Source organism: Oribacterium sp. KHPX15, assembly GCF_900107835.1.
In the GTDB taxonomy this organism is placed as follows: domain Bacteria; phylum Bacillota; class Clostridia; order Lachnospirales; family Lachnospiraceae; genus Oribacterium.
This window is the reverse complement of the sequence record NZ_FNRG01000002.1, coordinates 57,672-288,357: the sequence shown is the minus strand read 5'-3', so window position 1 is coordinate 288,357 and position 230,686 is coordinate 57,672. Positions and strand designations below refer to the sequence as shown.

Genomic DNA, 230,686 nt, shown 5'->3' with positions numbered 1-230,686 from the left:
TGCCATCAGGGACAATGTTGAAGCCGGTATGAGTTATGCAAAGGCCAGGGCGGAAGCCATAAGTCTGGTGCTTTCCGGAGATGATGAAAAGGCCTTTGAAAATATACTTGACAGTGTATCGGGAGGAAATCCTGATGAGGATTTAAATAACGGGAAAAAGTCTGAAAACATAGGTGAACCGGGTCTTCCGGCGGATGCCCGGGAGGGTACAGGTCTTCTTAAAAAGGACGATTCTTCATCGGGCACCATGGCCTCGAGACTTCTTCCCAATGACATTCTGGGAGTTGAGTATATAAAGGCGGTAAAAAGGCAGGGTGACTGCTTCCGCATTGACTGTATCAGACGGAATCAGAAATTTGAAAGTGCCCACGCTATTCGTGATGCGATTAAGAATCCCCGGTCGGAGGATGGGGATGTAAGCATTAACCGATCATATGCGGACGTGGATATGCTGTCAGATATGCTGAGCTACAGAATGCTGCAACTGTATTATCTTGACCGTATGTCGCCTGAACAGCCATCGGCTTTTATGGACTATCTGGATGTGTCCAGGGAGATAGCTGATGCTTTGAAAAAACAGATACATGACCGTATGACATTTACTGAAAGAATAGAAGCCATAAAATCGAAAAATTACACTTATACCCGCATTTCGCGAGCTCTGCTCCACATTCTTTTGGGAATCAGTAAGAAGGATGTCCGGGTTCTCAGGGGAAGATTTTTCGGGGAAGCGGATATGATGCCGTATGTGAGGATTCTTGGCATTCGTAAAAGAGCGAGAGATATGCTTGGCAGTGTGAAAACTACGGTGGTAACTTCAGCTTCGAAGTATGAAAAGCAGCTTTTCTCTGTTCGCAGGAAGGAAACTATAGAGACACCGGAGGAGCTTATCCTCAGTATCAATGCTTCCCACGCGGAAACTTTGTTTAACCAGGATATGTATTCTGCTGATGTATATAATAAAGTGTACAGTCCGGGAGAATGTGACGACGGTTTAATAAGTTACGGGAATGAATTTACGCAAAAATTTTTAATCGCTGACTAGAGTTTTATGGTATCATTTATCTATTGAAAAGAGTCGGTTCGGAAGCATTGTCACAAAGGATTTTCATTGAATGGTATGTGTTCTGAGCGGCTTATGATCATGGAGGCAGAGGATGAAACTGGTTTATGCAATTGTACGTAATGATAATGAGGATGATGTGGTGGATGCACTGAATGCTGCTCATTACCAGGTGACGAAGCTTGCAAGTACGGGAGGATTTTTACGTAAAGGAAATTCTACACTTATGATCGCGACGGATGACGGGAAGGTCGACGAGTGTGTGGAGATCATAAAGAATGAATGCGGAAAACGCCAGAATATCACGGTCAATATGCCTTATGTTTCCGGTACTTCCATGAATACCTATTCAACCATGCCGGTGCCGGTGGAGATCGGCGGTGCCACGGTGATGGTGGTCAATCTGGAGAGATTTGAGAAGTATTGAACCGGAACACATTTTGTCCTTGATTTTGTGCAGAAAATCAAGGAGTTTGTGGCTTGAACGGTAAGTCTAATCGAGTATAATATTTATTAATGTCGAATTGTATACAGAGCTACAACTGTGTGCATTAAAAACATAAACCTGTCACCGCGCATTTGCCGGTTCCTTCAACAGGAGGTTGGTGAGGAAAGGCATGTCGCAGATGATTAAAATTATAATGTGTATATTGAGAGGAGAATGACACCAATGGCTATTATTGATGAGATCAAGGCTAAGGCAAAAGCAGACAAGAAGACTATCGTACTTCCTGAATCTATGGACAAGAGAACCTTTGAGGCTGCTGTAAAGATTACAAAGGAGGGTATCGCTAACGTTGTTCTGATCGGAACTCCTGAAGAAATTGCCAAGAACGGTGAGGGATTTGATCTTACAGGCGTTACAGTTGTAGATCCATACAACGATGCCAACAAGCAGAAGTACATTGATAAGTTCGTTGAGCTCAGAGGCAGCAAGGGCGTTACTGCTGAGTCTGCTAAGGAGCAGATGGAGAAGGATTATATGTACTATGCATGTCTTATGTGCAAGTGCGGTGATGCTGACGGTGTTGTTTCCGGTGCATGCCACTCAACAGGTAACACTATCAGACCGGCTCTTCAGCTTCTTAAGACAAAGCCGGGCATCAAGTCTGTTTCAGGTTTCTTCCTTATGGAGACAGATGCAAAGGAGTACGGTGAGAATGGTACCTTCGTATTCGCTGACTGTGCAGTAAACGTAGATTTTGATTCAGAGAAGCTTGCTGAGATCGCAGCACTTTCTGCTGAGTCTTTCAAGAGCTTTGTTGGCGCAGAGCCAAAGGTAGCTATGCTTTCATATTCAACAAAGGGAAGTGCAAAGCATGATGACGTAACAAAGGTTTCAGAGGCTGTTAAGATCGCTAACGAAAAGTATCCTGATATCAAGCTTGACGGTGAGCTTCAGCTTGATGCAGCTCTTGATCCTACAGTTGCAGAGCTCAAGGCTCCGGGCAGCGCAGTTGCAGGTCATGCAAACACACTCGTATTCCCTTCACTTGAGGCAGGAAACATTGGCTACAAGCTCGTTCAGAGACTTGCTCATGCCGGCGCTTACGGTCCTGTTCTTCAGGGTCTTTCAATGCCTGTTAATGACCTTTCAAGAGGCTGCTATGCAGACGATATCGTAGCAGTAGTTGCTATGACAGCTGTTCAGGCTCAGAATGCTTAATTAGGAAATTCAAGGGTCAGGCCCTGGCGACTTGACCCTCTTTTTAATTTATATAATTAGGAGAAAAAACCAATGAAAATTCTTGTTTTAAACTGTGGATCTTCTTCACTTAAGTACCAGCTCATCGATATGGAGAATGAGTCAGTTCTTGCCAAGGGCCTTTGCGAGAGAATCGGAATCGACGGTTCAAAGCTTACACATAAGGCTCCGGGTAAGGATGATTTCGAGCTTGAGACAGCTATGCCTGATCACGGCGTTGCAGTTAAGCTTGTATTTGATGCTCTTACAGATGCTGCACATGGTGTTGTTAAGTCTGTTGATGAGATCGGTGCTATCGGTCACAGAGTACTTCATGCCGGAAAGAAGATCACAGAGTCTATCGTTGTAACTCAGGAAGTAAAGGACATCATTCGTGAGTGCTTCGATCTCGGACCTCTTCACAACCCTGCAAACCTTCTTGGTATCGAGGCTTGTGAGAAGGTTGTTCCCGGTAAGCCAAACGTTGCTGTATTTGATACAACCTTCGGTATGACTCTTCCCGAGAAGGCATTCTACTATGCAATTCCTACAGAGTACTATGAGAAGTACGGCATCCGTCGTTACGGTTTCCACGGAACATCTCATAACTTCGTTTCTCACGAGACTATCAAGTTTGGTAACCTTGATCCTGAGAAGGCAAAGGTTATCGTTTGCCACCTTGGAAACGGTGCATCTGTTTCTGCATCTATCGGCGGAAAGGGTGTAGATACCTCTATGGGTCTTACTCCGCTTGAGGGTCTCATCATGGGAACACGTTCAGGTGACATCGATCCTGCAGTAGTACAGTTCCTTGCAAACCATGAGAAGCTTTCTGTAGATGAAGTTCTCAACATCCTTAACAAGAAGTCCGGTGTGCTTGGTCTTTCAGGCGTTTCTTCAGACTTCCGTGATGTAGGAAAGGCTGCCGCTGAGGGTAATCACATGGCTCAGGTTGCACTTGATGCTTTCGAGTACAGAGTAGCTAAGTACATCGGTGCATACGCTGCTGCAATGAACGGTGTTGATGCTATCGCCTTCACAGCCGGCGTTGGTGAGAATGACAAGAATGCACGTAAGCGTATCGTTGATCAGTATCTCGGATTCCTCGGCGCAAAGATCGATGATGAGAGAAACGATGTTCGCGGTAAGAATACACTTATTTCTTCAGATGATTCAAAGGTTAAGATCTTCCTTATCCCTACAAATGAAGAGCTTGCTATCGCACGGGACACACTTCGCCTTGTAGAGGCCTGAGTGACATCCTGAAAAAGGAAATTACAAGTATATATGAATAAAAAGATCCGGTGGGACTGTCCTGCCGGATCTTTTTTTATGACGGCAGAATTGTTTAAACAAGTTATACCTAACCCTTATAGATATGAATAAATAATCAGTCTAAAATAGATCTTTAACTATAGACATATATAGGCTGCTCGTGTAGAATGTATTGAGCAAAATACAATTGTACAAAAGGAGAATGTATACTATGAAAAAGCATATCATTTATACCGCGGCAGCACTGGCAGTACTTACATTGTCGGCCTGCGGTTCACAGTCAGTACCACAGGCAACAGAGGCTGTAACAACAGCGGCAGCCGAGGCGACAGAGGCTGCTGCAAAGGGTGAAACATTAAAGGGAGAGGCTGAGGGCTTCGGAGGTACAGTAACAGTAGAGCTTACAGTTACAGATGGCTCTATAACCGACGCGGTTCTTACAGGCGATAAGGAGACACCGGATGTAGGCGGTGCAGCTCTTGATACACTTAAGGAGCAGATTATCGCAGCAAACGGTCCTGAGATCGACGGCGTTTCCGGAGCAACGGTTACTTCTACTGCAGTTAAGAATGCTGTTTCAAAGGCTATGGGTCTGGAAGTTGAAGAGGCTGAAACCAAGGCTCCGGCTGTTTCTGCTCCTGCAGAGATCATACCTGTAGAAGGCGGCATTCAGATGGGACAGGTTATCACTGCTGCACATGGTAATAAGTGTTTCTCACAGGTTACCGCAGTAGTTAAGGATGATGTTGTTATTGCGGCTTACATTGATGAATATCAGTTTGGAGATCCTTCAGCCGTAACAGGAGTTCCTAACGGTACGGATACAGAGAATTTCGGCGCGGGCTTTGCTGAGGGTCAGATTCTTTTCAGCAAGAGAGTAAATGCTGATTATTACAGTAAGAATATGGCAGAGAAGGCAGGCAGCACTGTTCGTATCAATGATAATTTTGACGAGATACAGAAGTTTGCGGTAGGAAAGACCATTGATGAGCTTTCTGTATATAAGAATGATGATTCAGCTGTAGATGCAGTAAGCGGCGCAACACTTGCCGATACAGGAAACTATCTTGCAGCCATAGCTGAAGCTGCAAAGATCGCTCAGGGAACACAGGCTGTGGAGTTTAACGGTTCCAGCGAGGATCTCAAGCTCGATATGGCTATCGGTGCCGCACACGGAAACAAGTGCTTCTCAACAGCAGCAGTTCTTACGGACGGTGATAATGTTATCCTCTCATGGATTGATGATTTCCAGTTCGGAGATGCTTCCCAGGTTGAGGGTGTGCCAAATTCCGATGATACTGAAAATTTTGCAGCAGGATATGCCGATCCTCAGAATGTTCTTTTCTCAAAGAGAGTTAATGCTGACTATTATTCAGAGATGATGAACCAGAAGGCAGGTGCAACAGTACGTATCGATGAAAATTACAATGCTATCCAGAATCATGTAAACGGTATGAGCATTGCGGATGTAAAGGCACTATCCGAAAAGGATGATGCTGTAGATGCAGTAAGCGGCGCAACCCTTGCCGATACTGCAGGATACATCGGACTTATCGCAGAGGCTGCAAAGTGATTTGACACACTGAACTGTTGCCTGAGGTAAGACACCATTTCAAAAACTTTCAAAAAATCCTCTTGCAATTATTGGCGTAAAGTAGTATCGTATATCGAGCGTGCAATTGCAAAAATCAAATGAGATTTTTGCTTGACATAAAATAACCGGTTGGATATAATTTCTCGGTATGACGAAGGAGGTGTAAATATGTCAATTTGTCCTAAGAATCATTCATCTAAGGCTCGCAGAGATTCAAGAAGAGCTAACTGGAAGATGGGAAAGATGAACCTTGTAAAGTGTTCAAAGTGTGGTGCTCTTGTTATGCCTCACAGAGTCTGCAAGGCTTGCGGATCTTACAACAAGCGTGAGATCGTTAAGGTTGAAGACTGATCTTTACCGATTTAATAAGAGATAATTAACCCTGAAGTGTTATGCTTCAGGGTTTTTTCTGTGTATGGAAATATTCAAAAACCGTTGAAGTTGTTAAATGGGAGCTACGTGGTATAATGACTTAAGTTGTTTCCCCGGGGTGCAGAGATACTAATGTGAAGGATTTTATTCATCACAATTTGTACCGCCGGCTGAAAAAGCTGGAATGGATATCAGTGTGAAAAAAATTTTACGAATTATCCCGGTGCACTAAGGTATCGGAATGGAGTTTTTATGAAAAGGTTATTAACGGTGATCATGCTGCTGAGTCTGATGGTGACCGGATGCCAGAAGCATTCGCCTATAGTCTACAGTGTGAATAAGTCGGATGAGCTTATACAATATGAATCTGAATCTGCTGAGGAATCCAGATTCATGGAGTCCCTTGAGGAGCAGATAAAAATCGAGGAATCCGAAAGTGCGGCTATAGAACAGGCAGCTATATGGACTAAGAAAGTGCCGGATAAGACTCCGGTTAAAGTAAAGGGCGTCTACATCAGCTCAAAGGTTGCGGGAGCGGAGAAAATGAAGACCATCGTTGAGCATATAGATGCCACCGAGATCAACGCTGTCGTCATAGATATTCTGGAAGATAAGGGACATATCGAGTACAAAATGGGTGGTGAACTCATCGAATCCATCGGTTCGGTGCAGGAGACTATTCCCGACATCAACGCACTTATGTCTATGCTGAAGGAGCATAATATTTATGCCATTGCCCGTATTGTAACCTTTAGAGATCCGTTTCTTGAACAGGTTAAGCCGGAGTGGCTGAACCACAATAATGACGGTACTGTATTCCATGATGCCTCCGGCATGACATGGATCAATCCTTATAACCGGGAAGCCTGGGAGTATAAGGTGCAGGTGGCGGAGCAGTGTGCTGATGCGGGTTTTGATGAAATCCAGTTCGACTATGTGAGATTCTGTACCGAAAAGGGTATGAACAATGTGACTTATACCGATGAAGAAACCCAGGGTATGGACAAGACGGAGATCATCACCGAATTTATCAAGTTCGCTTCGGACAGACTGGCAGATAAAAATGTGTTTATGTCCGCGGACGTTTTCGGAACTATCATTGGTTCTTATGTTGATACAATTTCGGTAGGACAGGACTATCCGGTTATGGCGAGTGCTGTGGATTATATGTGCCCCATGATTTATCCTTCCCACTACGGAAACGGGAATTTTGGGCTGGATGTTCCGGATAAGCATCCTTATGAGGCTATACTTGGTGCCTGCAATGCTTCCAAAAAGGATCTTGCTCTGGAGGAGGTTGAGGGGGTACATCAGGCAAAGGTCCGTCCGTGGCTTCAGGGATTTACGGCTTCATATCTTTCGAGTTATCTCCATTATGGGCCTGAAGAAATAAGACAGGAGATACAGGCGGTCTACGATGCCGGATATGATGAGTGGCTTATATGGAACGCAAATAACGAGTATCAGTGGGATGCGTTTCTGTCTGCATGAAATTGAAAAGGTAAGAAATTGATATCCGGTTATATCAGCTATGAAGGATATTCTTTTGGAGACGTTAAAATCTTTGACGTAAGGATTCTTTCTGTTATAATTAGATTTCGTTGATATAAGTGCCTGTGCTTCACGAAGAGCAGACAGATATTGACTTTCCTGACTTATGATAAGTCGGGATGCCGGAAGGCAAAAAAGTTACTTCAACATGATTTCACAAGGGGAAATTGGTTATGCAATATAATTTTAAGAAAATCGAGCCTAAGTGGCAGACAAAGTGGAAAGAGGCTGATGCCTTCAAGGCAGTGGACTTTGACAAGCGTCCAAAATGGTATGGACTTGTTGAGTTCCCATATCCGTCAGGAGCGGGAATGCACGTTGGACATATCAAGGCATATTCAAGTATCGAGGTTCTTGCACGTAAGAGAAGAATGCAGGGCTACAACGTTCTGTTCCCTATGGGATTTGATTCCTTTGGACTTCCTGCTGAGAACTATGCTATCAAGACCAATACACATCCGCACATCATCACAGAGAAGAATATCGATCACTTCAAGGATCAGATGAGACAGGTTGGATTTTCTTTTGACTGGTCAAGAGAGATTGCAACTTCACATGCGGATTACTATAAGTGGACACAGTGGATCTTCCTTCAGCTCTTTAACAAGGGGCTTGTATTCAGAGCAAAGACTCTCGTAAACTATTGCCCAAATTGTAAGGTGGTTCTTTCCAATGAAGACTCACAGGGTGGTAAGTGTGATATCTGCCACAGTGATGTAGTTCAGCTTCCAAAGGATGTCTGGTACCTGAAGATTACAAAATATGCAGACAGACTTCTGGATGGTCTTGATGACGTTGAGTATCCTGAAAGCATCAAGCAGCAGCAGGTAAGCTGGATCGGACGTTCAACAGGCGCATTCGTTAACTTTGAGCTTGCAGATGAAAGCAATGGTTCGGTTCTCGATAAGCTTGAGATCTATACTACAAGATGCGATACCCTTTACGGAGTAACCTTCATGGTTGTTGCTCCGGAGCATCCTGCCCTTGACAAGTACAAGGACAAAATTACAAACTGGGATGAAGTTCTGAAGTATCGTGAGGACGCTGCCAAGAAGACAGAGTTCCAGCGTACTCAGCTTGTAAAGGACAAAACCGGCGTAAAGATTGCAGGTCTTAAGGCTGTAAATCCTGTTACAGGAAAGCAGATCCCTGTATTTATCGCAGACTATGTAATGATGGGCTATGGAACAGGAGCTATCATGGCGGTTCCTGCTCACGACCAGAGAGACTACGATTTCGCCAAGAAGTTCGGCGTAGATATCGTTGAAGTTATAAAGGGCGGAGACATCGAAAAGGAAGCATACACAGGCGACGGCGAGATGGTTAACTCCGACATCCTTAACGGATTCACAAACAAAAAGGATTCCATCGCAAAGATGCTTACTGTTCTTGAGGAAAAGGGCATCGGACACAAGGGCGTTCAGTACAAGATGAAGGACTGGGCATTCAACCGTCAGCGTTACTGGGGAGAGCCTATTCCTCTTATCCACTGTCCTGAGTGCGGAACTGTCGGAGTTCCTGAGGATCAGCTGCCCCTTACACTTCCGGATGTTGAGAACTTCGAGCCGGGTACAGACGGCCAGTCACCTCTTGCAAAGATTGAAAGCTTCGTAAACTGCACATGTCCTAAGTGCGGCGGAGCAGCAAAGAGAGAGACAGATACCATGCCTCAGTGGGCAGGTTCTTCATGGTATTTCCTGAGATTCTGCGATGCCAACAATGACAAGGCATTTGCCGATGCTGAAAAGCTTAAGTACTGGCTTCCGGTTGACCACTATAATGGTGGTATGGAGCATGTTACAAGACACCTTCTTTACTCAAGATTCTGGCATCAGTTCCTTTATGACCAGAAGCTGGTTCCTACACCTGAGCCTTATGCAAAGAGATCCTATCAGGGACTTATCCTTGGACCTGACGGAGAGAAGATGTCCAAGTCAAAGGGTAATGTTATCGATCCTCTGAACATCGTTGATACTTACGGTGCAGATACTCTTCGTGCATATGTTCTCTTTATGAGTGACTATACAGCAGCTGCTCCATGGAGCGATGAAGGTGTACGTGGTGTTAAGCGTTTCCTTGACCGTGTTGCGGGACTTACAGATATCGCAACTCTTGATAAGGAAGATGCAAGCCTTGAGTCAAAGCTTCACAAGACCATCAAGAAGGTTTCCGATGATATTGAGCGTATGAAGTTCAATACTGCCATTGCGGCTTTGATGACTCTTATCAATGACTTTACAAAGGCAGGCGCCATCACAAAGAATGACCTTCTTGTATTTATCAAGCTGCTTCATCCGTTTGCACCTCATCTTACAGAGGAAATCTTCGAGACTCTCGGAGGTGAGGGACTTCTTACTCTTGCTGAGTGGCCGGAGTATGATGAAGAGAAGACCAAGGATGCAGTCATCAACATGGGTGTTCAGGTTAACGGTAAAGTACGTGGAAATGTTGACATCCCTGCTGAAGGAGATCAGGATGCAGCAGTTGAGGCTGCGAAGGCTGATCCGCAGATCAACAAATTCCTTGAGGGCAAGAACATCGTTAAGGTTATCTTTGTAAAAGGAAAGATACTGAACTTTGTTGTAAAGTGATCAGGAGATGATTTATATTCTCCGGGAATTATAAACGGAGATTTAAGAATTTAATTAACCGGAATTTATAGTTTCGTGTTATGATTTTATCCGCCGCAGACTTTTGTTTGCGGCGGATTGTTTTAGTTAGAAAGAGATGCCTATGAGAGATAACAGCAAATTCAATTTTGATGAAGAACTGAAAAAGCTGCCGGCACTTCCCGGAGTATATATGATGCACGGCCCAAAGGATGAGATCATTTACGTAGGGAAGGCAAAGGTTCTGAAAAACCGTGTAAAACAGTATTTCCAAAAGTCCTATAAAAAATCAGTAAAAATCCAGCAGATGGTGAGTCTGGTGGAGAGATTCGAATATATAGTGGTAGACTCCGAACTTGAAGCTTTGATGCTGGAAAACAATCTCATCAAGGAGCATAAACCGAGATACAATACACTTCTTAAAGATGACAAAACCTATCCCTATATCAAGGTTACCTTTGAACAGTACCCGAGAGTTTTGAAGGTCAGGAAAAGAGCCACGGATAAAGGCAAATATTTCGGCCCCTATGCTTCCAATGATCAGGTAAATGAGGTTATCGATCTCATAAGAAGAACTTTCCACATAAGGAATTGCAACAAAGTTTTTTCGGAGGATGCACCCCTTGTCAACAAGTGCATGTACTATGATATCCACCAGTGTGACGGTCCCTGCATTGGCAGACAGAGTAAGGCTGACTATAAAATCCAGGTGGATAAGGCCGTAGATTTTCTTAACGGAAAATATGAGGATATAGTGAAGGAACTTCATCGCAAGATGATGCGGGCCTCCGATAATCTGGATTTTGAAACCGCCATGGAAATGAGGGATCTCATAAAGGCAATTGAAGCTGTGCAGAACAGACAGAAGATTGTGGCTTACGATTCCGGAGATCGCGACATCATAGGTATGAGAAGAGAGTTCTCGGACTGCATCGTTCAGATATTCTTCGTCCGGGACGGAAAGATCATAGGAAGAGACCATCAGTTTGTGGACATCGACCAGGAAGAAACCGATGAAGAGATCCTTAACGATTTTATAGAACAGTACTATAACGGAACCCCGTTTATCCCTCATGAAATATGGGTGCAGACTGAACTGCCGGAAAAAAACATACTTGAACAGTGGCTTACCCGCGAGAAGGGCAGAAAGGTAAGCATTATCACACCTCAGATAGGCAAAAAGGAAAAGCTTGTTGAACTGGCTATCACCAATGCCGGAATTCTTATGAACCGATACAGACAGCAGTATCGTGAGCAGGATGCAAAATGTGCCAAGGCGGTTAAGGAGCTTCAGGACATAATCGGCCTTGAGAAGCCTCCAATCCGCATTGAGTCTTACGATATTTCAAATACCATGGGCGCTCTTAATGTCGGTTCCATGGTTGTATATCAGAACGGAAAGCCCAAGAACAATGATTACAGAAAGTTTCGTATCAAATCGGTTCAGGGGCCTGATGACTACGCATCCATGTATGAGATGCTTACCCGCCGCTTTGAACATGGCCTTAGTGAGATGAAGGATAATGCAGCCGCCGGAAAGGATAATTCCATGGGATCTTTTTCTAACTTCCCGGATCTTATCTGTATGGATGGAGGCAAGGGACAGGTTAATGTCTGCAGGCAGGTGCTTGATGAGCTTGGCATAACCTCAGTTGAAGTATGCGGTATGGTAAAAGACGATCATCATAGAACAAGGGCTCTTTTGTATGACGATCGGGAGCTGCCTCTCAGCGAGAACACCGAAGCCTTTAAACTCCTCACCCGTATACAGGATGAGGTTCACAGATTTGCCATCACTTATCATCGTTCACTTAGGGAAAAGAGCCAGATAAAATCATTACTGGATGATATAAAAGGCGTGGGAGAGGTGAGAAAGAAGGCTCTGATGAAGCGGTTCGGAGACATTGACCATATAAGAACGGCATCTTTGGAGGAGCTTAGTGACTGTCCTTCCATGGATGATCATTCTGCGAGACAGGTATATGATTTCTTCCACAACAATCGATAAGAGACATAATGGGGCATTTGTGTTGAAAAACTGTTCATTATTCTTACATAAATCTGTCTTGTATTTAATGAAAATCACAATATACAAAAATAATTATTGTTGATAAGATGATGTGAGTAAAAATAGGATTTACTTCCTGCTGTGATTGCTGTAGCATTGTGAGATTGTCAGAGGACAGCACACATTGCCTGTATAGGCGGGAAGTATTACATACACGGAGATATTTTTTATGGCAGACAGATATATAGATAATGGAGGAAAGCGTCCGGCATCCAGGGCGCGCGGGCAATCCAGGGCCCGGGGTTCACAGCAGAGCGAACGCAGGAGCACTACTTCCCGGGTAAGCTCACAGAATAATACAACAAGAAGTTCTGACAGTCGGTATAGCAGAAGACCTGAAAGAGAACCGAATTACGGCATTATAGCAGGATCTGCCGTTGCGGCAGTTATATTGGTGGGCGGACTGATATTTGCACTTAAGGGTGGTATAGGCGGATCGTCTAATTCATCTATAGAAGAAACTACGTATGCGGTAGAAGAAACATTGGATCCCAACACAATACATGAGGATGTTTATCTTGATATCAGTTCTTTTGCAGAGGGTGCTCAGCTTTTAAATATCAATGGAATGAACCAGCAGCAGGTTAAGGAGGCTATAAAGGCTCAGTATACATGGAATCTGGTGGTTAACAATACAAATCCCCTGTTAAGTGAGTTCAGTATGCCGGATCTTTCTTCCGGTGAAAGCTCTTCAGAGACTGCAGCAGAGGCCGGAATACAGGCTGATAATGATGGAACTGAGCAGACAGTTGAAGTTAAAAATCCGTATTCGTCCATAACCATAAGACCTGAGGCATCAAGCTTCAATGTGCCTGACCTTATAGAAGTAAACCTTGATGAGATGATCACACAGATATTTGGAGACATTAAATCAAAGGAGTCTCAGGAAACCGAGGAGAGTTCTTCCGGAAATGAGTCGGAGAGCAGCACTGAGACAGAAAGCGTTGTTACTGCGGACTATGCATTGGCACTTCCGGATTTCACCTCTCAGATAAATGACTACATGACACAGCTCGCCACTGTATGGAAGATGAATCCTAAAAACGGTGACATAACCTCTTATGACCGTTCCACGGGTGAATTTGTTTTCGGAGGCTCTGTTGACGGCTATGAGCTTAATGCTGAGACTACGGCTGCCAAAGTTATGGAGGCCATAAATAATCATAATTACTCATCTCAGATTGATGCTGACGGAAAAACGATTTCAGCTTCACTGGATTCAATCAAGGATAAGTACAAGATAATCGGATCTTTCACGACTAATACTACTTCGAATTCTATCCGTAACGGGAACATTAAGACTGCGGCTGCAGCAATAAACGGTACCGTTCTTCAGCCGGGAGAGGAATTCTCTTTCAATCAGATTGTGGGTCAGCGTACTGAGGAAAAGGGATACGGCGGAGCACCGGCCTATAACGAAGGTGAGGTTGTTACAGAGGTTGGCGGAGGTGTGTGCCAGGTTTCATCCACACTATATAATGCTGTTTTTCGCGCCGGACTTACCACAACCTACAGAAGATCGCACACATTTGCGCCTACATACGTTACTCCAGGAACTGATGCAACGGTTTCCTGGCCGGGGCCTGATTATAAGTTTGTTAATGACTCTGATCACGCTATCGGAATCCGTACCTGGTACGAGAATCAGACTATGAATGCTCAGATTTACGGTGTGAGGGTTCTTCCTGAAGGCGTTTCATGGGAACTTGTTTCTGAGAAGGCAATGGATCTTCCTGTACCGGATCCTGTTATCATTACTGAGGGAACAGAGTCAGAGGGAAGTGCCGGTTCGGAATGGCAGGCGTATAAGATCATTCACAATGCTGACGGAACTACAGAGAAGGTCAAGGATCACTATACACATTACAGTGGTCACACACCTAAGAAATATTCGCCTGAGGTCGCAGCGTCTCTTGCTGCAGAATCAGCGGCGGCAGCAGGATTGACTGCTGTTACAAATGAAAACGGTGAGATAGTTTATGTGCCGGCAAGTGAATCGGTAGAAAGTACTTCATCATCTGAACAGTCTGAGCAGCCAGAACAGTCTGAGCATGAGGAGACTGAGAGACCTGAGGACAACAGCGAGCCCGATAGTGAGGAAGAGTCTGTACATGAGGCGCCTCCTGCGCCCGGTCCGGAAACAAATGCCGAAACCGTTCATGAATATATCGAGGGACCTGTTCCTGTAATGGGGGATTCTCTGAATGAAGGACTTATTGAGGAAGGCCCTGTAGTGGGTGGTTGAAAAACCGATAAATCTTAAAGACCGGATACCGCATGTCGTTGGAGACATGCGGTATTTTTTATACTTCATAATCCCTTGAAAAAACAGCGGATTACGGATATTCGAAATATGTCATGATGATTAGAAGAGCTGAAAATTACATTATCGGGGTGAAATAATTTTTTGAGCGGATCATATCGGATATTGTTTTTGATTTTGTACAATATATACTATAGTAAATCGCTAGGAATTGGCTCTTTTATGCATTTTTCTTGTATTTTTTCATGTACGAGGTCCTATTTCTTTGCATTTTACGGCGGAAATGCTATAATTTCCTACAGTATGATATCCTTTTTATTAAGGTTCATATAATAAAATCACATTCATGTAACGATTCATTTTTTAGGAGGAATTCTTATGGCAAGAAAAATGAAAACCATGGATGGTAATCAGGCTGCTGCACATGCATCATATGCATTTACAGAAGTAGCCGCCATCTTCCCCATCACCCCTTCATCAGTTATGCCGGAGCATGTTGATGAGTGGGCAACAGAAGGCAGAAAGAACATTCTTGGTGAGACCGTTCAGGTAACTGAGATGCAGTCTGAGGCCGGTGCTGCAGGTGCAGTTCACGGATCACTCGCTGCAGGTGCTCTTACAACTACCTTCACAGCATCTCAGGGTCTTCTTCTTATGATCCCTGATATCTACAAGGTTGCCGGTGAGCAGCTTCCAGGCGTATTTGATGTATCTGCACGTGCACTTGCATCTCACGCACTTTCCATCTTTGGTGATCATTCAGACGTTATGGCATGCCGTCAGACCGGTGCTGCTATGCTTTGCGAGTCTTCCGTACAGGAAGTCATGGACCTTACTCCTGTAGCACACCTTGCTGCACTTAAGGGACGCATTCCTTTCATCAATTTCTTTGATGGTTTCAGAACTTCTCACGAGATTCAGAAGATCGAAGAGTGGGATTATGAAGATATTAAGGATATGGTTGACTGGGAGTACATTGACGAGTTCAGAGCTCGTGCACTTAACCCTAACCATCCTGTAGAGAGAGGTTCAGCTCAGAACCCGGATATCTTCTTCCAGGCACGTGAGGCATCTAACCCTTACTACGATGCACTTCCTGCAATCGTTCAGGAGTACATGGACAAGGTTAATGCTAAGATCGGTACAGACTATAAGCTTTTCAATTACTATGGTGCAGCTGATGCTGAGCATGTAATCGTTGCTATGGGTTCTGTAAACGATACAATCGAAGAGACAATCGATTACCTTGCAGCTAAGGGCGAGAAGGTCGGTGTAGTTAAGGTTAGACTTTACAGACCGTTCTGCACAGACGCTCTTCTTAAGGCTATTCCTGAGACTGTTAAGCAGATCACTGTTCTTGACAGAACAAAGGAGCCCGGTTCTATCGGTGAGCCTCTTTACCTTGATGTTGTTGCAGCTCTTCAGGGCAGCAAGTTCCAGGGCGTTAAGGTATTCTCAGGACGTTATGGTCTTGGTTCAAAGGATACAACACCTGCACAGATCGTTGCAGTTTATAAGAATACAGAGAAGAAGAGATTTACAATCGGTATCAACGATGATGTAACATATCTTTCTCTTCCTATCGGACCTGCTCTTACAACTACTCCTGAGGGAACAGTTAACTGTAAGTTCTGGGGTCTCGGTGCTGACGGTACTGTAGGTGCTAACAAGAACTCTATCAAGATCATCGGTGACAACACAGACATGTACGCTCAGGCTTACTTTGATTATGATTCAAAGAAGTCCGGCGGTGTTACTATGTCTCACCTCAGATTCGGTAAGAAGCCTATCAAGTCAACATACCTCATCAAGAGAGCAGACTTCGTAGCTTGCCACAATCCTGCATACATGACAAAGTTCAACATGGTACAGGAGCTTGTTGACGGTGGTACATTCCTCCTTAACTGCGTATGGAGCAAGGATGAGATCGCTGATCATATCCCTGGCCAGGTTAAGAAGTACATGTATGATCACAAGATCAACTTCTACATCATTAACGGTGTAAAGATCGGTATCGAGACAGGCATGGGCCCTACTCGTATCAATACAATCCTTCAGTCAGCATTCTTCACACTGACAGGAATTATTCCTCCTGCAGAGGCTAACAAGCTTATGAAGGATGCAGCTCAGAAGACATACGGCCGTAAGGGTGAGGATGTCGTTAAGAAGAACTGGGCAGCTATTGATGCCGGTGCTAACGCATTCGAGAAGATCGAGATTCCTGCTGATTGGGCAAATGCACAGGATGAGGGACTTGAGTTCAAGGATAAGACAGAAGGTAAGAAGGAAGTTCTTGACTTCGTTAACAACATTCAGAACGCTGTTTCTGCTCAGGAAGGTAACGGTCTCCCTGTATCAGCATTCAAGGATTATGTAGATGGTACAACTCCTTCAGGAACTGCTGCATACGAGAAGAGAGGTATCGCAGTTAACGTTCCTCAGTGGAATCCTGATAACTGTATCCAGTGTAACTTCTGTTCATATGTATGTCCTCATGCAGCTATCCGTCCATTTGCTTATACAGAGGCAGAGGCAGCAGCAGCACCTGCAGGCGATCTTTTCAAGGATATGACAGGTATGCCTGGCTACAAGTTCGGTATCAAGGTATCTGTTCTTGACTGTACAGGTTGCGGATCTTGTGCAAATGTATGTCCTGGTATGAAGGGCAACAAGGCTCTCGAGATGAAGCCTATCGCACAGGAACTCGACAGACAGAAGTTCTTCGATTATGCTGAGAAGCTTCCTGAGAAGGACGAAGTTGTTGCTAAGTTCAAGGAGACAACTGTTAAGGGATCACAGTTCAAGAAGCCTCTTCTTGAGTACTCAGGTGCATGTCCCGGATGTGGTGAGACACCTTATGCTAAGCTCATCACACAGCTCTTCGGTGACAGAATGTACATTGCAAATGCTACAGGATGTTCATCAATTTGGGGTAACTCATCACCTTCTACACCTTATACAGTAAATGCTAAGGGCCAGGGTCCTGCATGGGATAACTCACTCTTCGAAGATAACGCAGAGTTTGGTTATGGTATGCTTCTTGCTCAGAATGCTATCCGTGGCAGACTTAAGAAGGAAGTTGAGGCACTTGCAGAGAAGGATGCATCTGTTAAGGATGTATGCCAGGAGTGGCTTGATACATTCTCAGTAGGCGCTACAAACGGTGCAGCTACAGATAAGCTTGTTGCAGCTCTTGCAGACAAGACTGATGATCTTTCAAAGGATCTTGTAAAGAATAAGGACTTCCTGTCAAAGAAGAGCCAGTGGATCTTCGGTGGTGACGGTTGGGCTTACGATATCGGATTCGGCGGACTTGATCATGTACTTGCTTCAGGCAAGGATATCAACGTTATGGTATTCGATACTGAGGTTTACTCAAATACAGGCGGACAGTCATCTAAGTCAACACCTACCGGTGCAGTAGCACAGTTTGCTGCAGCAGGTAAGGAGACAGGCAAGAAGGATCTCCCTGGTATCGCAATGTCTTACGGCTACGTATACGTTGCTCATATCAACATGGGTGGTGATATGGCTCAGACAGTTAAGGCTATTACAGAGGCTGAGGCTTATCCAGGTCCATCACTTATCATTGCTTATGCTCCATGTATCAACCATGGTATCAAGAAGGGCATGGCAAAGGCTATGGAAGAGGAGAAGCTTGCACTTACAACAGGTTACTGGAATAACTTCAGATTTAACCCTAACGGCGGTGACAAGAAGTTCACTCTTGACTCTAAGGAGCCGGATTTCACAGGATATCAGGACTTCCTTAAGGGAGAGGTTCGTTACCTTTCACTTGGTCTCAAGAACCCTGAGAGAGCTAAGGCACTCGATGAGCAGAACCAGGCTGAGTCAGAGGCTAGATATGCACACCTTAAGAAGCTGAACGATCTTTACAATAACTAAAATTATATAAAGCGAGTTTAAAAGAAGCCGGCGAAAGCCGGCTTCTTTTTGTTCTTTTTCTGTGATACTATTTAGCAATGAAAGATATTTAGTTATTAAAGTCTAAAATTGATACATAAGGAGATACAAGCTATGAATTATATAGATCAATATAAACTCTGGCGTGAGAAAGCTGTTGGCGATAAGGATGTTGTGGCTGAACTTAATGCTATGGCGGGAGACGATAATAAAATAGAGGATGCTTTTTATCGTGATCTTGCATTTGGTACAGGAGGACTTCGCGGAGTTATCGGAGCCGGTACAAATCGTATGAATATTTATACTGTTGCAAAGGCATCTCAGGGACTTGCTGATTATGTGATAAAGAATTTTAAACCTGAAGACAGAAAGATCGCCATAAGCAGAGATTCCCGTATCAAGTCAGATGTCTTTGCTGAAATAGCTGCAGGAGTTTTTGCTGCCAATGACATCCGCGTCTACATCTACAAAGACATCATGCCAACACCTTGCCTCAGTTTTGCGGTTCGCGAGCTTCAGTGTGCTGCAGGCATTATGGTGACCGCAAGTCACAATCCTTCAAAATATAATGGATATAAGGTTTATGGTGCTGATGGATGCCAGATCACCACAGAAGCTGCTGCACAGATTCTGGCAGAAATTGAAAAACTGGATATCTTCTGTGATGTTAAAAATGCTGACTTCAGGGAAGCTATGGAAGCAGGAAAGATCAGCTACATAAGCGATGAAGTTTATACCAGATTCATAGAAGCCGTTAAGAGCCAGTCGGTACTTACAGAGGAAGATAAGGTGAACAGAGATCTTGCCATAGTTTATTCACCTTTAAACGGTGCAGGTCTTAAACCCGTAACAAGAGCTCTTACGGAATCCGGTTTTACAAACATCACAGTTGTAAAGGAACAGGAAATGCCGGATGGTAATTTCCCTACCTGCCCTTATCCCAATCCTGAAATTAAAGAAGCCATGGCACTTGGCATGGAATACGCTGCCCGTAATCAGGCAGACCTTCTTCTGGCAACGGATCCCGATTGTGACCGCTGCGGTATTGCTGTAAGGAATGACAAGGGAGAATATGTACTCCTTTCCGGAAATGAAACCGGAATGCTGTTGCTTGACTTTATATGCAGCCAGAGAGTAAAGGCAGGAACCATGCCTGAGAACCCTTTGATGGTAAAAACCATAGTGACCATCGATATGGCAGAACGCATTGCAGAGGATTACGGTGTAAAGACCATAAATGTTCTTACCGGTTTCAAATTTATCGGTGAACAGATCGGAAACCTGGAGGCAAAAGGCGAGGAGAACAGATACGTTTTCGGCTTTGAAGAAAGCTATGGATACCTCACCGGCTCCTATGTGAGAGATAAGGACGCGGTTGATGCTGCCTTCATGATCTGTGAGATGTTTGCTTACTACAGATCAAAGGGAATCGGACTTCTGGATAAACTTAACGAACTCTACGAAAAGTACGGCTTTGCCCTGAACACACTTCACAGCTACGAGTTCGAGGGTTCAGCCGGTTTCGCCAAAATGCAGGCAATAATGAAGCATTTCCGTGATGCCTATAACAACAAAGAACTTAATTCCTTCGCAGGAAAGAAAATCGAGAAGCTCCTTGATTATTCCGCCGGTCTTGACGGACTGCCAAAGTCCGACGTTCTAAAATTCCTGCTTCAGGACAATTGTTCTCTTGTTGTGCGCCCCTCAGGCACTGAACCAAAGGTCAAAGCCTACATCTCAGTCAGCGCTCCAAACCTTGTTGCAGCCAGTGATGAGGAAAATAGAATAACAGAGGAACTTCAGAACTACTTCAATTAACAGCAATGTAAAATCGTAAGGAATGTTCCGGCAGTCGGGGGTAACAGTTCGGTCAAGGTTCTGGTTTATCCAGGACCTAGCTGAACTTGTTACCCGTGTAAAGAAATAGAACATGTAAGAAAATGCAAGGGATGGGTGGCTAGGCTTGCGGGTTGAAAGAACAGACGGTACATTCATGTACGAACCGGATGCACGTCAGTGCAGTCGGGGCGAACATGAATGTGCCGGATGTACTTTCAATCCCGTGGGCCGTCACCCATCCCTTGCATTTTCTGGCCGGTCAGCCATTTTCTCTCCGGTTTTCGCTACCTTCTTGCCGAATCACCCCTTTGCGTGATAAGATATATGAGTTAACTTGTGTCTATTTTCAGAATAGGTGGTTTTAATGAGAAAAATAATAGTGGCAGTGGTTGGCCGCCCTAATGTAGGAAAGTCAACATTGTTCAATCTGATCGCAGGAAAGCAGATCTCAATCGTAAAGGACACTCCGGGTGTCACAAGAGACAGGATTTATGCTGATGCGGAATGGCTTAATTATAAATTTACATTGGTTGATACCGGAGGAATCGAACCTGACAGCAAGGATATCATCCTTTCACAGATGAGATCCCAGGCACAGCTTGCCATAGATACGGCAGACGTCATCATATTTGTGACAGACGTAAGAACCGGCCTTGTGGATGCCGACTATGAGGTTGCAGACATGCTCCGTAAATCCGGAAAGCCCATAGTTCTCTGCGTCAACAAAGTCGACAGCTTTAAAAAGTATGGCGACGATATTTATGAGTTCTACAACCTGGGACTCGGTGATCCTTTCGGAGTATCCTCGGCTAACCAGATGGGAGTGGGAGACCTTCTTGATGAAGTTGTCAAAAATTTCCCTGCAAAAGTCGGAGATGAGGAAGAGGATGATTCCATAAAGGTTGCATTGATCGGAAAACCGAATGTAGGAAAGAGCTCTGTGGTCAACAAACTTCTGGGACAGAACAGAGTTATAGTTTCCGACATTGCCGGAACCACGAGAGATGCCATCGATACAAAGATCGTACATAACGGAAAAGAGTACACCTTTATCGATACAGCAGGACTTCGCCGTAAAGGAAAGGTTACAGATGATATAGAAAGATATTCAGTCATACGTACGGTATCGGCTGTAGACAGAGCTGACATCTGTCTTGTGCTGATTGACGCTACCCAGGGAATAACAGAAGGAGATGCTACCATCGCCGGTATCGCGCATGAATCCGGAAAGGGCGTTATTATCTGCGTCAATAAATGGGATGCGATCCCGGATAAAACCGATAAGACCATCAATGAATTTACCGCAAAGCTGAAGGAAAAGTTTGCCTATATGCCATATGCGGAGTATCTTTTCATTTCAGCTGAAACCGGTCAGAGGTTAAATAAGATCTTCGACCTTGTGGATCAGGTAAGAGAGAATCAGACCATGCGTATTCGTACCGGTGTTCTCAATGAGATCATGACCCGTGCGACTGCCATGAAGCAGCCGCCAAGTGACAAGGGTAAGAGACTTAAGCTGTTCTACATGACACAGACAGCGGTAGAACCGCCTACATTTGTTATTTTTGTAAATGATGTTCAGCTTATGCATTTTTCTTACACAAGATATATTGAGAACCAGATCAGAGATGCCTTCGGGTTCAAGGGAACCCCTCTAAAGTTCCTGATCCGTGAAAGAAAAGGCGGGGAAGAAGAATGATGGACATTAAACACATTGTGATTGCTATTGTTGTAGGGTATCTTTTTGGTAATATTCCCAGCGGATATCTTTACGCAAAAGCTCATGGAGTTAATATATTCAAGGTTGGATCCGGAAATCCCGGAACCACCAACATTTCCAGAACGTTTGGAAAAAAAGCCGGAGCAACTGTGCTTCTTATGGATATGGCTAAGGCCATAATCCCGATTCTTTTCCTTAATATGTTATGGAAGCCTGCGACCTTTGACGAGAGTGCGCTTATAACGCTGCTTACCGGAGCCGGAGCCGTGCTGGGTCATGACTTTCCTTTTATTCCGAAATTGAAGGGAGGAAAAGGAATAGCTACTTCATGGGGACTTATCATGGCTTTTGACTGGAAGCTGGGAATAGTACTTATTCTGATATTTATCCTGGTAGTAATCGTTACCGGATATGTAAGTGTCGGGTCAATTACAGCGTCAGCAATGTTTTTTATATTAACAGCATTGTTTGGACGCATGGGTTTGCTCAGGTTTTCATCAGAGATATATCCTTTGGTATGCGGCATTACTTTTGTTATGTCTGCACTTGCTATATGGCAGCATCGAAGCAATATTGACCGCCTTATGAAGGGTACAGAAAGTAAATTTCATTTTAAAAAGTGACACAATGGCGGGAGAGCTCATAAATGTGTAAGGGTTATTTACCTGCAACATATTATGGCGATTCCCGCCATCATTTAATTAAAGGGGAAATATTTATGAAGACAGCGGTAATAGGTGCCGGCACCTGGGGCACTGCTTTGGCGATTCTTTTGACTCACAACAACCATGAGACAGTTCTCTGGACCAGATCTCAGGAGAATGCTGAGACAATGGAGGTGAGCAGAAAACATAAAAACCTTCCTGATGCGGTATTGCCTGAAGGGTTGAAGGTTACCTCTGATATGCAGCAGGCGTTACAGGACAGAGACATGATAGTTCTTGCTGTTCCTTCCATATATATCAGGGAAACTTCGAAGAAGATGTCCGGCTACATACGTCAGGGTCAGGTTATAGTGTCTGTTGCAAAAGGCATTGAAGCTGATTCCTTAAAGACCATGACTGATATCATAGAGGAAGAAATACCCCAGGCGGATGTGGCGGTGCTGTCGGGACCGAGCCATGCGGAAGAGGTGTCAAGATTTATTCCCACAACCATAGTTACAGGAGCCAGAACCGAAAAAACTGCCAGATTTATCCAGGATACTTTCATGTGTGACTGCTTCAGGGTTTACATTAATCCGGACATAAAGGGTATCGAAATCGGAGGCGCTCTCAAGAATGTTGTTGCTCTCGCTGCGGGAATAGCGGACGGTCTCGGTTACGGAGACAACAGCAAGGCGGCTCTTATCACGAGAGGCATTGCCGAGATCACAAGACTGGGTGTAAAAATGGGATGTGACATAGAAACCTTCCAGGGACTCAGCGGAATAGGTGATCTGATAGTTACCTGTGCCTCCATGCATTCCAGAAACCGGAGAGCCGGAATACTTATAGGCCAGGGAAAACCATATAAGGAGGCCATGAAGGAAGTGGGACAGGTTGTCGAGGGTGTATATGCATCCAGGGCAGCTTTACAGCTTGCTGAAAAATATAATGTGACCATGCCTATAGTGAGTGAGATCAATCAGGTATTGTTTGAAAACAAGTCTCCGGAGAAAGCTGTTAAGGATCTCATGATGAGGGACAGAAGGCTGGAGAATCAGGGGCTTTGTTTTAATAAATAAGGAAAAACGGACGTTTTTAGACGTTAAATCAGCATACTTTTGCATGCGTGTCATCCTCTGCAGGAGTCAAAATTGATATAGAAAAACCATGTAACGGGTTCAAGCTTTAACTTATATCGTACATAACCGCAGGTTATCGAAAGAAAAATTAATTTGCTTTATTGTTATAAAAGCAATTGACTTTCGATAGCCTGTTTTTTATAATCAAATAAAGGTTTTCAGTATCAGATATTGGACTTATGGGGTTACGTAGGGCGTATCTGATCAGTACGGAAAGAGCCGGGAGCCGGTTCGAAAAGAAGACTTAGGAGGAGAAAAGTAATGAAAAAAGTTTTAAGTGTTGTACTCGCAGGTGCTATGGCAGCATCACTTGTTGCCTGCGGATCTTCATCAACAGGAACAACAAATGCAGCTTCCGGAGACAAGGCGGCTGAGACCACAGCGGCTGCAGCTTCCGGAGACAGTGGCGCAGCTGCTTCGTCTGACCTTAAGTGGAAGTTTGGTTCACAGGGACCTCTTACAGGCGGTGCTGCAGTATATGGAACAGCAGTTGTCAATGGTGCAAAGATCGCTATTGATGAGATCAATGAGAACGGCGGAATAAACGGCTATCAGGTAGAGCTTCAGACAGCTGATGACGAGCATGATCAGGAGAAGGCTGTTAATGCTTACAACTCATTAAAAGACTGGGGAATGCAGGCACTTATCGGACCTACAACTTCGGCCCCGACCATCGCAGTAGGTGCTGAGGCAGTTAATGACAATCTCTTCATGCTTACACCTTCAGGTTCAGCGGTTGATTGTACAAACACAGCTAATGCTTACAGAGTATGCTTCTCAGATCCTGCACAGGGTGCCAAGTCAGCACAGTACATCGGAGAGAACAAGCTTGCTACAAAGGTAGCTATCCTTTATGATTCATCAGATGTTTACTCAAGCGGAATCTATGAGTCATTTGCTTCAGAGGCACAGAATTACGGAATCGAGATCGTAGATACAGAGCAGTTCACAGCAGATTCAAAGACAGATTTCTCTACACAGCTTCAGAAGATGCAGGCATCAGGCGCAGAGCTGGCATTCCTTCCTTTCTACTATACAGAAGCAGCTCTTGTGCTTACACAGGCTGATACAATGGGCTACAAGCCGATTTTCTTCGGTGTAGATGGTATGGACGGAATCCTTGATGTTGAGAATTTCGATACATCACTTGCTGAGGGACTTATGCTTCTTACACCATTTGCTGCAGATGCAACAGATGATGCAACAGTAAACTTCGTAACAAAGTATAAAGAAGCATTCGGCGGAACACCTATACAGTTTGCTGCAGATTCTTATGATGCGGCATATATCATCAAGGCTGCTATCGAAGCAGGAAACCTTACACCTGATATGTCAGTTGACGCCATCGGTGCAGGTATTGAAGAGCAGATGAAGACCCTTTCATATGATGGTATAACAGGTTCAGGAATGACCTGGGATGAGAAGGGCGATGTTGATAAGGAGCCTAAGGCAGTAGTTATCAAGGACGGCGCTTACGTATCAGCTGAATGATAAATATGGAGCAGGGAAGCTTCCTGGTATTCTAACTTGACAGGTTTTAAGCATAAAGGGTTGCTTTTAAAAAAAGCAGCCCTTTAAATGTGTGATGATATTTTTGCAAGAGATTATTATTACGCGGGTACATGTCGATGAATAGACATGATGATTTTGAACGATGAGGTGGCAAAGATGATGAGTTTTATTTCATATCTTCTTAACGGACTGAGCCTTGGGTCAGTGTATGCTATTATCGCTCTTGGATATACCATGGTATATGGTATCGCCAAGATGCTGAATTTTGCACATGGTGACATCCTGATGGTGGGCGGATATACGGCTTTTATAGCACTTAATTCCATGGGACTCCCTATACCTGTGGCAGTGCTGGTCAGCATGGCGGTCTGTACATTACTTGGTATCACCATTGAGAAGGTTGCATATAAGCCTCTTCGTCAGGCAAATTCATTATCCGTGCTCATTACAGCTATCGGTGTGTCTTACCTTCTTCAGAACCTTGCTCAGCTTATCTTTAGCGCAAATCCAAAGAGCTTCAGCTCTTTTGTGCCGCTTAAGCCGGTGAAGCTTGCGGGAGGACAGCTTACCATATCCGGAGAGACTATCGTTACGATCGTAACCTGTATCATCATAGTTACAGGTCTCGTGACTTTTATCAATAAAACAAAAGCCGGTCAGGCTATGCTCGCTGTTTCGGAGGATAAGGGTGCAGCTACTCTTATGGGTGTGGATGTTAACGGAACCATTTCCATGACCTTCGCCATAGGATCAGCGCTTGCTGCCATAGGCGGTATTCTTCTTTGCTCCGCATATCCCACACTTACTCCGACCACAGGTGCCATGCCCGGTATCAAGGCATTCGTAGCTGCGGTTCTCGGAGGTATCGGCTCTATCCCCGGTGCGTTCATCGGCGGAATAATACTTGGTGTTTTGGAAAATCTTGCAAAGGCATATATATCTTCAAAGCTTTCGGATGCAATCGTGTTTTCTGTTCTGATCATCGTTCTTCTCGTGAAGCCTACAGGTATACTTGGTAAGAAAATCATGGAGAAAGTGTGAGATAGTATGGATAAAGTTAATGTTGAAAAACAGAAAATCTTTCGCAGCAATCTGATCACTTTCGGTATGGTGATCGCTGCATATATCATAGTTGAGGTAATGATGAAGACCGGAAACATCACCTCTCTTCTGAAGGGACTTCTGGTTCCTCTCTGCATTTATTCCATACTTGCAGTGAGCCTCAACCTGGTGGTAGGCATCTCCGGAGAGCTTTCACTCGGTCATGCCGGATTTATGTGTATAGGCGCCTTTACCAGTGCAACCTGGTCAATGCTTATGAAGTCCTCCTCGATGCCTGAAGGAATACGTTTTTTATTTGCTATCCTTATAGGAGCGGTTTCTGCCGCATTTTTCGGATTCCTGATCGGTATTCCGGTTCTGAGACTAAAGGGAGATTATCTTGCCATAGTTACACTTGCTTTCGGTGAGATCATAAAGAATCTGGTTAATGCCCTTTATTTTGGCGTGGATGCAAAGGGACCTCATTTTTCTCTTGAGGACAGTATGCATCTCAATATGGATGGCGGAACCATCATCATCAAAGGTGCACAGGGTATAACCGGTGCTCCCAAAAATTCAAATTTCACAATAGGTGTTATATTACTGCTTATTGCTTTATTCATTGTCCTGAATCTCATAAACTCAAGGACGGGACGTGCCATAATGGCAATCAGAGACAACAGAATAGCAGCCGAGTCGGTAGGACTTAATATCACAAAGTATAAGCTTCTGGCATTTACAATTTCTGCGGCTATCGCAGGAGTTGGCGGTGTGCTTTACGCACATAATTTGAGTTCCCTCCAGGCTCTTCCCAAGAACTTTGGTTATAATCAGTCCATTATGATCCTTGTATTTGTGGTAATGGGCGGAATCGGAAATATCCGGGGTTCTGTCATAGCGGCAGTTGTTCTGACCCTCCTTCCGGAGCTGTTGAGAGGCCTCAGTGATTATCGAATGCTTATATATGCTGTGGTTCTTATTTTTATGATGCTGTTTACATCGGCACCGGCTTTCATGCAGTACCGTGAGCGTATTATGACGGCATTACATGGTAAAAATAAGGGCGGAAAGGAGATGGATTGATATGGCTGCATTACTTAAAGTAGACAGTCTTGGTATTTCCTTTGGCGGATTAAAAGCTGTAGATAAGTTTAATGTTGAAATCGAAAAAAACGAGCTTTACGGACTGATCGGACCTAACGGTGCCGGAAAAACCACTGTATTCAACCTGTTGACCGGAGTATATAAACCTACAAACGGGCAGATAACCCTGGATGGAGACAACATTACCGGACTTGACTGTGAGGCTATAAATAAGAAGGGCATAGCCAGAACCTTCCAGAATATACGTCTTTTTTCTCAGCTATCCGTTTTGGATAATGTTAAGGTGGGACTTCATAACAACCATACTTATTCAACCCTTGACGGAATTTTTCGTACACCTAAGTTCCGCAAAGTGGAAAAACAGATGGATGAGAGAGCTCTGGAGCTTCTGAAGGTTTTCGAGCTGGAAGGATATTGTGATTATAAGGCTTCGAATCTTCCTTATGGTCAGCAGAGAAAGCTTGAAATCGCCAGAGCCCTTGCAACAGAACCGAAGCTGCTTCTCCTTGATGAGCCGGCAGCCGGCATGAATCCCAATGAAACCGAAGAGCTTATGAATACCATCCGTCTCGTAAGAGATAAATTCGACATGACGATCCTTCTGATAGAGCATGATATGAAGCTTGTTTCCGGTATCTGCGACAGATTAACAGTTCTTAATTTCGGACAGGTACTTAAGCAGGGACTGACTCAGGATGTTCTGCATGATCCTGAAGTTATAAAAGCATATCTTGGTGATTAAGGAGGGAAACTGATGAGTATAATGTTAGATGTTAAGGATCTGAACGTATATTACGGTGTGATCCATGCGCTTAAAGGCATTTCCTTCCATGTTGACAAAGGTGAGATAGTAACTCTTATCGGTGCAAACGGAGCCGGAAAAACCACCACACTTCAAACTATAACAGGCCTTATACCGGCCCGTTCCGGAAGCGTAATGTATAATGGAAAAGAGATCATCCATACACCGGGACACCAGCTGGTGGCTAACGGGCTTGCCCATGTTCCTGAGGGGAGAAGAGTTTTTGCAACTCTTTCGGTTTACCAGAACCTGATGCTCGGAGCCTACACCCGTAAGGATAAAGAGGGCATTGAAGCCACTCTCAGAACGGTATATGAGCATTTCCCCAGACTGGAGGAGCGCAGAAACCAGATGGCCGGAACGCTTTCCGGAGGTGAGCAGCAGATGCTTGCCATGGGAAGAGCGCTTATGAGTAAGCCTGAAATGATGGTTCTGGACGAGCCCTCCATGGGACTTTCACCTATCTATGTAAATGAGATCTTCAACATCATTGAGAAGATCCACGACTCAGGCGTTACGGTGCTTCTGGTAGAGCAGAATGCCAACAAAGCCCTGTCCATTGCTAACCGTGCTTACGTGCTTGAGACCGGAAATATCACCATCGAGGGTAATGCTCAGGAGCTTGCGAATGACCCCAAGGTCAAGGCTGCTTATCTTTCGGAATAATTATCGACAATCAAATATAGAAGCATGGAATTCAAAAAGTTCTGTTGGTATAATAATGTTATATCGACAGGACTTTTTTATTTGTTGTATCGGGTTTTTTGTGAAAACATGTCGGCATCGTCAACCCTTTACAAAGCGCTTTTAAATTGGCTGACATTCCAGATTTGACCGGAGGTGACTATGAAACTTTACTTTATCGGAGCAGATCATGAAGTAACCGGTTCATTACATTATCTTCATGCAGCAGGATTAAAGATCATGATTGACTGCGGCATGCAGCAGGGGATCAAGCATTATGAGAATGCTCCCATGCCGGTGAAATATTCTGATATTGATTACATACTTTTGACACATGCCCATATCGACCATTCCGGTATGATTCCATATGCTTACAAGAATGGCTTTAACGGAACGGTGGTTACCACAAGGGCAACGGAAGACCTGGTTAACATAATGCTCAGGGATTCGGCACATATTCAGATGCAGGAGACGGAGTATAAAAATCGTAAGGGTCAGAGAGCAGGAGCTGACAGAGTGGCTCCTATCTATGATCTCAATGATGTAAATGGAGTGCTGGAGCATTTTCGAGGTGTTGACTACAATGAAGTTGTGGAGCTTGGGGACGGAGTTAAGATTCGGTTTATAGATGCCGGACATCTGCTGGGGTCTGCGTCCATTGAAGTTTTGATAAATGAAAACGGAATTTCGAAGAAGATAGTGTTCTCCGGAGATCTGGGTAATTTTGATAAACCGCTTATCAGAGACCCGCAATACATTCATGATGCGGATTATGTGGTAATGGAATCCACTTATGGAGACAGGTTCCATGATAAGAGCGTTAATCACATTGATGATCTTGTAAAGATAACCCAGAGAACCCTGGACAGGGGCGGTAATGTGGTAATGCCTGCATTTGCGGTTGGGCGTACTCAGGAGCTTCTGTATCTGTTCAGGCAGATAAAGCAGGATAAGCTTGTAACGGGACACGGGGATTTTCCTGTTTATGTAGACAGCCCCCTGGCAGTTGAAGCAACTCATGTGTTTACTCAGAATCTTTCGGACTGCTATGATGATGCCACAAGAGAGCTTGTCATGAAGGGTATAAATCCTATATCCTTTAAAGGACTTAATCTCCTGATCACCTCCGAGGAATCCAGATACATCAATTATGACGAGACACCAAAGGTTATTATCTCCGCATCCGGAATGTGTGATGCCGGACGTATCAGGCACCATATCAAGTACAACCTCTGGAGACCTGAGTCCACAATAGTTTTTGCGGGATATCAGGCTGAGGGAACCCTGGGGCGCGTGCTTGTAGACGGTGCAAAGACTGTCAGGATATTTGGAGAGGAGATTGTGGTCAGGGCAGAGATCGCCCAGATGGCGGCGATGTCTTCACACGCTGATCAGGACGGTCTTATAGACTGGATATCTGCGTATGATCTCAACAGGCCGGACAGAGTTTTTCTCGTTCACGGTGATGATGACGCAATGAAGACATTGGCTTCACTTATTTTTGAAAAGCTTGGTTATAAAGTTGACTGTCCGTATTCCGGATCCGTTTTCAACCTTGCAAACGGTAAGTGGGAATTTGAGGGACAGCCTGTCCGAGTGGTTAAGGAAGCTGAGTATTCTTCCAGCGGCATACCCGGGCGGAGAAAGATATCTGACGCGGCATATGACAGACTTATGTCTGCTTACAATAAGCTTCTTACGGCTGTCAGGGCAAATTACGGCGGAACCAACAAGGATCTTGCGAAGTTCACAGACCAGATACTGAATCTCTATGACAAATGGATGAGATGATAAAACATGCACAACAGAATTTCTAAAAAAACACTTTGGGGGATAATGGTGCTCACTTTGGTGTGCACCATTATTACTTTGGGATTAAGAATATATCTTAAGGACAGACTCGATTCTTTCGAGATGGAATCTGTAGCGGAGACCCTTCCGCATGAAAAAGAAGAGCAGCTTATATTCACGGCTATTGAAGAAATCAGTGAGCCTGAAGAGGAGCTTTTGGAAAAATATAATTCTAGTTTTGAGGAGATAGATACCCTTTATGAAAGGATCTCCACACTGGAACAGGATGAGTCTCTTAAAGATAATTATCAGAAAATAGCGGATCTCTGGGACCGTGAGTTGAAAGCTCTTGGAAATGATATAACGGCCAAGATGCCGGAGGGAGAGAAAAAGGCATTCTTTGACGGAGAAAACACTTTCCTGGTCTCCAGGAATCATGAGTGTATGAAGACCGTGGGACAAAACAAAGTCAGCATTCAGGAGAGGATAGATTATCTTGACAGATACATCGTGATGACGCGGGAACATTGTAAAGACCTTGTCAAAGAATATACGTCCTATCTTGCAACTTAAAATGTGCTGTGGTATATTTTACGGGTTAACGAACTGTGTAAGTATGCCCAAAGGAAAGGACTTATACAGAAATACAGCCTAATCGGCAATATAGTTTAGAAATAACGAGGAGATAACAAGAATGCAGTACAGAGGCGTAAATGAATTACGTGAACTGTTCCTTAGCTTCTTTGAGGAGAAGGGATGCTTACGCTTAAACAGTTTCTCACTGGTGCCACACAATGACAATTCATTGCTTATTATAAATTCAGGCATGGCGCCTATGAAGCCATGGTTTACCGGACAGGAGATTCCACCAAGACGCAGAGTGACAACCTGTCAGAAGTGTATCCGTACAGGTGATCTTGAGAATGTTGGTAAGACTGCCCGTCATGGCACATATTTCGAGATGCTCGGAAACTTCTCGTTTGGTGATTACTTTAAGAAAGAAGCTATTCCATGGGCCTGGGAGTTCCTTACAGAAAGAGTCGGTCTTGATCCCGAGAGACTTTATCCGTCAGTTTATGTGGATGACCAGGAAGCTTATGATATATGGCTTAACGATATGCACATTCCTGCCGAGCGCATTTATAAGTTCGGAAAGGAAGATAACTTCTGGGAGCATGGTTCAGGCCCCTGCGGTCCCTGCTCAGAGATCTACTATGACCGCGGAGAGAAGTATGGCAACGGTCCTGAGGATGTAATGGGTGGAGAAGGCGACCGTTTCATGGAAGTATGGAACATAGTATTCAGCCAGTTCAACAACGATGGCGAGAACCATTACACAGATCTTGCACAGAAGAACATCGATACAGGTATGGGTCTTGAGAGACTTGCGGTAGCTGTTCAGGATGTTGCATCTATCTTTGATGTTGATACACTTAAGAGCCTTAGAGACCTTATCTGCGAAATCGCAGGTGGAATCGAATATGACAAACCTGAGACACATGAGTCTGACATTTCTGTTCGTATCATCACAGATCATTCACGTTCCATGACTTTCATGATCTCGGACGGTATCATGCCTTCAAACAACGGAAGAGGTTATGTACTCCGCCGTATCATCCGTCGTGCAGTACGTCACGGAAGAAAGCTTGGCATCAAAGGTTCATTCCTTCCTACTCTTGTTGAGAGAGTTATCGAGACCTCAAAGGACGGTTATCCTGAGCTGGATGAGAAGAAGGACTTCATACTCAGCGTAGTTAAGGCTGAGGAAGAGAAGTTCGAGAAGACTTATGAGCAGGGTATGGAGATCCTTGAAGAGATGGAAGCGGCTCTGTCTGCATCAGGCGAGAAGGTGCTTTCAGGTGAGGACGCATTCAAGCTTTATGATACATATGGATTCCCTGTTGACAATACCAAGGAGATTCTTGAGGAGAAGGGCTTCACAGTAGATGAAGAGGGCTTCAAGGCTGCCATGGAGAAGCAGAAGAAGCAGGGACGTAAGGACAGACTCGAGTCCGGTAAGATGTCAGAGTACAGCGGACATGCTGCAACAGTTTATGACGAGCTTGATCCTGAGATCAGCTGTTCATTTGACGGCTATAACAAGCTTTCGATGGAAAGCAGGGTGGTATCAATGGTTTCTCTCGGTGAAGAGGAAGCTGTTGTTGAGGCTCTTTCTGACGGTGAAGAGGGTGCTATCATTACTGAGGCTACTCCATTCTACGGAACAATGGGTGGTCAGGTAGGTGATACCGGTGTTATCGTTCTTGGTGAGGCTTCCGATGATGAAGCTGCAAAGCTTGGTAAGGGTGCCGCAGTATTTGAAGTTAAGAAGACAGAACATATCGGCGGAAACAAGATCGCACATATCGGTGTAATGAAGAACGGTATGATCAAGCTTAATGATACAGTTACACTTAAGGTTGATGCTTCAAATCGTATGGATACCTGCAGAAACCACTCTGCAACACACCTTCTTCAGAAGGCGCTCCGTGAAGTTCTCGGAACTCATGTAGAGCAGGCCGGTTCCTTCCAGGATGCAGGCAGAACCAGATTTGACTTCTCACACTTCCAGGCTATGACCAAAGAAGAGCTCAAGAAGGTTGAGGATATCGTTAATGAGAAGATCCGTGAGGGACTTTCCGTAAGAACAGATGTCATGACTCTTGAAGAGGCTAAAAAGTCAGGAGCTATGGCACTTTTCGGTGAGAAGTACGGTGCAGAGGTAAGAGTTGTACGTATGGGTGACTTCTCTGTAGAACTTTGCGGTGGTACTCACGTTGAGAACACACTTCAGATCGGTCAGTTCAAGATCGTAAGTGAAGCCGGTGTTGCTGCCGGTGTAAGACGTATCGAGGCTCTTACAGGCGAGAATGTACGTAAGTATTACGAGAACCTTGAGAAGGAGATCAATGCTGCAGCAGAGCTGGTTAAGGCTACACCTGCAACTCTTGCAGATCATATCAAGTCCCTTCAGAAGGAACTTAAGGATCTCAAGAGTGAGAACGAGGCGCTGAAGAGCAAGGAAGCCAAGAATGCACTTGGTAATGTAATGGATAATGTTACAGAAGTTAACGGTGTCAAGTTCCTTGCAGCTCATGTTGCCGGAGTAGATATGAACGAGCTTCGTAACCTTGGGGATGACCTTAAGGCTAAGCTTCAGGAGGGAGTAGTTCTTCTTATCTCAGATAAGGATGGCAAGGTATCCATGGTTGCCATGGCTACAGATGCAGCTGTCAAGGCAGGTGCTCACGCAGGAAACCTTATCAAGGCTGTTGCTCCTATTGTAGGAGGCGGCGGAGGCGGACGTCCTAACATGGCTCAGGCCGGTGGTAAGGACGCTTCCAAGATCGATGAGGCTGTTAAGAAGGCCGGTGAGGTTATCAAAGAGCAGATAAAATAAAGATTGAAATCCGTGAGGATTTTAAGGTATAATACATGGCGCTGATCATCATTTCGATATAAAACTTTAATTTCATTAAGGTTTTTGCTTGACGAATTGAGATCATGTGTTATAATTATCCAGAGTTTGTACCCGAAGGGAGGTTTGGGTTTCAGCATGTCAAATGTTATCGTAAAAGAGAACGAGTCTCTTGACAGCGCTTTACGTAGATTCAAGAGAAACTGCGCTAAGGCCGGCATTCAGCAGGAGATTCGCAAGAGAGAGCATTACGAGAAGCCATCTGTAAGACGTAAGAAGAAGTCTGAGGCGGCTAGAAAGCGTAAGTTCAACTAATCGTAAATAGATTATTTAAAAAGTGTAGCCCTGATTCAGAAATGAATTGGGGCTTTCTTCATACTTTGGAATTGAAGGATTGAATAGTATTGAGAGACCGGAGGGGCAGTATTTGGCTACAGTAGAAGCAATTATGGATATTCCGATGGAACATGAGCAGAATGTTCTGGGCCAGTTGGATATGAATATAAAGAAAATAGAGAGATCTTTCAATGTAACCATCATAGACCGTAATGGTGTGCTTAAGATCATAGGCGATGAGGCAGATACCGAAAAGGCCAAAAATGTTATCAAGAAACTTTTGCAGCTGAGCCAGCGTGGCAATACCATTACAGAGCAGAATGTGGATTATGCCATATCTCTTAGTTTCACTGAAAAAGTAAGGGTTAATGATATCGTCGAGATAGACAAGGATATACTGGCAAGGACGGCATTGGGAAAACCTGTAAAACCGAAAACTATCGGACAAAAAGATTATGTTGATGCCATCCGGAAAAATATGATCACATTCGGTATAGGACCTGCCGGAACCGGAAAGACTTATCTTGCTATGGCTATGGCTATCACGGCTTTCCGTCAGCAGGAGGTACAGCGTATCATTCTGACAAGACCGGCAATTGAAGCAGGCGAAAAACTGGGTTTTCTTCCGGGAGACCTCCAGTCAAAGGTGGATCCTTATATGAGACCTGTGTACGATGCTTTGTACTCCATCATGGGAGCAGAACAGTACCAGTCAAATTCCGAGAAGGGGCTTATCGAGGTTGCCCCGCTTGCTTATATGCGAGGAAGAACACTGGACAATTCTTATATCATTCTTGATGAGGCCCAGAACACTACACCTGCACAGATGAAGATGTTTCTTACCCGTATCGGTTTTGGATCAAAGGTTGTGGTGACAGGTGACCTTACCCAGAAGGATCTTGAGGAAGGTAAAAAATCGGGTCTTGAGGATGCCATGCGTGTTCTTAAAAATGTGGAAGGCATAGAGTTTATAGAGCTTACAAGTGCGGATGTTGTGAGACATCCTCTTGTACAGCGTATTGTCAATGCCTATGAAAAGGACGAAGAAAAGCGTGCCAGGAGAGCAAGACAGCATGAAATGTCACCTAAGAATTATGGCGAGCATAGAAATGAGAACAGACACAGGGACTGAGAGATAAAATATGTGTTCGGCATGATCAGGATTAGTCCGAAAATGTAAGGGGATACGATGCGGAGAATTGATTTAAGAGGGGACAGGAATGACTGTTAATATAGATTTTGAGGTTGAAAAGCGACTTGATCTGCAGTTCGAAGATATAATAAACGAGATCATCGAGGCTGCCATTACATACGAAAAATGTCCGTATGAATGCGAGATAAGTGTTGTCATCACGGATGATGAGGGTATCCATCAGTTAAATAAAGAGGCAAGGGGTATAGATTCACCTACGGATGTACTTTCTTTCCCCATGGTTGACTGGGAAACTCCGGCGGATTTTGATGTTATAGATGAAGAGGATTCAGATATCTTTAACCCTGATTCGGGAGAACTGCTCCTGGGGGATATCGTTCTGAATCAGAACCGTATAGAGTCTCAGGCAGAAGAATACGGGCATACAGAGCGAAGAGAACTTGCATTTTTAGTGGCTCACAGTATGCTTCATCTTTTTGGTTACGATCATATGGAAGATGACGAGCGTGTGGAAATGGAAAGACGCCAGAAAGAAATATTGGAAGGAAAGGGCTATTTCAGATGAGTGATCAAAGAAGAAACTCGAATATCCGGAATACCGAAGGCAGGGCTTTGAGATCACAAAATATAAGAACAAGAAATACTGTCAATGCGGGTTTCGACAGGAACAGACGAAACAATTTCATCGTTCAGGGTTCTCTTCTCGCAGTGGCAAGCATCGTGGTCAGGATCATTGGCATGGTCTACCGTGTGCCTCTTACTGCCATAATCGGAGATGAGGGAAACGGCTACTATACAAGTGCCTACAGCATTTATACGCTGCTTCTTATCCTGTCGAGTTTTTCCATGCCTACGGCTGTTTCCAAGATCGTTTCTGCCAATATGGTAAAAGGTAATTACAGGAACACTCACAGGGTTCTGAAAACAGCATGCTTTTATGCGACTATTGTTGGCTTTTTGATGTTCTGTATGCTGTGGTTCGGCTCTGATTTTATAGCAGAGGTATTTCTGAAGAAGCCGTTTTGTAAATATGCACTCAGAGCTTTGGCGCCCACTGTGTGGATCATGGCTTATCTCGGAATCCTGAGAGGTTACTTTCAGGGAAGCGGAAACATGGTGCCTACAGCAATCTCTCAGATACTGGAGCAGATCCTGAATGCCATTATTTCCATTCTTGCTGCCAGCATTCTGTTTAAAAAGGGTGCAGTTGCCAATGTCATCTACCAGAGTGATAAATACAGTACGGCATTTGGTGCTGCCGGTGGTGCTATAGGAACCGGTGCCGGAGCTCTTACGGCCCTTGCTTTCTTTTTGATCCTTTACAGTTCCCAGATGCACGAGATGCATAGGAATATACGGGAGGACAGGAGTCGTGTGGACAGCTACGGTACTATAGGACTGCTTCTTGCAGGAACCATGCTTCCGATTCTTATATCCTCAACGGTTTACAATATTTCGTCGGTTATTGATGATTCCATATTCGGAAACATTATGACTTATCTCGGAAAGGCAGAGAATATCGTAACCCAGTGGGGAGTTTTCGGAGAATATCATATCCTTTTCAACATTCCGGTAGCTTTGTCCAATGCTTTGTCATCGTCGCTTATCCCGAGTCTTACCAGAGCCGTTGCGGAGCATAATCGCAGGGATACGGTTTCAAGAGTGCGATACAGTATCAGATTTACAATGCTGATAGCCATCCCGGCTACTGTCGGGCTTTGTGCATTGGCTGACCCTATATGCCGCATGCTATTCCCGGGAAAAAATGTGGGACTTCTTATAATGCTCACAAGGATAGGTTCTGTGGCAGTGGTTTTCTATTCGCTGTCAACTATCAGCAATGCCATACTTCAGGGACTTGGTCATCTGAGTATCCCTTTAAAGCATGCGCTTATATCCCTTGTGATACATATAGCTTGTCTTATTGCCCTGTTGCTTACGGGTATGGGTATCTATGCGGTGGTTATTTCAAATATAATCTTTGCCTTCATGATGTGCTTACTTAATCAGCTGGCTATCAAGAAGCATGTAAGGCTTAGCTATGGTGTGACAGAGACTTATATTCTGCCATTTATTGCAGCTGCCGTTATGGGTATCGTAGCTTTCGCATGTTCCATGGGAATCCGTATGGTTCTTCCGGAGGCTCAAAGATATGGACGTATAGGATCTGTTATAGAGGTCGCTCCGTCGGTGGTTATAGCAATAGTGGTTTATTTTGGACTGCTTATCAAGCTGCATGCATTCACCGCAGAAGATCTTGATAACATGCCTATGGGCGGAAGACTCAAGAGATTTGTACACTGATGTAAATTTTGCCGGAACCGATTGTCGCTAAGGAGTGTGCTTTTGATTTTTTACTCCCAGGTTTAACGTGTTTAAAAGGATACCTACGGGTTCCGGTGAAATCTTATACCTGCACTGTGGAGGTAATAGTTTGAGTATAATAACCAGCTTAACAGAGAGCGGAACAGTGGATGTGGCAGTGATAGGTGCCGGCGCAGCCGGAATGATGGCAGCTATTGAGGCGGCACGTGTCGGGGCGAAGGTACTTTTGATCGAGAGGAACCGGGAACCCGGGAAAAAACTTGCCACCACCGGAAACGGAAGATGCAATTACACAAATCTTGATATGGAAAATCTGGTTGGAGGAAAGTACAGGGGATGTAATCCTGAGTTTTCTGAAATTCCACTTGAGAGTTTTGGGCCGGAACAGGCTGTGGAATGGTTCCGGGGTATAGGCATTGAACCCAAATACAGAGGAAACTATGTGTATCCGAACTCCGATCAGGCTTCTTCTGTTGTGACAGCTCTTTGGGATGAGGTTGTTCATTCAGGAGTTCAGGTCCTTTTGGGGACGCTGATAAGAAAGGTAAGAAGGAATGAGAGCGAAGCGGTAAATCATACAGGCAGAGAACAGTATTCTTCACAGGAGAATCATGGTAAATCCAGAGGTGTGAAGTCGTACAGAACCGATGGATTTCTGCTTGATATAGAGGGCTGTGATAATGTAATAAGAGCAAAAAAGCTTATTCTGGCTACGGGTTCAAGGGCGGTGCCAAAGACCGGCTCCACCGGGGACGGATATGTCTGGTCAAAGGCTCTGGGACATACTCTGGTTCCGCAGGTACCTGCACTGACAGCGGTAAAATGTAAGGGCAGCCATTATAAGAATATGGCAGGAGTAAGAACCGATGCGAAGCTCTGTGTCAAGGTGAGTGGCGAAACAGTTGCTGCCGAAGAAGGAGAGCTTCAGCTCACGGATTACGGCATTTCAGGCATACCGGTTTTTCAGATATCGAGACACGTAGCTTACGGTCTCCGGGATGAGAAAGAGGTATCAGTATATATAAATTTTCTTCCAAACATTTCAGATAGTAAAGAAGAAATATCTGAATTTTACAAAGAGCGGGCAGAGAGACTTGCATATAAGGAAATGGGAAGCTTTTTCACAGGTCTTCTCAATCAGAAGCTTGGGAATGTGCTTCTTCAGATGGCAAATATCGACAGGAAGCTGCCGGTTTCGAAGCTTTCCGGGAAGCAGCTTAAGGCTCTCAGCGCCCTTACAGTCAGCTTTAAGGCAGAATGTGTGGAGGTGAATCCTTTTGCCAATGCCCAGTGCGCAGCAGGAGGCATTAACACTGCAGAAGTGGATCCCCATACCATGGAGTCGAAGCTTGTGAAGGGGCTTTACTTTGCGGGTGAAATCCTGGATATCGACGGAATCTGCGGAGGTTACAATCTCCAGTGGGCCTGGAGCTCAGGGTTTATTGCGGGTAATGCGGCAGCGGGTTGACCCTGTCGGGAAATGCAAGTTGAGTTTTAATCCCGGATATGCCCGGATCGTACATAAATAAAAAGTATAAAGGAAAAGAAATGATAAAGATAAATCAGTTAAAGCTCGGTGTGACAGAATCGGTCGTGAAGCTAAAGCTCTTAAGTGCCAAAGTGTTGAAGATAGAACCAAAGGACATAGAGACACTTGAAGTAGTAAAACGCTCCATCGATGCCAGAAAAAAGCCGGAGCTTTTCTTTAGCTATACGGTTATGATAGGGACTTCTCTTGGCGAAGCTAATGAGAAAAAGCTGGTTGAGAAGCTGAAGAACAGAGACGTAAGTATTGACAGAACAGTATCGTACAGAGAGCCAAAACTCAACGATGTGATATGCGGAGTTGACAGGCGTGAATTCTTCAGGGAGGAAAAGAACAGACCTGTTGTGGTGGGCTTCGGTCCCGCAGGTATGTTTGCGGCACTGATTCTTGCAAGAGCAGGTATGCATCCCATAGTTTTTGAGAGAGGTGCGGATGTTGATGAAAGAATAAAGAATGTTCAGGACCTTTGGGAGAAGGGCGTTCTTCATACAGAATCAAACCCTCAGTTTGGAGAGGGCGGCGCCGGTACCTTTTCCGACGGCAAGATCAATACTCTTGTAAAGGATAAGGATGGAAGAAGCCGTTTTATACTTGATCTCTTTGTGGGCTATGGTGCTGATTCATCCATTATCATCGATTCGAAGCCTCATGTGGGAACGGATAAGCTTGTAAATATCGTTAAGAATATCAGGCAGGAAATAGTGGCTCTTGGGGGAGAAATAAGGTTCAACACCAGGTTCACCTATGATAAGGAGAGAGATAAGGACAGAAAGATCATCCTGGCCATAGGTCATTCTGCAAGGGATACCTATAAAGAGCTTTTTGAATCCGGCCTCGAAATGCAGGCAAAGGATTTTGCCATGGGCTTCCGTGTACAGCATCTCCAGTCAATGATCAATGAAGATCTTTACGGGGATGTGGATGAGAAGACATTGGCGGCCCTGGGCCCCGGCGCTTACAAGGTTACTCACACATCCGATAAGAATGGCCGCGGTGTATACAGTTTCTGTATGTGTCCCGGAGGATATGTTGTGAACAGCTCGTCTGAAAACGGGAAGCTCTGTGTGAACGGTATGAGCTACCATGCAAGAGACGGTGTCAATGCCAATGCTGCCATCATCGTCTCAGTCCGTAAGAGCGATTATAACGGAGAAAATGAGCCTTTGGGCGGAATCGGACTTCAGAGAGAACTGGAGGAAAGAGCCCACAGACTTCTTGACGGAAAGGTTCCGGTTCAGACTTACGGCGATTTCAAAAAGGATATGGCAAGCACAGAAAAAAGCCTGGGAGAAGTGAAGCCACAGATAAAGGGACAGTATGGATTCTCGAAGCTGAACGATATCTTCAGGTTTGAAGAGGGTTCTAAATATGCGGCCCTCAATGATTTTAACGAGACCTTTATGGAGGGCATGGAAAGCTTCGGACATAAGCTTAAGGGCTTTTCAAGAGAAGATACGGTTTTGGCAGGAATAGAGGCCAGAACATCAAGCCCTGTAAGGATACCGCGAAATGAGGATTTTGAGTCCAATATCTCCGGAATCTACCCTTGCGGTGAGGGTGCAGGCTATGCCGGTGGTATCATGAGTGCCGCTATGGACGGAATGAAAACCGCTGAGGCGCTTGTAAAACATTATAATTCATTGTAAACTTCTGCATAAGTCGGTGTCATGCAGCTATCACGTTAGTGTTGCGATACGTGTGACTTATGAGTCTGTGTCATGAAAATCAGATGGAGGTCTATATGACAAACGAAGAAATGCGCGCTTTGCTTAAAGATAAAAAACGTATCGTTATCAAAGTCGGTTCTGCAAGCATTACCCACGCAAAAACCGGCGGGCTTTACCTTTCAAAGATTGAAAAGCTTGTCAGAGTCATATCTGATCTAAACGGTGAAGGTAAAGATGTCATTCTGGTTTCTTCCGGTGCCATCGCAACCGGCAGACAGACCCTAGGCATACACAGACGCCCCAGGACTATGGAAGAAAAGCAGGCATTTGCGGCAGTCGGACAGGCCAGACTTATGATGACCTACCAGAAGCTTTTTTCTGAGTATGGTGTCATCGCAGCTCAGGTGCTTCTCACAAGAAATGTTATGCTGATCCCGGAATCCTGCAGCAACACCAGAAATACATTTGAAGAGCTCCTCAACCTGGGTACAGTTCCTGTTGTTAATGAAAATGACACCATTTCAACCTCTGAGATAAATCAGGTGGAGACCTTTGGGGATAATGACCAGCTGGCCGCTATAGTGGGATCCGTTGTCAATGCTGACCTCGTGATATTGCTGTCGGATATAGACGGACTCTTCACCGATGATCCTCATGAGAATCCGGAGGCGGAGTTTATTCCGTTTATTCCTGAGATAAATGAAAGAATACTTGATATGGGTAAATCCAAGAGCGGTTCCAATGTTGGTACCGGCGGTATGTCCGCGAAGCTTGCGGCAGCCCGCATCGCAACGGATTCAGGTGCCGATATGGTCATTGCAAAGTTTACGGGAGCTGAGGTTATAAGTGATATCCTGGAAGGCAAAAACATTGGCACACTTTTTGCTGCCCACAAGAATAAGGATTTTGACCTGATGGAATATGTGGGGCAGAACGAATAAAACGGGGCACGGGAAAGTGCTGTGATGAGAGTATCCGGGCATCAGCCTTTGGCGACTCACAAAAAATTAAAACAAAACGAGGAAATAAATGATTACAGAGAAAGAAATAGCAAGAATTAACGAGCTTTATCATAAATCAAAGGAAGGCGGCGGACTTACTGCCGAGGAAAAGGATGAACAGGCAAAGCTCAGGAGAGCCTATATAGATTCAGTTAAGGCAAACCTTGGCGTATACCTTAAGGATATAAAGAATGCAAGTGAGGATACTTCTGTATCAGGAGATGTAAAAGAAAAGGTTCAGAAGGCTATGGAAAAGACCGATGCGGAGCTTGCCGGGGAAGATAAAAGTGCAGCTAATTCCGGAAATCCTGAGATTTCAAGCCACCTGCATATTTGATGAAGCGAAGTATATTGAAGCAGATTATTTTGCTTAAGCGGTATAGTTCATATTGATTCATTGGCATACGTTCCGGTTGATTTCCGGGCGTGCATTTTGAAAGGAAGGTTCTTATGACGGATCTTTTGATGATTGGACAAAGAGCTAAAACGGCATCCCGTAAGCTTGCCGGGCTTTCTTCAGATGAGAAAAATGCGGTGCTGCTAAAAGCAGCGGAAGAGCTTGAGGCAGATGATAATATTCAAAAGATATTGGGGGCCAATGCAAAGGATCTTTTGAATGCCGAGCAATCCGGCATGAGTGACGGACTTAAGGATCGCCTGCGTCTTACAAAAGAGCGTCTGCAGGACATGGGTAAGGCACTTCGAGATATTGCAAAACTTCCTGACCCTGTTGGAGAGGTACTTGAAACCATAGAACGTCCCAACGGACTTAAGCTTTTAAAGACTTCAGCTCCAATCGGTGTTATCGGCATCATCTATGAGGCACGTCCGAATGTAACCAGCGATGCCTGGTCACTTTGCTTTAAGTCATCAAATGCCGTTATTCTGAAGGGTGGTTCCGATGCCATTAACTCAAACATTGCTATAACAGAGGTTATACGGAAAGCCATGGAGGAAAGCGGAGCAGATCCTGACGGACTTATGCTTATCGAAGCTACGGATCATGAGACCACAAACCGCTTCATGCAGATGAATGATTACGTTGATGTGCTGATTCCACGAGGTTCCATGCGTCTTATACAGGCAGTTGTGAAAAATGCTTCCGTTCCTGTTATAGAGACCGGTGCAGGCAATTGTCATATTTATATAGAAAAAACCGGGGATAGTGACAAGGCGGTTCCTATCATTTATAATGCTAAGACCCAGAGAATAGGTGTCTGCAATGCCTGTGAGTCTCTTGTGGTTGACAGAGAAGCATTGGAGAAACTTGTTCCGGTTGTTAAGAAGCTTCAGGAAAAAGATGTTATTACCTATGCGGATGAGGCATCCTTCGAAGTTTTAAAGAAGGCGTCCGAAGACGGATCATGCATACGTATGGAACTGATAAAGGAGGCTTCTCCCGAGGATTTCGCCACAGAGTATCTTGACTACAAGATTTCAGTTAAGACAGTTGACAGCACGGAAGAAGCCATAGAGCATATTAATGCTAACAGCACTCATCACAGTGAGGCAATCATCACAGAGGATGCGGATAAGGCCGAGAAATTCCTTAACGGAATCGACAGTGCCTGTGTTTACTGGAATGCTTCCACCCGTTTTACAGACGGAGGCTGCTTTGGTTTCGGAGCGGAGATAGGCATCTCAACGTCAAAGCTCCACGCAAGGGGCCCTATGGGACTCAGGGAGCTTACTACCTATAAGTATAAGGTATATGGAAACGGACAGATAAGATAATCAGATTTTTCAGTGATGAATGTATAAAGAAGTTTATATTTTTTACAGTATCCCAGAGGATTATTAATCCCCTGGGATTAACAATGAGGTTTTATGGAATACATTATCGATTATAAGGAAATAATTGAACAGGCGCCAACAGAGGAGCCGGCGAGACAGTACTACTTTATGGACAGGGTACGTGAGCTTGTTGAGATTAAGAAGCAGGAAGGCTACAAGGCTCATTGTATGGTTGAAGTTATGGGATGCCAGATGTCTGCCAAGGACGGCGAGAAGCTTCTCGGAATCCTTGAGAAGTGCGGCTACACAACCACTGAAGATGACTGGGATGCGGACATCGTACTTTTCACGACCTGTACGGTAAGAGAGAATGCAAACCAAAAGCTGTACGGCCGTGTGGGGAGACTTAAGCATCAGTATGAGAAGCGTGACGGAATGATCATCGGTATCACCGGCTGTATGATGCAGGAGAAGGATGAGGTTGAAGGCATATGTAAGCATTATCCTTATGTAAAGCTTGTGTTTGGAACACATAATGTCTACAAGCTGGCAGAGCTTTTATACAAGTCACTGGTTACCGGAAAGCGCACAGTCGAGGTTATCGACGATACAAAGATGATCGTTGAGGATCTTCCTTCTGACAGAAAGTTCAGGTTCAAGGGCTCTGTAAACATCAGCTACGGATGTAACAATTTCTGCACATATTGCATCGTGCCTTATGTAAGAGGCCGTGAGAAGTCACGTAATGCAACAGATATACTTAGAGAGTGCGAAAAGCTCATCGCAGACGGTTGTCTGGAGATCATGCTCCTCGGTCAGAATGTCAATTCCTATGGCAATGATATCCCGGGATCAACCACATTCCCGGAACTTTTGAAAGCGGTTGCAGAACTTCCGGGTCTTAAGAGACTTCGCTACATGACTTCAAATCCCAAGGATTTTTCAGATGAGCTTATCGAGGTAATGAGAACTCATCCAAATATAGAGAGACATATACACCTGCCTCTTCAGTCTGGTTCAAGTGCAATTCTTAAGAGGATGAACAGACATTACACAAAGGAGAGTTATCTTGAGCTGGTCAGAAAGATAAGAACGGCTATTCCGGAGGCAACTCTCACAACAGATATAATCGTTGGATTTCCGGGAGAGACTGAGGAAGATTTCCTGGATACCATTGAGGTTGTTAAGGAGTGTAAGTACGACGCTGCGTATACATTTATATACAGTAAGCGTACGGGCACACCTGCTGCAAAGTTTGAAGATCAGGTTCCGGAGGATATCGTTAAGGACCGCTTCGACAGACTTCTCAAGGTGGTTCAGGACAGCTCGGCGGAGAATGAGACAAGAGACCTCGGCAAGGTCATGGAGGTTCTGGTTGAGGATGAGAACAAAAACCAGGAGGGTTATGTCACAGGCAGACTTTCAAACAGTGTGCTTGTTCACTTTCCCGGAGATAAGAGCCTCATCGGAACCATGCAGATGGTGAAGCTGACGGAGAGTAAGGGATTCTATTACTTCGGTGAGTTATCCTAGTTGCGTCAGCAATTAGGATGCCGCCCAGCCGGCGAGGCTGGTTTCGGCGTGAGCCGAAATCAAACGAAAATGCCCGGCGCGTAAGCGCCATCTAATGGCATTTTCTCTTTGTATTTATTTAAGGAGAGATAGATGGCTGAAAAGAAGATGTCACCCATGATGGCTGAATATCTGGAGACGAAAAAACAGTATCCGGACTGTATTCTGTTTTACCGCATAGGTGATTTTTATGAGATGTTCTTTGAAGACGCAAAAACCGCATCCTCAGTGCTTGATCTGGTTCTCACCGGCAAGGACTGCGGAATGGAGGAACGTGCACCTATGTGCGGTATCCCCTTCCACGCAGCAGACGGATATGTGGCACGTCTTGCCGCAAGCGGCTATAAGGTTGCCATTGCCGAGCAGCTTGAGGATCCAAAGCTTTCAAAGGGTCTTGTGAAAAGAGGAGTTATCCGTGTTATCACGCCGGGAACCCTGACCTCTGAGCAGGCACTGGATGAAACAAAGAACAACTTCCTCATGAGTATCTTTTATGACGCTACGGGGTTTGGCGTTTCCAGTGTAGACATTACCACAGGTGAGTTTATGACCACTACCTGCGGTAATGAAAAGGATGTTATGGATGAGCTCAGCAGATTTTCTCCTGCGGAGATAGTATGCAACCAGGCATTTATGATCTCCGGCATCGATACCGATGATATCAAGAATCGTTTCGGACTTATCATAACAGAACTTCCGGATGAGGTTTATGATGACGGAAAGGCTACAACGCTTCTGGAGGAGCATTTCCATGCAAGCATCAGCGGCATCGGTCTTTCCGACAGAGACCTTGCAAGACTTAGTGCCGCAGCGGCTCTCAGATACGTTTATGACACACAGATGAATGCTGTGGAGCATATCGCAAATATAAAGTATTATTCCAGTGACCAGTATATGATCATTGATACGGCTACCCAGCGTAATCTGGAGCTTTGCGAGACCATGAGAGAGAAGAAAAAGAGAGGATCCCTTCTCTGGGTTTTAGATAAGACAAAGACTGCCATGGGCGCCAGAATGCTGAGACGTTTTCTGGAACAGCCGCTTATCGACAGGGCGGCTATCCTTGCCCGTCAGGATGCAGTGGAGGATTTCTGCTCTCATTACATTGACCGTGAGGAGATTTCCGAGTATCTGAATACCATTTATGATTATGAGAGACTTCTCGGACGTATATGCTATAAGTCTGCAAATCCAAGGGATCTTATAGCTTTTAAGCAGTCGCTTAAGATGCTCCCGGATATCATTCAGGAGCTTTCAAGCTTTGACTCCGCCCTTGTAAAGGAAATACATGACGGCATTGACCCCATGGAAGATCTTTATGAGCTTATAGACAAAGCTATAGAGGAGAATCCGCCTTTATCCTCAAGAGATGGCGGTGTCATAAAGGAAGGCTTCCATGAGGAAGTAGACCGCTACAAGGACTCCCGTGTCAGCGGTAAACAGTGGCTCGCGGATCTTGAGGCCTCGGAACGCGAAAAGACCGGGATCAAGTCTCTGAAGATAAAGTACAACCGTATATTCGGGTACTGCTTTGAGGTTACCAATACATTCCGGGATATGGTGCCGGATTATTTCATCAGAAAACAGACACTTACAGGCAGTGAACGTTATACTACCGATAAGCTTGAGGAGCTTCAGAACACAATTCTCGGTGCAGAAGAGAAGCTTAACCAGCTGGAGTATGAGCTGTTCTGCGATGTGAGAGACACCATTGCCGGAAATATTCAGCGTATACAGAAGACTTCTCACTATGTGGCTCTTATCGACTGTATAATATCTCTTTCCAAGGTGGCTACGGATAACAATTACTGCCGTCCGGAGATTAATGAAAATGGAATCATTAATATAAAGGATGGAAGACATCCGGTCATCGAGAAGCTCATAAGGGATGGTATGTTTGTGTCCAATGACACTGTCCTGGATGACAGCACCAATCGTATCGCTGTTATCACAGGACCTAATATGGCAGGTAAATCCACCTATATGAGACAGGTGGCACTTATCGTGCTTATGGCCTCTATCGGTTCCTTTGTCCCGGCGCAAAGTGCGGAGATATCTATCTGCGACAGGATATTTACCCGTGTCGGAGCCAGTGACGATCTTGCTTCAGGGCAGTCTACCTTTATGGTGGAGATGAACGAGGTTGCCAATATTCTGAGAAATGCCACAACCAGGTCACTTCTTATTCTGGATGAAATAGGAAGAGGAACCAGTACCTTTGACGGTCTCAGCATTGCCTGGGCGGTGGTTGAATACATCGCAAAGGTTGTTAAGGCGAAAACTCTTTTTGCCACCCACTATCATGAGCTCACAGAGCTTGAGGGTAAGCTTGAGGGCGTGAATAATTACTGTATCGCGGTTACAAACCACGATCAGGACATCGTGTTCCTTCGTAAGATTATCCCGGGAGGCGCCGACAGGTCCTATGGTATCGATGTGGCGAGTCTTGCGGGAGTTCCGAAGCCGGTTATCGACAGAGCAAAGGTTATCGCAGCGGAGCTCAGTGATGCAGATATTACTGCAAAGGCGAAGAATATCGAGACAAGTGAGAGCTTTACTCAGGAAGCATTTGACGAAGAAGGCTTCCTTGCAGACCGGGATGAGACCCGGGTTTCGAATACAGCCGACCGTAAGGCTGAAGGAAACACTCAGGAATACGGCGCCGATGTGGCAGAAGCCATTGAGTTCCTTAAGGCTATTGATGTGAACCACATGACACCACTTGATGCCATGAACACTCTGTATGAATTGAAATCAAAATTTGGTGTATGATTCCTACGCAATGCAGTACCTCTGAAAGGTGCTGCATTTTCTGTACATAAAAATAAAACTTGCATTTGATATACAGGATATGATTGAATTATTAATTGGTCAGAGATGGGGAATCTGAACTGTTACCTCACTCGTTTGTTGAGATATTATTTCGTTTAGACTGATTATAAAGGACGACCAATATGAAAATCAAAGTTCTAAGTGATGAAACCATAAACCAGATCGCAGCAGGTGAAGTTATAGAGCGGCCTTTAAGCGTTGTTAAGGAGCTTTTGGAAAATGCCATCGATGCGGGTTCCACCTCGGTTACCGTGGAAGTCCGGGACGGAGGCATCGCCATGATACGAATAACCGATAATGGAGGCGGCATAGACAAGGATGATATAAGGAATGCGTTTCTGAGGCATGCAACCTCCAAGATCAGGGAGGCCAGGGATCTTGAGAATATTCAGACCCTTGGGTTCAGAGGCGAGGCACTGGCGTCCATAGCAAGTGTTTCGAGAGTTGAGCTCATAAGCAAGACTCCCGGGGCGCTCATGGCCTCACACTATGAGATAGAAGGCGGAGTGGAGAAGGACTTTTCCGAGATCGGTGCTCCCAACGGCACAACTTTTATAGTCCGGGACATTTTCAAAAATGTTCCCGCCAGAAGAAAGTTTCTGAAGAGTCCGCAGACGGAAGCTGCCCGCATTCAGGATATCCTGGAGAAGGAGGCATTGGCACATCCCGAAGTGGCGTTCCGATATATTCAGGATGGCCGTCAGAGACTGGCGACTCTTGGCAACGGTTCGCTTCTGGATGTGATTTACTCCATTTACGGCCGTGATGTGACGAATCAGCTTATTACAGTAAATCGCCAATATCAGCGTTCACAGCTTACGGGACTTCCTGCGGTAACGGTCCGAGGCTTTATCGGAAAGCCTGTGATCACAAGAGCAAACCGCAATTTTGAGATATATTTTGTAAACTCGAGATTCGTGAAGAATCCTATGGTTACGAAGGCCATAGAGGACGGCTATCATGCTTTTCTTATGCAGCATAAGTTTCCGTTTACAGTCCTTATGGTGGATGTGAATCCGGAGATTGTGGATGTCAATGTTCATCCCCAGAAGCTGGAGGTAAGGTTCTCGGACGGGATGCTCATATATAATTCTATTGTGGATTCTGTTCAGAATGCCCTTAGGGAAACAGAGCTTATTCTTAATACGGATCTGGAGAACTTCGGAAGAGATGAGAATACCTCAAAGAAAGCGGATCTTGACCCTCATGTGGAGATAGAAGAAAAGGAAAAGACTCTGCCTCATGTGGAACCCTTCGAGAAAAACCGTAAGGAAGAAACAAACCGGCAGTATGAGGAAGCCCTGAGACCGGAGATACATCCGGAGGCGGTACCTAAGTCAGATATATATCTGAATGGAAAAAATACTGCCGGCACAGGTGTGAGTGAAAAAAGCGGTTGGTCCGGTAATGCGGTTGGATACAGTCAGTATCGCAGGGACTATGCAGCAAAGCACAGCAGCGAAGGCATCGGGAGTTCATCAGGAGACGCGAGAGTGGCCGAGCATAAGTCAGGGTTCGGACTTTCTGACTTCAAAGAGGCAGCGGACGAGGTTGATAAGAATTATGGTCAGGTAAACAGACTAAACGGAAGCTCTGCAGAGTCTGATGCTTATAACATTGATAAATCAGAAATAAAAACTCTTTCCGTTACACAGGATGACTCAGCAACAGCAGGTGAAGCATCAGAAACCGGTAAAGGATCTGAAAAAATGCTTATCACGAAGCCTCAGCAGGAAACATTATTCTCGGAGAAGTTTCTGAGCGAAAAAGCAAAGATCCAGCACAGGATCATAGGACAGGTGTTTGAGACCTACTGGTTGATAGAGTATGGCGACAAGCTTTACATTATTGACCAGCATGCAGCTCACGAAAAGGTGAATTTTGAAAGAATGATGAAGCGCCTTAAGGAGCGTAAACCTGCAAGCCAGTATCTCAATCCGCCGATTCTTGTGACGCTTACATCTGAAGAGGCAGTACTTCTCAATGAGTATGAAGAGTACTTCCGGAATCTGGGATTCGAGATCAGCGATCTCGGAGGCAGAGATTTCAGCATTTCGGCGGTTCCCACGGACCTTCCGGAAATAGGAAAGAAGGAGCTTCTGCTTGAGATGCTTGATGGGTTAAGTGACGAAACCGGCATGACAACACCGGATTCCATATATTATAAGATTGCCTCCATGTCCTGCAAGGCGGCAGTTAAGGGCAATAATAAACTTAGTCTGATGGAGGCGGATACCCTTATTTCAGAGCTTCTGGAGCTGGAAAATCCTTATGCCTGTCCCCACGGACGCCCTACCATCATTTCCATGTCAAAATATGAGCTGGAAAAGAAATTTAAACGTATCGTTTAACAGTTTTATATATGTCATAAGACTATCTGACTTCGGAACATTAATCCGTAGACGGAGTGGGGTCGTGACATTGGAAGGTATTAAGTTTGAAAAAAATTGATTTAACAAAGAAGCCCCTCATCATCATCGCAGGGCCTACGGCTGTCGGAAAAACCTCCACTTCAGTGGCTCTTGCAAAGGCTCTTGACGGTGAGATAGTATCGGCGGATTCTGTTCAGGTATATAGAAAACTTGATATAGGAAGTGCAAAGGTTACAAAAGATGAGATGGAAGGTGTGCCTCATCATCTCATAGACATTATCGACGTGACAGAGGATTATGATGTAAGCCTTTTCCAGAAGATGGCCTCCGATGCTATCGAAGGGATATATGAGAGGGGCCATGTGCCTATTCTTGCGGGAGGCACCGGTTTTTACATTCAGGGGCTTCTTTATGGTATAGATTTCACTGAAGAGGACGAAGATGCCCATAAGGAGATAAGAGACAGACTGGAGGCTATGGCAAAGGAACCGGGAGGTCCCGAGGCAATGTATAAAAAGCTTTCGGAGGTAGATCCCAAATCTCTGAAAAAAATCCATGAGCACAATATTCGCCGCGTTATAAGGGCACTTGAGTTTTATGAGCTTCATGGTTCGCCCATTTCAGCCCATAATGAGGAGGAAAGGGAAAAGCAGGCTGTATATTCACCGGCATTTTTTGTACTTACAGATGACAGAGAGGCTCTGTATGAACGCATAAACAAACGTGTCGACCTGATGGTGGAACAGGGACTTATAGATGAAGCCAGGTGGCTTTACGATCTTCATCTTCCCAAGGAAAGGACCTCCATGAAGGGCATCGGCTACCGTGAGCTTATTGCTGCCTTTGAGGCCCTTGATAAAGGAAATCTTGCGGCATCGGAAAAAAGTGCTATAATCGTTCAAGCTGTCGAGAAGATAAAGCAGGATTCCAGGAATTATGCTAAAAGACAGATCACATGGTTCAAAAGAGAACGCAATGTGAATTTTGTAAATATACAGGATTTTGATTATAAGAAGGACAGGATTACAGAATGGATAACAGAGAAATGTTTGAGTCTCTTGGGATAGCATCGGAGGTTTATGATTTTTGCGAGACAGAGCTCCGTACACTTAAGGACAGATTTCAGGAGATAGATGACATTGCCGAGTTCAATCAGCTTAAGGTTATTAAGGCAATGCAGGATGCCCAGGTTTCTGAGGCTCACCTCTACGGAACCACAGGCTACGGCTATGATGACATCGGCCGTGACACCCTGGAAAAGGTTTATGCCAATCTTTTTGATACGGAGGATGCGCTTGTCCGCTCACAGATCGTTTGCGGTACACATGCACTTTCCACAGCGCTTTATGCTAATACAAGACCGGGAGATGAAATTCTTTGCCCTGCAGGAAAACCCTATGACACTTTGGAGGAGATCATCGGCATCAGACCTTCAGTGGGAAGTCTTCAGGAGTACGGAGTAAGTTACCGCCAGGTGGATCTTCTTCCGGGTTCGGAATTTGATTATGAAGGCATTAAGGCTGCAATAAATGAAAAGACAAAGCTTGTGGAGATACAGAGATCAAAAGGATATGCCACAAGAGATACATTCTCACCGGAGAAGATCGGTGAGCTTATAAAATTTATAAAGGAAATCAAACCGGACGTCATCTGTATGGTGGATAATTGTTACGGTGAGTTTGTAACAAAGGAGGAACCTTCGACTTTTGGAGCAGATATGGTTGTGGGTTCACTCATCAAGAATCCGGGTGGCGGACTTGCGCCTATCGGAGGTTATATAGCCGGAACAAAGGAGTGTATCGAAAGATGTGCGGTTCGTCTCACAACCCCGGGACTTGGCAAGGAAGTAGGACCTTCTCTTGACGTTAACAAGAGCTTCTATCAGGGACTTTTCCTGGCTCCTACCATAACAGCTGCAGCTGAAAAGGGAGCGATCTTTGCGGCTAAGGTATTTGAGAAGCTTGGTTTTGCATGTCACCCCACTGCTGACAGTGCGAGATATGACATCATACAGGCCATCACACTTGGCTCCGAGGAGGCGGTGGTTGCCTTTTGTCAGGGAATACAGGCAGCAGCCCCTGTAAACAGTTTTGTTACACCATATCCTGATGATATGCCGGGCTATGACAGTAAGGTAATCATGGCAGCAGGCGCTTTTGTTCAGGGCAGTTCTATCGAGCTTTCTGCGGATGGTCCCATTAAGCCGCCGTTTAATGTTTATTTTCAGGGCGGTCTCACCTGGTACCATGCAAAGCTCGGCATCATGATGGCAGTGCAGAAGATGTACGAGAAAGGACTTATCATCATTTCGAAGAAATGATGATGCCGTGTAATATTTACGCATCGAATGCTTTATGTTACAATAATCAACCGTGGGCTCCTGCTTCTCTTTGGGACAGGAGAAAAAATGAATTTAAAAACAACAAAGCTTACACAGGATGAGATGCCATATGAAAAGTGCATCAAAAACGGTCCGGAGGCCTTAAGCGACGCTGAGCTTCTGGCTGTGCTTCTACGTACCGGAACACAGGGATCTTCAGTACTGGAGGTTTCCCAAAAAGTTCTGGATATGAATCCTCTATATGACGGACTCGTTGGGATGATGCATTTTGGTGCCGAAGAGTACATGAAGATTAATGGCATCGGGAAGGTGAAGGCTATCCAGCTGAGTGTCATCGGCGAAATAGCCCGCAGAATTTGGAATCGTAAGAAACGTGTAAGACATATGCGCTTTACAGATTCGCGTCAGGTGGCGGATTATTACATGGAAGATCTAAGATACCTGGACCATGAAGTTGTTCGTGTGTTATATCTGGATCATCAGATGCAATTGATCAAAGAGGAATTACTATCTGCAGGGACAAGCTGCAATTCTGCAATATCCTCAAGAGAGATATTTATTTCGGCACTGAAGCTTAGCGCGTCATGTCTTATCGTGGTACACAATCACCCAAGCGGTGATCCGGAACCCTCCGGGGAGGACATTCGATTTACAAAGGAGCTGTGTGAAGCCGGAAAAGTTATCGGCATTGGACTCATTGATCATGTTGTGATAGGGGACAATGTCTATTTCAGTTTCAGCGAACAGGGATTAATCAGTGGATAATAAGAAAAGCAAGTATATATTCATAGTTCTTTCTGTGGTGTGCATAATGATGATTGTGCTTTCTTCCGTAAAGGACGGCATCATGAATCCTATACGGAACACTATAGGTTATGTGCTGGTTCCTTTTCAGAAGGGAGTCAATACCCTTGGATTCGGAATATATGAGAATCTGAAGGAACACCGTACGCTGGAGGAAGTGCTGGAAGAAAACAAAAGGCTTAACGAGAAGATAGGTATTCTTGTTGAGCAGAACAATCGTCTTACTCAGGATAGCGGAGAGCTTCAGAGACTGAGAGAATTGTATGATCTGGACCAGGACTATATGCAGTATGAAAAAATAGCTGCAAGAGTCATAGCAAAGGACTCGGAAAACTGGTTCCAGGTTTTTCGTATAGACAAGGGATCCCAGGATGGCATAAGGGTTGACCAGAATGTTATGGCTAACGGAGGGCTTATAGGCATAGTGACTGACGTGGGTCTTAATTATGCTACGGTTCGTTCCATAATCGATGATGAGTCAAGAGTTTCTGCCATGGGTATACAGGCCAGTGATACCTGTATAGTAGCCGGAGATCTGACTCTTTATGAAAAGGGACGCCTCAGAATCACGGATATGAAAAAGGATGCCTCCATACAGGATGGTGACCGTATAGTAACTTCTTCAATATCGGCAAAGTTTATGCCGGGAATTCTTATCGGATATGCGGTTGATGTTAAAGAAGATGAAAAGAGACTTATGAAAGACGGTTATCTGATCCCGGCTGCGGATTTTGACGATCTTTCAGAAGTTCTGGTAATAAAAGAAGTTAAGAGTGACAGTTTCCTGGATGAAAATAACGGAGAAGCTGCCTTAAACAGAACCAAAACCAAAAACAGCGAGACTCTGCCGGATGCGGCTAATGTTACAGCAGGCACCAATGTCAAGTCATCCTGGGCAGGAATGGAAGGTCTTACACCGCTGAGTGAGGTGGTGGGAAATGGCGCTGCCGATACGGCGGACGATTATATCGTTACTGCGAAAGATATAACTGACGTACCGAGTGTCACCATAGGTTCCAATGAATCTGATGATGACGATGATGAAGATAATACTGGAAACAGATCTTCGAGTACATCAGCGTCAGAAGATAATGCCGGGAACGAAGGTACTTCACAGAGAAGAAATGTAAGCAGACAGGAAGAGGATGATGAAGAAAACCGGGAAACCGAAACTACCTCTTCGTCTGAAACAGAAAGTGAGACTGAACAGGTTTCTCAGGCAAGAAATAACGAAGAGGAAACTGTAAGAGAAACAGTGGCCGAAGAGGATTCATCAGAAGAAATTATCGAAGAAAATCCGGGTTGACCAAAAATAATGAAAAAAATATTAAAAAAAATTTCGTTTAAAAAGAGTACAAAGAACAGATTAAGGATACTTTCGTATGTGATATCGCTGGTAGTGGCATTTCTTATTCAGACCAGCGTGATGCCACTCATCCCTTTCCTTTCTGCGTCTCCAAATTTATTGCTGATCCTCACATTTTCGATAGGTTTCATTCATGGCAGTTTACCGGGCATGATCTATGGCCTCGGAGCAGGACTCCTTATGGATATGTTTTATTCAGGAGCCTTTGGTTTTTACAGCCTGATATTTATTTTTATCGGATATTTAAACGGGTTGTTCAACAATATTTATTATGAAGAATACATAACTCTGCCGATGATCATGTGTGTCATCAATGAGTTTGTATACCATGTGTATATCTATGTTTTTCGTTTCCTGATACGTCTGAAACTGGATCTGCCGTACTATTTGATGCATGTAGTGCTTCCGGCAGTTGTTTTTTCATTGCTTGCTACATTGATCCTTTACAGATTTGTATTTACGGCAACGGAAAAGATAGATAAATAGGAGCATATAAATTGATCAAAGAAATATTTGAAGCAATCAAAGAATTTACTGTTCGATTTGTAAGTTCACGACTTTTTGCCCTTGGACTTATTTTTTCGATTTTGTTTATGGTTCTGGGATTTCGTTTATTTGATCTTCAGATAGTAAATGGTGAAAAATATCTGGCAGACTATCAGAATCGTACTCTGGCAGAGATAACGAGCAACGGAACCAGGGGCAATATTTACGATAGGGACGGTAAACTGCTGGCCTACAATGAGCTCCAGTACAATATCACAATTACGGATAATGGTGCTTATGACACATCTGTTGACGGTATTAACAGCAGAAACCGCATGTTAATGCGTCTTGCTCAGATCATCGAAAAACACGGGTATGACATTGACGGACAGTATAAGATAAAGCTGGATGATTCTGGGGAATTCTATTTCACCACAAACTCGGAGGATGACCGCAAAAGACTTATTTCAAATATAAGAGGCAGAAACATTGAAGACCTTTCGGAGAAGGATTTTAATTTAACTGCCAGACAGGCTTTTGAAGTCTCGAAAAGCAGATACAGGTTTGACAATATGTGGGATGAAAAGAAAAATCCCATAGTTCTGTCAGATAAGCTGGCTCTGGATATGATCAATATCTTTTATACAATGCGTCTTACCGCATATCAGAGGTATCAGACCACCACAATAGTAAAAAACGTATCTGAAGAGTGTACAGCAGAGATACTTGAAGCAAAGGGAGAACTTAAAGGCGTAGACATTGATAATGTTTCTGTCAGAAAGTACAATTATGCGCCTTATATGAGTCATATAGTGGGTTATACAGGTCAGGTTCAGGCAGAACAGCTTGAGGAACTGAAGAAAACGGATGATTCATATGAGCTTAATGATATTGTGGGAGTCTGGGGCATTGAAAAAAGCATGGAGTCGGAGCTGAAGGGTAAAAAGGGATATCGTCAGATGTACCTTAACTCTGTCGGATCTATTCTTGAGGTTGTTTCAGAGACCGATGCTGCAGCAGGCAATGATGTTTATACAACCATTTCGGCAAATGACCAGATTGCCATATATCATCTGCTCGAGCAGGAACTTGCCGGTCTTTTGGCGTCGAAGATTACAGAACAGGATCTCAATGATGATAATGCTGTGATCGAGCAGTCAGAGATTACAATTCCGGTTAAAGATGCCTATTATCAGCTTATCAATAACAATATTCTGGATTCGGCACATTTCAGCAGTGCGGAAGAAGGAACAGCTGAGCGTCGGATAGCAGAGGCGTTTGAAGCGAACAAGAAAACAAAGCTTGCTGCTATACAGGAGGAGCTGCTTCATCCTACAACAAGCGGACTGAAAGAGCTGCCGCAGGATATGCAGGCTTATATCGTATATATTTATGACTACCTTGGGAAAAAGGAGAATGGAATCATAGACACCACTGACCAAAAGTATCGTGAGTCGGAAGCCTATGCGGCATGGAAGGATGATACTATTACTCTTAAAGATTTTATCCTCAGTGGAATAGATGAAGCATGGCTGGACACTTCAAAGCTTGAGTTGTCTGATGAGTACTATGATTCGGATAATATCTATACCTTGTTTGTTCAGATGCTGATAGATCAGCTGAACAACAATCCTGATTTTGATAAAGTACTCTATAAATATGCAATAGCAAACCAGATCATTCCGGGATATGTACTGCTTATGGCACTTTTTGAGCAGGGAGTACTGGAAGAGGATCCGGAAGCTTATGCTCAGCTTTCTGCAGGAGATGAACATTACGCATATACTTTCCTGATTTCAAAGATAAGAAAGATCGAGATCACTCCGGCGCAGCTTGCGCTTGATCCGTGCAACGGATCTGTGGTGGTCACAGATGTTGATACGGGAAAGGTGCGTGCTCTTGTAACATATCCGAGTTTTGATAACAACAGGATAACGGATCCCGCTTATCTCAAAAAATGCAATAATGACCTGTCATTGCCGCTTCTTAACGGTGCTACCCAGACTCAGCTTGCGCCGGGATCCACCTTTAAACCGTTAACATCGGTTGCGGCCCTTGAAGAAGGGGTATTGACACTCAATACAGTGATTGACTGTACCGGCGTTTACGAGGAAGTTACTCCTAATATCCGTTGTTGGATTTATCCTCAATCCCACGGAAGAGAGAATGTGGTAGATGGAATCAAGAACTCCTGTAACTTTTTCTTTGCGGCGGTAGGTCACCTTCTTTCTACAGATGAGACTGGAAATTATAACCAGGCAATCGGTCTTGAAAGAATACATAAGTATGCCTCATTGTTTGGCCTTGACTCGCTTTCGGGAGTAGAGATAGATGAGGCTATGCCCCGTATATCTGATTATGACCCTGAGCGTTCTGCTATGGGTCAGGGAAATCATGCATACAATGTTGTTCAGCTTTCAAAGTACATTACTGCTGTTGCAAATAAAGGTACCGTTTTTGATCTCTCGGTTATTGATAAGGTCACAACTTCAGATGGTTCTATAGTAAAAAATATTGAGCCGGTTGTGGTGAGGGAGCTGAATTTCAGTGACCTTACATGGAATGCGGTTCATAAAGGACTCCGTGAGATGATCACAGAAGGTGTTGCCAAGAGAGTTTTCCTGGGACAGGACATTCCTATAGCGGGTAAGACAGGAACGGCCCAGGAGCGTGAGGACAGAGGAAATCATGCCGTATTCGTTTCTTTTGCGCCTTATGGAGATCCTGAGATAACTGTTACTGTAAACATTCCGTACGGATATTCCTCCGGTAATGCTGCAAACCTTGCGAATACAGTTTACAACTATTGCTATGGTAAGGATAGTTTGGATGCAATTCTTTCAAGAGATGCATCAGGCGTTTCTGCATTGAATGTCGTAGACTGATGGAAGGGTTATGTCAGTCCTTTGAGATGTTTAATATCAAGGACTGACATTCTCTGTGAGAAGATTATGAAATTTGATTACAACTTCAAAAATTATGATTTTAGATTAGTTTTTTATATGGTGATCCTCAATATACTTGGGGTCTTGATAATGGCTTCGGCAATAAATGCTTCGGATATCAAAGACCCTCAGGTTGTGAGACAGATAATGGGCTCTTTTGCGGGATTCACTGTGTGTATACTGATCTCCCTGATTGACTACAGATTTATATTAAAACAGGCGAATCTTATATATCTTATTTCTGTTCTTATGCTTCTTGGCGTAAAAATCTATGGTACGGCCTCGGGACATGGAGCGGTGAGATGGATACAGGTGCCTGTTCTGGGGCAGGTTCAGCCGGCAGAGTTTGTTAAAATAGGACTTATTATCTTTTTTTCCAGATATTTTCACAAAAACCGCGAGCGTATTAATTCGCTGCATGTCATTCTTATGGCATTTGTTTTTTACACTATCCCGATACTTTTGGTATTGCTTCAGCCTAATCTCAGTACGGCGATCATAATGACCGTCATCATAGCTGCCATGGTTTATGCTTCGAACATAAGCTTTAAATGGATAATGGGAGTTGTGTTTATCATTGTCCCATTTGCGCTGATATTTGTTTATCTTTTTAAATCGGGTCTTTACGACAGAATCCCGCTTCTCCAGGGATATCAGGCGGAGCGAATACGTACTTTCCTTAACCCGTCTGAAAACACCCAGACATTCTATCAGCAGATGTATTCCATTATGGCCATAGGTTCAGGACAGTTCGCGGGAAAAGGGCTTAATAACGATTCCATTTTTTCGGTAAAGAACGGTAATTTCCTTGCCGAGGAGGATAATGATTTTATTTTTGCGGTTATCGGAGAAGAGTTTGGATTCAGAGGCTCTGTATTTATTGTTATTATGTTCTTGTTGATTATTCTTGAATGCCTTATAATAGCATCAAAGGCAAAAAAATTGGGCGGACGTCTTATTTGTGTGGGCATGATGGCGTGGATAGGGTTTCAGACCTATACTAACATCGCAGTAGCCACGGGTATTTTTCCTAATACCGGAATAACGCTTCCTTTCTTTTCCAGAGGTGCGAGCTCCCTGATTTCGGTCTATATAGGCCTGGGCCTGGTGCTTAATGTTGCCTTGCAGCGAAAAGAGGGCGGAGTTTAAATCTGATCCGATCCGGAAAGGTTTTGAAATGAATGTTGGATTGATAGCACATGATACAAAGAAAAAACTGATGCAGAATTTCTGCATAGCATATCGTGGTATACTTAGTAAGCATGATCTATATGCAACCGGAACCACCGGGTTGCTTGTAGAGGAAGTGACAAATCTCCGTATACATAAATTCCTTCCGGGAGAAACCGGAGGAGCCAGACAACTTGCTTCCCAGATAGAGCAGGGCAATCTTGATATGGTGATTTTTTTGAGAGATCCTCTTCATGTAAAAGCACAGGAGCCGGAGGTCAACTCAGTGGTACAGCTTTGCGATACTTACAATATTCCCATTGCTACTAATCTTGCCACCGCAGAGCTGCTTATCAAGGCTTTGGAGAGAGGCGATCTTGAGTGGAGAAATATCTAAGGAAAATATATGACTTATAGCATTATTACTCGTGAAATAAAAAGAAGATCCGGAGGAAGCTGTATTCGTACAGCACTTCCGGTTCTTTTATGTCTTATGTTTCTGACGGGCTGCGGACAGAAGCTTGAAAACAGATACAATGTGGATGAAGGTCTTTTGCGTATGAATTCCGTCAATACGAGTCTGACTGAGGGCGTTCATGCGCAGGGCTTTTCTGTGGGACTGGCTCTCCCTGACAAAACAAATTATAACTCTGAGGATATTACTGCAGAAGCAGCGCTTCTTGTGGAGTATGGTAAGGATGATCCGAAGGCAATTGCTTATAAGAATCCTTATGCCAGGACATATCAGGCGAGTATCACCAAGGTTATGTCGGCTCTTGTGTGTTTAAGACATATAGATGATCTCAGTCAGGAGTTTACCATAACCAAAAATTCAACCATCAATGTTTCCGGTTCATCAAGAGCGTGGCTCAGGACCGGAGAAACCTTGACGATAGAAGATCTTTTATATGGCATGCTGGTACCATCAGGAAATGATGCAGCTGTGGCTGTTGCTGAAGCTACCTGCGGATCGCTGGACGCCTTTGTTGAGGAGATGAACAGGACAGCTCTTGAAATAGGTGCTACAGGAACCCACTTTGTGAATCCACATGGGCTTCCGGATGATAACCACTACACAACACCCTTTGATATTTATCTCACCATGAATGAGGCTCTTAAGTATGACGTTTTCAGAAAGATCGTGGGAACCATAAGTTACAGTCCGAAGTATAAGGATTCAAACGGTGTTGCTAAAACCCAGGACTGGGCCGGCACCAACAGGTATCTGTTGGGAGAAGCGGCTTCCCCGGATGGAATAAAGGTTCTCGGAGGAAAGACAGGTACTACCAATGCCGCAGGCTATTGTCTCACAACTGCTGCGGAAAAAGTGTCTACGGGAGAAGAGTATATAGGCACTGTTATGAAGGCATCTTCAAAGGATGAGCTTTATAATAATATGACGGCACTTCTTCAAAAAATACATTAAACAGATGCGGAAACAAAGATCTGTTTAGGTGATTTTTATACAAAAAATGGTGTGGTACATATGGCTTTAATTGGTAATTGTTGCTTGAATTAGACCGTTTAATGTACTATACTGAAACTACAAAGTTTAGGAGGTACTTGACTATGGTACAGTTGATTGTAGGCAAGAGGGGCAAAGGAAAGACAAAACAGCTTCTTGATAAGGCAAATGCAGTTGTTAAGGAAGCAAACGGAAATGTAGATTTTCTTGATAAATCTGCACAGCATATGTATGAACTCAACAATAAGATCCGTCTTATTAATGTTAATGAATATCCTATTGATTCTGAGGATGCATTTGTGGGTTTCGTAAGTGGTATCATTTCTCAGGATCATGATCTCGAGTATATGTTCCTCGATAGTTTCCTTAAGCTTTCATCCTTGGAGGGCGCAGACATTTCAAATTGCATCAAGCGTCTTGAAGACCTTGGCGAGAAGTATAAGATAACATTTGTTTTAAGCGTTTCTATGGATGCTGATGAGCTTCCGGACAGTGTTAAGAAGGATGTAGCTATTTCACTTTAATCAATATTTCGGACAATGGCAGCTAAAGATACATCTAACGTTATAAAACATAATAATTTGCCTAAGATCAATGTAGGGATGGTAATCTTCGTGATTATCAGTCTCTACATTGTTTTTAGTGTGTATTCATATATCAAGAGAGACCAGATAAGGTATTATGAGGTATTGGAAGGCAGTATAGTAAGGCAGGAACAATACTCAGGGGTTGCCTTAAGGGAAGAAGAAGCTGTGGATGCGGTTTCCTCCGGATATATACATTATTACATCCAGGACGGAAAACGTGTTGCAGTGGGCTCGGCAGTGTATACTGTGGATGAAACAGGTTCTTTGGAATCATATCTGAAAGAGCATCCTGAGCTTACCCAGGAGCTGTCAAGCGAACAGGTAGCAGATATCAGATATAAGCTTTCGGATTTTTCGCAGTCCTTTAAAAACATTAATTATTCCGATTTGTACAATACAAAGATTTCTCTGGATGCCGCAACATTAGAGTATTCAAGTATTTCCAGCACACAGGATCTTGATTCTGTATTGTCACAGTTAGGAATAAACTACTCACGTATTTCGGCTGATAAGGCAGGTGTTGTGTCTTATTCCATAGACGGGTATGAGAATCTGACACCGGATGCTGTTACGGAAGACATGTTTCTTATGAACGGGTACAAGATGAATATCACGAAACCCGGAGATCTGGTTGAGGGTGGCGTGCCTGTATATAAACTTATCACAAGTTCCAACTGGTCCATCATTTTTCCGTTGGATGATGAGATTAAAGAAAAGTATCAGAATATGCACAAAGTAAAGGTGCATTTTACGGATAAGGATCTTTATACCAATGCTGTTTTAGATGTATATACAGCCTCAGACGGACACGAATACGGTCAGCTTTCGCTTAATGAACTTATGGAAGAGTTCTGTGATGAACGATTCATAAGATTTGAAATCGTCACAAGTGACAGAAGAGGATTGAAGATTCCGCTTAGTTCAATAACCGGTAAGGATTTCTTTATCGTTCCAAGGGACTTTATGGTGACAAATGAAGATGGAACTACCGGATTTAACCGTCAGACGATTTCTGCAGATGGTACCGGCACTAATGTAGAATTTGTTGAAAGTGATATTTATCGTCTTGATCAGCAATATTGCTACATAACTATTCCGGAAAAAACAGATACAAATGATCTCAAATTAAATGATTTCATAGTCAGACCCGGTGTTCAGGGATCTCAAAATGCAGATGTTTCAAATACTTATCATGTGGGTCCTGTTAAGACACTCCAGGGTGTTTACAACATAAACAGGGGATTTTGTGTATTTAGACAGATAATCCCTATCGAACAGAATAACGAATATGCTATTGTTGAAAAAAATACAGATTATGGCATTTCTGTCTATGATCATATAGTGATGGATGCATCCCTCGTTTATGAAGGTCAGCTGATATATCAATGATGACTTGATATAAGCAACAACTTACAATTTTCTGAAGATTGGCCTTTATATAGTATGTAAACCATTACTTCTTTGGAGGATTTGTTGACAAGGATAGAAATTAGTTTAAAATAATACGTATTAGATGAGGTCTGCTCATCGAATGGTTACGGGGGGATAGTAATGAGTTTTATCGGTAACATAATGAAAAACATGAGGGTTAATCAGGATGATGAGTACGATCTTCAGGATGATTACGATTTTGAGGACGGTTATGATGAGGAACCTCAGAGAAACGGATTCTTTTCAAGAAGATCTCAGGATGAGGATGATGATGTTGAGGATGTGAGACCTGCGAGACCTACACTTTTTATGAAGAAGCCGGCTCAGACCCAAACACACAGAAGCATGGAAGTGACTATGATAAAGCCAACCTCCATGGATGATTCCAGAGATATCTGTGATTATCTTCTTGATGGTAAGGCTGTCGTTCTCAATATGGAAGGGCTTCATATGGAGATAGCCCAGAGGATTATAGATTTTACTTCCGGAGCAGCGTATTCTATGAATGGTAATCTTCAGAAGATTTCCAATTATATTTTTATCGCAACACCGCAGAGCGTAGAGTTGTCGGGAGATTTTCAGAATATTCTCGCCGGCACTTCAGATACAGGTTTTAGCGGACTTAACTTAAGAGTTTGATAATGAAAAGCCGAGAGACATATCCAAAAAAGGGTATGTCTTTCTTTTTGGGAGGAAGCTATGTCTAAAATACTTGATGTCAATTATGAAGGTGAGTTTGCATACCATATTTATATAGAGAAGACCTTTGATGGTTTGAAGGGCGCTGTTTCTGAGCTTCGGATTTCTGACAGAAGGGCACTGATAGTTACAGATAAGAATGTGGCACCGCTATATCTTGATAAGGTTAAGGATATACTTTCGGAGTGTTTTTGCTTTGTGGATGAGATCATTCTGACTCCGGGTGAAGAAAATAAAAATACAGATTCCATAGCCCATATCTACGAAAGGGCTATACAGGATAATTTTGACAGAAATGATTTTTTAGTGGCTCTCGGAGGCGGAGTTGTAGGAGATATGACAGGATTTGCTGCTGCAACCTACATGAGAGGTATCAGATTTATTCAGATTCCTACCACGCTGCTTTCTCAGGTGGATAGTTCCATAGGAGGAAAGACCGGAGTGGATTTTCGTGCCTACAAAAATATGGTAGGTGCCTTCCACATGCCGTCTCTTGTTTACAGTTCTGTCAGCACTCTTAAATCTCTTGATGAAATTCAATATGCTTCCGGAATGGGAGAGGTTATAAAGCATTCTCTCATTAAGGATAAGGACTACTTTGGGTTCCTTACAGATAAACTTGAGGGCCTAAAGGATCGTGATATGGATGTCCTCATTGAGACGGTATACCGGAGTAATGTAATAAAAAAAGAGGTTGTTGAGAAGGATCCTAAAGAAAAAGGAGAGAGACAGCTTCTTAATTTTGGTCATACATTGGGACATGCAATTGAAAAATGCTCTGATTTCTCTTATAGTCATGGCCAATGCGTGGCTTTCGGATGCCTTGCTGCAATGCATATTTCTGATGTGACAACTGAGGAAGAAAATAAAGCTGTTTGTGAACTCATGAAAGCAGTTGGGCTTCAAACTACATTAAAGCCCATGGATAATCAGACAATCCTTGCGGCTACCAGAAAAGATAAGAAAATGGATAAGGGACATGTCAGATTCATTTTGCTTCATAGTTTGGGAAATGCATATATAGATAGCAATGTATCCGATGACAGCATGCTTGAGGCATTAGAATATATATCAAAATGATGGGGCGGATTTATCGGCAGATGTATGTCGTATACCGGGGCTCAATAAACATTATTAACTTAGGAGACGTTACTAAAGAATAATATGAATTCAAGAATAAAGAGAATACTTCTTTTTTTGCTCTTGGCGGTGGTTTTGATCATTCCCGATCAGCTTACAAAGCAACTGGCAGTAGAAACCTTAAGGGGGAATGCACGAATCCCGGTTATCAAGAACGTTTTATATTTGCTTTATGTGGAAAACCAGGGTGCCGCTTTCGGAGTATTTCAGGGGGCTCAGTACGCCTTTTATATCATAACTATAGTGGTGCTTATCGGCATTCTTTATGTAGTATACAAAACACCTTTGAATAACAAGCGTTATTACCCGGTTCTGTTTATTGCGGAACTTGTTTTTGCGGGAGCTATAGGTAATTTTATAGATCGCGTAAGTCAGAAATATGTGGTTGATTTTATATATTTCAGCCCTATAGATTTTCCGGTTTTTAATGTAGCTGATATATATGTTACCTGTGGGTGTATTGTCATGGTACTTTTGCTTCTGTTCTACTATAAGGATGAGGACTTTAATTATCTGAGAAGCAGCAAAAAAAATGCCGGTGCAGAATCAGACAAAGAAGATTCACTTATGGAGGAAAAATGATAAAGGTCAATGTTCCTGAGGGTGTAGATCAGGTCCGTCTTGATCAGTTTCTTTCTACACTGGAGGAACCTGAAATATCCAGAAGCTATGCTTCTAAGTTAATTAAGGATGATCGCATACAATTAAATGGAAGAAGCTGTAAAGCAAGTTCTAAGGTGAAAGAAGGGGACGAGCTTCTGATAGATATGCCGGAACCTGTATCTCTTGACGTGGTGGCTGAGGACATTCCTCTTGATATTGTATATGAAGATGAAGATTTTCTTATCGTAAATAAGCCTAAGGGTATGGTGGTACATCCTGCAGCGGGACATTATCAGGGAACCCTTGTCAATGCCGTGATGAATCATTGCGGGGAAGAGCTTAGTACCATAAACGGTGTTATGCGTCCGGGGATAGTGCATCGGATAGACAAGAATACTACGGGGCTTCTCGTGGTATGCAAGAATGATAAGTCACACAAATCCCTGGCAGAGCAGCTTAAGGAGCATTCCATAACAAGAAAATATGTGGCAGTAGTCTGTGGTAATATAAAAGAAGATTCCGGAACGGTGGATGCGCCATTGGGGCGTTCAAAGAAGGATAGAAAAAAGCAGGCTATCGATATGGTGGACGGAAGGAATGCGGTTACGCATTTCAGGGTTTTGGAGCGTTTTGGAGATTATACTCTTGTGGAATGTGTTTTAGAGACCGGTCGTACACATCAGATACGTGTTCATATGGCATCCATAGGACATCCTGTTCTTGGAGATGACGTCTATGGTCCCAAGAGATGTCCTTTCACACTCGAAGGACAGTGTCTCCATGCAAAGGTTCTCGGATTCATACATCCCTCAACAGGCGAATATGTGGAGTTTGATTCTGAGTATCCGGAATATTTGAAACAGCTTATGGATAGACTGCGGAAATAAATTATATATGAGTAAACCTAAAAAACAATTGACTAAAAAACAATTGACTAAAGAACAATTGAAAAAGATTAAGCTCGGAGTCCTGACCTTATGTATGGGGTTGGGACTTTTGGTGGTTGTTGTTTCTCAAAAATCCGTTAAAACAGTGGAATCAGAGGCAGTAGTTGAAACAACGGCAACGCCTTCGGAAATACCTGAGACAACAACTATCGAGGAAACAGAGCCTGAAACTGAAGAAGTATTTGTGCCATCTCCGTACAAGTTAAATCTGGCTTATGTTTTTCCGGAGGGGGTGGATGAAAGTGATCCTCTTAACAGTTATGCCGGTGAGATATACAAAGAACTTATGAAGGAGGACAATGATTATATTGCCAATATCTATGATACCTCAGGTGTGACTCCCCTATCTCTTGCGAAAAGACTGGGAGTAAGCTCCGGAAGAGTTATGGGTAAGTATAATCCTTCTGCGGGCGGGCAGGATCCGGATAACCCTGCCACCTGGTACATACCGACCTTTAAAAATGTTAATGTTTCCTTTTACGATGCTGACGGAAAAAGGGTAAATGAGTACTCCAATGTTAAGGAAATCATGTCAATGGCATCGGTTTATACCTATGCCCATGATTATCTTGATGTGGAAACATTCAAAAAATATTGTGAAGAACTGTATGATAAGTCCAGAAGGTATACGATCAGTATCGGTAAGGTTTATTACGACAGTGGCTGTATTAACCGTTCGGCTAAGGAAGAAGGGGAAGAAGCCAAGAAGATTGAAGAAGAACTTGAAAAGCTGAAAAAGCAGCTTGCAGAGGAAAAAACGGAGGACTCCGAAACTGAGACGTCTTCGGATTCCACTGATGCAGGCAGTCATAGTGATCAGTCTCCGGAATCCGATGGAACCGGGACAGAAGCTAATGGTAATGATGCCGGAGCATCTCAGGGGGAAACCCGACAGGAAACTTTAGATACATCAGGCGAGATGTCATCGGATCTGTCAGAAACCGAAACTCAGAGTAATGATTCGGATTTCGGGGCACAGACCGATAATGCCGGGGGCTCAGAACAGGGAGTTTCCCAACAGGAGACTTCTTATCAGGAAAGCTCATTGTCAGATGCAGGAAATGAAAATAACGGAATGGTACTCGCTGCGGCAAAGATACTTAATAAGGCTTCCTGGGTAAGGAGAATCAATCCTTTATTAAAGATTACGGCATACGGAGCTGAGCTTTCACAGGAAGAGTCCTCCGATATGAATTACGAATCACAGGTGATTGAAACGGCACCGGCTGAAATAGAGACGGAGGCTTCGGAAGAATCAACAGAAGAGAGTTCAACAGCCTATGAGTCAGTGAGCCTTGTTCCTGCATTGTATGATCATTCGGCTAAGGAAACGCTGGTTACAAAAGAGCCTGAATCTACGACAAGCAAATACTGGGAATATAAGGCAGGTCAGGGCATAGACATTATCAATGACGGAACAACTGCGGAAAACAAATCTACTGAAGCAGATGGTGATGAAGCGGTGGAAACGGCAGAGGCTTCATCTGAAGGTGAGGGTGAAGATAAAGAAGATAAGGATGAATCATCAGAAACAGAAGAAGGCAGCACTGATGAGAGTAAAGAGGATAGGATCATTCTCGGAACCTTTACCAGAGAAGAACTCCGAAATATGGATGATGCCACTCTTTATAGTCTTATAGAGGAGTCTCTGGAGGCCAAGGAGACCACGGAGGAAAGTAACGGAGAAACAGATGTAAAGAGCAAGAATTACTGTCCGGGACATGTAGATCTTTACGTGAGCGTTACGATTTACGGATTTAAAGAGGATGACGGACTAAGAAGTGTTGAGCTTGAGGCAGAGAAAGCGGATCAGGAAGAAACAGGAGAAGCTGAGGAAACCGACGGTTCGGATAAGGAAGAATCTGAAACAGTAGAATCTTCAGAGTCTGCTGAGGATGAGACATTGGAAGCGACAGACAATGAGTCCCCTGGAAGTGTCTGGGAAGGATGGACAGATGAACAGAAGGCTTATGCCGAAAGACTTATAGCTCAGGACTGGTTTAAGGTTTATGGATTGTCTATCTCAACCATCGATCCTAAAAATCCTTTAACTGAAGAGGAAATCTCCAAGTATATTGATGGTCTTCCCAAGGATATTTCAAAAGACAGAAAAAGAGTTATAAAGTTTGCCCTTGAATCAGTAGGTAAGATACCATACTACTGGGGAGGCAAGGCAAGCAGTAAGAACTACGAAGGCAATGCTTTCGGAAGCGTAGTTGAGGCAGATTACAGAGGCAGAGTGTTAAGAGGACTTGACTGCTCAGGATGGATACAGTGGGTATACTGGTCTTCTATAGGAAATAATCTGAATAAAGCATACAGTACATCCAGTCTCATAGGAGAGGGAGAAAAAATAAACAGAGCGGATCTTCAGCCCGGAGATGTTGTTATCCGAACCGGAGCAGACTCCCATGTGGTGATGTTCCTGGGATGGGCCGAAAATGGAAAAATGATTGCTATCCACGAAAATTCGGGAGCAAACAATGTTTCCGTCAATGAGGTTACGGCAAGCTATCCATATTATAGAAAGTTAATAAATTAATTTTTTAAAACCCATTGACAATTTCGAAGCGAGCATTTAAAGTACTTGAGTATGCCGCATGACGAGGTTAGAAGTGTGCATTATTGTACCACCAAAGTCAGCGAGTAATGATAAAAAGGAGGACCCTCGTAATGTATGCAGTAATCCTTACAGGTGGAAAGCAGTACAAGGTAAGCGAAGGCGATATCATTAGAGTTGAGAAACTTGATGTAAAGGAAGGCGACAAGGTTACTTTCGATCAGGTGCTTGTTCTTAATGATGGCGCTATGAAGATCGGTACACCGGTCGTTGATGGTGCTAAGGTATCAGCCACTGTTACTAAGAATGGCAAGGCTAAGAAAGTCATCGTTTACAAGTACAAGAGAAAGTCTGGATACCACAAGAAGAATGGTCACAGACAGCTCTTTACAGAAGTAAAGATTGATTCTATCGGCTAATTTTTTCAAAGTATTTAATGGAGGATAATCATGGCTCATCATAAAGGTATGGGCTCTACCAAGAACGGTAGAGATTCCGAGTCCAAGAGACTTGGACAGAAGAGAGCAGATGGTCAGTTCGTAAAGGCTGGTAATGTTCTTTACAAGCAGAATGGAACAAGAATTCACCCAGGTCTTAATGTAGGTCTTGGCAATGATTTCACACTTTTTGCAAAGGTTGACGGCGTAGTTAAGTACAGCCACCTTGGAAGAGACAGAAAGCAGGTATCCGTACTGCCTAGAGATGCTGAGTAATCTCGCTTGGTTTTTCAGAAAATCACCCCTGTACCGTAATATCGGTGCAGGGGTTTTGTTCTAATTCTGTCCACGGTTATTAGTGTTTTTAAGTGGTTCATAAGAATCCTAATGGATTCTTTCTTTAATTAATGTGTGAGTCTGTTATGGATATTCTTTCAGCAGTTGAGATGTTCAAGGAAGTGTTCCGGACTTATGCATTGTTTCTATTTGATTTGCTCTCTGAGGGCTAGCGACGCTATTTGCGGCGCGGGGATACCCTTGGGAAAGGAGAAATGATTCTATGTTTGCAGATATTGCAAAAATTTTCATCAAAAGCGGAAAAGGCGGTAACGGACATGTTTCCTTCCGTCGTGAATTGTTTGTACCGGCCGGTGGTCCTGACGGAGGCGACGGCGGAAAAGGCGGTGATATCATCGTTGAAGTTGATAAGGGTATGAATACTCTTGAAGACTTCAGAAACCGCCAGAAATATGTCGCAACCCCCGGTGAAGAAGGCGGCGGAAAACGCATGCACGGAAAAAACGGTAAGGATCTTGTTATTAAGGTACCTGAGGGTACTATCATCCGTGATTTTGAGACCAAAAAGATCATCGCGGACATGTCAGGTGACAATCAGAGACTTGTACTTCTTAAAGGCGGAAAAGGCGGCCTGGGCAATATGCACTTTGCCACACCGTCAATGCAGGCACCTAAGTTTGCACAGCCGGGTCAGGATGCAAGAGAGCTCTGGGTACAGCTTGAACTGAGGGTTATCGCTGATGTGGGACTGGTCGGACTTCCGAATGTAGGAAAATCCACCATTCTGTCCATGTGTTCCAATGCAAGACCTGAGATTGCAAACTATCACTTCACAACGCTTACTCCACATCTCGGAGTAGTTGGTTTAAAGGGTGACAGATCTTTTGTTATGGCGGATATCCCCGGTCTTATCGAAGGAGCCTCTGAGGGTGTTGGTCTGGGACATGAGTTCCTGCGTCATATAGAGCGTTGTAAAGTACTTGTTCATGTTGTAGATGCTTCAGGCTGTGAAGGAAGAGATCCCGTTGAAGACATTAAGACTATCAACGAAGAAATAGAGAAATACGATCCGGATATCCTTAAGAAACCTATGATCATAGCCTGCAACAAAACTGATCTTATCATCGATGAACAGGGTTCTGACAGTGCAGTTACAAGGATCAAGGAAATATATGAGCCCCAGGGTGTGAAAGTTTTTGCAATTTCTGCAGCCACAAATACCGGACTCCGGGAGGTTCTTGAAGCTGCCTGGACCTACGTTGAGGAAGCCGGTGCAAAGGAAGTCGAGGTTTATGAAAGCGAAGTCGATCTGGAAACCCTTGGACATAAAGAGCAGCTTGCCATCGAATACAAGAAGCTTGACGACAGCACTTACTCTGTTGAAGGACCAAAGATTGAGAAGATGCTTGGATATACCAATATCAGTACAGAAAAAGGCTTTGAGTTCTTCCAGCGTTTCATGGCTGAACAGGGGGTTATCAAGACTCTGAGGAAAATGGGTATTCAGGAGGGCGATACCATAAAGATCTATGGTCATACCTTTGAGTACTATGATACAGATGCTTATGAGGAAGAGGAGCTTGAGAAGGCTATCGATACAGCTTTCCCTAAACGTCATCAGCCAAAGAATAACGGAGAAGAAGAATGAAGAAATATATAAGAGACAGTAAGATGCGTTCTGAATTAAAGGGCGCAGCTATGAACATAGAACCGGTCCTTTCCATAGGAAAAAACAGCCTAACACCGGAATTTATCGAGGCTGTCAGAGAGAATATTGTTAAAAATGAGCTTATCAAGATCAATATCCTGAAGAATTGCGATGATGATCCAAAGGCCATTGCCCATACTCTTGCCGGACGTACCCAGTCAGAAGTTGTCCAGGTTATCGGTCGTAAGATCGTGCTTTATAAGCCGGATCCGGACTTTAAAAAGCGTAAGTATGAGATTTCAAAGGCTGAGCTTAAAGACGGCGGAAAAAACACGGGAAAGCATTCAAAAAGCAGGAATCACAATGCTGAGATTGCCGGCGCAAAGAAGAAGGCCTCAAGAAGCGGAATGAGTCTTCGATTTGTGGAAGAAGCCGACGAGGATTTCGATAACGACTTAGAGTGACAGAGGTACCGGTATGTTAACAGGGGTTCATGATAACAAAAAGAAAGTCGGTATAATGGGCGGTACGTTTGATCCCATTCACAATGCGCATCTTTCTCTGGGTCAGTGTGCTCTTAACCAGTTGTCCCTTGATGAAGTCTGGTTCATGCCGGCTAAGGATCCCTATTTTAAGAAAAACAAAAAGGTTACGCCTGCAAAACAAAGGTGTGAAATGACTTCTCTTGCGGTTTCTAGGAGAGAGGGTTTTAAACTTTCTCTGTTCGAGCTTGAACGGGAGGGAGAGACATATACAGCGGAAACATTGGCACTGCTTCATGAAAAGCATCCGGATATTCATTTTTATTTTATCATTGGGGCAGATTCAATGTATCAGATAGACACCTGGTATCATCCGGAGATGATAATGAAGCTTGCTACACTGGCTGTGGCAGGGAGACATTATCCTGATGGATATAGGAGTTTTCAGGAACAGGTGGAATATCTTAAAGACAGATTTCAGGCGGATATAGAGGTTCTTGATTATCCGGAAACAAATTTATCCAGCACTATGATCCGCGAAATGGTGGCGGAAGGCAAAGACATAAGCGGACTTCTGCCGGATAAGGTTAAGGAATATATCAGGGATAACAATCTGTACAGATCCTGACATCTGTTCATGGGGGATCATTTTATGGCATCAGACAAAAAAGCAAAGAAAAACGGTGATAAGCCGGATATTTCAGAGATTTATGAATACAGAAAGAAGCTTAAAAAGATTCTGAAACCTGACAGGTATGAGCATTCACTCAGTGTGAGCTTTACCTGTGTCTGTCTTGCAATGAGATACGGAGTTGATCTTTATAAGGCTGAGGCAGCAGGGCTCGTTCATGACTGTGCAAAGCAGTTCTCGGATGAAGAGCTGATAAAGCTTTGTAAAAAAGAAAAAGTAGAGCTTACAGATGATATGCTGAAAGCACCTCAGGTTATACATTCTGTTTTTGGTGCCGTATATGCCCGTAAAGAGTTTGGAATAGATGACAGGGATATTTTATCGGCCATATACTATCACACCCTTGGAAGGCCAAATATGAGTCTTCTGGAGGCTATAGTTTTCACTGCCGACTACATTGAAGCAAGAAGATATAAAGCTTCAAGGCTTACTGAGATCAGAAAGCTGGCATTCGAGGATCTGGACAGAGCTGTATACGAGATTAATCATGATACCATAACATATCTTGAGGAATCAGGAGGCTTCATCTGTAAAGATTCTTACGATACCTACAGGTATTACAAAGAACTTATTGAAACGCGCTGACAGCCGATAAAATAAATATCATCATTATGACAGTTATTTAAAGGAGTTATTTTTATGGCAAATGAAACTTCAAAGGAAATGGTCAAGGCAGTTTACAATGCTCTTTCGGATAAAAAGGGATATGATATAACTGTTATTGATATTTCGGAGGTATCTGTTATTGCCGATTATTTTGTGATCGCAACAGCAGACAACCTGAGACAGGTGGATGCACTCAGTGATGCGGTAGAAGATAAGATGGCTGAGCTCGATTTTGAGATGCGTCGTAAAGAAGGCGTTCCCAACAGCGGCTGGATACTTCTTGATTATAATGATATCATTGTTCACATCTTTGATAAGGAACAGAGATTGTTCTACGACCTTGAACGTATATGGTCTGACGGAAAAAAGATGGTTGATATAAATGAGCTATGATCGCAAATCCCGACTTATATAGTCGGGGTTTTTTTAGTTCTGCCATGGCTTTAAAGCGCGTCAAAATAATACTTCAAAAGAAGCCGTAAGAATTCTTTTTTTAAGTACAAATGTTTATATGATAGTTGCAATGAACGGATGTTTGTGATAAAGTTTTATTATATTTAATAATAAAAAAGGAGTATGACATGGGCAGACACAAAAAACAACCGGATGCTAATCATATGACACCAAAGCAAAAAGCAGTTTTTGAGTATATTAAACAATGTGTTATTGAGAGAAATTATCCCCCTTCTGTGCGGGATATTTGTGCTGCGGTAGGGTTAAAGTCTACATCAAGTGTATTTACATATATCAATGATCTGGAAACCATGGGATTGATAAAGAAAGATCCTTCACATCCAAGAGCTCTGATGATCACAACATCAGAGTTCCGTTCGGCGCCTGAACGAGAGGTGGCTCAGGTACCTTTGGTTGGTACTGTTGCGGCAGGGCTTCCTTTACTTGCTCAGGAGAATATCACGGATTATTTCCCCATTCCTGTAGATATGCTCCCAAACAAATCAGTATTTATGCTGACCATAAAAGGTGAATCCATGATCAACTGCGGCATACTTAACGGGGACCGTGTTATAGTAGAACAGCAGGAAACCTGCAACGATGGCGAGATTGTTGTCGCTCTCGTTGATGATAGTGCTACAGTGAAACGCTTTTATAAGGAAGACGGACACATAAGACTTCAGCCTGAGAATGACAGCATGGATCCTATTATTGTGCCTGATTGCAAGATACTCGGAAAAGTTATCGGTTTGATCCGTATGGGTATGAAATAACATTGTTGTTTCGGCAATATTTAAATATTGCCGAAACCGGAGATCCGGTATGATTGAAAGAGCAAAAGACGCATTAAATTATGATATCATTTATCATAAATTCAAAATGGCTCCAATGGACGGAGAATCGCTGGAGGATTTAAAGAAGGATATTAACGAATTATCCGGAAAACTTGAAGCCTGTGGTATATATGTTCATGTTTTTGAAAGCAATGTCCAAAAGAAAAGCGGGAAATCACGGGATGGTTTTGTAAATGTTGAGGTTGGCATACATGAACATCACAGGACCAGAGGAGCCGGATGGTTTAAACGAAAAGAAAGTCAGGTTACGGTGGGAGAAGTGTATAAATTCTCTTTAGAGCACAATACCAGGGAAACTGCGGAATTTGCCGGGGTTTCTGTAAGGACGCTGTACAACAGGAAAACCTTGCTAAAGAACCGGGGTAAATGGCAGGAAGATAATCCAAGCATGTTTTGATGAAATTTTTATTTTTTAATGAGTTATCAGATTGGAATTTATTACCGATATAACACTATATGGTTTTTAGATAAGTGACGACATGATGTCGTTTTATTTTTCGTGAAAGATCAGTGTGATCAGTTTTCATTTAGAAAGGTAATGGTTTCAATGGAAAGAATGCAAGGTGACAATGATAGTTCATTAATAAAAAATGCGTTTTTGTTATTCGACAAGATGTCGGAATTACAAAAAAAACTTCCTGTGGCATATGCTCTTTTTCAAATTGTAGAAAATGATAAGCATGACGGAGCTGTTGATGCAAAATATCTTTACGCTAACGAACGCTTTTGCAGAGGTATCGGACATGATAAAGAAGATCTGGTAGGGCATCTGGCTACAGAAACCTATGAAGATGAAACCAAAGAATTGTTTTATTATGCCTATAAAGCTGCGTATCGGGGAGAAGAGAGTAACTATACAACCTACAGCAAAATACTTGGACATTGGGCGGAGTTTATTATTGCCCCGACCAATATTAGAGGGTGTTGTATAGTAGTGTGTACATTCATCGATGACAGTCATCTGGAAAGAGAATTGCTGCGAAGAAATTCAACTACAGATGATGCTATAGTACGTATCAGTCGTCTTCTCAGCAATGAGGATGATTATGATGCTGTTATGAATCAGGTTCTTCTGGAGCTTAGTCGGGTTATCCATCCTGAAAGAATTTATATACTCAGCACTGACAGGGTTGTTGTGGATCTGGAGTTTGAGTGGTGCAATGACGGTATTCCTACTCACAGGGAAAAACTTTCAAAGCTTAGTTATCAAAAGTACTTTGGAAACTGGGAAAAATACCTGAATCGCGACAGAGCGGTTATAAAGATTGACGATATCGATATTTTCAAAGAACATGAAAAAGATGTATATGAAAATTTAAAGGACAGAGGAATTCAAAGATTTGTATGTGCGCCGTTCTATGATAACAAGCATCAGATACTTGGCTTTTTATGCGCGGACAATTATGAAATTATCGATGATATCGACACTCGTAAGATCATAGAGAGTATTTCTTATTTTATCGGATTTAGGATCAGAAACCATACATTGATGAAGCTTTTGGATTACAGGGGTACTCATGATGACCTGACCGGCCTTAAGAACCGACGTGTCTTTGGAGAGGCATTAAAAGCTGTTTCACAGACCAGAGATACATATGGAATTTATTATGTAGACCTGAACTTCTTTAAGTATGCCAATGATAATTACGGACACCATGTGGGTAATGAGGTTCTTCAGGAAACTGCCATAAGACTCAGGGATGCATCCCGTCATGAAGTATTCAGAATTGGCGGTGATGAATTTGCTATTTTGATAGACGAGGAGCTTCCGGAAGAAGAGTACAAGAAAATCCTGGAGGATATGGACGCAGCATTTAAGGTTCCTATATTGGATACAAAGGATTACAGGATAACCATAAGCGTAAGTGCCGGCTACGCAATAGCACCGACGGACAGTACAAGTCCTAACGAGCTGAGAAAAATTGCAGATCAGCGCATGTATGAGAAAAAGAAATTGATGCATGAGAAAATCATAAGCGAAGGGGGAACAGATCCCAGAGGATAAAAAAGAATCTCCAAAGTTCCTGAGAGGAGGTCTCCAAAGTTCCTGAGATGTTCTCGAGCTGATTGAGTGGCAGACTAAAAAAAAGAGCCTTACGAGGCTCTTTTTTTAATCTCCAAAGTTTAATGTGGTTTCCCAATGTTTTAGTCTGTTCTTAATCGAACCTTGTTTCGGGCACTTCTGCGACGTTCGTCTTCCAAAGCGGCATAGTGTTTTTTTGTGGTATTAACGTCATTGTGTCCCAGAACGTCTGCCACCAGGTATATATCACCGGTTTCTTTATATAGATTGGTGCCATAGGTGCTTCTTAATTTATGGGGAGTGATATGCTTAAGAGGCGTTACAGTTTTGGCATATTTTTTTACCATATATTCTACAGATCTCACAGTGATACGTGAGTTTCTCAGAGAAAGAAACAGAGCATCCTCGGAGCCGTTTTCTGGTACAAGATGTTTTCTGTGATCCACGTATTGACGTAAAACTCCCTCGACTTCATCGCCAAAGTAAACGGTAACCTCTTTGCCGCCTTTTCTGTGGATATGAATGCCGTTATTATTAAAGTCTACATCTGAGATATTAAGGCCTACACATTCAGATACTCGGATTCCGGTGCCTAGCATGAGTGTCATCATGGCAACATCACGGAGTTCGGTTTTATCATGGAATACCTGTTGATGTTTGGTGAGGTTGTCTCCGGTTTCGACTTCATCCAGAAAATCTGCAACTTCATTGGAGTCCATTCGAATGATTTCATGGTCTTTCAATTTGGGCATCTGTAATAGGGCGGCAGGGTTGTTCTGTATAAGCTGATTACGATAAAAATAGTTATAGAAGCTTCTCAGGGAAGCAACTTTGCGCTTTATGGCAGTGCGGCTGTTGATAACATCTGTTGTTATTTCATTTCCCTTTGAGTCTTTAGTCGTTCGTTTACGGTATTTAAGGTATTCAAGAAAGTCTTCAAGATCCAAAACGGTTATATTACTTATGTCATCCAGAGAGATATCCCTGATGGCTTTGCTTCTGAATATAGGATTTTCATCTCTAAGAAATTGGAAAAACACTTTTAGATCATAAGCATAAGCGATACGGGTTCTTGATGAAGTCCGTGGTTCGATGCCCCTGAAAAAAGTAGTACAGCATTGGGGCAGTTCGGAGAGCAGAGATCTTAATTTAAGAGTATTTTCTTTATCTACCTGCTCATGATATTTTAATGCCATTATTTTTCCTCCGATTTTCAAGTGAAATAGTTCTGTCGGTTTAATGGGTATAAGTATATATGAATATTAGTGCATAAATGATAATAATTTCACAATCTGACGATCCAAATCATTATTCTTTGTATATTATAACAAAGAGAAGCATAGGAATGTAGAAAGGTTTTGCGAAATAATGACGGATATAACGAAAAAACAAGATGTTTTTTAGCTATGATGACATACAAATTTCCTATTATTTTCATAATATAAAGCTATGTTGCGGTTGCGAGGGTTTATACTCAGTGTTATAATTGCATTTGGTCAGATACAATCATAGGCCAAGGAGACAATGTCAGGGTTTTAATTATTCTGATATGCAGCAACGGTTCTTCGCGAAGCGAAATATTAAAGGACCGGTGTCAAAAGCGAAAGAGGTAAAGACATGAATGATTATTTAGAAATTGTAAATGTTCACGCGCGTGAGATTCTTGATTCAAGATCTAACCCAACAGTTGAGGCAGAGGTTACTCTTGCAGATGGTACTGTTGGAAGAGCAGCCGTACCAAGTGGTGCATCCACAGGTCAGTTTGAGGCTCTTGAGCTTCGTGATGGCGATAAGAGCCGTTATGTAGGCAAGGGTGTTCTTAAGGCTGTTGAGAATGTTAATACTCTTATCAATGACGCTTTACAGGGCGTAGATGCATCAGACGTTTATGCTGTAGATGCAGCTATGTTAAAGCTTGATGGTACAAAGGATAAGTCAAAGCTCGGTGCTAATGCTATCCTTGCAGTATCACTTGCATCAGCACATGCAGCTGCTGAGTCTCTTGGTGTTTCTCTTCATCAGTTCCTTGGTGGTGCAGCAGGCTGCGAGCTTCCTGTTCCTATGATGAACATTGTTAACGGTGGTGCACATGCTGCAAATAACATTGATGCTCAGGAGTTCATGATCATGCCGGCAGGCGCTCCAAGCTTCAAGGAAGGTCTTCGTTGGTGTTCAGAAGTATTCCATGCACTTCAGTCAGAGCTCAAGGCTAACGGTCTTGCAACAGCTGTAGGTGATGAGGGTGGTTTCGCACCTAACCTTGCATCAGATGAGGAAGCTCTTGACTATATCGTAGCTGCTATCAAGAAGGCAGGATACGAGCCGGGTAAGGATTTCGTACTTGCTATGGATGCTGCTTCTTCTGAGTGGAAGAGCGACAAGCCAGGCGTATATCACCTTCCTAAGGCTGGTAAGGATTTCACAACTGATGAGCTTATCGATCACTGGAAGAAGCTTACAGAGAAGTATCCAATCATCTCTATCGAGGATGGTCTCGATGAGGAAGATTGGGAAGGCTGGCAGAAGATGACCAAGGTTCTTGGTGACAAGGTTCAGCTTGTTGGTGATGACCTTTTCGTTACAAACGTTGAGAGACTTCAGAAGGGTATCGACCTTGGCGTTGCTAACTCAATCCTTATCAAGCTTAACCAGATTGGTTCTCTTTCAGAGACAATGGACGCTATTAAGCTTGCTCACAAGCATCACTACACAGCAATCGTTTCTCACAGATCAGGTGAGACAGAGGATACAACAATCGCTGATCTTGCTGTAGCTCTTAACACATGCCAGATCAAGACAGGTGCTCCTTCAAGATCAGAGCGTGTAGCTAAGTACAACCAGCTCCTTCGTATCGAGGAAGCTCTTGGTGATGGTGCTGACTATCCTAAGTTCAACGCATTCAACGTTAAGAGATAATCTTTTCGTAGTAATAAGAAGATTTAAGGCGGAACAGTATAGCTGTTCCGCCTTTTTCAGTATGTAATAATGATGAGTCTGTTATAAACATTATTAATAAATGCTACAAATGTGACATAGAAATCGGCAACAATTAAATATTGCCGATTTCTATGGATGTTTTGAGTTTTCTCGTGATACAATAAATATATATAATCCAATTGCTATTAATGTTGTGAAAATCAGCCAGCCAAAAGGAAGATAGAGGAGCTTATTCATGAAAAGTACGGTGGAAATCATGATTAAGATGGAGGCAAAGGATTGTGCCGTGCCTATCAGCTGGAATTTTTTTTGGAACCAGGGATACTCAGTATCATGTACCAACAGTCCGTCATGAACATATTGTATTGTATACAAAAGTGCCTGTTCCGGGGATTTATCATAAATTCCGTTTTCATGAAGGAAAAATCCGCCTTTTTCGCACAATGAGTAAATCATATTGTATACAATTTCTTTTTTTAGCTCATTAACCGGAATGCTATATAAGACATATAAGAATACATTTCCGGTATCATTTATACGTTCCAGATAAAAAAGAGGAGATATGGAGGTAATTGCATCTAAATTATCTGAAATTAAGTTTTTTTGTATCTCAGATTTAAATTCCAAAAATGAGTCTGTATCAATCAAAATCTGATCCAATGTATTGCAGGATTCTTTGTCAGAGCCTGTAATTATATTGAGACAGAATAAACTGTCCGGATGCTCAGAATAAAAGCGTCTGAATTGATTTATCCAGGTTGATTCAGCATTAAAACGATCGATACCTTTTTTGATTTCGGTATATGAACCATCATTAGAAAATATTCTTATTTTATTGGTATTGTCATTTCGAAGTCCGGATACAGACATCAATGTATGGACAGGGTGGATGTCCAGGTCAAATTTCAGCTCAAAATTATCTAAATAGCTCATAATTCATTATTTCGCAAAACACCAGTTTAACGAAGAGATAATAGGAAAATTCCGGTGGGCCCCTGATGTTTCGGCAATATTTAATTGTTGCCGAAACATCAGGATTGAAATGTAAAAACTCCGAATAATCCATCTTATTCAGTTTAGGAATATTCGGAGTTCATTATTTATAAATATTTATTAATTATTGCCGTACCATGTTTTCGGAAGCAATAAAATCATCATAGGTAGGATTTCCAATCTTCCTGCAAGCATGTCTATGGTCAGAATAATCTTACTTAAATCAGAGTATTCCGAGTAATTGCATACAGGGCCTACTGCACCAAGTCCGGGACCTATATTGTTGAAGGTTGCGGCTACTGCAGAAAAGTTAGTTACAAAATCAAATTTATCAAATGAAATGATAAATACTGATACCAAAAAGATAAACACGTACATTATAAGGTAACAGTTCACGGATCTTACAACTGAATGCTCCAGTCTCTTTCCTTCCAGCCTTATATGTCTCACAGCTTCAGGATGAAGAAGAACCAAAAGATCCTTGCCGATCTCCTTGAATAAAATGATAACTCGGGATACCTTGATTCCGCCGCCGGTTGAACCTGCACAGGCACCACAGTACATCAGGAACAAAAGAACCATCTGGCTCGGCTGCGGCCAGGTATTAAAGTCCAGAGTTGAAAAACCTGTTGTGGTTATAAGTGATGCTACCGTAAAGAAGCTGTGATGCAATGAATAAATCAAGTCGCCGCCACACATCTTTAGAATATTAAAAGCGATAAAAATGCTTGATGCGATTATTATAGCAAAATAAACTCTTGCTTCCTCACATCCAAGGGCGTCCTTGTATTTGCGTTTCTGCATAAGATAATAGACGTTGAAATTAACACCGTACATTATCATGGCTATGGTAATGAGAAACTGGCAGAACATGCTGTAATCGCCCATTCCTGAGTTCCTTACTGCGAAACCTCCGGTGCCGGCAGCACCAAAAGCGATACATAAGGCATCAAATAAATCCATGCCGCATACAAAAAAAATCAGTATCCATGCAATGGTCAGGAAAAAATAAATCTTGTACAGGGCCTTGGCGGTGTCAGCAACCCTTGGAACCATTTTACTTACTGCAGGTCCCGGAGATTCGGCCTTCATTATCATCATGTTATATCCGCCGCCCAAAGGAAGTATGGTAAGAACAAGTACCAGTACTCCCATTCCGCCTACCCAGTGACTGAAGGAACGCCAGAACAGTAAGCCCTTTCCTAAATGCTCCACCTCATCGAGGATTGAGGCTCCGGTGGTTGTAAAACCTGAAACTATCTCAAACACCGCGTCGATATAATGAGGAATGGTGCCGGTAATGTAGAATGGCAGGGCCCCGATAAGGGATAACACGATCCAGCTGAGGGCACATATTACGAAACCTTCCTTGACGTAATAGGCGATTTTTTTAGGCTTTCTCAAGGTCACAAGGGTTCCTATGAATAAAGACAACAACGCACTTATTCCCAGTGCCGAAAAGGCCCACAATTCCTTGTAAATCAATGCACACAGCATGGGTAAAAGCATGAGGCCTGCCTCAAGCTTCAGTACCCATCCAAGTACATATACGATCATATTTATGTTCATGTATCAATAAGCTCCCTTATGCAAGAATATCCTTAAGATCATTGAAACCCGTGTTTGTAGTGACAACAATGGCACTGTCACCGGGAAGCATGAAGTCAGAGCCTCTTGGAGTAATAAGATTGCCGTCACGAACGATAGCAGCAATAAGAACATTAGGCTTAAATCTCAATGAAGAGAACTTGTGATTTACCAGATTGGGATCATTGCCCACTCTGAATTCCAAAGCCTCAGCTCTTCCGTCTGCAATCTTAAACATGGTTTCCACATTTGATCCCTGTGAATTCTGGAGGGCTCGTACATACTGAACGATATAGTCTGCTACAATCTGTTTTGGATAGATAACTGAACCCAGGTTTAGCTCATTAACCACATCTTCAAAGGAGATACGGTTGATCTTGGTGATAAGTCTTGCCTTTGAAAGCTTTCCTGCATACAGAGAAAGCATGATATTCTCCTCGTCAATTCCGGTAAGGGAACAGAATGCGTCGGTTCTTTCGATGCCTTCTCTTATAAGCATATCCTGATCGGTGCCGTCAGCATTGATTATGGTTGCTTCAGGGAATTCGGCTGCAAGAAAATCGCAGCGGTCATGATCTATATCAATGATCTTCAGTTTGCAGCGGGATTTGGAAGCCTGAAGGTATTTGGCAATGTAGTAGGTGACTCTCCCACCTCCGATTATCATGATATTCCTGATAGGAGCAAAATCTATACCGAGGAGGATGACGAAAGCATTAGCCTGCGGGGCATTGGCGATAAAGCTTAAGATATCTCCGCTTCTGATTTCCTGTTTTCCGGATGGGATGATGACTTCATCGCCTCTTTCAATGGAGCATATGAGTACATTAACATTTAACTCATGATGTATATTGTGGAGTTTTATGCCTGAGATACTACTGTTTTCAGGAACCCTGACTCTGAAAAGATCGATCTTTCCTCTTGAAAAGCTGTCGATTTTCAATGCCTGTGGGAAATGCAGCAGTCTTTCAACTTCCTTTGCAGCAGCCATTTCGGGATTTATAACTGTGGCAAGGTTCAATTCGTCTCTGAGATAGGTGATTTCATTAGTGTACTCCGGATTTCTGATACGAGCTATGGTGCTGCAATTACCCTCCTTTTTGGCGATAAGGCAGCATAACATGTTGATTTCATCAGAATCCGTTGCGGCTATCAGAACGTCAGCGTTTTTTACACCTGCTTCCTGCTGTATCTCAAGCATGGCGCCGTTTCCGGTTATGCCCATAACATCGATGGATTCCACTGCATGACGTAATGCTCTCTCATTGGTATCTATAATGGTAATATTATGATTCTCTTTGGATAGCTGCTCTGCAAGCGTAAGTCCGACTTTGCCGCAACCTACAACAATAATGTTCATATATTAAATTACTCCTTAAAGATTGGTTTTATCTTCTTCCCCTGAGCCGGCCCTGTCACGTTCGTCAAGATCCCTCTGCAAAGGTTCCAAATAGTGTACGAACATATCCTTCAGTGAACGGATCAGATAATTGTGATCTATTTCGCCGTAGTTAAAGGATTTTTTGCCGCCATTTTCCATTCTTTCCCAAAAATAAAGTATGTCACGGAAAGGAATGTAGTACATTTCGTTTCTTTCTGTAAATGAAAGAATGATAAAACTGATGCCGCCCTGTTTTTCAAATTCACTCATGAATCTGACCTGGTGAGGATGAAGATTCGCCAGGGGCCAGAGATCCTTGGCGCACTCTTTTGCATCAAAACAAATAGGAATGCCTTGCACGATCCCAATGTAGTCTACTGTTGACTTCTGGTCAAAATAAGCCAGTGTGATCTGGGTGTGCTCAGCATTCATATTTATAGGTGTGATGGGCGTTGGTATCTTTTGGACAACCGCCAGATGCTTATCCTGGTAAGCCTCATTGGTTCGGTTTATGAGATCTTCAAGTTGAGAACCTCTAAGTCCTCTTGATTTCCAGGTGCCCATTTTTATTGATGGCTTTCCTTGAGCCAGTCTTCCCAATCATTAACCATGGTGTTTTTGTCATCAAAATAATTGATCCTCATGGCCTCACGGCACTCTGAAAGAGTCTGATTGGTTACCTTAACAGCATGGTCTGTTCCGGTCTTTAATATGTCATATACCTCGCCGATATTGTTCTCCCACTTGGCACGCTCGGTACGGATAGGATCAAGCATCTCTTCCACAACCTTGAGAAGGAACTTCTTGCACTTCATATCCCCAAGTCCGCCGCGCCGGTAATGATCCTTCATCTCCTGAAGATTCTTATAGTCAGGGAGATAATCCGCAAACTGGCTGTCATCGCGAAGGAAAGCATCAAGATAGGTAAATACCATATTGCCCTCGATATGACCGGGATCGTCAATGTTTATATGTGTAGGGTCTGTATACATACTCATTATCTTCTGCTTTACAGACTTTGCGTCATCGGAAAGATAAATACAGTTGCCAAGAGACTTTGACATCTTTGCTTTTCCGTCGATGCCGGGGAGTCTTCTCTGGGCACTGTTCTCGGGAATAAGGATATCCGGCTCCACAAGAACATCACAGTTATATATGGTGTTAAATCTGTGGGCAATCTCACGGCACTGCTCTACCATAGGCATCTGATCTTCGCCGGCAGGTACAGTGGTTGCCTTAAATGCTGTGATATCTGCAGTCTGAGAAACAGGATATGTAAAGAATCCTGCAGGAAGTCCGGCTTCATTATCGTCGGAATCATTACCGCTGAAACCACGCATCTGCATCTCTGATTTAACAGTCGGATTACGTGAAAGTCTCTGGGTTGTTACGAGATTCATATAGTAAAAAGTCAGCGCATGCAAAGCCGGGATTCCTGACTGTATGCAGATATTGGACTTATCAGGATCTATTCCCACAGATAAATAGTCCAATGTTACTTCTATGATGTTATCGCGAACCTTCTTTGGGTTTGCCCAGTTATCTGTTAATGCCTGATCATCAGCAACGAGGATATTGATCTCATCAAATTTCCCGGAGTTCTGCAACTCAACTCTTCTTTTAAGGGAACCGATGTAGTGTCCAAGGTGAAGTTTTCCGGTTGGTCTGTCACCGGTAAGAATGATTTTCTTTTTACTGTCTTTAGCTAACATGCCTGCCTCCAGTATTTGTACATATTCAGAGTGCATTATACCATATCAAAATGCATTTTTAAACAAAGTTATCTCGCCGCCGTCAAGGGACACTACATCAAATCTGCAGGGAGTGTCCGTAAGACTCAGGCGGTTATTTATAAGGTAAGCCTGAGCTACCTTTCTGATGAGTGACTGCTTATGAAGATCCACTGCCTGAAAGCCGTAGCCATGCAGAGAATTCTTTCGAGCCTTTACTTCTACAAAGACCAGGTATTTTCCGTCCTTTGCAATTATATCGATTTCATTTTTGTGGAATCGGAAGTTCTGTGTGAGGATTTCATATCCCTTATCCTCCAGATATCGGGCAGCCTTTTTTTCTGATGCAGAGCCCTTTTCGTGATTGGCTTTTCTTTGGTCACTCCGGATATTACGGAGTCCGGACTGCAATTCATTCCCGGTGACCGGTGCAGTAAAAATCCCGGGTAAGGTTTTATTATTGTTTTGTGAGGGTGTGTTCAATAGCTGACCTCAAACGAACTTTTTTATGAAGGATCTTCTGTGAATGGGACATGGTCCCAGTTCCTTAAGTGCAGCGATATGAGCAGCCGTGCCGTAGCCTTTATGCTTTGCAAAGCCGTAGCCCGGATACAGCTCATCATATTCTGCCATGAGATGATCCCTTGTGACTTTTGCTATGACACTGGCCGCAGCTATGGAAATAGACTTCGCATCACCTTTAATGATGGAAACCTGGGGTATGTTGATTTCAGGTACAATTACCGCATCATTTAAAAGAAGCTGTGGCGCATCTCCAAGCCCTTTCTCTTTGAGCATTTTGGAAGCATTGGCAATAGCTATACGCATAGCCTCATAATCTGCCTGAAGGATGTTTATTTCATCAATTCTTTTCTCATCAACGATGCCATATCCATAGGCCAATGCCTTTTCCTTTACCTCCGGCAGCAGCTCCTCGCGTCTTTTCTCACTGAGCTTCTTTGAGTCATTTAAATAAAGTATCACCGCATCCCTGGGAAGAATGCAGCAGGCGGCTACAACAGGACCTGCAAGAGGCCCTCTTCCGGCTTCGTCCAGACCTGCTATCAAAGTGTATTCCGGGTATGAGTTTTCAAACTCCCGCATAAGCTTGAGTCTTGCAAGCTCTTTCTCGAGACGTTCACCCTTTAATTCTCTCATGATTTATCTTCCTCATCTGCCCCCGGTGTATGTTCCAGGGTAATGTTTCCGAGGCGGCCGTTCCTGAAGTCATCAAGTATGATTTTTGCGGTCTTTGTGTAGTCAACATTTCCGCCCTTCATGATGCAGCCTCTCTTTGTTCCTATGGCATCGAAAACCTTTATGGCTTCTTCATCCTCCTCAAAAGTAACACCGTACCTGTTTATAAGCGCGTCAGGATAATATCTGACGAGGTACTTGAGTAGATAGAAAACCAGTTCATCAATGTTTATGATCTGGTCGTTTATGGAACCGATAAGTGCCAGATTCAGACCTACTATCTCGCGTTCAAATTTAGGCCAGGTTATACCCGGAGTATCCAGAAGCTGGAGCTTTTTGTTCACATTGATCCATTGATTTCCCCTGGTGACACCCGGTTTATTGCCGGTTTTTGCCATGGATTTTCCTACGTAGGAATTGATAAAGGTGGACTTTCCAACATTAGGAATTCCCAATACCATGGCACGGATGGTAGGAGTTTTAATGCCTTTTTTCAGGTTTTTTTCCATGATGGGCTTGCAGGCTTCGTCTATAAGGCTGTTAAGCTTTTTAAGAGAGGCTTTGTTTCTTGCATCTATTTCAAGGGTATAAAAGCCTTTTTTTGAGTAATAAGCCGCAAATCGCTGTGTTTCTTTTTTATCTGCAAGATCAGCCTTGTTGAGAAGAAGTATGCGGGCTTTTTCTTTTGCAAAACTGTCTACATCCGGGTTTCTGGAAGACTCCGGACAACGGGCGTCAACTACTTCGATCACAAGGTCAACCAGTTTAAGGTCTTCGCGTATATTTCTTTTGGCTTTGGCCATATGGCCGGGGTACCATTGGATGTTCATGGTGATCTCCTTTCTCTATGCACCGGTAAGTGTAAGGGATAAACCGGCTTCGAAGTCGGGGTGGGCGTCAAAATAAGCTGCGAAAAAATTATTATCAGCTTATGGTGCCGATTTTTAGAGTGGGCAGCAAACGGAACCAGATTTTTCCGATGATTTGAGAACGATGAATGTTTCCAACATTGGTAAAACGGCTGTCTTCCGATGAGTCAGCATTGTCACCAATGAGAAAGTATTCGTCGTCCGTGAGTTTTATCGGCTTTTCAGCCACCCCTGCAAGGGAAATATTTGATATTTTGTCATTTTCCATAAGAGTTCCGTCGATATAAATGCGGCCGTTTTGTATGGTTACGGTTTCCCCCGGAAGTCCAACTATACGTTTTACATTGTCGGTGGAGTCGTTTTTGCGAAATATAACAACATCCATTCTATTGGGATGGAAAAATTTATAGCCTAATGTATCTACCAGCACCAGGTCACCGGAGGATAAAACGGGTTCCATACTGTGCCCTGATATTTCTGCTGTTGTAAGGTAGCTGTGAACCAGAAACCATGCTAAGGCTATGATGACGGCAATATTTGTCAGAGTATGTACGGTTATGTATACAATATTTTTTTCACGCATCTGACACTCCTCCAGGTTTTATAATTATATAGGAAAAGGGCATCCCGTAAACGGAACGCCCCAAAGATCTTAATCAATAACAGATTACAGTGCCTTAACCTTGGCAGCCTTACCTGTACGCTGTCTGAGATATGTAAGCTTAGCTCTTCTAACCTTACCCTGTCTAATAACTTCTACCTTCTCAACAAGTGGGCTGTGAAGTGGCCATGTCTTTTCAACACCTACACCGTTAGAAGTCTTTCTAACTGTGAATGTGATTCTGTTTGATCCACCCTGAATCTTAAGAACTGTACCCTCGAAGATCTGTAATCTCTCGCGGTTACCCTCTTTGATCTTGTTGTAAACCTTAACTGTGTCACCTGTGTTGAAGCTTGGAACCTCAGCCTTAAGCTGTCCCTGCTCAATGTTCTTGATAATATCGCTGTTTGCCATTGTGTTACCTCCTAATTCTATTTGACATTCATTCACGGATTTCTCGTCCGGACAAATCCTCCGGAATCCCCTATTCCAAGCATATGGAACCGTCAGCGGAATATCTCTTCTTAGTCACAACTTTTGTAATTTAACATATATTCACTTATATTGCAAGTAAATTCGTATTATTCAAATACTGCTTTATTTCCGGTCAGATTTCCGGATTTTCCGAGGGAAGCTCCGACTGCTCTGCCGGCTTATGATGTCTCTTCCGCTTAGGCTTTTTCGGTGCAAATTCCTCGGGATTTTCGGCAACATATTTTTCATACAGATCCGGGCGGCGTTCTCTTGTGCGCTCAAGGCTCATCTGATGACGCCATTCATCCACCTTTTTATGGTCTCCGGACAATAAGATCTTCGGAACCATATGATCTTCGAAATTTTCCGGACGGGTGTACTGGGGATATTCCAGAAGGCCGTCGGAAAAGCTTTCTATTTCATGTGACTCGTCTTTATTGAGGACTCCATGCACAAGTCTTGATATGGAATCTATCATACTAAGGGCCGGCAGTTCCCCTCCCGTAAGGATATAATCACCTATGGAAACGTGCTCGACCTCAAGGATCTCAAGGGCACGTTCGTCGATGCCCTCATAATGCCCGCATAAAAAGAGGATGTCCTCTTCTTTGGAAAGCTCCTCTGCCATTTTCTGGTCAAAAGTTTTTCCCTGGGGTGACATGAAAAGGACTCTTCCCGGACGGTGACCGATGGTATTGATTATATGTCTGTAGCAATCTACTACCGGCTGTACCTGCATAAGCATGCCGGCTCCTCCGCCATAGGGATAGTCATCCACGTGATTATGGGAATCCTTTGTGTAATCTCTTATATTAAAAGCCTGAACACTCATGAGTCCGGACTGAATGGCTCTGCCGCTGATACTCTCGCGGACAACATTGTCTATCAGTTCCGGAAACAGGGTCATAACATAATAATTCTTCATAGATCCAAAAGACCCGGTATAAGATGAACCCTGATATAGCCCTCTTCCGGTGCTTTCTCAAGGATGAACGGGTCACAATACGGTATCATAAGGTCTTTGCCTTCAGTCTTTACCAGCATGACATCGTGGGCTCCGGTTTCTATGAACTCCTTTACTGTGCCGAGTTCAGTATCATTTTCATCCAGAACCTTACAGCCGATAATATCTCCGACGAAATACTCTCCTTCCGCGAGAGGGATAGCATCGGCTCTGTCCACGTAAAGCTCTCCTTTACGGATTGCCATTACATCGTCAATACTATCGTATTCTTTGAATTTCACTAAAGCGAGATTTTTGGAAAATCTCACATTTTCGACCTCAAGCTGGAGCATATTTTCCATTTTGCCTGAACGATCAAGCCAAACTTTTTTAAGGTCATAAAATCTCTCGGGTTCGTCGGTTGTAGGATATACTTTAACTTCGCCCTTAAGACCATGGGTGGTAACTATAGTACCGACTCTCAGTTTTTCCTGCATATTTTTCCTTTAACTGCAATTACTCAGCATAGTCATGACTATACTGAGTAATTATATCACTTAATATCTACGGATACCTTTATATCTGCTTTGCTTGCCGCTGCAGACATAACAGAACGGATTGCCTTTGCGATACGACCTGAACGCCCGATAACCTTACCCATATCCTGCTCATTCACAGAAAGGGTCAGGACGATCTCGCCATCCTTGTTCTCCTCAACGACATTTACATCATCAGGATTCTGAACAAGTGCCTTGGCAATTGTTTCGAGTAATTCCTTCATTAGGTCTCCTCTCGGCGGATTAGTTGATTCCGGCTCTCTTAAGAAGCTTAGCTACTGACTCTGTTGGCTGTGCGCCATTTGAAATCCACTGCTTAGCCTTCTCAGCATCAATCTTGATCTCTGATGGCTCCTTGGTAGGGTTGTAAGTTCCGATCTCCTCGATGAACTTTCCGTTTCTTGGTGATCTTGAATCAGCAACGATTACTCTGTAATATGGTGCGTGAATCTGACCCATTCTTCTTAATCTGATCTTTAACATGATTTTTCTCCTATTTTCTAAATAAATGATATATATGATCAACAGTCTGGTACTGTTAAATCTGTGGTTAATATAAATATATCCGGAACAATGACTTGCATTGATTCTGAAATAAATTCGAAAATGACTGAATCAGTGGTTTCTGACAGGTTTAGGGTTTTTGTCAGAACGGGAATCTTCCACCTTTCCCAAAGCCGCCCAGACCTCCGAGATTTCCGAGACCGCCAAAGCCTCCCAGGCCGCCTCTGCCATGTTTGCTTCTCATGGCTCCTCCGAACTGTTTCATCATCTTTCGCATCTGCTCAAACTGCTTTACAATCCGGTTTACTTCAGCTATGTCAACTCCGGCGCCATTAGCGATACGGCGCTTTCTTGAAGGATTGATAAGATCCGGATTGGAACGCTCTTTTGCAGTCATAGACTGAATAATGGCGCGAACCTTGCCAAGCTGTTTTTCGGTGTCATCCATGTCAATGTCACCGAGGCCTGATGCTCCGGGAAGCATCTTGAGGATTCCGCCTATTCCTCCAAGCTTTGACATCTGATCCATTTGAACCATGAAGTCGTTGTAGTCAAACTTACCTCTGGTAAGCTTTCCGATGGATTCGCGGCTCTTTTCCGCATCCAGGTTTTTCTCGGCTTTTTCAATGAGTGAAAGTACATCACCCATTCCAAGGATTCTTCCTGCCATACGATCCGGATAGAACTGTTCCAGATCATCCAACTTTTCTCCCATACCTAAGTAAAGGATAGGTTTGCCGGTCATGGCTTTTATGGATAATGCGGCACCGCCTCGTGTATCACCGTCACACTTTGTGAGGATGACACCGTCGATGCCTACTTTATCTGAAAAGGTCTCAGCCACATTAACGGCTTCCTGACCTGTCATGGCATCTACAGTAAGGATGGTCCACTGTACTTCAACTGCTTTTTTAATGTTCTGAAGCTCATCCATGAGCTTTTCGTCTATCTGAAGACGTCCGGCTGTATCCAGGATTACAACATTGTAATGTTTTTCTTTGGCTTCCTGAATAGCTTTTCTTGCTATTTCAACCGGGTTTACCTTGTCTCCCAGGGAGAAGAAAGGAATGTTTACTTTTTCGGCATTGACTCTTAACTGGTCAATGGCAGCCGGTCTGTAAATATCGCATGCTACCAGTACCGGAGTACGACCGTTGGACTTGAACTTTCCTGCAAGCTTTGCGGCAGTGGTTGTTTTACCTGCACCTTGAAGACCTGCCATCATGATGACTGTAATGTCGCTTGCCGGTTTGAGTACTATCTCAGTGGTTTCTGAACCCATCATGGAGGTGAGTTCTTCGTTTACAATTTTTACTACTGTCTGCGCAGGAGTAAGACTGCTGAGGACCTCCTCACCGATAGCCTTTTCTTTTACCTTGGCTATGAAATCTTTAACAAGCTTGAAGTTAACATCGGCCTCCAGAAGTGCCATACGTACTTCTCTTAAGGCCTGGTTTACATCATCCTCGGTCAGCCTGCCTTTATGTCCGAGGTTCGAAAATATATTGGATAATCTGTCTGTCAGATTTTCAAATGCCATCTATGATCTCTCCTGCAAGTTTTTGTATCTCATTATCTTCTGCATGATTTAGGATTGCAACGGCGCGCTCACGTATATTAGTGAGTTTGGATTGAAGTCCCAGAGTTTTTTCGGTTTCCTGAAGCTTCTTGTCTGCCCGTCTGAAAAGTTCCTGTGCTGCCTGTCTTGTTGTTCCCATCTCTTCACCGATTTCTGTGAAGCTCATATCGTCAACGATATGGTATTCATAAACTTTCCTCTGGTTTTCATTGAGCAATCCGCCATATAACTCATATAGATTGCCTCTCAAAACAAAGTCATCCATCCATAATCTCCTCAAACCTTTGCTAGTATAGCATAAAAAAATATGCTGTCAACACTTTTTGTTGACAGCATATTTATTAGTCTTCAAATATTGAATCTACATATTCCTTCGCGTCGAAGCGTCGAAGGTCGGAGGCTTTTTCGCCTACGCCGATGTATTTTACGGGGATGCCGAGTTCAGACTGGACTGCCAGGGCGATACCGCCCTTTGCGGTGCCGTCCATTTTTGTCAGGATAATGCCTGTTACCTGGCAGGCATCTTTGAAGATTTCGGCCTGGGACATGGCATTCTGTCCTGTGGTGGCATCAAGGACTACAAGAGTTTCTCTGTATCCTTCTGCGAATTCTTTATCGATGATCCTGTTGATCTTTCCAAGCTCCTGCATAAGATTCTTCTTATTGTGAAGACGTCCTGCAGTATCAATGATGAGGAGATCGGCATTTTTAGATTTGAAGGACTGAAGTGCATCAAAAACTACTGCGGCAGGATCAGAACCTTCTTTCTGGGCAATGACATCAACATCTATGCGGTGTCCCCATTCTTTGAGCTGCTCAATGGCACCGGCTCTGAAAGTGTCTGCGGCGGCAAGGATTACCCGCTTGCCCTTGTTTTTGAAATTGCTGGCCATTTTCCCGATGGAAGTGGTTTTGCCTACTCCGTTGACGCCGATCACCGAAATGATACTTTTCTGCTTCTCAAAATCATAATAGGAATCGTCAACTCTCATTAACTCATAGAGATAATCACGAAGTATTTTCTTTATCTCGCGGGTGGTATTAACGCCCCGGCTTGAGGCCTCTGTTTTTATAGCATCGATGATTTTCAGTGTTGTGGTGACACCTACATCCGACATGATCATGGCGTCTTCGAGACTCTCATAAAAATCGTCATCTGCGATCTCATTGGTCTGGAAGATATTGTTTATAAGTTTGGAAAAGAAATTAGCCATAAATCCACATTCTCCTTGTTAAAAGCCGATGGTGCTTTCATGCCTGTCATTAAGATGAGAGTTTGATCGGCTTCTAAATATTATGTCTAAAGTCCTTAGTGCCACTTTTACAGACTGGCTCAGGGACTTTAGACAGATGTTAATAAAATGTTTACTTTAAATTATGCCTCCAGCTGATCCTGTACCAGGTCAACGGATACCAGTGTTGACACACCCTTTTCCTGCATGGTGATACCAAACAGGCGGTCAGCATTTTCCATAGTTCCTCTTCTATGGGTGATGACTATGAACTGTGTCTGTATAAGTGTGTGGAGGTACTCCGCAAAACGTGTGACATTGGAGTCATCAAGTGCTGCCTCGATCTCATCCAGCAGACAGAAGGGTGACGGTTTCAGATTCTGAATTGCAAAAAGCAATGCAATAGCCGTAAGTGCCTTTTCACCTCCGGAAAGCTGCATCATGTTCTGCAGTTTCTTTCCGGGCGGTTCTGCAATGATGGAAATGGATGCGGTAAGAACATCCGGATCCTCTGTGTCAAGCTCGAGTCTGCCCTGCCCTCCGCCGAAAAGTATCTTGAAGGTTTTGTTGAACTGTTCCTGAATGAGCTTGAAGTTTTCATTGAACTGTTTACGCATGCCCTGATCCAGTTCCGCTATGATCTCATTAAGAGACTTCTCGGATTCTGTAAGATCCAGATACTGATTGTTCAAAAATTCATAACGTTCAGACACTTCTTTGTACTGCTCGATGGCATCCAGATTAACAGGACCGAGAGCCTTTAACTTGCCCTTTAACTGGTTAACAAGAGTACGTACCTCGTTTGTGTTTTTGTATTCGTCAGAATAACGCTTCTTCGCCTCTTCATATGTGATACCGTACTCGTCAAACATATAATTTGTGAGCTTGTCGATCTTTTCATCCAGCTTTTCTCTCTTGTTCTGAACACGCATGGATTCCTTCTCCATATCGAGAAGTCGTACAGATATCTCGTCTTTTTTCTGGAAGAAGGACTTTCGTTCCTCCAAAAGACCGGTTTTCTGCTCTTCATCCTGTGTCATTTTTTCATTCAGTGACTGAGCAGCGGACTCGGCATTGGCGATCAATGATTCAAGTTCAGATATCTTATCAGTCTTTTCCTGAAGAACATTATCGGAATTCTGCTGTGAATCCTCCATGGATCCCTTTTCGGTAGTGATCTCCTCAAGCTCTGAATTCAGTCTGTGAAGATTTTCGGTAACGAAGTCGGTACGTGTCGAAAGGGATGAGTACTCAACATTGATCTGGGAAGCGATAGCCATGGTCTGGGTATTCTGCTCCAGAGTGAGTTTCTCGATCTCCTGTCGATGGGACTCTACGGAAGCTTTTGCGAGATCTCTTCTGCTCTCGGACTCCGCAAGCTGATGCTTCAGAGTTTCAACGGCGTTTTTGGCCTTGAGTATCTGCTCCTCAATCTCCTCCAGCTCGCGCTTTCGGCCCATGAGGTTAGAGTTATTCCTGAAGGAACCACCGGAAATGGAACCGCCCGGGTTTAAAAGATCTCCCTCCAGAGTTACTATCCTCAGACTCTGGCGATATTTTCTCTGGATACTGAGAGCGGTGTCAATGTTGTTGACCACCAGGACTCTTCCCAGCAGGAACTCGGAAAGCCCCTTATATTTTGCATCAAATTTAATGAGGTCACAGCCAAGTCCGATGGCTCCGTTTTCAGAGCATGCACGTTCGCAATTGTCATCCCTTCTACCCTTAATGTTTGAGAGAGGAAGGAAGGTTGCACGTCCGTAACGGTGCTGTTTTAAGTACTGCACCATGTTCTTGGCGGTGTTTTCGTCTTCTGTTACGACGTTCTGTATAGAACCGCCAAGGGCAGTTTCTATGGCAGTTTCATAATCCTTGGGAACTTCGATGAGATCTGCAACTACACCAAGGATACCATGCTCCTGATCGCGACGATCCATGACCATCTTTACTGCATTGCCATAGCCTTCGTAGCGTTCTGCGAGATTCCGAAGGGTTTCGAGACGGTTTTTGAGATTATCGTGCTCCCTGGTCTTGTGGTTGATCTGATCTCTTAATTGCTGGTTTGCTTCACCGAGCTTCATAACCAGCTCGGAGTCTGAGGAAATGAGATTTTTAACCTCTTCGAGACGCAGGTTCAGCTTTTCCAGGATTTTTCGCTGTTCTTCGATGTTTCCCAGGAAATCATCGCTTTTAAGGCTTGATGATTTCTCGGTTTCCTTTAAAGGGCGTTCCTCAAGTTCAAAATCCGGACCCATACAGGAATTGATGGTAAGCGAAGTCTCGTCCATGGTAGACTGGATCATTTCCAGATCCAGATCTATATTTTCCATCATTTCATCTGTTCCGGCTTTGTTATCTTTGATGAAAGTAATCTGTTCCCTGATCCACTTTAACAGGCTCAGATTATCCTCAATCTGAGAAATACGGTCGAACATGTCCTTCTTCAAGGCATTGATGCGCTGGGTATAATGAAGGGCGTTGTTCTTTTCTGTATTGATCTGCTCATTTAAAACGTCAATCTGTCCGCGAAGGTTTGTTTTCAGAAGGTCTGACTTGTTTATATCATCCTTTGTGTTGGTGATTTCGCTTTCGAGAGTTCTGATCTTTTCTTCTATTTCGGTATACTTGCTGTTTAACTCTTCCGATTCCTTCTTAACGGCAGCCAGTTCGTCATTAACCGTGCTGGCATTTTCATTAATGGAATCAAGACCCTTTAAGGTGTCATCCATATCTCTGATGAAGAGGTTGGAATCCGCATTGACAAGCTCGTCACGAATTGAAAGATATTGTCTTGCCTCGTCGGACTGCTTTTTCAAAGGTCCCACCTGGCGTTCCAGCTCGTTAAGGATATCTGTTACACGGGTAAGATTTGCCTGCTCGTCCGTAAGCTTTTTCTCGGCCAGAGCTTTTCTTCTTTTGAATTTGACGATACCTACAGCTTCGTCAAAAAGATCTCTTCTCTCTTCAGGCTTACCGGAAAGGATCTTTTCTACCTGACCCTGTCCTATGATACTGTAACCATCCTTACCGATACCGGTATCATAGAACAGCTCGTTAATGTCTTTTAGTCGACATTCTGTGCCATTCAGCATATATTCTGATTCGCCCGAACGGTAAAGACGTCTGGATACGGTTACCACATCATAATCGATATTTAAGAGACGGTCTGAATTATCCAGAGTTATGGCGACAAAGGCTGAACTCTGGGGACGTCTCAGCTGAGTTCCGGCAAATATAACGTCCTGCATGGAAGAACCACGCAGCTGCTTTACCTTCTGTTCACCGAGAACCCAGCGAACGGCATCGGAAATATTGGATTTTCCGGAGCCATTAGGGCCTACGATGCCTGTGACTCCTTTACTGAAATCAAGGACTGTCTTATTTGCAAAGGACTTGAAGCCCTGAACCTCAATAGATTTTAAATACATATCCGGTTTCCGCCTTAATCTGCTTTAATGTCTGGTAAGCTGCTCCCTGCTCACCCTTTTTCTTACTGGAACCTTCGCCGATGCCGTATTCCCTGTTGTTAAGTATTGCCTGAACACGATAGAATCTGTCATGGCAGGGACCTGATTCCTCGATAACTCTGTACTCGAGCTCCATTTTGTTCTGGGAAACATATTCCTGGAGAACGGTTTTTGCATCTCTGAAAAGACCGGCGCTTTCAATGTCGGTAAGCACAAGCTTATTCACGAAATTCTGGGCCTGTTCGAAACCACCGTCCAGATACATTGCGCCTATTACGGCTTCAAATGCATCTGATATTACAGAATCACGGTTATTGATGCGTTCTCTTGCCTCTCCTTTTCCCAGGATGATGTAATCACCAAGATTCACCTTTCTGGCGGCTTCTGCCAGCGTAGGTTCACATACCAGTGATGCACGGACCTTGGTCATGACACCCTCCTGTAATACGGGTTTTCTGTTAAAGAGAAATACGCTTGAAATAAGTTCGAGTACCGCATCTCCCAAAAATTCAAGTCTTTGATTGGAAGCTTCCTTTGGTTCACCGTTTTCATTACTGAAGGAAGGATGTGTAAGGGCATGTTTTAAGAGCCCCACATCATTAAAGTGATATCCTAAAGCTTCCTGTAGCTTTTCTAAATCGTCTGACATTTATACTCCTTAAAATGCAGCCGGCCATAGGCCGGCTGATGTATTTTTAATTATCCTTTTGCTGCAACTGCATCATGAATGGCTGTAACGGCTTCCTGAACTGTTGTGAGATGTTCAGCGGCATCGTCCGGAACCTCGATACCAAACTCCTCCTCAATTGCCATAACCACCTGAACAACATCCAGAGAATCCATCTCCAGATCATCCACAAACTTTGCTTCAAGTGTGATCTTGTCTGCTTTAACATGAGATACTTCTCTTATTATGATCTCTTTTAACTTCTCGAACTCCATGTTTTTATACCTCCTGCTGATCCGGCTCTGTATTACCGGATTCGATACTTGCTGCGATCTTATTTACCGCATCTGATTTAACGAAGTCGAAGCACTGTTGAACTGCATGAGTGATTTCGATGCCGTCTGTATTTCCGTGAACCTTTACAACGAGCCCCTTTAAACCGAGAACCGGAGCGCCGCCGTATTGCTTTGCGTCAAATTTTCCAAGGGTATCCTTAAGTGCTTTTTTAATGAGGATTCCTCCGATCATTGAGATGAAGCCGGACTTTATGGCACTCTTTATCTCTCCGAGGAGCATTTTTCCGGATCCCTCATAGGTCTTAAGGATACAGTTTCCTACAAATGCATCGCATATGATGACATCACAGGCCCCGAAAGGAATCTCTCTCGCCTCACAGGAACCTATAAAGTTTATATCCTCAACGGCCTTAAGAAGAGGCATGGTTTCTTTGACCAGCTGATTTCCCTTTTCTTCTTCTGCACCAACATTTACGAGACCTACGGTAGGATTCTTTATACCCACAACTTCCTTCATATAAATGGTGCCCATCTTTGCATACTGGACAAGCCATTCCGGTTTGGCGTCGATGTTGGCACCACTGTCCAGAAGCAGGCTTACACCGTTTTTTGTAGGGATGAGGGCTCCAAACGGAGGACGGGGAACACCCTTCGCGCGGCCTACTATGAGCTGACCGCCTGCAAGCACGGCTCCGCTGGAACCGGCTGATATAAAGGCATCAGCATTACCCTCTTTTACAAAATGAAGAGCCTTAACGATACTGGACTCTTTTTTTCTTCGTATGGCGATGACCGGAGCCTCGTGAAGAGAGATGACATCCGGAGCATCGACTATCTCCACCCTCTCTTTAAGGTCTGACTCACTGATACCCCATTCCTTTGCGTGGGAAAGCTCAGACTTTACTGCAGCTTCCGGACCGAAAAGAAAAAGCTTTGTATCCGGAGTAACACTTAAAGACTTAAGAGCACCCTTGACAATGGCAGAAGGCGCGTTGTCTCCGCCCATACAATCTATTGCAATCTTAACCATTATATTCCTTAAATGAATCCTTTCGTAATAATGCATTCTGAAGGAAATTCTGATAAAAACAGAATTAGCCGAACACTAGCATATTCTAATATGCGTGATGATTCGAGTCAAGTGTATAGGCAAGCAAGAGCCGGAGGGCGCCCTGATTATAATGGATGCCCTCCGGCTCTGAATCATACTATATTTTACTTCTCTGCCTCAGCTGCGTTCTCGTCAACGATCTGCTTCTGAACATCACCCGGAGCCTGCTCGTATCTTACGAATTCGTACTCATAGTCGCCGGCACCACCGGTCATTGAGCGAAGATCTGTACTGTAGCCGTAGAGACTTGACATAGGAGCTTCAGCCTGGATAACCTGCTTGCCCTGTCCGATGGACTCCATACCAAGTACTCTTCCTCGGCGCTTTGTCATATCGCCCATGATGTCACCGGTATTGGCATCGGGAACAGTAATCTTTACTGCAGCGATAGGCTCAAGGATAACAGGCTGGCACTTCATGAAGGCATCCTTAAATGCCATGTTGGCAGCTGTCTTGAACGCCATATCGGAAGAATCTACAGGATGGTATGAACCGTCAAGGAGTGTTGCCTTGATACCAACTACAGGATAGCCTGCAAGAGGTCCCTTCTCGGTTCCTTCCTGAATACCCTTTTCAACAGCAGGGAAATAGTTCTTAGGAACTGCTCCGCCGAATACCTTCTCCTCGAAGATGTAAGGTGTCTCAAGATCGCCTGAGGGCTCGAACTGCATGATAACATCACCAAACTGACCGTGTCCGCCGGACTGCTTCTTATATCTGCCCTGAACCTTGGCAACCTTCTTGATGGTCTCCTTATAAGCAAATCTTGGCTTTTCAAGGATAATGTTTACATTGAAACGCTCCTTGATCATGGAAGCAACAACTTCAAGCTGCTGATCGCCGATACCGTAAAGCAGTGACTGACGGTTGCCCGGATCAGCAACAGCCTTAAGGGTCTTGTCTTCATCCATCATACGTGCAAGAGCTGTTGAAAGCTTATCTTCATCAGTCTTGTTCTCGGCACGGTATGCCTTATAGGTGTATGGCTTGGAAATCTGAGGTCCGTGATAAACGATAGGTGCATTTCTGTCAGCCATGGTATCACCGGTTCCGGTAACTGTAAGCTTTGCTACTGCACCGATATCTCCGGCCTTGAGCTCATCAACTTCGATATTCTCTTTTCCGCGGAGGATGTAGATCTTACCGATCTTCTCCATCTGTTCCTTGTTTACATTGTAAACTTCGGTGTTAGGTGTAAGGGTTCCTGTGCAGACCTTAAGGAGTGAATATTTGCCCATGAAAGGATCTGCGATGGTCTTCCAAACCTTTGCAGTAAGTGTTGCATCGGAATTGTATTTAGCTGTGAAACGTTCGCCGTTGGATGCGTCTACACCGACTGTCTCGAACTCATTGGGAGCCGGGAAATACTTGTCGATAACCTGAAGGAGGACATTGAAGCCCTGGATGTTGATACCTGAACCCATAAGAACAGGAACCATTTCACAGGTTCTTACACTCTTTCTGAGAGCTGCCTGAATCTCTTCTACTGTGAACTCTTCTCCGCCAAAATACTTCTCCATGAACTCGTCAGATGTTTCTGCAACCGCCTCAAGAAGAGCATTTCTTGCGATACCGAGGTTCTTCTGAACATAGTCAGGAATCTCTGCAGCTTCATACTGGTTAAGCTTGGTGAACTTACGTCCTTCCATCTTAACTACGTTAACGAAACCTACGAATTTTTCATTTTCTCTGATTGGAATCTGGAAAGGTGCGACAGATCTGCCGAAACGTTTCTCAAGATCGAGAACCAGCTGACGGAATGATGCATGATCATCGTCCATGTTGGTTACGAAGAAAAGACGTGGAATGCGGAACTTCTCGCATATATCCCATGCCTTTACAGTGCCCGGTTCGATACCGGCCTTGCAGTTGACAACAATGATAGCTGCGTCGGCAACGGAGATAGCCTCCTCTACTTCGCCCACGAAATCGAAGTAGCCCGGAGTGTCGAGTATATTGATCTTTAAATCTCCGCTCTCGCCCTTGTATTCTACAGGGATTGTTGATGTGGAGATTGAAAACTTTCTCTTTATTTCCTCTTTGTCAAAATCTGAAACTGTGTTGCCCTCAGGGATGCTGCCCATACGGCTTGTTGTGCCGGTTACGTAAGCAAGCGCCTCGGCTACAGTTGTCTTTCCTGCGCCGCCATGTCCCAAGAGAACAACATTACGTATGTTGCCGGTGTCATATACCTTCATAAGTCTTACCTCCTGTCTTCTCAAACGCCGGTCACTTATTTATTTTGCCTTAGGCAAGTGATCAGGCGCTGCGATCCGTTTTCACGTTACCCGGATCCGCTGTATGCATACGAAGTATGTGATATGTAGATATTTTACTAAAAAAGAAGTCATAATACAAGAAAATAGGAAAATATGTATAAAGATTCTAAAGAGAAAATAAAAAGCATGATGCAAAAAATAAAAATAATCCCGGTGTTTTTTTCTATACTTGAAAGCTTTTCCTAAACAGGAAACCAATACAATAGGGACGGTTCTCTCCGAAGAGAACCGTCCCTACTGGTCGTGATAAGATCTTATTATCTTATGTCATACATGTATCTCTTAAGTGTTGTGAGGGCCTTTTCCTTTGCCTCTTCCTCGTAGAAGGAAATGCGGAGGGCGCCTTCACCATGGTCACGGGCATTGTTGATGCCGATGTTCTTGATGGAGATACCCTTGGATGCAAGGATAACGGATATAGTGGAGATGGCACCTACCTCATCCGCAATATCAACCGAGAAGCTGTAATCCGGTGTAAGGGCTCCCTTATTCTTTGAGTCAATGGAATTTCTGTAGGCACGGGAACTCTCAAACATATGAAGGATCTTCTTGTCGGAAACCTCCTTTTTGAGGGAAGTTGAAATATCCTGCAGAGACTCAATGTAGCTGTCCAGAAGTGTCACAAGGGGCACAGAGTTTGTATCACAGATCTGCTCCCACATCTCAGGGCTTGAGCTTGCGATACGGGTAATGTCTCTGAAACCGCCGGCTGCGATGGTCTTCATAAGATGTGATTCATCGTCTGAATCCTTTACGATATTTACCAGCGAGCTTGCAATGATGTGCGGAAGGTGTGAAACCGCAGCCACTGCCCTGTCATGACGGTCCGCAGGAACTATGATGGGGATGGCTCCGAGAGATGTTGCCACCTCTCTCAATGTATCCACAAGTCTCGGGTTCTGGTCTGATACCGGTGTGATGATATAGTAAGCATTGGAGAAAAGATAATCTGTAGCAGCTTTATAGCCGGTTTGTTCAGATCCTGCCATGGGATGTCCGCCGATGAACTTGTCCTGAAGTCCAAGCTCAAGAGCTTTATTGCATACTGCGGTTTTGGTTGAACCGACATCTGTAAGAACCGCACCGTCCTTCAGAAGTTTGCCGATGTTCTCCATGTAAGAAATGTTGGTTTCCACCGGTGCACAAAGAAATACTATGTCAGCCTCGGAAAGTCTCTCGCTGTCAGGAGCATCCAGTACCACATTTACGATACCTTCCTCCTGCGCCACCTCAAGATTGGACTTATTTCTTGCGTAAGCCATGATACGCATGGTTGGATCCTTTTTCTTGAGTCCCTTTGCTATTGAACCTCCGATGAGGCCAAATCCTATAAATGCTGCTGTTTTCATAATCATCTTCCCCTTCTCATAATAATATTTTGGCACTTACACACTTTAACGCGTTTAAGTGTAAAAGTCAATGTCTGAATTATAGAAGTTATCTTAGTTCATGAGATCAAAAATACTCATCTGGTTCGATTCAGGAATGTCTCCCAGAAGTCCAAGCTCGCTGAACTTTTCCACGAAGCCCTTCGGGCAGTGTGTCCTGTTAATAAAGTCGTCCTTACTGAGATATCTGACTCCGCTCTTACCGCCGTCCTCGATGCCCTGGGCAACGGCTTCACCGAGACCCGCCATGGAGGTGAAGCTCGGCATGATCTTTTTGTCAGGAGTGATGGTAAAGTCCTTTGCCTTTGCTTTATATATGTCAAGAGGCGCAAACTCGATGCCACGGGCATACATTTCTTCACATATACGCATGTCGCGGAGACACACGGCTTCAGTGTTGGTAGGCTTCGGAATGTTTAAATACTGGTCGATATAGAACCTGAGTTTATCGATTCCTCCGCACATCTTGTCATAATCGAAGCCATCGGCACGGATACTGAAGTAGGCTGTGTAGTACTCTATAGGGTGGAATACCTTACACCAGGCAACACGCCATGCCATCATTACGTAGGCTGCGGCATGAGCCTTTGGGAACATGTACTTTATTTTCTTGCAGGCGTCAATGTACCACTGAGGCACATCATGATCCAGCATGTCCTGACACCATTCGTCCTTAAGAGGCTTATGCTTACGTGTGGCCTCCATGATGCTGAAGGATTCTCCCGGATCCATGCCCTTATGCATAAGGTAAACCATGATATCGTCTCGACAGCAGATCGCCTGCTGCAGGGTGGTTATGCCATCCTTAATGAGATCCTGGGCATTGTTGAGGTATACGTCCGTTCCGTGGGACAGGCCTGAAATCCTGATGAGATCGGAAAAATACTTCGGTTTTGTATCCTCAACCATCTGCATGGCAAAAGAGGTACCGAATTCGGGGATTCCGAGACAGCCCAGCTTCACTCCATGAATATCCTCCGGCTTAATGCCGAGGACTTCCGTTGACTGGAAGAGGCTCATTACTTCCTTACAGTCAAGGGGGATATCCTTAACTGGATCGATGCCTATGAGATCCTGGAGACGACGTATCATGGTGGGATCGTCGTGTCCCAGGATATCAAGTTTCAAAAGGTTATGGTCGATTTTATGATAATCGAAATGGGTGGTGATGATGGGGGATTGCATATCATTAGCCGGATGCTGTACCGGTGTAAATGTATTGATCTCCTCACCGTGAGGAAGTACTACGATTCCTCCGGGGTGCTGACCGGTGGTACGGCGCACTCCCACGCACCCCTGAACCAGACGGTCTATTTCTGCGGTTCGTTTTTCAATTCCCTTTTCTTCATAGTATTTTTTGACCATTCCGTAGGCTGTTTTATCTGCAAGGGTACCGATGGTTCCTGCCTTAAAGGTGTGGCCTTCTCCGAAAATGACTCCGGTGTAGGCATGGGCCTTTGCCTGATATTCTCCGGAGAAGTTAAGGTCGATATCCGGTTCCTTGTCACCCTTGAATCCAAGGAAAGTCTCAAATGGTATATCATAGCCCCAGCGATTTAACTCGGCTCCACACTTCGGACACTTCTTCGATGGCATATCGCAGCCTGCCATACCCGAGTACTGCTTTACCTCAGGTGAATCAAAATCATACCAGAAGCATTCAGGGCAGACATAGTGCGGGCTCAGAGGGTTAACCTCTGTGATATGTGACATGGTGGCTGCGAAGGAAGAACCTACAGAACCACGGGAACCAACCAGATAGCCATCCTCGTTTGACTTGTCAACAAGCTTCTGGGCAATAATATACATAACGGAGTAACCGTTTGAAATGATTGAATTAAGCTCCTTTTCCAGTCTGTCGGAAACAATCTGAGGGAGGTCCGGTCCATACATTCTATGGGCGGTTTCATAACAGATCTCTCTCAGAGTTTCATCAGAGTTTTCGATAACCGGCGGGCACTTGTCGGGACGCACCGGCTTTATCATGTCACACATATCCGCTATGAGATTCGGATTGTCAATAACTATCTCCTTTGCTTTCTGCGGCTCAAGGTATGAGAATTCCTGAAGCATTTCGTCCGTTGAACGGAAATAAAGCTTGGCATCACTCTCTTCTTCGTCGAAACCGCGTCCTGCCTGAATGATGGTCCTGTAGATATCATCCTCAGGATTAATGTAATGACAGTCACAGGTTGCACATACCGGTTTTCCCAGCTGGTCCGCAATGGATATGATCTTATTGTTGTAATCTATAAGGTCCTGCTCTGTAGTGGCGGTATACTTTTCGTTTCCCAGCATAAAGCTGTTGTTTCCGAGAGGCTGGATCTCCAGGTAATCGTAAAAGGATGCTATATCAATCAGCTGTGCGTCGTCCACTCCGCGTATCATGCTCTGGAATACTTCTCCCATGACACAGGCGCTTCCGATAATGAGTCCTTCTCTGTATTTCCTGAGTAAGGACTTGGGAATACGGGGCCGTGACTTAAAGTAGTTAAGGTGACTTTCTGATACCAGGCGGTACAGGTTTATACGTCCGATGTCGTTTTTAGCCAAAAGGATGATATGGTAAGTGGGAAGCTTCATGACATTGGCAGCGTGGTCAAATTCCAGCTTGTCGATGTCTGAAAGCCTTGTGCAGCCGCGCTGCTTTACCATTTCTATCTCTTTGATATAGATTTCGGCAGTACATCCCGCATCGTCTACAGCGCGGTGATGATGCTCGAGGGAGACATTAAGCTCCTTGGCAACAGTATCCAGTTTGAATCTGTTGAGTTTAGGAAGCAGCAGTCGGCTGAGGCTCACCGTATCAATGATGGTAGGGTCATAGGAAAGCCCGAGGCGCTTTGCATTTTTGCTTATAAAGCCGGTATCGAAGGAGGCATTGTGAGCGACTATAACCGCGTCTCCGCACCATTCGAGGAATTTAGGCAACACCACTTCTATCGGATCGGCATCCATGACCATGGAGTCGTCGATGGAGGTGAGCTGTGTGATACGGAACGGAATAGGCACACCGGGATTTATGAAAACATCCATGCGGTCCACGATTTCATTGTTGTGAAGCTTTACCGCACCGATCTCGATAATGTGGTCGGTCTCGGCACTGAAGCCGGTGGTCTCGATATCGAAAACCACGGTGTCATGGAAAAGCTCCTGACCTTTATCATTGACAACTATGGTCTCCTGATCATCCACCAGGTATCCTTCACATCCGTAAATTATCTTGAAATCTTTATCACGGCCTATCTTTTTCAGATAAATGCTTGCGTCCGGGAAGGCCTGGACCACACCGTGATCTGTGATGGCCATGGCATTCATTCCGAAGGAAATGGCGGTATCGATATAATCACATACATCTGAGACGGCATCCATATCTGACATTTTTGTATGGAGATGGAGCTCCACGCGCTTTTCCGGATGGCTGTCGGTTCTTTTGGCGCGGGTTATCTGGTACTTGAGGATACCGTCGATAAAGCTCATTTCTACCTGCTTGTCAAAGGAGTCAAAGGAAACAGAACCCTTTATGAGAAGGTCTGTTCCCGGTTTGATAAATGAGGTTGCAAGCTCCATATCTTCGTCATCCACGAATATTTTGCAGGTTATGGAATCGGTGTAATCTGTGATGTCAAACTTAAGTATATTTTTGCCGGTTTTGGTATGAACCGGATCATGTACCAGGAAGATGGTTCCTGCCATAATAATGTTTCCGGATCCGGCGTCCACATCCTTGAGGGAAACAGGCTCTCCTTCAAAGTATCTTCCGTAAAGGACTTCGGCGTTTTCGGACATCTTAAAGGCGCGTTTTTTGCGCTGGAACTGGGTATTGCCTCCGCCGAAACGACTGCTGCCATTTTGAGAACCCTGGTTTTGAGTCTGATTTCCCCCGTTGGAGCCTGAATTCCGGTTTGCCATATTGAGGTCTAAGCTCATGCGGGCATTTTGAGCTTCCAGAGCTGCAGCAGCTGCATCACGGTCGTTGGCATTGGCAGAACTATCCCTGTCAGGAATTGCGAAACTGTCGGAGCCCCTCATGAAGCCTTCTGATTTCTGAAGTTCTGCTCTCCGGCGTCTTGACTCATCGGTGTCTCCCCTAAGCTCCGGAGGAATGTAGTTATAGCCGGGATCCTTTGATGCGGAACTCTGCTTTTCTTCATAAAGCATGTTAAGGTTAAAGGCTATGGAACAACGATCTTCAAAAAGACGTTTAAGGGCATGAAGAAGTTCCCTGCTGGCCTCTTTGTACAAGTGGGAATTTGCCACCTTGAGATCCATGGTGTCATCGTCCTGCCAGGAAATCTGACCGGTAGTCATCATGTTATAGAGGATGATGTTGAAGTTCCTGAGTTCTATAAGGATGCTTTCACGGTACATGTCAAACAGAGTTCTGGCATTGTACTGTGCGCTGAGACGGAAATTCTCCTTGATACTTACAGCTATTTTCTTTTTACCGAAAAGCTGGTCTTTGATGAGTTTTTCCATACGAAAAACAGTCCTCTTATCTATAAGATGAGGACTTGTGATGTAGATTCGTATCTGTGTATGATCTTTTGTAATGGTGACACGGGTTACAAAGGTGTCACGAAATAATCCCTCGAGGTCATCGCTGACCTCGAGAGTTTCAAATACTTCGAAAAATTTTTTCATTTTCTGGTGCACCGCCCTCGCATTCCACGGTATCTGCGGTACAGCCCCCTCTCTGATATAAAACGGTAAGGGATGACATTGTATGTCTCTCCCGAATATAGTTGCTTTTTAGAGTTTTATTCTATGAATTTAGATTTCTAACCTTAATATCTGTCAATTGGCAGCAGGCATTAAGGCTCATATCGAGATGATCATTTTACATCTTCTCTATTTCTTCTCTTAGGGTGTTAAGAAGCTCTGCCTCCGGCACTTTACGGATGATCTCACCCTTCTTTATAAGGAGACCTTCACCTTTTCCCCCGGCGATACCGATATCGGCTTCCTTCGCTTCTCCGGGACCGTTTACAACACAGCCCATAACAGCAACCTTCAGGTTTTTATAATCATACTCCTCCACAAGAGTCTGTACTTCATTTGCAAGGCTTATGAGGTCAATGTTGGTTCTTCCGCAGGTCGGGCAGGAAACAACTTCGATGCCGCCGGTGCGAAGACCAAGAGTCCTTAAAATAAGCTTTGCTGATTTAATCTCTTCCACAGGATCCGCGCTCAAGGAAACACGGATGGTATTTCCGATACCCTGACCTAATATCATGCCGAGACCTATTGAAGATTTAATGTTTCCGGACCATACTGTTCCGGCCTCGGTAATTCCTACATGAAGAGGGTGTCGGGTCTTGTCAGCAATAAGTTCGTGAGCTCTTGTACACATAAGAACATCCGAGGACTTAATGGAAATAACCAGATTGTCATAGCCCATATCTTCGATGAGCTTTACCTTCTGAAGTGCAGATTCCACTATTCCTTCGGCAGTGACATGACCGCCGTACTTTTCGATGAGATCCTTTTCAAGAGAACCGGAATTTACTCCCACACGGATGGGGACGTTGTGAGCCTTTGCGCAGTCAACAACAGCCTGTATCTTTTCGTTTGATCCGATATTTCCCGGATTGATACGGATCTTGTCGGCACCGTTTTCAATGGCAGCTATGGCCATCTTGTAATCAAAATGGATATCCGCCACAATGGGGATATGCACCTGCTGCTTTATCTCCTTAAGGGCCAGTGCTGCCTCATTTGTGGGGACGGTGCATCTGATTATCTCGCATCCGGCTTTTTCAAGTCTTAGTATCTGTTCAACAGTGGCCTTTACATCCTCTGTTTTGGTATTGCACATGGACTGGATCGCAACGGGATTGTTCCCGCCGATCTTTACGTTTCCAATGTTTACAACTTTAGTGTTCTCTCTTGGTAACATTTAAATTAACCTCCAAGTATAGAAGCATAGGCTCCGGAAATGATATTCCAGATATCGTTTGACAATATGACAAGCATCAGCATAAGTAAGGCTGCCATGCCGATCTGATTGATGCGCTCCTCGACGGAAAAAGGAAGCCTGCGTCTCGAGATCATTTCGAAAAGAATGAATATCAGTCGTCCTCCGTCAAGGGCTGGTATGGGCAAAAGATTCATGATGCCGAGATTTGATGACAGCATGCTTAAAAGTTCCAGGAAAACCAGAAAGGCATTAAAAAGACCGTATTCCGAGGATTTTTCAACGGTGGTGCTTATGACGCTGACAGTACCAACGGGCCCCATAACCTCATTTCGATGTACTTTTCCTTTTGCGATGAGTCTAAGGCTTTGGATTACGATAGTAAGATCATACCGGAATTCATAGTAGGAATACTTTATGAACTGCAAAGGGTCAGATGCAAGCATCCTTCCCCCGTAAAAAGCAAGTCCCAGCTTGTAGGCCTTTTGCTCTTCATTGTAGTAGGGTTTAAAGGTGATGGTTTCTTTTTTTCCGTTACGGAGAACTACAGCGTCAAGGAGTGTACTTTCGTCAAAGTCCTCCGCATTGATATACATCCACATGAAAAGATCCCTGTATCCGGGCATTCTGGATAGGTGTTTATCATGAAGGCCGAGATATATGAGATTGTCTTCCTGTTGGAAACCTGCTTCTGCAGCAGGGACATTTTCAACTGTATCGGTTATATACAGAGGATCAAAACCGCAGAAAAAAACTATCACAGCTGCAAAAACTGCAGCCAGTATAAAGTTGTTCATTACTCCTGCAATACAAATGAAAAATCGCTGTATGGCAGGTTTCTGCTGGAAACTGTATTTAACGATTTCGGATTTTCTGAAACGGACACCGTCATAGTCGATCCATGGATCACCGGTATTTTCCCGGTCCGGCAGTTCTTCCCCGAAAGACACAGAAAAATCGCCGGAACCGGCAGAGTCTTCTCCCAGCATGGCACAGCTTCCGCCGAGTGGCAAAAGCTTCAGTGAGTAACGGGTGTTGTTTTTTACCCGGCTTATAAGTCTTGGCCCCATGCCTATGGAAAACTCAAGAACACCCACATGGCAGAGCTTGGCAGCCAGAAAGTGTCCGAGTTCATGGAAAAATATTAAAAAACTCAAGCCCAAAAGGGCGACAATTATTCCCAAGTTTATATCTCCTGTCAGCGTACTATTTTTGAGTTGGTTTTTACATAATCTCTTGCCCATTTTTCGATGGAAAGGATCTCTTCCACAGAGGGAGAAGCCACTACGTGGGCTTCATGGGCATTCATGGCCTCTTCGATAACATCGGCTATTTCAAGGAAATCTATCCGGTCTTCAAGGAACATGGCAACCGCTTCCTCGTTGGCTGCATTGTAGACAGTCGGCATGGAGCCTCCGGTTCTTCCGGCACGGAAGCCAAGGGCGAGACCCTTGAAGGTATCCATGTCCGGATCTTCAAAGGTGAGCTGACCTAATTTTGCCAGATCCAGTCTCTGGTCCTCCGGGAGTGCACGGCGGTCAGGCGCATAAAGGGCATATTCGATGGGAATCCTCATGTCCGGAAGACCAAGCTGTGCCTTGACAGAACCGTCTACATACTGAACAGCTGAATGGACGATGGACTGAGGCTGTACAACAACCTTTATCATATCGACAGGAACATTGAAGAGCCAGTGGGCTTCCAAAACCTCCAGACCTTTATTTACCATGGTGGAGGAATCTATGGTTATCTTTCTTCCCATAGCCCAGTTAGGATGCTTAAGGGCATCTTCTTTTGTTTTACCCCTGAGTTCCTCCCGCTTTTTGCCTCTGAAAGGACCGCCTGAAGCAGTCAGAAGGATCTGTTCTATACGTTCATGAGGTTCTCCCGTGAGGGACTGCCAAATGGCGCTGTGTTCCGAGTCTATAGGCTTAATGTCTATGCCACATTCTGCGGCCAGGGGCATGATGATGTGCCCTGCGCATACCAGGGTTTCCTTGTTGGCGAGAGCAACCTGTTTATGAGCCTTAAGGGCTGCGATGGTAGGCTGGATTCCTATCATTCCCACAACGGAAACCACAACCTCATCACAGTTTTCCATGGTTGCAATCTCGATAAGTCCTTCCATTCCGGAAAGAACCTTCACAGGTAAGCCGAAGCCTTTGAAGGTCTCAGCTTTTTTCTCGTCATATATGCAGACTACTTCAGGATGAAGTGCTTCTACCTGCTCTTTTAATTTATCAATGGAACCGTAAACAGCGAGACCTGTGACTACTATCTCCGGGTCACCATTTATGACATCGATAGTCTGGGTTCCTATGGAACCTGTGGAACCAAGTATTACCAATCTTCTCATAAACATTAATCCTCTTTCAGATATTTAAAAATGTTAAGGCAAAATAAACTGCAGGTGCAGTGAAAATCAGTGAATCAAATCTGTCCATGATACCTCCGTGACCGGGGATCAGGGTACCGTAATCCTTTACCTCATAATCCCTTTTGATGCCGGAAGCGGTGAGGTCTCCCACCATGGAGATGAGTGCTCCGATTGCGCAGGCAATGGCACATGTTGCTCCCGGGTTAAGGATATAGGTAAAACGGCTCTGAAGGATCGTGGCATAAACAAAACCAAGGAGCGCTGCTCCTATGACCCCTCCGACTGCTCCTTCCACGGTTTTTTTGGGACTCAGTATGGGAGTCATTTTGTGTTTTCCTATGAGCATCCCCGTGCAATAAGCAAAGGTGTCGGAACCCCAGCTGGCAATAAAAATGAGCCATACAAGATACACTCCGTCAGGCATGACACGGGTCTGATACAGATAACTCATCATGATGCCGGCATAGCAGACGCACATAAAGGCTTTTGCCACTGCTGTGATCTTATAGGTTGGATAAGTAATGACGTAAAAAGACATGAGAGCCATGAGACTCAATACCACCATAAGAGTGAAGTATTTGTCCAAATCAAACCAAACTATCACATAATAAGCTATGGTGGTAAGGTAGCCCACGAATCCCAGTGATCTTTTCTCTATTCCGAAAACCCTGTACAGTTCGAAAAGACCTATCATGGAAATGAGGAAGGTCAGAAGAAACAGGGGCAGACCTCCCATGGGCACTATTATTGCCGCGAGAATAACCAGAATTATACCGCTTATAAGTCTCGTGATGAAGGAACCGGGTTTCTTTTCATTATGATCTTTTTTTAAATTATCTGTAGCTGACATATGTATTCCCATTGATCATATAAGGTTCCGCAGGCTGCAATATGCAGAACGGCAGAACTTTATACAACAAAGACAGGCTTCTTTTCTATCGCAGGTGCGTCGAAATAAACTGTCGACGCATCGCGGGCAGGTAAGGGAATATCATTGCCCGAACCCGATTGGTAAAAGAAGCCTGAGTCAAAATTTATTTTTTTAATCTGCCGCCAAAACGACGTTCGCGGCTGTTGAAGTTATCGATGGCCTTCAATAACTCTTCTTTGTTGAAGTCGGGCCAGAGAACCTGAGTTATATAATATTCCGCATAGGCACTCTGCCAAAGAAGGTAGTTTGAAATCCTGAATTCACCGGAAGTCCTTATGACGAGATCCGGATCAGGCATCCCGCTTGTATCGAGATAACCGGAAAATGCCTGTTCTGTCAGAGCTTCTATCTCCTCCTCGGATTTTCCTTCTCTCAGAGCCTCAAGGGTATATTTTCTTACAGCCCGGACGATTTCGTCTCTTGAACCGTAGTTTACCGCAAAGACAAAAGTCATTCCCGTGTTCTGAGCCGTTTCCTTCTCGAGACTCTCGATGCCCTCCCGGATGTCCGGGGCAAAGCGGCTTCTTTCACCTATCATGCGGGCTTTGACATTGTGCTCATTTGCAACCTTAATAAGCTTGACCATATATAAACGGAAAAGCTTCATCAGGGCTCCTACCTCTTCCTCTGAACGTTTCCAGTTTTCTGTTGAAAATCCATAGACGGTCAGATACTTTACTCCGAGTCGTGCACAATCCGCAACGATGGTTTCAAGAGTTTCGCAGCCCTGCTTGTGACCCATGGCTCTGGGAAGTCCCCGTCTTTCTGCCCATCTTCCGTTTCCGTCAAGAATAATGGCGATATGAGCAGGGATATTGCGGCCTTCGTTATTTATGATATCGTTAACGTTTTCCATATTAAACAGTTAAGAGTTCCTTGTTCTTTGCTTCAACAGACTTGTCGATCTTCTCGCACATGTGGTCTGTAAGCTCCTGAATATCCTTTGTTGCACGGGTAAGATCATCCTCTGTCATCTCAGATGACTTCTCGAGCTTCTTTGCAAGATCCATGGCATCACGACGGATATTTCTGATGGCGATCTTAGCCTCTTCGCCTTTCTTCTTAACATCCTTTGTGAGTTCCTTACGTCTCTCCTCTGTAAGCTCAGGGAAAACGAGACGGACAACAGTTCCGTCATTTGTCGGGTTGATACCGAGATCAGACATATTTATAGCCTTCTCAATCTCTTTAAGCAGGCTCTTGTCCCATGGCTGGATCTGGATAAGACGTGCCTCGGGAACGGAAATGTTACCTACCTGCTGAATAGGTGTCGGTGTGCCGTAGTAATCTACCATGATACGGTCCAGCACATGAGGGTTTGCACGTCCTGCACGGATAGTTGCAAGCTCTGACATGAGGTTATCATGTGTTTTGTGCATCTTCTCGATATAAATGGTAAATTGATCATCCATAATTAAATCCTCCTGTTTAAACCCGGTGTTTCGGGATAATGTATATTTTTATGCTGTAACTCTGGTGCCGTTTATCTGTCCCTTGAGAGCATTGGCAATTCCGTTTTCTTCGTTAAGAGAGAAAATAGCCAACGGCATATGGTTTTCCATGCAGATAACAGATGCAGCCAGGTCTATAACACCTAAACGCTTGTCTACTACTTCCTGGATGGAAAGTTCATCAAACTTCTTTGCATCAGGATTTATCTTTGGATCTGAGTCATATACCCCATCGATAGCCTTGGCAAGAAGTATTTCGTCACATTCAAGTTCAACTGCACGGAGAACTACGCCGGTATCTGTTGAAAAGTAAGGGTGACCGGTTCCGCCTGCGCAGAATACAACTGTTCCCTCTGCCATGGCATTGAGAGCTTTGTCTTTATTGAAAAGATCTGCCATATCCCCAATCTGTATCGAGGACATGACCATGGTTTTCATACCCTGTGTTCGGAATATTTCAGATACATATATACAGTTCATGACTGTGGCAAGTATTCCCACCTGATCGGCTTTATAGCGGTCTACAGCCTCGGACTGGCGGCCTCTCCAGAAATTTCCGCCGCCGATAACTATGGCGATCTGTACACCTTCATCTACTGCTGACTTAACTTCTCTGGCAACTTCTCTGATAGTATCATCATCAAAGCCGAAATGTTTTTCGCCGGCAAGGGCTTCGCCGGAAAGTTTCAGCATAACTCTTCGTTCATTTGACATAAAAATATCTCCATTCTGCCAATTCTCAGGCATATAGTAATGAAGGATGATCCTTCATACCTTTATATGTTATTTTAGACTAAAATAGGACAGCTTAAAAGTGCCTACATTAAGGTTTATTCTAGCATATTACAAAGTAAGGGGCAACAAAACAGAAAAATCCCCTGAGGCTTTTGCCTCAGGGGAAAACTGATTCTAAGTCTTATTCAAATGAACCGTACATGAAGTACCAGTAGCCGTATGGTGAATGCCATGTGCCCTTGAGATTTGGCTTCTGGAGCCAGAACTCATTGTAGTACGCAATAGGAGCCATAGCAGCATCGTTAAGAAGAACCTGCTCTGCCTGATGAAGAAGATCGTAATGCTTGTCAATGTCAGTTGTGCTTCTTGCTTCATCTACAAGCTTATCAAACTCTGCTGATGAGTACTTACCATCGTTGTTTCCGTTGGTGGTCTCAAGAAGGTTGATCATGTTTGAAGGATCATCCCAGTCATATACCCAACCGTTACGTGCAACGTCGAAGTTGCCTGCACGACGGTCAGCTGTAACAGTCTTCCACTCCTGGATGTTTACATTCATGGTTAATCCAAGCTCAGCCCATGCAGACTGGAGATACTCGGCAACTGCCTTGTGGTATCCGGAATCATTTGTAAGGTAGTCAAATGCAGGGAAACCTTCACCATTTGGATAGCCTGCCTCTGCAAGAAGCTCCTTTGCCTTTTCAAGGTTGGCGTCGTAGTTCTCGATATCAAAGTGATCGCCGTACTTTTCCTTTGTTACATCTACAAAAGAAGAACCTTCAGCTGCATCAGATACGCCGGCACCTACAAAGTTTGTAGCAGGTGAATATGTACCCTGCATGATGGTATCTGCAACATACTTACGGTCGATGGCAAGTGAAAGTGCCTCACGCACCTTGGCGTCATTGAAAGGCTCCTTCTGTGTATTGAAGGTTACATAGTAAGTTCCCATAAGAGGCTCTACATGGAACTCTTCGTTACCATTAAGAGTAGGTATCTCTTCAGTAGGAACATCCTTAATCATATCAAGCTCGCCCTGGTTGTATGCGGTGTATGAAGTATTGGAATCCTCGATAAGATGCCATACAATCTTGTCGAAAGTGATGTTTTCTGCATCCCAGTAGTACGGATTCTTCTCAAATACGATCTGAGAACCGTCTGTGAACTCAGTCATATAATAAGGACCGTCTGTGATATAAGTTGCAGGATCGGTTGCCCAGCTATCTCCGGCAGCTTCGATGGTTGCCTGCTGTACAGGAACCATAACTGTAAATGCAGCAATCTTGTCAAAGTAAACACAGGGATTTGAAAGGTGAACAACAAAGGTGTTGTCATCGGTAGCTTCTACCTGAAGGGCGTCAATGTCTCCCTTTGAAGCTTCTTCATAACCGGCAACAACATTAAGAAGGTCATAGCCGTAAGGTGCAGCAGTATTAGGGTCTGCAACTCTCTTCCAGGAATAAACAAAGTCATTGGCTGTAAGAGCGCTTCCGTCTGACCATTTAAGATCAGGTCTCAGATGGAAAGTCCATGTAAGACCGTCCTCTGATTGTTCCCAGCTTTCTGCAAGACCTCCTACGATATCGTTGTTCTGATCGAACTTGAGAAGACCTTCAAAAGCATGAAGAATCATGTTTGCACCATCAGATGCAGAGTTAAGTGCAGGGTCGATGGTCTCAGGTGAAGGACCTCTCTGTACATTAAGTACCTTTTCGGCATCAGATGACTCTGAAGCATTGCCTGGCGCAACTGATTCAGGAGTGGTGGATGAACCACCGCAGGCTGAAAGCAAAAGTGCTGCAGATACAGCTGCTGCAACAATAGCGGTTAAATTCTTTTTCATAAATACCTCCGTTTTTCATTATATATTACTTCAATTAAGTTTATCCAGATGATGACATGCTGCATAGTGTCCTGGCTTAACTTCTTTGAATTCAGGTTTTGTCTGTGCACAGAGCTCGTCCGCATAAGGACATCTGGTCCTGAAAGGACATCCTGAAGGCGGATTCATGGGAGAAGGTACATCTCCGTTTAGGATGATACGTTTGGAAGCTCTTGCAGTTTTTGGATCTGCTATAGGTATAGCAGAAATAAGTGATCTTGTATACGGATGCATCGAGTGGAAAATGAGTTCATCGGAATCTGCAAGTTCCACCATGTTTCCAAGGTACATAACACCTATTCTGCTGGAAATATGATTTACGATGGAAAGGTCATGGGCAATAAACAGATAAGTAAGACCCATCTTCTGCTGCAGATCCTCGAACATGTTCACAACCTGTGCCTGGATAGAAACATCAAGCGCCGAAACCGGCTCGTCACAAACTATAAACTGAGGATCAACTGCCAGAGCCCGGGCAATGCCTATACGCTGACGCTGTCCGCCTGAGAACTCGTGAGGATAACGGTTTGCGTGCTCACTGTTGAGACCAACTGTTGAGAGAAGCTCAAGTATCTTTTCTCTACGTTCTGCCTTTGTCTTGTAGAGTTTATGTATATCAAGGGCTTCACCAACTATATCTCCAACTGTCATACGAGGATCAAGTGATGCGTAGGGATCCTGGAATACGATTTGCATCTTACGGCGATATGGAAGCATATCCGCTTTAATATTGCTTTCTGAGTCGAAAATCACATTTCCATCATATACTATTTTTCCGGAAGTAGGCTCTGTGAGTCTCAGAATGGAACGTCCTGTGGTGGTTTTTCCGCAGCCTGACTCTCCAACCAGACCGAAGGTTTCTCCCTTCTTGATAAAGAAGCTGACATCGTCAACAGCCTTAACTACTTTTTTTGTTCCTGCTACGGGAAAATACTGTTTGAGGTGGGATACTTCAAGTAAGATATCTTCTTTATTCATCACTTTTCACCTCCTGCGTTTAATGCTTCCCTTATGACGATGCCATGGTCATCTGTGGAAACGGTGGTTTTTCCCATTTCGAAGTCTTCCTTCTGCTGAAGCCAGCATCTTGAATAATGAATGCCCTCATAGTTGTTTCTTAAAGGCTTCTTATCAAGACAAATCTTCATGCAGCTCTTACATCTCGGAGCAAAGCCACAGCCCTTTGGAGGATTAAGAAGATCCACAGGCTGTCCTTCGATGGGAATCAGTCTTTGGTACGTCTGTTCCGCAAGGTTTGGGATAGACTTAAGAAGTCCCTTTGTATATTCGTGCTTGGGATTATAGAAAATGTCGTCGGTGGTTCCGTATTCAACGATCTCTCCTGCATACATAACTGCAATATGATCGCACATGCTTGCAACTACACCGAGATCATGGGTGATCATGATGATTCCCATGCCAAGCTTTTTCTTAAGATCCTGCATAAGGTCAAGAATCTGGGCCTGGATGGTAACGTCAAGGGCTGTTGTTGGCTCATCGGCGATAAGGAGCTTAGGTTCACAGGCAAGAGCCATAGCGATCATGACACGCTGACGCATACCGCCTGACAGCTCATGAGGGAACTGCTTTAGGCGCTTATCGGGCTCATTGATACCTACAAGGGTGAGAAGCTCTTTTGCTCTTGCGGTAGCTTCCTTTCCTTTCTTATCGGTATGTAGCCTGATGGCTTCCTCCAACTGGTTTCCTATGGTCCAGACAGGGTTAAGAGAAGTCATGGGATCCTGGAAAATGATGGATACTTCCTGTCCGCGGATACGTCTCAGTTCCTTCTCTGTCATCTGATCAATGCGATGACCGTTGAACTCAACGGAGCCGCCCATGATCTTTCCGTTCTCTGCTGTAAGACCCATGATGGAGTAGGCTGTTACGGATTTACCTGAACCTGACTCTCCTACGATGCCGAGGACTTCACCCTCCTTCATCTGTATGGTTACATCATTTAAGGTCTTGACCTCTCCTGCAGGAGTGAAAAAGGAAAGACGTTCATGCTGTATATTTACTAAGTATTCTGATTCTGCCATGTTAATCTCCTTACTTCTGCTTCATCTTAGGATCGAAGGCATCACGAAGACCATCACCTAAAAGATTGAAGCTCAGGATAATGATAAAGATAAGTGCAGCAGGTGCGAAAAGCTTTTCCGGATAGGTCTGGAAGCCGTTGAGCGCAGCACTTGCAAGGGAACCCAGTGAAGGCATGGGAGCCTGAACACCGAGACCAAGGAAACTGAGGAAAGACTCAGTAAAGATAGAGCTTGGTATCTGAAGTGTTGTGGTAACGATAAGTGTTCCCAGACAGTTTGTGATGAGATGCTTTCCGATGATGCGCTTGTCATCTGCACCAAGAGCCTTTGCGGCAGTAACGTACTCCGACTGCTTGAGAACCATGATCTGTGAACGGACTATACGTGCCATACCAACCCAGTAAAGGAGGGCAAACACTATGAACATGGAGATCATATTTGGTCCAAGCTTCTCTATCCATCCAAAACCCGGAGCTGCACCAAGCTTTTCCAAAGGGAACTTAAGGGTCTGGGCAAGAAGGATGATGATAAGGACATCAGGTACGGTATAGATGATATCGACTATACGCATCATGATCATGTCCACCATACCGCCAAAGTAACCTGCTATGGCACCGTATATAGAACCTATAAAGAGGATAAGGACGGAGGCTACGATTCCGACGGTCATGGATACTCTTCCGCCAACCAGAACACGGATCATATAGTCACGTCCGTTCTGGTCTGTACCCAGAAGATGAGGAAAAATATTTTCACCGGCAGCTATCTTCTGCTGCTCCATCTTTGAAAATGCCATGGGAGCAAGTCTTTCCGAACCCTTGATCTGTTCCTCGTATCCATATGGATAAAACATGGGAACTATGTAACAGAAAAACATGATTATAAGCACTATGGTAAGTGCTGTCATGGCAATCTTATTTCGGCGAAAACGCTGTATGCCGTCTTTGAAGAAGCTTACAGATTCACGCATGACATTTAATGACTGCTTCTCCTCTGTAGAGGCAGGAGCAAAGTCGTCAACATTGAGCTGAAGGCTCAATGGGTTTTTAACTTTATTTTCAGACATATGAGGAATTTCCTTTCGGTGGTTTAGCCTATCTCAAAACATCAGGTTTTAATCCTGAGGACAGGACTTTTTTATCACTTAAGTTTGATACGTGGATCGATAACTGCGTAAAGTATGTCTACGATAACATTCATGCAGATGACGAAGACCGCCAGGAATATGGTGGTTCCCATGATCATAGGATAGTCACGGGAGGTGATGGCTCCAACGAATTCAGAACCAAGTCCCGGGATATTGAAGATCTTTTCAATGATGAAAGATCCTGTCATAAGTGATGCAAGTAAAGGTCCAAGGTAGGTAACTACCGGCAGGATGGCATTACGCAAGGCATGCTTGAAAATAATCAGTAAGGTACTTACACCCTTTGCTCTTGCTGTTTTCATGTAGTCCTGACCGATAACATCCAGCATTGAAGAACGCATGAGACGTGCTATATAAAATGTCGGATAAAGAGCAAGTGCTGTTACCGGCATGATATAACTTTCGGGAGTTGTGAGTCCCAGAGACGGAAGCAGCTTGAGCTTCGTTGTAAATACATACATAAGAAGTGTTGATGAAAGGAACGAGGGTATGGCTATTCCAGCCGTGGACAACACCACCAGAATATTATCTACAAGCTTTCCCCTGTTAAAGGCTGCAACAGAGCCCAGTGGAACTCCGATGCAGACTGCAACAATAAGCGCACAGGCACCAAGTCGCGCAGAAACAGGGAACTTGGTCGAGATGATCTCAGCTACAGTACGACCTCTCTTCTTGAGGGACAAACCGAAATCACCGTGAAGAAGACCACTGAGATATGTTAAATATTGCTGCGGCAGCGGCTTGTCGAGACCGTACTTGGCTTCCATCGCAGCCTGAGCCTGCGGTGTGACCGCCTTTTCTGCCAGGAAAGGTCCGCCGGGAACCAGATTCATGATACAGAAAGTCAGAGTTGCGACAAGGAATGCCGTGACCACAGCCATAATTACTCTTTTCGCTATGTATTTTGGCATAATAAAAAACCTCCTTGATAATCAGACATAATGAGAAATATACATTATAGTTATCTCTATTTCAAGGACAAAATTTAATGGTTTAAAGTGTATGATGTTTAAATCACTAAATATGTTTGTTCACAACGGACAAACATTTGTCTATTGTACGTGTACACTAAAAAACAGAAGCTTTGATCGCTTGATATGAAATATTGATATGGTAAACAGCTTTAATATGAAATTATGCCAATATCAAAATGGTAAGTTTCTATAGGTTTAGTTATGTAATTTTGATCCACCCGATGTTCCAAAAAAACAAAAGCCGAAGCCTTGCCATATAGTCAGGCAAAGCTTCGGCTGAAACCGGATTAAATATTAAAATACTATACCTACGTATGTTAAGTGAAAGATGCGTCCTTGCATCATCAGTTATGGAATAACTTTGAAGTCTGGTACTGCGGTTCGCAGGTGACATTGATGCCAAGCTTCTTGAAGGTGCGGGCGTCTACTTCGGAAAGAATTACTGAGCTGTGTACCTCGCAGCCCTTAAGCTTTTCAAGCTGCTGCATGGCGATTTCTGCATTATTGTCTGTGGTTGCACAGATGGTAAGCGCAATGAGGATCTCATCGGTATGAAGTCTCGGGTTACGGTTACCCAAATGCTCGGTTTTTAAATGCTGGATAGGCTCGATGATCTCTCTTGAAATAAGATTTACAGAGTCATCTATTCCGCCCATTACCTTAAGGGCATTTAAAAGCATGGCTGAGCAGGCTCCAAGTAAGGTTGAAGTCTTTCCGGTTACGATGGTTCCGTCTGAAAGCTCGATGGCTGCTGCGGGCTCTCCTGTCAGCTCTGCCTTTTGCTTTGCTGCGGCAACAGCAGGTCTGTCATCGCTGGAAACATTGGCCTGCTCCATGAGAAGCTGAAGCTTGTCAACCACCTGCTGTGTACCGTCACCTTTACGGAGGTCACATAATGCAGTGTAGTAACGACGGATGATCTCCTGACGTGATGCATAGCTACAGTTGTCATCATCAACGATGCCGTAGCCTGCCATATTTACGCCCATGTCTGTCGGGGACTTGTAAGGAGATTCGCCGTAAATGCGTTGGAACATGGCATTAAGTACAGGGAATACCTCAACGTCACGGTTATAGTTTACTGTGGTCTTGCCATATGCTTCAAGATGGTAAGGATCAATCATGTTTACATCATTAAGATCCGCAGTAGCTGCTTCATAAGCAAGGTTTACAGGATGCTTGAGAGGGATATTCCAGATCGGGAAGGTCTCGAACTTGGCATAGCCTGCCTTAACGCCGTGCTTGTTCTCCTGATAAAGCTGTGAAAGACAAACTGCCATCTTTCCTGAACCGGGACCGGGAGCTGTAACGACAACCAGGGAGTGGGTTGTCTGAATGTATTCATTCTTTCCGAAACCGTCATCTGAAATGATGAGCGGAAGGTTTCCGGGATACCCCTGTATGGGATAATGTCTGTATACCTTGACACCAAGGCTCTCGAGCTTCTTCTGGTAGGCAACGGCACTTTCCTGCCCGTCAAATCTGGTGAGTACTACAGAACCCACGAAAAGACCGTAGCTTCTGAAGGCATCGATGAGACGAAGAACATCCATGTCATAGGTTATGCCAAGGTCTCCTCTTACTTTGTTTTTTTCAATGTCTCCGGCATTGATAACAACAACTATTTCAACGTCTTCCTTTAACTGGGTAAGCATACGGATCTTACTGTCGGGCTGGAATCCGGGAAGGACTCTTGAGGCGTGATAATCATCGAACAGCTTGCCGCCGAACTCGAGATACAGCTTGCCGCCGAATTTGGAAATACGCTCTCTGATATGCTCGGACTGCATCATTATATACTTGTCATTGTCAAAACCTTTTTTAAACATATTTGTGCTCCCTGAAAAAATTTAGACGAAAAATAACCTAAGAAAGTATAAATTTACTTAAATAAGATGTCAACGTGAGTTATGTACATTATATTGATTTTTATTGCCTGATTTTATGCCTGTTTCTTTCAGAATATCTTTCGCTTATTTACAAACCGGAAATAATAAAGCAGAAACAGGATTGATGTTGTCACCCAGGTCAGAGGATAACTGAATTCAACGGTTTCTATCCTGTGCCATACGGGTACGGCAAAGAATATCCATAAAACTCTCAGTATACAGATTCCAAATACTGAAATGATCATTGGTTTCAAGCTGTTGCCCATCCCTCTGAGAGAACCGGATAAAAGCTCAATGGTCGTATAAGTAATGTAGAATGGCGATAGATACCGTATCATGGCGGTTCCGGTATTTATGACACTTTCGTCTGTGGCAAAAAGGTTGAAAGCAAGGAATCCCCATTTGTAAAGAATGAAGGTCATAAAACCGGTGATGAGAGCCATGATGACAGCACTTTGCCTTATGCACTGCCGTACTCTTTTATACAGCCCCGCTCCGTAATTCTGCCCTACGAAAGTTGTGACTCCTATGCCGAATGAACTTGAGATCATCCAGTATACCGAATCTATCTTGGAGTAGGCAGCCCATGCCGCCACTGCGTCAGTCCCGAATTCGTTTATGGCTGTCTGGATAAAGACATTGGAAAGGGAATACATGAGGGACTGGATTCCCGCCGGCAGTCCTATGGCAATGATACGAAGAAGCTGCTTTTTGTGAAGTGTCAGTTCTTCTTTGGACAGTCGGTAGCTGCTATTGGCTTTACTTAGTGTGTATAAAACCATCACGGCACTGATAAGCTGGCAAAGGATTGTGGCAAGTGCGACTCCCATAACACCGAGCCCCAGCTTAAGAACAAAGAAATAGTCAAGTATTATATTGGAAATGCAGGATACAACAAGGAATATAAGAGGCCGTTTGGAATCTCCCACAGCTCTCAGAATGCCGGCGCCCATATTATAAATGAGGTTTGGTATCATTCCCAGGGAATATACGCGGAGATATATAATGGTGAGATCCAGAACTTCAGCCGGGGTCTTCATCCAAACGCTGAATACAGGCATCATGAAGTAGCCTATCAGAGTGAGAAGTGCTCCGCTGATTATGGAAAGCAGCATGGCGGTGTGAACAGCTTTTCTGACTGAGTTATCCTTATTTGCGCCATAATACTGGGCCGTTACCACACCTGCCCCTGATGCTACGCCAACAAAGAACCCCACGAAAACATTCACCAGCATGGCAGAGCTTCCGCCAACTGCGGATAAGGCTTCCTTACCTACAAATCTTCCTACCACAACGGCATCCACCGTGTTGTAGAGCTGCTGAAAAAATGTGCCCATGATAAGAGGCAGCACATAAAGAATGAGAGTCCTCCATATCACACCTTGGGTAATGGCGTTATATGAAAGACTATCGTTGTTGGAAATGGTTTTATCGTTGGATTTCATTTTACCTGTTTGATGAGTTCTTTAAGGGTTTTTTCGTCGATTCCGTTTTCTGAGTAAATGGAATAAGCATTCCCCGCCTCTTTCCAGATAGCGTCATAGATTACGTCATCCTTAAGGCTGAGGTTAACTTCTTTGCCATCAATGGTTTTTGTTGTGCTGGTGGTATCAGCATCGTTAGCTGCTTCTGAAAGAAGGTCGGACAGAGTTTTACTGTCAGTGCCCTTTCTGATAATGATGTCATTACCGTCGGTGGTAATGTAGTCTGCTTCAAGAAGGGTGCCTGCAATGGCCTTGTAATATGGCTCTACTCCGGATATATCTTCGGGGAACGTACCTTCAAAGCCTGCCTGTTTTGCTGCATCGGAAAGAAGCTGCATGGAGGCCTCGGGATTGTCCATAACATAGTTTACAAGGTTTGATAATATCCTTTTCTCTCTTTCTGTCACATTGATCTCGCCACTTTTAAAGCCTTCAGCTATTCCGGAAATGATCTCCTGAGTTAAGTCCTCAGATGAAACAGACTCTTGTGGAGTCTTGCGTTTTCCACAGGAACATATAGTGATAAGAGATAAAAGTATCAAACCGGTATATACAGTTTTTCTGAATTTTCTGATCATATTAATCTCCATTCTGCCTGTTTTATATTAGTCGGAGAATTTTTTTATCCTGCCAACATTACCGTCATCATGCTCTACTTCTTTTGAATAAAGGTGAGCCACATAAATCATATCCGACACATCAAGCTTTCCTTTACTTAGCCATTCAGCAAAAAGCATGAAAAATATAAGTCTGAGGCTGCGATGAACGAAGCATAATTCGTTTTCTATGTCACCGTCTGTTAGTGTATCGATAAAATATCTGAAAACAAAATACACTCCGGTTTTGGATATCCATTCGTCAAGCTTTTCGGAATATAGAGAGGTGAATTCGGTTATCCTGTCAAGTTTGGATGGATTTTCGGATAATTCCTTATAGTAGGAAAGCTTTTCGGACCATTCGTCATTAATGGAATCCAGGGATTCAAAAAGTATAATGAGCTCTTTGAAGCTCTCCTGAAGGAAAATCCGGGATTTGTCCTTTTCCCCGGGATCTTCGCCCTCGGCATAAGAAACCAAAGCTCTTACTTCACGGAGCTTATCGTTAAAAGAATGGTCAGTATCCTGCAAAAGGGAAATGCATTTGTTTCGAAGGGAAAGGATCTCAACAAGAGTATCCTGATCCTCTTCTGTCAGAGGCTCTCCTTCCACCGGGTTTTCGGACCGGACATATTCTATGACCGGGGTTTCTGTATAGAAGATCCTTCCAAGTTCCATACAGCTCAGACTCATATCGGTCTGTTCATAATTACCGATATCTATAAAGTATCTTGGATACTCGGTACAGGTCTGACAAAGACTCTCCTCTCCCAGGTTAATGAATATATCGCATAAGTTTTCTTTGTTCAAAAATGGACATCGTTTATCTTTTGTAAGTGGGAAATAGCAGTCCTCTCCTTCTTCACAAATATGGTCTTTAAGTCTTTTCCCGAATTCACCATCAACGCTTTTATAGTACTTTGCGGATTCCGAATCCACATCAACTTCCCAACCTGCGCAGCAGGTGTCCGGACAATCACCGCCGATACAGCGGAAACGTTCATAATATTCAGGATATTCCAGTATCATAAGGATTCACGCTCCAGTTTACAGTTTGCCATAAGATTTCGCACGGCGGATTTATATTCGGGCAGGGTCTTTGCCTTTCTTATATCCTTCATATATCTTTCTGAACCTGCAAAGGATTTGCTGAGCCAGCTCCAGTACTCTTTTACTTTGTATAAAAGATTTGCATCGCTGCCCATTTCGGGTATATATGATTCTATCAATGCTTCGTGAAAGGCCTTTATTTCATCAAGGGTGCAGGGCTCTCCGCCGTTAAGCTCTCTTACAAGAGATGGATTAATGAGTAAACCTCTGCCTATCATTATGGTATCTATCTCAGGAAACAATGCTTTCACCTTTTCGAAGTCCGATCCTGTAACAATGTCTCCGTTATATACAAGGTGATGCTTTGAACCTTCTATGAATTTTCTGAAGTAATCATAGTGTATCTCGCCTTTGTAGAACTCCTTTTGTACCCGGCTGTGAACTATAACATCACAAAGTGGATATCTGTTGTATATGGCTATAAGCTGCCCGGATTCTGAAGGGTCATGTATGCCAAGTCTGGTTTTCACGGAAATGGAGACCTGCTTTTTGGCAGATGCAGAAGCATTATCGGAAGAATCATAGGATATATGATTTTTATCAAGGAGTTCAAAGGTTTCTTCCAGGAAAGCGTCCAGCCTGTCAGGGGAACGAAGCATTCCTGAACCCTTATTCTTGGCTACAACAGTACCTGATGGACAGCCAAGGTTCAGGTTTACTTCCTTATATCCAAGATCTGCCATTCTTTCTATGGCCCACACGAACATTTCGGCATTGTTGGTGATGATCTGGGGAACAAGGTCGGGCACTTTGTTAAGTGCGGGGTCAGTATCTCTTATCTCTCTTGTTGTAAAAGAAAATGTATCGTTTGCCGAGAGAAAGGGCGTGTAAAAACGATCTATCCCCGGAAAACACTGTTGGAAGGCATTACGAAAAGGATATCCTGTAATGCCTTCCATAGGTGCAAAATAAAATTTCATATGATGATAGTATTAAAAATAAGAAATGTAGTCAGTATCAGGAACTATCATGATATAGCAGCCGTCGTGACATTTCTGTAAGAGCGTAAGCATATCCTCTTCAAGCACTGATACGCAGCCGGCAGAGCCCCACTCGGCAGGGTTTTTACAATGAAGAAAAATAGCGGAACCGCGCTTGTATACAGTAGGATTGATATTGAAGCCGATAGCCATAGCGTATTTATAGCAAATCTCATACTTGATAAGGTGCTCACCTCCGACGGGAGTTGCGCTCTCAACCCAGGTATTGTAGGTATCCTTCTCGCCTGACCAGTAGGAGTTTTCTGTTATCTCTCTCCAGGTCATGGCAGTTCCCGGGTTTGAACCGAATCCGAAGGCATGAAGTATGGGGAAAGAACCTATAGGAGTTGTTTCGTCTCCTTCATGTCTTTCGCTAAAAAGCTTTAGGCCTTTTCTGCCATAACCGCAGTAAACATCCATATCCTTGATCCAGCTTCCGTCAGACTGTTTATTCCATAAGGTGAGGTTGTGGTCCACCACAAGGATGATCTGGTCTGTTATCTGGGCAGTCTGACTTGATTTAAGCTTCTCGTATAATGCAGAGGTGTCTTCTGCAGGGATTTCACTGTTGATGATAGTACCGGCAGTTGAGGAACCGGTGGTTTCATTGATGGCAGCACCGTCGGAAGCATTTGCGGAACTGGTATATGCTGCAAGCTCTGATTCCGGCATACCGGGACCGAATTCTGCAAAAGAAGAAAATGCGGTGCAAATAATGGCAGTCAGTGTAAGGGCTGCGGTAATAAATTTTAAATCAAACTTTTTCATAAATCTCCTCTTTATTACATAACCTGTGGACGCCGGAAATACAGAGTCCACAGATTAAACTTAAGTCAGGGTCGGCAAAACGTAACCTTTTTAATAGTATGTGATTACAGGGATGCCTGCGTATACCAGTGAGTAAAGCTCTTTTGCTTTAGGAATAGGCATATTTACACAGCCGTGGGATCCGCTGTAACGGTAAATGGAACCACCGAAGCTTCCGCGCCAGGAGGCGTCATGGAAGCCGCAGCCATTATAGAACGGCATCCAGTAAGTAACAGGAGATGCATAGTCACGTCCGCGTAATACTACATTTTTTGCCTTATACATGACGCTGAAAATGCCTGTAGGGGTTCCTCTTCCGCGACTGGTGTTTCCGGTTACACAATCGGAAGTGAAAACAACATTTCCATCCTGTACGAAGTAAACCTTCTGGTCAGACATATCAACTTCCAGATAAGTATCGCCGTATTCGTTTCCTGAACGCTGGCAGCCGGAGGTTGTGTATACAGGTTCACGTTCTACCGGTAATCCTGAAAGGATATCCTCCTTAAGCTGTTCGATTTCCTTTTTCTTCGAAATGTTGTAACCGTAAGGGCCCTTGACATTAATTATACGTCCTGAAACAGTCTTGAAGCTTCTTGTGGTATAGGCAGTATCTGTTGAGGTTTTAAGTTCGGTAACATATTCATCTACCTTTTCTTCATTTAATGTAACGGTACCATCTTCCTGCTTGTCTAGCCATGGATAATAGGTATCTGAATTCAGTATGATCTTTTGATTTCCGAAATCGTAGGTTATGGAGGCAGCAAGAGCTTCGTTCAGGGTTGTGGCTCTCTGGTTCAGGAGAGTATCATTTGAACGGATATCTGCTGTCAGATAGCAGTCTTCATCTGTCAGATCTACAAAAACAGCCCTGTCGGTTATGGCATCCTCAATAACGCCTGTAACCTTTTCGGGATCAGGAGTGTCACCGTCTACTTCCGATGCTATGGTATAGCCGGCTCCGGGTATATAGGCTGTCAGAAAAGCATCAACAGGAGCATCTGTGGTTCCTTCCTTTGGCAAAAGATCATTGTTTATGATGGACTTTAATTTTTCTTCATCAAAGGAAACAGAATCGGGCTCTACAAAGTAGTTGCCCGGATTCAACATATAGTAAGGATAGATTAAAGGATTCTGCACACGGATTTTATCTACAGGGAAAACTGCAGTGAGGTCAATGTCTGAACCTTTAATTGTTAATTCGTTTTTATGGATGTCTCTGACGGTGATGGCATAGGCATCCCTTTCCATTGCTGAAAGTCGTTCATTAAGTTCTTCCCTCGGAACCATGGAAAAATCTGCACCGTTAATAATGGTGCCCGGCATGATCTTGCCGGACATGTACATAGTACTTGCCAGATATCCTGCCAAAAGTCCGGCTGTGACTCCTAAAACGATACCAATACTTTTATCTTTCAAAACTAATCCCCTCCCTAAAGCTTTGTGATGTTTATATATGAGCTATGCATTCAAATGGAAATGCACTATAAATTCAAATAATTGATAAGATGACTATCAGTCGTAATCCACTTTCATGAGACATAACCCTTTTGCTTCTGCGGTATAGCCGGCTTTTTGACGGTCTTTGCTGTTAAGTATGTCTGCCATGGAATCCGGTGTTCTTTTTCCGAAGCCTATCTCCAGAAGCGTGCCTGTCATGATACGTACCTGATTTTGCAAAAAACCGGTTCCGTGAAAATAAAGTCGGATGTAAGGACCATTTTCAGTGATTTCTATATGGTCTATCACTCTGACAGTGGATTTCTTGAAATGTGAGTTACCGCAAAAACATTTAAAATCATGTTCTCCCAAAAGATATTCTGCAGCTTTGCGCATCGCTTCTATATCCGGCCTGCTGTCAAGGACTGTGACATATTTTCGTTCAAACACCGGCTTTTGCTCATCAAACCAGCAGGTATATCTGTAAGTCTTTCCGGTGGCCTTGAAACGGCTGTGAAACCGTTCTCCGCAAGGTTTAACCTCATTGATGCTTATATCATCGGGAAGATACCTGTTCATATAAGCTTTTATCCCGGTCTCTGTCAGGTCTTTTTCGGAATCAAGGATTACATTTGCGGTCATAGCTCTGGCATGAACTCCGGCATCTGTTCGTCCGGCACCTATTACGGTGATGGGAAAAGATGCAAAATCCTTAACAGAATAATCTTCTCCGTAAATCATACGGGTCAGCACCTGTTCCAGTTTCCCTTGTATGGTCAACTCTGTATTGGGCTGATGTTCCCAGCCGTAGTAACGGGAACCATCATAGCTAAGTGTGATTTTGTAGTTTTGCTTCATTACTATTAAAGATATGATCCTTTCAGTAAAGTACCCTAAAGGAACGTTCCTCTTTAATAACATTAATATTGCGTTCCTCTTTATCTGTAATCTCTATAAAACGCTGATTTCCTATTCTGTTCATGAATTCCTGGATGGCAACACTGGAACCCTGAAGCTCACAGGTTACTGATCCGTCGTCTTCATTTCTTGCCCATCCGGTAAGCCCCAGGGAACTGGCAAGGTGATAGGCGGTGTATCTGAACCCCACCCCTTGAACGGTGCCATAAAAAACTATGTGCTTACGTATGGCATTTCCGGCAGCAGGTGCTGCACCATCCTTTGAGGATGAGTTATCAAACTGATCAGAGTATTTTTTAAGGAAATCAAAAAGCATATTTATGACCTCATGTTTTACATGGTTTTTATTGTAGCATAAATATTAAACAGAAAAAATAACTGTAATATGTGGGAATTATGAAAATTGTTTAACGGAAGGCTTTAAGACAACAAAAGAGCAGGAAGAAAACTTCCTGCTCCAAACGTAAGATTATAAATTTTAGTTATACTAAAGACTATTGAATTAAGCCTTCTTAGCAGCAGCCTGCTGAGCAGCAACTTCTGCAGCGAAATCTTCGTTCTTCTTCTCAAGACCTTCACCAGTCTCAAAACGAACGAATGTTACAACCTCGATTGTAGCATTCTCAGCCTTGGCAACAGAATCAACATACTGCTGAACTGACTGCTTGCCATCCTCAGCCTTAACGTATGTCTGGTCAAGAAGACAGATCTCCTTAAGCTCCTTGTTGATACGTCCCTGAACCATACCTGCGATAACCTTCTCAGGAGCGTTTGGCTTCTCGTTCTTAGCTGCAGCTGTAAGGATTTCAGTCTCGCTTGCAAGATAAGCCTGATCAACTTCTTTACGTGATGTGAACTTAGGCTTAAGAGCAGCAACCTGCATAGCAATGTTCTTTGCCATCTCTACAACAGCGTCATTAACAACTGTTGACTTAACCTGAAGAAGAACACCGATACGTCCGCCGCCGTGTACATAATCCTGTACGAAACCATCGTTCTCTGTAAGCTTCTGGAAACGACGGATGTGCATGTTCTCACCGATGATTGAAATCTCCTCTGAAAGCTGCTCAGCAACTGTTCTTGAGTTGTCAAGATCCCACTTCTCAGCAAGGAAAGCGTCGATATCAGCTGCCTCTGAATGAAGAGCCTGTGCTGCTACCTCAGAAACATATGTCTGGAACTTCTCGTTCTTAGCAACGAAATCTGTCTCAGCATTAACTTCTACAACAACACCTGAGTGCTTGTCATCAGAAAGCTTTGTGAAAGAAACACCCTCAGCTGCGATTCTGCCGGCCTTCTTCTCTGCGCCTGCAAGACCCTGCTCTCTGAGGAAGTCTACTGCCTTGTCCATATCTCCGTCAGTTGCAGCGAGAGCCTTCTTACAAGCCATCATACCTGCACCTGTCATGTCACGTAACTCTTTAACCTGAGCTGCTGTAATTGCCATTGTTGTATCCTCCTGGATTAATTTATTATGGAAGAATAATCTTCACTTATTGTTTTTAAAATGAAATGAACCCAGCATTTAGCAATCTATTAAATTGTCTAATGCCGGGTTCATGTTGTTTTTATATCTGCCCGCGATTTGTTTTTTAATCGCGGGAGCCACGCGGCTTTGAGCGCTTCAAAAGAATCCGTAAGGATTCTTTCAATTAAGCCTCTGCAACTACAGAATCGTCACCAGCTGTAGCAGCTGCTGCCTCTTCCTCAGTCATCTCGCCCTGCTTAGCCTCGATAACAGCATCAGCCATCTTGCCTACGATAAGCTTGATAGCGCGGATAGCGTCATCATTTCCCGGGATAACATAATCAAGCTCCTCAGGATCAGCGTTTGTATCAGCGATACCGAAAAGTGTGATTCCAAGTGTGCGAGCTTCCTTAACGCAGATCTTCTCCTTCTTAGGATCAACTACGAAGATTGCATCAGGAATCTGCTTCATATCCTTGATACCACCGATGTTAGCCTCAAGCTTGTCCCACTCCTTCTTGATAAGAGCTACTTCCTTCTTAGGAAGAACATCGAATGTACCGTCTTCAGCCATCTTCTCGATCTCCTTAAGACGATCGATACGAGTCTGGATTGTCTTGAAGTTTGTAAGCATACCGCCAAGCCATCTCTCGTTTACATAGAACTCACCGCAACGAAGAGCCTCTGACTTAACTGCATCCTGAGCCTGCTTCTTTGTACCAACGAAAAGAACAGTACCACCGTCCTGTACAAGCTTAACCATTGCGTTGTATGCATCGTCAACCATCTTTACTGTCTGCTGAAGATCGATGATGTGGATACCATTACGTTCTGTGTAGATGTAAGGAGCCATCTTAGGGTTCCATCTTCTTGTCTGATGACCAAAGTGTACGCCAGCCTCAAGGAGCTGCTTCATTCCAATTGCACTCATTTTAAATACCTCCTGGTTAAAATCTTCCACCTGAATGTGTGTGCTCACCGTCGTCGCCTGTATTCTCAGGTACCATTCCGGTTTTCGTTCAGATGTGCTTTATAATGTTACTTTTGCAGATACACAAAAGTCGCGCTTTTTAAACGCGACTTGTAATATAACATAGTATTTTATTTTGTGTCAACTTAATTTTGGAGGTATAAGTGACAACTTTGCAAGACCCGTAACAGTTCAGACGGTGGGCCGGCTTGAATCTGAAGCTTTCCGGTCAGCACATGATCTCGCCGTCCTTCTTCTCCCCTGCTGTTGCTTCTTTTGGTTTGTTCCAGGTCATGTAATTGCACTCCGGATAATTTGAACAGCTGTAGAAAATACGTCCTTTCTTGGAACGGCGTTTTACACATTCGGAACCGCAATCCGGACATATAAAGCCGGCGTATTCCACATAGGGTTTGGTGTTCATGCATTCAGGGAATCCCGGACATGCAAGGAACTTACCGTGAGGTCCGTACTTGATAACCATCCTGCGTCCGCATTTGTCGCACTCGATGTCTGTTTCTTCATCACGGATGGTGATCTTTTCAACCTCCTGATGAGCCTTTTCAACTGCCTGTGACAGATCCGGATAAAAATTCTCAACCAGGGTCTTCCAGCTGATGTTGCCGTTTGCAACAGTATCCAGAAGTGATTCCATGTTGGCAGTGAAAGCTGTATCCACAATGGTCGGAAAATTCTTCTGCATCATGTCATCTACAGCCTGTCCAAGCTCTGTAACGAAGATATTCTTCTTTTCCTTTGTGATATATCTTCTTGCCAGCAGTGTGCCGATGGTAGGAGCATAAGTAGAAGGTCTGCCGATACCGTCTTCTTCCAGTGTCTTTACAAGAGAAGCCTCTGTGTAGTGAGCAGGAGGCTGGGTAAAATGCTGTTCCTTATCAAAACTCTGGAAACTGAGTTTTTCGCCTTCCTTCATTTCCGGAAGGGATACATCCTTATCGGCCTTATCCTCTTCTGACATGTATACAGACAGGAAACCGTCAAACTTAAGCTTTGATCCGTTTAATGTAAATACATAACCCTTGGCATCAAGCTTTACGGATTCGGTGTCATAAACTGCAGAAGTCATGCGGCTTGCGAGAAAACGCTTGTATACAAGAGTATAAAGACGGGCTTCATCTCTCTGGAGCTTTGCTTTAGCCTCTTCCGGTGTCATGTCAAGATCTGTAGGACGGATAGCTTCGTGAGCATCCTGGATCTTTACTTCCGGTTCCTGAGGCTTGCGGGCATCCTGTGAACCGCCGTTTACGTATTCCTCACCGTATTTATCGGATATGAAGATTTTTGCAGCTGCATCGGCTTCAACCGAGATACGGGTACTGTCGGTACGAAGATAGGTTATGTAACCATCCTCGTAGAGAGTCTGGGCAAGCTTCATGGTTTTGCTTGTTGCAAATCCGAGAGACTTGGCTGCCTCCTGCTGCATGGTACTTGTAGTAAAAGGCAGAGGGGCTTTCTTTCTGCGTTCGGATTTTTTGATATCGGAAATAGTGAAATCTGTTTTACCGATATGCTTTATGACATCGTCAACGGACGCTTCATCCGGCAGAGGCATTTTTTTATCTTTGCCGTAAAAGGCTGCAGTTAATTTCTTTTTGCCATGAAGAAGGTGGGCATCAAGTGACCAGTACTCTTCAGGTGTGAAGGCTGCAATTTCTGCTTCACGGTCGCAGATCATGCGAAGCGCTACAGACTGTACACGTCCTGCGGAAAGTCCCTTACGGATTTTCTTCCATAATAAGGGACTGATGGTATAACCCACCAAACGGTCTATGACTCTGCGGGCCTGCTGGGCATTAACGAGATCCATGTCAATATCTCTGGGGCTCTTGATTGCATTCTTAACCGCATTCTTTGTTATCTCGTTAAAGGTGATACGTGATATTTTGTTTCTGTTGGAAGCATCCTTATCAAGCTCGTTTTTGAGATGCCAGCTGATGGCCTCTCCCTCGCGGTCCGGGTCGGTTGCGAGATATATTTTATCGGCTTTTTTTGCTTCTTTTTTCAGCTTTGAAAGAAGCTCACCTTTACCGCGGATGGTTATGTACTTAGGTTCGTAACCATTCTCCACATCTACACCGAGAGAACTCTTCGGCATATCTATGAGATGACCCATGGTGGCATCCACGGTATAAGTTTTTCCAAGAAATTTTTTTATGGTCTTTACCTTTGCAGGAGACTCAACGATGATTAAGCTATTTGACATCTATGAATTACCTTTATATGTATTTATGTGATCAGTCGAAGTTCTCCGGAAGCTCAAGAGTATGCTCTGTATTAAGTTTCTTACAGATCTCAACGAACTTATCAAGAGGAACATTCTGAACCTGCTTGTTGGTTCCGCGGATATTGATGGAAACAGTATTCTCCTCAGCCTCCTTATCTCCGAGAACCAGGATATAAGGATCCTTAAAGTTCTTGAAGCCCTTGATCTTGGTCTTCATATTGTTGTCTGAGTAATCAGCCTCAACACGAACGCCTGCTGCTGTAAGAGCCTCTTCAACCTTCTTTGCATATTCATTGTGGTTCTCACGGATAGGAACGATACCTACCTGATATGGGTTAAGCCAGAACGGGAACATTCCCTTGAAGTTCTCGATGACAATACCGATGAAACGCTCAAGTGAACCGTAGATGGCACGATGGATAACTACAGGCATAACAGACTCACCCTGGTCATTGATGTAGGTGAGGCCGAAGTTGTGAGGAAGCTGGAAGTCAAGCTGGATAGTTCCGCACTGCCATTCTCTTCCGAGGGCATCCTTGATCTGAAGGTCGATCTTAGGACCGTAGAATGCACCGTCGCCTTCATTGATCTCGAATCCGTTCTCGCCGTACTGCTCTGTAAGGATCTCCTTAAGGTCAGCTTCAGCCTGGTTCCAAACCTCGATGTCACCCATGAAGTCATCCGGACGTGTTGAAAGCTCTGCACGGTAGGTTACACCAAAGGTTGTGTAAATCTCATCTGCGATTGCAATGATATCCTTGATCTCGTCCTTGATTTGAGATTCCATTACGAATGTATGGTCATCATCCTGACGGAACTCCTGTACACGGAATAGTCCGTTCATCTGACCTGACTTCTCCTTACGGTGAAGAACGTCGTACTCGCTGTAACGGATTGGAAGCTCCTTGTAGGAACGGTTCTTGCGCTTGAAGGTCATCATGGCATTGGGACAGTTCATGGGCTTTGCTGCCATGGTGTCAAGGTTCTCACGGTTGTAAACAACGGAACCTGCCATGATCTTTACAGCCTTAGGAGCCTCTTCCTGATTCTTAAGGTTCTCGATAACGCCGTTGATATCAGCGTCTGCTGCGAGGTGACCCTCGATACCGGGAACGATGAACATATTGTTGAGATAATGTGCCCAGTGTCCGCTGATGAGCCAGAGCTTCTTGTTGTTGATAAGCGGAGCTGAGATCTCTGTATATCCGTGAGCCTTCTGAAGCTCGCGGCTGTACTTAAGGAGAGTCTGATACATTACCCATCCGCGTGGGAGCCAGTATGGCATACCGGGAGCGGTCTCGTCAAACATGAAAAGCTCGAGCTGAGCACCGATCTTCTTGTGGTCGCGCTCTCTCGCTTCCTCGATCATCTTGATGTGCTGCTTGAGCTCATCCTTGGTAGGGAATGCATAGAAGTAAACTCTCTGAAGCTTATCTCTCTTCTCGTCGCCTCTCCAGTAAGCCATGGAAGCTGCGTGAAGCTCGAAGGCTGCGCTCATAAGCTCCTGTGAATTGTCTACGTGAGGTCCGCGGCAGAGGTCAACATAATCTTCGCCTGTATAGTAGATGGTAATGATTTCGTCCTCAGGAAGATCATTGATAAGCTCGGTCTTGAACTTCTGATCCTTGAAGATGTCAAGGGCTTCAGCCTTTGATACTTCCTTACGGGTCCAGTCCTCTCTTCTCTTTATGATCTCGCGCATTTTGTTTTCAATCTGCTTGAAATCCTTGTCGGTTATTGTCTTACCCTCGGGTAATGCAAAGTCATAGTAAGCTCCGTCTTCGATCTCCGGTCCGATTGCATACTGTACTTCTTTGCCGTAGATTTCGATGACAGCCTTTGCAAGGATGTGTGCAAGAGAATGACGATACACCTTTAAAATCTCTTCTTTTTCCATTTTGGTTCTCCTTTGTTTAGACAGAAAAGCTCTTTGGGGAAGCTTTTTTTATAATGAAACGTCCCAACCCATGACTGTAGTCATAGATTGGGACGATAAGTTCGCGGTTCCACCCAAATTGCTGCTGCGTTATGCAACAACCACTTTTTCTGATTATAACGTGATCAACGGGTCTGATTAAAGACCTCTCGGAGGTGGTTTTCGCGTTTTCTTCTGCAAAGCCTCGCACCAAACGGCTCCTCTCTGAAGCAGGCTGAAAAAGCTACTGTCCTCGTCAACGATTTAAGGCACTTCCGGTTCGGAAGTTAAAAATTAAAGACGGCACTATTCTATTGCTCTGAAAGAGTCTTGTCAATAATTTTCATTTATAACGAGATTTTTCTTCTGTAGAATCCTGTTTTCGTGCATTCGGAGAAACCTAGGATTTCAAGTTCCAGTAGGACTGCGGTCAGCTCCGGGACGGGTAGTCCGCATTTCGGGACGAGGGTGTCGAGATGGGCGGCGTCGGTTTCCAGGATGTCGTAGACAGCTTTTTGTTTTGGGCTCAGTACGGAGGTGTCTTTTTCAAGGATCAGCTGCTCGCCTTGGGTTTTCAGGTGGAGGTACTCAAGGATGTCTTCGGGGGAAGTCAGGATTTCGGCACCTTCTTTTATGAGTTGGAGACAGCCTTTTGACAGGGGGTCGGTGATGCGTCCGGGAAGGGCGAAGACTTGTTTACCCTGTTCGAGGGCGTTGTTTACGGTGATGAAGGTACCGGAGCGTTCTCTGGCCTCAATCACTATTACAATGTCGGAAAGCGCGGATATGATTCTGTTTCTGGAGGCGAATTGTTTTGGAAGCGGAGGTGAGTCCAGTGGGACTTCCGACATTATTCCGCCGCCATTTTTTAATATTTCATCGTAAAGCCGGTAGTTTCTTGCGGGATAACAGATGTTTATTCCGCAGCCGAGAACTGCATACGTGCTTCCTTTTCCGTCAAGAGCGCCCCACTGTCCTGCGCTGTCGGCTCCCAGGGCCATGCCACTGACGATGCCTACGCCCCGGGATGCAAGCACTCGGCCAAAAGTCCTCGCCACATCTATTCCGTATTCCGTTGAGGTTCTGGAACCGATGATGGCAACCGTCGGCAGGTCGTCTGGAGGCAACTGGCCTTTTATATAAAGTGTAGTCGGTGGATTTTGTATCTGGCGTAATCTCTCTGGGTATTCTCTGTCCAAAGGTGTAAGTTCCCGGATTTCATTTTTAAAATTAATGTCCTGAGCTGTCATAGGCTGAACCTCCTTTCAGGCAGTTTTTCAGATTCAATTACAGAAGTTCGACCATGCTTTGTTGTGGTACGAGGGTTTGATCCTGATGGTCCGCCGTATCCTGACGGTTTTGTGAATCCGTACTTGCTTTTAGCCCTGGAGGTTATGTTAGAGAATTTTTTTCCGCCGTTTCCCGAAGGGATCGGATGTACACATCCGGTCTCAGCAGCACCGTACAGGTGATCCTCCAGTCCCCGGTAGCTTACAGCCTCGCTCAGATGGCTAATGCTTATGTCCTCCGATCCCTCAAGGTCCGCTATGGTTCTGGCTACTTTAAGTACCTTATGATAGGTTCTCATGGAAAGGGATTTGAGCTCAAAGATCTTTCCTATGAATCTTTTGCTCTCATCATTCAACGGGCAGAACTTTTCTATATCTTTTGCACCCATGTCAGCATTAACATGAAGGTGACTGTAGTTTTTAAATCGTTCTTTCTGGATAGCCCGGGCTTTTTGAACCTGCTTCCTTAATTCTGCGGAGCTTATGGAGGCTTCAGTGCTGATAGCCTCTTCGAATGTTACGGGGGAGGCTTCAACGCAAAGATCGATTCGTTCCAGAATGGGTTTGGATATGCCTCTCTGATAGTGACGGATCTGGCTTTCGGTGCAGTGGCATTTGCTTCTGTCCGGGTAATAACCGCAGGGACACGGATTCATGGCAGCCACCAGCATACAGTCTGCGGGATAAAGGAAGCTGCCGTTCAGACGGTTTATGACCACTTTCTTTTCTTCCAGGGGCTGGCGGAGTGCTTCTATTGAAGATTTTGAAAACAGAGGAAGTTCGTCCAGAAAAAGAACGCCCTTTGATGCCAATGCTATCTCCCCGGGGACAACACCTGAGGGTGAGGATCCGCCAACGAGAGACGGAGTGGTAATGGTGTGATGAGGGGTTCTGAAGGGACGACGGTTCATAAGAGCTGAGCCTTCGGGAAGGAGTCCCGCAATGGAATAGACTTTGGTGATTTCGATATTCTCTTCTCTTGTGAGTCCGGGAAGTATGGTAGGGATTCTCCTCGCGATCATGGTTTTGCCGGAGCCGGCCACACCTGAAAGAAGCAGGTTGTGTCCGCCTGAAGCGGCGATCAGTGCTGCTCTTACCGAGAAGGACTGGCCGTGGATATCTGAAAAATCCACATCATAGGACTCCTCTGATTTTTGTATCATGGGTGTTTCCCTGGGATGACCGGAAAAGCTTTCTCTGCTTGCGATGATGGTGCAGAGATCGATTAGGTCCTCCACACCCAGGATATCCATCCCGGAGACTACCAGGGCTTCCTGGATATCGGCCCTGGGGACAACGGCGCCTCTTAATCCGGCTTTTTTCATTTCTGTAACAATAGGCAGGATTCCGTTCACATGTCGTATCCTTCCGTCGAGACCCAGCTCTCCCACAAAGCCATAATCCTCCAGGGAGAAATCATTATCCAGAAAGATTGATTTAAGAATGCCGGTGGCTATGGCCAGATCAAAATGGGTTCCGTCCTTTCGCCGGTCTGCCGGTGCGAGATTTATGGTAAGTCTTTTTGGTGGGACATTTATACCGGCATTTCTGAGGGCTACCTGACAGCGGTCCAGAGCCTCTCTCACCGAGGCGGAAACATTGCCGACGATTATGGATTTTGGAAGGCCGTCGCTTTCGTCCACTTCGACAGAAACAAGAAAGCCATCCATGCCGGACAAACCGGCGCTGTTTATTTTTGCTAACATTTAACCTCTTTCCGAGGGATATGTTTATAACCAAAAAGAAAATATCACATAATCAGGAAAAGCGTAAGGTCTGAAAATAGACTATAACATCGTCGGGTGCCTTTTTTAAAACCGGCCGACTTCGCCGTTAAAAACAAAAATCCGATTCCTAAGGGGCACTAGGGAGTCGGATTCTGATTTTTGACGTTTTGGCTCTATGCTTTTGAAAAGGTATTTGACGGTTCTATCAAAAACTCTTTCGGTGGTTCTGCTGTCAGTGTTTTTCCTGCCAGAGGTTCCAGAACGCCACTGAGATCTTCCGGGAATTTGAGCTGCCATGAATGCAGCAGCTGATGATCCAAAGAATACTTCTTTTTGTAATAACTGTTCACTTTCGGGTCACCATACTTAGGATCTCCGATTATGGAGTGTCCTATTGAGGAAAGATGCGCACGGATTTGGTGAGTCTTTCCGGTGATGAGGTGAACCTTCAAAACCGTGTATCTGTCGGTGATCTTCATTGGTTCGTATGCTGTATTAATTTCTGCTGAGTCTTCGAAACGTTCTTTCTTTATCACAACCTTATTGAGCTTTTCGTTTTTTGAAAGATAACCCTTTATGGTTTTGGGCTCATCCAGTTTTCCGTTAACGATTGCAAGATAATATTTCTGTGCGGTTCGTTTTCTCAAAAGTTCAGCGAGGCTTTGTAGCGCCGGCAGGGTTTTTCCGAAAAGAATAAGTCCCGAAGTGTTTCTGTCGAGACGGTTTGCAATACTTGGCTTAAAGGTCTCAAGTTGCTTTTCGGTGAGCTCGCCTTTCTCCAAAAGATACAAAAGGCACAGTTCATTAACGGACAGGGTGCCGGAATCATCACTCTGGCTGATCCAACCGGCGGGTTTATCTATGACAAGGAGATGCCTGTCTTCATATACTACGCGCTGTCTAAGGATATCCAGCTTAGAACGTATCTCAGGTGTTATTTTGTATAAAGATTTCCCGGAGGCAGGGCTTTTGGTATGCTTTTGGGCTGAATGTTTTTCCCGGGGGCCGGATGCGTTTGTACCTTTTCCGGGAGCTCCTGCTGCGCCGGCCCCCTGTTTTCCGCCGGTCATAATTGCGAAGGTTTCATCTGAGAAATATATCTTTACGGAGTCACCCTCCTTCAGGATTTCCTTACCTTCTGCTTTTTTATCATTTAAAACGATATTCTTTTTTCTCAGCATCTTGTAAATGAAGCTGGTATTTGCTTTTGAAAGATATTTATGTAAAAGTTTATCGAGACGCTGTCCGGATTCATTTAGAGATATATGTAATTCTTTCAAAGCTGACTCCTTCCGATGTTTAAGTTCGGCATCTGCCCGCAGGTGTTAATCTCTGACTTTCGGTGTATAGACAATATGAATCCACGCATAAATTGCTTATTTTGATTTGGAAATGTGATTCATAGCTCTCAGTGCCATGAGTATGAGGGGCACCGGTGTTATCTTGGAGAGGATCATGACCATCTTCATGCCCATACCATAGACTGAAATATCTGCCTTGTTAATGCTGTCAATAAGGGCTTTTCTGCAAACTTTCTTTGGGTTTGCCATGAATAAATACTTGTAAAATGGGATTTTCCCTGTGGTTTCGGCAATGTCGAAAAACTCAGTTTTGACAGGACCCGGACAAATGGCCGTTACATGACAGCCTGTACCCCGTAATTCTTCATTAAGGCTTCTTGAGAAACTGAGGACATAGCTTTTTCCCGCAGCGTATACTGCGAATGCAGGCTGAGGCAAAAATGCAGCGCTGGAGGCAAAGTTTATAATCCTGGAATTATCGGACATATAAGGAAGGCTCAGTTTACAGATGCCTGTAAGGGCACGTACATTGAGATCGATCATCGAAAGCTGATCTTTAAGGCTTAGGTCTCTGATGTTTCCGATCTTTCCGAAGCCGGCGGCATTTACAAGAAAGACGATATTGGGCTTTTCATTGGATAAAAGCTTTTTATATTTTGAAAGGAAGTCATTGCTTGTCAGATCCTCATCAAAAAGTCTGCAGGGCTTTCGAAGGGTTCTTTTCAAAACCTTAAGTCTTTCTTTGCGACGGCCCAAAAGCCAGTATTCCTGAACATTTGGTATCTGTTTCTTTATTTCTATTGCCATGCGGCGTCCCATGCCGGAGCTGGCACCGGTAATGATTGCAACATTCATGATGACCACCTTTTCGATAGATTAAATTTACCTTAGAATGAGCATAACTAAAGTTATTGAGTAAGCTACTTATGAATATTATATCAGATGGTTTTTATATAGCAAAAAACGGAAGTCATCTGACTTCCGTTTTTTAATCCTGCGGAGGATGGGACTTGAACCCACACGTCCTACCGGACACAAGATCCTTAGTCTTGCCTGTCTGCCAATTTCAGCACCTCCGCGCAACAAATGGTATATTAGCACAGAGATTTATGTTTGGCAAGTGGAAAATTAAAAAAAAATTCGATCGGACTCATTTAACCGTTAAAAATACCGCTATGGATTTTGTTTCAACTATCCATGGCGGTACTGTTACATAAACTTATTAATTAAAGATCAAATAATTTAGCAGGTGATTAGCTATTACTGGCCTTCCTCTTTTTAATGTCTTCCTGAACAGCCTTTTTACTTACGTCATAAAGTGCACGTCCCTGCTCTCTTCCATAAGCTTTCATGAGACGAACATAGTAGGTATGAAGTGTGTTGGCAGTAAGACCATATTTTGTCAGGGCCTCTGTCTGCAATGCTTCCATATCAGGGGCAACCGCAATCTCATCTTTTGCATTTGATTCTTTCTTTGAAGAAGAGGTTTTGTTTTTCGAAGAGTTGGATGAGTCTGTACTTTCAGCTACTTTCGTGTTATTCTTTTCTTTCTCGTCATCTGAAGTAGAATCTGCTGTTTCCTTGTTTTTGCTTTTAGCCGATTTTGATTTGCCGGCGGTCTTCTTCGCGTTCTTACCGGTCTGCTTCTTTTCCGTCTTTTCGGTTGCGGCTTTTTGAGCAGGAGCAGTATGATCTGAATTAGCGTCGGAGTCTTTTGAAGCTTCATCGGAAGCGGATTCTGACTTTACAGTAGCCTTTGCTTCTGTTTTCTTAGTAGTCTTTCTTCCGGTTTTTTGATTCTCGGACTTCTTGTTTTTTGCTGAAGAAGATTTTTTGGAGGACTTCTTCTCTTGTTTCAATGCATCCTCAGCCTGACCCGGAGATGTTGTTTCTTCAGTAGTAATTTCAGAAGCAGTAACTCCTTCTTCGGCATCATTGGTGACCTCAGCCTTTGCTTTTTCTTCATCAGAGTTATCACTCTTCATTTCAGAAGTTGCGGATTCAGCAGTTGCTGCAGTAGTAACCTGGTTATCATTTTCTTTTGCTATTTCAGCACTTGGGATTGAGCTATCCTTATCAGATGCCTGTGCATCTGCTTTTACATCAGTGGCTTTCTCTTCTGTCTCCTTCTCCTGTTTATCGAAGATACTTTCCACTTTTTTCATTGAGCGGGAAGCCGGATCGTAAACGAACTGTACACGGTTAGGATCGAATTTTGGCTCTGTTTTTGCGAGAGCTGTTCTCTGTTCGGGTCTTGGTATGATTGCGGTTTTCTCAGGTGCTGACTTTATCAGTGCCTTAGGCTTCTCCTGAGATTCTTCTTTTTGGAGGTTGTCTCCGGAATTTGAAGCGTCAGTCTTAGTTGGAGTATCCTTAGCATTGGCCTTCTCCGAATCCTTTGAGGATTTCTCAGATCTCGAACGATCTTTTCTATTTGATTCTCTGGTTGATTCTCTGGTTGATTCTCTGGTTGGTTCTTTGGATGATTCTCTTGATGAATCTTTCTTTGAATTGTCGCCGGAATCTTTGTTTTTGGAAGACTTGTTTTCTGCAGCAGGTTCAGCGATCTGATCCTTCATCTGCTTTGCAAGCTGATCCGCCGGAGTTTCCATCATAAGCGGATTAGGTATGAGGGAGGCAGGTTCTGTAACTTCAGTAAAGTTAATGTTCTGTCCCCGTCTTCTCCGGTTTGCCTTACTGAGAGTAGGCCTTGTAGGGATGGTATTCATGGTTGCGAAGGCATCCACAAGATTCGTTTTCTGGGATCTTTCTTTGCAGAGACGGATGCGCTCGTCATCGTTCTTTTCTGAACTGAGGAGGCATTCTTTTATGGTTTCCCCGAGAAGTATTTCTGCGCCTCTCAGACTGTGCCAGAAATCACGTACGGCTGCATAACCTTTGTCTTTGGAAACGATACAGATCTTTTCGCCGGATTCAAGGAACATTCCGGTGGTTGAGGCAATGTACATGTCGAGAGCATTACTGTGCTGCTTTAAGAGCTTAACGAGGCTGACATGAACATTTTTCTTCTTCAGGTCATTTACCATGCCCTTAGTGACAGCGCTGTTTTCGTCACTGTAGTACATTACCAAAGTATCATTGTCGTCAAGGTACTCGTATCCTTCAAGCCCGGATACATGGGTGTTTTCAAAATCAACTAAAATTATCACGTAAGATTCTCCTGCTTTCAGGCATAATGCTTTCGCTCAAAACCATGAATAAAAAGTCTGAGACCCCAAAAGGGGTCGATGGGTTTGAACATGTCTTTTATGCCATATTTATCTGTACAAATTTTTAAATGATTATAACAAAAAAACCGGTTCTTTTGAACCGGTTTCTTCAAGCGACGAGGATGAGACTCGAACTCACAACCCGTAAAACGGGCACCAACTTTCCAGGCTGGCCGACTACCAATTATCACACCTCGTCAAAATTGCTCCATCATAATAGCAAAGCTGGAAAGGTTCGTCAAGATGTTTTTTGAATCAGCAGGTACACATAAGCCGGTATCGGGGAATATCCATTTTCAAACGGGATACCTCAAAAAGTTTTAGAAACAGGAAGACAGCCCCGAGGGGCTGTCTTCTTGAAAAGAAAGGAAAAAAAGAAATAGAACTAAAATAGGTTTCCCTACTGTTCTGATTTGTTAAAAAAGTCAACTTTTGTGACTAATGCCATTGTAATCTTAAGAATGGCGGTGTGTCAATAGATTGGGAGAAAATAATTAAAAATTAATAATTATTTGTAAAAATATGCCCGATATTTAATTTAACGCAGATCTGACCCCGGCACTACGATTTTCGGGGAGCCACAACTAAGCCTGCGCCTTTTTAATAAAAGCATTTTCACTGTGCCTGTATTCTTTCATTAAGATCAGACAGATATTCCCATCGATCCATCTTTTCTGCCAACAGGTTTTCGAGCTGCTCTTTTTCCTTGGTCAGTTCGTTTAACTTGATGAAATCCTTGGCATTCTTGAGAATTTCTGCATCCAGTTCGGCAACCTTTGCTTCGGCAGCTTCGATGTCGGCTTCAATGGTCTCCCATTCTCTTTGCTCCTTATATGTCATTTTGAGCTTTCGTTCACCGATAAAACGCTTCTTCTTGCCATCGCTTTTAGTTGCATCGGAGGTATCTGATTCTGACCCCGAGGCATCACCGGTACCCTTTGCTGCTTTACCAACTCCTGAAATGGAGCCGGCACTTGCAAATACGCTTTCAGCATCGGGATTTCTTCGGAGATACTCTACCTGATAATCGGTGTAACCGCCTTCATACTGAGAAATATGTCCGTTGCCTTCAAAGGAAAAGATACGGTTTACTACACGGTCAAGGAAAAATCTGTCATGAGATACGGTAATGACTATTCCGTCGAAATGGTCGAGATAGTCTTCAAGTATGGTCATGGTGCGGATGTCAAGGTCGTTGGTAGGCTCGTCCAGGATCAGGACATTCGGCGCAGACATTAAAACTCTCAGAAGGTACAGGCGGCGCTTCTCGCCTCCGCTCAGCTTTTCAACCTTCATGTATTGCTGTGAAGGTGGGAAAAGGAATTTATCCAGCATGTTGCTGGCGCTGACGAGACCATCGGTGGTATGAACGTACTCTGCGATGGAGGTCATGGCGTCGATTACACGCTGATTTCCATCAAGTTCTTCGTTTTCCTGGGAAAAATATCCTATCCTTACGGTCTGGCCGATACGGATTTCTCCGGAATCCGGAGTCTCCCAGCCGGTGATCATTTTTATAAGAGTTGATTTTCCGGCGCCGTTGGGACCGATGATGCCGATGCGGTCATTTCGAAGGAAGTTGTAGGTGAAATGATCGATAAGGGTCTGTCCGTCAAAGCCCTTTGTAACATCATCAATCTCGATGGTGGATTTACCGAGACGGGTCTTGATGGAGCTTAACTTGATTTCTTCCTCTTCTGTGGGGCCGTGCATCTGGGACAGCTTTTCGTAACGCTGCAGGCGGCCTTTTTGCTTTGTGGTTCTTGCTTTGGCGCCGCGCATTACCCACTTAAGCTCGTTTCGTAGAATGTTCTGTCGGGTACGTTCCTGTGCCCGGGCGATATCCATTCGCTCAGCCTTAAGCTCCAGATATCCCTGGTAATTTGCCTTGTAACTGTACAGCTTTCCCTGGTCAAGTTCCACGATACGGTCACAGATCTCATCGAGGAAATATCTGTCGTGGGTCACCATAAGGAGGGAACCACGGAAGTTCTTGAGATAACCTTCCAGCCATTCGGACATGGCTCCGTCAAGGTGGTTTGTGGGCTCGTCAAGGATCAGAAGGTCTGCCGTTGATAAAAGAGTGCTTGCCAGGGCAACACGCTTTTTCTGACCTCCCGAAAGAGTGCCTATCTTCTTGTCATAATCATTTTCACCAAGCTTTGACAGGAACTTTTTGGCTTCCGATTCCAGATTCCAGACATGCTCCTTGCCCTCATTGTCATGGAGAATAGCCTCAAGGATAGTGTCTTCGGGATCGAATTCCGGTGTTTGAGGAAGGTATCGGATGGACAGGTTTCTACGCTTTGCGATATTACCTTCGTCAGGCTCTTCTATGCCCGCCGCGATCTTCAGAAGCGTTGATTTTCCGGTTCCGTTAATGCCTATGAGTGCCACCTTCTCACCCTCCAGCATGGAAAAGTCGGTATCCTCAAAGATCTTTCTTTCTGTATATACTTTGGATAAATGTTCTATAGTGATGATGTTGTTTTGTGCCATGTTTTATTTAAGACTCCAATAAAAAATTCCGTCCTTCAGCTCTCTTTCTATAAAGCCGATTCCGTATAGATATTCCAGCAGACTGTAGGTTTTGGTCACAGTCATTTTATATAGGAAGAACTCGTCATCGTTCTCGGGAGGGCGGGTGAATTTGTATATCTTCTCCGAGATTTCATGGGTGGTTAGACTGTGATTTTTTGCTGTGTGAACAGATTCGTCCCGGCGATGATTCATTGCATCATTTGAGGAACCCGTTTCTGTTTGGCTAATGCTTTTCAAAAGGTCTCTCACATCGGTTGTCTTGCTGAGATAGCTGAATACAGTCTTATCCACGTCTCCGCTTATATCCTCGATTATCTCGCCGTGGGAAGGGATGATGGTCCAGTCGTGACATTCTTCTTTTATATGCTTTAGGGAATCAAAGAATCCCTGCAAAAGGTGTTCGTCGGGATAGGTGGTGGCAACGATGGGGGAAACTTTATGAATCAGCTGATCCGCTGTGAAGAACAGTTTATGCTTATAGTCCTTAAGGCCCATCTGTCCGTAGGTGTGACCCTTCAGCGGGAAGGCTTCGAACTCGTAGTCTCCGTACCGGAACACATCTCCCGGTTCCACATCATTGTAGGGAAAACCCCAGATGGCAAGAACCCACTGGCCGTGCTTCTGTACCCGGTCGGAAACATTGCTGAAAGCTTGCCATACTTCCGGAGTCTTGTCAGGGGTGATGCCGCAGGAATATAAAACTTTTTTCTGAGCCTCCACTGACTCATCACTTACTTTGTAGGCGAGACAGTCATAGGGATGGCGCTCTTCCATCCGGTTCATAAAGAGGCGTGCTCCATTCTTGGCGAACCTGCCTGCCAAACCGCAATGGTCATGGTGTCTGTGGGTGAGAAAGACATCGAGCTTTTCAGGGGAAATATCAAGCTCCAAAAGTGCATAGGTAAGCTTTTCCATGCAGGCATCATTGTTAAATCCGGTATCGATCATGATACTTCTTCCGTCATGCACGGATTCCTTCCCTTTTATGATGAATATCTGTATTTCGCTGACGCCCTGCTCAATGGTTCTGTCTGTCAGGGTGACTCTGTAAATTCCCGGTAATATTTCTTTTGAAAATTCAAGTTGTTCCATGGTTATCACCTGATTTTTATGCTTTCAAAGGATTATAGCAGAGATTTGACGGGCAGAAAAGGAAAGGATAACGGGTTCGAATCCCGTTATCCTTCACAACATCGTAAGTATGATATCATTATTCACTTACAAGGTTCTCAAGCGCTCCGCTGGGATGCAAGCAGGTGCTCATGGTCTGATACCTGTATTCACTTACAAGGTTCTCAAGCATAACTGTTAATGGTGAACCAAGACCAACAGTCTGATACCTTTATTCACTTACAAGGTTCTCAAGCGACCTAGACGACGAAATTGAGCAGATAGAGGTCTGATACCTTTATTCACTTACAAGGTTCTCAAGCCAGTTCCTAGCGACGGAACAGTTGGTCCGAGTCTGATACCTTAATTCACTTACAAGGTTCTCAAGCCGGGAACCCTAAACGGCCCACGTGCTTACCGTCTGATACCTTTATTCACTTACAAGGTTCTCAAGCGAACATTGATAAGGTTTTTATCAACATGTAGTCTGATACCTTTATTCACTTACAAGGTTCTCAAGCAAAATATCATTTCCGAGATTCGAATTAAAGTCTGATACCTTTATTCACTTACAAGGTTCTCAAGCAATCAAAGCCACTCATTACTAAGAGGATAAGTCTGATACCTTTATTCACTTACAAGGTTCTCAAGCGAGCGAGAACTTCTCCAATGGTTTTACCAAGTCTGATACCTTTATTCACTTACAAGGTTCTCAAGCCTCAAATTTATGGTCGGCTCTCACCGAAACTGTAGGTGAATATTGGACTAGATTCATTTTTAATCATAAATCACGCAAGCATCATTATCAATGATGAGATGCTTTTCAAAATGAAGTTTCAAGTAATCATATCTTTCAATCACCAATATGTTTATTTTTTCATAGAGTAAGGTTTGATAAAGAAGCTCCAAATCTTTATTTGAAAAATAGGATTTCAGATTTATAAAAATAAATAATGAAGTATTTAGAACTCGATGAGCCAAATGGATATAATTAATTATTTTTGTTGCTAATTCCATGTCATCGACATCAATGTGCACATCATAGAGCTTCAGTAGGTCTGAATATTCTAATTTAGGTTCATAGCTCAGATTGAAATCTGATTTCTCACAAATGTTGATAATGAATTGTTCTACCTCAAGCTTCATTTTTAAGAAATCCTCTAAATCATTCTCTTGAATATCCTGAATAATATCGTGATATATCTTTGATAGTATTTTCTTATTGTTGAGGTTTATTGAGAACGGATCAGAAATAATATCAGCAACTTTATTTAGCGAGATTTCCTTTCCATTATTTGATACTATTAAAAAATCTTCTGCATTATTGAATTGATTCCATAGTCTTGATATGAAATCCCGGAAATGAGCTGAAGAATCAATAGTTAAAACAGTGACTTTATTTTCTTCAAAATCATATTCCAGATTATATTTATCACAAAAAAATTTCATAAGATCACCAGCCTTCTGTCATCGTTGATGACGTTGTTAATAGAATGACCCACAAGATACTCCATCTTGGCAAATTGTTTTTCTGTGATCTTTAAAATCTGTACAGACCCTTCCGGGGGTTTATTGGAACGGAGTCCTTCAACTATAAATTCACCAGCGGATGAGTTTGGAACCATTTTGCAATAATTGGATTCCTGTAACATGAAAACCCCCTGTTTTATCAGATATTTTCTAAATTTACGATATTCTCGGCGCTGAGATGCTGTTTCCATCGGAAGGTCGAACATAACTAATAATCGCATAAACTTACAGCTCATATTTATAAAAAAGAATTTCAGATACATCGCGATTATTTATTGCCGTAAAGACGCTCCTACAATATATCTGAATTGCATTGCTCACGTATTCTTTTCGGTTATTTATAGTTACCTGTATGTTGACAATATCAACCAAAGTCATTTTTTCTTCATGTTCGAATTTTTTTAGGTCCATATTTTTGACAGTTCGATCTACTAATGGACGAAAGGGTTCCATAAGGTCGGATGCCAGATTAAATGGATTATCTTGACTATCATGAAATAGTCCAATTTGGGTTAAATAGCCATTTGCAACTATTTCTCGCGTAAAACAGGACAATAATATGCTGTAGCCATAGTTTAATGCAGAATTTTCATTACAATCCAAAGTTCTGGAAAACTCATTTCCGAATAACGCATTAAAATATACCTTTGCGGCATGTCCTTCTCTGTTGCTTTCATCACCAAGTTGTATTGCATTGATATAGCCTGACAGCATGTCCGCAGCGTCTGTTGAACCATACTCTTTAAGATGCTCACATTGTTTTCTGATCTTTTCTGTTACTATTTCGGTCCAAATGACCTTTTTTATTTCAGGAGACCATGCTATCTGCGTGCGTAACTTGCTACTGCAATCATGTGAGCCATAATAAGGGATAAGTTCAGATGAAGGGTTTCTCTTCTCGTCACAAAAAATGACCTTAATTTTATGAAAAGTCAGTTCATTTAACAAGGCGGCGGTGATGGACACCGCTGTCGACTCTATCATTACCATGCGGATGTCGTTTATGAATATTTTTTGAGTTTCATCTGAGGAGCGCACAACCATATATCCCATCTGATAGTCAAGTTTTGCGCTCCTTGAGATTACTATAGTTCTCCAACTCATTATTTTAGTAAGTTAATTCTGTTCTCGTATAAACCGGTAACAGATAAATTGATTAGTTCGCATTCTTTCAGACTGTTAATATGTTTTGGGAGAAACATAACTCCGGTGTTTTTTACACCACCTAAAATGGATAAGTCTACACTTTGTGTTTTAATATCAAACACGGATACAAGAATCTGTAAAAATTTACACTGTTCTTGAATATCCAAATCGTAAAATGATTCTTTGACTTTTGTGATACTTGAAAGAAGTGGACCCTTCTTGTTTGTATATATGCCACTATTCAATTTGAATAGAATTAAATTATATAAGGCAGCATTGCTTTCTTTGGTTATTATAAGATTATTATTCTCGTCATGTTCATAATAGTCGTTGTTATTGAGGGCCTTATCTATTTTTTTTATATACCATGCTTCGTTTGCCGGCAGTTTAAGGGGGACTGCATTATATAAATAATACCTATTGCCGGCGCATCCACCAATATAATAATAGTATCCATCAACTTTAATAAGAGAGTATAGTTTTATAATAGGATATACTATCTGAAAGTCGCTACAGGGTTTCTTATTGGCGGATGTTATTTGTTCCTTCAAATAATTTAGCAAAGAAGTCATGTTTATGTTATTTGTATTGCCTTCACGCAATATAAAAATAGGTATAGGTTCTATACTACGAATGACTTTTTTGCCCTCTTTATAAGATAGGAGTGTATATGCAGCTGTTCTAATATCACTTTTACCGCCATACCTTGTTACATCAGACAGTTTTTTATCACTTGTTTTGCATGGATAATACGTACCAGTGTCAGCTTTTGAAGTTTTTTGCTTGCCATAGATAGTATCCTTTCTTGTAATTGCTCCGGTTGCTATATAGCTTCTGCGTGAAATCAAAGGTGTGGTTTTAACAATCTGCCTCTTTACCAAGTCAATGGTATTATGGTTTCCTTCCTTCTCACATATCCAGGATGTTTCTGAGCCGCAACGTATAGTATAGTTAAACATTTTACTTAAATGATATTTATACTGATCATCGCCGGAACGTGTCATTGCTTCCTTGATGAAGTTTCTTGGATTTTTTGTAAATTTTGTGTAGTAAACATTACCAACCACTATGTTGAGATAAGCATCCTGAGCATGGTGGAAGTCATTTATGCTTCGGCATTTGGGTATCTCAAAGTCATGCCTGAATTGAGAAACAACACCGGCTTTTGAAAAGACAACATCGGAGGATTCGGGTAATGCTTCCTTCAGAATTTGAGTTATAGCCTTAGTCCCCTGCCCCGTTTCAACTAATTGACGCTGAACAAATCCTACGCGCTCATCCAGTGTGAATTCGGTTGTACGCACTAAACGGTCATACTTTTCCTTGCTTATGAGGTTCTTCTTTTGTAAGTCTTTCCATAATCCAATACATCTGGATTGGATTTCAGGAGTCAGAGGATAAACGTCACTTTTACGGGCATTCTTGGCCTTTTTTACAAGCACAAGGTTATTTTCTATACTATCATCTTTTACAAAATGACGTGGATAAATATGGTCGATGTCGTAAATGTTATCATCCATCAGCTGATCGAGATCAATTGACTCTCCGGTATACATACAGCGGCCCATCTGGCAATAATAAAGGTAAAGCTTTTTGATTCGGAATTCCTGCTCTGTATGTCCTTCCAGCTCCAAAATCCAGTTGCGTTGCTCCTTTTTTATTTCTGAGTTTTTATATAATTCAAGTAACTGGCTTTTTCTTGAACGTGTCCGTACACCTTTTTCTCTGTTCTCACGTGTCATTTCTACAAATACACGTTTTGGGGCATGGCCCATTACCTCTTCTATCTCTGATAAAACATGCAAAGTTTGCCACACCATGCGTTTTACCGGCGCGGATAAATACATGTCATCCAGATCATCAATGGTCCAGTCGGATAAAGCCTTTGATTCGCGGGTAATTAAGTTGCTCAGATTATCAGTATATGTGTACTTATCCGGAGACAGCAACTGCATAAGGTTATCATTTGTTTCCCATAATGCATTTATAATAGTTCTTATTACGCCGTCTTCTTTTGAAGCGCCTTCTGTTTCAAAAAATGCTCTGGAACATCTGCCCCAATCAGTGAATTTGAATCCGGAGATTCTTTTGATTTGCTTATCGGTAAGTTTGACCAGTGCATCGCTTCGTGGCCCGTACTTGGTGTCTATCTGTTTACGAAACATCTTTTTGGAGTCACCATAAATGGTGCCAAGAAGAATGATATCTTCGATCATTAGCATATGCTGAAGATCTAAAAAGGGCGGCTCAAATACACCGTTGAATTTTCCGACGGAGGACAAATAAGCATTGAAACGGTCTTCGATTCCTCCGATAAGACTCTCCGAACCTTTTGATATCTTTCCGCGGGTAATGAGATAATCTGATAGCTGTTTACGGGTTACCTGTTTTCCCTTCATGAAAAGATCGTTGTAGATGTCCTGTTTTAAAGCAACATCTATTGGTTCTCCGGCAATCTTCAAGTTATTAAGTTCATTGAGAACCATAAACTTTTCATATATTAATGAATGTTTAGGCAACACCTTTTCGTCTTTAAGATAGGTACAGTGACGGATCAGGTTTTCGATGAAAGCCTGCTGAGTCTTTCCCATATCAATAACATCAGTAATATTCCAAGGAGTGATTGGTTCTCCCGAAATGCGAACTGCCCATTTGTTTCCGTTATTATTGTTTAATCCACCTACCGGACCAACATAATATGGAATATGAAATGTGAAAAGCTTAAGTATACGCTCAGACACAGTAAGTCCACTGGAATCCGTCTCTTTCAATGATGGGATGTAGGTTTCTGCTTTTTCAAGGATTGCTTTCATTTCTCTGACATAAACCTGGTTAGGGATTACGCCGTTAGCTGAGGTCAGCTGTTTTCTGAGAAATGTTTCAGCGGTGATTTTAGAAAGGATGTTATCTACGTCTTCATCACCCTTAAATGGTGTCAGTATTTTTGTTATAGTTTTGTAAAGTTCCTCCGGTTCATTGTTGCGTTTTGCCGTAGCGTGATCGGCAACATAACGGCGTACTTTCCCACCGGATTTATCAGAATTAGTACTCCCAACGTATGAACTGTAGTTGCCGTCCTGCATTTTACGGAAAAAGTTTGAATATTCCTTTGGAGCCAGTCTTTTTATAGTTTTTTTGAGAAGCTCGAGGTCATTCTTGTGTTCCTCGTACATTGAAACTCTTGCATCGCACAAAAATGAATGCCCCTGCATTATCTGATCCAGAAGTAGTACATCATGGATTTCTTTTATGGACATTATTAAAGAAATACTCTCTTCGTCGAGGAAATCCTGTACTTCCGCCAAGTCTTCTTCAAAAGAGCCTTTTCTGAAATTTACAGATTTCTTCCCTTTATCTTCAAGGGCTGAGAATGTTTCTTTTCCGAAAATATCTTCCAGATTTCCTGCCAGTCCACAGACCAGACTTAATATTGAGTATTCGCGTTTGTCTTTCCTTGATATATTAAGGATTTTCGCTGCATCTTCACGTATTTGGGATTTTGAAATGCCTTTTTGTAAAAGAATTTCAATCAGTTTAGTTCTGTCCACTGTTTCAAATGGGTTTATGGACGGAGCTGCAGCATCTTCGGACTGTACTTCTGATAGAAGCGAAAAGCTATTTAAGAATTCATTCCATATATCATCTAATGCAGAACTTGATTCTGTTCCCAAGGACTCGTTTAAAAAGTGTCCTCTGTGTTTGAACATGTTTAATAAAGCCAGATAAAGTAATCTGACATCATGAGGTTTATCTGAATGTATAAGATCAGACCTCAGGTGGAAAATAGTAGGATACTGCCTGTAGTAATCTGCATCCGTATACTCTTCTGTTCTTGTGGAACCTTTGGCAAAGATAGCATATTTTTGAGATGAATTATCACCTGTTCTGTCATCAATCCAATACTTACTTTCGTCCAATCTATGAAAAAATCCGGGATCAACTTTATTGATTTCGTTCGAGAGCAGCCCACGTAGCATTGAAATACGTTGTTTTTCTCTTTCGTGTCTACGGCGGCTGACTCTGTTTGATCTTCTTGCAACTGCAGTCTGAGCTTCGTCAAATAACCGAGCGCCCCACATATCTTTTCCTTTTGCTCTTAGGATATGATAAGATGCATCAGTTACTGCCCAGCCAACAGAACTGGTTCCGATATCAAGACCTATATAGTAATCTTCTTCGTGTACTGACATGTTTACTCTCCTTTAGAAAAGTTATACTTGACTAATTATTTGCGTTGTGTGAGAATTAACTTACTTACAAGGTGAGTGCAAGTAAGGATTTATCCGAATCTGTTTGCCCGCATCGTGCGGCATTTCACTTGTAATCAAGACTTCTCCGGAAGTCTTTCTTTTTTTCTTTTTTATACCCTGTTTCAAATAGAGATTTATATTCAAGAACTATGTATGTATTATGCTCCACCGTGGAAGCAAAATATTGTACATAAGACATAATGATTATTTATGTATTTTCGAGGGTCATATTCCTTATATACATATAGCTATGTTTGCCGGTAATATTCTTTAATCCTTATGGCAACTTCCATTTTCTATATCGTCAACTGGATGATGTTTTAAAAGCAAAATATTTATGCCTTTAGTATGTGTTCAGATTTGAAAGATATAGATTGGCAAATATGCATTTATGATGATATTTTTACAATTTGACCAGTGTGTATAAAATGTGTATTGTGATATAATGAAGGAGCATTAATGAAACGTAGAGACCTGATTTTGAGGTTAGAGGCTGTTGGATTTGTTTTTGAAAGAAACGGCGCTAATCACGATATTTATCGTAGAGGAAAAGATATAGAAAAGGTTCCCAGACACCGGGAAATAAATGAAAAACTTGCAGACGCTATTTTGAAGAAATGGAGGGCGTGAAATGACTACAGTATATCCGGTGATTTTAACTAAAGACAAAGATGATATTCTAATTGAAGTACCTGATCTTGAGATATTAACCGAGGCTAAAAGCATTCAGGAAGCCGTTGTTATGGCTAGGGATGCTATCGGGTTAACCGGGATTTCCATGCAGGATAACGGCGATTCGATTCCTGAACCGTCTGATATTGACGATATCGATGTTTCAAAGGGTACATTTGCTGAAGTTGGTAAAGGAATCAAAACACTTGTAGATATCGATTTTGATGAGTATCGCAGGAAGAATGACAACAAAATGGTAAGACGCAATGTTACCCTTCCAAACTGGATGAATCGGCGTGCTGAGCAGGAGCATCTAAATGTTTCCAGATTTTTGCAGGATGCTTTAGCAGAGAGATATGCTTAATGTTTGATAAAACAGTTTTTTTGAAAGATACGTGTAAAGTATATATAAATCATTGATGCACGTGTATTGCACGTATATAATAAGCGTAGATATCAAGAAAGGAGAAATCATGAAGTATATTTACCCTGCTGTATTTACCGAAGAGAATCCAGGTTATTCTGTCAGCTTCCCGGATATAGAAAATTGCTTCACCTGCGGTGATGATCTTGAGCAAGCTCTGATGATGGCGAATGATGCATTGTCCCTCATGCTCACAGATATGGAAGATCGTAAACTGGATATTCCGAAGCCAAGCCGTGTCAACGATATTAAGGTTGGTGATAATGAGTTCACTACTCTCATCCAGTGCGATACAGAACAGTATCGTAGAACCTTGAAAAATAGGGCCATCAAGAAGACTCTTACTATTCCGGAATGGCTCAATGAATCAGCAACTGCTGCCGGACTTAACTTCTCTCAGGTTCTTCAGGAAGCGCTTAAAGCTAAATTGAATATTGCTTAATAAAATAACAAATCCTCCTTGGTCATGGATGTACCGAGGAGGATTTGTTATGAGACGTTTCAGGTTTTGTCACTCTTTTGCTTTAGATTCAATACTTCTCACAAATATCCCCATACTTCCCCAATAGAATCCGGCGATGAGGATCAGTAATGGTCCGAGCTTCTGTTTTTGCTGTTCTGTCATAGGTGCATACTCCGAAAAAATTTTAGTCTTTGCATAATTTACTGCATTACAGAGGAAAATAAAAGCATACAAATCTATTGGACATATCAACATATTGATGATATAGAAATATTTTTGTCAAAAACATCAACATATTGATAATATAGATATATTTTTATCCAAAAGAACTTTTTTGTTTATGAAAACTTTAGAAATTTCTTACAAAAAGAAAATGTTTTTTTATTGACAAAAAGTTTGAAAAAAAGTACAATGCAATCAAGTTAAAGAGATGTGGCGAGTGCTTCACAGATCTGAAACGATTCGTGATGAAAAAAGAACCTTAGATGAGATGGCGAGTGCTTCATCGATTCAAGGTTCTTTTTTCGTGCTCTGAAAAGTTTTTATTAAATGGTCCTGCCCTACCCATTGCAAATTTTCGGCATATTCTTTTATTCACCTGATAAATTTTCCTAATACAATTTTTGATAATTATTTAACGGCTCTTGCTATGTAGATACTTAAATCATGATATAATTTAAAAGAATTTAAGGGCAATCTCATGCCCGAAATTAGGAGGAAAGTATGAGAAAAAGCAAAGCATTAATTGCCGGTCTTGCAGCATCCATAGCTCTCACAGCCTGTGGATCTACAACTACACCACCGGCAGCAACCGAGGCTGCGAAAACTGAAGCAGCTAAGGAAACCACAGCCGCAGCCGAAACAACTGCCGCAGGAGCATCTGAAGGTGTTAGCGGTGAGTTCGAGGGAACTGCTCCCGGAATGCAGGGCCCTGTTACAGTTAAGCTCACTGTAGAAAACGGACAGATCACAAAGGTTGACCTCACAGAGATCAGTGAGACAGATTCTCTCACAACAGTTGCAAAGGAAAGAATTCCCGCACAGATTGTTGAGCATCAGACAACAAAGGTTGACGCAGTTACAGGTGCTACCCTTTGCTCTAACGCAATCATGAGCGCTGCGAGAAAGGCAGCTGAGGAAGCAGGTCTTGACCTTACAGTTCTTGATGCCAATGAGTGGCACGCAGAGGCAGGGGCTGACGAAACCTATGATCAGGATGTAGTTGTTGTGGGCGGCGGCGGAGCCGGTCTCTCAGCAGCTATCTCTGCAGCACAGCAGGGCGCAAAGGTTACTCTTATTGAGAAAGGCTCTGTTCTCGGCGGTGACACAATGATGGCCGGCGGTGCCTTCAATGCAGTTGACCCGGAGGCTCAGGCTGAGCGCGTAATGAGTGTTGCAGAGAAGAATACATTGGACGAGTACCTCGCACTTAAGGCTGACGATCCGGATCTTCACTTCGATCAGTTCCCTGAGTGGAAGCAGGTTCTTACAGATCTTCAGGATGACCTTACAAAGTTTTTTAAGGACAATGAAGGCAAGGAAGCCGGTAAGGATATGCCGGGTTATGATTCTATTCCTCTTCACATGTGGCACATCTACACAGGTGGTTTAAGAGAGATGAATGACGGATCATGGGTGGCTTCAAACATTGACCTCGCAAGAAATCTTGCGGAGAATGCATTGGATTCCTATGACTGGACAGGCGATCTCGGAATCGAGACTGCAAGCCATAAGGGAGCAGGAGAAACTCTTTACACCGTACTTGGCGCTATGTGGCCGAGAACCCACGCTTACCAGAACGGGGCTCCGCTCATCGAGGCTCTTAAGGCTGCTGCTGATAAGGAAGGCGTAACTATCTATACAGAGACTGCAGGAAAGTCACTCATCACAGACGCTGACGGCAAGGTTGTGGGTGTTAATGCTGAGAAGGCCGACGGAACCAAGGTCACACTTAATGCTTCAAAGGGTGTTGTTCTTGCCTGCGGCGGATACTGTGCTAACCCTGCAATGGTCAAGGAGTACGATAAGTACTGGGGTGATGACCTGACAGATCATACTCTTACAACTAACGTAGGAACCAATACCGGTGACGGTATCGTTATGGCTCAGGAAGTTGGAGCTGACACTGTAGATATGGGTGTATCACAGCTCATGCCTTCTTCTTCACCTGTAAAGGGAACCATGACAGACGGTATCTGGGCTGATGCTTCAGAGCAGATCTGGATCGATGGAGAAGGAAACCGTTTCGTAAACGAGTACGCTGAGCGTGACGTTCTTGCCAAGGCTTCTCTCGGTCTTGACGATGGTATCTTCTACATCATTTATGCCGGTTCTTCAAAGGATACCGGAAAGTGCGAAGGTGCTGATCCTTCATCAAGTCTTTTCGGAAATACTGTTGAGCACATGGTAGAGACAGGACATGTCTGGTATGGTTCAACTCTTGCAGAACTTGCTGAGGCCACAAAGACAGCAGCTGCCGGTGTAGCTCCTGCATTTACAGAGGAAGCTCTTCGTGAGACCATCGAGAAGTACAACTCTTATGTTGAGAACCAGGCAGATCCTGACTTCGGCAAGGGCGTTCTTGCAGGTGCCATCGACCTTGAGGCTATCGAGAGCAATCCTGACGTAGGAATCGTTATCTCTCCGAGAAAGGCTTCTCTCCACCATACAATGGGCGGTATCGTTATCAACACTGACGGTCAGGTTGTTAATGAGGACGGTGAGGCTATAACAGGTCTCTTCGCTGCCGGCGAGGTTACCGGAGGTGTTCACGGCGGAAACCGTCTCGGCGGTAATGCTATTGCTGACATCTTCACCTACGGACGTATCGCAGGAAAGAATGTTGCCACACAGGGCTGATATGATGCTGTGACATTTAAAACTGTTAAAGGGAGCTTCGGTTCCTGACAACACAATCTAAAGAAACAGGATGTGAACTGAGATATTGTTCACATCCTGTTTTTAAATTGAATAGAACCGCTCTGTGGCTCTATGACTTTTTTGAAGGTGGTGAGTCAGGAACACCGGTATAAAAATACTTTCCGGTTGGAAGCAGAGATCATTTCCTCAGGTATTCCGAAGAAACCGGAAATTCAAAATAGGTTTCGGGATATGGCTCATCCTTCAGGGTAAAGTGCCACCACTCAAAGGGGAAAGTATTAAATCCGTTTCTGACCATGACATCCTGAAGGAGCATTCTGTTTTCAAACTGCTCTTCTGTTATTCCTTTGAAATCCGGGTGCGACAACTCTCCAAAGAAGTCAAAAGGTCCGCCCATATCAACTTCCTTTCCGGTTTTCATATCAAGAAGGGTAATGTCTACGGTGCTGCCGCGGCTGTGGCTTGACTGCTTAGCTATGTATCCCTTTGAGAAAAGCTCCTGCTTTTCAAGGTCCGGGTAAAAGTAGGGCTTCATCCGGATGTCCGTATCTTCTATTCCCCAAAGTATAAAATGCTTAACTGCTGTTGTCGGACGGTAGGCGTCAAAGACTTTGATGCGGTAGCCCTTGACCATTAGTTCATCAGCGGCACTCTTCATTGCCCTTGCAGCTTCTTTTGTTATGATGGCGCAGGGCTCTTCATAACCGTTTATACGGTCTCCAACGAAATTGTAGGTAGAAAAATATCTGATCTCCTGGATGACACCGGGAACATAATCTGAAAGAAGCACAAAATCGGAAGGGTCTGTTGTTTCACTTATATAATCGGCTTTCATAATCCTCCTCTGTTACTAATGGTTTTTGCCGTTTATTTCTGTCATACAGATACAGATCTAATTGGCTCGATTTTTAGTTTATTAAAACAAAAGTAACCCTATTATTATACTATGAAATCGTATATGGTTTCCATCGGTAAAATCTCTCAAAGTCAGGCATTAAATACATAGTTGTCTAATCTTTTCAATGCCTCTTGAACCCTTGAAAGTGGAAGTGCAAGATTCATTCTGAGGTGACAATTGCCGTGGAACATTCTTCCGTCCTGAATGGCTACTCCAATGTCCCATGCCGCATGTTCAATGTCGTCAATGGTTTTTCCGTGCTTTTCACACCACTTTGTGCAGTTGACAAAAAGCATATATGTACCCTGTGGTTTACAAACCTCCACGCCCTCGAAGTGATCCTTTATATAACCGCACGCATAATTAATGTTTTCGCTGAGTACCGCTTTTAATTCATCTACCCATTCGTATCCCTCCGGATTGTAAGCTCCGATGAGGGCGTGCATTGATAATACATTCATCTCATTGTAGTGAGATAATGAGGATTCCTTCTCGACACGGTCTCTTATCCATTTGTTGTAAATTATGTGATAGCTGCCCACAAGTCCTGCAAGATTGAAGGTTTTAGATGGGGCATACAATGCTACCGTACGCATTCTCGCATCTTCCGAGACTGACTGAGTAGGAATATGTTTGTGATTATTCAGAATGATATCTGACCATATTTCATCAGAGATTACGAAGACATCATGTTTTTTGAAAAGCTCCATGGCCTTTTCTATTTCCCACTTCTCCCAAACACGCCCGCAAGGGTTATGGGGAGAACAGAAAATAGCGGCATGAATCTTATTCTCGATGATCTTCTTTTCCATATCATCGAAATCCATTCGCCATATGTTTTGATCATCAATGTAAAGCGGACTATGCACGATATTGTATCCGTTGTTTTTTAGTGACATGGTGAAACCGATGTATGTGGGACTGTTCACGAGAACATTATCACCCTTGGAACATAATACGTTCAGCGCACTTATCACTCCTCCTAAAACTCCGTTTTCATAGCCTATAGCATCTTTTGTAAGTCCGGAAACAGAATTTCTTGTTTCATGCCATTTGATAATTGAGTTAAAGTATTCATCTGTTGCATTGAAGTAACCAAATGCAGGATGCTTTGCTCTCTCAATGATGGCTTCCTGTATTGTGGGAACAGTTGGAAAATTCATATCCGCAACCCACATGGGAATAATATCAAAACCCTCTTTTGGCAGTTCAGGAGTAAATCCCGGCATAGTGCCGAGACCGTCAACGGCAATAGAATCCCTGCCTTTCCTGTCCATAATGGAAACAAAATCGTATTTCATTAAAACCTCCTTAATCACTTACGTTATCAGTAATATATCAAAACCTTTAAAAAAGATCAAAAAAGCTGACACCTTCTGCGTTGATAATTCGCAGAAGTCATCAGCCTGTAAATAGCGGTTTTAGTATAAATACTACGGGAAAACTTCATTCCCTTGTCTATGTATTATATAGTCCGTTTTTCCGGATAGCAATACATAACCATATATACCCAGTGAGGTTTTTTTGTAACAGTCCGACCGATAAAATACCGCTAAGGCTCATATATAGAGCCTGGGCGGTATGTGGTATAAGTGTTTAACTCATATAAAGCTGCATCAAATTGTGCTCCAGCCACCGTCAACTAAAAGAAGCTGGCCTGTAGTATAGGTGCTTGCATCTGAAGAGAAGTAGATAATGGCTCCGTCAAGCTCACCCTGTCTGCCGGCACGTCCCATAGGGCAATATGCTTTGGCTATAGCATCAAAGGAACCTGACTCATTAAGTACAGAACTTGTCATCTCTGACTCAAAATATGCAGGTCCGATAGCATTGACTGTGATACCCTTGGAAGCCCACTCTGCGGCAAGAGCTTTTGTAAGCATCTTTACACCACCCTTGGCTGTAGCGTATGCGGCAACAGGCCATGTTGAAGGGTGCATAACTACTTCTGAATGAACGGAACCTACATTTACGATCTTTCCATATCCGTTCTTAAGCATCTCCTTGCCAACTTCACGAGCCACAAAATAAACTGCATTAAGGTTAGTATTGATGACCTTGTTCCATGCTGCATCATCCATATCCTCTGCCGGTGCTGTATCACCAACTCCTGCATTGTTGATGAGAATGTCTATCTTACCATAAGTTGCAACAACATCCTTAACAAGTTCACGTACATCATCATTGTTAGTAACGTCACACTTATGAGCATAGCATTTTACGCCCAAAGCCTCTATTTCCTTCTTTGTATTTTCCAGTTTTTCTAACCTTCTGGCACAAATTGCTATGTCTGCTCCCTGTCTTGCAAGTGCCTTGGCAAACTGTACTCCGAGTCCGGATGATGCTCCGGTCACCAATGCCACTTTTCCAGTCAAATCAAATAATCCACTCATAATATATGCCTCCTGTTTTGTGCGATTTTCCTATGTCCAATAGTCTACAGGTGTGTTAATTTTTGGTCAATGTATTATGATGAATAAGGTAAAAAAACCGTAAAATAATGAAATGTGCATAAATATCTAGACTTTTCACGATTCTCAGCTTTTCTCATCTCCTGATACAACAAAAAAAGGACTTCCAAAACTCGGAAATCCTTGATTTACTGCCCTTTTATAGAGCAGGGGTTGAGGGATTCGAACCCCCATGAGCGGTTTTGGAGACCGATATCTTACCATTGGATTTCCTAAGGTTTTCAGGGTTGGTGACCAAAAATGTGTCCAAATTGAATTATAAATTAATGTTGAATTCTCAATCACAAAAATCCGTCAACTTCCTAAAAAGTTCTACCCAAACACAGTCTTTCTAGGTTCCGGCTTTTCTTCTGCCTTTTTTTCTTACAGGAGCTTGCTTACTATCGTTATCATCCTCTTTTGTTGCGGCCCTTGAGAAAATCCAGTTACTTACGACATCTTCCCCTAACTTCCTTATATTGTTTTTTGCAAGTACTTTTTGGAAAAAATTTTGGATAACAATATCTATTAGTAATTAGCCTTTCACCATGGTGGATAAAAACTATCACCATATCCAGGCATACCATAGGTTCTTTCTAATCCATACATATCTGTACTCAGTCTTTTCTCAAAATCGAAATAGTATTCATCATGATCTTCATCAAATTCCATATTTTGTAGTTTACCATTTATTATGGGGTACTTAAATGTATGACTAAATGTTCCAGATTCTATTTTATTTATTACGCCATCATATAGACCGTTTTTTAACTGTACTGTTGCTTGGATAAGTGGATCTCTATATCTTCTATCAAAACGTATTATTTCGGCATCACCAAAAGGTACGTCATCTTCCCAACTGCAAGTAACTGAGTAATCATCCTGTCCTGTAGACTGAACCAATAGTATCAATGTTCCTTCTCCGTCACGAAGACCATTTTTATAGTTTCCGCGATATAGAAAATAATCATCATTAATTCTGTATATACCAAATCCTTGTCCATCATCTGTTGAGATATAAGTGCCTCCATAAAAATCCGCTATAGATATGAGTTTATGTTCTGAATCTCTTGGAGAGCCGCCTCTGTTTTCATCATCTATTATTATTGAATCACTTAGTTGATTTGCGCTTTCTATATAGCCAATAGCTTGTGATCTATCATGCAGTTCATCGCTTGCAGTTATAACGTATCCGTCTTCCAATATTTGGATTGCATAATCTTTATCCCCTGCATAAAATGCCATATCTGACCATTCAATATATAGCTCTGCCAAAATATCCCTTACAGTTTGATTGATCTCTTCCAATGAGATGTCATTAGATACAGTGCCGGTTCCATCTTTGGTTAAATCAATGACAATGCTGTAGTTTTCTGATGCTTTTTTATAAAGTGTATCCGAGGTGGCATAATCGTTAGTATTCTTCGCATCTTCATAATATGCATCACCAAGTCCTTTATAGGCCTCTGTATTTTTAGGATCGATTTCTATTACCTTATTAAAGGCTAAGATAGCTTGTTCATAGTCAATATCAATCAGGTATTTATTTCCCAGCGTTAACTGTTTTTTTATCTGTTGAGCTTTAGAAGTGCAGGCGCAAATAGTTAATACGATGAGTAAGTCTATAAGAACCTTATAGATCTTTTTCATTTGATGATTTACTCCTTTCGGTATTTCGAGAATTATAAATTAGTAATGAGCGCTATAAACCATGACCGCCATATTTCTATGACGGTCACTTTAAAATATCAAATATCGTTATGTGCTCAGCTATTTTTCATCGATATTTAGCTTATGGCTATACTGTCACCATTAATTTTATCGCTTGAAACGTATTACATCTCTCCATCCGCCATCTCCTTCTCCTGCACTATGAGCAAAGATGTAGTTTGTTGTACTATACAGCTTACTGAGATTACAGTCAGGAGTTCCGTCCATGCTATCATCTCCATAATAAGTTCCATTTCCTATGTTTATCAGATTACCTTTGGCTTTATCTGAATAACCGATCAAATTATATATTTTAGCGTTATTCTCTATCGATAATTTCCAACCAGAATTTCCATCATCAATAGAAGTTGCCGTACTCCAGCTAGGATCTGAATAAATGCTTATGTAATTTGATGACCTGATATAATCGCTATAATATCCATTTGTAACTGGTTCCGCTTTCTCTCCGGGAATCCATTTCCCATCTACGTCAACAACGTAACCATCAGGTGTGATTTGCCCTATCAAAATGTAACCATCGCTATCAAAATAATAATAGGTGGAATCTACTTGATGCCAACCATTTTTCAAGTATGATCCATCATCATTTCGATAACTCCATCCGAGATGATTTGAACCTAATTGCCACTGACCGGCAAACGCGCCGATAACACCAATCAATGATACAAATAGTAAAGTCATGACTAATCCGCAAATTTTCTTCTTCATGTAGAAAACCTCCTTTGTAAAAATATATTATTCATAAAACGCATCAGTATAATATTTCTAACATTTAACCATAGTACACATGCTACACCTATTTACCAACAACTTCTATGTAGACAAATACAAATGAAAACATCACTGAATTTTTCACGAAATTTTTATCAATTTTTCAGTCAACAAATACACTGATATTGCTCAATTTTTATCTATCACCATTTACGATCTTCATAGGGAGTTGATTCATATCCTTTATCCTGAAGATCCTTAACCATACGGTCAAGCTGCCCTCTCCACATCTTCTTAAACCATTCTGTATGCCCAAACCACTTAACCAGTGTCGGGCTGATGGCGTAATATGTGCGAATAAATGCACGACCATACCAAGTTTTTGCCAATGTATAGTCTCTGAATCTTCTAAGAGTCCATACTTCGGGACAATCATAGGAACCATACACAGCTGTTGCAACATAACAGCCGCTAGATGCCTTTGCAGGTGGAACATACGAAGAATCCAAAGACTTTATATTATTCGTAATCTTGTCCATTGCACTTTGGTCAAAAAAGCGATTGTACTCAGGCTGATTTACTTTTTTATAATAGGTTAGCGCAAGTTCCTTTTGACCATGAGCTTCCAAAGCGCAAGCACAGTTATAGAGCAAATTAGCACAAGATAAGCCGCGCTGATTGTATTCACCTAACGCGCCAGTTGCTTGACTGTTATTACTATAATGATTATAAGCACCATTCTTCAACATTTGTGCACCTAAAGCGCAATGCAAGGCTACATCAGAGTATGCTGCCTTTTGTTCAGATTCAGGCACATTTTTCTTGATAAGGTCAAACGTTGGCACGATAGATGCAGAAATATTGCTTGCCGCACTTGATATCTGATATATTTTGCAATTCAGTTGACGGTAGTATACTGAATAAAAATAGGCTTCCCAACTGCTTGGATCAAGTTGAGTAATTTGACCATAATAATTCTGAGCGTCTTCCCAGTTGTCGCTACTCTTGGCTCTCCGTGCAAGTTCGTATAAATTGTTTATTTGCGAGGAATTGTCTACTTTCACCGTACTCCCTGTAACATCAACAACACCCTCTACCATTAGCTTTTTAGCTTCTTCAACAGTATATTTGGTGCCACAATTCTGGCAAACGTACATTCCGTCTTGTTTAATTAAGTCATGACTACCACACATTTCGCAAACTATAGCTTTCATTTTTTCTCCTATCTCTATACTGAATACTACTACTATTACAGCGAGTCGACATAAAATCAAAGAATTATAAAGAATTAATACACGAATAATTGTGAATAAATCGTTACTCCATATATTTTGACACCAAAAAGAGAAGCCAAAATAATCAACCTCTCCATTAAGTCTCTAAAAGTATTTTTAGACTATTTATCATTCACATACTAGACGGAAATTATCATCCTTATACGTATTGTAAGTCTCATATGTTTTAAGTACGTATCTTCCTGATTCTTCTTTATACACCTTTGGCATATGTCCTCCTTTGTCTTTGGAGGTCACAGTTACAGGTCTATTTTGATGTCCTAATTGGTGTCCTAAATTATCACATAAATTTATCTATCCAGACAAAAAAAGGACTTCCGAAAACTCGGAAATCCTTAATTTACTGCCCTTTTATAGAGCAGGGGTTGAGGGATTCGAACCCCCATGAGCGGTTTTGGAGACCGATATCTTACCATTGGATGAAACCCCTGTGTGTCGCTCGTCTCAAGCGACTCGTTTATAATACTCATTTTGGATGGTTTAGTCAAGCACTTTCTGAAAAAAGTTACTTCTTCAGTATCTGCAGCGCCTCCCTGATGTTTCGTACCGGAATCAGTTGGCAGTCCTTCAGGTTTCTGTCATTGAACCTTTTCAAATGATATGCAGGCATAACGATCTTGTTGAAACCAAGACGGATTGCCTCTTCTATACGTTGCTCTGCATTGGATACTGCTCTCACTTCTCCGGACAGACCCACCTCACCAAATACCATGATGTCATCGCTGACTTCGATATTCATGTATGATGAAATAAGTGCCATGACGATGCCGAGATCCATGGAAGGTTCCGCGATGCGGAGACCGCCGGTGATATTGACATAGGCATCGTACTTGCCTATCTCCAGATTCAGGCGGCGTTCCACGATGGCGATGAGCATGTTTAAACGGTTGTAGTCAAAACCGTTTGCAGTACGCCTTGGCAGATTAAAGGCACTTTGAACCACAAGCCCCTGTATCTCGATAAGCAGAGGTCTCGTGCCCTCCATGCCGCAGGATACCACAGAACCGGAAGCTCCCACAGGACGTCCCGACAGAAGTAATTCAGAGGGATTTGTCACCTCATGAAGACCATCACCGTCCATCTCGAAAACAGCGATTTCATTGGTGGAGCCAAAACGGTTTTTCTGCCCATGCATGATGCGGAGACTTCCGCTGCTTTCACCTTCGAAATAGAGAACCACGTCTACCATGTGTTCGAGGATTTTGGGACCGGCAACATTACCATCCTTGGTCACATGACCCACTATGAAGATGGCAATGCCGTTTTCCTTTGCAAGACGCAGCAGCTGTGCTGAGGATTCTCTGACCTGGCTTACGGAACCGGGAGCTGCGGTTACGGAATCGGTGTACATGGTCTGGATGGAATCGATGACCACGAAATGAGGACATTCCTCCCGGACAGTCTCAACGATGTTTTCAATGTTGGTTTCGGTCATGAACTTGAGATCTCCGGTAATGTTGGCGATTCGCTCAGCTCTCATCTTGATCTGTTTGAGACTTTCCTCTCCTGATACATAGAGCACGGATTTTTTGCTTTCTGCGGCGAGATTCCTGGATACTTCCAGGAGTAGTGTTGACTTGCCTATTCCCGGGTCTCCTCCCAGTAAAACCAGAGAGCCCACGACTATTCCGCCTCCAAGCACACGGTCAAGTTCTTTAAAACCTGTGGGGATGCGGTCTTCTTTTTGCAGCTCGATTTCATTAATAAGAACAGGCTTCTGTCTTGTGGGGCGTGAAGATGAGTTCTTTGAAAAAGGCTTACTGCCGGCAGCCGGAGTAATCGGCTCCTCCACAAATGAATTCCAGGCACGACATCCGGGACACTGTCCCAGCCACTTGGCTGATTCATAACCGCATTCTTTGCAAAAAAATTTAGTTGTTGCTTTTGCCATTTTTTTCCTTTACGTGATAAAAAAATATATATGACACGGGGATGGTTTTCAGAATCATCAATGATGACTTAGAATACTGTCTCCGTGTCACTTGTAGGATTTGTAAGGATTAAGTTGTGATGAACTAGTTTGTATCCTTTACTGCCTTGACTGAAGTTTTAGCTGTTGTTCCAGTGGCTTTTGTCTTTGGCTTTTTAGCTGTTGTTTTGGCCTTTGCCGCAGGCTTCTTCACTGCTGCTTTTTTAGCCGGCTCTGCAGCTTTATTCTGCCCGCCGAATTTTAGCGAATTTCCGTCCTTATCCACGGTGATCTTTACAGTGGAGTTTTCGGGAATGTTTCCATCCAGTATCTCTTCCGCCAGCTTGTCCTCAAGTTCTGTCTGTATAGTTCTTCTCAAAGGTCTTGCACCGAATTTAGGATTGAAGCCCTTCTCGATGAGCCATTCCTTGGACTTTGAATCAAGGCTGATCTTGATGTTCATCTGTGAGCCTGCACGGTTAATGACATCTCTCATCATGATGGACAGGATATCCTTCATGTTTTCTCTTGTGATCTGGTGGAAAACGATGACCTCGTCAATTCTGTTCAGGAACTCCGGCTTAAAGAGACGGTGAACCTCGTCCATTACACGGCTCTGCATAAACTGGTAATCCTTTTCCTGAGATCCGTCACCGGTATCAAATCCGAGACGCTTAGGGCTTACTATCTGCTCGGCTCCTGCATTGGAAGTCATGATAATGATAGTATTCTTGAAGGAAACCTTGCGTCCCTGAGCATCGGTAATGTGTCCGTCATCCAGCACCTGGAGAAGGATATTGAGAACGTCCGGATGTGCCTTCTCAATCTCATCGAAAAGTATGACAGAATATGGATTTCGTCTCACCTTCTCGCTGAGCTGTCCGCCTTCGTCATAGCCCACATATCCCGGAGGTGATCCGATCATCTTTGACACGCTGTACTTTTCCATGTACTCGGACATGTCAACCCGGATCAGGTTATTCTCGGAACCAAACATGGCTTCTGCCAATGCTTTCGAAAGCTCTGTCTTACCTACACCTGTAGGTCCCAGGAACATGAAGGAACCGATAGGCCGCTTTGGATCCTTGAGACCTACGCGGCCTCTTTTGATTGCCTTGGCAACAGCGGAAACAGCCTCTGTCTGTCCCACAACCCTCTTGTGAAGAGTGTCTTCAAGACGCATAAGCTTCTCTGTCTCGCCCTCTGTAAGTTTCTGAACAGGGATCTTTGTCCACTCGGAGACAACATTGGCAATGTCGGTTTCCGTAACGTGAAGAACATTATCCTCCTTGGACTTCTGCCATTTTTCTATTTCCTTATCAAGCTTAAGCTTTTTCTGCTCCTGCTTTTTCTTTATCTCGGAAGCGCCTTCGAAATCCTCATCCCGGATGCACTGTTCCTTGTCATTCTCCAGCTCGTCTATCTGCATACGGAGCTTTTTGATAGCCTGGGGTTCTCCGGAAGCGGTGATTCGTATCTTTGAGGCGGCTTCGTCAACAAGGTCGATGGCCTTGTCAGGAAGGTATCTGTCATTGATATAACGTTCAGACAAAGATACTGCGGCCTTTAATGCCTCATCATCTATAACCACATGATGGTGCTCTTCATACTTTGGAGCGATGCCCTTAAGGATATCATAGGTCTCATCCTCTGAAGGTTCATCCACCGTTACCGGCTGGAAACGACGTTCGAGGGCCGCATCCTTTTCGATATGCTTTCTATATTCGTCGAGAGTTGTTGCACCGATGATCTGGAGCTCTCCGCGGGCCAGAGCCGGTTTGAGAATATTGGCAGCGTCTAATGCTCCCTCCGCACCGCCGGCACCGATGATGGTATGTATCTCATCGATAAACAAAAGAACATTACCGTCATTTCTTGCTTCAGCAATGACGCGCTTTATACGTTCCTCGAATTCTCCTCTGTATTTGGATCCTGCCACCATGCCTGAAATATCAAGGGTGACGAGTCGTTTGTTCTGTATGGTTTCGGGAACATCTCCCGAATAGATTCTCTGAGCCAGACCTTCTACAACTGCAGTTTTACCGACTCCGGGTTCTCCGATAAGACAAGGATTGTTCTTGGTTCTCCTTGACAGTATCTGGATAACTCTCATGATCTCAGAGCTTCTGCCGATGACAGGATCAAGCTTCCCGTCAGCTGCCATATCTGTGAGGTCTCTGGAATACTGGTCCAATGTTGGCGTATCGGAACGTTTTGGCTGCTGTGACTGACGCTGCGGCCGCTCATCAGTGGCCGGGTCCTGATTGATGACAGCCATAAGCTGCTGATAAATACGCTGAGCATTACCTCCCAGTGTAGCTATGATCCTGGAGGCAACACAGCCTGTATCCTTAAGAAGGGCAACAAGTATATGCTCTGTGCCAACAAGCCTGGATCCTGCACGCATCGCCTCCTGCATGGAGTTCTCCATGATCTTCTTGGCTGAAGGTGTATAACCTGCACGGTCAGTGACAGCGATGTTGCTATCCGGTGATATGAATTTGGAAATCATCTCACGAATCCTGTCTTCATTGATGCCGTTGGACTGGAGAACCTTTGATGCCACGGAAGTGCCTTCACGTCTCAGTCCCAGGAGTATATGTTCTGTGCCTATGTAATTGTGCCTGAGTTCCTCTGCCGATTCTATGGCAAGCTGTAAGGAACGTTGAGCCTGAATAGTAAATTGATTCATGTTTTACCACCTTTCATCAAGAATATTCTAGAACATTTGTAGGAGTTAATCAACTTGCAGTAGATTTGATTGCTGAACTTTTTGTCCCAAAGTAACAGTTCGGCCTGTGACCCATGATCGACAGGCCGAACTGTTACATACAAAAAAACAGACGCCAAAGGTGACGTCTGCTTTCATATCACATATTAAAGATCTTCGATATCAAGTCCGCTATCAGAAGATGTTTTATTTGCTTTAGAATCATCAGATGAAGAAATCTTCGTATCCTTCAGGTTTGATTTCTTCCATTCCTTATTGAAGTCAAAAGCTTTTGTGGCTCCCATGTCTTCCTTTGAATCTGAGCTTTCACTTACGGACAGTGCCTCGTCTTCTTCATCAAGGTCTTCTAAATCAAGTCCTGAGCTTGCAGCAACCTGAGACAGGTTTTTGGTCATATTATAGTCTGCTTTCTCATTCTTTGTTATGATCCTGGTCATCTCCAGTTCCGGATCGGATGAATCATCAGAGGAAACAGAATCGTTACCATTGCCAATTCTGTTAAATGCAATTGTCTCATCTAAAGGTACCGAGTCATCGGATGATCCGGCTTTGGCATCGTTCTGATCCTTCATGCTGCGAAGTGAGCCATGCTGAGGCATATGTCTTCTCTGTGTGAGCACAACGATCATAAAGATCAAAAGGATAATGACTATTCCGCCGAGTGCGCATGCAAGTATGAACATACTGTTATACTGACCTACAAGCTTGTCATATCTCTCAACTACTTCAGGATATTTCTCAGCGTTGGTCTTAATGTCTTCTGCGACAGGATCCTCAAAATATCTCTGGAGAGTTTTCTCCTGAAGATCATATCTGTAGAAGTTCAGTTCTCCTGCATCATTCATACCGTAAACGATGCAATACTGGTGGTCTGAATCATGCTTCCATACCCAGCCCTTAACCTGATGACCGTCTATGTCAATGGTACTTTCGGCAAAGCCTTCAGGTATCACAACATCTGAACCCGGGTTCATGATGGTAATGGTCTTTTCCTTGGAGCTGAGTTTCACGCCTTCATTTACAGTTTCAGTCGGAACACCGTTCTGTGCTGCATCGTCTGCATTAGGACCGCCTTCCTGTTTGGTTACCTTGATGTTGTAGGTTGCCTGAGTTGATCCATCCGCAGCAGTGACTGTGATGGCAACATTGTTCTCACCCATATTAAGCTGTTCGTTTCCGGTGACAGCTACTGTAGCACCTGTATCTGCAGTGACAGCATTGATGGCAAGGGTATCTACACTTGTTCCGACGATAACAGAATAATCAGTTACGTTATTTACGAACTCAGGGGTCAATGTTCCCGGAGATACCACAAGAGAAGCAAGTATAGCATTGTTGGAAGCTGAGGCTGCAGATGAAATGGTGACAGTTGAAGAACCCTGGTGGGTTATTTCAGCTATGGACTCATCTGTGTCATAAACTTCAAAATTGGAAAGGCTTACCTTTGCACTGCCGGATGCAAGAGTATTGAATTTAAGGTTGTACTCAAGGGTTCCGGTTTCAGCACCATTGGTTGCGCCATTGACACGAATGGTTCCGGCTCCGCCCTCTGCATCTGTTCCGCTGATAAATTCAAGAAGACTTGAATCGTAGCCAAGGGTGATGTCAGAACGTGACAAGGTTCCATCGGGACTTGAAACCTTCATTGTGACATTAACTTCAGAACCTACTGTGACAGTTGGGTCTGAAAAGGATATGGATGCTGTAGCAGCCAGTGCCTGCATTGACAAAAATACCGAAATAGCAGCTGTTGTCAGAAAATATTTAAAATGACTCATGAATACCTCTTTGTTGTTTTCATACTTAATTTTATTATTTTACATCGGACCGACTCCAACTTCAACCATATTAGTGGATGAGCTGTTGGAAGCTGTTTCTGTAACTACTGCCTGAACTGAAGCATTGTTATAAGCAGATGAAACATCAACTGTTACCGGACCGTTTGTGCTGCCAAGTGTCGGATAGGCATATCCTGCTACCTGAACGTTTGAATAAGGATCCTGTGGCATAAATGTCTGATATGCATTCGTCTGACCGCCTGCAGACTTGTTAATGGTAATCTGGTAATTAAGCTGGTCTCCGTTTTCTGCTGTTACCAGAACATTAACTATGGTGGAAGCCTGATCCAGTGCTACCTGTCCGGCGCCTGAGATCGTTGCGCCTGAATGGATTGCTGCGGCGGAAACATTAACCGCTGTGACTGAAGGATCAACAATAAGTGTATATGAAGCAGTATCCATATTGAAGCCCGGAGTCAGAGTGAAACCATCCACTGAAAGTGAGGCCAGTTTGTTGTTTGGATTTCCGTCCTTTGTTGGCATTGGACACGCAGTTTCAGGCATGTTGGAATACACCGGAATGTAAAATGTGATTGCATCCTGACGCATTGCATCATTATAAGCCTTACTGAGGTTTTTACCCTCTTCTGCTGCGCCCTGTGTATTTGTCATGTACTGGTGCTTGTAAATGTTGGAGCCCTGAACATTAAATCTCTTAAGGTACAGTGTGTTCTGTCCGGCATTCAGATAGTTACTTGCATAGAACATGGCACCGCCGACTATGGCTCTTTCCGGAGTGTTCCAGGGACGATTGTAGCTTCCGGATTGGGAAGCATACCAAAGACCCCTCTCAACGGCAGTCATACCGCCGGTTGCATAGGCACCAACGTTAAAATAGTTATAGTAGCCTGTAGCTCCTGAAATGGATCCGCTGGTTCCCTTGCTGCCCTGTTCCTGAATGATCATGGATGCAAGAACATATGGACTTATCTGAGCCTGCTCCGCAGCTTCCATAATGATATCTGAGTATGTTACTGTAACTGCACCTGTGTATGTGCCGGTAATGTTTCCGGCTCCGGCAGGATTGGCTGCTACGTCAACAGTGACGGCTCCGCCGGCAGTAATGGCTTCGCCGGGGGCTGTGTATGCCGAACCGGCATCCGATACGGCGGTGGTGCTGTCGGAAGCATTATCCGCTGTTGATGTAACAGCACCTCCATCAGTAATGTTTATTACAGTTTCGTCAGAGGACGCTGAGGAATTTAATGCTGCTGTCGATTCTGAAGCCGTTGATTCTGAGGCTGCCTGAGTTTCAGTTGTGCTTCCCGGGGCATCGTACCCGATCAATACTTCGTCCGCATTGAGTCCGGAGTTTACAAGATCAAGAATGGAACCAGCCTCTACTGTTACCGGACCTGATTCATAGGAAGAACCTGTAACGGGATCGGCTGTTCCGGTCATGTCTGTATAACCCATAGACTGAAGAGCAGTCTGATAAAGTGGACTGGAAGAATCTATGGTAACACTTCCTTCCAGGAAGGTTCCCTTAACCATGGACTTTAATCTGTCAAGTGTCTGTACAGAAGGATCAAATTCATGGGCTGTGAACTGGAATATGTAGCTGTCATCAAGGAAATTTCTTGGATCCATGTAATACTCAACAATTTCCTTTGAGGCTGCTACCCAGGTGGCTCCGTCGAATCCGGGCCAGCTGGAAGTTGTCCAGTCAAACTTTCCTGCTTCGGTAGATTTCCATGAAGATTTTGAACCTTTATCGATAAGGCTTGAGGTTCCCTGAAGTTCTGCCTGTACGGCTGTGGACCAGTCTAGTCCTGTATTCATGGCCTTGAAGACCCAGTTTGGATATTGGGCGTGAAGCTGTCGAAGCCCCGGTTTGTAGGATTCGGGAAAACCCTGTTGTGCCAGAGCGGCTTCGAAATTGCCATCATTGGTATAGGATACCTGTGCCTGGACAAAATCGGAACGTACATATCCGGTGCCTCCCGAAAAAGAAATCTGAGCCCAGGTATTTCCGTCACTTCCTGTAGTCTGACCGATTATGGAAACCTGAGTGTTGTTCCCGAGGGATGTGACTACCGCTGCATCTGTTCCGGCGGAGGAACGAACATTAACATTGGTTCCTCTTATTACGGCCAGTTGTTCTGCATGAGAGATCAGGGCGCTGTTTGGTGCCAATGTTTCAGGCACGGATACAAACAGTCCCAATATGGTAAAAAGCGCAGTGGCTTTTTTGAGTTTTGTCTTTAGCTTGATTTTCTTCATTAAATCTGACTCCCCAATTTGCAAAAATTGACTCATTTAAATCATAAAAGTTAGCTCATGGAATCGCAACGGAAATCCAAATAATTCAGATAACCGACAAGGTTTTGTAATGAATGGGGGTGGGATGTTAAAACAGATGTAAAACTGAATTAATGAATGAGATTTAGAATCGAATATTTCCGGAGATTTGGAATCGAATATTTCCTGGGATTTGGAATGTGAAAAAACTTAAAGGCGGCGCCGGTAAACCGGCACCGCCTTTAAAAAGGATAAATCAGTCTCTATTAAACTGGATACGCCTTATTGGCTTTGTCAGCTGCTGTTGCAGCAACACCTGTACGCTGAGCATTTCTGTACTCGAAGAAATCCTTAGCTACAGCAGGGAACAGAGCGTATGAAAGAACATCTTCCTTGGTAGGATTCTCAACATACTGCTTTGTTTCCTCGGTATACTTCTCCATCTGAGGCTCGATATGATCTGCAGGACGGTCTGTCATCTGAGCTTCGCCCTTAAGGATCTTCTTAACAACCTCGGGATCCATAGGCTTAACTGTACGTCCGAACTCTCCGGCTACGAGCTTATGTGACTCCTTAGGAACCATCTTATATCTCTCGCCCATAAGAACGTTCATAACAGCCTGGGTTCCAACAATCTGTGAAGAAGGTGTAACGAGAGGCGGCTCACCAAAGTCTTTACGAACTCTTGGAACTTCCTCAAGAACCTCTGTAAGCTGATCGTCCTTGCCTGCCTGGTGAAGCTGTGAAATAAGGTTACTGAGCATACCGCCCGGTACCTGATATCTAAGGGTGTTAACATTAACACCGAGAACCTTTGTTGAAAGAAGACCTGACTTCAGGCACTCCTCACGATATGGCTCGAAATAGTTGGAAACATCGATGAGCTTGTTAACATCAAGACCTGTATCATACTCTGTTCCTTCAAAAGCCTTAACCATAACGTCTGTTGAAGGCTGTGAAGTACCGAGAGCAAAAGGTGTAGATGCTGTATCGATGATGTCAGCACCTGCCTCAACGCACTTAAGGTAAGTCATTGATGCCATACCTGATGTGTAGTGGGTGTGGATCTCGATAGGAAGCTTTGTTCCTCTCTTAAGAGCCTTTACAAGGTCATAACCTGCCTGTGGAAGAAGGAGTCCTGCCATATCCTTGATACAAAGGGAATCTGCACCAAGACTCTCAACGTCGTTTGCAAGCTTCTCCCAGTAATCAAGAGTATATGCATCACCGAGAGTATAGCAAAGAGCAATCTGAGCATGACCACCCTCTCTCTTGGTAGCCTTAACAGCTGTCTCAAGGTTACGGATATCGTTAAGACAGTCGAATATACGGATAACATCGATACCGTTTGCGATGGATCTCTCTACAAAGTTGTCAACAACGTCATCGGCATAATGATTGTATCCGAGAATGTTCTGACCTCTGAAAAGCATCTGAAGCTTTGTGTTCTTCATATGCTTTTTGATCATTCTGAGTCTCTCCCAGGGATCTTCCTTGAGGAAACGGAGGCATGAGTCAAATGTAGCTCCGCCCCAACACTCTACAGCGTTATAACCAACCTGATCCATCTTATCAAGGATCGGCTCCATTTCTGAACTCGGCATACGAGTTGCGATTAATGACTGATGCGCATCACGCAGCACAGTCTCTGTGATTTTTACTTTAGCCATTTTATCTCCTCTATTTACTTAACACCGTAAACGGCCATAAATGTACCGGCTGCAACGGCAGTACCGATAACTCCGGCTACGTTAGGACCCATAGCCTGCATGAGCAGGAAGTTTGTAGGATCAGTTTCTGAAGCAACCTTCTGTGAAACTCTGGCAGCCATAGGAACGGCTGAAACACCGGCGGAACCGATGAGCGGGTTGATCTTCTTTCCGGAAAGAACGTACATGAGTTTTCCGATGAGAACACCGGCAGCTGTACCAAATGCAAATGCTATAAGACCGAGAGCTACGATCTTTAAGGTATCAACATTAAGGAAAGCCTCTGCTGACGTTGCACCACCTACAGATGTTCCAAGCATGATAACAACGATGTACATCATGGCGTTTGATGCAGTCTCTGTAAGCTGTTTAACAACACCGCACTCCTTGAAAAGGTTACCAAGCATAAGCATACCAACAAGTGGTGCTGTTGTAGGAAGAAGGAGACAAACTACTACTGTAACAACGATCGGGAAAAGGATTCTCTCGAGCTTTGAAACAGGACGGAGTGTAGGCATCTTTACCTTTCTCTCCTCTTCTGTTGTAAGAGCCTTCATGATAGGAGGCTGGATGATAGGAACCAGTGACATGTAGGAGTAAGCTGCTACTGCGATAGGTCCTAAAAGTGATGTCTGTCCAAGCTTATTGCAAAGGAAAATAGATGTAGGACCGTCGGCTCCACCGATGATGGAGATGGCTGCGGCAGCAGCACCGTTGAATCCCATAAAAATAGCCATGAAATAAGCTGAATAAATACCAAACTGAGCAGCAGCACCGAGAAGGAATGTTATCGGGTTTGCTATCAGCGGTGAGAAGTCTGTCTGGGCACCTACACCCATGAAGATAAGTGAAGGAAGGATCGCCCACTCATCAAGATGGAAGAAGTACCAAAGAAGTCCACCTGTTCCGTTAATGGATTTCTCCGGAGACATCATGATGTCCGGATAAATATTAACAAGCAGCATACCGAAAGCGATAGGAACCAGAAGAAGCGGCTCAAATCCTTTGGCAATGGCAAGATACAGGAAAACAAATGCGACGAAGATCATCAGGATGTTTCCCCATGTCATGCTTACGAAAGCTGTCTGCTGGAGCAGGTTTGAAAATGTTTGTAATGCGTTCATATTTTATTTATCCTCCAGTACAGCGAATCAAATCAACAAAAGCAAATCAACCGTTAATTAGTTAAGAGTTGCAAGAGTTGCACCTGACTCTACTGCATCACCAACAGAAACGTTGATGGAAGCAATTGTACCGTCCTGAGGAGCAACGATCTCGTTCTCCATCTTCATAGCCTCGAGAACAAGGATAGCCTCACCGGACTTAACAGCCTCGCCGGCATTCTTCTTAACAGCAAGGATCTTTCCGGGCATAGGAGCCTCAACCTTTACTGAACCCTGAGCGCCTGATGCTGCAGGAGCAGCTGCAGGTGCGGGAGCTGCTGCGGGAGCGGGAGCAGCGGCAGCTACAGGAGCAGCAGCACCGTTGCCGCCCTCTTCTACTGTTACGTCATAAGCGACGCCGTTTACTGTAATAGTATATTTCTTCATTTTAAATACCTCTCAATAAATAAGGGCAATCGCCCGTGTTAATCTAAAGTTGCAAGAGTTGCACCGGATTCCACTGCATCACCAACAGAAACATTGATGGAAGCAATTGTACCATCCTGAGGAGCAACGATTTCGTTTTCCATCTTCATGGCCTCGAGAATAAGGATAGCCTCACCGGACTTGACAGCCTCGCCGGCATTCTTCTTAACAGCAAGAATCTTGCCTGGCATAGGAGCTTCAACCTTTATCGAACCCTGAGCGCCTGATGCAGCAGGAGCAGCCTTAGGTGCGGGAGCTGCAACAGGAGCTGCAGGAGCAATTGATGTTACCACCGGTGAAGCTGCAGGAGCTGCTTCTGTTGAAGCTGAAACCATGCAGCGGTTTCTTAATGGACGTACACGTAAATTGTTATTAAGTGCAGGACCGGGTACGAAACCGTTATTGTCTGAAACTGAGCCCTCTGTGTCAGCCTCATATGCTGCGATTGCTGCTGCAATAACTGCCTGAATTGTATCATCACTGGCTGCGGCCGCCGGAGCTGCCTGAGGAGCCGGAGCTGCCTTTACTGCAGGGGCTTCCTGAGCTGCAGGAGCTGCTGCTTTATTCTTTGCCTCTTTGCTCTCCTTCATCTTCTTCTCAAATACACCGATGTACTTGAAAAGTGAGATGATCCATGCAATGAAAATGAGAACTGCAAATACGGTTCCCATACCAACAATGAGGTTGCCTGCGGCATCAGCCATGAGTTCAGGCATTTCATAGTGCGGCTCAAAGGTCATCTCTGATATTGCACCTGTCATCTCGTTGATACCAAGGGTGAGCTTAAGGGGTCTCTTTTCAAATGTTGAATCTATTTCGATTCGGTAGCCATCTTCTGTTTTTGAAGCTTCGGCACTGTCCACACTTACAAAGGAACCAAGACGATCCATGCTGTTTATATAGTTTGTAAGACCGTTGTATTTAATGGAGTCCTTTGTCTTAAATGCAGTATCGATCTGTCTCTGAATATCTTCCGCGGGAAGCTTATAGATACTCTGTTCTGCATACTGCATTGCCTGCTGCTCAAGTGCTGACTTGATAGTCGGGTCAATGGACTCAACTGTCTTGTTGTCTGAACTTCCGCAAGCGGCAAGTGTGATAACGGAAAGTACAAGAGCTAAACAGAGAGCAGCTTTTCTAAACCACTGTTTCATTCTGTCTCCTCTCATCAAACTGTTCCGTTTTTCTTGTTTGGTCTGTAAACGCTCTTCCATCCGAGCATCTGAAGAGAAGCTGCGATTCTCTGTCTTGTCTCCTGGGGATCGATGATCTCGTCTACATATCCTCTCTTGGCTGCGGCAAGTGCGGTGTTCTCTTCTGCAAACTTCTTTGCAAGTTCTGCATCACCGTCAGCTACAACCTTTGCAGCCTGATCTGCATCCATGACACCAATCTTTGAGTTATTGAATGCATATACAATATCTGCACCGAGAGCCTTGGCACCGAATGTAAGACCTGCTGTGCCAAGAGCATTCTTAACAACTGTGATAACAGGAACATCAGCATTGCTGTAAGCATAAGCAAGCTTTGCAGCTGCTGTAGGCATATGCTTCTCTGTGCATTCACAGTTGCAGTAGCCTGTTACATCAACTACTGAAATTACAGGAAGGTCGAAGGCATTGGCAAAAGATACAAGTCTTGCTGCCTTATCTGCACCCTTCCAGGTAAGCTTCTGGCTCTTGTTTGCAACGATTGCAACAGTCTCCCCGCCGATCTGAGCGAAACCTGTTACAACATCCTTTGAGTATCCCTTCTTTGTCTCAAGGAAGATACCGTTATCTGCAAGCTGCTTAACAGCTTCATCAGCGTCAAGTGTGTCAAATGAAAGAACAGCACGGTTAAGATCGTCTGTGCTCTCATCAAGAACTCCGCCATCTGTATTATTACCTGGTAATACAGCCACTAACTTACGAATCTGAGCGAATACCTCATCTTCTGTGCCGTCGAAATCAACAAGTCCGAATTCCTCGCGCTTTGCAGCCTTTGCGATCTCGTCATCCTTGTTTCCGATAACGGCGTCAGGTGCATTGACATATGCCTTTGCCTTTGTGTTCTCCATAAGAACATAATCGGAAAGTCCTGCGAGAACTGTAAGTCCGCCGCCGCAGTTTCCGAAAATAGCTGTGATCTGAGGAATCTGACCACTTGCGAGTGTCTGCTTCTTATAGATGCGTCCGAGACCAAACAAAGAGTCGTTAGCCTCCTCAAGTCTGACACCTGAGCAATCTACAAGAGCGATTACAGGAGCCTGATTTTTCATCGCCATTGAGTAAATGTTGGCGATCTTTCTGGCATGCATCTCTCCGATTGAACCGCCGAGAACTGCGGAGTCCTGTGCATAAACATACACAAGGTTACCGTCAATTGTTCCGTAGCCGGTTACAACACCATCGGAAGGTGCTTTCTTTTCAGCAAGGTTGAAATCTGTTGATCTTGCCTCAACAAGACGGCCGACTTCAACGAAGCTGAACTCATCGAGCAGTGACTGAATTCTTGTCAGAGCTGATGATGTTGACTGATTATCCATGTTTTATCCTCCATTTCATATATAAACAAAGGGCATAGTACACCCCGGTTTATGTCTCATATATTGTAATCTATAGATATGCAATATTCAACATGATTTTAAGTTATATTATACGTAACCTCAAAATAAGGACAGCCGATTTTTGTTGAAATTACTGGGGTTTTTGAAATGCATAGGAAAGAGCTATATACACTATTCTGATTTCCAATCATGCATAAAGATGGTTTTTTTGATATTGGTGTCTGAGGCATCAACTGTGAGTTTGTAAAAACACATCTCCCGGCATAACGGATCACCCTGTAAGGAATAAAAAACGGACCTTGACCGGTCCGTTTAAGTAAATCTGAGTCCTTTAGGATAGTGATTTTTTATTTGACTGTTGACGAGCTTCCCGAGGCCGAGAGCTATTCCGTCACAAGCCACAATGACCCATCCTTTTCCTGATATTCCCTCCGGTGCCGGAATCTGAAGACCTTTCAGATACTGTTCTGTTTCGGATGCATCTGAACTATAGTTGCAGACAGATAATTCATAATTATTCAATTCTTCGGGATCGTAAATGTTTATGGCGTGAGTCAGGGCATGTTCTGGCTCAATGCGTTTCCCGAGGTCTGAGGCTTTGAGAATTCCTGATCTGAAGGTTCGAAGTCCTTTCAGGTCAGGCATAAAGGATGGAATCAGATAGATCTGGTCCTTTTGCTTTACTTCCTTATAATTCATAGCAGAAATGCTGTTTCCCGGAATATGTGCTGATGCATCATTCGATGAAGCATCGTTTTCAAAAGGATCTTTTCCGGCTTTTCTGAAAACGGCAATGTAGTGCCCTTCTCCTTTTTCAAGGTGGGGCCATACGCGTTTTTCAAAAACAAGCTCCATATCTTCATGCTCTTTAAGGATGAAATTTCTGATATCCTCATCCTCTTCTTTTTCAAAGGTACAGGTTGAATAACATAGCTTCCCTCCGGCAGAGAGCATCCTGTAAGCATTGGAAACAATCTCCTTCTGGCGCTCGGCGCAAAGCCTGACATTTTCCGGAGACCATTCTTTTATCGCGGTTTCATCTTTTCTGAACATGCCCTCGCCGGAACAAGGTGCATCAACAATGATTCTCGTAAAATATTCCGGAAAATGATCGGCCAGTCTTCCTGTATCCTCATTTGTAACAGCTGCATTTGTTATGCCCATTCGTTCAATATTTGAACTCAGAGTCTTTGCCCTTAATGCCACATATTCGTTTGATAAAAGAAATCCTCCGAGCTCCGGTGAAAGCATATCAGCTGCCTGAGTTGATTTTCCACCGGGACTTGCGCAAAGATCGGCGACTCTGTCGAAGGGGCGGATATCGAGATGTGCAACCGCCTGCATGGCTTCTGTACCCTGAATGTAATATAAACCGGCTTCATGATAAGGATGCTTTCCGGGACGGATACCTTTTTTAAGAAGGTATTCCTCGTCCATATAGAATTCGCGGTAATATTTTTTCTCTTTGTGGATGATGTAACTGGCGTCTTTCAGGGGTTCCAGGTTCCATTCTTCCACAAGACGATCATAAGTGATCCTGGTGGGTGAACAGGAGCTCTCATTGGCTATGAGTTTTTTAAGGTTTAGACGCAGTCCCCGTATCGGAGGAGCATCGTAGCTTTGGATGAAAGCCTCATACTGGTCAGTCTCCTGAAGCAGCTGCTTCATTCTGTTTAAAAATTCCTGTGGCAATGTTATCATAGGCACCCCGTGAAATATAGAAAAAACGGTACACCCTCAGTGCACCGTTTCCTGCTGACTAAATAAAAAATGATTAAAGATCGATTCTGTAATCAGAACTTCCAACACCGTCAATTGTGTAGTATGCAGCAGATTCTGCAACATTAACATACACATCTACAGACTGTACGTCAGCCTTGATGGCCTTTGCAGCGGCAATGGCATCAGCCTGGAGCTTGGAAGGCTCATAATCTCTGTCATTGATCTGTAATGTAATATATGTTGAGACCTCAGCATTTGCTGCAGCAGGCTTCTTTTCGACAGGCTTCTTTGCAGCTGTCTTTGCAGGAGCCTTTGTCTCAGCCTTTGGTTCTGCTTTTTTAGCTTCAGGCTTCTTTGCAGCTTCTTTCTTTTCTGTAGTTTTAGCAGTTTCGGTTTTTGCTGCAGGTTTTTTTGATGTTTCCTTTACTGTTGCAGCAGCCTTTTTGATTTCAGCGAAGGATTCCTTGAGTGCTTCATCCTTTGCGGCTGTCGTCTTTGAATTCTTCTCCATACCTTTATCTCCCCGTTTTTAAAAATTCGAATAATACAATATTCTTAGAAAAAATCGTATAATTCCGTGTTTCCTTAGCATTATATTTCTGTGATTTCGCTTTGTCAACAAAAGCGGTCTGAAATGTGGTAAGCCAAATAAAACAAAACACTGAACCCTAGGTAAAACCAGGTGGCCGGATTTGAAAACCAGGTTGTAAAGAAAGAGAAAGAGAAATAAAAAGCAAGCTCAGCATATATAAGTCTTGAAAACGGATTATCATCTTTGGCATGCGCATAAAGGATAAATCCGGTGATGAGACCTATGATGATTGCAAAAATAATAATGCCTATGATTCCGAAATCGTACCAGGCGTCATAAAGCAGAGTTACGGTTGTGAGTTCTTCCTTATTGGTGAATAAAGGAAATGCCATGTCCAGTGACGGAAAAAGAAATTTCAGTCCGGTCAGGGTGATCACCGGGTACAGCATTTTAATACCCCTTGAATGAACGGTAAGCTCCTGAGTCATTACATTAAAATTGTCATAGTTATTGGCTATATACATGTAGGGCTGGGTTATAAATATCGGAGTGTGGGGATCCTTCATTTCGAATATCCCGTTAAGATACTCCACGGAATGTGCCCTTTCTATGGTGATGATCACATATACGAGTATAAGTAATATGCCAAGTATAAGAATTTGCCAAAGCTTGTATTTCTTTCCGGAAACCGTTGTGACAAAAATGGCAAGGATCGCTGCAAACATAAACTGGAATCTTGAGACCAGAAGAATACAAAGGATCAATGGTGCCAAAAGACCTATTACGGAGGTGATATCCGGAAGTAATGACAGCTTGTGTCTTTGGTCAATGTAAAGCATCGTTACACCCGGAATCAAAATAGCCAGGGTTGTGAAATAATGAATCCCTTTAAGATGGAAATAACTGTAGGCATGGGGAGTGTCTACTGTGAACAGAGGAATAAACTGCAGTTTCCATGCTTCGAAAAAGAAGCAAGCCCAGGATAAAAGTGTTACAGACAGAATTATAGTTTTAAATATGAAGAGTTTGCTTACCCTTAATTCGATTGAGGATCCTGTTTTGAAAAAATGCTTTTGATAAAGCAAATGCTCCGTATATTTTGATATGAAATAAAAAATTGGATAAAAAATAAAAAAGGATCCCCAGGTAGAAAGCGTCCAGTCTGTAGACAGATTACTTAATTGCAGACGGGCAATACCCTCGCCTCCCAAAAGTCCCAGAGCCATAAGACCTCTGAGGTTTAGAAGTTCATTTGAGAAAAGCTTTTCCCTTAGATAAATAAATACAGCAATACCTATAAGAAAAGCTGCAGATAGAGCGGATAAACCCGCTCTACCTGTAATGAAGCTCAGTATATAGGCTGCTGTATAAATGATAAGTACTTTAATTTCATCCATAATTAATTATGAGAACCTTCTCTTGCGGTCTCTTCAGGAGATAGTTCTGTTTCGTCGGATGGACTGCTCTCTTCCGGCTTTGTTTCCCCGTTATGAACCACTCTTTCGTTTTCGCTATGGCTTTCTTCAATTCCGGAAGACGACTCAGGCGCGTCAACTGATTCGGATTCGTTATGCTCGGAAGATTCCTCTGTCTGGTGTGTCGGTTCTTCGGATTCGGGTACCGGAGGTGCCGGATTATCCGGGTTTGACGGGTTCGGAGAAGGCGCAGGCGCAGGATTTCCGTGATTATCATTAACATCAGGAAGTTTCTCTATACGTACAAGAACATTGATCTGAGGATCCTGATCTTTCGCCAACTCAACACCTGCAGGAAGGATCTGTGACAGGTCAAAGGATACGGACACACTATCCCGTGCTTCGTTAATGTCTATCTCCGGCAGTTGGAAAACAGTCATGGAGTCTATCACTCCGGGTAATGAAGACAGAGCCACACTATCGGGAGATACGGTTGTTGATTCATACTGATATCCTGCGGCAGGAGTTCCTGTAACAGATGAAAGAAGGTTTATATTTTTTTCTTTATGTACTGTGACGGAGTAATCGATATTCTCTTCGTTGCTGGTCACACCCTGAAGATTGGTCAGTTTGTTTCCATTGGCATCATAGTATACAAGCTGGGCTATACCGTCCTGGTTTGCGGATATGCCCGTCACATCCAGTTCTATGCCGACTGCAGATATACGTCCTATCTCTGATTCTTTGCCGGTTATATATACGGACTCCGGACTGGAAGCGATATTAACTACACGATATCCGGATTTTGGATCACCGGTAGTGGTGTATTTGATATCGAATTTCTTTTTCTGTATGTTTTCCAGAGTTATCTTAACAACAGAAGGACGTATCTGAACGTTGTCTATTATTGATTCTTTACCATTAAGTACTTCGTAGTAAACGGGTACAGAACCGGTGATGCTGTAATCCGACAGGCTTATATAGGCGCGGAAATCGGAGCTCGAGATGGATGATCTCATATCTGTTCTTACATTATAAGAAACGGTTACACTTGTCCTGTCAGCAACCCAGGTTTTGAAATCAGAATCAAAGGCATCCTGGTTTAATACTTCTAAAGTAACGGTTCTGGAGTCGTTGATTTCCGGCTTTGAAACATTTACAACCAACACCCATATAACAAATGCAAGAAAGAGACTTAATGCTTTAAGAGAAAAGTTTTCGGTGAAAAAACGTTTGATCATACTTTGTGCTCCTTTCTTGTATTGCGGAAGAAAGGAAAACGATTTGAAGCCGTATCGTTATCGGATTCGTCTTTTTGTACAGGCAGCATTGCTCTTAATGCCTCTGCATCATTTGCACGCTTTAAAACACCGTTAACGGCTACCGAAACACGACCGGTTTCTTCTGAAACCACAACAGTTATGGCATCTGAAGATTCGGAAATGCCGAGGGCTGCCCTGTGTCTGGTGCCATAATCCTTTGAAATTTCTGTTTCAGATAATGGCAGGTAACAGGTCGCGGATATTACCCTGTCTCCCACAACAACTACAGCACCATCGTGAAGCGGCGTGTTCTTCTCGAAAATATTGATAAGCAGTGCAGCCGTAACGAGACCGTTGATGCGTATTCCGGTGGCGGCTATTTCATTCAGTGGTTGCTTTTGCTGTATAACAATAAGTGCACCGGTTTTCTTCTTTGCCATTTCAAAAGTTGCAACAATGATTTCGTTTATTGTATTTATGCCGGAATCTTCAATGTTACTTCCGGGGAATAAGCTTGTGAAAAAGTTGCGGGTTCCCAGCTGTTCAAGGGCTTTTCTGAGCTCGGGTTGAAAAATTACAACAGCGGCGATGATAAATACAGTGGAGATCCTTTCAATCAACCACATTATTGTCGAAAGCTGCATCGCCCACGCTATAACGATGAAGGCACCGATGACAGCGAGTCCTTTTAACAGTGCAAAGGCACGGGTATTCTTGATCCAAAGCAAAAATTCATAGACTATGACGGCCAGGATCACGATCTCAACGATATTAGGCAGATAAAATGGCGGAAGCAGGCTAAACCAGCTTCTCAGTTTTGGAAAAATATCTGGCATCAATTCTCATCCTCATCTAATGATTTTAATTTAGGGATTGCTTTTACATAGTAAATATAATCGTCATCTTCAAAGCGAAGACGTTCTGTTCGCTGATAATCAACTGCATGAAATGCAAAAACGTATAATAGAGAAATCAGGCAGGAAATAAAAAGTCCCGGCAAAATTCCCAAAAATGAAAATTCCAGTTCAAAATGCATATAACCGCATACAGAAACTATGATGATTGATATGACTCCGGCGATGACGGCAACTATCCAATTGGACTCGAAAGATATTTGACTTATGATAAACACTATTACAATGCAAAATGCAAAAGCAGCCATAGTGATGATGATCTCTTTATCTTTAAACAGATTGCCGAATAATCCGGCATATGCCGTTGCCATAGCGGTTATGTCACTGCCTATGGCAGCTTTTGATAGTGATGAATTAACAGAAATATATTCTATTAAATAGTATAACATAACTCCGATGGATACAGGCACGGTTGACATAAGACCTAATGACAATCCTGCAATTATCGGAATTACATATGGGATATGAATGTAAAAAAATAGCGGAACAAGGGCTATAAGGATGGCATTACCGGCTCTGAAAGTTGATTGAATAAGGGCAGCCAACAGTAAGACTATGCCTGCAACCAGAAATATTTCCAGAGATCCTGCGTAAGCATTACCAAGGATCAGCATACCGAAAAAGACAGGAATACAAGTCCATGGTAAAAACGAACAGAGAATAGAAGCTGCGATACAAATAAGCGGATTTGAAAGCATGTCGCTGTAGCCTATATTGCTGTTCACTGTGAAAAAGCAAAGAAAGGCAGTAACAGCCTTGATCACAGGTAAGATCCAAAAATCATTTTCTGTATAAAATTTTTGTAAAGACTCTCTCACTCTTATCATTTGTATCTAAAGCCTTTCATTTATCTCTTTTTCGAATGTTTAGTACATCTATCCTATCGTCATCCATATCTTCATCAAGCCATCCGCTTTGGGACTCACCCTTCTTGCTATAAGGTGTGTGTTCCTTTGCGGGATTAGCAATAGGATCATCAAGCCAGCCTCCCTCGGGATCAGAAAGCTCTCCACCGTCTTTTACGTAAGTACGAAATCGTGGATGTATCGACTCCCAGGTATTGGAAATGTCATCGTATACTCGTATACTGCCGCCGGTTTCCTTATAATATTCGGCTTCGTCTTTCGTTACATCTATGTAATCAAATTCGTTTTCCTGCATACGGAGCAGCTTGTCAAGTTTAGCTGTATAGAAAAGACTTTTGCGATGAGCATTATCATAGTTTATGGAACATCGTATATAAGCTCCAAGGATGATGATCACCATGCCGGCAAGGTAAACATACAGAATCGATTGAAGTGAAGCTATGATAAAGGAAATGTTAAGATGCAGCAACACTTCCTCTATATTCACTACGGCGATTATGATACTTATAACGATAAAACAAAATGTGTAATAGATGGATGCAGTAAGAATCCCGCGTGAAATATAATCACCTTTAAAATATTTACTTGTCTCTATGATCCCTTTACCCTCTTTTTTTTCGTATATGGATAACTGAACCATAAGGCGGATCTTTTCAACATTCAGCATTTGATTTATCCTCAATATTAGTAGCCGCGTACTGCTCTTGATCGTTCGGCATATGGTGAATCCGGATAACTACCGACTATTTTATCGAATAATGCATTGGCTTCCTCAGTGCGTCCCATGGACTGATATAATCTTGCAAGCAGGAAGAGATTTTCCGGCTCTTCACGGATGGTCACACTAAGCATGTATAGTTCGGCAGCAGTATCCTGCGAACCTGCGTTCCACTCATTTGTGGCCTTTTCGGCAAGCTCCTGGTATACTGAGCTTTCCATGATGTGTTTGATGTCCTGATACTGAGCAGCAAGATTCTCATCAACTATCTGATCTGCATCAAGACCTGTGAACAGCTGTGCAGCCAGGACAGAATCTCCTTTATCGTAAGCCACAGTAATCTGGTTAAGGGCCTGGTACTGTCCCATGAAAGACTCGTTGGCATTTTGAAACTGTTCTACCTGCAGAGCCGCTGCTTCGTACTGTTTCTGAAGAGAATCATACTGATTTTTCAGATCACTGTACTCTCTGTTTGCACTGTCCAGTTTTTCGGTATAGGAAATAAGCTCCTGGTTGTTGCTTGAGTTAATAGCTTTTTCCTTAGCGGGCAGCACAAGTAAGTTGAAGGCTAATAAAGCCAGTACTAAACCTACAAGTATGTTTACAATGACCATCCATGGAGATATTTGCTTTACCTCCTGAGGTATAAGAACGTCATCGTCTGTCATTTTACGATGGGAAAAAGCATTCTTAAGTCTGCTTTGTTCGACTTCTTTTCGCCCGGTTTTTTGTTTTACCTCATCCATAAGAACAAGTGCTTTTGGATTATTCCGGTCAATCTTTAAAACTTTATATAAGCTTCTGCCGGCTTTGACCCAGTCTTCACGTTTCATATAAAGAAGAGCCAGAAGAATGTGGGCTTTTATATAGTTTGGGCTATCCTGGATGACCTGGTTAAGCTGCATTATGGCTAAATCTTCATTGTTATTCTGGGCATAGGATAAAGCCTGGTTGTAACGTTTAACATTATCTGAACAAATACGAACAATGGCAGGCTTACGCTGAATCTCTCCAAGGTAGTAATCTGCTCTGTTGTTTTCGGGAAGAAGGTTCATGCTGATGATCCATTGAACAAGGGCATCTGCTGTTTCACCGCATTCAAAAAAAATAAGCCCCAAAAGATTTCTGGCATCCTTCTGATATTTGTCAAATTGAAGAGATTTCTTTAGTAATTCGGCGGCCCCGCTAAGATCACGCAATTTTGCACGCTCCAGTGCGAGGTTATAGTAGCAGTTGGAGATGCGTTCCAGGGTTAAATCATATTTCATTTCTCTGAATCCTTCTTTATTTTGATTGCATCCTCAATCAGCCTGGTCATTATGTCATTCATATCAGTGAGGTCAATTTTTACAATGGCGTCTTCTATCTGATCCACATCAAGGCTCGGCTTGAAACGCTGTATTTCATCTTCGTAATTAATCATATATGCATCTTTCTGTTTTAAGATTGATTTCAGCTTACAGTTGTATGATCATGCTGTTCTTGACACGTATATGGGTTTAGATTAAAATTTGCAAAGTGTCTAAAAACATGGCATATAATAATAGCTTATCAAACAAGTTTAGCACATCTTACTAGGGCATTCAAGGAAGATAAACCGGCGCTTTATGACACTTGTGTAATGAAATTGTAAATGATTGAAAGCTTTTAAAATGGTATTCCAAAGCCCGGATGTTTTGGTAATAAATGTTTTCGACAGGAGGATATATGGAAGGTTTAGTTAATTCTATAACACAGAATCTGCAGGGAGTTGTATCTAAGGAAATGATAGTTTTTATCATCTCTATGATGCCGGTTCTGGAACTTAGAGGGGGTCTTTTGGCGGCTTCAATTCTTAATGTTCCATACATTAAAGCATTGATCATATGTGTAGTTGGTAATCTTCTGCCCATTCCGTTTGTGCTATTCTTTATTGAAAAGATAGTTGTAGCACTTGAGAAATTTGGACCAACAAAAAAAATTGCAATGATGTTGAGAAATAAGGTTGAAAAAAACCGCGAATCCATAGAGAAGTATGACTTTTGGGGTTTGGTTTTATTTGTCGGTATACCGCTGCCGGGAACCGGAGCATGGACAGGATCACTTGTAGCCGGACTCCTTCATATGAAGAGAAGGAAGGCTATTCCTGCAATACTTACCGGAGTGGTTATGGCTTCAGTCATCATGTCAATTATTTCATACGGTATTCTGGGAAATATCATAAGATAGAAAGATACAAAAAAGATGCATGAGCTTTAAGCTCCTGCATCTTTTTCTAACTGCGGAGAAAGGGACTTGAACCCTCATGAGTGTTACCTCACACGGACCTGAACCGTGCGCGTCTGCCATTCCGCCACCTCCGCGAACCATTAGATATTAGCATATTAGAATTGCCCCGTCAACACCAAAATAAGCCATGGGTTAAGGGCTGAAGACTGGGTGAAATGCAGATCTAAAGTAAAGCTGCAGATATAAATGAGAGATAATCGTACGGAATCTTATTACCTTCTCAAAAAAATACCCGGTGTGTATACACCGGGTATAGTCATCGATTTAAGTAATCAGATTACTTGTTGATCTGAGCCTTAGCTGTCTCGGCAAGCTTTGCAAATCCCTCAGGATCAGCGATAGCTACCTCTGAAAGCATCTTACGGTTCATGTCAACACCAGCTGACTTAAGACCGAACATGAACTTGCTGTATGAAAGACCATTAAGTCTTGCTGCAGCATTGATACGTGCGATCCAAAGCTGTCTGAACTGTCTCTTTCTCTCCTTACGTCCTCTGTATGACTCTGTGAGAGCTCTCATTACGCTCTGCTTAGCTACTCTATAGTGCTTTGAACGAGATCCTCTGTAGCCCTTAGCAAGCTTGAGTACTCTATTATGCTTCTTCTTAGCGTTTAATCCGCCCTTAATTCTCATTTTAATTTCCTCCTCTAAAGACTACAAAAATTAAAGATATGGAAGAATCTTCTTCATTGTCTTTACGTTTGTTGCATCAACAACGATATCCTTGCGAAGACCTCTCTTACGCTTAGTTGTCTTCTTTGTAAGGATGTGTCTCTTATAAGCCTTGTTTCTTACGAGCTTACCAGTTCCGGTAACCTTAAAGCGCTTAGCAGCTGCTTTCTTTGTCTTAAGCTTTAACTGTGCCATATTAGCCTCCTGTGAATTTACTTTTTAGGACTTATAACAATCGCCATATTTCTGCCTTCGATTTTTGCAGGTTTATCAAGGATTGCAATATCCTTTAATTTTTCTGCAAACTCGTCGAGGATGTACTTGGACTGATTCATACGGGACATCTCACGTCCTCTGAATCTGAGAGCAACCTTGACTTTGTTGCCCTTTTCAAGGAATTTTCTGGCAGCCGACAACTTTGTATTGAGATCGTTGGTATCGATGTTTGGTGTCATACGAATCTCTTTGATCTCGGTTACATGCTGGTTTTTCTTGGCCTCTTTTTCCTTACGCATCATCTCATAGCGATACTTACCGAAATCGGCAATCTTGACAACAGGCGGCGTCGCATTGGCTGCTATCTTGATAAGATCAAGATCAGCGTCTTTCGCCATCATGTAAGCTTCCTTGGATGACATGACACCTAACTGGTCTCCGTTTGCACCAATGACTCTTACTTCCTTGTCTCTAATCTGTTCGTTGATTTCAATGTCTGCGTTTTTCTTAATAGCCATAAACTCCTCTCCGTGATACAAGCTGTAAAAACAAAAAAATATGGTGGATTGTAAGCCAAATCCACCATAATGAAAATACACGAAGTAATAATCAAATATGAACCCGGGTCAGTATCGTACTGCCGAGGTGAGGTGGATACCTACTTTCCTGTGTCTTGATAGACTAGTGAAGTCTAACATTTCTTATAATAACTGTCAAGCGATTTTTGAAAAATATCTGATTGATATGTTATTCCGGTTTGTCCGGGGAATCGATTATGTCATCGATTATTTTATAGATTTCCTGAAGTCCCTGTTTTGTTTCAGCAGAGAAAGGGATCATGACGCAGTTTTCTGTTGCATTAAGGCATTTTCTTATATCTGCAACCTGCTTCTTGACCTGAGATCTTTTTATTTTATCAACTTTAGTCAGTATAACAATAGGTTCGAATCCTGTGGACTGTTTTACAAAGTCAAACATCTGCATGTCCTGTTTTGACGGATCGTGACGAATGTCTACAAACTGAATGACTTCTTCGATATCTTCCGAGGTCTCCAGATATTTGTTTATCATACGTCCCCATTTTTCCTGCTCTACGGCTCCTGTTGCAGCATAACCGTAGCCAGGGAGGTCAACAAGGTAAAATTGATCGTTTATATTGTAAAAGTTTATGGTTCGAGTTTTACCCGGGGTCGAACTTGTTCTGGCGTAATTTCTTCGGTTGATGAAAGCATTAATGAAGGAAGACTTTCCTACATTTGACCTTCCTGCCATAACAAATTCAGGCTTCCCTGTTGAGGGAAGCTCTGATTTGACACCTAATACCTGATCGAGATTGACTGATAAGATTTTCAATGATTTCTCCTTTATGGTTCGACAGTCAGAGTTATGCTGACTGATTCTCACCTTTATTGAAGAATGAAGAGTCTTTACGTGATGTCTTTGACTGCTCCTCATCCTTATGAGTTATTACAGGATCACCGTTATTTGTGACAACATCCTCAGTTATCTCCACTGTTGAAATATCCGGCTCGGAAGGTATCTCATACATGATGTCTGTCATCATATCTTCCATGATGGAGCGCAGACCTCTGGCACCGGTTTTTCTTGCAACAGCTTTCTGCGCGATGGCGGATACTGCATCTTCTGTGAACTCAAGGTTAACACCGTCGATCTCAAATAATTTCTTATACTGCTTTATAAGAGCATTCTTAGGAGTAGTAAGTATCTGCTTAAGGGTGTCGACATCGTGAGACTGTAATGTGACATCTACAGGTACTCTTCCTATGAACTCGGGTATGAGACCAAACTTGACAAGATCCTCAGGCTGAACTTCTTTGAGAACGTCATCGTAGTTTTCCTTATTCTTTTCAACTATCTCAGCACCAAATCCTATGGAACCTGATGCGATACGCTTTTCAATAATATGCTCAAGACCGTCAAATGCACCTCCGCAGATGAAAAGAATATTGGTGGTGTCTATCTGTATAAGCTCCTGCTGAGGATGCTTTCTGCCTCCCTGAGGGGGTACAGAAGCCACAGTGCCTTCAAGAATCTTCAAGAGAGCCTGCTGGACACCTTCACCGGAAACATCACGGGTAATGGAAACATTCTCCGATTTCTTTGTGATCTTATCGATCTCATCGATGTAGATGATACCTATTTCTGCACGCTTTATATCATAGTCTGCTGCCTGTATGAGCTTAAGCAGAATATTCTCAACGTCCTCTCCTACATAGCCGGCTTCTGTCAATGCTGTTGCATCGGCAATGGCAAAAGGTACGCCAAGGATTTTGGCAAGGGTTTGTGCAAGATAGGTTTTTCCTGTACCGGTTGGTCCGATCATAAGAATATTTGACTTTTGTACATCTATATCCTTAATCTTCGATGTGATTCTCTTATAGTGATTATAAACTGCGACGGAAAGAACCTTTTTTGCATCATCCTGGCCTATTACAAATTCATCCAGGAAATCCTTGATCTCCTTGGGCTTTAAAAGCCTGATGTCAGATGTATCTGCGGAAGAATCATCGGATCCGGTTTCTTCATCCAGAATTTCCTGGCATAAATCCACACACTCATCACAGATATATGTATTATTGAGACCTGCAATAAGTTTATGCACCTGCTTGGCAGACTTTCCGCAAAATGAACAGCGGATCTTGTCTTCGGGTTTCATTGCCATATATATACCTCATTATAAAAACTGCCGGTTCCCGGGCTTCTCTTGTGGAGAACCGGTATAAATACTGTTATTATTATTTCTTGCTTGCAAGACCCTGATCACGTGATTTGAAAATATGATCAACGATGCCGTACTCGAGAGCCTGCTCTGCTGTCATCCAGTGATCTCGTTCTGTATCAGCCATGACTTTTTCAAAAGGTTGTCCGCAGTTTGCTGCCAGGATCTCAGCCATATGCTTCTTTGTACGGAGTATCCATTCTGCTGTAATCTGGATTTCTGTGGCCTGTCCCTGAGCTCCTCCGGATGGCTGATGGATCATAACCTCAGCATTGGGAAGGATCATTCGTTTTCCCTTTGTTCCGCCTGCAAGGAGAAATGCTCCCATGGAAGCTGCCATACCAACGCAAATTGTGGAAACATCACACTTGATATACTGCATGGTATCATAAATAGCCATACCGTCTGTTATAACACCACCGGGGCTGTTGATATAAAGGCTGATATCTTTGTCCGGGTCCTCGGACTCAAGGAATAAAAGCTGCGCAACTACCAGAGATGCGGTGTCATGATTTACTTCGTCTCCTAAAAAAACAATTCGTTCATTAAGAAGTCGTGAAAAAATGTCATAAGAACGTTCGCCTCTTGAGGTTGACTGTATGACATAAGGAATTGTTGTAATATCACTGAAATTCATATTTTGCCCTCCATTATAAGATTATTCTACTATTGTCTAAAATCGAAAACAATGAAGTGTCACTTCACTATTGGTCACAATCCTTATTATTAACAAAAAGGCGATGCAGACAAATATGCATCGCCTTTTTGCCGGTTTAAAATATATGATAGTCTGATAATTCCGGATCCGGTTAATTTAATTACTCTGCTGACTCATCATTCTCAGACTTCTTTGACTTCTTCTCAGCCTTAACAAGATTTGCCTCAGAAACGAGGAAGTCAACTGTCTCCTGGAATGAAAGATCCTTTCTCATGCTCTCCTTCTGGGAGTCTGTAACATTCTTCATGAGATCTTCATACTTCATCTTGTATGACTCGGCAAGCTTCTTGAACTCTTCATCAATGCGCTCATCAGATACAGTAATGTTTTCAGCCTTCATAACTGCTTCAATAACAAGAGATGTCTTGATGTTTCTTTCTGCGCTTGGAAGCATCTGCTCTCTGAGCTGCTGAACAGTCTGACCTGTGATCTTTAAGTACTGATCCATAGGGATGCCCTGCTGCTGAAGTCTCATCTGGTAATCATAAACCATGTTATCAAGCTGGGAATCGATCATTGCCTTAGGAATATCTACAGAAGCATTCTCTACAACCTTTGCGATAACGCTGTTCTCATTAGCTGTTGTAGCTGACTTTTCCTTCAAATCCTTAAGGCTCTTCTTGAGGTCCTTCTTGTACTCTTCAAGAGTATCGAACTCGGAAACCTCTGATGCAAATTCATCATCTGCCTCAGGAATCTGCTTCTCCTTAACAGCCTTGATGGTTGTCTTGAAAAGGGCTGCCTTTCCTGCAAGATCCTTTGCGCCATACTCTTCAGGGAAAGTAACATTTACATCAACAGTCTCACCTGCTGTGTGTCCGATGAGCTGATCCTCAAATCCCGGAATAAATGTTCCTGATCCGATTGTAAGAGGATAATCCTCTCCCTTGCCGCCTTCGAACTCCTTGCCGTCAACAGTTCCAACGAAATCGATGGTTGCGATATCATCCTTCTTGATTGCACGCTCTACGTCGATAACACGTGCGTTCTTCTCAAGCTCCTGCTTAAGCTTATCGTTAACTTCCTTAGCAGATACGGTTGTATCAGCCTTCTCAACAGTTACACCTTTGTACTCGCCAAGAGTTACTTCAGGCTTAACTGCTACTGTAGCTGTATAGATAAGATTCTTGTCCATGCCGATCTGATCAACACCGATTTCAGGTCTTGATACGATCTCAAGACCTGACTCCTTAGCGGCATCAGGATATGTCTTATCAAGAATCTCGTTAAGTGCATCCTCGAAAAATACCTGTGGTCCGTAGGTCTTCTCGATCATATCCTTAGGAACACGGCCTTTTCTGAAACCGGGGATGTTGAAACGTCCCTTGTTTTTGTTATATGCAACATCAATGGCCTTTAAAAACTCGGCATTGTCTACCTCTACGGTCAGCTTGGCCATATTGTTTTCAAGATTTTCAACTTTAACGCTCATTAAGAGTACCTCCAAAACTTATCGTTTCTAAATATTTTATATGCAACCCACAGGGGAAATGCGCATACTTCTCCCGTGCGTAAGCACGTCCGAGTCAAGAGTATAACACGTACTTTAGCTTATATCAAGGATTTTTGCGAAGGCAGGATGCCTCTTGCCAGCCTGGAATTTGTATATTCGCCACCGGCAGTGACGTCGGGGCCGAACCATTCCGGAGCTATAAAAGAGTTTTCCTCTTCGATAGTTTCGAATTCAACTTCCACAAGACTGAAACCTGAAAGCTCCCCTTCAAATATATCGAGCTCGGCAGTGTGTTTTCCGACCGGTATCATATACCTTTTTTTTCTTATGACTGATCCTTCATGCTTCTTCAGTAGATTTTCATAGGAGGCCTTGTCCAACGGCAGGTTATATTCTTCGTGGAAAAAATCCCCGATACCTTTATATGTCAGTTCGTATTTGTCGGTTTCTTTACTTTCGTCATGTCGTATCCTTATGGTGGGACTAAAGTTAAGGTAAGCCTGTTCCAGAAGACGTACCGGATACTGTTCCAGGTTCCCGGGCATTTTTTTAATCAAAAATTTACGTTCTATTTCCATTCCCATAGTAATCTCCCATAGTCAGATGAATTATAGGATCAGAGCCTGTTGAGATAACTGCAGCTGTAATCTTTCGATATATTATGCACAGCATTTTTTAGATATATAAAAGAGCCGGGCATATAGTCCGGCTCTGAAAACTCTGATCAATATAAATTACTCAGCGTCTGTCTCTTCAATTTTCTCTGCTTCTGCTTTTCCGACTGCATCGATATCTACATCGGCAACGTCAGTATTCTCAGCATCCGGAAGAAGTGCCTTCATGCTAAGAGAGATCTTACGATTGTCAACATCAAGGTCTACAATCTTAGCCTCGATATCCTGTCCAACTGTAAGAACATCAGCAGGCTTGTTTACGTGATCCTTTGAGATCTGAGATACATGAAGAAGTGCATCGATACCCTTCTCAAGCTCGATGAATGCACCAAAATCAGTCATACGGGCTACCTTGCCGCTTACTGTTGTACCAACAGCGAACTTAACCTCTGCATCCTTCCAAGGATTCTCATCAGGGAACTTACGTGTAAGAGCAATTCTCTCACCGTTGATCTCCTTAACGAGAGCTGTAACTTCCTGACCCGGCTTGAAGATCTTCTTAGGATTCTCGATTCTTCCCCAAGACATCTCTGAGATATGAAGAAGACCGTCAGCTCCGCCGAGATCGATGAATGCACCGAAATCAGTAAGATTTTTAACTACACCTGTGCGAACATCGCCAACCTTTAACTCTGAGAAGAGCTTGTCATGCTGCTCTCTCTTTGTTGCAGTCATAAGCTGCTTTCTGTCACCGATAATTCTGCGCTTCATAGGGTTGAACTCAGTGATTACGAACTGAACATCCTCACCCTGATACTTGTTGAGATCTCTCTCGAATGTATCTGAAACAAGAGATGCAGGAATAAATACTCTTGCACCGTTAACTTCAACATTGAGACCGCCCTTAACAACCTGAACAACTTTTCCTGTAAGAACTGTCTGATTCTCGTAAGCTTCTTTAAGCTCCTCTGATGCCTTGGAAGCAATAGCCTCTCTGTGAGAAAGAGCTACCTGACCTTCACCGTCATTTACCTTCTTTACTTTGCATTCAATCTCGTCACCTACATTGACTACTGTGGTAAGGTCTAATGTATTGTCTGCGCTGTAATCGCTTCTTGTCATGATTCCGTCTGACTTGTACCCAATGTTGAGTGCAATCTCATCAGGCTTAACACTGATAACTTTGCCAGTAACAATCTCCCCTGCATGAATAGATTTTAATGATGCGTCAAGCATCTGTTCAAAACTCATTTCTGACATAATTTTGAACCTCCTCAATAATTTCTTTCGGGGTGCTTGCCCCAGCTGTAATACCTACGTTTTGAATCGCGTCATCGTAATTAAAGTCAAGATCGTGAACCGTCTGTATCAACTGGGTTTCCGGACACTGGTTTTTGCAAATCTCGAATAACTTTTTTGTGTTAGATGAACTGCTTCCTCCAATAACTATCATGGCATCGGACTTTTTTGCAAGTTCCTTTGCTTCAGACTGTCTCTCGAAAGTCGCGTTACAAATCGTATTAATAGCATTAACATCATAAAACTTTTTTTTCAAAATATCAATAATTTGTTGAAATTTGTCGGTGTTGAATGTTGTCTGTGCCACTACTACAACTCTCTGCCAGTTTCCTTCCGGAAGCTTTTCGGCAGATTCTATATCAGGAATGGTAGAAATATCACCTTCTCCCCAGCCTATGATGCCGATTATCTCCGGATGATCCGGATTGCCTATGACAAATACTTTTTCTTTTTCGGAAGTATATTTTTTCGCCAGCATCTGGATCTTTCTGACGAACGGACAGGAGGCATCGATGGTTTCGATCCCTCTTTCCTCCAGAATATTGTAAACGGACTTTGGTACTCCATGAGCCCTGATAATTACTATTCCGTCAGTTAGTGCTCTGAGATCGTCTTCTGTCTCAAGAATTTTAACTCCGTAGGAAGCGACTTTATTTACAACTGTTTCGTTATGGACTATGGGTCCGTAAGTATATATCTGCTTTCGGGCATCTTCCGGTTTGTTTTTTTCTCTTTCGATTATCTCATAGACAGTATCAACCGCCTTTTGAACACCGAAACAGAAACCTGCTGTTTTGGCTAATGTTACATTCATCTCTTTATCACTATATCCAGAATACTGTCTATGGTTTCGTCAATTGTAAGATCGGAGCTGTCAATAAGCACCGCGTCAGGGACTTTAATGAGTGGAGAATTCTCCCTGTGCATATCTCTGTAGTCACGTTCTTCGATTTCTTTTTCAACTTCCCTGATGTCACAGGTCTCGCCCTTTTCCATAAGTTCTTTTGCACGGCGTCTTGCCCTTTCTTCTACCGAAGCTGTGAGATAGATCTTTGTATCTGCATTTGGAAGAACCTTTGAACCGATATCACGACCATCCATGACTACAGAGGTTTTCAAGGCAAGCTTTTGTTGGAGAGCTACCAGCAGGTCTCTTACAGGCTGATACTGTGATACTGTTGAAGCAGCTGCGCCTACTTCCTGTGTTCTTATTTTAGAGCTTACATTTTCTCCATTGAGGAAAACCTGCTGTGCACCTTCTTCGTCATAGCTTATGCTAATGTCTATATCCTTTATGCTGGCAACAACTGATGATTCATCATTTGTGTCTATTCTGTTGTTAAGGCAGTAAAGTCCCACTGCTCTGTACATGGCACCTGTGTCGATATAAACATAACCGAGTTCCCTGGCTACCGCTTTTGCTATTGTTGATTTTCCTGCTCCGGCAGGTCCGTCGATTGCTATACTGTATGGCATATTTTCCTCCTGAATTATGTATCAAAGATTTCTTTTCCTGATACCTTTTGATTAACATATTGGTGTTTTATGGCACCTTATGAAGGTGTGGTACTTTTGCTGTAAGAAAGCTTCATGTTAATGCTGCCTGCTGCCCTGCAAGGTGTCCCGTTGAAAAGGCCATCTGCATATTGAAACCTCCCGTGTAACCGTCCACATCCAGAACCTCTCCGGCAAAATACAGGCCTTTGACCTTTTTGGACTCCATTGTGTTCGGGGATATCTCCTTAACCGAAACTCCGCCCTGAGTGACGATGGCCTCCTTGAAGCTTCCGGTACCGCTGACGGTATAATCAAAGTTTCTTATAAGGTCAACGATGATTTTTCTTGTCTCACGGCTGACTTCACTAACCTTTTTGTTTATGTCAACTCCCTTCTGTTCAAGTCGGGCGTTGAAAACAGGAATAAGCTGTGAAGGAAACAGGTTGGTAAAAGCATTTCTGAGTTCCTTGTTTTTGAATTCCTGAAAATCCCTGAGAAGCCTTTCGTCAAGCTGCGAGTCATTGAGAGCAGGCTTCAGGTCTATATGGACTGTCAGGATCTTTCTTTTTGAAGGATCATAAGCATTGAGATACTTTGTAAGAACTGCAGATGCAGAAATGATTACAGGTCCTCTTAAGCCCTCCTCCATAAAGTCCAGATCACCAAAATCTTTATAGTAGATTTTACCGTTGTCTTCAGTGATACGTACCTCTATGTTTTTTAAAGTAAGACCCTTTAAACGGAATATATCAGGTTCATGGACCGTGAGGCAGACAAGTGAGGGATAGGTTTCCGTAACCGTAATACCTGCTTCTTTTGCAAATCTGTAGCCGTCTCCGGTAGAGCCTGTTGAAGGATAAGCAAGACCGCCGGTGGCGACTATCACTTTGTCGGCGGGATATTTACCATGTGATGTTTCTATTCCGGCTACCTGATCTTTTTTTATGGTAACAGCCCGTACTTCGGTTTTGTAATGGATCTCAACGCCAAGCTTTTTGATATAATGCTTCAATGCATCCGTGATGCTGTAAGCATGGTCCGATACAGGGAATACACGGTCACCCCGTTCTGTTTTTGTGCGGCATCCGTTTTTCTCTAAAAGATCAATAACATCATCATTTGTGAATGAGTAAAGGGCGGAATACAAAAATCTGGGGTTTGTGACATAGTTTTTGAAGAATTCTTCAATGTCACAGGCATTCGTGGCGTTACCCCGGCCTTTTCCTGTTATAAAAATCTTCTTTCCCAGTTTGTCATTTTTTTCTGCCAGATGAACCTCGGCATCGGGATTTGTTTCTTTGGCTGCTATGGCAGCCATCATGCCGGCTGCACCACCGCCTATAACGTAAATCTTCACTTAATCTCCTGAATTGTTTTTATGATAAAAATTACCCGGGTCTTTTAAGTCCCGGGTAAAAGAATGATCAGATTCCTTTAGTTTTTAGCACTTAAAACAAACATATTATATATTGCTTTAATTGCTTTTTCAAAGTCTTCGTTTCTGACTCCGATGATGATATTGTACTCACTTGATCCCTGATCGATCATTTTGATGTTGATGTATTCATGGGCAAGTGCTGAGAAAATTCTTCCGGCAACACCGCGTGAGGACTTCATGCCTCGACCTACTACAGCAACAAGTGCTATATCGGATTCAAGCTCTATCATATCAGGGTTAACGGCACGCTGTATTCCGTTAAGAACCTTCTGCTCACAGGTCTCCAGCTCTTCCTGATGTATAACCAGAGTCATGGTATCAATGCCGGAAGGAATATGCTCAAAAGAAATATGGTTGTCTTCAAGAACTGTCAGGATCTTGCGACCGAAACCTATCTCGGCGTTCATCATGGCCTTTTCAATGTTGAGGGCGCAGAAATTTTTCTTACCGCTTACACCGGTGATGACGAAACGAGGCTTTTTCAGAGTGTCCTGTACTATCATAGTTCCGTGATCATCAGGTTTGTTTGTGTTTTTGATCTGGATAGGGATACCCTCTTTACGTACAGGGAAGATGGCGTCCTCATGAAGTACTCCGGCACCCATGTAGCTTAATTCTCGAAGTTCCCTGTAAGTAATATAATCGATCACTTCAGGATTCTTAACGATACGTGGATCTGCTACAAGAAATCCTGATACATCAGTCCAGTTTTCATAAAGATCTACATGTTCGGCAGCCGCAATGAGGGAACCGGTAACATCAGAACCTCCTCTGGAGAAAGTTACGATATCACCATTATCATTTGCGCCGTAGAATCCCGGAAAAACAGCATAATCAACATCAGTCAGTGCATCATTGATTGCTGTTTCGGTTTTTGCGAAATCGCAGGATCGGTCCTTGTTGAATACAAAGCAGGATGCAGAGTCGATAAATGTAAAACCAAGGTATGCAGCCATAAGTTTTGCATTGAGGTATTCACCTCTGGATGCTGCATAGTCCCTGCCGGCACCATCAAGTAGGTCATGAGCTATCTTTTCAAAATCCTCATCCATGTTAAGGTTGAGACCAAGTCCGTCAATAATCTCCTGATAGCGTTCCTTAATCTTTGACAGGATTGGATTGAAATTCTGTTCAGAGGATGCAGCATTGTACAACTGGTACAGCATATCTGTAACCTTTGTATCATTGGAATCACGCTTACCGGGAGCAGAAACAACTATGTAATGTCTGCTTTTATCTGAAACAATGATCTCCTTTACTTTTTTAAACTGTTCTGCAGAGGCACAGGAACTGCCGCCAAATTTTGCTACTTTGATCATGATTACTCCCCTATTTTGTAAATGATATACATGAACAGAATTATAGCATCCGAACAAAGGATAAACAATATTTCAATCTAATATATCAGGTATTACCAAATGGATGCCCGACCGCTCGCATCACTCATTCCTGATGGCCGCAAGAGGACTAAGCTTCATGGCACGGACTGCCGGAATGTAACCTGCTATGGAACCCACAGCAATGGCAAAAACGATGGAGAAGCCAGCCAGCCAAAGGGGTATATATGACAGAGATCCATCATTGTTTCCGTAGCCTATAAACATGGAAATCATGTCATTGTTCCCGGAGGAACTGAAGAAATTGATAATGCAGGAAATAATGTAGCTTACTATAAGTCCCGCGATACCGCCCATGAGACCTATGATGCCGGATTCAAAGAGGAACATGTTTTTGATATCTGACATATCACATCCAAGCACCTTCATTACACCGATTTCTTTCGTGCGTTCATATATGGACATCATCATAGTGTTCATGATGCCTATGGCGGCAACCAGAAGGGAAACTCCTCCGATACCTCCCAGAACCATCTGAACCATATTGAGGGACTCCTGGGCAGATTCCAGCCATTCCATATTGGAACTTACACTAAAACCAAGATCCGAAATCTGAGTCTGTACGTCCTTGACATTGGCCATATCATCAACAAAAACATATATTGTATCGTATACGTAATAGGTATAGGCCTTTCCGTTTTTGGTTGTTCGGGGGTTGGGTACCAGGGCTTTCTTATATATTTTCTGCAGGAAACGTTTCAATGTATCGATGTCGGCATATACATTGTAAGAGTCGTAGGACCAGTCTTCTTTTCCGCCGCGTATGATGCCGCTTATGGGAAAAATGTATTTTTTTGCTGCCTTTGATTTTGTTGTGGTTTCCTCGGAACTGTTATTTTTCTTCTCGCTGTAGCTGCTTTCCGGAAATGTCAAAAAGATGGTATCTTTATCCGGGTTGATCTCAATGCTTTCATATGTAGTGGGCTTATAGAAGGAGTTATATAGTATCTGGTTTCCCAGGATAAGGCTGAGCTGACCCTGATTGGGTTCGGGAATGGTGCCGCCTTCCCGTAGCTTTAATTGCTCCAGATAATATTGTGAGACACCACAGATCGTGAAATTAGATTCATAGCCATTGCATTTAGCCATGGCAGTTATCTCCAGACTGGGGCTTACACTCACCACATGGTCAAGTGATGCGAAGATTTCAGCATTTTCATCCGTGAGCTCCATCTGCTTCTTGTTTTTTGAGCTGCTGTCCCTGTTTTCGTAGCTTTCACGGACCCGGATCAGAGTGAGCGAGCCCTCATCCTGATAGGATTTGAGCATCATATCACTCATACCGAGACCAAGGCTTACCATGACAACTATGGACGCCGTACCGATGACAACGCCAAGGATGGTAAGCAAAGTCCTGGTTTTTCGCCTTCTGAGATTACTTATTGCTAGTTTAAATAAATCAGATAGTCTCATCTGTACCCTGTTTCTGTTCCTTTTCCTTCTTCTTTTTTCTGATGAAGAAGATTATTCCCAATGCTCCCAGAATGCCGGCAATTACCGCTCCGGGAATTATAAAGGAGTTTATAGAAGAAGCTTTGGCGGGGTCCGCCTCCTCAGGGGTAACCCTTTCTAAATCTTCAGGTATATCCTCTATCACATAAAGATTTATGGTTTCTTCCTGTGATGAGGTCTCTCCGTTAATGTCTTCATAGGTGATGGTGACATGTATGGTTCCGTCATCCGTTGTCGGGGAAAATCCGGTGATCATGGCATCAACATTTCCCGTTTCGCCCGGTTTAATGTTTCCGACATAGGCACTTGTGTTTTGTATGGAATCGGCCTCAAAGGCTACGGTTACATTGTAAAGGATAACCTTACCGGTATTGTTTATATTGAACATGACATTGGATTCGCTTCCGACTGTCACGCTTGGAGGCATGATGTCGAAACCTGTGCAGGACAGACGGGGAATCTGTTTTACTTCTACATCCAGTGTCACTTTTTCTTCTGCATTCTTAAACTCAGGTGAGTCATACTTTTCGTTTACGGTAATTGCATAGGCTCTCGGATTTACACCTGCGCCTGCAATCATAGTCCAGGAGACCTCCTTTGATTCACCTGCGTTAAGAGAGTTTATAACTGTAGAGTTGGAGCCGTTTTCTGTTGAGAAAACATTGGAATTATCAACCTTTTCGGATTCTACGGTAAGAAGAATGTTACTGGCGTTGATATTCGTGCTGGCATTTTCTATTTCCACAAACAGCTTAAAAGGCTGACCTGCAAAAACTGCTTCCGGTTCGGTATGGTATGAACCTACAACGAGACGTGCTTTTGTACGGTCGTTAGCATTGAACTCTCTTGTGGAGTCAGGCTCAGTGTCGTTCATGGAAGGGTTATTGATATTTACATAAAAGGTATGAGTTTCCTTTGATTGTAAGGTTGCATCAGGTGTGCGCTTGTAAGTCACGGTATAATCGATGGGATAATAACCGCTGGCAGCATTCTTTTTTATGTTCAGGACATAAGCCGGGGTGATGATTTCTTCGGGAGTTACCGCCTCGAAGGTCTGGTCATAGTTTGACTGGCTTATTTCAAAAGGGAATTGCTTTGAGGCACTGGCCTTTGAATAGGCAGTATTCTGGAATTCTTTAGTTGGGTCCAGAGCATTTTCCATATGAACCTTTACATCGTAAAGAGTGCGATTTGTCTGGTTTCGGAAATTCACGGTATAAGCCATCTGTGACGGATAACTTGCAGCCGGGGTAGCCTGGTTTTCGCCTACCGCAAAAGCGGATTCCTTCTCGGTTGAAGCAGGATCCGTTATCTCCCCCTGATCGATTACTGAAATGTTTATGAATTCGGCCCGGTTGAGGCTTCCGTATGAGCCAGAAGGATTTTCTGGAACATCATAAAATATAGATACGGGAACCCCGTAGTAACCGGCTTTGATGTCACTTCTTAAGTGTACATTAAAGGTGACCTCAACGTATTCTCCCTTTTTGAGGGTGCCCAGTTTCTTTTCCTGAGTCATGGTGGAGGAGTTGATCTCCAGAGGATAAACACCTCCGTCTACAGGGTATGTGAGACCGAGGGAAGCATTGTAAGCCCGGGCGGCACCTGCCTGGTAGCCTTCGTTGTATGCTTCTGATTCCGCTGACTCATCATCGGGATCGTAGGGATTGGTTCTGTTTGCACTAGGTACTATACCGTTTGTGTTGATGAGATTCTGGTCCTGTGAAAGACGAACCCTTACATTGTTTATCTGTTCGGTTTTCGGATTGTAGAGACCGTTTTTACCGTTATAGCCGATACGTACAGTCAACTGCATATCCTGACCTACTACACCTTCAGGGGTGGGATCGGCGTCATGGATGAACGTATTGAGATTAGTATCCACATAGGAGGCTCTTGCACTTATTGGTGAAGTGACAGCTATGACACTCAGAACCATAAAAAAACATATGAATATGCTTAAAAATTTTTTGATCAAAAGATTTTTCAATAATACAGCTTTTCTCATACTTCCTCCGGTACTGCCGGAACAGTACCTTTATATTTACTCACGATTTTTAATCGTATATCAGGTTTCCGGTGTAACGACACAAAAAGGTTCTGAACCGGTTTCTCTAAGGATGTCCTGTTCTATGGAACTCTCTTTATTGATGACAGTTTCTACTATATGACCGTCTACTACCCTTAACTGGCGATCTGCCCATGAAGCAATATGCGGATCATGGGTTACCATGACCAGGGTGCGGTGCTCTTCTTCCACTATTTTTTTCAGCAGATTAAGAACATCATTTGTCGTATGTGAGTCCAGGTTACCGGTTGGTTCGTCTGCAAAAATAATCTTTGGATCTATAACCAAAGCCCTTGCGATACCTACACGCTGCTGCTGACCACCGGACATCTGATTCGGCATGTGCATCCCCTGATCACCTATACCAATGAGTTCCATATAGTGCTTTGCGGTTTTTGTACGTTTCTCTAAGGATACGCCACGAAACATAAGTGGCATGGATACATTTTCAAGGGCATTCATGGAGGGGATCAGATTGTAGCTTTGGAAGATAAAACCTACATTTTGCCTTCGGAAAGCCACCAGCTGTGATTCATTCATCCGGTCAATGCGTTTGCCGGAGATCTGGATGATCCCGCTGCTTGGGGCTTCCAGCCCTGCCAGCATATTTAAACAGGTGGATTTTCCGGAACCTGAGGTTCCGACTATTGCAATGAACTCACCCTTATATATATCAAAGGATACGCCGTTCAGGGCATAGACTTTGTTGGTTCCTATATTGAAGATTTTATATAAATCTCTGACCTTTATAAGTGGTTCCAATAGAATCCTCCCATAGTATAACATCATAAAACAGGGAAACACTGATTCAATGTTTCCCTGATGATGACGAAATATGTAAAACAATTATAGTGTATGTTATTGATTAATACAATCTACGAATACTTTAAGAAAATGACGAAAAAATACAGGGCTCTCCGTAAATAAACCCGCATATTGCCGACTATCGGGAATTAAAAAGTCTGTTAACGGATCGTTTTATGATATCCGCTAACAGACTTTAGGTTTTATTTTGGAGAAACGGTGAACTTACACAACGTTTACTCAGAAATATTATTTCTTACCCTCAATGGAGTTCCAGTTAGGTGTAAGAACTTTGGTTCCGCCCATGTAAGGCTGGAGAACCTCAGGGATAGTAACTGAACCGTCAGCCTGAAGGTGATTCTCGAGGAATGCAATAAGCATACGTGGTGGAGCTACACAGGTATTGTTAAGGGTATGTGCAAGGTGGATCTTTCCATCTTTACCCTTGATACGAATTTTAAGTCTTCTTGCCTGGGCATCTCCGAGATTGGAACATGAACCAACTTCGAAATACTTCTTCTGACGAGGTGACCAAGCTTCCACATCACATGACTTTACCTTAAGATCTGCAAGATCTCCTGAACAGCACTCAAGGGTTCTTACAGGGATATCCATGGAACGGAAGAAATCTACTGTATTTTTCCATAACTTAGCATACCAGTCCATAGAGTCTTCAGGTTCGCAGACTACGATCATCTCCTGCTTCTCAAACTGGTGGATACGGTAAACACCACGCTCTTCAAGACCGTGAGAGCCCTTTTCCTTACGGAAACAGGGTGAATAAGATGTGAGTGATAAAGGTAATGTATCTGCCGGAAGGATCTGATCGATGAAGCGGCCGATCATGGAGTGCTCAGAAGTACCGATGAGGAACAGATCTTCGCCCTCAATCTTGTACATCATGGCATCCATTTCAGAGAATGACATAACTCCATCCACAACCTTTGAACGGATCATATATGGAGGGATACAATATGTAAATCCTCTGCCGATCATGAAGTCGCGGGCATAGCTGAGTACTGCTGAATGAAGACGAGCGATGTCTCCGAGCAGATAGTAGAATCCGTTTCCTGCAACTCGTCCCGCAGCATCCATATCGATACCGCCGAAGGATTCCATGATATCTGTATGATATGGAACTTCAAAATCAGGAACAACAGGCTCACCAAAACGCTCATTCTCTACATTATGAGTATCATCCGGACCTATAGGAACAGACGGATCGATAATGTTAGGGATGATCATCATACGCTTTGTAAGCTCTTCGTTAAGCTTAGGCTGTAACTCCTCAAGCTCCTTGAGTCTGTCGGCATACTTTGAAACCTCTGCCTTGACCTGCTCAGCCTCATCCTTTTTACCCTGAGCCATAAGAGCACCGATCTGCTTGGAAACAGAATTCTTCTTTGCACGAAGGTCATCTGCCTCCTGCTGGCACTTTCTGGCCTCTGCGTCATATTTGATCACTTCGTCAACAAGTGGAAGCTTCTCTTCCTGGAACTTCTTTTTGATGTTTTCTTTTACAAGCTCCGGATTTTCTCTGACAAATTTAATGTCTAACATAAGATCCTCTCTCCTCCCGGAAATAATCTGTAATACTGTCCGATCTCTGATCGGAAATTAAGCATAGCGTTTCGCCGTCATGCGATTTTTGATACGCACGCTCGTTATATATGCTGAACGCACCTAATAACTATAGCGTTATTTTTTTGTATTTTCAAGTTATATGAGGCGAATGCTTATCAATCTGAATCCAAAAGATGCCGGAGAAGATCTTCGAACTGCACACCTTCGATAACGGGTACATTAAGCTCTTCGGAATGTTTTATTGCAAGTCCGACGAAATCTGCTGCGGAACGACATGCCTTCTCGTGATCTGTACCCTTCAGGAGTTTAGCGCTTATAATGGCACTGAAAAGATCTCCTGTGCCCGGTCTTCCGTTTCCTGTACGGGGATTACGGATGAATCTGAGATCTCCATCGGTTTCGGAAAGGACATTTAAAAGCATTTTTTCTCCTGCTTCGTTCTCTTCTTCGATTCCGGTAACTATGACCGCTCCGGGTGTTATGTGATGAAGGGCAGACAATAAGGAATTGAAAACCATACCTTTGGCTGCGTCAAGCTTGCAGTCTTTCAGGGTTTCCTTCATGCCCTCATAATCAAAATCAGCCAGGAGCGCGGCTTCAGTGAGATTCGGTGTAAGGAGGTCGGCATACTTTGCAAGAGATAGCATTGCTTCAATATGTTTTTGTGTCATATGACGGTAAAGACTTCCGTTATCAGCCATTACAGGGTCAAGTATAACCGTGAGTTCAGGATTTCGCTTTTTTTGTTCCCTGATAAAGTCTTCTATCAGAGGATGTTCCTCCGTATCCCCGAGATATCCTATAAGGATTCCATCAAAGCTAAAGCCGTTTTTGTTCCAGGCATCAAAGAAACCGGAAAGATGATCCTTAAAATCAACTTTTGCGACTTCTTTAAATGCTGTATGACTGCTCAAAATGGCTGTAGGCACAGGACATGCGGTAACTGAAAGGGTAGATACCACAGGTAACTGTATGGAAAGAGAACTTCGGCCAACGCCGCTAAGGTCATTTATAACTGCAAGTTTTTTCATTTTATGATAAGTCCTTTTATACTTAACGAATGAACCGGTGACATTGAAAAGATCAGTATCTTCGTTGTGATTTCAGTTCATTGTATAGAAGCACATAACTGTCGTAACGTTCTCTGGATATTTCACCCTTCTGTACAGCATCTTTTACAGCACAGTCTTTTTCTCCTATGTGGATACAGGTTTTGAAACGACAGTTTTGTCTGTGGCTCTCGAATTCGGGGAAATAGTACATAAGCCGTTCCGGATCGATGTCATTGACATAGAGAGAAGTGAAACCGGGAGTATCCAGCACATAGGTGTCGTCATCTATATAGAAAAATTCTGTATGTCTCGTGGTGTTTTTTCCTCGCTCAATCTTACGGCTCAGTTCTCCGGTTTCCATATTGGCATCCGGATGTATAAGATTTGTGATGGAGGATTTACCTACGCCGCTGGGGCCGGAAAGAACTGTGGTCTTTCCGCGGAGAACCTCCATGATTCTTTCATAACAGTCTCCGGACTTTGTGCTTATTTCCAGAACTTTATATCCTGCGTTTCTGTATATCTCCGGGATGAGTTCCGGGTGCTCTGCATGAATTTCCGGAATCGATAAAGCTTTGTCTTTCTTCTTTTTCCACTTTGGAATAGAGGTTTCCTGAGACTCTTCGGGAAAGTCACTTTCAGGAACATCAATGAGATCTACTTTATTGAAAAAAATGACCACAGGTATGTCCCGCTGTTCCATATGGATGAGAAATCTGTCAAGAAGACTCAGATTAGGGTCCGGGTGCTTCAAGGCAAATACAACTACTGCCTGATCAATATTGGCAACTTCCGGACGTATCAGCTGGTTTTTCCTTGGAAGGATGCGGATAACGGAGCCTTCCCGTTCCTTTTCACTGTCCTGGACCGGCTCAATCTCCGCATCATCTCCAACCAAAGGCTTTTCATTACGATTTCGGAATATACCTTTGGCACGGCACTCGTAGTCACCTTCTCCCGTGTGAACGTAATAAAAACCTCCTATTCCCTTGTAGATTTTTCCTTTTAAAGACATTTTAACCTCATGAATCTTAGTTTGCGCGATACGGCCTTCAAGCGAATATTTATATTCATTTGAGGGCCAACGTGACATCGAGTAGGGGTGCCTTCCCCCTACTCGATTAAGTAGCCTACTCCTCCGGGGAGAAAGCACATGCAAAGGAAGCAATGACAGTATCGGTGGAGGCATTAACAACTTCAACGACACCTGAAGGTATTCCTTCTTCACCCTTTATAGTCGGGAATACAACCTGAAGCTCTGTTCCGACGGCATAGGAACGGGCTTCCTGAAGAGTTCTGTAGTGCTCCTCTCCGTTCACATCCTGCATGAGTCTTATGGACACAAGCATGGTTTCACTTGATCCGGGTTCTGCACCTGATCCCAGGGAGACGGTTGTACTGATAGAACTATACCAGCCGTCATTGCCTGATGCTATCGTCTCAAGGTCTCCCGGTTCTACCGACTTGACACTGGCAATTCCGTTAGGTCCCGCCGAAACAGTAAAGCTTATGGTGGTGCCCTTTGGTACAGGAGTTCCTGCTGCTATGGACTGTCCGGTCACGATACCTTCTTCTGTAGTATTGTCCGGGAGATAGGAAATGTTTCCCGGTGTCAGTTCAAGAAGCGACAAGGTTGTCAGGGCATCTGTTTCTGTGTATTCTTTAAGATCCGGAACATTGACAACGTTCGCATTAAGTCCTCTTGAAACCACTATCTCAAGCGGTTCAGAACCTGATGAATCGGGTTTGTTTGTCCGGATCACATATCCTGCCGGAATTGTATCCGAGTATTCCTCAGTTACGCTGTACGGAATTTCGCGCTCCTTAAGGCGGGTCTCAATATCCTGAAATTTTGTCTCATTGAGAGAACTAAGGTCATATGGATTGTTTTTATTGTAAAAAACAATTGTCTGTGGACCTTTGGAAACAGTAACCTCTATGGTGCTTCCGGCAGTATAATCCCTGTCGGGATAGCTGATGATAACACCCTCATTATAGGTGTCAGAATATTCGGCACCGGATGATAATATCCTGATTCCGTATTCACTGAGTTCATCTTCCGCTTCATCTATTGTCAGACCGATTATGCCCTGAATACGTGTTTCAAGGGCGGAAATGGTAATGCTGACAGCAGTCGTTTCCTCGGTTTCTTCAGTCGTGGCAGCTGTTGTTTCCAAAGGAGTTGTGTCACGGGTGAAGAACTCAACTGCATTTTTTCCGATGATCAGAACAAGGATCAGTATTGCGATACCGCATATGATTGTAATGATGCGGGAAAGCATAATGTGATCTTTTATTATATTGTGATCATAAAGGAAACCCAGTATTCCGCTATATTGAGGCTGCTCTTTTGAACCTGACTGATCCTGCATGGACTTAAGTTCATCCAGCTCAGCAGGCGAAAGTATTCTTGTATCATCCAGATCCTCAGGAATGTTTCCCTTAAAGAAAGAACCACTGGGATCCTTAAGAGCTTTCCTGAGATCCTCACCGAGTTCTCCTATGTGCTGATAACGTTTGCCCGGGCGCTTCTGCATACACTTGAAGACTGCTATATCAAGTGCCGGATAAACTTCAGGAACAAGATCGCGAACTCTGGGAATCTTATTCTCCATGTGGGCAAATACCACGGCAACGGAGGTGCTTCCGTCATAAGGGACCTTACCTGTAAGCATTTCATATAATGTGCAGCCGAAGCTGTAGATATCAGATCTTTCATCAGCTTGTCCGGAACGTGCCTGTTCGGGAGAGATATAATGTACCGAGCCCATAACGGTTGTGTTTACCGTTTGCTGGGTGGCAGCTCTTGCTATACCGAAATCGGCGACTTTAACAGTGCCGTCATCGGATACAATCATATTCTGAGGCTTGATGTCACGGTGTACTATGCCGTTTTTGTGAGCCTGTTCGATACCTCCCACTACCTGAAGTGCCAAAGCGATGGCCTCCCTGGAGTTCATGGCTCCCTTTCTCTGGATATAAGTTTTTAATGTAATACCTTCCACAAGTTCCATCACAATATAGTGGAGCTTATCCTCGTGATTATCTACGATGTCATAAACTGCAACTATATTCGGATGATTGAGTTTCGCGGCAGCCTGAGCCTCATTTTGGAATTTCTTAATAAAATCTTCGTCTTCACAGTACTCTTCTTTCAGTACCTTGATGGCCACAGCACGTCCCATCTTCTTATCTGTGGCACGATAAACATAACTCATTCCGCCCTGACCGATGAGGGAGTCAATTTCGTATCTGTCATCAAGGAGCTGTCCTTCCTGAATCATCATGACTCTGCCTCCTCTCTGTAAGGGTCAACAAGTACGATGCCGATGTTGTCCTTACCACCGTTGATATTGGCTATATCGATCAATGCCTGAACCTTGTTTTCGACAGAATTCCGTTCACGGATGATGTTACGGATACTTTCATTGTCTGCCATGTTGCTGAGTCCGTCTGAACACATAAGAAAATAGTCTCCTTCAGACAGTTCAACTTCAAAAAAGTCGGCAGCTACACGGGGTTCGATACCCACTGCACGGGTTATGATATTTCTGGAATTAAGGTATTCCTGTGAACCACGGCGCATAAAACCACGTCTGACCATTTCTTCCACGTAGGAATGATCCCTGGTGATCTGCTTTATGGTATTTCCGTGGATGATATAAGCTCGGGAATCTCCGATGTTACTTACGGTGATGACATTATCATCAATAAATGCTGATACCAGAGTTGTGCCCATACCGCTATAGTTTTCATCTTCCATTGACAGTTTGTACAGACGTTCATTAACAGAGGAAATGGCATTCTGTATAAGCTGAACAGATGTAATGTCTTTTGGTGCTTCACTGATGTATTTTTTAAACTCTTCCACAGCAAAACGCGAGGCAAAATCACCTGCTTTATGACCTCCCATGCCGTCGGCAAGGAGGAAAAGATTAGGTAATGCCCCTACAGGCTTTGAAGTCGCAAAAACGTAATCCTGATTCATACGCCTTTTGCGGCCTTTGTCTGTTTTTGCATAAAAGTCCATCATCTACTCCTTAAATAGGTAATCTCTTCTTAATTGTCCGCAGGAACCGGAGATATCAGAGCCCATTTCCCTGCGTATGGTGGCTGCGATGCCGTTCTTTTCCAGGATATGCTGAAATGCTTCGATCTTGCTGCGGTCCGGACGTTTCCAGTCTCTTTCCTTAATGGGATTTACAGGAATGAGGTTCACATGACACTGGAGCCTGCCCTTCTGTTTCATGCCATGTATAAGGCGGACAAGCTGCTGCGCCTCGTTTTTGTTGTCATTGACACCTTCAACTACGGAATACTCAAATGTTACACGACGTCCGGTTTTTTCGAAATAATACTCTATAGCAGGCATTATCTCCGACAGAGAGTATTTATTGGCTATAGGCATAAGGGTTTTACGGGTTTCGTCATTTGGCGCATGAAGGCTCAGGGCCAGAGTGATTCCGTAATTTTCATCTGCGAGTTCCCTTATTCGTGGAACAATGCCGCAGGTGGATACGGTTATATTTCTGCGGGAAATATTGAGCCCGTTTTTATCTGAGATCATACGGATGAAACGGGTAAATTCTTCATAGTTGTCCAAAGGTTCTCCGGAACCCATGATGACAATATTGTCTACCCTTTCTCCGGTGTCTTTTTCCATCCGGTAAACCTGGCCGAGCATTTCACCGGATGTGAGATTTCGGGCAAGGCCATCCAGGGTTGAAGCACAGAATTTGCAGCCCATGCGGCAGCCTACCTGGCTGGAGATACATACTGAATTGCCATGCTGGTATTTCATCCAGACTGACTCGATCACATGACCGTCTTTCATGCGGTTTATGAATTTTTTGGTTTCATCGATCTGAGAGGTGAGAACCTCAACGGTCTCCGGCAGTGTGGCATAGTAGTCTTCTGAAAGTTTTTCCCGGAGAGACTTCGGGAGATTGGTCATTTCGTCGAAACCGTCAGCAAGCTTCACGTGAAGCCATTGATAAAGCTGTGTTGCGCGAAAGGACTTCTCCCCCATGCTTTCTATTAATTCTGTTAATTCCTTTATTTCAAAGTCTCGTATATTTTTCATTTTGATAAATCCGGTTATTTCTGTTCGGATGCTGGCGCTTTCCCGTGATTCCGGGTAAAAAACTCCGGTCTGTCAGACCTTCCTGAACACACAAAGGTAAAAGCCATCAGAAGGTTCCCCCGGAAGGAACTTCTTTTCCTTTTCTAAAGTGAATCCCGGAAGGGAAAGTATGAAATCCCTGTTGTCCTCATTCTCCTCTTTGCTGAGTGTGCAGGTAGAATATATAAGCTTTCCGCCGGGTTTAACATAGTTTATAACGGTTGTAAGGATCTCTCGTTGAAGTGACTGGAGTTCCTTTATGCTGTTTAATGAAGTATTGAAACGGATGTCCGGCTTTTTGCCCATGATTCCAAGTCCGGAACATGGAAGATCCGCCAGTACGATGTCTGCTTTTCCATTACCGGATTCGTCCAGAAGTGAAGGATCCTGTATTCTTGCGTCAAACACCTTTGCGGAAATATTTTCAAGGGAAAGCCTTTCAATGTTTTCGTTGATAAGTGTGATCTTATCTTCTGTAAGGTCTCTTGCGTCAACATGACCTGTTCCCTGAAGGAGCTCGGCTATATGACAGCTCTTTCCGCCGGGAGCGGCGCAAACGTCCACCACCAGATCTCCTGCATGAGGATCGGCTTCTATTCCGACCTGCTGTGAAGCATAGTCCTGGACAGTTATGTCGCCGCTCTTAAAGAGCTTTGTTTTTGAGATATTACCATCCATGATCTCAGAGTGTCCGTCCTTAAAACGTACATAGTTCTTTTTTGAACCCTTTAAAAACCAGTCAAGCATCTGCTCTGTGGTTTCTCTTCCGTACATTACCCTGAGATAATCATAAAGCCATAAAGGTGTGCTCAGTCGAATATAGGCAGGTGTCTTTCCGGTATGGGCGAGGTCAGCAAATATAGTTTCCTTTTCTCTTGATATGGTGCGGAGGACTCCATTAACAAAGCCTGACAGAAAGGATATTTTTTTGTCACTTTGTGATTTAATGAAGCTGACCGCCTCGTTAATAGCTGCACTGTCAGGGACTCTGTCCATATATAAAATCTGGTATGAGGACATACGAAGGACGGTCCTTATCAGAGGATCCATATTCTTGGTATGAGTTTTACTATGCCTGTTCAAAATGAAATCAATCTGGACGGTATACTCCAGAGTTCCCTCAACGAGACGTGTAATGAAATTGCGGTCGCGTTCTGTGAGATTGGTGTATTTTTGGAGCTGCTCTCTCAGAACGATATGGGAAAACAGTTTTTCCTCCAGGATTTTATTCAGGCTATAAATCGCAATAGACCGCGGTGTAACTGCGGTCTTTTCCTGAGGCTTTCCGGTGTGTGTATACGGGCGGGAAGTTTTATTAAAGTGTTTTTTAAATGGCTTTTTATTTTCCATAGACGTCCTATCTTCTTCGTCTTCCTCTTCCTTGTGTGAGTAAAACTAAACGTAAAAGCTGCAGAACTGAAGATGCGGCAGCCGCAACATAGGTTAATGCGGCAGCCTTGAGAACGGCCTTGATGCCGTTAAGCTCGTTGTCATTCACCATACCGTACTCTGCCAGAGTCTGAACAGCTCTTCTGGAAGCATCAAACTCCACGGGTAAAGTCAGAAGCTGGATAGATATGGCAACTGCAAAGGCGATTATGCCAATCTGTATAAGTGAAGTCATACTTATGATGAATCCGAATAATATCAGCGGAATAGACAGCTTAGAAGCAATGGCACATAAGGGAGAGATGGTTCTCGTAAGTACCAGTGGATAATAGCCTTTCGCATCCTGGATAGCGTGTCCGCACTCATGTGCAGCCACACCGATGGCAGCGATGGAGGTGCTGTTTATAGTTGACTGACTGAGATTCAGTACTTTCTGACTTGGTACATAGTTATCGGTGAGATTTCCGGCAATGCCCTGGACTCTGACATTGTTGATACCGTTTCTTTCGAGTATCATCTTTGCGGCCTGTGCTCCGGTAAGCCCGGAAAAAGCCTGTACATGTGAATACTTTTCAAAGGTTGATTGTACATTGTGGCTCGCGATCATGCTGAGAACCACACCTATCAAAACAAGGATATAAGTCGGGTCGTAAAACATTGGATAATACATAGTGATCACCTCCTGTTATTAAAAACGATAGCCCTTCAGAAAATCAGCGGCTGTCATACGTTTTTTGCCTTCAAGTTGAAGTTCATTGATTTTCAGGAAATCTTCTCCACAGACGGCAATGAGATTTTTCTTATGGTCTGTGAAAAGACGTCCCTCCGTAGATTTATCGGAATTCTCCGGAGTCCTGTCTGAAGTCAATACTGCTGCTTCTTCAAATGCTCCTGCATCAAAGTATTCTTTGGAAACAACATCTCCATCCCAGAGCTTCAGCTGCTTTCCGGAAAGGAAAGTGTAGGCTGATGGCCATGGGTTAAGTCCGCGGATCTTCCTCTCTATAGTTGCTGCCGGCCCGGACCAGTCGATGAGACCGAAGGACTTGGTGAACATGCCTACCTTAGTCGCAGCATCATGATCCTGGGGAGTGCGGGTAATGCTTCCGTCAGCAATCTTATCAAGGGTTTCTACAATGAGTTCACTACCGAGAACAGCCAGTTTATCAAAAAGACTTCCGCCGGTTTCCTTGGGATCCAGAGCTATTTTTCTGGTGAGAAGAATGTCACCTGTATCAAGCCCGGCATCCATCTGCATGGTGGTGACACCGGTCTCCCGATCGCCGTTAAGGACTGCCCACTGGATAGGTGCAGCTCCACGGTACTTTGGAAGCAGTGACGCATGAACATTGACGCAGCCATACTTTGGGATGTCGAGGATATCCTGTGGGAGTATCTGACCGAAGGCGGTTACAACTATAACATCCGGTGAGAGATCCTTTAGAAGCTTTCTGGCCTCCTCGTCATTTCGTATTTTTAAAGGTGTAATGACCGGGATCGAATGACTTTCTGCGGCGATTCTCACGTCACTTTTTTGCGCTTCTCCGTGGCGGCCTTTCGGACGGTCCGGCTGCGTCACCACAAGGCTTATCTCATGTCCTGCTTTGTATAATGCTTCCAGTGTGGAAACCGCAAAATCAGGTGTACCCATAAATATGACTTTCAAAAGACTACCTCCTAAGTATAAGCCGTTTTTTTGTTACATTTATTCTTCGTCCTCGTACTCTTCCAGATTCTCGTATGTTACATCCTCCAGTTCACCTTCGACCTTTTCGGTATAAAGGATTCCGTGGAGATGATCGTTCTCATGAGCCATGGCACGGGCAAGGAGACCCTCTGCATCAAACTCATATTCCTCCATGTTAATGTCATAGGCCTTTACATGTACCTTAAGAGGACGTGTTACAACACCTTCCTTACCCGGTACTGAAAGACATCCTTCCTCTCCGGTCTGGCACTCTTCTCCTATGGCGGTTACTGTAGGATTGATGCATACGTAACGTTTGCCATCTCCGATATCAACAACAAAAAGCTGGCGAAGTATACCAACCTGTGGAGCTGCGAGTCCGACACCATTGGCATCATACATGGTTTCAAACATATCCATGATAAGCTCCTTTGTACGGTCGGAAATATTTTTTAAAGGCTTGCATTCCTTTTCAAGGATTGGGTCGCCGATTACTCTGATTGTTCTTAAAGCCATTTTTTACTCCATTCTGAAAATATAGTTTCTTTATCACAGGCCGCGGGTCAGGTGGATTTAACCGTAAACCTCCGGCACATGGGATTTACTGAAGGTCATAGTTAAGCATAACAAATCCACGCTTGTCTTTTTCCCGGACAAGTGCAGTGAATCTGTCCCTTAACTGTATGATTATATCATGTCCGGGATGTTTAATATACACGATTTTTCGGTATATGTCATTCACCTTATATACGCTTGCCTCCAGGGGACCGATAAACTCTGCTTTTTTTTCGGAACACTCCGGCTTAAACAGCTCAGACACTGAACTGCTGATAAGTGAAAGCATTTCTTCGTCCTTCGATAAGAGCTGTATGGTCATGAGGTATTCCAAAGGCGGATATCCCATTAGTTTACGGAAGCCGATTTCTTTTTCGTAAAACAGCTTATAATTCTGAGTGAGTGTAAGAGCTATAGCGTAGTGATCCGGTTGATAGGTCTGGATAATGACATTACCGGGACCGCCTGCCCTGCCTGCTCTTCCCGCCGCCTGGGTGATGAGCTGAAAGGTTCTTTCGGAAGACCGGAAATCAGGTGCCGAAAGACTTAAATCTGCGGCTATGAGACCTACAAGGGTTACATCCGGGAAGTCGTGTCCCTTTACGATCATCTGGGTGCCTATAAGTATGTCTGCCTTATGATTCCTGAACTGTTCCAGCAGTCTTTCGTGACCGCCCTTGTTTTTGGTTGTGTCTGCGTCCATTCGGATCACAACGGCTTCGGGGAATGTCTTTTTCACAAGGCTTTCAAGTTTTTCGGTTCCGAAGCCAAAGGGTGCAAGATAAGGGCTTCCGCAGCCGGGGCATTTTTTCATAAGCGGTGTTTCATAACCGCAATAGTGGCATCGAAGTATCCCATCCCTGTGAAGAGTCAGGGAAACATCGCAGTGAGGGCATTTAATGGCTTTTCCGCAGCTTCTGCAGGATACAAAACTGCTGTATCCTCTCCGGTTCATGAAAAGCATGATCTGCTGATGGGCTGAAAGCTTTTCCTTCATGAGCTCATATAGTCTTTCTGAAAAGACACTGCGGTTTCCGTTTTCAAGTTCGGTTCGTAAGTCTATTATCTCGGTTTCGGCGAGATTTGAGCCCAGTCTTGCTCTTCTGTGAAGTTCAAGAAGAGTGATGCTTCCCTTCAGGGCTTCTGTGTATATATGTACAGAAGGGGTGGCGGAACCGTACAAAACGGGACATTGGCTCAATTTTGCTCTTTGCCAGGCAACCTCCCGGGTTTCGTATCTGGGCGCTGTTTCTGATTTGTAGGCACCTTCGTGCTCTTCGTCCATGATTATGATGCCAAGCCTGTCAAAGGGAGCGAATATGGCTGAACGGGGACCCACCAGTATGTCTACTTCCCCTTTCTCACATTTCATATACTGTTCGTAACGTTCTCCCATGCTCATGCGTGAATTCAGTATCGCCACACGGCCCTTAAATCTGGTAGAGACTCTTATAACAGTCTGGTATGTGAGGGAGATTTCAGGTATGAGCATGATGACTTTATAGCCGGACCTTATGACTTCCTCCATTACATGAAGGTATACTTCGGTTTTTCCTGAACCGGTTATTCCATGAAGAAGATACCGGGGTACATCCTTTGTGCAGGTGCCACTGAGACTTTCGGAGTCCGGGATGGATTCTTCAGCTGATTCCGCAGCGGATTCTGAAGTGTTCCGGCACTTCCTGAAGCCATCGATCACAGTATCGGCAGCGGCCTTTTGTTCGGGATTCAGCTCATGGTAATCATCCTTTTCATCCTGATACCTTAAAAGAGGATCTATACGGCGGGAATTCTTTCGTACGGCGCGTTTTACCGGAAGTACGGTTTTCAGACACTGGATAAGAGTTGTTCCGTATTCGGTTGACATCCAGGAGGCAAGACTTATGAGCTGTTCCTTAACGGATATCGCGTTACTCAGAACCTCTTTGATATCTTTCACCCGGGAGGGATCGTAATCCACGGTATCTGTAAGACCTATGACATAGCCTGTTTTTTGGGCATTAGAAACACCAAAGGGGATAGAAACTCTATCCCCGGCGTGTACCTTCATTCCTTCAGGTATTCGATATGTATAAGCTCTGTCCAGAGCTTCGTTTGTAATGTCTACTATGATCTTTGCGTACATTTATACAATATCCTGTTTAAAGGCTTTAACGATCTCAGTAAGCTTCATACTGTTGGAACCCTTGAAAAGTATCACATCCTGATCCTTTGCAATGGCTTGTATAGTATTTTTAAGCTCTGAAAAATCATTGAAATATTCTATGGTTGGCTTTTTTTCGGCTCTGTTCCTGATATCGCTGTCACCAAGTGAAATATCGGGGGCATCAAAGGCTGCGTTGATTCCGGAACCTATAGATGCGGCTTTTTCACCGTAAAGAAATACTACATCAATAGGAAGAGTAGCAAGGTATACACCGACCTCTCGGTGATAATCCAAAGTATTCTCTCCGAGTTCAAGCATATCTGCCAGAACTGCGATCTTCCGGTTTCCTTCAAGCTGTGATAAGGTGTCAAGACCTGCTTTCATGGAAACAGGTGATGCATTGTAAGCATCGTCGATGATTGTGACGCCGTCTTTGGTTTTAAAGGTTTCTCCGCGACCTGTGACTCCGGTGAAGGACATGAGTTTATCCTTTGCCCCTTCCGTATCTACGCCGGCAAATTCCGCTATATGCATGGCTGCCGAAGCATTCTGAAGCATGTGATCACCCTTGACGGAAAGTGTCAGAGGATAGTCATCCTTTGAGTATTGTCTTATGGTGAGACTGATATCCTTTGCTATTCCGAAGTCATGGATAATGTCCGGGGTGAGTTTGCTTAAAATAGGATCGTCCGCATTGACATAAAGGATACCACCATCAGGTGTACCGTCAAGGATATGAAGCTTCTCCCGGAGAATGTTCTCCTGGGTTTTAAGCTGCTCTATATGTGCGATACCTATATTGGTAATGACTGCGGCATCCACACAGGCGATCTGAGCGATTCTTGTCATCTCTCCCGGCTCGGACATTCCAAGCTCGATAACCGCAATATCTGCTCCTGAGCGGGCCATCTGGAACATTGTAATAGGAACTCCAACCTGGGAGTTTGCATTGCCGGCGGTCTGAAATACCTTTTTTCCGGCACTGAGTGCTGTGGCTATCATGGTTCTGGTGGTGGTTTTTCCTACGGAACCTGTTACACCTATAACCGTGCCATGGAACTTAAGGCGCTCCATATAACCTATCTCCTGAAGGGCTTCTTTTGTATCATTTACCTGATAAAACCTGACATCCGGATATTTTTCCTTCAGAGGGGAGATATCTCTCGAACTCAAAACGGCAACTGCACCGTTTTTTATGGCCATATCGATATAGTCATGTCCGTCACTGCGTTCGCCGATGATGGGAACGAACAATGCATGGTTCATTTGTTTTCGGGAGTCAAGTACTATCTCCTCTATGTCATCATCTGTAAAACCAAAACTTTTATCTGCGGTAATCATAAAGTGTCCTTCTTAGAATAGTTTATCGGGTTTGAGATACCCGGTTGTATATTTTTTAATGAATAATTTTCAATGATCATGCATGGAGACATGAATCTGTGCTTTTGATCAAAGGTTAAATTTTACGGCAGTCTCGGCTATAACCTCACGGTCAAGGAAATGTGTACGTACACCCTTTACCTCCTGATAGTCCTCATGGCCCTTTCCGATAACTGCTATCATGTCACCCGGCTCTGCATGAGTCATGGCATATTCAATGGCCTCTCTTCTGTCAGGGATCTCAACGTATTTGCCTCCTGCAGGAACCAATGTTGACTTAATATCATTGATGATGTCCTCCGTTTCTTCAAAACGGGAGTTGTCAGCAGTAAGAATGCTTAAGTCAGCATATTTGGCTGCAGCCTTGCCCATGCCGTAACGTCTGTCCTTTGCACGGTTTCCTCCGCAGCCAAAAAGGACAACAAGTCTTTTTGGAGCATATTCCCTGAGTGTGACCAGAAGGTTTTCCATGGCCATCTCATTGTGGGCATAGTCAACAAGTACCGACATATCTTTGTTTTTAAATGCCACTTCTGTTCTGCCGTCAACCTTTACGCGGCTTAGAGCATGAAGAATGGATTTCTTTTCAATGCCGGCAAGGGAAAGACAGGAAATGGCGGCCATAGCATTGGAAACATTATATTTTCCGGGCATGTCGAGGCGTACCGAAAGATCTGTGTGGCCCTGAACCTGGAACTCAACACCGACAAATTCATGGTCATTTATAGGCTTTATACCATCTGCTGTGAAATCAGCCGGTTTTTCCAGAGAATAGGTGTAAATCTTGCAAGGGGCATTTTCTATAAACTCCGTTGCGTAATCTGCATCAAGGTTTACGATGCCGGTTTTGGACTGCTTAAATATACAGCTCTTGAAGAATTTATATTCTTCGAAATCCTCATGTTCATTAGGGCCGATGTGATCGGGCTCAATGTTTGTGAATATGCCGAAATCAAAGGTGATGGCATCCACTCTGTGGAGCTTGAAGGCCTGCGAAGAAGCCTCCATAACCACATAACTGCATCCCTCATCCACCATATCCCTGAAATAATGCTGGAGGTCATAGGACTCAGGAGTAGTGTTTTTTGTAGGTATATGTTTTCCGCAATACTCCACACCGGTAGTTCCGATGCAGCCGGCTTTTTTACCGGCTGACTCCAGGATCTGATGTATCATATGTGCTGTTGTGGTTTTTCCCTTGGTGCCTGTAATGGCGATGACAGTAAGCTCCTCTGACGGATGACCGAAGCGGGCTGCACTGAGTTTTGCAAGGGCCTCTCTGGAATTTTCAACTTTAACTATAGTGATATCCTTATTGAGGGCGGTTTCATCGATACCGGCTTCGGAGAGATTCTCTTCCACTACAATTGCGATGCAACCTTTGGAGATTACATCAGGGATATACTTGTGGGAATCAACATTGGCACCCTTCATGCATACAAATACTGTCTTAGGTGCAGCTTTTCTGGAGTCGAATACTACCTCTTCTACAACGGATCCGGCCGGGTTTCCCTTTAAGGTATCAAAAGATATATCTGAAAGCCATTCTGCTAATTTAGCCATATAATTCATCTCTTTTCTTAAAACATTGGTTGTGATCAGGGGAACACCGGTTAGATGCACCCTGATCTTATATTTCATGAGTCGAATAAATATCCTCAGAACAATCCTACGATCTTTCCGTCAACCACGTCGATATCAAAGGCGGCCGGCTTTTTGGGAAGTCCCGGCATAGTCATGATATCTCCTGTGAGGCATACTATGAAACCTGCTCCGGCAGATACATAAGCCTCTCTCACGGTGATACGGAAGTTTGAAGGTCTGCCAAGCTTCTTTGGGTCATCACTGAGACTGTACTGGGTCTTTGCCATACATACAGGTACATTTCCGAAGCCGAGCTCTGTGAGTTTATCAAGAGCTTTCTTTGCCTTAGGCTCGAAATCCACACCGTCAGCGCCATAGATGTTGATGGCTACTGAATTGATCTTGTCATAAAGTGATTCTGAAAGATTCTGAACAGGTGCGAAATTGGATTCCTTAGTCTCCAGTGTCCTGATAACTGCATTGGCAAGTTCAACACCGCCCTTTCCGCCTTCGCCATGAACCTTGGAAAGAGCAAAATCAGCACCTTTGTTACGGCAGAAATCTTCTATGAAGTTAAGCTCTGCGTCTGTGTCGGATGCAAACTGATTTATGGCAACAACTACGGGAACGCCATAGGTCTGAAGGTTTTCTATATGCTTTTCGAGATTTACGATACCCTTTCTTAATGCATCGAGATTTTCTGTGGAAAGCTCTGCCTTCGGAACTCCGCCGTTATACTTAAGGGCTCTTACTGTTGCTACGAGAACAACGGCATCAGGTTTGAATCCTGCCATCTGGCACTTGATATCAAAAAATTTCTCTGCACCGAGATCTGCACCGAATCCGGCTTCAGTAACGGCGATATCACCGAGCTTAAGGGCAAAACGTGTTGCCTGTACGGAGTTGCAGCCGTGAGCAATATTGGCAAAAGGTCCGCCATGAACGATGGCCATATTGTGCTCAAGGGTCTGGATGATGTTTGGCTTTATGGCATCTTTAAGGAGTGCTGCCATTGAACCTGTGGCATGAAGCATATCGGCAGTCACAGGATTTCCGTCAACATCATAAGCAACTATTATACGTGCAAGACGGGCTTTGAGGTCATCCATGTCATCTGCAAGGCAGAGTATAGCCATTATCTCGGATGCAACGGTGATGACAAAGTGGTCTTCTCTTACTACGCCATCAGTCTTTCTTCCCATTCCGATGACAATGTTTCTGAGCTGACGGTCATTCATATCCTCGCAGCGCTTCCAGTTAATGCTCTTAAGGTCGATCCTGAGTTCGTTGCCCTGTTGGATATGATTGTCAAGAAGTGCGGCAAGAAGGTTGTTTGCACTGGTTATGGCATGGAAATCACCTGTAAAGTGAAGATTGAGATCCTCCATAGGAACCACCTGGGCATATCCGCCGCCGGCAGCTCCACCCTTTATACCGAAACAAGGTCCGAGTGAAGGCTCTCTCAAGGCTACTACTGCTTTTTTGCCAACATAGTTTAACGCGTCAGTTAGACCTATGGATGTTGTGGTCTTTCCTTCTCCGGCAGGTGTTGGATTGATGGCAGTAACCAGAACCAGTTTTCCGTTTGGACGGTCCTTTAATTTGTCCCAAAGTTCATTGCTGAGCTTTGCTTTGTACTTTCCGTATTGCTCGAGATCGTCTGCCTCAATTTGGTATCTGGCAGCGACGTCGGTAATACGTTCCATAACGGCTTCCTGTGCGATTTCGATATCAGACTTCATTTTGTACCTCTTTCTCCCTGGTATAAATCAGACAACAAAAATATCTTCAAAGGAATGTATCCTAAGAATTCAGAGCATTAAATTCATCAAGACTCATAAGAATCTTTCTGGGTTTTGTGCCTTCCTCAGGCCCAACCACATTGGCCTCTGCCAGCTGATCCATGATTCTTGCAGCACGGTTAAAGCCTATACGGAATTTCCGCTGAAGCATACCGATGGATGCTTTCTCGGATTCGATAATGAGCTGACCGGCTTCAAAGAAAAGATCATCCAGGTCACTCTGGGAACTGCCGGCACCGGCAGCACCGCCTCCTGACTGTACCTGAGCCTGAATGTCTTCGCTGTATTGTATGTCACCCATAGTCTTTTTGATGAAATCCGTAACGGCCCCGACTTCCTGGTCGGACACAAAGGCACCCTGAACACGAACCGGCTTGGGGATGCCCTGAGGGAAGAACAGCATATCTCCCTTTCCGAGAAGCTTTTCGGCACCATTCATATCAATGATGGTACGGGAATCGGTTCCGGAAGAAACTGCAAAAGCTATACGGCTAGGAACATTGGCCTTGATAAGACCGGTGATGACATCTACTGTAGGACGCTGGGTAGCGATAACCAGATGCATTCCGGCTGCACGGGCAAGCTGTGCTATACGACAGATGGAATCTTCCACCTCCTGACTTGATACCATCATAAGGTCGGCAAGCTCGTCGATGATGATTACAATCTGAGGCAGCTTTTCGGGCTTCTGATCCTCTGGAACCTCAGGGTCATTAATGACTCTTTCGATTTTCTCGTTGTAGCCCTTAAGGTCTCTTGATCCGCTTTCCGCAAACTTCTTATATCTGTCAGTCATTTCGGCTACGGCCCAGTTAAGGGCAGCTGCAGCCTTTTTAGGGTCAGTGACTACAGGAATAAGGAGGTGAGGGATGCCGTTGTATACACTTAACTCAACCACCTTGGGGTCTACCATGATCATCCGAAGCTCTTCAGGCTTGTACTTAAAAAGCATGGACATAATGAGGGTGTTGATACAAACCGATTTTCCCGAACCTGTGGATCCTGCGATCAGGAGGTGAGGCATCTTTGCTATATCGGTGACAATGGTCTTTCCGGCAATGTCTTTACCAACACCGAAGGCTATCCTTGACTTTGCATCCATGAACTCCTGGCTCCTGAAAACATCTCCCAGATAAACCATGGAACTATGTTTGTTCGGAACCTCGATTCCAACTGCGGATTTTCCGGGGATAGGAGCTTCTATACGGATGTCAACTGCTGCAAGTGCCATCTTGATATCATTGGTGAGGGAAACGATCTTTGAAACCTTGACACCGATCTCAGGCTGAAGCTCGTAACGAGTTACAGCCGGTCCCACTGAAATATTGGTGATCTTTACATTGATACCAAAGCTTTTCAAAGTCTCCTGAAGAACTACTGCGTTCTGACGGATTTCTTCCCTTGAGTCGGAGTCCTGTGCACCACCGCTCTTCAAAAGGCTGAGTGGTGGGATGATATAAGGCTTCGGAGGCTTTTTCTTTTTGATCTCCTGCTCTACTTTTGCGTTGTCAAGAGCAGTAGGAGTGTTTTCACGTTTCTCTCTTTCAAGCTGAGTCTCTATCTTTTTGGATACAGGCTCAACATCAGCATCTATTATCTGACCGTTTGAGGTGACGATACGTCTTCTGCCCTGTTCCATGTCGCCTCTTGAAATAGTGGCTTTACCGTCAGATGACATGGAGATGCCGTCGTCATCAAGGAAATTCTCCTGAGGATCTTTTTCGTCCATATTGTCAAAGGATGAAATATCATTTTCTGAGACATTATCTTCATATGCGGCTTCAGCTGTATTATCAATGTCGGAAAACTGAGAATAATCATTTGTATCCCGGGCAAAGGATGAGCTTTCATCATAAAGCTCATCAGTAACTTCTGTGACTTCTATGCCTGTAGAAGGTTCAACGGCACTGTGTGGAACCCGTACATCGTTAAACAGATTGTCTCTATATGAAGATGTTCCGGCGTCTGTGCCCTGAGAGGAAAGAGACGAAGCTTTGCTTTCCGGTTTTGCATGACGCTCGAAAGCTGCATCAAGTGCGGCATCTACCTCTGCAAAAGGTTCGGCATAAAGATCCGGTTCTGATACATGATTGGCATCTCGTGAAGGTGCTATGTCAAAATCGTAATTATGCACAGGAGCAGCATTGTTTGAAGCCAATGCCAAAGGTTCTTCAACCTGCATACCTGTATGGTTTATTACGTTTGTCGGGGATCCTAAGGCTACGGCAGGCGAATCATCTGTTCCCGTAAGGGCAAAGTCTATACGCTTCTGCGCAAGCTCACGCTGCTGTGCTTCCCTTGCAAGTCGTCTTTCTTCTCTCCGAATGCGGGCAGAGGTTGCAACATCGTTCCAGTTTTCTTTTGCTCTGTCTCTTGCCATAATAGCAGCTTTTCCTGATCCCTCTGCAAGTATCCTTGCAAGTGGTTTACCGGTAATATAAATAAGACAAATGAAACAAGCCACAAGAAGAATGAGTATAGCTCCAACCTTTCCTGTCACAGAATAAAGAACCATGGCGAGAGCACCGCCTATGGCTCCTCCTCCGGTGCCCTTTTCGGCACCCAGTTTATAAAAATCTGCAAGTCCCATTTGAGCAACTTCCCCGAAGGCAAGCTGCAGAAAAGCCGATATAAATATAAGCATGAAAAGAGCTGTTGTCATCCGGAATGTGGCATAAGGATTATCCAGATTGGAGAGTATAAAAACCACCACAAAGCTTAAAACTATAGGAAAAATAAATCCGACAATTCCAAAGAGACCAAGCTGAACACCTCTTAGGAAAGCTCCTATAGGTCCACAAAGTCCTAAATTGGATAAAAACAGAAATGCTGATATTGCAAATGTAATGATAATGGCGACTTCGTCACTCATCATCGGTGCGTCATATGTAGTTTTCTTTGAACGACTGCTTGTTGTCGTTCTTTTTTTTGCTTTATTTTTACTGCCTTTTGGTCTACCCATTTTACCCCACCTTAATAAATGCAAAACATAACTACTACATTATAGACCATCTGATGAATAAAATCCATATCCTTAAAACTTATGTTCTGATTTGTTCATGACAGTTCTTTCCTAAGCATTGAAATAAGGCGGTTTTTGCCTGTAAAAAATATGTTTTGTTTGACTTTAAAAACACTCGGTGATACCCTATGTTTAAAGACATAAAAATACAAGTCTCAAAATACAGGAGTAATATCATGATCAATGTTGCTATAGTCAGTCCGGATCATTCACTGGAACCTGTGGACAAGGTTATTTCAGAACATGATTTTGGATGTCAGTTTTTCAAGTATATATATAAGAAGCTTACTGATATAGATGAAATATATCAGGACTGTAAAGGAAAATGCGACGTAATATTTTTCTCCGGAGAGCTTGGTTATCATTATATAAAAAATAAATTCCCGGACATAAGAATACCCTGTACTTTTACAGCTTACGAGCCTATAGATGTATTATCGATACTTCTTCAGTTCAAAAATGAGCATCCCGGAACTAAATTAAACAGGATTTATTGTGATTTCCTGACTCCTACAAATAATTATATGGGAGTGAGTCAATATATAAAAAAAGATGAATGCCCATTTTTTTATGAAGATACTCATTATGATTATAAGCATCTTACAGCTTATGCCAAAAAACTTTGGGACGATGGCAAGATAGATTATATACTCTCCCGTTCCATCAATAATCTTAAAAGACTGGATGAACTTCACATTCCTTATGTTGCTGTTTTTCCTTCGGAGGATATGATAGTCAAGTCCATTAGAACGGCACTTAAGGAGTTAAAGCTTAATCAGTTTGATCAGAAGGATGAGTTAAGCATTCTTATCCGTTTACCTTTTGGTGAGGATATAGACCAGGAGGAACAGGAATACCGTGAGGCTACCTTGTATAAGATGCTTGTTGATCACCGTAAGGAGAATCACATACATTTCAGCATTACTCAGGGATTTAATCAGTTTGAGATTCATGCACAGATGGAGGCAGGGACATTTGAAGTTGAGAAGCTCCGCCCTATTCTTCTAAAAATGAAGAAGGAGCTTGGATTTGCTTTCAGAATAGGTGCCGGTGTCAGCTCGTCAAAGGAGCGTTCAAGATATTTTTCCGAACATGCTTTGATGGAGGCCAACAGATATGGCAGAAACGATGCATTTTTTGTTGGTGAGGAAGGTAAAGTAACGGGACCTTTGAGTTCGGATACTCAGCTTATGTATAATTATTCCAATGAAAAGGCGCTAAATTTTGCCAGGGATAATGGTATCAACGAAACGAATATCCTTAAGCTCATCAGTATGTTTGAGCAGGATGAGAGGCAGATTATCAGTTCACATGAGTTATCTTCCATTCTTGGGATAACTCCCAGATCTGCAAGTCGTATTTTGGCGAAGCTTCTGGATCTTCACATCATCAGTCTGAGTGAGAATGGTGAGCATGACAGGTCCGTAAGACAGGGTAGGCCGACGCACTACTACAACTTTAATGGGCTTGAGTTCAGGAATGCGCTTATGTAGTGAAATGGGACGAGAAACCGAAGCGGCGGGCGCCGGCCCACTCGATACAAGGAGAAAATGCCATTTAAATGCGCTACGCGCAGGCATTTTCGTTTGATTTCGGCTTACGCCGAAACAGCCTCGCCGCCTGGGGGCATCAGCATTTCTTACGAAACGCTGATAGGTCTCGCAAGCCTTGGCACCCACCGCTTCGGTTTCTCTCACGTTTTGGCTTAATATATAACTGAATCAAGAAGTAAAAAAGGGTAGCACCGAGGTGCTACCCTTTTTGTAGATTTGAATTAATCGCCTATTACGTTTCGTATTGCGACCGGGGTGCGGTAGTTCCAGCGGTAGATGCGGATGCCGGAGCGGCGGGAGGCTGCGTTTACAACCTGGCCGTTTCCGATGTACATACCGACGTGGTTTATGGTTCCGCTGCGGTTTGCATAGAATACGAGGTCGCCGGGTTTCATGTTGTCACTGCTTACTTTTACGCCGGCTCCTGCCTGGTCACGGGATACTCTTGGTACATATATTCCGAAATTTTTGAGAACCGACTGTACAAAGCCTGAGCAATCGGCTCCGTGTGTGAGGGAGGTTCCACCCCAAACGTAAGGGTTTCCGACGAACTGGCAGGCGTAGTTCACGATCTTGTTTCTGAAGGCTGCTGCAGCGTTGGCAGCTTCTACTGCAGGGTAATACTCGATGGCTTCCTGAAGTGCGTATCTTACGGAAACATTGTTGTCACGGGTTGATACGAAGGATCCCTGTGATGAGTCACTGTCATCACCGTCACCGAGATCAAGTTCTACCCATCCATCCATCTGATTTACTACGTCATAGCGCTGTCCGCTGGTTACCTGCGTCCAGGCTTCGGAATCTGTTGATGCCTGAGATCGTACATTAAGTGACTGTGTATTGATGATGGCCATAACGTGAGCATTCTGCACGGCAAGATCCTGGGCAGTCTGGCCTGTGGCAAGAAGGTCTGCACGAACATAACCTTCTACGGAACCTGACTTTATATGATACCAGCCGTTTTCTTCCCCGAGGATGTTGCAGCCTCCGTATCCCGGGAATTTTCCGATTATGTTGTCAATGCCTTTTTCTTCAGGTGAGGAACGCACATTGATGTAATCGGAAGCCAGTGAAACACCGAGATTATCATACATGTTGAGAACCTTCTGCTTAAGATTCAGGGACTTTGCTTCATCAAGACCAAAACCAAGGGAAACATTCTCAGGGGACGCAGACATATAGGCTATGTCAAAATTATCGATATTGTCCGAGGAAATCATGATCCAGTCTTCATTTACTCTCCCAAGAACCTCGTACTTCTCTCCTTTTGCTGCAGAACCGATGGTGTTTCCATCTGCTATTTCAGGAGTTGAACGTATACGCAGTTTGTCAGTAACAACGGTGGCTCTTGGTTTAATAAGGCTTCCTGCAAGAGTTTTTGCATCCTCTCCTGTTACTATATAGGCAGAAGCAACATATCCGTCCATACCGCCGGATCTTATATGCATCCAGCCGGAAGCATTTTCGGGGGCTGCTTCCACTACGTCAACAGCAGAACCATTGGCAAGCATGCCCATGATATTGGTAAGGTCATTCTGGTCAGGGGCACTGCGGAAATTGATATAGCTGTCGCAGGTTACGATTCCGAGATCCGCATATTGTGCAATTGAATTGTTGATGGCCTCCATCTGGATGGCCTTGGTGAATACCTGAATTTCTGATAGAGTTGACTTTACGGGCTGACTTTCACCGGCAGAGGCGATGTCTTCCACAGCAGTCTCTGATTCTACAGCCATTACGGTATCTTGTGAAAGTGTGGATTTCTGTCCCTTCATTATAAGAGCTATG

183 protein-coding genes, 5 tRNA genes, 3 pseudogenes, 1 riboswitch and 1 other annotated feature (2 of these 193 only partly in view) are annotated in these 230,686 nt (G+C 43.6%); of the genes and pseudogenes, 68 read left to right on the top strand and 123 right to left on the bottom strand.

The window, feature by feature from the left end:
* From BLV86_RS02595 to BLV86_RS02295, 61 genes and pseudogenes are all read left to right on the top strand, one after another.
* Window positions 1-1,045 carry the 3' portion of a nucleotidyltransferase family protein gene (locus tag BLV86_RS02595; protein WP_090815004.1) on the top strand. 404 nt of this gene lie to the left of the window's left edge, so only the last 1,045 of its 1,449 coding nucleotides appear in the window; the start codon falls outside the window, past its left edge; its stop codon occupies window positions 1,043-1,045.
* A 112-nt stretch (window positions 1,046-1,157) separates the two neighbouring features.
* Complete coding sequence (locus BLV86_RS02590) at window positions 1,158-1,490, top strand: cyclic-di-AMP receptor (RefSeq protein WP_090815003.1); 333 nt, start codon at window positions 1,158-1,160, stop codon at window positions 1,488-1,490.
* 243 nt (window positions 1,491-1,733) lie between these two features.
* Window positions 1,734-2,729, top strand: coding sequence for a phosphate acetyltransferase (gene pta / locus BLV86_RS02585; RefSeq protein WP_031554417.1), 996 nt, complete (start codon window positions 1,734-1,736; stop codon window positions 2,727-2,729).
* Between the two features lie 72 nt (window positions 2,730-2,801).
* Window positions 2,802-4,001: an acetate/propionate family kinase gene (locus BLV86_RS02580; RefSeq protein WP_031554420.1), complete on the top strand. Its 1,200-nt coding sequence runs from the start codon at window positions 2,802-2,804 to the stop codon at window positions 3,999-4,001.
* Window positions 4,002-4,233: 232 nt separating this feature from the next.
* Complete coding sequence (locus BLV86_RS02575; RefSeq protein ID WP_242873214.1) at window positions 4,234-5,595, top strand: FMN-binding protein; 1,362 nt, start codon at window positions 4,234-4,236, stop codon at window positions 5,593-5,595.
* A 189-nt stretch (window positions 5,596-5,784) separates the two neighbouring features.
* Window positions 5,785-5,967 (top strand): 50S ribosomal protein L32, encoded by a 183-nt coding sequence (gene rpmF / locus BLV86_RS02570; RefSeq protein ID WP_029200168.1) that lies wholly within the window; start codon window positions 5,785-5,787, stop codon window positions 5,965-5,967.
* Window positions 5,968-6,240: 273 nt separating this feature from the next.
* Window positions 6,241-7,479 (top strand): putative glycoside hydrolase, encoded by a 1,239-nt coding sequence (locus BLV86_RS02565; protein ID WP_031554425.1) that lies wholly within the window; start codon window positions 6,241-6,243, stop codon window positions 7,477-7,479.
* 233 nt (window positions 7,480-7,712) lie between these two features.
* The gene (gene leuS / locus BLV86_RS02560) at window positions 7,713-10,130 is read left to right on the top strand and encodes a leucine--tRNA ligase (protein ID WP_090815001.1); all 2,418 of its coding nucleotides are present in this window, start codon (window positions 7,713-7,715) and stop codon (window positions 10,128-10,130) included.
* Window positions 10,131-10,266: 136 nt separating this feature from the next.
* Window positions 10,267-12,156 carry an excinuclease ABC subunit UvrC gene (uvrC, locus tag BLV86_RS02555; protein WP_090815000.1) on the top strand — a complete coding sequence of 630 codons (1,890 nt, stop codon included), beginning with the start codon at window positions 10,267-10,269 and terminating at the stop codon, window positions 12,154-12,156.
* A 229-nt stretch (window positions 12,157-12,385) separates the two neighbouring features.
* Complete coding sequence (locus tag BLV86_RS02550) at window positions 12,386-14,461, top strand: VanW family protein (protein ID WP_242873213.1); 2,076 nt, start codon at window positions 12,386-12,388, stop codon at window positions 14,459-14,461.
* A gap of 396 nt (window positions 14,462-14,857) precedes the next feature.
* Complete coding sequence (nifJ, locus tag BLV86_RS02545; protein WP_031554433.1) at window positions 14,858-18,385, top strand: pyruvate:ferredoxin (flavodoxin) oxidoreductase; 3,528 nt, start codon at window positions 14,858-14,860, stop codon at window positions 18,383-18,385.
* Window positions 18,386-18,517: 132 nt separating this feature from the next.
* Window positions 18,518-20,221, top strand: a complete 1,704-nt coding sequence (locus BLV86_RS02540; RefSeq protein ID WP_090814999.1) for a phospho-sugar mutase — start codon at window positions 18,518-18,520, stop codon at window positions 20,219-20,221.
* 385 nt (window positions 20,222-20,606) lie between these two features.
* Window positions 20,607-21,941, top strand: coding sequence for a ribosome biogenesis GTPase Der (gene der, locus BLV86_RS02535; RefSeq protein ID WP_031553163.1), 1,335 nt, complete (start codon window positions 20,607-20,609; stop codon window positions 21,939-21,941).
* On the top strand, window positions 21,938-22,585 hold the full coding sequence (plsY, locus tag BLV86_RS02530) for a glycerol-3-phosphate 1-O-acyltransferase PlsY (protein WP_242873212.1): 648 nt from the start codon (window positions 21,938-21,940) through the stop codon (window positions 22,583-22,585). The genes der and plsY overlap by 4 nt, the downstream gene beginning before the upstream one ends.
* Before the next feature lie 95 nt (window positions 22,586-22,680).
* Window positions 22,681-23,688, top strand: a complete 1,008-nt coding sequence (locus tag BLV86_RS02525) for an NAD(P)H-dependent glycerol-3-phosphate dehydrogenase (protein WP_031553158.1) — start codon at window positions 22,681-22,683, stop codon at window positions 23,686-23,688.
* A 321-nt stretch (window positions 23,689-24,009) separates the two neighbouring features.
* Window positions 24,010-25,239, top strand: a complete 1,230-nt coding sequence (locus BLV86_RS02520) for an ABC transporter substrate-binding protein (protein WP_031553157.1) — start codon at window positions 24,010-24,012, stop codon at window positions 25,237-25,239.
* Window positions 25,240-25,419: 180 nt separating this feature from the next.
* Window positions 25,420-26,301 (top strand): branched-chain amino acid ABC transporter permease, encoded by an 882-nt coding sequence (locus BLV86_RS02515; protein WP_031553155.1) that lies wholly within the window; start codon window positions 25,420-25,422, stop codon window positions 26,299-26,301.
* A 6-nt stretch (window positions 26,302-26,307) separates the two neighbouring features.
* The gene (locus BLV86_RS02510; protein WP_031553153.1) at window positions 26,308-27,384 is read left to right on the top strand and encodes a branched-chain amino acid ABC transporter permease; all 1,077 of its coding nucleotides are present in this window, start codon (window positions 26,308-26,310) and stop codon (window positions 27,382-27,384) included.
* 1 nt (window position 27,385) lies between these two features.
* Window positions 27,386-28,147 (top strand): ABC transporter ATP-binding protein, encoded by a 762-nt coding sequence (locus BLV86_RS02505; protein ID WP_031553151.1) that lies wholly within the window; start codon window positions 27,386-27,388, stop codon window positions 28,145-28,147.
* Window positions 28,148-28,159: 12 nt separating this feature from the next.
* Window positions 28,160-28,873, top strand: coding sequence for an ABC transporter ATP-binding protein (locus BLV86_RS02500; protein WP_031553149.1), 714 nt, complete (start codon window positions 28,160-28,162; stop codon window positions 28,871-28,873).
* Window positions 28,874-29,047: 174 nt separating this feature from the next.
* On the top strand, window positions 29,048-30,682 hold the full coding sequence (locus tag BLV86_RS02495) for an MBL fold metallo-hydrolase RNA specificity domain-containing protein (protein WP_442944866.1): 1,635 nt from the start codon (window positions 29,048-29,050) through the stop codon (window positions 30,680-30,682).
* A 6-nt stretch (window positions 30,683-30,688) separates the two neighbouring features.
* Window positions 30,689-31,255, top strand: a complete 567-nt coding sequence (locus BLV86_RS02490) for a hypothetical protein (RefSeq protein WP_090814998.1) — start codon at window positions 30,689-30,691, stop codon at window positions 31,253-31,255.
* A gap of 121 nt (window positions 31,256-31,376) precedes the next feature.
* Window positions 31,377-34,082, top strand: coding sequence for an alanine--tRNA ligase (gene alaS / locus BLV86_RS02485; protein ID WP_031553143.1), 2,706 nt, complete (start codon window positions 31,377-31,379; stop codon window positions 34,080-34,082).
* Window positions 34,083-34,238: 156 nt separating this feature from the next.
* On the top strand, window positions 34,239-34,415 hold the full coding sequence (gene rpsU, locus BLV86_RS02480; RefSeq protein WP_005539624.1) for a 30S ribosomal protein S21: 177 nt from the start codon (window positions 34,239-34,241) through the stop codon (window positions 34,413-34,415).
* Window positions 34,416-34,527: 112 nt separating this feature from the next.
* Window positions 34,528-35,568: a PhoH family protein gene (locus BLV86_RS02475; protein WP_090814997.1), complete on the top strand. Its 1,041-nt coding sequence runs from the start codon at window positions 34,528-34,530 to the stop codon at window positions 35,566-35,568.
* 88 nt (window positions 35,569-35,656) lie between these two features.
* A complete protein-coding gene (gene ybeY / locus BLV86_RS02470; protein ID WP_031553138.1) occupies window positions 35,657-36,154 on the top strand; it encodes an rRNA maturation RNase YbeY in 498 nt (165 codons plus the stop codon).
* Entirely contained in the window at window positions 36,151-37,893 is a 1,743-nt protein-coding gene (locus tag BLV86_RS02465; RefSeq protein ID WP_090814996.1) for a putative polysaccharide biosynthesis protein, read from the top strand. The genes ybeY and BLV86_RS02465 overlap by 4 nt, the downstream gene beginning before the upstream one ends.
* Window positions 37,894-38,023: 130 nt before the next feature.
* Window positions 38,024-39,382, top strand: coding sequence for a BaiN/RdsA family NAD(P)/FAD-dependent oxidoreductase (locus BLV86_RS02460; protein WP_090814995.1), 1,359 nt, complete (start codon window positions 38,024-38,026; stop codon window positions 39,380-39,382).
* 80 nt (window positions 39,383-39,462) lie between these two features.
* Window positions 39,463-41,106, top strand: coding sequence for an NAD(P)/FAD-dependent oxidoreductase (locus tag BLV86_RS02455; RefSeq protein ID WP_090814994.1), 1,644 nt, complete (start codon window positions 39,463-39,465; stop codon window positions 41,104-41,106).
* Between the two features lie 95 nt (window positions 41,107-41,201).
* Complete coding sequence (gene proB, locus BLV86_RS02450) at window positions 41,202-42,068, top strand: glutamate 5-kinase (RefSeq protein ID WP_090814993.1); 867 nt, start codon at window positions 41,202-41,204, stop codon at window positions 42,066-42,068.
* Between the two features lie 88 nt (window positions 42,069-42,156).
* On the top strand, window positions 42,157-42,465 hold the full coding sequence (locus BLV86_RS18500; RefSeq protein WP_090814992.1) for a DUF896 domain-containing protein: 309 nt from the start codon (window positions 42,157-42,159) through the stop codon (window positions 42,463-42,465).
* 113 nt (window positions 42,466-42,578) lie between these two features.
* Window positions 42,579-43,862 (top strand): glutamate-5-semialdehyde dehydrogenase, encoded by a 1,284-nt coding sequence (locus tag BLV86_RS02440; protein WP_090814991.1) that lies wholly within the window; start codon window positions 42,579-42,581, stop codon window positions 43,860-43,862.
* Between the two features lie 93 nt (window positions 43,863-43,955).
* A complete protein-coding gene (gene miaB, locus BLV86_RS02435; RefSeq protein WP_031553125.1) occupies window positions 43,956-45,395 on the top strand; it encodes a tRNA (N6-isopentenyl adenosine(37)-C2)-methylthiotransferase MiaB in 1,440 nt (479 codons plus the stop codon).
* 132 nt (window positions 45,396-45,527) lie between these two features.
* Window positions 45,528-48,206, top strand: coding sequence for a DNA mismatch repair protein MutS (gene mutS, locus BLV86_RS02430; RefSeq protein WP_090814990.1), 2,679 nt, complete (start codon window positions 45,528-45,530; stop codon window positions 48,204-48,206).
* Window positions 48,207-48,388: 182 nt separating this feature from the next.
* On the top strand, window positions 48,389-50,617 hold the full coding sequence (gene mutL / locus BLV86_RS02425) for a DNA mismatch repair endonuclease MutL (RefSeq protein WP_031553118.1): 2,229 nt from the start codon (window positions 48,389-48,391) through the stop codon (window positions 50,615-50,617).
* Between the two features lie 86 nt (window positions 50,618-50,703).
* Window positions 50,704-51,705, top strand: a complete 1,002-nt coding sequence (gene miaA, locus BLV86_RS02420; RefSeq protein ID WP_330386190.1) for a tRNA (adenosine(37)-N6)-dimethylallyltransferase MiaA — start codon at window positions 50,704-50,706, stop codon at window positions 51,703-51,705.
* Window positions 51,669-52,958 carry a methionine gamma-lyase family protein gene (locus BLV86_RS02415; RefSeq protein WP_031553112.1) on the top strand — a complete coding sequence of 430 codons (1,290 nt, stop codon included), beginning with the start codon at window positions 51,669-51,671 and terminating at the stop codon, window positions 52,956-52,958. Before miaA ends, BLV86_RS02415 begins: the two co-directional genes overlap by 37 nt.
* 87 nt (window positions 52,959-53,045) lie before the next feature.
* Entirely contained in the window at window positions 53,046-53,744 is a 699-nt protein-coding gene (gene radC, locus BLV86_RS02410; protein ID WP_031553108.1) for a RadC family protein, read from the top strand.
* Window positions 53,737-54,597 (top strand): annotated as a pseudogene (gene mreC / locus BLV86_RS18595) (rod shape-determining protein MreC); the annotation flags it as partial. The gene radC and the pseudogene mreC, both read left to right, overlap by 8 nt.
* A gap of 501 nt (window positions 54,598-55,098) precedes the next feature.
* Window positions 55,099-55,635, top strand: coding sequence for a rod shape-determining protein MreD (gene mreD / locus BLV86_RS02400; protein WP_090814988.1), 537 nt, complete (start codon window positions 55,099-55,101; stop codon window positions 55,633-55,635).
* A gap of 11 nt (window positions 55,636-55,646) precedes the next feature.
* A complete protein-coding gene (locus BLV86_RS02395) occupies window positions 55,647-58,520 on the top strand; it encodes a penicillin-binding transpeptidase domain-containing protein (protein WP_090814987.1) in 2,874 nt (957 codons plus the stop codon).
* A gap of 66 nt (window positions 58,521-58,586) precedes the next feature.
* A complete protein-coding gene (locus BLV86_RS02390; protein WP_031553097.1) occupies window positions 58,587-59,729 on the top strand; it encodes an FtsW/RodA/SpoVE family cell cycle protein in 1,143 nt (380 codons plus the stop codon).
* Between the two features lie 28 nt (window positions 59,730-59,757).
* The gene (locus BLV86_RS02385; RefSeq protein ID WP_031553094.1) at window positions 59,758-60,147 is read left to right on the top strand and encodes a methylglyoxal synthase; all 390 of its coding nucleotides are present in this window, start codon (window positions 59,758-59,760) and stop codon (window positions 60,145-60,147) included.
* Between the two features lie 9 nt (window positions 60,148-60,156).
* The gene (locus tag BLV86_RS02380) at window positions 60,157-61,176 is read left to right on the top strand and encodes a D-alanyl-D-alanine carboxypeptidase family protein (RefSeq protein ID WP_090814986.1); all 1,020 of its coding nucleotides are present in this window, start codon (window positions 60,157-60,159) and stop codon (window positions 61,174-61,176) included.
* Between the two features lie 143 nt (window positions 61,177-61,319).
* Entirely contained in the window at window positions 61,320-61,739 is a 420-nt protein-coding gene (locus tag BLV86_RS02375) for a hypothetical protein (protein ID WP_031553088.1), read from the top strand.
* A gap of 15 nt (window positions 61,740-61,754) precedes the next feature.
* The gene (locus tag BLV86_RS02370) at window positions 61,755-63,191 is read left to right on the top strand and encodes a biotin/lipoyl attachment domain-containing protein (protein ID WP_090814985.1); all 1,437 of its coding nucleotides are present in this window, start codon (window positions 61,755-61,757) and stop codon (window positions 63,189-63,191) included.
* 162 nt (window positions 63,192-63,353) lie between these two features.
* Window positions 63,354-63,872, top strand: a complete 519-nt coding sequence (locus BLV86_RS02365; protein WP_031553082.1) for a cell division protein SepF — start codon at window positions 63,354-63,356, stop codon at window positions 63,870-63,872.
* Between the two features lie 60 nt (window positions 63,873-63,932).
* A complete protein-coding gene (aroB, locus tag BLV86_RS02360) occupies window positions 63,933-65,012 on the top strand; it encodes a 3-dehydroquinate synthase (RefSeq protein ID WP_090814984.1) in 1,080 nt (359 codons plus the stop codon).
* An 84-nt stretch (window positions 65,013-65,096) separates the two neighbouring features.
* Entirely contained in the window at window positions 65,097-65,654 is a 558-nt protein-coding gene (gene lspA, locus BLV86_RS02355; RefSeq protein WP_031553076.1) for a signal peptidase II, read from the top strand.
* Window positions 65,651-66,562 carry an RluA family pseudouridine synthase gene (locus tag BLV86_RS02350; RefSeq protein WP_090814983.1) on the top strand — a complete coding sequence of 304 codons (912 nt, stop codon included), beginning with the start codon at window positions 65,651-65,653 and terminating at the stop codon, window positions 66,560-66,562. The genes lspA and BLV86_RS02350 overlap by 4 nt, the downstream gene beginning before the upstream one ends.
* 7 nt (window positions 66,563-66,569) lie before the next feature.
* Entirely contained in the window at window positions 66,570-69,164 is a 2,595-nt protein-coding gene (locus BLV86_RS02345) for an NlpC/P60 family protein (RefSeq protein ID WP_090814982.1), read from the top strand.
* 131 nt (window positions 69,165-69,295) lie between these two features.
* On the top strand, window positions 69,296-69,601 hold the full coding sequence (gene rplU / locus BLV86_RS02340) for a 50S ribosomal protein L21 (protein ID WP_031553068.1): 306 nt from the start codon (window positions 69,296-69,298) through the stop codon (window positions 69,599-69,601).
* A gap of 30 nt (window positions 69,602-69,631) precedes the next feature.
* On the top strand, window positions 69,632-69,895 hold the full coding sequence (rpmA, locus tag BLV86_RS02335) for a 50S ribosomal protein L27 (RefSeq protein WP_029200208.1): 264 nt from the start codon (window positions 69,632-69,634) through the stop codon (window positions 69,893-69,895).
* Between the two features lie 283 nt (window positions 69,896-70,178).
* Window positions 70,179-71,564 carry a GTPase ObgE gene (gene obgE / locus BLV86_RS02330; RefSeq protein WP_090814981.1) on the top strand — a complete coding sequence of 462 codons (1,386 nt, stop codon included), beginning with the start codon at window positions 70,179-70,181 and terminating at the stop codon, window positions 71,562-71,564.
* Window positions 71,561-71,854, top strand: a pseudogene (locus BLV86_RS18590) (YhbY family RNA-binding protein); the annotation flags it as partial. The gene obgE and the pseudogene BLV86_RS18590, both read left to right, overlap by 4 nt.
* A gap of 187 nt (window positions 71,855-72,041) precedes the next feature.
* Window positions 72,042-72,674: a nicotinate-nucleotide adenylyltransferase gene (nadD, locus tag BLV86_RS02320; protein ID WP_090814979.1), complete on the top strand. Its 633-nt coding sequence runs from the start codon at window positions 72,042-72,044 to the stop codon at window positions 72,672-72,674.
* A 24-nt stretch (window positions 72,675-72,698) separates the two neighbouring features.
* On the top strand, window positions 72,699-73,322 hold the full coding sequence (gene yqeK, locus BLV86_RS02315) for a bis(5'-nucleosyl)-tetraphosphatase (symmetrical) YqeK (protein ID WP_090814978.1): 624 nt from the start codon (window positions 72,699-72,701) through the stop codon (window positions 73,320-73,322).
* Window positions 73,323-73,376: 54 nt separating this feature from the next.
* Complete coding sequence (rsfS, locus tag BLV86_RS02310) at window positions 73,377-73,736, top strand: ribosome silencing factor (RefSeq protein ID WP_031553049.1); 360 nt, start codon at window positions 73,377-73,379, stop codon at window positions 73,734-73,736.
* A gap of 188 nt (window positions 73,737-73,924) precedes the next feature.
* Window positions 73,925-74,569, top strand: coding sequence for a transcriptional repressor LexA (gene lexA, locus BLV86_RS02305; protein WP_081828155.1), 645 nt, complete (start codon window positions 73,925-73,927; stop codon window positions 74,567-74,569).
* Between the two features lie 49 nt (window positions 74,570-74,618).
* The gene (locus BLV86_RS02300; RefSeq protein ID WP_031553043.1) at window positions 74,619-75,047 is read left to right on the top strand and encodes a hypothetical protein; all 429 of its coding nucleotides are present in this window, start codon (window positions 74,619-74,621) and stop codon (window positions 75,045-75,047) included.
* Between the two features lie 150 nt (window positions 75,048-75,197).
* Entirely contained in the window at window positions 75,198-76,655 is a 1,458-nt protein-coding gene (locus tag BLV86_RS02295) for a sensor domain-containing diguanylate cyclase (protein WP_175456415.1), read from the top strand.
* A gap of 140 nt (window positions 76,656-76,795) precedes the next feature.
* Here BLV86_RS02295 and BLV86_RS02290 read toward each other — a convergent pair whose 3' ends face one another.
* A complete protein-coding gene (locus BLV86_RS02290) occupies window positions 76,796-77,872 on the bottom strand; it encodes a tyrosine-type recombinase/integrase (RefSeq protein ID WP_090815022.1) in 1,077 nt (358 codons plus the stop codon).
* A 418-nt stretch (window positions 77,873-78,290) separates the two neighbouring features.
* Here BLV86_RS02290 and eno point away from each other — a divergent pair, with 418 nt between their 5' ends.
* Window positions 78,291-79,589: a phosphopyruvate hydratase gene (eno, locus tag BLV86_RS02285; protein ID WP_029200215.1), complete on the top strand. Its 1,299-nt coding sequence runs from the start codon at window positions 78,291-78,293 to the stop codon at window positions 79,587-79,589.
* A 150-nt stretch (window positions 79,590-79,739) separates the two neighbouring features.
* Here the strand turns inward: eno and BLV86_RS17510 are convergent, their stop codons facing one another.
* The 62 genes from BLV86_RS17510 to cas9 form a co-directional block, all read right to left on the bottom strand.
* On the bottom strand, window positions 79,740-80,258 hold the full coding sequence (locus tag BLV86_RS17510; protein WP_139297868.1) for a hypothetical protein: 519 nt from the start codon (window positions 80,256-80,258) through the stop codon (window positions 79,740-79,742).
* Window positions 80,259-80,723: 465 nt separating this feature from the next.
* Complete coding sequence (locus BLV86_RS02275) at window positions 80,724-82,172, bottom strand: TrkH family potassium uptake protein (RefSeq protein WP_090814976.1); 1,449 nt, start codon at window positions 82,170-82,172, stop codon at window positions 80,724-80,726.
* A gap of 16 nt (window positions 82,173-82,188) precedes the next feature.
* Complete coding sequence (gene trkA, locus BLV86_RS02270; RefSeq protein WP_031553027.1) at window positions 82,189-83,550, bottom strand: Trk system potassium transporter TrkA; 1,362 nt, start codon at window positions 83,548-83,550, stop codon at window positions 82,189-82,191.
* A 15-nt stretch (window positions 83,551-83,565) separates the two neighbouring features.
* Entirely contained in the window at window positions 83,566-84,135 is a 570-nt protein-coding gene (locus BLV86_RS02265) for a Holliday junction resolvase RecU (RefSeq protein WP_044916878.1), read from the bottom strand.
* A gap of 2 nt (window positions 84,136-84,137) precedes the next feature.
* The gene (trpS, locus tag BLV86_RS02260) at window positions 84,138-85,283 is read right to left on the bottom strand and encodes a tryptophan--tRNA ligase (RefSeq protein ID WP_090814975.1); all 1,146 of its coding nucleotides are present in this window, start codon (window positions 85,281-85,283) and stop codon (window positions 84,138-84,140) included.
* Between the two features lie 45 nt (window positions 85,284-85,328).
* A complete protein-coding gene (locus BLV86_RS02255; RefSeq protein WP_242873211.1) occupies window positions 85,329-85,784 on the bottom strand; it encodes a YraN family protein in 456 nt (151 codons plus the stop codon).
* A gap of 9 nt (window positions 85,785-85,793) precedes the next feature.
* On the bottom strand, window positions 85,794-86,459 hold the full coding sequence (locus BLV86_RS02250; protein ID WP_090814974.1) for a ribonuclease HII: 666 nt from the start codon (window positions 86,457-86,459) through the stop codon (window positions 85,794-85,796).
* The gene (gene ylqF, locus BLV86_RS02245) at window positions 86,456-87,328 is read right to left on the bottom strand and encodes a ribosome biogenesis GTPase YlqF (RefSeq protein WP_031553011.1); all 873 of its coding nucleotides are present in this window, start codon (window positions 87,326-87,328) and stop codon (window positions 86,456-86,458) included. The genes BLV86_RS02250 and ylqF overlap by 4 nt, the downstream gene beginning before the upstream one ends.
* A gap of 94 nt (window positions 87,329-87,422) precedes the next feature.
* Entirely contained in the window at window positions 87,423-87,950 is a 528-nt protein-coding gene (lepB, locus tag BLV86_RS02240) for a signal peptidase I (RefSeq protein WP_031553009.1), read from the bottom strand.
* 84 nt (window positions 87,951-88,034) lie between these two features.
* A complete protein-coding gene (gene rplS, locus BLV86_RS02235; RefSeq protein ID WP_031553005.1) occupies window positions 88,035-88,382 on the bottom strand; it encodes a 50S ribosomal protein L19 in 348 nt (115 codons plus the stop codon).
* Between the two features lie 193 nt (window positions 88,383-88,575).
* Window positions 88,576-89,367, bottom strand: a complete 792-nt coding sequence (gene trmD / locus BLV86_RS02230; RefSeq protein ID WP_090814973.1) for a tRNA (guanosine(37)-N1)-methyltransferase TrmD — start codon at window positions 89,365-89,367, stop codon at window positions 88,576-88,578.
* Window positions 89,364-89,882 (bottom strand): ribosome maturation factor RimM, encoded by a 519-nt coding sequence (gene rimM, locus BLV86_RS02225; RefSeq protein ID WP_090814972.1) that lies wholly within the window; start codon window positions 89,880-89,882, stop codon window positions 89,364-89,366. Before rimM ends, trmD begins: the two co-directional genes overlap by 4 nt.
* 56 nt (window positions 89,883-89,938) lie before the next feature.
* Window positions 89,939-90,166, bottom strand: a complete 228-nt coding sequence (locus tag BLV86_RS02220) for a KH domain-containing protein (protein WP_031552997.1) — start codon at window positions 90,164-90,166, stop codon at window positions 89,939-89,941.
* 19 nt (window positions 90,167-90,185) lie between these two features.
* Window positions 90,186-90,428 carry a 30S ribosomal protein S16 gene (gene rpsP / locus BLV86_RS02215; protein ID WP_031552995.1) on the bottom strand — a complete coding sequence of 81 codons (243 nt, stop codon included), beginning with the start codon at window positions 90,426-90,428 and terminating at the stop codon, window positions 90,186-90,188.
* A 160-nt stretch (window positions 90,429-90,588) separates the two neighbouring features.
* Entirely contained in the window at window positions 90,589-91,986 is a 1,398-nt protein-coding gene (ffh, locus tag BLV86_RS02210) for a signal recognition particle protein (protein WP_031552993.1), read from the bottom strand.
* Window positions 91,976-92,290, bottom strand: coding sequence for a sigma factor-like helix-turn-helix DNA-binding protein (locus tag BLV86_RS02205; RefSeq protein ID WP_031552991.1), 315 nt, complete (start codon window positions 92,288-92,290; stop codon window positions 91,976-91,978). The genes ffh and BLV86_RS02205 overlap by 11 nt, the downstream gene beginning before the upstream one ends.
* A gap of 76 nt (window positions 92,291-92,366) precedes the next feature.
* Window positions 92,367-93,239 carry a signal recognition particle-docking protein FtsY gene (ftsY, locus tag BLV86_RS02200; protein ID WP_031552990.1) on the bottom strand — a complete coding sequence of 291 codons (873 nt, stop codon included), beginning with the start codon at window positions 93,237-93,239 and terminating at the stop codon, window positions 92,367-92,369.
* Window positions 93,240-93,400: 161 nt separating this feature from the next.
* Entirely contained in the window at window positions 93,401-96,685 is a 3,285-nt protein-coding gene (smc, locus tag BLV86_RS02195) for a chromosome segregation protein SMC (RefSeq protein ID WP_090814971.1), read from the bottom strand.
* On the bottom strand, window positions 96,666-97,373 hold the full coding sequence (rnc, locus tag BLV86_RS02190) for a ribonuclease III (RefSeq protein ID WP_031552986.1): 708 nt from the start codon (window positions 97,371-97,373) through the stop codon (window positions 96,666-96,668). The genes smc and rnc overlap by 20 nt, the downstream gene beginning before the upstream one ends.
* A gap of 50 nt (window positions 97,374-97,423) precedes the next feature.
* Entirely contained in the window at window positions 97,424-97,666 is a 243-nt protein-coding gene (acpP, locus tag BLV86_RS02185; RefSeq protein WP_031552984.1) for an acyl carrier protein, read from the bottom strand.
* Between the two features lie 4 nt (window positions 97,667-97,670).
* Window positions 97,671-98,717: a phosphate acyltransferase PlsX gene (gene plsX, locus BLV86_RS02180; protein WP_044916872.1), complete on the bottom strand. Its 1,047-nt coding sequence runs from the start codon at window positions 98,715-98,717 to the stop codon at window positions 97,671-97,673.
* A gap of 185 nt (window positions 98,718-98,902) precedes the next feature.
* Window positions 98,903-100,996, bottom strand: coding sequence for an elongation factor G (locus BLV86_RS02175; RefSeq protein ID WP_031552977.1), 2,094 nt, complete (start codon window positions 100,994-100,996; stop codon window positions 98,903-98,905).
* A gap of 338 nt (window positions 100,997-101,334) precedes the next feature.
* Window positions 101,335-102,432 (bottom strand): prephenate dehydrogenase, encoded by a 1,098-nt coding sequence (locus tag BLV86_RS02170; protein WP_031552974.1) that lies wholly within the window; start codon window positions 102,430-102,432, stop codon window positions 101,335-101,337.
* An 87-nt stretch (window positions 102,433-102,519) separates the two neighbouring features.
* Window positions 102,520-107,109, bottom strand: a complete 4,590-nt coding sequence (locus BLV86_RS02165; protein WP_090814970.1) for a PolC-type DNA polymerase III — start codon at window positions 107,107-107,109, stop codon at window positions 102,520-102,522.
* Window positions 107,110-107,305: 196 nt separating this feature from the next.
* Window positions 107,306-108,364, bottom strand: a complete 1,059-nt coding sequence (ispG, locus tag BLV86_RS02160) for a flavodoxin-dependent (E)-4-hydroxy-3-methylbut-2-enyl-diphosphate synthase (protein ID WP_090814969.1) — start codon at window positions 108,362-108,364, stop codon at window positions 107,306-107,308.
* 5 nt (window positions 108,365-108,369) lie between these two features.
* Window positions 108,370-109,566, bottom strand: coding sequence for a M50 family metallopeptidase (locus BLV86_RS02155; RefSeq protein ID WP_090814968.1), 1,197 nt, complete (start codon window positions 109,564-109,566; stop codon window positions 108,370-108,372).
* Window positions 109,567-109,580: 14 nt separating this feature from the next.
* Window positions 109,581-110,738: a 1-deoxy-D-xylulose-5-phosphate reductoisomerase gene (locus BLV86_RS02150; RefSeq protein ID WP_090815020.1), complete on the bottom strand. Its 1,158-nt coding sequence runs from the start codon at window positions 110,736-110,738 to the stop codon at window positions 109,581-109,583.
* Window positions 110,739-110,754: 16 nt separating this feature from the next.
* Window positions 110,755-111,609 carry a phosphatidate cytidylyltransferase gene (locus BLV86_RS02145; RefSeq protein ID WP_044916870.1) on the bottom strand — a complete coding sequence of 285 codons (855 nt, stop codon included), beginning with the start codon at window positions 111,607-111,609 and terminating at the stop codon, window positions 110,755-110,757.
* A 184-nt stretch (window positions 111,610-111,793) separates the two neighbouring features.
* Entirely contained in the window at window positions 111,794-112,546 is a 753-nt protein-coding gene (locus BLV86_RS02140; RefSeq protein ID WP_031552959.1) for an isoprenyl transferase, read from the bottom strand.
* A gap of 1 nt (window position 112,547) precedes the next feature.
* Window positions 112,548-113,102 (bottom strand): ribosome recycling factor, encoded by a 555-nt coding sequence (gene frr / locus BLV86_RS02135; protein ID WP_029200677.1) that lies wholly within the window; start codon window positions 113,100-113,102, stop codon window positions 112,548-112,550.
* Window positions 113,103-113,150: 48 nt separating this feature from the next.
* Window positions 113,151-113,855: a UMP kinase gene (gene pyrH, locus BLV86_RS02130; protein ID WP_031552955.1), complete on the bottom strand. Its 705-nt coding sequence runs from the start codon at window positions 113,853-113,855 to the stop codon at window positions 113,151-113,153.
* Between the two features lie 202 nt (window positions 113,856-114,057).
* Complete coding sequence (locus tag BLV86_RS02125; protein ID WP_031552953.1) at window positions 114,058-115,719, bottom strand: peptide ABC transporter substrate-binding protein; 1,662 nt, start codon at window positions 115,717-115,719, stop codon at window positions 114,058-114,060.
* A 30-nt stretch (window positions 115,720-115,749) separates the two neighbouring features.
* Window positions 115,750-116,736: an ABC transporter ATP-binding protein gene (locus BLV86_RS02120; protein ID WP_090814967.1), complete on the bottom strand. Its 987-nt coding sequence runs from the start codon at window positions 116,734-116,736 to the stop codon at window positions 115,750-115,752.
* On the bottom strand, window positions 116,736-117,800 hold the full coding sequence (locus BLV86_RS02115) for an ABC transporter ATP-binding protein (RefSeq protein WP_090814966.1): 1,065 nt from the start codon (window positions 117,798-117,800) through the stop codon (window positions 116,736-116,738). The genes BLV86_RS02120 and BLV86_RS02115 overlap by 1 nt, the downstream gene beginning before the upstream one ends.
* Before the next feature lie 10 nt (window positions 117,801-117,810).
* On the bottom strand, window positions 117,811-118,866 hold the full coding sequence (locus BLV86_RS02110; protein ID WP_090814965.1) for an ABC transporter permease: 1,056 nt from the start codon (window positions 118,864-118,866) through the stop codon (window positions 117,811-117,813).
* 74 nt (window positions 118,867-118,940) lie between these two features.
* On the bottom strand, window positions 118,941-119,858 hold the full coding sequence (locus tag BLV86_RS02105) for an ABC transporter permease (protein WP_031552942.1): 918 nt from the start codon (window positions 119,856-119,858) through the stop codon (window positions 118,941-118,943).
* Between the two features lie 407 nt (window positions 119,859-120,265).
* The gene (locus BLV86_RS02100) at window positions 120,266-121,750 is read right to left on the bottom strand and encodes a DUF1846 domain-containing protein (RefSeq protein ID WP_090814964.1); all 1,485 of its coding nucleotides are present in this window, start codon (window positions 121,748-121,750) and stop codon (window positions 120,266-120,268) included.
* A gap of 128 nt (window positions 121,751-121,878) precedes the next feature.
* Complete coding sequence (locus BLV86_RS02095) at window positions 121,879-123,255, bottom strand: MATE family efflux transporter (protein ID WP_090814963.1); 1,377 nt, start codon at window positions 123,253-123,255, stop codon at window positions 121,879-121,881.
* On the bottom strand, window positions 123,252-123,872 hold the full coding sequence (locus BLV86_RS02090) for a hypothetical protein (RefSeq protein ID WP_090814962.1): 621 nt from the start codon (window positions 123,870-123,872) through the stop codon (window positions 123,252-123,254). The genes BLV86_RS02095 and BLV86_RS02090 overlap by 4 nt, the downstream gene beginning before the upstream one ends.
* 27 nt (window positions 123,873-123,899) lie before the next feature.
* Complete coding sequence (gene fliB / locus BLV86_RS02085; protein ID WP_090814961.1) at window positions 123,900-124,919, bottom strand: flagellin lysine-N-methylase; 1,020 nt, start codon at window positions 124,917-124,919, stop codon at window positions 123,900-123,902.
* Window positions 124,916-125,920 carry a tRNA dihydrouridine synthase gene (locus BLV86_RS02080; RefSeq protein WP_090814960.1) on the bottom strand — a complete coding sequence of 335 codons (1,005 nt, stop codon included), beginning with the start codon at window positions 125,918-125,920 and terminating at the stop codon, window positions 124,916-124,918. Before BLV86_RS02080 ends, fliB begins: the two co-directional genes overlap by 4 nt.
* Before the next feature lie 12 nt (window positions 125,921-125,932).
* On the bottom strand, window positions 125,933-126,748 hold the full coding sequence (locus BLV86_RS02075) for a L,D-transpeptidase family protein (RefSeq protein WP_090814959.1): 816 nt from the start codon (window positions 126,746-126,748) through the stop codon (window positions 125,933-125,935).
* 90 nt (window positions 126,749-126,838) lie between these two features.
* Entirely contained in the window at window positions 126,839-128,206 is a 1,368-nt protein-coding gene (locus BLV86_RS02070; protein WP_049962406.1) for a L,D-transpeptidase family protein, read from the bottom strand.
* A gap of 96 nt (window positions 128,207-128,302) precedes the next feature.
* Window positions 128,303-129,085: a tRNA pseudouridine(38-40) synthase TruA gene (truA, locus tag BLV86_RS02065; RefSeq protein WP_031552922.1), complete on the bottom strand. Its 783-nt coding sequence runs from the start codon at window positions 129,083-129,085 to the stop codon at window positions 128,303-128,305.
* A gap of 22 nt (window positions 129,086-129,107) precedes the next feature.
* Window positions 129,108-129,374, bottom strand: a complete 267-nt coding sequence (locus tag BLV86_RS02060; protein WP_031552920.1) for an acylphosphatase — start codon at window positions 129,372-129,374, stop codon at window positions 129,108-129,110.
* Between the two features lie 273 nt (window positions 129,375-129,647).
* A complete protein-coding gene (gene tsf, locus BLV86_RS02055) occupies window positions 129,648-130,592 on the bottom strand; it encodes a translation elongation factor Ts (protein ID WP_090814957.1) in 945 nt (314 codons plus the stop codon).
* A gap of 205 nt (window positions 130,593-130,797) precedes the next feature.
* Window positions 130,798-131,544 (bottom strand): 30S ribosomal protein S2, encoded by a 747-nt coding sequence (rpsB, locus tag BLV86_RS02050; RefSeq protein ID WP_031552915.1) that lies wholly within the window; start codon window positions 131,542-131,544, stop codon window positions 130,798-130,800.
* 268 nt (window positions 131,545-131,812) lie between these two features.
* Window positions 131,813-133,807, bottom strand: coding sequence for a type I DNA topoisomerase (topA, locus tag BLV86_RS02045; RefSeq protein ID WP_031552912.1), 1,995 nt, complete (start codon window positions 133,805-133,807; stop codon window positions 131,813-131,815).
* A gap of 31 nt (window positions 133,808-133,838) precedes the next feature.
* Window positions 133,839-135,725, bottom strand: a complete 1,887-nt coding sequence (locus tag BLV86_RS02040) for a threonine--tRNA ligase (protein WP_090814956.1) — start codon at window positions 135,723-135,725, stop codon at window positions 133,839-133,841.
* Window positions 135,726-135,810: 85 nt separating this feature from the next.
* Window positions 135,811-136,012 (bottom strand) — a binding site (T-box leader).
* Between the two features lie 78 nt (window positions 136,013-136,090).
* On the bottom strand, window positions 136,091-136,993 hold the full coding sequence (dprA, locus tag BLV86_RS02035; protein ID WP_031552906.1) for a DNA-processing protein DprA: 903 nt from the start codon (window positions 136,991-136,993) through the stop codon (window positions 136,091-136,093).
* Complete coding sequence (locus BLV86_RS02030) at window positions 136,990-138,738, bottom strand: YifB family Mg chelatase-like AAA ATPase (protein WP_090814955.1); 1,749 nt, start codon at window positions 138,736-138,738, stop codon at window positions 136,990-136,992. The genes dprA and BLV86_RS02030 overlap by 4 nt, the downstream gene beginning before the upstream one ends.
* 194 nt (window positions 138,739-138,932) lie before the next feature.
* Window positions 138,933-140,039, bottom strand: a complete 1,107-nt coding sequence (locus BLV86_RS02025) for an RluA family pseudouridine synthase (RefSeq protein ID WP_090814954.1) — start codon at window positions 140,037-140,039, stop codon at window positions 138,933-138,935.
* A gap of 96 nt (window positions 140,040-140,135) precedes the next feature.
* Entirely contained in the window at window positions 140,136-140,915 is a 780-nt protein-coding gene (locus BLV86_RS02020) for an SDR family NAD(P)-dependent oxidoreductase (RefSeq protein WP_090814953.1), read from the bottom strand.
* A 140-nt stretch (window positions 140,916-141,055) separates the two neighbouring features.
* Window positions 141,056-141,139: transfer RNA gene (locus BLV86_RS02015), tRNA-Leu, on the bottom strand.
* A 174-nt stretch (window positions 141,140-141,313) separates the two neighbouring features.
* Window positions 141,314-143,230, bottom strand: coding sequence for a PIN domain-containing protein (locus tag BLV86_RS02010; RefSeq protein ID WP_090814952.1), 1,917 nt, complete (start codon window positions 143,228-143,230; stop codon window positions 141,314-141,316).
* Window positions 143,231-143,404: 174 nt separating this feature from the next.
* Window positions 143,405-143,489 (bottom strand) — tRNA-Ser (locus BLV86_RS02005).
* Between the two features lie 416 nt (window positions 143,490-143,905).
* Window positions 143,906-145,789, bottom strand: coding sequence for an ABC-F family ATP-binding cassette domain-containing protein (locus BLV86_RS02000; protein WP_090814951.1), 1,884 nt, complete (start codon window positions 145,787-145,789; stop codon window positions 143,906-143,908).
* 3 nt (window positions 145,790-145,792) lie between these two features.
* Window positions 145,793-146,923, bottom strand: coding sequence for an MBL fold metallo-hydrolase (locus BLV86_RS01995; RefSeq protein ID WP_090814950.1), 1,131 nt, complete (start codon window positions 146,921-146,923; stop codon window positions 145,793-145,795).
* Window positions 146,924-147,718: 795 nt separating this feature from the next.
* The gene (gene csn2 / locus BLV86_RS01990) at window positions 147,719-148,390 is read right to left on the bottom strand and encodes a type II-A CRISPR-associated protein Csn2 (protein WP_090814949.1); all 672 of its coding nucleotides are present in this window, start codon (window positions 148,388-148,390) and stop codon (window positions 147,719-147,721) included.
* Window positions 148,387-148,692, bottom strand: a complete 306-nt coding sequence (gene cas2 / locus BLV86_RS01985; protein WP_090815019.1) for a CRISPR-associated endonuclease Cas2 — start codon at window positions 148,690-148,692, stop codon at window positions 148,387-148,389. The genes csn2 and cas2 overlap by 4 nt, the downstream gene beginning before the upstream one ends.
* A gap of 4 nt (window positions 148,693-148,696) precedes the next feature.
* The gene (cas1, locus tag BLV86_RS01980; RefSeq protein ID WP_090814948.1) at window positions 148,697-149,575 is read right to left on the bottom strand and encodes a type II CRISPR-associated endonuclease Cas1; all 879 of its coding nucleotides are present in this window, start codon (window positions 149,573-149,575) and stop codon (window positions 148,697-148,699) included.
* Window positions 149,575-153,807: a type II CRISPR RNA-guided endonuclease Cas9 gene (cas9, locus tag BLV86_RS01975; protein ID WP_090814947.1), complete on the bottom strand. Its 4,233-nt coding sequence runs from the start codon at window positions 153,805-153,807 to the stop codon at window positions 149,575-149,577. The genes cas1 and cas9 overlap by 1 nt, the downstream gene beginning before the upstream one ends.
* A gap of 519 nt (window positions 153,808-154,326) precedes the next feature.
* On the opposite strand from cas9, the gene BLV86_RS01970 reads away from it, so the two are divergent.
* From BLV86_RS01970 to BLV86_RS01955, 4 genes are all read left to right on the top strand, one after another.
* Window positions 154,327-154,497 (top strand): type II toxin-antitoxin system HicA family toxin, encoded by a 171-nt coding sequence (locus tag BLV86_RS01970; protein WP_044915981.1) that lies wholly within the window; start codon window positions 154,327-154,329, stop codon window positions 154,495-154,497.
* Between the two features lies 1 nt (window position 154,498).
* Window positions 154,499-154,903 carry a type II toxin-antitoxin system HicB family antitoxin gene (locus BLV86_RS01965; protein ID WP_031548435.1) on the top strand — a complete coding sequence of 135 codons (405 nt, stop codon included), beginning with the start codon at window positions 154,499-154,501 and terminating at the stop codon, window positions 154,901-154,903.
* Window positions 154,904-155,012: 109 nt separating this feature from the next.
* On the top strand, window positions 155,013-155,405 hold the full coding sequence (locus BLV86_RS01960) for a type II toxin-antitoxin system HicB family antitoxin (protein ID WP_330386188.1): 393 nt from the start codon (window positions 155,013-155,015) through the stop codon (window positions 155,403-155,405).
* A gap of 744 nt (window positions 155,406-156,149) precedes the next feature.
* Complete coding sequence (locus tag BLV86_RS01955; protein ID WP_090814946.1) at window positions 156,150-158,285, top strand: FAD-dependent oxidoreductase; 2,136 nt, start codon at window positions 156,150-156,152, stop codon at window positions 158,283-158,285.
* Window positions 158,286-158,484: 199 nt separating this feature from the next.
* On the opposite strand, the gene BLV86_RS01950 is transcribed toward BLV86_RS01955, so the two are convergent.
* The 27 genes and pseudogenes from BLV86_RS01950 to BLV86_RS17710 form a co-directional block, all read right to left on the bottom strand.
* Window positions 158,485-159,141: a M15 family metallopeptidase gene (locus BLV86_RS01950; protein ID WP_090814945.1), complete on the bottom strand. Its 657-nt coding sequence runs from the start codon at window positions 159,139-159,141 to the stop codon at window positions 158,485-158,487.
* Between the two features lie 152 nt (window positions 159,142-159,293).
* The gene (locus BLV86_RS01945) at window positions 159,294-160,505 is read right to left on the bottom strand and encodes a MalY/PatB family protein (RefSeq protein WP_090814944.1); all 1,212 of its coding nucleotides are present in this window, start codon (window positions 160,503-160,505) and stop codon (window positions 159,294-159,296) included.
* Between the two features lie 84 nt (window positions 160,506-160,589).
* Window positions 160,590-160,667, bottom strand: a riboswitch (Fluoride riboswitch).
* 153 nt (window positions 160,668-160,820) lie between these two features.
* A complete protein-coding gene (locus BLV86_RS01940; protein ID WP_090814943.1) occupies window positions 160,821-161,597 on the bottom strand; it encodes an SDR family NAD(P)-dependent oxidoreductase in 777 nt (258 codons plus the stop codon).
* A gap of 225 nt (window positions 161,598-161,822) precedes the next feature.
* Window positions 161,823-161,889 (bottom strand) — tRNA-Trp (locus BLV86_RS17715).
* 308 nt (window positions 161,890-162,197) lie between these two features.
* A complete protein-coding gene (locus BLV86_RS01935) occupies window positions 162,198-163,304 on the bottom strand; it encodes a tetratricopeptide repeat protein (protein WP_090814942.1) in 1,107 nt (368 codons plus the stop codon).
* Window positions 163,305-163,472: 168 nt separating this feature from the next.
* Window positions 163,473-164,093, bottom strand: coding sequence for a hypothetical protein (locus tag BLV86_RS01930; protein ID WP_090814941.1), 621 nt, complete (start codon window positions 164,091-164,093; stop codon window positions 163,473-163,475).
* Window positions 164,094-164,299: 206 nt separating this feature from the next.
* Window positions 164,300-165,310 (bottom strand): TFIIB-type zinc finger domain-containing protein, encoded by a 1,011-nt coding sequence (locus BLV86_RS01925; protein WP_090814940.1) that lies wholly within the window; start codon window positions 165,308-165,310, stop codon window positions 164,300-164,302.
* Between the two features lie 440 nt (window positions 165,311-165,750).
* Window positions 165,751-165,821: transfer RNA gene (locus BLV86_RS01920), tRNA-Trp, on the bottom strand.
* Between the two features lie 75 nt (window positions 165,822-165,896).
* Window positions 165,897-167,282, bottom strand: coding sequence for a DNA repair protein RadA (gene radA / locus BLV86_RS01915; protein ID WP_090814939.1), 1,386 nt, complete (start codon window positions 167,280-167,282; stop codon window positions 165,897-165,899).
* 124 nt (window positions 167,283-167,406) lie between these two features.
* Entirely contained in the window at window positions 167,407-169,992 is a 2,586-nt protein-coding gene (locus tag BLV86_RS01910; RefSeq protein WP_090814938.1) for an ATP-dependent Clp protease ATP-binding subunit, read from the bottom strand.
* A gap of 185 nt (window positions 169,993-170,177) precedes the next feature.
* Entirely contained in the window at window positions 170,178-171,809 is a 1,632-nt protein-coding gene (locus tag BLV86_RS01905; RefSeq protein WP_090814937.1) for a cadherin-like beta sandwich domain-containing protein, read from the bottom strand.
* Between the two features lie 39 nt (window positions 171,810-171,848).
* Window positions 171,849-174,092, bottom strand: a complete 2,244-nt coding sequence (locus BLV86_RS01900; RefSeq protein WP_175456414.1) for an SH3 domain-containing protein — start codon at window positions 174,090-174,092, stop codon at window positions 171,849-171,851.
* A gap of 284 nt (window positions 174,093-174,376) precedes the next feature.
* Window positions 174,377-175,780: an oxaloacetate decarboxylase subunit alpha gene (locus tag BLV86_RS01895; RefSeq protein WP_031548461.1), complete on the bottom strand. Its 1,404-nt coding sequence runs from the start codon at window positions 175,778-175,780 to the stop codon at window positions 174,377-174,379.
* A 14-nt stretch (window positions 175,781-175,794) separates the two neighbouring features.
* Window positions 175,795-176,943: a sodium ion-translocating decarboxylase subunit beta gene (locus BLV86_RS01890; protein ID WP_031548463.1), complete on the bottom strand. Its 1,149-nt coding sequence runs from the start codon at window positions 176,941-176,943 to the stop codon at window positions 175,795-175,797.
* A 57-nt stretch (window positions 176,944-177,000) separates the two neighbouring features.
* Window positions 177,001-177,369 (bottom strand): biotin/lipoyl-containing protein, encoded by a 369-nt coding sequence (locus BLV86_RS01885; protein ID WP_090814935.1) that lies wholly within the window; start codon window positions 177,367-177,369, stop codon window positions 177,001-177,003.
* Between the two features lie 38 nt (window positions 177,370-177,407).
* On the bottom strand, window positions 177,408-177,743 hold the full coding sequence (locus BLV86_RS18585) for an acyl-CoA carboxylase biotin carboxyl carrier protein subunit (protein ID WP_242873215.1): 336 nt from the start codon (window positions 177,741-177,743) through the stop codon (window positions 177,408-177,410).
* A 108-nt stretch (window positions 177,744-177,851) separates the two neighbouring features.
* Window positions 177,852-178,112: pseudogene (locus tag BLV86_RS18580) on the bottom strand (OadG family protein); the annotation flags it as partial.
* Window positions 178,113-178,576: 464 nt separating this feature from the next.
* Entirely contained in the window at window positions 178,577-179,935 is a 1,359-nt protein-coding gene (locus BLV86_RS01875; RefSeq protein ID WP_090814933.1) for a carboxyl transferase domain-containing protein, read from the bottom strand.
* A 333-nt stretch (window positions 179,936-180,268) separates the two neighbouring features.
* Entirely contained in the window at window positions 180,269-181,657 is a 1,389-nt protein-coding gene (locus tag BLV86_RS01870; protein ID WP_090814932.1) for an RsmF rRNA methyltransferase first C-terminal domain-containing protein, read from the bottom strand.
* Between the two features lie 73 nt (window positions 181,658-181,730).
* Window positions 181,731-182,189 (bottom strand): DUF6465 family protein, encoded by a 459-nt coding sequence (locus BLV86_RS01865; RefSeq protein WP_049962234.1) that lies wholly within the window; start codon window positions 182,187-182,189, stop codon window positions 181,731-181,733.
* Between the two features lie 104 nt (window positions 182,190-182,293).
* Window positions 182,294-183,607, bottom strand: coding sequence for an O-antigen polymerase (locus BLV86_RS01860; protein ID WP_031548474.1), 1,314 nt, complete (start codon window positions 183,605-183,607; stop codon window positions 182,294-182,296).
* A 2-nt stretch (window positions 183,608-183,609) separates the two neighbouring features.
* Window positions 183,610-184,866 (bottom strand): CdaR family protein, encoded by a 1,257-nt coding sequence (locus BLV86_RS01855; RefSeq protein ID WP_090814931.1) that lies wholly within the window; start codon window positions 184,864-184,866, stop codon window positions 183,610-183,612.
* Window positions 184,863-185,723 (bottom strand): diadenylate cyclase CdaA, encoded by an 861-nt coding sequence (gene cdaA, locus BLV86_RS01850; protein WP_031548478.1) that lies wholly within the window; start codon window positions 185,721-185,723, stop codon window positions 184,863-184,865. The genes BLV86_RS01855 and cdaA overlap by 4 nt, the downstream gene beginning before the upstream one ends.
* Window positions 185,723-186,565 carry a hypothetical protein gene (locus BLV86_RS01845; RefSeq protein ID WP_139297867.1) on the bottom strand — a complete coding sequence of 281 codons (843 nt, stop codon included), beginning with the start codon at window positions 186,563-186,565 and terminating at the stop codon, window positions 185,723-185,725. Before BLV86_RS01845 ends, cdaA begins: the two co-directional genes overlap by 1 nt.
* A gap of 79 nt (window positions 186,566-186,644) precedes the next feature.
* The gene (locus BLV86_RS01840) at window positions 186,645-187,334 is read right to left on the bottom strand and encodes a hypothetical protein (protein WP_090814929.1); all 690 of its coding nucleotides are present in this window, start codon (window positions 187,332-187,334) and stop codon (window positions 186,645-186,647) included.
* 17 nt (window positions 187,335-187,351) lie between these two features.
* The gene (locus BLV86_RS01835; RefSeq protein WP_031548483.1) at window positions 187,352-188,653 is read right to left on the bottom strand and encodes a tetratricopeptide repeat protein; all 1,302 of its coding nucleotides are present in this window, start codon (window positions 188,651-188,653) and stop codon (window positions 187,352-187,354) included.
* Complete coding sequence (locus BLV86_RS17710) at window positions 188,650-188,808, bottom strand: hypothetical protein (protein ID WP_175456412.1); 159 nt, start codon at window positions 188,806-188,808, stop codon at window positions 188,650-188,652. Before BLV86_RS17710 ends, BLV86_RS01835 begins: the two co-directional genes overlap by 4 nt.
* A 284-nt stretch (window positions 188,809-189,092) precedes the next feature.
* On the opposite strand from BLV86_RS17710, the gene BLV86_RS01830 reads away from it, so the two are divergent.
* Window positions 189,093-189,593: a COG2426 family protein gene (locus BLV86_RS01830; RefSeq protein WP_031548485.1), complete on the top strand. Its 501-nt coding sequence runs from the start codon at window positions 189,093-189,095 to the stop codon at window positions 189,591-189,593.
* Between the two features lie 51 nt (window positions 189,594-189,644).
* Here the strand turns inward: BLV86_RS01830 and BLV86_RS01825 are convergent.
* The 32 genes from BLV86_RS01825 to BLV86_RS01670 all read right to left on the bottom strand — a co-directional run bounded on the left by BLV86_RS01825 (window position 189,645) and on the right by BLV86_RS01670 (window position 227,285).
* Window positions 189,645-189,727, bottom strand: a tRNA-Leu gene (locus BLV86_RS01825).
* 203 nt (window positions 189,728-189,930) lie between these two features.
* A complete protein-coding gene (gene rplT, locus BLV86_RS01820; protein WP_029200494.1) occupies window positions 189,931-190,287 on the bottom strand; it encodes a 50S ribosomal protein L20 in 357 nt (118 codons plus the stop codon).
* A 30-nt stretch (window positions 190,288-190,317) separates the two neighbouring features.
* Window positions 190,318-190,521 carry a 50S ribosomal protein L35 gene (gene rpmI / locus BLV86_RS01815; protein WP_029200495.1) on the bottom strand — a complete coding sequence of 68 codons (204 nt, stop codon included), beginning with the start codon at window positions 190,519-190,521 and terminating at the stop codon, window positions 190,318-190,320.
* Window positions 190,522-190,538: 17 nt separating this feature from the next.
* Window positions 190,539-191,060, bottom strand: a complete 522-nt coding sequence (gene infC / locus BLV86_RS01810; protein WP_029200496.1) for a translation initiation factor IF-3 — start codon at window positions 191,058-191,060, stop codon at window positions 190,539-190,541.
* A gap of 229 nt (window positions 191,061-191,289) precedes the next feature.
* The gene (yihA, locus tag BLV86_RS01805; RefSeq protein ID WP_090814928.1) at window positions 191,290-191,895 is read right to left on the bottom strand and encodes a ribosome biogenesis GTP-binding protein YihA/YsxC; all 606 of its coding nucleotides are present in this window, start codon (window positions 191,893-191,895) and stop codon (window positions 191,290-191,292) included.
* A 31-nt stretch (window positions 191,896-191,926) separates the two neighbouring features.
* Complete coding sequence (gene clpX / locus BLV86_RS01800; RefSeq protein ID WP_031548492.1) at window positions 191,927-193,225, bottom strand: ATP-dependent Clp protease ATP-binding subunit ClpX; 1,299 nt, start codon at window positions 193,223-193,225, stop codon at window positions 191,927-191,929.
* Window positions 193,226-193,298: 73 nt separating this feature from the next.
* Window positions 193,299-193,919 (bottom strand): ATP-dependent Clp endopeptidase proteolytic subunit ClpP, encoded by a 621-nt coding sequence (clpP, locus tag BLV86_RS01795; RefSeq protein ID WP_078037969.1) that lies wholly within the window; start codon window positions 193,917-193,919, stop codon window positions 193,299-193,301.
* 181 nt (window positions 193,920-194,100) lie between these two features.
* Complete coding sequence (gene tig, locus BLV86_RS01790; RefSeq protein ID WP_090814927.1) at window positions 194,101-195,432, bottom strand: trigger factor; 1,332 nt, start codon at window positions 195,430-195,432, stop codon at window positions 194,101-194,103.
* A 119-nt stretch (window positions 195,433-195,551) separates the two neighbouring features.
* The gene (locus tag BLV86_RS01785) at window positions 195,552-196,031 is read right to left on the bottom strand and encodes a CYTH domain-containing protein (RefSeq protein ID WP_031548498.1); all 480 of its coding nucleotides are present in this window, start codon (window positions 196,029-196,031) and stop codon (window positions 195,552-195,554) included.
* Window positions 196,032-196,187: 156 nt separating this feature from the next.
* Window positions 196,188-197,327 (bottom strand): 30S ribosomal protein S1, encoded by a 1,140-nt coding sequence (gene rpsA, locus BLV86_RS01780; RefSeq protein ID WP_031548500.1) that lies wholly within the window; start codon window positions 197,325-197,327, stop codon window positions 196,188-196,190.
* Complete coding sequence (gene ispH / locus BLV86_RS01775) at window positions 197,308-198,180, bottom strand: 4-hydroxy-3-methylbut-2-enyl diphosphate reductase (protein ID WP_090814926.1); 873 nt, start codon at window positions 198,178-198,180, stop codon at window positions 197,308-197,310. Before ispH ends, rpsA begins: the two co-directional genes overlap by 20 nt.
* Entirely contained in the window at window positions 198,177-198,842 is a 666-nt protein-coding gene (gene cmk, locus BLV86_RS01770) for a (d)CMP kinase (protein ID WP_090814925.1), read from the bottom strand. Before cmk ends, ispH begins: the two co-directional genes overlap by 4 nt.
* Before the next feature lie 112 nt (window positions 198,843-198,954).
* Complete coding sequence (locus BLV86_RS01765) at window positions 198,955-200,220, bottom strand: BaiN/RdsA family NAD(P)/FAD-dependent oxidoreductase (protein WP_031548504.1); 1,266 nt, start codon at window positions 200,218-200,220, stop codon at window positions 198,955-198,957.
* A gap of 77 nt (window positions 200,221-200,297) precedes the next feature.
* Window positions 200,298-201,620, bottom strand: a complete 1,323-nt coding sequence (locus BLV86_RS01760) for an aspartate kinase (protein WP_031548506.1) — start codon at window positions 201,618-201,620, stop codon at window positions 200,298-200,300.
* A gap of 120 nt (window positions 201,621-201,740) precedes the next feature.
* Complete coding sequence (locus BLV86_RS01755) at window positions 201,741-203,111, bottom strand: ABC transporter permease (RefSeq protein ID WP_090814924.1); 1,371 nt, start codon at window positions 203,109-203,111, stop codon at window positions 201,741-201,743.
* Window positions 203,098-205,158 carry a COG1361 S-layer family protein gene (locus BLV86_RS01750; protein WP_090814923.1) on the bottom strand — a complete coding sequence of 687 codons (2,061 nt, stop codon included), beginning with the start codon at window positions 205,156-205,158 and terminating at the stop codon, window positions 203,098-203,100. Before BLV86_RS01750 ends, BLV86_RS01755 begins: the two co-directional genes overlap by 14 nt.
* Window positions 205,159-205,218: 60 nt before the next feature.
* On the bottom strand, window positions 205,219-206,007 hold the full coding sequence (locus BLV86_RS01745; RefSeq protein ID WP_090814922.1) for an ABC transporter ATP-binding protein: 789 nt from the start codon (window positions 206,005-206,007) through the stop codon (window positions 205,219-205,221).
* 264 nt (window positions 206,008-206,271) lie between these two features.
* Window positions 206,272-207,582, bottom strand: coding sequence for a serine--tRNA ligase (gene serS / locus BLV86_RS01740; RefSeq protein WP_090814921.1), 1,311 nt, complete (start codon window positions 207,580-207,582; stop codon window positions 206,272-206,274).
* A gap of 179 nt (window positions 207,583-207,761) precedes the next feature.
* Window positions 207,762-208,637, bottom strand: a complete 876-nt coding sequence (locus tag BLV86_RS01735; protein ID WP_090814920.1) for a pyridoxamine kinase — start codon at window positions 208,635-208,637, stop codon at window positions 207,762-207,764.
* Window positions 208,638-208,689: 52 nt separating this feature from the next.
* Entirely contained in the window at window positions 208,690-209,673 is a 984-nt protein-coding gene (rsgA, locus tag BLV86_RS01730) for a ribosome small subunit-dependent GTPase A (RefSeq protein ID WP_090814919.1), read from the bottom strand.
* A 115-nt stretch (window positions 209,674-209,788) separates the two neighbouring features.
* Complete coding sequence (pknB, locus tag BLV86_RS01725) at window positions 209,789-211,945, bottom strand: Stk1 family PASTA domain-containing Ser/Thr kinase (RefSeq protein WP_090814918.1); 2,157 nt, start codon at window positions 211,943-211,945, stop codon at window positions 209,789-209,791.
* Window positions 211,942-212,688 (bottom strand): Stp1/IreP family PP2C-type Ser/Thr phosphatase, encoded by a 747-nt coding sequence (locus tag BLV86_RS01720; protein ID WP_090814917.1) that lies wholly within the window; start codon window positions 212,686-212,688, stop codon window positions 211,942-211,944. Before BLV86_RS01720 ends, pknB begins: the two co-directional genes overlap by 4 nt.
* Window positions 212,689-212,691: 3 nt before the next feature.
* Window positions 212,692-213,741 carry a dual-specificity RNA methyltransferase RlmN gene (rlmN, locus tag BLV86_RS01715; protein WP_090814916.1) on the bottom strand — a complete coding sequence of 350 codons (1,050 nt, stop codon included), beginning with the start codon at window positions 213,739-213,741 and terminating at the stop codon, window positions 212,692-212,694.
* A gap of 72 nt (window positions 213,742-213,813) precedes the next feature.
* Window positions 213,814-215,130, bottom strand: a complete 1,317-nt coding sequence (locus BLV86_RS01710; RefSeq protein ID WP_090814915.1) for a transcription antitermination factor NusB — start codon at window positions 215,128-215,130, stop codon at window positions 213,814-213,816.
* A gap of 7 nt (window positions 215,131-215,137) precedes the next feature.
* Window positions 215,138-215,839, bottom strand: coding sequence for a zinc metallopeptidase (locus BLV86_RS01705; RefSeq protein ID WP_031548527.1), 702 nt, complete (start codon window positions 215,837-215,839; stop codon window positions 215,138-215,140).
* A gap of 18 nt (window positions 215,840-215,857) precedes the next feature.
* Window positions 215,858-216,835, bottom strand: a complete 978-nt coding sequence (fmt, locus tag BLV86_RS01700) for a methionyl-tRNA formyltransferase (protein WP_090814914.1) — start codon at window positions 216,833-216,835, stop codon at window positions 215,858-215,860.
* Window positions 216,836-216,874: 39 nt separating this feature from the next.
* Window positions 216,875-217,372, bottom strand: coding sequence for a peptide deformylase (gene def / locus BLV86_RS01695; RefSeq protein ID WP_031548531.1), 498 nt, complete (start codon window positions 217,370-217,372; stop codon window positions 216,875-216,877).
* An 85-nt stretch (window positions 217,373-217,457) separates the two neighbouring features.
* Window positions 217,458-219,536: a replication restart helicase PriA gene (priA, locus tag BLV86_RS01690; RefSeq protein ID WP_090814913.1), complete on the bottom strand. Its 2,079-nt coding sequence runs from the start codon at window positions 219,534-219,536 to the stop codon at window positions 217,458-217,460.
* Window positions 219,537-220,898 (bottom strand): UDP-N-acetylmuramoyl-tripeptide--D-alanyl-D-alanine ligase, encoded by a 1,362-nt coding sequence (locus BLV86_RS01685; RefSeq protein WP_090814912.1) that lies wholly within the window; start codon window positions 220,896-220,898, stop codon window positions 219,537-219,539.
* 108 nt (window positions 220,899-221,006) lie between these two features.
* Window positions 221,007-222,500 carry a UDP-N-acetylmuramoyl-L-alanyl-D-glutamate--2,6-diaminopimelate ligase gene (locus BLV86_RS01680; RefSeq protein WP_090815017.1) on the bottom strand — a complete coding sequence of 498 codons (1,494 nt, stop codon included), beginning with the start codon at window positions 222,498-222,500 and terminating at the stop codon, window positions 221,007-221,009.
* Between the two features lie 95 nt (window positions 222,501-222,595).
* Window positions 222,596-224,263 carry a formate--tetrahydrofolate ligase gene (locus BLV86_RS01675; protein WP_031548538.1) on the bottom strand — a complete coding sequence of 556 codons (1,668 nt, stop codon included), beginning with the start codon at window positions 224,261-224,263 and terminating at the stop codon, window positions 222,596-222,598.
* A 61-nt stretch (window positions 224,264-224,324) separates the two neighbouring features.
* Entirely contained in the window at window positions 224,325-227,285 is a 2,961-nt protein-coding gene (locus BLV86_RS01670) for an FtsK/SpoIIIE family DNA translocase (RefSeq protein WP_090814911.1), read from the bottom strand.
* Between the two features lie 236 nt (window positions 227,286-227,521).
* On the opposite strand from BLV86_RS01670, the gene BLV86_RS01665 reads away from it, so the two are divergent.
* On the top strand, window positions 227,522-228,838 hold the full coding sequence (locus BLV86_RS01665; RefSeq protein ID WP_031548542.1) for a cyclic nucleotide-binding domain-containing protein: 1,317 nt from the start codon (window positions 227,522-227,524) through the stop codon (window positions 228,836-228,838).
* Window positions 228,839-229,119: 281 nt separating this feature from the next.
* On the opposite strand, the gene BLV86_RS01660 is transcribed toward BLV86_RS01665, so the two are convergent.
* Window positions 229,120-230,686, bottom strand: the 3' portion of a protein-coding gene (locus BLV86_RS01660) for a C40 family peptidase (RefSeq protein WP_242873210.1). Its footprint extends 89 nt past the window's final position; 1,567 of the gene's 1,656 nt are visible here — the last part of the coding sequence; its start codon lies beyond the right edge, outside the window — the gene reads right to left on this strand; it ends in the stop codon at window positions 229,120-229,122.

What these genes read in the sequence shown, in the direction of transcription:
- pyrH (WP_031552955.1), bottom strand. Translation starts at nt 113,855, where the DNA reads ATGTCAAATGAACGAAGAGTTATGCTGAAACTTTCCGGCGAAGCCCTT.
- mreD (WP_090814988.1), top strand. Translation starts at nt 55,099, where the DNA reads ATGAAAAAAATATTAAAAAAAATTTCGTTTAAAAAGAGTACAAAGAAC.
- rpmA (WP_029200208.1), top strand. Translation starts at nt 69,632, where the DNA reads ATGGCTCATCATAAAGGTATGGGCTCTACCAAGAACGGTAGAGATTCC.
- BLV86_RS02455 (WP_090814994.1), top strand. Translation starts at nt 39,463, where the DNA reads ATGATAAAGATAAATCAGTTAAAGCTCGGTGTGACAGAATCGGTCGTG.
- plsX (WP_044916872.1), bottom strand. Translation starts at nt 98,717, where the DNA reads ATGGTTAAGATTGCAATAGATTGTATGGGCGGAGACAACGCGCCTTCT.
- trmD (WP_090814973.1), bottom strand. Translation starts at nt 89,367, where the DNA reads ATGAAGAATTATTATGTTATGACCCTGTTTCCGGAACTGATAGACAAT.
- rpmI (WP_029200495.1), bottom strand. Translation starts at nt 190,521, where the DNA reads ATGGCACAGTTAAAGCTTAAGACAAAGAAAGCAGCTGCTAAGCGCTTT.
- BLV86_RS02075 (WP_090814959.1), bottom strand. Translation starts at nt 126,748, where the DNA reads ATGAAAAAGTTTGATTTAAAATTTATTACCGCAGCCCTTACACTGACT.
- miaB (WP_031553125.1), top strand. Translation starts at nt 43,956, where the DNA reads ATGGAATACATTATCGATTATAAGGAAATAATTGAACAGGCGCCAACA.
- BLV86_RS01670 (WP_090814911.1), bottom strand. Translation starts at nt 227,285, where the DNA reads ATGGGTAGACCAAAAGGCAGTAAAAATAAAGCAAAAAAAAGAACGACA.
- rnc (WP_031552986.1), bottom strand. Translation starts at nt 97,373, where the DNA reads ATGTCAGACGATTTAGAAAAGCTACAGGAAGCTTTAGGATATCACTTT.
- BLV86_RS01865 (WP_049962234.1), bottom strand. Translation starts at nt 182,189, where the DNA reads ATGGAGAAGAATTCAAAGACGACAGCCGCAAAGGATGAAGCACTCAAG.
- lexA (WP_081828155.1), top strand. Translation starts at nt 73,925, where the DNA reads ATGGGCAGACACAAAAAACAACCGGATGCTAATCATATGACACCAAAG.
- csn2 (WP_090814949.1), bottom strand. Translation starts at nt 148,390, where the DNA reads ATGAAATTTTTTTGTGATAAATATAATCTGGAATATGATTTTGAAGAA.
- BLV86_RS01965 (WP_031548435.1), top strand. Translation starts at nt 154,499, where the DNA reads ATGACTACAGTATATCCGGTGATTTTAACTAAAGACAAAGATGATATT.
- uvrC (WP_090815000.1), top strand. Translation starts at nt 10,267, where the DNA reads ATGCCTATGAGAGATAACAGCAAATTCAATTTTGATGAAGAACTGAAA.
- BLV86_RS02365 (WP_031553082.1), top strand. Translation starts at nt 63,354, where the DNA reads ATGAGTTTTATCGGTAACATAATGAAAAACATGAGGGTTAATCAGGAT.
- BLV86_RS01960 (WP_330386188.1), top strand. Translation starts at nt 155,013, where the DNA reads ATGAAGTATATTTACCCTGCTGTATTTACCGAAGAGAATCCAGGTTAT.
- BLV86_RS02275 (WP_090814976.1), bottom strand. Translation starts at nt 82,172, where the DNA reads ATGAACATAAATATGATCGTATATGTACTTGGATGGGTACTGAAGCTT.
- dprA (WP_031552906.1), bottom strand. Translation starts at nt 136,993, where the DNA reads ATGACAGCTCAGGACATTAATTTTAAAAATGAAATCCGGGAACTTACA.
- BLV86_RS02370 (WP_090814985.1), top strand. Translation starts at nt 61,755, where the DNA reads ATGGCAGCTAAAGATACATCTAACGTTATAAAACATAATAATTTGCCT.
- BLV86_RS02145 (WP_044916870.1), bottom strand. Translation starts at nt 111,609, where the DNA reads ATGTCAGCTACAGATAATTTAAAAAAAGATCATAATGAAAAGAAACCC.
- fliB (WP_090814961.1), bottom strand. Translation starts at nt 124,919, where the DNA reads ATGATACTGGAATATCCTGAATATTATGAACGTTTCCGCTGTATCGGC.
- BLV86_RS02440 (WP_090814991.1), top strand. Translation starts at nt 42,579, where the DNA reads ATGACGGATCTTTTGATGATTGGACAAAGAGCTAAAACGGCATCCCGT.
- BLV86_RS02120 (WP_090814967.1), bottom strand. Translation starts at nt 116,736, where the DNA reads ATGAATAAAGAAGATATCTTACTTGAAGTATCCCACCTCAAACAGTAT.
- lspA (WP_031553076.1), top strand. Translation starts at nt 65,097, where the DNA reads ATGAATTCAAGAATAAAGAGAATACTTCTTTTTTTGCTCTTGGCGGTG.
- cmk (WP_090814925.1), bottom strand. Translation starts at nt 198,842, where the DNA reads ATGCCATACAGTATAGCAATCGACGGACCTGCCGGAGCAGGAAAATCA.
- ybeY (WP_031553138.1), top strand. Translation starts at nt 35,657, where the DNA reads ATGACTGTTAATATAGATTTTGAGGTTGAAAAGCGACTTGATCTGCAG.
- priA (WP_090814913.1), bottom strand. Translation starts at nt 219,536, where the DNA reads ATGTACGCAAAGATCATAGTAGACATTACAAACGAAGCTCTGGACAGA.
- mutL (WP_031553118.1), top strand. Translation starts at nt 48,389, where the DNA reads ATGAAAATCAAAGTTCTAAGTGATGAAACCATAAACCAGATCGCAGCA.
- BLV86_RS02140 (WP_031552959.1), bottom strand. Translation starts at nt 112,546, where the DNA reads ATGGAAAACGTTAACGATATCATAAATAACGAAGGCCGCAATATCCCT.
- BLV86_RS01905 (WP_090814937.1), bottom strand. Translation starts at nt 171,809, where the DNA reads ATGAGTCATTTTAAATATTTTCTGACAACAGCTGCTATTTCGGTATTT.
- BLV86_RS02575 (WP_242873214.1), top strand. Translation starts at nt 4,234, where the DNA reads ATGAAAAAGCATATCATTTATACCGCGGCAGCACTGGCAGTACTTACA.
- BLV86_RS02375 (WP_031553088.1), top strand. Translation starts at nt 61,320, where the DNA reads ATGGTACAGTTGATTGTAGGCAAGAGGGGCAAAGGAAAGACAAAACAG.
- BLV86_RS02500 (WP_031553149.1), top strand. Translation starts at nt 28,160, where the DNA reads ATGAGTATAATGTTAGATGTTAAGGATCTGAACGTATATTACGGTGTG.
- BLV86_RS02165 (WP_090814970.1), bottom strand. Translation starts at nt 107,109, where the DNA reads ATGAAAAAATTTTTCGAAGTATTTGAAACTCTCGAGGTCAGCGATGAC.
- BLV86_RS01705 (WP_031548527.1), bottom strand. Translation starts at nt 215,839, where the DNA reads ATGTATTATCCAATGTTTTACGACCCGACTTATATCCTTGTTTTGATA.
- truA (WP_031552922.1), bottom strand. Translation starts at nt 129,085, where the DNA reads ATGAAGCAAAACTACAAAATCACACTTAGCTATGATGGTTCCCGTTAC.
- ispH (WP_090814926.1), bottom strand. Translation starts at nt 198,180, where the DNA reads ATGAATGTAACATTAGCCAAAACAGCAGGTTTCTGTTTCGGTGTTCAA.
- BLV86_RS01720 (WP_090814917.1), bottom strand. Translation starts at nt 212,688, where the DNA reads ATGGACTTTTATGCAAAAACAGACAAAGGCCGCAAAAGGCGTATGAAT.
- BLV86_RS01685 (WP_090814912.1), bottom strand. Translation starts at nt 220,898, where the DNA reads ATGATTACCGCAGATAAAAGTTTTGGTTTTACAGATGATGACATAGAG.
- BLV86_RS17710 (WP_175456412.1), bottom strand. Translation starts at nt 188,808, where the DNA reads ATGATTAATTACGAAGATGAAATACAGCGTTTCAAGCCGAGCCTTGAT.
- rpsA (WP_031548500.1), bottom strand. Translation starts at nt 197,327, where the DNA reads ATGTCAGAAATGAGTTTTGAACAGATGCTTGACGCATCATTAAAATCT.
- rpsU (WP_005539624.1), top strand. Translation starts at nt 34,239, where the DNA reads ATGTCAAATGTTATCGTAAAAGAGAACGAGTCTCTTGACAGCGCTTTA.
- BLV86_RS01755 (WP_090814924.1), bottom strand. Translation starts at nt 203,111, where the DNA reads ATGAGACTATCTGATTTATTTAAACTAGCAATAAGTAATCTCAGAAGG.
- rsfS (WP_031553049.1), top strand. Translation starts at nt 73,377, where the DNA reads ATGGCAAATGAAACTTCAAAGGAAATGGTCAAGGCAGTTTACAATGCT.
- BLV86_RS02390 (WP_031553097.1), top strand. Translation starts at nt 58,587, where the DNA reads ATGAAATTTGATTACAACTTCAAAAATTATGATTTTAGATTAGTTTTT.
- trpS (WP_090814975.1), bottom strand. Translation starts at nt 85,283, where the DNA reads ATGTTAGCTAAAGACAGTAAAAAGAAAATCATTCTTACCGGTGACAGA.
- BLV86_RS02520 (WP_031553157.1), top strand. Translation starts at nt 24,010, where the DNA reads ATGAAAAAAGTTTTAAGTGTTGTACTCGCAGGTGCTATGGCAGCATCA.
- BLV86_RS02345 (WP_090814982.1), top strand. Translation starts at nt 66,570, where the DNA reads ATGAGTAAACCTAAAAAACAATTGACTAAAAAACAATTGACTAAAGAA.
- BLV86_RS01970 (WP_044915981.1), top strand. Translation starts at nt 154,327, where the DNA reads ATGAAACGTAGAGACCTGATTTTGAGGTTAGAGGCTGTTGGATTTGTT.
- BLV86_RS01890 (WP_031548463.1), bottom strand. Translation starts at nt 176,943, where the DNA reads ATGAACGCATTACAAACATTTTCAAACCTGCTCCAGCAGACAGCTTTC.
- BLV86_RS01855 (WP_090814931.1), bottom strand. Translation starts at nt 184,866, where the DNA reads ATGATCAAACGTTTTTTCACCGAAAACTTTTCTCTTAAAGCATTAAGT.
- rplS (WP_031553005.1), bottom strand. Translation starts at nt 88,382, where the DNA reads ATGGCAAACAGCGATATTATCAAGAACATTGAGCAGGGACAGCTTAAG.
- BLV86_RS01910 (WP_090814938.1), bottom strand. Translation starts at nt 169,992, where the DNA reads ATGAATCAATTTACTATTCAGGCTCAACGTTCCTTACAGCTTGCCATA.
- BLV86_RS01925 (WP_090814940.1), bottom strand. Translation starts at nt 165,310, where the DNA reads ATGAAAGCTATAGTTTGCGAAATGTGTGGTAGTCATGACTTAATTAAA.
- proB (WP_090814993.1), top strand. Translation starts at nt 41,202, where the DNA reads ATGACAAACGAAGAAATGCGCGCTTTGCTTAAAGATAAAAAACGTATC.
- aroB (WP_090814984.1), top strand. Translation starts at nt 63,933, where the DNA reads ATGTCTAAAATACTTGATGTCAATTATGAAGGTGAGTTTGCATACCAT.
- ylqF (WP_031553011.1), bottom strand. Translation starts at nt 87,328, where the DNA reads ATGAACATCCAATGGTACCCCGGCCATATGGCCAAAGCCAAAAGAAAT.
- cas1 (WP_090814948.1), bottom strand. Translation starts at nt 149,575, where the DNA reads ATGAGTTGGAGAACTATAGTAATCTCAAGGAGCGCAAAACTTGACTAT.
- BLV86_RS01900 (WP_175456414.1), bottom strand. Translation starts at nt 174,092, where the DNA reads ATGAAGAAAATCAAGCTAAAGACAAAACTCAAAAAAGCCACTGCGCTT.
- BLV86_RS02465 (WP_090814996.1), top strand. Translation starts at nt 36,151, where the DNA reads ATGAGTGATCAAAGAAGAAACTCGAATATCCGGAATACCGAAGGCAGG.
- BLV86_RS02590 (WP_090815003.1), top strand. Translation starts at nt 1,158, where the DNA reads ATGAAACTGGTTTATGCAATTGTACGTAATGATAATGAGGATGATGTG.
- BLV86_RS01675 (WP_031548538.1), bottom strand. Translation starts at nt 224,263, where the DNA reads ATGAAGTCTGATATCGAAATCGCACAGGAAGCCGTTATGGAACGTATT.
- cas9 (WP_090814947.1), bottom strand. Translation starts at nt 153,807, where the DNA reads ATGTCAGTACACGAAGAAGATTACTATATAGGTCTTGATATCGGAACC.
- BLV86_RS02415 (WP_031553112.1), top strand. Translation starts at nt 51,669, where the DNA reads ATGGATAACAGAGAAATGTTTGAGTCTCTTGGGATAGCATCGGAGGTT.
- ffh (WP_031552993.1), bottom strand. Translation starts at nt 91,986, where the DNA reads ATGGCATTTGAAAATCTGACAGACAGATTATCCAATATATTTTCGAAC.
- BLV86_RS01680 (WP_090815017.1), bottom strand. Translation starts at nt 222,500, where the DNA reads ATGGCTAAATTAGCAGAATGGCTTTCAGATATATCTTTTGATACCTTA.
- rlmN (WP_090814916.1), bottom strand. Translation starts at nt 213,741, where the DNA reads ATGAAAAATATACGAGACTTTGAAATAAAGGAATTAACAGAATTAATA.
- BLV86_RS02510 (WP_031553153.1), top strand. Translation starts at nt 26,308, where the DNA reads ATGGATAAAGTTAATGTTGAAAAACAGAAAATCTTTCGCAGCAATCTG.
- rplU (WP_031553068.1), top strand. Translation starts at nt 69,296, where the DNA reads ATGTATGCAGTAATCCTTACAGGTGGAAAGCAGTACAAGGTAAGCGAA.
- BLV86_RS02540 (WP_090814999.1), top strand. Translation starts at nt 18,518, where the DNA reads ATGAATTATATAGATCAATATAAACTCTGGCGTGAGAAAGCTGTTGGC.
- rplT (WP_029200494.1), bottom strand. Translation starts at nt 190,287, where the DNA reads ATGAGAATTAAGGGCGGATTAAACGCTAAGAAGAAGCATAATAGAGTA.
- BLV86_RS01835 (WP_031548483.1), bottom strand. Translation starts at nt 188,653, where the DNA reads ATGAAATATGATTTAACCCTGGAACGCATCTCCAACTGCTACTATAAC.
- BLV86_RS01885 (WP_090814935.1), bottom strand. Translation starts at nt 177,369, where the DNA reads ATGAAGAAATATACTATTACAGTAAACGGCGTCGCTTATGACGTAACA.
- BLV86_RS01875 (WP_090814933.1), bottom strand. Translation starts at nt 179,935, where the DNA reads ATGGATAATCAGTCAACATCATCAGCTCTGACAAGAATTCAGTCACTG.
- tsf (WP_090814957.1), bottom strand. Translation starts at nt 130,592, where the DNA reads ATGGCAATTACAGCAGCTCAGGTTAAAGAGTTACGTGACATGACAGGT.
- cdaA (WP_031548478.1), bottom strand. Translation starts at nt 185,723, where the DNA reads ATGCCAGATATTTTTCCAAAACTGAGAAGCTGGTTTAGCCTGCTTCCG.
- BLV86_RS01750 (WP_090814923.1), bottom strand. Translation starts at nt 205,158, where the DNA reads ATGAGAAAAGCTGTATTATTGAAAAATCTTTTGATCAAAAAATTTTTA.
- nifJ (WP_031554433.1), top strand. Translation starts at nt 14,858, where the DNA reads ATGGCAAGAAAAATGAAAACCATGGATGGTAATCAGGCTGCTGCACAT.
- BLV86_RS02125 (WP_031552953.1), bottom strand. Translation starts at nt 115,719, where the DNA reads ATGAAAAAGAATTTAACCGCTATTGTTGCAGCAGCTGTATCTGCAGCA.
- BLV86_RS02105 (WP_031552942.1), bottom strand. Translation starts at nt 119,858, where the DNA reads ATGCCAAAATACATAGCGAAAAGAGTAATTATGGCTGTGGTCACGGCA.
- infC (WP_029200496.1), bottom strand. Translation starts at nt 191,060, where the DNA reads ATGGCTATTAAGAAAAACGCAGACATTGAAATCAACGAACAGATTAGA.
- BLV86_RS02350 (WP_090814983.1), top strand. Translation starts at nt 65,651, where the DNA reads ATGATAAAGGTCAATGTTCCTGAGGGTGTAGATCAGGTCCGTCTTGAT.
- BLV86_RS01710 (WP_090814915.1), bottom strand. Translation starts at nt 215,130, where the DNA reads ATGGAAAATAAAAAGCCATTTAAAAAACACTTTAATAAAACTTCCCGC.
- BLV86_RS01945 (WP_090814944.1), bottom strand. Translation starts at nt 160,505, where the DNA reads ATGAAATACGATTTTGTTTCCATTATGGACAGGAAAGGCAGGGATTCT.
- frr (WP_029200677.1), bottom strand. Translation starts at nt 113,102, where the DNA reads ATGGATGATCAATTTACCATTTATATCGAGAAGATGCACAAAACACAT.
- clpP (WP_078037969.1), bottom strand. Translation starts at nt 193,919, where the DNA reads ATGAATTTCAGTGATATTACAACAATTCCTTATGTCATACAGTCAACC.
- pta (WP_031554417.1), top strand. Translation starts at nt 1,734, where the DNA reads ATGGCTATTATTGATGAGATCAAGGCTAAGGCAAAAGCAGACAAGAAG.
- BLV86_RS02090 (WP_090814962.1), bottom strand. Translation starts at nt 123,872, where the DNA reads ATGATCAGAAAATTCAGAAAAACTGTATATACCGGTTTGATACTTTTA.
- BLV86_RS18500 (WP_090814992.1), top strand. Translation starts at nt 42,157, where the DNA reads ATGATTACAGAGAAAGAAATAGCAAGAATTAACGAGCTTTATCATAAA.
- ispG (WP_090814969.1), bottom strand. Translation starts at nt 108,364, where the DNA reads ATGTTACCAAGAGAGAACACTAAAGTTGTAAACATTGGAAACGTAAAG.
- BLV86_RS02020 (WP_090814953.1), bottom strand. Translation starts at nt 140,915, where the DNA reads ATGAATGTTGCAATCATTACCGGTGCCAGCTCCGGCATGGGACGCCGC.
- radA (WP_090814939.1), bottom strand. Translation starts at nt 167,282, where the DNA reads ATGGCAAAAGCAACAACTAAATTTTTTTGCAAAGAATGCGGTTATGAA.
- BLV86_RS02205 (WP_031552991.1), bottom strand. Translation starts at nt 92,290, where the DNA reads ATGGATGACTTTGTTTTGAGAGGCAATCTATATGAGTTATATGGCGGA.
- BLV86_RS02115 (WP_090814966.1), bottom strand. Translation starts at nt 117,800, where the DNA reads ATGGCAGAATCAGAATACTTAGTAAATATACAGCATGAACGTCTTTCC.
- BLV86_RS02550 (WP_242873213.1), top strand. Translation starts at nt 12,386, where the DNA reads ATGGCAGACAGATATATAGATAATGGAGGAAAGCGTCCGGCATCCAGG.
- BLV86_RS02040 (WP_090814956.1), bottom strand. Translation starts at nt 135,725, where the DNA reads ATGGAAAAAGAAGAGATTTTAAAGGTGTATCGTCATTCTCTTGCACAC.
- smc (WP_090814971.1), bottom strand. Translation starts at nt 96,685, where the DNA reads ATGTATTTAAAATCTATTGAGGTTCAGGGCTTCAAGTCCTTTGCAAAT.
- BLV86_RS01830 (WP_031548485.1), top strand. Translation starts at nt 189,093, where the DNA reads ATGGAAGGTTTAGTTAATTCTATAACACAGAATCTGCAGGGAGTTGTA.
- BLV86_RS02095 (WP_090814963.1), bottom strand. Translation starts at nt 123,255, where the DNA reads ATGAAATCCAACGATAAAACCATTTCCAACAACGATAGTCTTTCATAT.
- BLV86_RS01735 (WP_090814920.1), bottom strand. Translation starts at nt 208,637, where the DNA reads ATGAAAAAACTTGCAGTTATAAATGACCTTAGCGGCGTTGGCCGAAGT.
- BLV86_RS01930 (WP_090814941.1), bottom strand. Translation starts at nt 164,093, where the DNA reads ATGAAGAAGAAAATTTGCGGATTAGTCATGACTTTACTATTTGTATCA.
- BLV86_RS01840 (WP_090814929.1), bottom strand. Translation starts at nt 187,334, where the DNA reads ATGCTGAATGTTGAAAAGATCCGCCTTATGGTTCAGTTATCCATATAC.
- BLV86_RS01870 (WP_090814932.1), bottom strand. Translation starts at nt 181,657, where the DNA reads ATGATAACATTGCCACAGGAATTTTTAAACAGAATGAAGCAGCTGCTT.
- BLV86_RS02110 (WP_090814965.1), bottom strand. Translation starts at nt 118,866, where the DNA reads ATGTCTGAAAATAAAGTTAAAAACCCATTGAGCCTTCAGCTCAATGTT.
- der (WP_031553163.1), top strand. Translation starts at nt 20,607, where the DNA reads ATGAGAAAAATAATAGTGGCAGTGGTTGGCCGCCCTAATGTAGGAAAG.
- radC (WP_031553108.1), top strand. Translation starts at nt 53,046, where the DNA reads ATGAATTTAAAAACAACAAAGCTTACACAGGATGAGATGCCATATGAA.
- nadD (WP_090814979.1), top strand. Translation starts at nt 72,042, where the DNA reads ATGTTAACAGGGGTTCATGATAACAAAAAGAAAGTCGGTATAATGGGC.
- def (WP_031548531.1), bottom strand. Translation starts at nt 217,372, where the DNA reads ATGGCTTTAAGAACAATCAGAGTAATCGGCGACCCAATCCTTGAAAAG.
- rsgA (WP_090814919.1), bottom strand. Translation starts at nt 209,673, where the DNA reads ATGTCTTTAAAAGGAAAAATCTACAAGGGAATAGGAGGTTTTTATTAC.
- lepB (WP_031553009.1), bottom strand. Translation starts at nt 87,950, where the DNA reads ATGCGTGAAAAAAATATTGTATACATAACCGTACATACTCTGACAAAT.
- BLV86_RS02100 (WP_090814964.1), bottom strand. Translation starts at nt 121,750, where the DNA reads ATGTTTAAAAAAGGTTTTGACAATGACAAGTATATAATGATGCAGTCC.
- BLV86_RS02300 (WP_031553043.1), top strand. Translation starts at nt 74,619, where the DNA reads ATGATTGAAAGAGCAAAAGACGCATTAAATTATGATATCATTTATCAT.
- BLV86_RS02250 (WP_090814974.1), bottom strand. Translation starts at nt 86,459, where the DNA reads ATGAGAGAATTAAAGGGTGAACGTCTCGAGAAAGAGCTTGCAAGACTC.
- tig (WP_090814927.1), bottom strand. Translation starts at nt 195,432, where the DNA reads ATGAGCGTTAAAGTTGAAAATCTTGAAAACAATATGGCCAAGCTGACC.
- BLV86_RS02525 (WP_031553158.1), top strand. Translation starts at nt 22,681, where the DNA reads ATGAAGACAGCGGTAATAGGTGCCGGCACCTGGGGCACTGCTTTGGCG.
- BLV86_RS01895 (WP_031548461.1), bottom strand. Translation starts at nt 175,780, where the DNA reads ATGGCTAAAGTAAAAATCACAGAGACTGTGCTGCGTGATGCGCATCAG.
- BLV86_RS02380 (WP_090814986.1), top strand. Translation starts at nt 60,157, where the DNA reads ATGACTTATAGCATTATTACTCGTGAAATAAAAAGAAGATCCGGAGGA.
- topA (WP_031552912.1), bottom strand. Translation starts at nt 133,807, where the DNA reads ATGTCAAATAGCTTAATCATCGTTGAGTCTCCTGCAAAGGTAAAGACC.
- BLV86_RS01860 (WP_031548474.1), bottom strand. Translation starts at nt 183,607, where the DNA reads ATGGATGAAATTAAAGTACTTATCATTTATACAGCAGCCTATATACTG.
- BLV86_RS02385 (WP_031553094.1), top strand. Translation starts at nt 59,758, where the DNA reads ATGAATGTTGGATTGATAGCACATGATACAAAGAAAAAACTGATGCAG.
- pknB (WP_090814918.1), bottom strand. Translation starts at nt 211,945, where the DNA reads ATGATGATTCAGGAAGGACAGCTCCTTGATGACAGATACGAAATTGAC.
- BLV86_RS01665 (WP_031548542.1), top strand. Translation starts at nt 227,522, where the DNA reads ATGATCAATGTTGCTATAGTCAGTCCGGATCATTCACTGGAACCTGTG.
- BLV86_RS01950 (WP_090814945.1), bottom strand. Translation starts at nt 159,141, where the DNA reads ATGAAAGCCGATTATATAAGTGAAACAACAGACCCTTCCGATTTTGTG.
- trkA (WP_031553027.1), bottom strand. Translation starts at nt 83,550, where the DNA reads ATGAACATTATTGTTGTAGGTTGCGGCAAAGTCGGACTTACGCTTGCA.
- BLV86_RS02030 (WP_090814955.1), bottom strand. Translation starts at nt 138,738, where the DNA reads ATGTTAGCAAAAATAAACAGCGCCGGTTTGTCCGGCATGGATGGCTTT.
- BLV86_RS01760 (WP_031548506.1), bottom strand. Translation starts at nt 201,620, where the DNA reads ATGATCAAAGTAGCAAAATTTGGCGGCAGTTCCTGTGCCTCTGCAGAA.
- BLV86_RS02080 (WP_090814960.1), bottom strand. Translation starts at nt 125,920, where the DNA reads ATGAAATTTTATTTTGCACCTATGGAAGGCATTACAGGATATCCTTTT.
- eno (WP_029200215.1), top strand. Translation starts at nt 78,291, where the DNA reads ATGAATGATTATTTAGAAATTGTAAATGTTCACGCGCGTGAGATTCTT.
- BLV86_RS02295 (WP_175456415.1), top strand. Translation starts at nt 75,198, where the DNA reads ATGGAAAGAATGCAAGGTGACAATGATAGTTCATTAATAAAAAATGCG.
- yqeK (WP_090814978.1), top strand. Translation starts at nt 72,699, where the DNA reads ATGGCATCAGACAAAAAAGCAAAGAAAAACGGTGATAAGCCGGATATT.
- BLV86_RS02150 (WP_090815020.1), bottom strand. Translation starts at nt 110,738, where the DNA reads ATGAGAAGATTGGTAATACTTGGTTCCACAGGTTCCATAGGAACCCAG.
- obgE (WP_090814981.1), top strand. Translation starts at nt 70,179, where the DNA reads ATGTTTGCAGATATTGCAAAAATTTTCATCAAAAGCGGAAAAGGCGGT.
- ftsY (WP_031552990.1), bottom strand. Translation starts at nt 93,239, where the DNA reads ATGGCTAATTTCTTTTCCAAACTTATAAACAATATCTTCCAGACCAAT.
- BLV86_RS01745 (WP_090814922.1), bottom strand. Translation starts at nt 206,007, where the DNA reads ATGATGTTATACTATGGGAGGATTCTATTGGAACCACTTATAAAGGTC.
- BLV86_RS02000 (WP_090814951.1), bottom strand. Translation starts at nt 145,789, where the DNA reads ATGGCACAAAACAACATCATCACTATAGAACATTTATCCAAAGTATAT.
- BLV86_RS02515 (WP_031553155.1), top strand. Translation starts at nt 25,420, where the DNA reads ATGAGTTTTATTTCATATCTTCTTAACGGACTGAGCCTTGGGTCAGTG.
- BLV86_RS02170 (WP_031552974.1), bottom strand. Translation starts at nt 102,432, where the DNA reads ATGATTATGAAAACAGCAGCATTTATAGGATTTGGCCTCATCGGAGGT.
- BLV86_RS02490 (WP_090814998.1), top strand. Translation starts at nt 30,689, where the DNA reads ATGCACAACAGAATTTCTAAAAAAACACTTTGGGGGATAATGGTGCTC.
- BLV86_RS01785 (WP_031548498.1), bottom strand. Translation starts at nt 196,031, where the DNA reads ATGGAAATAGAACGTAAATTTTTGATTAAAAAAATGCCCGGGAACCTG.
- BLV86_RS02580 (WP_031554420.1), top strand. Translation starts at nt 2,802, where the DNA reads ATGAAAATTCTTGTTTTAAACTGTGGATCTTCTTCACTTAAGTACCAG.
- plsY (WP_242873212.1), top strand. Translation starts at nt 21,938, where the DNA reads ATGATGGACATTAAACACATTGTGATTGCTATTGTTGTAGGGTATCTT.
- rpsB (WP_031552915.1), bottom strand. Translation starts at nt 131,544, where the DNA reads ATGAGTGCAATTGGAATGAAGCAGCTCCTTGAGGCTGGCGTACACTTT.
- BLV86_RS02265 (WP_044916878.1), bottom strand. Translation starts at nt 84,135, where the DNA reads ATGGGCACCTGGAAATCAAGAGGACTTAGAGGTTCTCAACTTGAAGAT.
- BLV86_RS18585 (WP_242873215.1), bottom strand. Translation starts at nt 177,743, where the DNA reads ATGGTTTCAGCTTCAACAGAAGCAGCTCCTGCAGCTTCACCGGTGGTA.
- BLV86_RS01940 (WP_090814943.1), bottom strand. Translation starts at nt 161,597, where the DNA reads ATGAGTGGATTATTTGATTTGACTGGAAAAGTGGCATTGGTGACCGGA.
- BLV86_RS02565 (WP_031554425.1), top strand. Translation starts at nt 6,241, where the DNA reads ATGAAAAGGTTATTAACGGTGATCATGCTGCTGAGTCTGATGGTGACC.
- BLV86_RS02505 (WP_031553151.1), top strand. Translation starts at nt 27,386, where the DNA reads ATGGCTGCATTACTTAAAGTAGACAGTCTTGGTATTTCCTTTGGCGGA.
- rpmF (WP_029200168.1), top strand. Translation starts at nt 5,785, where the DNA reads ATGTCAATTTGTCCTAAGAATCATTCATCTAAGGCTCGCAGAGATTCA.
- BLV86_RS02175 (WP_031552977.1), bottom strand. Translation starts at nt 100,996, where the DNA reads ATGAAGGTATATGACACCGGCAACATACGTAATGTTGTTCTCTTGGGA.
- BLV86_RS01955 (WP_090814946.1), top strand. Translation starts at nt 156,150, where the DNA reads ATGAGAAAAAGCAAAGCATTAATTGCCGGTCTTGCAGCATCCATAGCT.
- rimM (WP_090814972.1), bottom strand. Translation starts at nt 89,882, where the DNA reads ATGCAGGAAAAACTGAGAGTCGGTACTATAGTTACCACCCATGGTCTT.
- leuS (WP_090815001.1), top strand. Translation starts at nt 7,713, where the DNA reads ATGCAATATAATTTTAAGAAAATCGAGCCTAAGTGGCAGACAAAGTGG.
- cas2 (WP_090815019.1), bottom strand. Translation starts at nt 148,692, where the DNA reads ATGCGATTATTAGTTATGTTCGACCTTCCGATGGAAACAGCATCTCAG.
- clpX (WP_031548492.1), bottom strand. Translation starts at nt 193,225, where the DNA reads ATGGCAATGAAACCCGAAGACAAGATCCGCTGTTCATTTTGCGGAAAG.
- BLV86_RS02220 (WP_031552997.1), bottom strand. Translation starts at nt 90,166, where the DNA reads ATGAAGGAATTACTCGAAACAATTGCCAAGGCACTTGTTCAGAATCCT.
- alaS (WP_031553143.1), top strand. Translation starts at nt 31,377, where the DNA reads ATGCAGTACAGAGGCGTAAATGAATTACGTGAACTGTTCCTTAGCTTC.
- BLV86_RS01935 (WP_090814942.1), bottom strand. Translation starts at nt 163,304, where the DNA reads ATGAAAAAGATCTATAAGGTTCTTATAGACTTACTCATCGTATTAACT.
- serS (WP_090814921.1), bottom strand. Translation starts at nt 207,582, where the DNA reads ATGTTAGACATTAAATTTGTCAGAGAAAATCCGGAGCTTGTAAAAGAA.
- acpP (WP_031552984.1), bottom strand. Translation starts at nt 97,666, where the DNA reads ATGGAGTTCGAGAAGTTAAAAGAGATCATAATAAGAGAAGTATCTCAT.
- BLV86_RS01995 (WP_090814950.1), bottom strand. Translation starts at nt 146,923, where the DNA reads ATGGAACAACTTGAATTTTCAAAAGAAATATTACCGGGAATTTACAGA.
- mutS (WP_090814990.1), top strand. Translation starts at nt 45,528, where the DNA reads ATGGCTGAAAAGAAGATGTCACCCATGATGGCTGAATATCTGGAGACG.